This is a genomic window from Polynucleobacter paludilacus, assembly GCF_018687595.1.
GTDB lineage: Bacteria > Pseudomonadota > Gammaproteobacteria > Burkholderiales > Burkholderiaceae > Polynucleobacter > Polynucleobacter paludilacus.
Map to the genome: position 1 here is coordinate 1 of NZ_CP061298.1, position 229,026 is coordinate 229,026.

231 protein-coding genes, 9 tRNA genes, 3 rRNA genes and 4 pseudogenes (1 of these 247 only partly in view) are annotated in these 229,026 nt (G+C 46.4%); 180 read left to right on the plus strand and 67 right to left on the minus strand.

Annotated elements, in window-relative coordinates:
* Positions 1-33: 33 nt before the first annotated feature.
* The 25 genes from dnaA to priA all read left to right on the plus strand — a co-directional run bounded on the left by dnaA (position 34) and on the right by priA (position 25,925).
* Complete coding sequence (gene dnaA / locus AOC06_RS00005) at positions 34-1,458, plus strand: chromosomal replication initiator protein DnaA (protein WP_215380290.1); 1,425 nt, start codon at positions 34-36, stop codon at positions 1,456-1,458.
* Between the two features lie 268 nt (positions 1,459-1,726).
* A complete protein-coding gene (gene dnaN / locus AOC06_RS00010) occupies positions 1,727-2,842 on the plus strand; it encodes a DNA polymerase III subunit beta (RefSeq protein WP_215380292.1) in 1,116 nt (371 codons plus the stop codon).
* Positions 2,843-2,853: 11 nt separating this feature from the next.
* Entirely contained in the window at positions 2,854-5,352 is a 2,499-nt protein-coding gene (gyrB, locus tag AOC06_RS00015; protein WP_215380294.1) for a DNA topoisomerase (ATP-hydrolyzing) subunit B, read from the plus strand.
* 1 nt (position 5,353) lies between these two features.
* Positions 5,354-5,848: an SET domain-containing protein gene (locus AOC06_RS00020; protein WP_215336626.1), complete on the plus strand. Its 495-nt coding sequence runs from the start codon at positions 5,354-5,356 to the stop codon at positions 5,846-5,848.
* Between the two features lie 12 nt (positions 5,849-5,860).
* The gene (locus AOC06_RS00025; protein ID WP_215380295.1) at positions 5,861-6,085 is read left to right on the plus strand and encodes a DUF3717 domain-containing protein; all 225 of its coding nucleotides are present in this window, start codon (positions 5,861-5,863) and stop codon (positions 6,083-6,085) included.
* Between the two features lie 94 nt (positions 6,086-6,179).
* A complete protein-coding gene (locus tag AOC06_RS00030; protein WP_215381610.1) occupies positions 6,180-6,941 on the plus strand; it encodes an ABC transporter ATP-binding protein in 762 nt (253 codons plus the stop codon).
* Positions 6,938-7,642: an ABC transporter ATP-binding protein gene (locus AOC06_RS00035; protein ID WP_215380297.1), complete on the plus strand. Its 705-nt coding sequence runs from the start codon at positions 6,938-6,940 to the stop codon at positions 7,640-7,642. Before AOC06_RS00030 ends, AOC06_RS00035 begins: the two co-directional genes overlap by 4 nt.
* Before the next feature lie 21 nt (positions 7,643-7,663).
* Positions 7,664-8,887, plus strand: a complete 1,224-nt coding sequence (locus AOC06_RS00040) for an ABC transporter substrate-binding protein (RefSeq protein WP_215380299.1) — start codon at positions 7,664-7,666, stop codon at positions 8,885-8,887.
* 8 nt (positions 8,888-8,895) lie between these two features.
* Positions 8,896-9,816 carry a branched-chain amino acid ABC transporter permease gene (locus tag AOC06_RS00045; protein WP_215380301.1) on the plus strand — a complete coding sequence of 307 codons (921 nt, stop codon included), beginning with the start codon at positions 8,896-8,898 and terminating at the stop codon, positions 9,814-9,816.
* A 13-nt stretch (positions 9,817-9,829) separates the two neighbouring features.
* Entirely contained in the window at positions 9,830-10,759 is a 930-nt protein-coding gene (locus AOC06_RS00050) for a branched-chain amino acid ABC transporter permease (RefSeq protein ID WP_215380303.1), read from the plus strand.
* 164 nt (positions 10,760-10,923) lie between these two features.
* Positions 10,924-12,843, plus strand: a complete 1,920-nt coding sequence (gene mnmG / locus AOC06_RS00055) for a tRNA uridine-5-carboxymethylaminomethyl(34) synthesis enzyme MnmG (RefSeq protein ID WP_215380305.1) — start codon at positions 10,924-10,926, stop codon at positions 12,841-12,843.
* Positions 12,840-13,502 carry a 16S rRNA (guanine(527)-N(7))-methyltransferase RsmG gene (rsmG, locus tag AOC06_RS00060; protein WP_215380307.1) on the plus strand — a complete coding sequence of 221 codons (663 nt, stop codon included), beginning with the start codon at positions 12,840-12,842 and terminating at the stop codon, positions 13,500-13,502. The genes mnmG and rsmG overlap by 4 nt, the downstream gene beginning before the upstream one ends.
* A gap of 18 nt (positions 13,503-13,520) precedes the next feature.
* Positions 13,521-14,291, plus strand: coding sequence for a ParA family protein (locus tag AOC06_RS00065; RefSeq protein WP_215351573.1), 771 nt, complete (start codon positions 13,521-13,523; stop codon positions 14,289-14,291).
* 23 nt (positions 14,292-14,314) lie between these two features.
* Positions 14,315-15,205 carry a ParB/RepB/Spo0J family partition protein gene (locus tag AOC06_RS00070; protein WP_215380309.1) on the plus strand — a complete coding sequence of 297 codons (891 nt, stop codon included), beginning with the start codon at positions 14,315-14,317 and terminating at the stop codon, positions 15,203-15,205.
* A gap of 69 nt (positions 15,206-15,274) precedes the next feature.
* On the plus strand, positions 15,275-15,769 hold the full coding sequence (locus AOC06_RS00075; RefSeq protein WP_215380310.1) for an ATP synthase subunit I: 495 nt from the start codon (positions 15,275-15,277) through the stop codon (positions 15,767-15,769).
* Positions 15,770-15,804: 35 nt separating this feature from the next.
* Positions 15,805-16,680, plus strand: a complete 876-nt coding sequence (atpB, locus tag AOC06_RS00080; RefSeq protein ID WP_215351582.1) for a F0F1 ATP synthase subunit A — start codon at positions 15,805-15,807, stop codon at positions 16,678-16,680.
* A 46-nt stretch (positions 16,681-16,726) separates the two neighbouring features.
* Positions 16,727-16,993 (plus strand): F0F1 ATP synthase subunit C, encoded by a 267-nt coding sequence (gene atpE, locus AOC06_RS00085; RefSeq protein ID WP_011901869.1) that lies wholly within the window; start codon positions 16,727-16,729, stop codon positions 16,991-16,993.
* A 63-nt stretch (positions 16,994-17,056) separates the two neighbouring features.
* A complete protein-coding gene (locus AOC06_RS00090; protein ID WP_215351585.1) occupies positions 17,057-17,527 on the plus strand; it encodes a F0F1 ATP synthase subunit B in 471 nt (156 codons plus the stop codon).
* Between the two features lies 1 nt (position 17,528).
* The gene (locus tag AOC06_RS00095; protein WP_215352192.1) at positions 17,529-18,065 is read left to right on the plus strand and encodes a F0F1 ATP synthase subunit delta; all 537 of its coding nucleotides are present in this window, start codon (positions 17,529-17,531) and stop codon (positions 18,063-18,065) included.
* Between the two features lie 45 nt (positions 18,066-18,110).
* Complete coding sequence (atpA, locus tag AOC06_RS00100) at positions 18,111-19,652, plus strand: F0F1 ATP synthase subunit alpha (protein ID WP_215351592.1); 1,542 nt, start codon at positions 18,111-18,113, stop codon at positions 19,650-19,652.
* Positions 19,653-19,669: 17 nt separating this feature from the next.
* Entirely contained in the window at positions 19,670-20,539 is an 870-nt protein-coding gene (gene atpG / locus AOC06_RS00105; RefSeq protein ID WP_215380312.1) for a F0F1 ATP synthase subunit gamma, read from the plus strand.
* Between the two features lie 55 nt (positions 20,540-20,594).
* Complete coding sequence (atpD, locus tag AOC06_RS00110; RefSeq protein ID WP_215351597.1) at positions 20,595-21,995, plus strand: F0F1 ATP synthase subunit beta; 1,401 nt, start codon at positions 20,595-20,597, stop codon at positions 21,993-21,995.
* Between the two features lie 21 nt (positions 21,996-22,016).
* Entirely contained in the window at positions 22,017-22,433 is a 417-nt protein-coding gene (locus AOC06_RS00115; RefSeq protein WP_215380313.1) for a F0F1 ATP synthase subunit epsilon, read from the plus strand.
* Between the two features lie 3 nt (positions 22,434-22,436).
* Positions 22,437-23,561, plus strand: a complete 1,125-nt coding sequence (hemE, locus tag AOC06_RS00120) for a uroporphyrinogen decarboxylase (protein WP_215381612.1) — start codon at positions 22,437-22,439, stop codon at positions 23,559-23,561.
* Positions 23,562-23,816: 255 nt separating this feature from the next.
* On the plus strand, positions 23,817-25,925 hold the full coding sequence (gene priA / locus AOC06_RS00125) for a replication restart helicase PriA (RefSeq protein WP_255879960.1): 2,109 nt from the start codon (positions 23,817-23,819) through the stop codon (positions 25,923-25,925).
* Positions 25,926-25,941: 16 nt separating this feature from the next.
* Here the strand turns inward: priA and gcvH are convergent, their stop codons facing one another.
* Positions 25,942-26,337 (minus strand): glycine cleavage system protein GcvH, encoded by a 396-nt coding sequence (gene gcvH / locus AOC06_RS00130; RefSeq protein WP_215351603.1) that lies wholly within the window; start codon positions 26,335-26,337, stop codon positions 25,942-25,944.
* 75 nt (positions 26,338-26,412) lie between these two features.
* Here gcvH and AOC06_RS00135 point away from each other — a divergent pair, with 75 nt between their 5' ends.
* A complete protein-coding gene (locus AOC06_RS00135) occupies positions 26,413-27,057 on the plus strand; it encodes an MBL fold metallo-hydrolase (RefSeq protein ID WP_439650670.1) in 645 nt (214 codons plus the stop codon).
* 7 nt (positions 27,058-27,064) lie between these two features.
* Here the strand turns inward: AOC06_RS00135 and AOC06_RS00140 are convergent, their stop codons facing one another.
* From AOC06_RS00140 to AOC06_RS00150, 3 genes are all read right to left on the minus strand, one after another.
* Entirely contained in the window at positions 27,065-27,250 is a 186-nt protein-coding gene (locus AOC06_RS00140; protein WP_041396810.1) for a hypothetical protein, read from the minus strand.
* A 40-nt stretch (positions 27,251-27,290) separates the two neighbouring features.
* Positions 27,291-28,325 carry a fatty acid desaturase gene (locus AOC06_RS00145; RefSeq protein ID WP_439650704.1) on the minus strand — a complete coding sequence of 345 codons (1,035 nt, stop codon included), beginning with the start codon at positions 28,323-28,325 and terminating at the stop codon, positions 27,291-27,293.
* Positions 28,326-28,521: 196 nt separating this feature from the next.
* Positions 28,522-28,597, minus strand: a tRNA-Arg gene (locus AOC06_RS00150).
* Positions 28,598-28,707: 110 nt separating this feature from the next.
* On the opposite strand from AOC06_RS00150, the gene AOC06_RS00155 reads away from it, so the two are divergent.
* The gene (locus AOC06_RS00155; RefSeq protein WP_215380316.1) at positions 28,708-28,932 is read left to right on the plus strand and encodes a hypothetical protein; all 225 of its coding nucleotides are present in this window, start codon (positions 28,708-28,710) and stop codon (positions 28,930-28,932) included.
* A 40-nt stretch (positions 28,933-28,972) separates the two neighbouring features.
* Here AOC06_RS00155 and rsmI read toward each other — a convergent pair whose 3' ends face one another.
* Entirely contained in the window at positions 28,973-29,875 is a 903-nt protein-coding gene (rsmI, locus tag AOC06_RS00160) for a 16S rRNA (cytidine(1402)-2'-O)-methyltransferase (protein ID WP_215380319.1), read from the minus strand.
* Positions 29,876-29,979: 104 nt separating this feature from the next.
* On the opposite strand from rsmI, the gene AOC06_RS00165 reads away from it, so the two are divergent.
* The 3 genes from AOC06_RS00165 to AOC06_RS00175 are packed head-to-tail and all read left to right on the plus strand — an operon-like array spanning position 29,980 to position 31,627.
* Positions 29,980-30,582: a phosphoheptose isomerase gene (locus AOC06_RS00165; RefSeq protein WP_215380322.1), complete on the plus strand. Its 603-nt coding sequence runs from the start codon at positions 29,980-29,982 to the stop codon at positions 30,580-30,582.
* A gap of 21 nt (positions 30,583-30,603) precedes the next feature.
* Positions 30,604-31,254, plus strand: a complete 651-nt coding sequence (locus AOC06_RS00170; RefSeq protein WP_215380325.1) for a BON domain-containing protein — start codon at positions 30,604-30,606, stop codon at positions 31,252-31,254.
* 16 nt (positions 31,255-31,270) lie between these two features.
* Positions 31,271-31,627 (plus strand): c-type cytochrome, encoded by a 357-nt coding sequence (locus tag AOC06_RS00175; RefSeq protein WP_255879963.1) that lies wholly within the window; start codon positions 31,271-31,273, stop codon positions 31,625-31,627.
* Between the two features lies 1 nt (position 31,628).
* Here AOC06_RS00175 and AOC06_RS00180 read toward each other — a convergent pair whose 3' ends face one another.
* Complete coding sequence (locus tag AOC06_RS00180; RefSeq protein ID WP_215380328.1) at positions 31,629-32,270, minus strand: GNAT family N-acetyltransferase; 642 nt, start codon at positions 32,268-32,270, stop codon at positions 31,629-31,631.
* Between the two features lie 505 nt (positions 32,271-32,775).
* Here AOC06_RS00180 and AOC06_RS00185 point away from each other — a divergent pair.
* From AOC06_RS00185 to dsbD, 53 genes and pseudogenes are all read left to right on the plus strand, one after another.
* A 16S ribosomal RNA gene (locus AOC06_RS00185) occupies positions 32,776-34,308 on the plus strand.
* A 58-nt stretch (positions 34,309-34,366) separates the two neighbouring features.
* Positions 34,367-34,443, plus strand: a tRNA-Ile gene (locus tag AOC06_RS00190).
* 33 nt (positions 34,444-34,476) lie between these two features.
* A tRNA-Ala gene (locus AOC06_RS00195) sits at positions 34,477-34,552 on the plus strand.
* A gap of 268 nt (positions 34,553-34,820) precedes the next feature.
* Positions 34,821-37,695, plus strand: a 23S ribosomal RNA gene (locus tag AOC06_RS00200).
* Positions 37,696-37,800: 105 nt separating this feature from the next.
* Positions 37,801-37,914 (plus strand): 5S ribosomal RNA (gene rrf / locus AOC06_RS00205).
* Together the 16S, 23S and 5S rRNA genes with 5 tRNA genes alongside form the textbook arrangement of a ribosomal RNA operon.
* Positions 37,915-38,018: 104 nt before the next feature.
* Positions 38,019-38,103 (plus strand) — tRNA-Tyr (locus tag AOC06_RS00210).
* A 6-nt stretch (positions 38,104-38,109) separates the two neighbouring features.
* A tRNA-Gly gene (locus AOC06_RS00215) sits at positions 38,110-38,183 on the plus strand.
* 20 nt (positions 38,184-38,203) lie between these two features.
* A tRNA-Thr gene (locus AOC06_RS00220) sits at positions 38,204-38,278 on the plus strand.
* 60 nt (positions 38,279-38,338) lie between these two features.
* Positions 38,339-39,529: an elongation factor Tu gene (gene tuf / locus AOC06_RS00225; protein ID WP_215336684.1), complete on the plus strand. Its 1,191-nt coding sequence runs from the start codon at positions 38,339-38,341 to the stop codon at positions 39,527-39,529.
* A gap of 17 nt (positions 39,530-39,546) precedes the next feature.
* A tRNA-Trp gene (locus AOC06_RS00230) sits at positions 39,547-39,622 on the plus strand.
* Between the two features lie 20 nt (positions 39,623-39,642).
* Positions 39,643-40,020: a preprotein translocase subunit SecE gene (secE, locus tag AOC06_RS00235; RefSeq protein ID WP_215380331.1), complete on the plus strand. Its 378-nt coding sequence runs from the start codon at positions 39,643-39,645 to the stop codon at positions 40,018-40,020.
* 9 nt (positions 40,021-40,029) lie between these two features.
* Complete coding sequence (nusG, locus tag AOC06_RS00240; protein WP_215336672.1) at positions 40,030-40,602, plus strand: transcription termination/antitermination protein NusG; 573 nt, start codon at positions 40,030-40,032, stop codon at positions 40,600-40,602.
* A 164-nt stretch (positions 40,603-40,766) separates the two neighbouring features.
* Positions 40,767-41,198 carry a 50S ribosomal protein L11 gene (rplK, locus tag AOC06_RS00245; protein ID WP_112202579.1) on the plus strand — a complete coding sequence of 144 codons (432 nt, stop codon included), beginning with the start codon at positions 40,767-40,769 and terminating at the stop codon, positions 41,196-41,198.
* Positions 41,199-41,200: 2 nt separating this feature from the next.
* Entirely contained in the window at positions 41,201-41,902 is a 702-nt protein-coding gene (gene rplA / locus AOC06_RS00250; RefSeq protein ID WP_215336674.1) for a 50S ribosomal protein L1, read from the plus strand.
* Between the two features lie 224 nt (positions 41,903-42,126).
* Positions 42,127-42,645 (plus strand): annotated as a pseudogene (gene rplJ / locus AOC06_RS00255) (50S ribosomal protein L10); the annotation flags it as partial.
* A 159-nt stretch (positions 42,646-42,804) separates the two neighbouring features.
* Complete coding sequence (gene rplL / locus AOC06_RS00260) at positions 42,805-43,182, plus strand: 50S ribosomal protein L7/L12 (protein ID WP_087908794.1); 378 nt, start codon at positions 42,805-42,807, stop codon at positions 43,180-43,182.
* Positions 43,183-43,408: 226 nt separating this feature from the next.
* Positions 43,409-47,509: a DNA-directed RNA polymerase subunit beta gene (rpoB, locus tag AOC06_RS00265; protein ID WP_215380334.1), complete on the plus strand. Its 4,101-nt coding sequence runs from the start codon at positions 43,409-43,411 to the stop codon at positions 47,507-47,509.
* A 1-nt stretch (position 47,510) separates the two neighbouring features.
* Positions 47,511-51,773, plus strand: a complete 4,263-nt coding sequence (gene rpoC / locus AOC06_RS00270) for a DNA-directed RNA polymerase subunit beta' (RefSeq protein ID WP_215336681.1) — start codon at positions 47,511-47,513, stop codon at positions 51,771-51,773.
* A gap of 176 nt (positions 51,774-51,949) precedes the next feature.
* Complete coding sequence (gene rpsL / locus AOC06_RS00275; RefSeq protein ID WP_011901896.1) at positions 51,950-52,330, plus strand: 30S ribosomal protein S12; 381 nt, start codon at positions 51,950-51,952, stop codon at positions 52,328-52,330.
* A 161-nt stretch (positions 52,331-52,491) separates the two neighbouring features.
* Positions 52,492-52,962 carry a 30S ribosomal protein S7 gene (gene rpsG, locus AOC06_RS00280; protein WP_011901897.1) on the plus strand — a complete coding sequence of 157 codons (471 nt, stop codon included), beginning with the start codon at positions 52,492-52,494 and terminating at the stop codon, positions 52,960-52,962.
* Between the two features lie 27 nt (positions 52,963-52,989).
* On the plus strand, positions 52,990-55,092 hold the full coding sequence (gene fusA / locus AOC06_RS00285; protein WP_215380337.1) for an elongation factor G: 2,103 nt from the start codon (positions 52,990-52,992) through the stop codon (positions 55,090-55,092).
* Positions 55,093-55,141: 49 nt separating this feature from the next.
* Positions 55,142-56,332 carry an elongation factor Tu gene (gene tuf / locus AOC06_RS00290; protein WP_215336684.1) on the plus strand — a complete coding sequence of 397 codons (1,191 nt, stop codon included), beginning with the start codon at positions 55,142-55,144 and terminating at the stop codon, positions 56,330-56,332.
* A 116-nt stretch (positions 56,333-56,448) separates the two neighbouring features.
* Positions 56,449-56,760 (plus strand): 30S ribosomal protein S10, encoded by a 312-nt coding sequence (rpsJ, locus tag AOC06_RS00295; protein WP_011901899.1) that lies wholly within the window; start codon positions 56,449-56,451, stop codon positions 56,758-56,760.
* 194 nt (positions 56,761-56,954) lie between these two features.
* Positions 56,955-57,611, plus strand: coding sequence for a 50S ribosomal protein L3 (gene rplC, locus AOC06_RS00300; RefSeq protein WP_215381633.1), 657 nt, complete (start codon positions 56,955-56,957; stop codon positions 57,609-57,611).
* Between the two features lie 11 nt (positions 57,612-57,622).
* On the plus strand, positions 57,623-58,243 hold the full coding sequence (gene rplD, locus AOC06_RS00305) for a 50S ribosomal protein L4 (protein ID WP_215336686.1): 621 nt from the start codon (positions 57,623-57,625) through the stop codon (positions 58,241-58,243).
* Positions 58,240-58,554 carry a 50S ribosomal protein L23 gene (gene rplW, locus AOC06_RS00310; RefSeq protein WP_068947693.1) on the plus strand — a complete coding sequence of 105 codons (315 nt, stop codon included), beginning with the start codon at positions 58,240-58,242 and terminating at the stop codon, positions 58,552-58,554. Before rplD ends, rplW begins: the two co-directional genes overlap by 4 nt.
* A gap of 2 nt (positions 58,555-58,556) precedes the next feature.
* Positions 58,557-59,387 (plus strand): 50S ribosomal protein L2, encoded by an 831-nt coding sequence (rplB, locus tag AOC06_RS00315; protein ID WP_112202594.1) that lies wholly within the window; start codon positions 58,557-58,559, stop codon positions 59,385-59,387.
* A 19-nt stretch (positions 59,388-59,406) separates the two neighbouring features.
* Positions 59,407-59,685, plus strand: a complete 279-nt coding sequence (gene rpsS, locus AOC06_RS00320; RefSeq protein ID WP_087908800.1) for a 30S ribosomal protein S19 — start codon at positions 59,407-59,409, stop codon at positions 59,683-59,685.
* A gap of 7 nt (positions 59,686-59,692) precedes the next feature.
* A complete protein-coding gene (gene rplV, locus AOC06_RS00325; RefSeq protein WP_425325354.1) occupies positions 59,693-60,025 on the plus strand; it encodes a 50S ribosomal protein L22 in 333 nt (110 codons plus the stop codon).
* Positions 60,026-60,033: 8 nt separating this feature from the next.
* Positions 60,034-60,858, plus strand: a complete 825-nt coding sequence (rpsC, locus tag AOC06_RS00330) for a 30S ribosomal protein S3 (RefSeq protein WP_215380339.1) — start codon at positions 60,034-60,036, stop codon at positions 60,856-60,858.
* Positions 60,859-60,860: 2 nt separating this feature from the next.
* Positions 60,861-61,274, plus strand: coding sequence for a 50S ribosomal protein L16 (rplP, locus tag AOC06_RS00335; protein WP_100379479.1), 414 nt, complete (start codon positions 60,861-60,863; stop codon positions 61,272-61,274).
* Between the two features lie 14 nt (positions 61,275-61,288).
* Positions 61,289-61,483 carry a 50S ribosomal protein L29 gene (rpmC, locus tag AOC06_RS00340; RefSeq protein WP_215336690.1) on the plus strand — a complete coding sequence of 65 codons (195 nt, stop codon included), beginning with the start codon at positions 61,289-61,291 and terminating at the stop codon, positions 61,481-61,483.
* Positions 61,484-61,495: 12 nt separating this feature from the next.
* Positions 61,496-61,765: a 30S ribosomal protein S17 gene (gene rpsQ, locus AOC06_RS00345; RefSeq protein ID WP_215336692.1), complete on the plus strand. Its 270-nt coding sequence runs from the start codon at positions 61,496-61,498 to the stop codon at positions 61,763-61,765.
* Positions 61,766-61,954: 189 nt separating this feature from the next.
* Positions 61,955-62,323 carry a 50S ribosomal protein L14 gene (gene rplN / locus AOC06_RS00350; RefSeq protein ID WP_112202603.1) on the plus strand — a complete coding sequence of 123 codons (369 nt, stop codon included), beginning with the start codon at positions 61,955-61,957 and terminating at the stop codon, positions 62,321-62,323.
* Positions 62,324-62,332: 9 nt separating this feature from the next.
* Positions 62,333-62,641, plus strand: coding sequence for a 50S ribosomal protein L24 (gene rplX / locus AOC06_RS00355; RefSeq protein WP_215380341.1), 309 nt, complete (start codon positions 62,333-62,335; stop codon positions 62,639-62,641).
* Between the two features lie 16 nt (positions 62,642-62,657).
* Entirely contained in the window at positions 62,658-63,200 is a 543-nt protein-coding gene (gene rplE, locus AOC06_RS00360; protein ID WP_112202607.1) for a 50S ribosomal protein L5, read from the plus strand.
* A gap of 9 nt (positions 63,201-63,209) precedes the next feature.
* Positions 63,210-63,515 (plus strand): 30S ribosomal protein S14, encoded by a 306-nt coding sequence (gene rpsN, locus AOC06_RS00365; RefSeq protein ID WP_071464445.1) that lies wholly within the window; start codon positions 63,210-63,212, stop codon positions 63,513-63,515.
* Positions 63,516-63,540: 25 nt separating this feature from the next.
* A complete protein-coding gene (gene rpsH / locus AOC06_RS00370; RefSeq protein ID WP_215336694.1) occupies positions 63,541-63,936 on the plus strand; it encodes a 30S ribosomal protein S8 in 396 nt (131 codons plus the stop codon).
* 10 nt (positions 63,937-63,946) lie between these two features.
* Complete coding sequence (rplF, locus tag AOC06_RS00375; RefSeq protein ID WP_215336696.1) at positions 63,947-64,480, plus strand: 50S ribosomal protein L6; 534 nt, start codon at positions 63,947-63,949, stop codon at positions 64,478-64,480.
* 13 nt (positions 64,481-64,493) lie between these two features.
* A complete protein-coding gene (gene rplR, locus AOC06_RS00380) occupies positions 64,494-64,847 on the plus strand; it encodes a 50S ribosomal protein L18 (protein WP_215380342.1) in 354 nt (117 codons plus the stop codon).
* Between the two features lie 21 nt (positions 64,848-64,868).
* On the plus strand, positions 64,869-65,387 hold the full coding sequence (gene rpsE / locus AOC06_RS00385) for a 30S ribosomal protein S5 (RefSeq protein ID WP_112202615.1): 519 nt from the start codon (positions 64,869-64,871) through the stop codon (positions 65,385-65,387).
* A 23-nt stretch (positions 65,388-65,410) separates the two neighbouring features.
* Positions 65,411-65,602 carry a 50S ribosomal protein L30 gene (rpmD, locus tag AOC06_RS00390; RefSeq protein ID WP_215336698.1) on the plus strand — a complete coding sequence of 64 codons (192 nt, stop codon included), beginning with the start codon at positions 65,411-65,413 and terminating at the stop codon, positions 65,600-65,602.
* Between the two features lie 24 nt (positions 65,603-65,626).
* Positions 65,627-66,067, plus strand: coding sequence for a 50S ribosomal protein L15 (gene rplO / locus AOC06_RS00395; protein ID WP_215336700.1), 441 nt, complete (start codon positions 65,627-65,629; stop codon positions 66,065-66,067).
* 17 nt (positions 66,068-66,084) lie between these two features.
* A complete protein-coding gene (gene secY, locus AOC06_RS00400) occupies positions 66,085-67,422 on the plus strand; it encodes a preprotein translocase subunit SecY (RefSeq protein WP_215380344.1) in 1,338 nt (445 codons plus the stop codon).
* A gap of 4 nt (positions 67,423-67,426) precedes the next feature.
* Complete coding sequence (gene infA / locus AOC06_RS00405; RefSeq protein ID WP_112202623.1) at positions 67,427-67,645, plus strand: translation initiation factor IF-1; 219 nt, start codon at positions 67,427-67,429, stop codon at positions 67,643-67,645.
* Between the two features lie 34 nt (positions 67,646-67,679).
* A complete protein-coding gene (rpmJ, locus tag AOC06_RS00410) occupies positions 67,680-67,796 on the plus strand; it encodes a 50S ribosomal protein L36 (RefSeq protein WP_012357167.1) in 117 nt (38 codons plus the stop codon).
* Positions 67,797-67,820: 24 nt separating this feature from the next.
* Positions 67,821-68,186: a 30S ribosomal protein S13 gene (rpsM, locus tag AOC06_RS00415; protein WP_215336703.1), complete on the plus strand. Its 366-nt coding sequence runs from the start codon at positions 67,821-67,823 to the stop codon at positions 68,184-68,186.
* Between the two features lie 18 nt (positions 68,187-68,204).
* Positions 68,205-68,612, plus strand: coding sequence for a 30S ribosomal protein S11 (rpsK, locus tag AOC06_RS00420; RefSeq protein WP_215336705.1), 408 nt, complete (start codon positions 68,205-68,207; stop codon positions 68,610-68,612).
* A gap of 113 nt (positions 68,613-68,725) precedes the next feature.
* A complete protein-coding gene (gene rpsD, locus AOC06_RS00425; protein ID WP_215380346.1) occupies positions 68,726-69,349 on the plus strand; it encodes a 30S ribosomal protein S4 in 624 nt (207 codons plus the stop codon).
* Positions 69,350-69,372: 23 nt separating this feature from the next.
* Positions 69,373-70,353, plus strand: coding sequence for a DNA-directed RNA polymerase subunit alpha (locus AOC06_RS00430; RefSeq protein WP_215380348.1), 981 nt, complete (start codon positions 69,373-69,375; stop codon positions 70,351-70,353).
* Between the two features lie 16 nt (positions 70,354-70,369).
* A complete protein-coding gene (gene rplQ / locus AOC06_RS00435; protein ID WP_215336709.1) occupies positions 70,370-70,762 on the plus strand; it encodes a 50S ribosomal protein L17 in 393 nt (130 codons plus the stop codon).
* A gap of 69 nt (positions 70,763-70,831) precedes the next feature.
* A complete protein-coding gene (gene cutA / locus AOC06_RS00440; RefSeq protein ID WP_215380349.1) occupies positions 70,832-71,164 on the plus strand; it encodes a divalent-cation tolerance protein CutA in 333 nt (110 codons plus the stop codon).
* The gene (gene dsbD, locus AOC06_RS00445) at positions 71,161-72,822 is read left to right on the plus strand and encodes a protein-disulfide reductase DsbD (RefSeq protein ID WP_215380351.1); all 1,662 of its coding nucleotides are present in this window, start codon (positions 71,161-71,163) and stop codon (positions 72,820-72,822) included. The genes cutA and dsbD overlap by 4 nt, the downstream gene beginning before the upstream one ends.
* Here dsbD and hemB read toward each other — a convergent pair.
* Both hemB and yihA read right to left on the minus strand, forming a co-directional pair.
* On the minus strand, positions 72,819-73,844 hold the full coding sequence (hemB, locus tag AOC06_RS00450) for a porphobilinogen synthase (RefSeq protein WP_255879965.1): 1,026 nt from the start codon (positions 73,842-73,844) through the stop codon (positions 72,819-72,821). The genes dsbD and hemB overlap by 4 nt on opposite strands.
* A complete protein-coding gene (yihA, locus tag AOC06_RS00455; RefSeq protein WP_215380352.1) occupies positions 73,822-74,487 on the minus strand; it encodes a ribosome biogenesis GTP-binding protein YihA/YsxC in 666 nt (221 codons plus the stop codon). Before yihA ends, hemB begins: the two co-directional genes overlap by 23 nt.
* 114 nt (positions 74,488-74,601) lie before the next feature.
* Between yihA and AOC06_RS00460 the strand changes: the two genes are divergently transcribed.
* Positions 74,602-75,297, plus strand: coding sequence for a c-type cytochrome (locus AOC06_RS00460; protein ID WP_215380353.1), 696 nt, complete (start codon positions 74,602-74,604; stop codon positions 75,295-75,297).
* A gap of 69 nt (positions 75,298-75,366) precedes the next feature.
* Here AOC06_RS00460 and lysA read toward each other — a convergent pair whose 3' ends face one another.
* Entirely contained in the window at positions 75,367-76,662 is a 1,296-nt protein-coding gene (gene lysA, locus AOC06_RS00465; RefSeq protein ID WP_215380356.1) for a diaminopimelate decarboxylase, read from the minus strand.
* Entirely contained in the window at positions 76,659-76,850 is a 192-nt protein-coding gene (gene lptM / locus AOC06_RS08840) for an LPS translocon maturation chaperone LptM (protein WP_369411325.1), read from the minus strand. Before lptM ends, lysA begins: the two co-directional genes overlap by 4 nt.
* Before the next feature lie 17 nt (positions 76,851-76,867).
* Here lptM and cyaY point away from each other — a divergent pair, with 17 nt between their 5' ends.
* Entirely contained in the window at positions 76,868-77,278 is a 411-nt protein-coding gene (cyaY, locus tag AOC06_RS00470; RefSeq protein WP_255879967.1) for an iron donor protein CyaY, read from the plus strand.
* 1 nt (position 77,279) lies between these two features.
* Here the strand turns inward: cyaY and aroB are convergent, their stop codons facing one another.
* From aroB to AOC06_RS00490, 4 genes are read right to left on the minus strand one after another with little or no spacing between them, the layout of a single operon-like run.
* Positions 77,280-78,362 (minus strand): 3-dehydroquinate synthase, encoded by a 1,083-nt coding sequence (gene aroB, locus AOC06_RS00475; RefSeq protein WP_215380358.1) that lies wholly within the window; start codon positions 78,360-78,362, stop codon positions 77,280-77,282.
* Entirely contained in the window at positions 78,362-78,883 is a 522-nt protein-coding gene (locus tag AOC06_RS00480; RefSeq protein ID WP_215380360.1) for a shikimate kinase, read from the minus strand. The genes aroB and AOC06_RS00480 overlap by 1 nt, the downstream gene beginning before the upstream one ends.
* Positions 78,884-78,895: 12 nt before the next feature.
* Complete coding sequence (locus tag AOC06_RS00485; protein WP_255879969.1) at positions 78,896-79,993, minus strand: secretin GspD/PilQ domain-containing protein; 1,098 nt, start codon at positions 79,991-79,993, stop codon at positions 78,896-78,898.
* Positions 79,990-80,682 (minus strand): hypothetical protein, encoded by a 693-nt coding sequence (locus tag AOC06_RS00490; protein ID WP_215380362.1) that lies wholly within the window; start codon positions 80,680-80,682, stop codon positions 79,990-79,992. The genes AOC06_RS00485 and AOC06_RS00490 overlap by 4 nt, the downstream gene beginning before the upstream one ends.
* A gap of 103 nt (positions 80,683-80,785) precedes the next feature.
* Here AOC06_RS00490 and AOC06_RS00495 point away from each other — a divergent pair, with 103 nt between their 5' ends.
* The 16 genes and pseudogenes from AOC06_RS00495 (at position 80,786) to hisD (ending at position 99,197) form a co-directional block, all read left to right on the plus strand.
* On the plus strand, positions 80,786-83,122 hold the full coding sequence (locus tag AOC06_RS00495) for a penicillin-binding protein 1A (protein ID WP_215380364.1): 2,337 nt from the start codon (positions 80,786-80,788) through the stop codon (positions 83,120-83,122).
* 11 nt (positions 83,123-83,133) lie between these two features.
* Positions 83,134-83,877: a transposase gene (locus tag AOC06_RS00500; protein WP_255879971.1), complete on the plus strand. Its 744-nt coding sequence runs from the start codon at positions 83,134-83,136 to the stop codon at positions 83,875-83,877.
* 129 nt (positions 83,878-84,006) lie between these two features.
* Entirely contained in the window at positions 84,007-88,752 is a 4,746-nt protein-coding gene (locus AOC06_RS00505) for a glutamate synthase-related protein (protein WP_215380366.1), read from the plus strand.
* Positions 88,753-88,790: 38 nt separating this feature from the next.
* Positions 88,791-90,254, plus strand: coding sequence for a glutamate synthase subunit beta (locus tag AOC06_RS00510; RefSeq protein WP_215272831.1), 1,464 nt, complete (start codon positions 88,791-88,793; stop codon positions 90,252-90,254).
* 8 nt (positions 90,255-90,262) lie between these two features.
* Positions 90,263-91,129, plus strand: coding sequence for an ABC transporter ATP-binding protein (locus AOC06_RS00515; protein WP_215380368.1), 867 nt, complete (start codon positions 90,263-90,265; stop codon positions 91,127-91,129).
* Complete coding sequence (mlaE, locus tag AOC06_RS00520) at positions 91,126-91,923, plus strand: lipid asymmetry maintenance ABC transporter permease subunit MlaE (protein ID WP_215272833.1); 798 nt, start codon at positions 91,126-91,128, stop codon at positions 91,921-91,923. Before AOC06_RS00515 ends, mlaE begins: the two co-directional genes overlap by 4 nt.
* 20 nt (positions 91,924-91,943) lie before the next feature.
* On the plus strand, positions 91,944-92,426 hold the full coding sequence (gene mlaD, locus AOC06_RS00525; RefSeq protein ID WP_112202666.1) for an outer membrane lipid asymmetry maintenance protein MlaD: 483 nt from the start codon (positions 91,944-91,946) through the stop codon (positions 92,424-92,426).
* A complete protein-coding gene (locus AOC06_RS00530) occupies positions 92,426-93,172 on the plus strand; it encodes an MlaA family lipoprotein (RefSeq protein WP_215272834.1) in 747 nt (248 codons plus the stop codon). The genes mlaD and AOC06_RS00530 overlap by 1 nt, the downstream gene beginning before the upstream one ends.
* Positions 93,173-93,235: 63 nt before the next feature.
* Entirely contained in the window at positions 93,236-93,883 is a 648-nt protein-coding gene (locus tag AOC06_RS00535) for an MlaC/ttg2D family ABC transporter substrate-binding protein (protein ID WP_112294178.1), read from the plus strand.
* A 10-nt stretch (positions 93,884-93,893) separates the two neighbouring features.
* Positions 93,894-94,154, plus strand: coding sequence for an STAS domain-containing protein (locus AOC06_RS00540; RefSeq protein WP_215380370.1), 261 nt, complete (start codon positions 93,894-93,896; stop codon positions 94,152-94,154).
* Positions 94,154-94,837 (plus strand): annotated as a pseudogene (locus tag AOC06_RS00545) (ABC transporter ATP-binding protein); the annotation flags it as partial. The gene AOC06_RS00540 and the pseudogene AOC06_RS00545, both read left to right, overlap by 1 nt.
* 65 nt (positions 94,838-94,902) lie before the next feature.
* Positions 94,903-95,691: an ABC transporter permease gene (locus AOC06_RS00550; protein WP_215380373.1), complete on the plus strand. Its 789-nt coding sequence runs from the start codon at positions 94,903-94,905 to the stop codon at positions 95,689-95,691.
* 19 nt (positions 95,692-95,710) lie between these two features.
* Positions 95,711-95,956: a BolA family protein gene (locus tag AOC06_RS00555; protein WP_215272839.1), complete on the plus strand. Its 246-nt coding sequence runs from the start codon at positions 95,711-95,713 to the stop codon at positions 95,954-95,956.
* Positions 95,949-97,223, plus strand: coding sequence for a UDP-N-acetylglucosamine 1-carboxyvinyltransferase (gene murA / locus AOC06_RS00560; RefSeq protein ID WP_215380375.1), 1,275 nt, complete (start codon positions 95,949-95,951; stop codon positions 97,221-97,223). Before AOC06_RS00555 ends, murA begins: the two co-directional genes overlap by 8 nt.
* Before the next feature lie 20 nt (positions 97,224-97,243).
* Positions 97,244-97,870: an ATP phosphoribosyltransferase gene (gene hisG, locus AOC06_RS00565; RefSeq protein ID WP_215272841.1), complete on the plus strand. Its 627-nt coding sequence runs from the start codon at positions 97,244-97,246 to the stop codon at positions 97,868-97,870.
* A 4-nt stretch (positions 97,871-97,874) separates the two neighbouring features.
* Positions 97,875-99,197, plus strand: a complete 1,323-nt coding sequence (gene hisD / locus AOC06_RS00570; RefSeq protein WP_215380377.1) for a histidinol dehydrogenase — start codon at positions 97,875-97,877, stop codon at positions 99,195-99,197.
* 7 nt (positions 99,198-99,204) lie between these two features.
* Here the strand turns inward: hisD and hisC are convergent, their stop codons facing one another.
* A complete protein-coding gene (gene hisC / locus AOC06_RS00575) occupies positions 99,205-100,272 on the minus strand; it encodes a histidinol-phosphate transaminase (protein WP_215380379.1) in 1,068 nt (355 codons plus the stop codon).
* A gap of 126 nt (positions 100,273-100,398) precedes the next feature.
* Here hisC and hisB point away from each other — a divergent pair, with 126 nt between their 5' ends.
* The 10 genes from hisB to tatC are packed head-to-tail and all read left to right on the plus strand — an operon-like array spanning position 100,399 to position 105,959.
* Entirely contained in the window at positions 100,399-100,986 is a 588-nt protein-coding gene (hisB, locus tag AOC06_RS00580) for an imidazoleglycerol-phosphate dehydratase HisB (protein WP_215272844.1), read from the plus strand.
* A 46-nt stretch (positions 100,987-101,032) separates the two neighbouring features.
* The gene (hisH, locus tag AOC06_RS00585; protein WP_215380381.1) at positions 101,033-101,689 is read left to right on the plus strand and encodes an imidazole glycerol phosphate synthase subunit HisH; all 657 of its coding nucleotides are present in this window, start codon (positions 101,033-101,035) and stop codon (positions 101,687-101,689) included.
* 9 nt (positions 101,690-101,698) lie between these two features.
* Entirely contained in the window at positions 101,699-102,460 is a 762-nt protein-coding gene (hisA, locus tag AOC06_RS00590) for a 1-(5-phosphoribosyl)-5-[(5-phosphoribosylamino)methylideneamino]imidazole-4-carboxamide isomerase (RefSeq protein ID WP_215272846.1), read from the plus strand.
* Between the two features lie 5 nt (positions 102,461-102,465).
* Positions 102,466-103,224, plus strand: coding sequence for an imidazole glycerol phosphate synthase subunit HisF (hisF, locus tag AOC06_RS00595; RefSeq protein ID WP_215272847.1), 759 nt, complete (start codon positions 102,466-102,468; stop codon positions 103,222-103,224).
* 15 nt (positions 103,225-103,239) lie between these two features.
* Positions 103,240-103,641 (plus strand): phosphoribosyl-AMP cyclohydrolase, encoded by a 402-nt coding sequence (gene hisI, locus AOC06_RS00600; protein ID WP_215380383.1) that lies wholly within the window; start codon positions 103,240-103,242, stop codon positions 103,639-103,641.
* 33 nt (positions 103,642-103,674) lie between these two features.
* The gene (locus AOC06_RS00605) at positions 103,675-104,076 is read left to right on the plus strand and encodes a phosphoribosyl-ATP diphosphatase (RefSeq protein ID WP_215380385.1); all 402 of its coding nucleotides are present in this window, start codon (positions 103,675-103,677) and stop codon (positions 104,074-104,076) included.
* A gap of 5 nt (positions 104,077-104,081) precedes the next feature.
* Positions 104,082-104,438, plus strand: a complete 357-nt coding sequence (locus tag AOC06_RS00610; protein WP_215380388.1) for a histidine triad nucleotide-binding protein — start codon at positions 104,082-104,084, stop codon at positions 104,436-104,438.
* A gap of 15 nt (positions 104,439-104,453) precedes the next feature.
* Positions 104,454-104,675, plus strand: coding sequence for a Sec-independent protein translocase subunit TatA (tatA, locus tag AOC06_RS00615; RefSeq protein WP_215288766.1), 222 nt, complete (start codon positions 104,454-104,456; stop codon positions 104,673-104,675).
* 24 nt (positions 104,676-104,699) lie between these two features.
* The gene (gene tatB, locus AOC06_RS00620; protein ID WP_215288768.1) at positions 104,700-105,185 is read left to right on the plus strand and encodes a Sec-independent protein translocase protein TatB; all 486 of its coding nucleotides are present in this window, start codon (positions 104,700-104,702) and stop codon (positions 105,183-105,185) included.
* Positions 105,186-105,203: 18 nt separating this feature from the next.
* Entirely contained in the window at positions 105,204-105,959 is a 756-nt protein-coding gene (gene tatC, locus AOC06_RS00625; protein WP_215272015.1) for a twin-arginine translocase subunit TatC, read from the plus strand.
* Here tatC and AOC06_RS00630 read toward each other — a convergent pair.
* Entirely contained in the window at positions 105,956-107,422 is a 1,467-nt protein-coding gene (locus AOC06_RS00630) for an SEL1-like repeat protein (protein ID WP_215380390.1), read from the minus strand. The two genes, tatC and AOC06_RS00630, sit on opposite strands and share 4 nt — an antisense overlap.
* Before the next feature lie 207 nt (positions 107,423-107,629).
* On the opposite strand from AOC06_RS00630, the gene AOC06_RS00635 reads away from it, so the two are divergent.
* Positions 107,630-108,952 carry a porin gene (locus AOC06_RS00635; RefSeq protein ID WP_215380392.1) on the plus strand — a complete coding sequence of 441 codons (1,323 nt, stop codon included), beginning with the start codon at positions 107,630-107,632 and terminating at the stop codon, positions 108,950-108,952.
* A gap of 144 nt (positions 108,953-109,096) precedes the next feature.
* On the opposite strand, the gene AOC06_RS00640 is transcribed toward AOC06_RS00635, so the two are convergent.
* Together AOC06_RS00640 and mscL are read right to left on the minus strand one after the other, a co-directional pair.
* Complete coding sequence (locus AOC06_RS00640) at positions 109,097-110,263, minus strand: S1C family serine protease (protein ID WP_215282854.1); 1,167 nt, start codon at positions 110,261-110,263, stop codon at positions 109,097-109,099.
* Between the two features lie 20 nt (positions 110,264-110,283).
* A complete protein-coding gene (mscL, locus tag AOC06_RS00645) occupies positions 110,284-110,706 on the minus strand; it encodes a large conductance mechanosensitive channel protein MscL (RefSeq protein ID WP_215282855.1) in 423 nt (140 codons plus the stop codon).
* Positions 110,707-110,844: 138 nt separating this feature from the next.
* Between mscL and petA the strand changes: the two genes are divergently transcribed.
* The 7 genes from petA to AOC06_RS00680 all read left to right on the plus strand — a co-directional run bounded on the left by petA (position 110,845) and on the right by AOC06_RS00680 (position 115,551).
* Entirely contained in the window at positions 110,845-111,447 is a 603-nt protein-coding gene (gene petA, locus AOC06_RS00650) for a ubiquinol-cytochrome c reductase iron-sulfur subunit (protein ID WP_215380394.1), read from the plus strand.
* Between the two features lie 10 nt (positions 111,448-111,457).
* On the plus strand, positions 111,458-112,858 hold the full coding sequence (locus AOC06_RS00655; protein WP_215380396.1) for a cytochrome b: 1,401 nt from the start codon (positions 111,458-111,460) through the stop codon (positions 112,856-112,858).
* Positions 112,859-112,889: 31 nt separating this feature from the next.
* Positions 112,890-113,663: a cytochrome c1 gene (locus AOC06_RS00660; RefSeq protein WP_215380398.1), complete on the plus strand. Its 774-nt coding sequence runs from the start codon at positions 112,890-112,892 to the stop codon at positions 113,661-113,663.
* 55 nt (positions 113,664-113,718) lie between these two features.
* Positions 113,719-114,330 carry a glutathione S-transferase N-terminal domain-containing protein gene (locus AOC06_RS00665; protein ID WP_215336778.1) on the plus strand — a complete coding sequence of 204 codons (612 nt, stop codon included), beginning with the start codon at positions 113,719-113,721 and terminating at the stop codon, positions 114,328-114,330.
* 27 nt (positions 114,331-114,357) lie between these two features.
* Positions 114,358-114,765 carry a ClpXP protease specificity-enhancing factor gene (locus AOC06_RS00670; RefSeq protein ID WP_215380400.1) on the plus strand — a complete coding sequence of 136 codons (408 nt, stop codon included), beginning with the start codon at positions 114,358-114,360 and terminating at the stop codon, positions 114,763-114,765.
* A gap of 19 nt (positions 114,766-114,784) precedes the next feature.
* A complete protein-coding gene (locus AOC06_RS00675) occupies positions 114,785-115,447 on the plus strand; it encodes an FkbM family methyltransferase (protein ID WP_215380402.1) in 663 nt (220 codons plus the stop codon).
* Positions 115,448-115,475: 28 nt separating this feature from the next.
* Positions 115,476-115,551 (plus strand) — tRNA-Thr (locus tag AOC06_RS00680).
* Between the two features lies 1 nt (position 115,552).
* Here the strand turns inward: AOC06_RS00680 and AOC06_RS00685 are convergent.
* Positions 115,553-116,383: a DUF5672 family protein gene (locus AOC06_RS00685; RefSeq protein WP_215380405.1), complete on the minus strand. Its 831-nt coding sequence runs from the start codon at positions 116,381-116,383 to the stop codon at positions 115,553-115,555.
* A gap of 59 nt (positions 116,384-116,442) precedes the next feature.
* The gene (locus tag AOC06_RS00690; protein WP_215380408.1) at positions 116,443-117,324 is read right to left on the minus strand and encodes a hypothetical protein; all 882 of its coding nucleotides are present in this window, start codon (positions 117,322-117,324) and stop codon (positions 116,443-116,445) included.
* 51 nt (positions 117,325-117,375) lie between these two features.
* Here AOC06_RS00690 and AOC06_RS00695 point away from each other — a divergent pair, with 51 nt between their 5' ends.
* The gene (locus AOC06_RS00695) at positions 117,376-118,260 is read left to right on the plus strand and encodes a hypothetical protein (protein WP_215380411.1); all 885 of its coding nucleotides are present in this window, start codon (positions 117,376-117,378) and stop codon (positions 118,258-118,260) included.
* On the opposite strand, the gene AOC06_RS00700 is transcribed toward AOC06_RS00695, so the two are convergent.
* Complete coding sequence (locus AOC06_RS00700; protein ID WP_215380414.1) at positions 118,249-119,589, minus strand: MFS transporter; 1,341 nt, start codon at positions 119,587-119,589, stop codon at positions 118,249-118,251. The genes AOC06_RS00695 and AOC06_RS00700 overlap by 12 nt on opposite strands.
* A gap of 163 nt (positions 119,590-119,752) precedes the next feature.
* Between AOC06_RS00700 and AOC06_RS00705 the strand changes: the two genes are divergently transcribed.
* On the plus strand, positions 119,753-120,334 hold the full coding sequence (locus AOC06_RS00705; RefSeq protein WP_215336784.1) for a phasin family protein: 582 nt from the start codon (positions 119,753-119,755) through the stop codon (positions 120,332-120,334).
* Positions 120,335-120,405: 71 nt separating this feature from the next.
* Here the strand turns inward: AOC06_RS00705 and AOC06_RS00710 are convergent, their stop codons facing one another.
* From AOC06_RS00710 to AOC06_RS00750, 9 genes are all read right to left on the minus strand, one after another.
* On the minus strand, positions 120,406-121,641 hold the full coding sequence (locus tag AOC06_RS00710) for a DNA recombination protein RmuC (protein WP_255879974.1): 1,236 nt from the start codon (positions 121,639-121,641) through the stop codon (positions 120,406-120,408).
* A gap of 17 nt (positions 121,642-121,658) precedes the next feature.
* A complete protein-coding gene (gene grxD / locus AOC06_RS00715) occupies positions 121,659-121,967 on the minus strand; it encodes a Grx4 family monothiol glutaredoxin (RefSeq protein ID WP_112317990.1) in 309 nt (102 codons plus the stop codon).
* 83 nt (positions 121,968-122,050) lie between these two features.
* On the minus strand, positions 122,051-122,893 hold the full coding sequence (prmC, locus tag AOC06_RS00720) for a peptide chain release factor N(5)-glutamine methyltransferase (RefSeq protein ID WP_215380417.1): 843 nt from the start codon (positions 122,891-122,893) through the stop codon (positions 122,051-122,053).
* A 6-nt stretch (positions 122,894-122,899) separates the two neighbouring features.
* Positions 122,900-123,979, minus strand: a complete 1,080-nt coding sequence (gene prfA, locus AOC06_RS00725; RefSeq protein ID WP_215380419.1) for a peptide chain release factor 1 — start codon at positions 123,977-123,979, stop codon at positions 122,900-122,902.
* Entirely contained in the window at positions 123,980-125,296 is a 1,317-nt protein-coding gene (hemA, locus tag AOC06_RS00730; protein ID WP_215380421.1) for a glutamyl-tRNA reductase, read from the minus strand.
* A gap of 289 nt (positions 125,297-125,585) precedes the next feature.
* Positions 125,586-126,353, minus strand: coding sequence for a uracil-DNA glycosylase (locus AOC06_RS00735; RefSeq protein ID WP_215380422.1), 768 nt, complete (start codon positions 126,351-126,353; stop codon positions 125,586-125,588).
* 9 nt (positions 126,354-126,362) lie between these two features.
* On the minus strand, positions 126,363-128,144 hold the full coding sequence (locus tag AOC06_RS00740) for a M61 family metallopeptidase (protein WP_215380424.1): 1,782 nt from the start codon (positions 128,142-128,144) through the stop codon (positions 126,363-126,365).
* A 27-nt stretch (positions 128,145-128,171) separates the two neighbouring features.
* The gene (locus AOC06_RS00745) at positions 128,172-128,891 is read right to left on the minus strand and encodes a DsbC family protein (RefSeq protein ID WP_215380426.1); all 720 of its coding nucleotides are present in this window, start codon (positions 128,889-128,891) and stop codon (positions 128,172-128,174) included.
* Complete coding sequence (locus tag AOC06_RS00750; RefSeq protein ID WP_215380427.1) at positions 128,884-130,158, minus strand: FAD-dependent monooxygenase; 1,275 nt, start codon at positions 130,156-130,158, stop codon at positions 128,884-128,886. The genes AOC06_RS00745 and AOC06_RS00750 overlap by 8 nt, the downstream gene beginning before the upstream one ends.
* A gap of 40 nt (positions 130,159-130,198) precedes the next feature.
* Here AOC06_RS00750 and ychF point away from each other — a divergent pair, with 40 nt between their 5' ends.
* Positions 130,199-131,293: a redox-regulated ATPase YchF gene (gene ychF / locus AOC06_RS00755; RefSeq protein WP_215380429.1), complete on the plus strand. Its 1,095-nt coding sequence runs from the start codon at positions 130,199-130,201 to the stop codon at positions 131,291-131,293.
* Positions 131,294-131,361: 68 nt separating this feature from the next.
* Here ychF and AOC06_RS00760 read toward each other — a convergent pair whose 3' ends face one another.
* The 6 genes from AOC06_RS00760 to rpe all read right to left on the minus strand — a co-directional run bounded on the left by AOC06_RS00760 (position 131,362) and on the right by rpe (position 136,440).
* Positions 131,362-131,715 (minus strand): hypothetical protein, encoded by a 354-nt coding sequence (locus tag AOC06_RS00760; RefSeq protein WP_215380431.1) that lies wholly within the window; start codon positions 131,713-131,715, stop codon positions 131,362-131,364.
* 78 nt (positions 131,716-131,793) lie between these two features.
* The gene (gene trpC / locus AOC06_RS00765) at positions 131,794-132,606 is read right to left on the minus strand and encodes an indole-3-glycerol phosphate synthase TrpC (protein ID WP_215380432.1); all 813 of its coding nucleotides are present in this window, start codon (positions 132,604-132,606) and stop codon (positions 131,794-131,796) included.
* 13 nt (positions 132,607-132,619) lie between these two features.
* A complete protein-coding gene (gene trpD / locus AOC06_RS00770; RefSeq protein ID WP_215381640.1) occupies positions 132,620-133,651 on the minus strand; it encodes an anthranilate phosphoribosyltransferase in 1,032 nt (343 codons plus the stop codon).
* Positions 133,652-133,656: 5 nt separating this feature from the next.
* Entirely contained in the window at positions 133,657-134,226 is a 570-nt protein-coding gene (locus AOC06_RS00775) for an anthranilate synthase component II (protein ID WP_215380434.1), read from the minus strand.
* Positions 134,210-135,715 (minus strand): anthranilate synthase component I, encoded by a 1,506-nt coding sequence (gene trpE, locus AOC06_RS00780; protein ID WP_215380436.1) that lies wholly within the window; start codon positions 135,713-135,715, stop codon positions 134,210-134,212. Before trpE ends, AOC06_RS00775 begins: the two co-directional genes overlap by 17 nt.
* Positions 135,715-136,440, minus strand: a complete 726-nt coding sequence (gene rpe / locus AOC06_RS00785; RefSeq protein ID WP_215380438.1) for a ribulose-phosphate 3-epimerase — start codon at positions 136,438-136,440, stop codon at positions 135,715-135,717. Before rpe ends, trpE begins: the two co-directional genes overlap by 1 nt.
* A gap of 49 nt (positions 136,441-136,489) precedes the next feature.
* Between rpe and apaG the strand changes: the two genes are divergently transcribed.
* The 3 genes from apaG (at position 136,490) to AOC06_RS00800 (ending at position 138,941) form a co-directional block, all read left to right on the plus strand.
* Positions 136,490-136,864, plus strand: coding sequence for a Co2+/Mg2+ efflux facilitator ApaG/CorD (gene apaG, locus AOC06_RS00790; protein ID WP_215336809.1), 375 nt, complete (start codon positions 136,490-136,492; stop codon positions 136,862-136,864).
* Between the two features lie 119 nt (positions 136,865-136,983).
* On the plus strand, positions 136,984-138,138 hold the full coding sequence (mltA, locus tag AOC06_RS00795; RefSeq protein ID WP_215380440.1) for a murein transglycosylase A: 1,155 nt from the start codon (positions 136,984-136,986) through the stop codon (positions 138,136-138,138).
* A 26-nt stretch (positions 138,139-138,164) separates the two neighbouring features.
* Positions 138,165-138,941 (plus strand): enoyl-CoA hydratase, encoded by a 777-nt coding sequence (locus tag AOC06_RS00800; protein WP_215380442.1) that lies wholly within the window; start codon positions 138,165-138,167, stop codon positions 138,939-138,941.
* On the opposite strand, the gene AOC06_RS00805 is transcribed toward AOC06_RS00800, so the two are convergent.
* The 4 genes from AOC06_RS00805 to bioA are packed head-to-tail and all read right to left on the minus strand — an operon-like array spanning position 138,938 to position 143,487.
* Positions 138,938-140,128, minus strand: coding sequence for a M20 aminoacylase family protein (locus tag AOC06_RS00805; RefSeq protein WP_215380444.1), 1,191 nt, complete (start codon positions 140,126-140,128; stop codon positions 138,938-138,940). The two genes, AOC06_RS00800 and AOC06_RS00805, sit on opposite strands and share 4 nt — an antisense overlap.
* A gap of 34 nt (positions 140,129-140,162) precedes the next feature.
* Positions 140,163-140,894 carry a dethiobiotin synthase gene (gene bioD, locus AOC06_RS00810; protein ID WP_215380446.1) on the minus strand — a complete coding sequence of 244 codons (732 nt, stop codon included), beginning with the start codon at positions 140,892-140,894 and terminating at the stop codon, positions 140,163-140,165.
* 2 nt (positions 140,895-140,896) lie between these two features.
* Positions 140,897-142,129 (minus strand): 8-amino-7-oxononanoate synthase, encoded by a 1,233-nt coding sequence (locus AOC06_RS00815; protein WP_215380449.1) that lies wholly within the window; start codon positions 142,127-142,129, stop codon positions 140,897-140,899.
* Positions 142,126-143,487, minus strand: a complete 1,362-nt coding sequence (bioA, locus tag AOC06_RS00820) for an adenosylmethionine--8-amino-7-oxononanoate transaminase (RefSeq protein ID WP_215380451.1) — start codon at positions 143,485-143,487, stop codon at positions 142,126-142,128. Before bioA ends, AOC06_RS00815 begins: the two co-directional genes overlap by 4 nt.
* Before the next feature lie 88 nt (positions 143,488-143,575).
* On the opposite strand from bioA, the gene bioB reads away from it, so the two are divergent.
* From bioB to lpxC, 19 genes are all read left to right on the plus strand, one after another.
* Positions 143,576-144,613: a biotin synthase BioB gene (bioB, locus tag AOC06_RS00825; protein ID WP_215380453.1), complete on the plus strand. Its 1,038-nt coding sequence runs from the start codon at positions 143,576-143,578 to the stop codon at positions 144,611-144,613.
* Between the two features lie 11 nt (positions 144,614-144,624).
* Positions 144,625-145,254 carry a 2-polyprenyl-3-methyl-6-methoxy-1,4-benzoquinone monooxygenase gene (coq7, locus tag AOC06_RS00830; RefSeq protein ID WP_215380454.1) on the plus strand — a complete coding sequence of 210 codons (630 nt, stop codon included), beginning with the start codon at positions 144,625-144,627 and terminating at the stop codon, positions 145,252-145,254.
* Positions 145,255-145,525: 271 nt separating this feature from the next.
* The gene (mraZ, locus tag AOC06_RS00835; RefSeq protein ID WP_215380455.1) at positions 145,526-145,954 is read left to right on the plus strand and encodes a division/cell wall cluster transcriptional repressor MraZ; all 429 of its coding nucleotides are present in this window, start codon (positions 145,526-145,528) and stop codon (positions 145,952-145,954) included.
* A gap of 12 nt (positions 145,955-145,966) precedes the next feature.
* The gene (gene rsmH, locus AOC06_RS00840; RefSeq protein WP_215380457.1) at positions 145,967-146,911 is read left to right on the plus strand and encodes a 16S rRNA (cytosine(1402)-N(4))-methyltransferase RsmH; all 945 of its coding nucleotides are present in this window, start codon (positions 145,967-145,969) and stop codon (positions 146,909-146,911) included.
* Positions 146,908-147,174, plus strand: a complete 267-nt coding sequence (gene ftsL / locus AOC06_RS00845; protein ID WP_215336830.1) for a cell division protein FtsL — start codon at positions 146,908-146,910, stop codon at positions 147,172-147,174. The genes rsmH and ftsL overlap by 4 nt, the downstream gene beginning before the upstream one ends.
* The gene (locus AOC06_RS00850) at positions 147,171-148,946 is read left to right on the plus strand and encodes a peptidoglycan D,D-transpeptidase FtsI family protein (RefSeq protein ID WP_215380458.1); all 1,776 of its coding nucleotides are present in this window, start codon (positions 147,171-147,173) and stop codon (positions 148,944-148,946) included. Before ftsL ends, AOC06_RS00850 begins: the two co-directional genes overlap by 4 nt.
* An 8-nt stretch (positions 148,947-148,954) precedes the next feature.
* On the plus strand, positions 148,955-150,481 hold the full coding sequence (locus tag AOC06_RS00855) for a UDP-N-acetylmuramoyl-L-alanyl-D-glutamate--2,6-diaminopimelate ligase (protein ID WP_255879976.1): 1,527 nt from the start codon (positions 148,955-148,957) through the stop codon (positions 150,479-150,481).
* Complete coding sequence (locus AOC06_RS00860) at positions 150,481-151,914, plus strand: UDP-N-acetylmuramoyl-tripeptide--D-alanyl-D-alanine ligase (protein WP_215380464.1); 1,434 nt, start codon at positions 150,481-150,483, stop codon at positions 151,912-151,914. Before AOC06_RS00855 ends, AOC06_RS00860 begins: the two co-directional genes overlap by 1 nt.
* Complete coding sequence (gene mraY, locus AOC06_RS00865) at positions 151,905-153,074, plus strand: phospho-N-acetylmuramoyl-pentapeptide-transferase (protein ID WP_215336838.1); 1,170 nt, start codon at positions 151,905-151,907, stop codon at positions 153,072-153,074. Before AOC06_RS00860 ends, mraY begins: the two co-directional genes overlap by 10 nt.
* 12 nt (positions 153,075-153,086) lie before the next feature.
* Positions 153,087-154,709 carry a UDP-N-acetylmuramoyl-L-alanine--D-glutamate ligase gene (murD, locus tag AOC06_RS00870; protein WP_215380466.1) on the plus strand — a complete coding sequence of 541 codons (1,623 nt, stop codon included), beginning with the start codon at positions 153,087-153,089 and terminating at the stop codon, positions 154,707-154,709.
* Positions 154,706-155,977: a putative lipid II flippase FtsW gene (gene ftsW, locus AOC06_RS00875; RefSeq protein ID WP_215380468.1), complete on the plus strand. Its 1,272-nt coding sequence runs from the start codon at positions 154,706-154,708 to the stop codon at positions 155,975-155,977. The genes murD and ftsW overlap by 4 nt, the downstream gene beginning before the upstream one ends.
* 20 nt (positions 155,978-155,997) lie before the next feature.
* The gene (murG, locus tag AOC06_RS00880) at positions 155,998-157,047 is read left to right on the plus strand and encodes an undecaprenyldiphospho-muramoylpentapeptide beta-N-acetylglucosaminyltransferase (protein ID WP_215381643.1); all 1,050 of its coding nucleotides are present in this window, start codon (positions 155,998-156,000) and stop codon (positions 157,045-157,047) included.
* Positions 157,044-158,480 (plus strand): UDP-N-acetylmuramate--L-alanine ligase, encoded by a 1,437-nt coding sequence (gene murC, locus AOC06_RS00885; RefSeq protein ID WP_215380470.1) that lies wholly within the window; start codon positions 157,044-157,046, stop codon positions 158,478-158,480. The genes murG and murC overlap by 4 nt, the downstream gene beginning before the upstream one ends.
* Positions 158,473-159,468, plus strand: coding sequence for a D-alanine--D-alanine ligase (locus AOC06_RS00890; RefSeq protein ID WP_215380472.1), 996 nt, complete (start codon positions 158,473-158,475; stop codon positions 159,466-159,468). Before murC ends, AOC06_RS00890 begins: the two co-directional genes overlap by 8 nt.
* Positions 159,465-160,307: a cell division protein FtsQ/DivIB gene (locus tag AOC06_RS00895; protein WP_215380474.1), complete on the plus strand. Its 843-nt coding sequence runs from the start codon at positions 159,465-159,467 to the stop codon at positions 160,305-160,307. The genes AOC06_RS00890 and AOC06_RS00895 overlap by 4 nt, the downstream gene beginning before the upstream one ends.
* A gap of 34 nt (positions 160,308-160,341) precedes the next feature.
* Positions 160,342-161,571: a cell division protein FtsA gene (gene ftsA / locus AOC06_RS00900; protein WP_215380476.1), complete on the plus strand. Its 1,230-nt coding sequence runs from the start codon at positions 160,342-160,344 to the stop codon at positions 161,569-161,571.
* Between the two features lie 50 nt (positions 161,572-161,621).
* Positions 161,622-162,950, plus strand: a complete 1,329-nt coding sequence (gene ftsZ / locus AOC06_RS00905; protein WP_215352287.1) for a cell division protein FtsZ — start codon at positions 161,622-161,624, stop codon at positions 162,948-162,950.
* A gap of 118 nt (positions 162,951-163,068) precedes the next feature.
* On the plus strand, positions 163,069-163,569 hold the full coding sequence (locus tag AOC06_RS00910; RefSeq protein WP_215380478.1) for a peroxiredoxin: 501 nt from the start codon (positions 163,069-163,071) through the stop codon (positions 163,567-163,569).
* 24 nt (positions 163,570-163,593) lie between these two features.
* Complete coding sequence (lpxC, locus tag AOC06_RS00915; RefSeq protein WP_215380480.1) at positions 163,594-164,508, plus strand: UDP-3-O-acyl-N-acetylglucosamine deacetylase; 915 nt, start codon at positions 163,594-163,596, stop codon at positions 164,506-164,508.
* 10 nt (positions 164,509-164,518) lie between these two features.
* Here lpxC and AOC06_RS00920 read toward each other — a convergent pair whose 3' ends face one another.
* Entirely contained in the window at positions 164,519-165,010 is a 492-nt protein-coding gene (locus AOC06_RS00920; protein ID WP_215380483.1) for a hypothetical protein, read from the minus strand.
* 54 nt (positions 165,011-165,064) lie between these two features.
* Here AOC06_RS00920 and secA point away from each other — a divergent pair, with 54 nt between their 5' ends.
* The 6 genes from secA to mutT all read left to right on the plus strand — a co-directional run bounded on the left by secA (position 165,065) and on the right by mutT (position 173,178).
* Positions 165,065-167,830 carry a preprotein translocase subunit SecA gene (secA, locus tag AOC06_RS00925; protein ID WP_215380486.1) on the plus strand — a complete coding sequence of 922 codons (2,766 nt, stop codon included), beginning with the start codon at positions 165,065-165,067 and terminating at the stop codon, positions 167,828-167,830.
* A gap of 154 nt (positions 167,831-167,984) precedes the next feature.
* Positions 167,985-168,443, plus strand: coding sequence for a (2Fe-2S)-binding protein (locus AOC06_RS00930; protein ID WP_215380489.1), 459 nt, complete (start codon positions 167,985-167,987; stop codon positions 168,441-168,443).
* Positions 168,444-168,452: 9 nt separating this feature from the next.
* Positions 168,453-170,573: a xanthine dehydrogenase family protein molybdopterin-binding subunit gene (locus AOC06_RS00935; RefSeq protein ID WP_215380492.1), complete on the plus strand. Its 2,121-nt coding sequence runs from the start codon at positions 168,453-168,455 to the stop codon at positions 170,571-170,573.
* Between the two features lie 77 nt (positions 170,574-170,650).
* The gene (gene argJ / locus AOC06_RS00940; protein ID WP_215380494.1) at positions 170,651-171,886 is read left to right on the plus strand and encodes a bifunctional glutamate N-acetyltransferase/amino-acid acetyltransferase ArgJ; all 1,236 of its coding nucleotides are present in this window, start codon (positions 170,651-170,653) and stop codon (positions 171,884-171,886) included.
* Positions 171,887-171,892: 6 nt separating this feature from the next.
* Positions 171,893-172,750 carry an ATP-binding protein gene (locus tag AOC06_RS00945; RefSeq protein ID WP_215380495.1) on the plus strand — a complete coding sequence of 286 codons (858 nt, stop codon included), beginning with the start codon at positions 171,893-171,895 and terminating at the stop codon, positions 172,748-172,750.
* 11 nt (positions 172,751-172,761) lie between these two features.
* Entirely contained in the window at positions 172,762-173,178 is a 417-nt protein-coding gene (mutT, locus tag AOC06_RS00950) for an 8-oxo-dGTP diphosphatase MutT (protein ID WP_215380497.1), read from the plus strand.
* Here mutT and zapD read toward each other — a convergent pair.
* Genes zapD through AOC06_RS00980 form a run of 6 tightly spaced genes read right to left on the minus strand, consistent with a single transcriptional unit; the run spans position 173,175 to position 178,506 of the window.
* Positions 173,175-173,927: a cell division protein ZapD gene (gene zapD, locus AOC06_RS00955; protein WP_215380499.1), complete on the minus strand. Its 753-nt coding sequence runs from the start codon at positions 173,925-173,927 to the stop codon at positions 173,175-173,177. The two genes, mutT and zapD, sit on opposite strands and share 4 nt — an antisense overlap.
* A gap of 26 nt (positions 173,928-173,953) precedes the next feature.
* Positions 173,954-174,589, minus strand: a complete 636-nt coding sequence (coaE, locus tag AOC06_RS00960; protein ID WP_255879979.1) for a dephospho-CoA kinase — start codon at positions 174,587-174,589, stop codon at positions 173,954-173,956.
* The gene (locus tag AOC06_RS00965) at positions 174,586-175,080 is read right to left on the minus strand and encodes a prepilin peptidase (RefSeq protein WP_215380503.1); all 495 of its coding nucleotides are present in this window, start codon (positions 175,078-175,080) and stop codon (positions 174,586-174,588) included. Before AOC06_RS00965 ends, coaE begins: the two co-directional genes overlap by 4 nt.
* The gene (locus AOC06_RS00970; RefSeq protein ID WP_215380505.1) at positions 175,080-176,135 is read right to left on the minus strand and encodes a type II secretion system F family protein; all 1,056 of its coding nucleotides are present in this window, start codon (positions 176,133-176,135) and stop codon (positions 175,080-175,082) included. The genes AOC06_RS00965 and AOC06_RS00970 overlap by 1 nt, the downstream gene beginning before the upstream one ends.
* An 8-nt stretch (positions 176,136-176,143) precedes the next feature.
* The gene (locus AOC06_RS00975; protein WP_215380508.1) at positions 176,144-177,220 is read right to left on the minus strand and encodes a GspE/PulE family protein; all 1,077 of its coding nucleotides are present in this window, start codon (positions 177,218-177,220) and stop codon (positions 176,144-176,146) included.
* The gene (locus AOC06_RS00980; protein WP_215336876.1) at positions 177,217-178,506 is read right to left on the minus strand and encodes an HlyC/CorC family transporter; all 1,290 of its coding nucleotides are present in this window, start codon (positions 178,504-178,506) and stop codon (positions 177,217-177,219) included. Before AOC06_RS00980 ends, AOC06_RS00975 begins: the two co-directional genes overlap by 4 nt.
* A 115-nt stretch (positions 178,507-178,621) precedes the next feature.
* On the opposite strand from AOC06_RS00980, the gene AOC06_RS00985 reads away from it, so the two are divergent.
* Positions 178,622-179,134, plus strand: a complete 513-nt coding sequence (locus AOC06_RS00985) for a methylated-DNA--[protein]-cysteine S-methyltransferase (protein WP_215380511.1) — start codon at positions 178,622-178,624, stop codon at positions 179,132-179,134.
* Positions 179,135-179,141: 7 nt separating this feature from the next.
* On the opposite strand, the gene AOC06_RS00990 is transcribed toward AOC06_RS00985, so the two are convergent.
* Entirely contained in the window at positions 179,142-180,113 is a 972-nt protein-coding gene (locus tag AOC06_RS00990) for a squalene/phytoene synthase family protein (RefSeq protein WP_215380513.1), read from the minus strand.
* Positions 180,114-180,217: 104 nt separating this feature from the next.
* Between AOC06_RS00990 and AOC06_RS00995 the strand changes: the two genes are divergently transcribed.
* Positions 180,218-181,630 (plus strand): high affinity choline transporter 1, encoded by a 1,413-nt coding sequence (locus AOC06_RS00995; RefSeq protein ID WP_215380515.1) that lies wholly within the window; start codon positions 180,218-180,220, stop codon positions 181,628-181,630.
* 99 nt (positions 181,631-181,729) lie between these two features.
* Positions 181,730-182,749, plus strand: a complete 1,020-nt coding sequence (locus AOC06_RS01000) for a 2-dehydropantoate 2-reductase (RefSeq protein WP_215380517.1) — start codon at positions 181,730-181,732, stop codon at positions 182,747-182,749.
* Positions 182,750-182,811: 62 nt separating this feature from the next.
* On the opposite strand, the gene AOC06_RS01005 is transcribed toward AOC06_RS01000, so the two are convergent.
* From AOC06_RS01005 to AOC06_RS01015, 3 genes are all read right to left on the minus strand, one after another.
* On the minus strand, positions 182,812-183,579 hold the full coding sequence (locus AOC06_RS01005) for a fumarylacetoacetate hydrolase family protein (RefSeq protein WP_215380518.1): 768 nt from the start codon (positions 183,577-183,579) through the stop codon (positions 182,812-182,814).
* 50 nt (positions 183,580-183,629) lie between these two features.
* Positions 183,630-183,706: transfer RNA gene (locus AOC06_RS01010), tRNA-Pro, on the minus strand.
* Positions 183,707-183,727: 21 nt separating this feature from the next.
* Positions 183,728-184,732, minus strand: a complete 1,005-nt coding sequence (locus tag AOC06_RS01015) for a polyprenyl synthetase family protein (RefSeq protein WP_215380520.1) — start codon at positions 184,730-184,732, stop codon at positions 183,728-183,730.
* Between the two features lie 76 nt (positions 184,733-184,808).
* On the opposite strand from AOC06_RS01015, the gene rplU reads away from it, so the two are divergent.
* From rplU to proB, 4 genes and pseudogenes are all read left to right on the plus strand, one after another.
* Positions 184,809-185,120: a 50S ribosomal protein L21 gene (gene rplU / locus AOC06_RS01020; protein WP_011902040.1), complete on the plus strand. Its 312-nt coding sequence runs from the start codon at positions 184,809-184,811 to the stop codon at positions 185,118-185,120.
* Between the two features lie 26 nt (positions 185,121-185,146).
* Complete coding sequence (gene rpmA, locus AOC06_RS01025) at positions 185,147-185,407, plus strand: 50S ribosomal protein L27 (protein ID WP_011902041.1); 261 nt, start codon at positions 185,147-185,149, stop codon at positions 185,405-185,407.
* An 88-nt stretch (positions 185,408-185,495) separates the two neighbouring features.
* Positions 185,496-186,578, plus strand: coding sequence for a GTPase ObgE (gene obgE, locus AOC06_RS01030; RefSeq protein ID WP_215380522.1), 1,083 nt, complete (start codon positions 185,496-185,498; stop codon positions 186,576-186,578).
* A gap of 13 nt (positions 186,579-186,591) precedes the next feature.
* Positions 186,592-187,368 (plus strand): annotated as a pseudogene (gene proB / locus AOC06_RS01035) (glutamate 5-kinase); the annotation flags it as partial.
* Between the two features lie 9 nt (positions 187,369-187,377).
* Here the strand turns inward: proB and AOC06_RS01040 are convergent.
* Positions 187,378-187,947 (minus strand): CNP1-like family protein, encoded by a 570-nt coding sequence (locus AOC06_RS01040; protein ID WP_215380528.1) that lies wholly within the window; start codon positions 187,945-187,947, stop codon positions 187,378-187,380.
* On the minus strand, positions 187,940-188,539 hold the full coding sequence (locus AOC06_RS01045) for an RNA pyrophosphohydrolase (protein ID WP_215352310.1): 600 nt from the start codon (positions 188,537-188,539) through the stop codon (positions 187,940-187,942). Before AOC06_RS01045 ends, AOC06_RS01040 begins: the two co-directional genes overlap by 8 nt.
* A gap of 48 nt (positions 188,540-188,587) precedes the next feature.
* Here AOC06_RS01045 and AOC06_RS01050 point away from each other — a divergent pair, with 48 nt between their 5' ends.
* Complete coding sequence (locus tag AOC06_RS01050; RefSeq protein ID WP_215380530.1) at positions 188,588-190,330, plus strand: proline--tRNA ligase; 1,743 nt, start codon at positions 188,588-188,590, stop codon at positions 190,328-190,330.
* Here the strand turns inward: AOC06_RS01050 and ffh are convergent, their stop codons facing one another.
* Positions 190,331-191,713: a signal recognition particle protein gene (gene ffh / locus AOC06_RS01055; RefSeq protein WP_215380532.1), complete on the minus strand. Its 1,383-nt coding sequence runs from the start codon at positions 191,711-191,713 to the stop codon at positions 190,331-190,333. It lies immediately after the preceding gene.
* Positions 191,714-191,733: 20 nt separating this feature from the next.
* Between ffh and AOC06_RS01060 the strand changes: the two genes are divergently transcribed.
* From AOC06_RS01060 to AOC06_RS01080, 5 genes are all read left to right on the plus strand, one after another.
* A complete protein-coding gene (locus AOC06_RS01060) occupies positions 191,734-192,582 on the plus strand; it encodes a cytochrome C assembly family protein (protein WP_215380534.1) in 849 nt (282 codons plus the stop codon).
* A gap of 2 nt (positions 192,583-192,584) precedes the next feature.
* Positions 192,585-193,397 carry a 1,6-anhydro-N-acetylmuramyl-L-alanine amidase AmpD gene (gene ampD, locus AOC06_RS01065; protein ID WP_369411329.1) on the plus strand — a complete coding sequence of 271 codons (813 nt, stop codon included), beginning with the start codon at positions 192,585-192,587 and terminating at the stop codon, positions 193,395-193,397.
* 269 nt (positions 193,398-193,666) lie between these two features.
* On the plus strand, positions 193,667-196,648 hold the full coding sequence (locus tag AOC06_RS01070; protein WP_215380535.1) for a ribonucleoside-diphosphate reductase subunit alpha: 2,982 nt from the start codon (positions 193,667-193,669) through the stop codon (positions 196,646-196,648).
* Between the two features lie 44 nt (positions 196,649-196,692).
* Positions 196,693-197,871 (plus strand): ribonucleotide-diphosphate reductase subunit beta, encoded by a 1,179-nt coding sequence (locus AOC06_RS01075; protein WP_215381655.1) that lies wholly within the window; start codon positions 196,693-196,695, stop codon positions 197,869-197,871.
* A 332-nt stretch (positions 197,872-198,203) separates the two neighbouring features.
* Positions 198,204-198,479, plus strand: coding sequence for a hypothetical protein (locus AOC06_RS01080; protein WP_371818427.1), 276 nt, complete (start codon positions 198,204-198,206; stop codon positions 198,477-198,479).
* 192 nt (positions 198,480-198,671) lie between these two features.
* Here AOC06_RS01080 and AOC06_RS01085 read toward each other — a convergent pair whose 3' ends face one another.
* The 7 genes and pseudogenes from AOC06_RS01085 to AOC06_RS01110 form a co-directional block, all read right to left on the minus strand.
* Positions 198,672-199,631 carry a carbohydrate kinase family protein gene (locus tag AOC06_RS01085; protein ID WP_215380537.1) on the minus strand — a complete coding sequence of 320 codons (960 nt, stop codon included), beginning with the start codon at positions 199,629-199,631 and terminating at the stop codon, positions 198,672-198,674.
* A gap of 26 nt (positions 199,632-199,657) precedes the next feature.
* Positions 199,658-200,152 carry a DUF3426 domain-containing protein gene (locus AOC06_RS08790; RefSeq protein ID WP_500797038.1) on the minus strand — a complete coding sequence of 165 codons (495 nt, stop codon included), beginning with the start codon at positions 200,150-200,152 and terminating at the stop codon, positions 199,658-199,660.
* A 105-nt stretch (positions 200,153-200,257) separates the two neighbouring features.
* Positions 200,258-201,181: pseudogene (gene prmA / locus AOC06_RS08795) on the minus strand (50S ribosomal protein L11 methyltransferase); the annotation flags it as partial.
* A gap of 2 nt (positions 201,182-201,183) precedes the next feature.
* The gene (gene accC, locus AOC06_RS01095; protein WP_215380541.1) at positions 201,184-202,548 is read right to left on the minus strand and encodes an acetyl-CoA carboxylase biotin carboxylase subunit; all 1,365 of its coding nucleotides are present in this window, start codon (positions 202,546-202,548) and stop codon (positions 201,184-201,186) included.
* Between the two features lie 12 nt (positions 202,549-202,560).
* Entirely contained in the window at positions 202,561-203,034 is a 474-nt protein-coding gene (gene accB, locus AOC06_RS01100; RefSeq protein WP_215380543.1) for an acetyl-CoA carboxylase biotin carboxyl carrier protein, read from the minus strand.
* A gap of 25 nt (positions 203,035-203,059) precedes the next feature.
* Positions 203,060-203,509 (minus strand): type II 3-dehydroquinate dehydratase, encoded by a 450-nt coding sequence (aroQ, locus tag AOC06_RS01105; RefSeq protein WP_215380545.1) that lies wholly within the window; start codon positions 203,507-203,509, stop codon positions 203,060-203,062.
* A 238-nt stretch (positions 203,510-203,747) separates the two neighbouring features.
* Positions 203,748-204,275 carry a TlpA family protein disulfide reductase gene (locus tag AOC06_RS01110; protein ID WP_215380547.1) on the minus strand — a complete coding sequence of 176 codons (528 nt, stop codon included), beginning with the start codon at positions 204,273-204,275 and terminating at the stop codon, positions 203,748-203,750.
* 26 nt (positions 204,276-204,301) lie between these two features.
* Between AOC06_RS01110 and mpl the strand changes: the two genes are divergently transcribed.
* The 6 genes from mpl to mtgA are packed head-to-tail and all read left to right on the plus strand — an operon-like array spanning position 204,302 to position 210,989.
* Complete coding sequence (gene mpl, locus AOC06_RS01115) at positions 204,302-205,690, plus strand: UDP-N-acetylmuramate:L-alanyl-gamma-D-glutamyl-meso-diaminopimelate ligase (RefSeq protein ID WP_215380548.1); 1,389 nt, start codon at positions 204,302-204,304, stop codon at positions 205,688-205,690.
* Positions 205,691-205,731: 41 nt separating this feature from the next.
* Entirely contained in the window at positions 205,732-206,466 is a 735-nt protein-coding gene (gene fabG / locus AOC06_RS01120) for a 3-oxoacyl-ACP reductase FabG (RefSeq protein ID WP_215380550.1), read from the plus strand.
* Between the two features lie 2 nt (positions 206,467-206,468).
* Entirely contained in the window at positions 206,469-208,457 is a 1,989-nt protein-coding gene (locus AOC06_RS01125) for a ribonuclease catalytic domain-containing protein (protein WP_215380552.1), read from the plus strand.
* On the plus strand, positions 208,438-209,316 hold the full coding sequence (locus tag AOC06_RS01130; protein WP_215380554.1) for an energy transducer TonB family protein: 879 nt from the start codon (positions 208,438-208,440) through the stop codon (positions 209,314-209,316). Before AOC06_RS01125 ends, AOC06_RS01130 begins: the two co-directional genes overlap by 20 nt.
* 25 nt (positions 209,317-209,341) lie before the next feature.
* On the plus strand, positions 209,342-210,250 hold the full coding sequence (gene aroE / locus AOC06_RS01135) for a shikimate dehydrogenase (RefSeq protein WP_215380556.1): 909 nt from the start codon (positions 209,342-209,344) through the stop codon (positions 210,248-210,250).
* Positions 210,251-210,257: 7 nt separating this feature from the next.
* Positions 210,258-210,989 (plus strand): monofunctional biosynthetic peptidoglycan transglycosylase, encoded by a 732-nt coding sequence (mtgA, locus tag AOC06_RS01140; RefSeq protein ID WP_215380557.1) that lies wholly within the window; start codon positions 210,258-210,260, stop codon positions 210,987-210,989.
* A 1-nt stretch (position 210,990) separates the two neighbouring features.
* Here the strand turns inward: mtgA and pyrF are convergent, their stop codons facing one another.
* Complete coding sequence (gene pyrF / locus AOC06_RS01145) at positions 210,991-211,833, minus strand: orotidine-5'-phosphate decarboxylase (RefSeq protein WP_215380559.1); 843 nt, start codon at positions 211,831-211,833, stop codon at positions 210,991-210,993.
* A gap of 74 nt (positions 211,834-211,907) precedes the next feature.
* Between pyrF and corA the strand changes: the two genes are divergently transcribed.
* Complete coding sequence (gene corA / locus AOC06_RS01150) at positions 211,908-212,873, plus strand: magnesium/cobalt transporter CorA (protein WP_215272068.1); 966 nt, start codon at positions 211,908-211,910, stop codon at positions 212,871-212,873.
* Here corA and AOC06_RS01155 read toward each other — a convergent pair whose 3' ends face one another.
* The 3 genes from AOC06_RS01155 to thiL are packed head-to-tail and all read right to left on the minus strand — an operon-like array spanning position 212,874 to position 214,940.
* On the minus strand, positions 212,874-213,353 hold the full coding sequence (locus tag AOC06_RS01155) for a CinA family protein (protein ID WP_215380561.1): 480 nt from the start codon (positions 213,351-213,353) through the stop codon (positions 212,874-212,876).
* A 1-nt stretch (position 213,354) separates the two neighbouring features.
* Positions 213,355-213,918, minus strand: a complete 564-nt coding sequence (locus AOC06_RS01160) for a phosphatidylglycerophosphatase A family protein (protein ID WP_215380563.1) — start codon at positions 213,916-213,918, stop codon at positions 213,355-213,357.
* A complete protein-coding gene (gene thiL, locus AOC06_RS01165; RefSeq protein WP_215380564.1) occupies positions 213,915-214,940 on the minus strand; it encodes a thiamine-phosphate kinase in 1,026 nt (341 codons plus the stop codon). The genes AOC06_RS01160 and thiL overlap by 4 nt, the downstream gene beginning before the upstream one ends.
* 85 nt (positions 214,941-215,025) lie before the next feature.
* On the opposite strand from thiL, the gene AOC06_RS01170 reads away from it, so the two are divergent.
* A complete protein-coding gene (locus AOC06_RS01170; RefSeq protein ID WP_215380566.1) occupies positions 215,026-217,350 on the plus strand; it encodes an NADP-dependent malic enzyme in 2,325 nt (774 codons plus the stop codon).
* Positions 217,351-217,478: 128 nt separating this feature from the next.
* The gene (locus tag AOC06_RS08800) at positions 217,479-218,099 is read left to right on the plus strand and encodes a barstar family protein (protein ID WP_251365357.1); all 621 of its coding nucleotides are present in this window, start codon (positions 217,479-217,481) and stop codon (positions 218,097-218,099) included.
* 4 nt (positions 218,100-218,103) lie between these two features.
* Here AOC06_RS08800 and AOC06_RS01180 read toward each other — a convergent pair whose 3' ends face one another.
* Complete coding sequence (locus tag AOC06_RS01180) at positions 218,104-218,847, minus strand: 16S rRNA (uracil(1498)-N(3))-methyltransferase (protein WP_215380569.1); 744 nt, start codon at positions 218,845-218,847, stop codon at positions 218,104-218,106.
* A gap of 43 nt (positions 218,848-218,890) precedes the next feature.
* Between AOC06_RS01180 and tkt the strand changes: the two genes are divergently transcribed.
* A complete protein-coding gene (gene tkt / locus AOC06_RS01185) occupies positions 218,891-220,882 on the plus strand; it encodes a transketolase (protein WP_255879981.1) in 1,992 nt (663 codons plus the stop codon).
* A 43-nt stretch (positions 220,883-220,925) separates the two neighbouring features.
* A complete protein-coding gene (gap, locus tag AOC06_RS01190) occupies positions 220,926-221,954 on the plus strand; it encodes a type I glyceraldehyde-3-phosphate dehydrogenase (RefSeq protein WP_215336928.1) in 1,029 nt (342 codons plus the stop codon).
* Between the two features lie 68 nt (positions 221,955-222,022).
* Here the strand turns inward: gap and fur are convergent, their stop codons facing one another.
* Entirely contained in the window at positions 222,023-222,481 is a 459-nt protein-coding gene (fur, locus tag AOC06_RS01195; protein ID WP_215380572.1) for a ferric iron uptake transcriptional regulator, read from the minus strand.
* A 154-nt stretch (positions 222,482-222,635) separates the two neighbouring features.
* Between fur and AOC06_RS01200 the strand changes: the two genes are divergently transcribed.
* The 6 genes in view from AOC06_RS01200 to AOC06_RS01225 are tightly spaced (at most 29 nt apart) and all read left to right on the plus strand, a layout consistent with a single transcriptional unit that may run on beyond the window.
* Positions 222,636-223,166, plus strand: a complete 531-nt coding sequence (locus tag AOC06_RS01200; protein ID WP_255879983.1) for an outer membrane protein assembly factor BamE — start codon at positions 222,636-222,638, stop codon at positions 223,164-223,166.
* A 17-nt stretch (positions 223,167-223,183) separates the two neighbouring features.
* Entirely contained in the window at positions 223,184-223,984 is an 801-nt protein-coding gene (gene dapB / locus AOC06_RS01205) for a 4-hydroxy-tetrahydrodipicolinate reductase (protein ID WP_215380578.1), read from the plus strand.
* Positions 223,985-224,009: 25 nt separating this feature from the next.
* Positions 224,010-226,688: a leucine--tRNA ligase gene (gene leuS / locus AOC06_RS01210; RefSeq protein WP_215380581.1), complete on the plus strand. Its 2,679-nt coding sequence runs from the start codon at positions 224,010-224,012 to the stop codon at positions 226,686-226,688.
* Positions 226,689-226,717: 29 nt separating this feature from the next.
* The gene (locus AOC06_RS01215; RefSeq protein ID WP_215380584.1) at positions 226,718-227,278 is read left to right on the plus strand and encodes an LPS-assembly lipoprotein LptE; all 561 of its coding nucleotides are present in this window, start codon (positions 226,718-226,720) and stop codon (positions 227,276-227,278) included.
* 18 nt (positions 227,279-227,296) lie between these two features.
* Positions 227,297-228,355 carry a DNA polymerase III subunit delta gene (gene holA, locus AOC06_RS01220; protein WP_215345160.1) on the plus strand — a complete coding sequence of 353 codons (1,059 nt, stop codon included), beginning with the start codon at positions 227,297-227,299 and terminating at the stop codon, positions 228,353-228,355.
* An 8-nt stretch (positions 228,356-228,363) separates the two neighbouring features.
* On the plus strand, positions 228,364-229,026 hold the 5' portion of the coding sequence (locus AOC06_RS01225) for a glutamate-5-semialdehyde dehydrogenase (RefSeq protein WP_215380587.1). It continues 615 nt past the right edge of the window; the window shows 663 of its 1,278 coding nt (coding positions 1-663); the start codon lies at positions 228,364-228,366; its stop codon lies beyond the right edge, outside the window.

A 229,026-nucleotide genomic window follows, 5' to 3' on the forward strand; every position in this document is an offset into this window, starting at 1 on the left:
TTGGGAGATGGCTACAATGGATCCTCCAAAAATATGAGCAACTTACAAATTCCCCCTGCACTAAATCTTCCAACCCCATTAGGGTTTTGGGACAACGCCCTTGGGGTATTGTCGCGCGAGCTTTCGCCCCAACAATTCAAAACATGGATCCAGCCCCTACGCTTGCTTACACATGATGTAAGCGACTACTCACTTACAATAGGAGCCCCAAACAGGTTCAAGTTAGACTGGATCAAAAAGACTTTTTCTGACCGCTTTCAAGAATTGGCAACACAATATTTTGGCCAAGCTACGACCCTGAACTTTGTCTTAGATGTTGAGGGGGTGGCCCCTGAAGTGGTTCCGGCGAGAGGTGGGGTAGCGCCAATGTCAAGCATTGAGGCCGCGGACCCTGAAGATAATCCAGTGCTGGTGGAGCAAGTTTTTGAGATTGAAGACCACTCAAAATTAAACCCCAACCTCACTTTTGAAACCTTTGTAACCGGCAAAGCCAACCAACTGGCTCGCGCCGCATCCATTCAGGTTGCCCACAATCCCGGAAGCTCCTATAACCCCATGTTTTTATATGGTGGTGTTGGTTTGGGTAAAACCCACCTCATTCATGCAATTGGCAACCACCTTCTTAAAGAAAAGCCAAACTCCAGAATTCGATACATCCACGCAGAGCAATACGTTTCTGATGTTGTGAGGGCTTATCAACAAAAGGCGTTTGATCGATTCAAGCGCTACTATCACTCGTTAGATTTGCTATTAATCGATGATATTCAATTCTTTAGTGGAAAATCTCGCACTCAAGAAGAGTTCTTTTACGCCTTCGAGGCCCTATTAAGCAACAAGGCACAGGTAATTATTACCAGCGATACCTACCCCAAGGAAATGGCTGGTATTGATGACCGATTGATATCCCGTTTTGATTCAGGCCTGACGGTGGCAATTGAACCACCCGAGCTAGAAATGCGCGTGGCCATTTTGATGAAGAAGGCTGCGGAGGAGGGCATCCCCATGAGTGAGGATGTTGCTTTTTTTGTGGCAAAGCACCTACGCTCCAATGTAAGGGAGTTGGAGGGGGCCTTGCGTAAAATTTTGGCCTTTGTACGGTTTCATGGGCGAGAAGTGACTATCGAGGTGGCACGCACAGCGCTTAAGGACCTCTTGTCGATCCAAAACCGGCAGATTTCTGTTGAGAATATTCAAAAGGCGGTAGCAGACTTTTACAGCATTAAAGTTGCCGATATGTACTCCAAGAGGCGTCCTGCCAATATTGCTCGGCCACGCCAGATTGCAATGTTTATGGCTAAAGAACTAACCCAGAAAAGCCTGCCCGAGATTGGGGAGCTGTTTGGTGGGCGGGATCACACAACGGTATTGCACGCAGTTCGTAAGGTTGCTGAAGAGCGGGCGCACGATAGCCAACTAAATCATGAGATTCATGTAATAGAACAGACACTCAAAGGTTAAAAAATAGCCTGTGGATAAGGTTGTGGATAGCCCAATGAATAAGTTTGGGGATAGTTGGTGGATAAATTGTGGAAAGACTAGTCTTCGTGCAAAAATAGGGTGTTGAGCAAAAGTTATCCAGTTTTTGTTCAACCCTTATACAAAAGTTTTCCACAGGTTTTTTTGATGGTAGTGTGTTGTTAATAAAGCGATTTTTGACTTATCCACTAAAAAACAAAGCCTTATTACTATTACTACTAAGATATATATAAACAAGGATTTAAAAGCAATGCAACTCGTTAACACTTCGCGCGATAGCTTATTAAAACCACTGCAGGTGGTGAGTGGAATTGTTGAACGTAGACACACCTTGCCAATTTTGGCAAATCTGCTTTTCAGAAAAAATGGTGAGAAGGTTTCCTTTGTTTCAACCGATATAGAAATTCAAATTACAACTAATGCTAACTTCGGGGTTGGTTCCGAGGATGTCACAACAACGGTTGCGGCACGTAAGCTGTTAGATATTCTTCGTGCGCTACCTGAGGGGCCCGTTGCACTTAATCTTAAAGACAATAAGATGGTTGTCCAAAGTGGCAAAAGCCGTTTCTCTCTACAAACTCTTTCCGCATCAGAATTTCCAGTAATGCAAAGTGTTGGCGAGATTACGGCGAACTGGAAGATGTCTCAAAAAAGCTTTCGTCAACTCATTAGTCAGGTCCATTTTGCAATGGCGCAGCAGGACATTCGCTATTACCTTAATGGCATGTTATTGGTCATTGAGGGAAAACAGGTCATAACTGTCGCAACCGATGGGCATCGTTTGGCTTACTCACAAGTGGAGTTGAGTGAGGCACCGTCTGGTTCAGGTCAAAAACAAGAAGTCATTATTCCTCGCAAGACCATCTTGGAATGTCAGCACCTTTTAGAGGAATCCGACGAACCCCTCGAAATGAGCTTGACATCCAATCAGGTCAAATTTAGTTTCGGTGACATCGAGCTTATTTCCAAACTGGTTGAAGGCAAATTCCCAGATTTCCAGCGCGTCATTCCAAAGGGGCAAAAAAATTCTTTAGTGGTTGGACGTGAAGTACTACAAGCAGCATTACAACGTGCTGCAATTTTGACTACAGATAAATTTAAGGGCGTTCGCTTTTCTTTATCCCCCAATCGCATCACCATCCAATCTACCAATGCCGAGCAGGAAGAGGCTCAAGAAGAAATTGAAACCGAATACGTTGGCGATGCAGTAGAGATTGGTTTTAATGTAAGTTATTTACTCGATGTTTTATCAAACCTCAAAAACGAAAAAGTTCAAATCAGCCTGGGTGATGCAAATAGTAGTGCTGTAATTACGTTGCCTGGCTCTGAGAACTTTAAGTATGTTGTGATGCCAATGCGTATTTAATTTAGAAGAAAATGACTGAAGAAAAAAAAGTAGTAGAGCAATACGGCGCATCATCGATTCAAATCTTAGAGGGTCTCGAGGCGGTTCGTAAACGCCCCGGTATGTATATCGGGGACACCTCCGATGGAACAGGTCTTCATCACTTGGTATTCGAGGTTCTAGATAACTCTATTGATGAGGCCTTGGCGGGCTACTGTTCCGAAATTACAGTCGTAATTCAGACTGACAACTCTATCTCGATTGTTGATAACGGTAGGGGTGTTCCAACCGGCATTAAATACGACGATAAACACGAACCCAAGCGAAGTGCGGCAGAAATTGTCATGACAGAGCTCCATGCTGGCGGGAAGTTTGACCAAAACAGCTATAAGGTATCCGGTGGACTCCACGGCGTTGGTGTGAGTTGCGTTAACGCTCTTTCAAAATGGTTAAAGCTGACCATTCGTCGCGACGGGAAAACCCATTACATGGAGTTTGAACGCGGCGTCGTTAAAAATCGAAACATCGAACAAGAAAATGGAGTTGCAGTTTCTCCAATTTCAGTAACAGGTAGTACCGAACTATCCGGCACAGAGGTTCATTTCTTAGCGGATGAAGAAATTTTCGGTCACGTTGAATTTCACTATGAGATCTTGGTAAAAAGAATACGCGAGCTCTCATTCTTAAATAATGGCGTACACATTCGCTTAATTGATCAACGCACAGGACAAGAGGAAGATTTTGCTTTCTCGGGCGGCGTCAAGGGTTTTGTTGAATACATCAACCAAAACAAAAGCGTTTTACATCCCAATGTGTTTTATGCAGAGGGTGTTAGACCCTCGGATTTGGGTGGACAGATCACAGCTGAAGTTTCCATGCAGTGGAATGACAGCTTTAGCGAACAAGTGCTTTGTTTTACAAACAACATTCCACAAAGAGATGGCGGCACTCACTTAACCGGCCTGCGCGCGGCCATGACTCGCGTCATCAATAAGTACATTGATGAAAACGAAATTGCAAAAAAAGCTAAAGTCGAAATTTCAGGTGACGACATGCGCGAAGGCCTGGCTTGTGTACTGTCGGTTAAGGTGCCCGAACCTAAGTTTTCAAGCCAAACCAAAGACAAGCTTGTATCTAGCGAGGTTCGTGGCCCGGTAGAAGAAATTGTTGCTGAGGCTTTGAGCGCGTTCCTCCAAGAACGACCAGCAGATGCAAAAATTGTCTGCGGAAAAATTGTCGATGCTGCCCGTGCCCGCGAGGCTGCACGCAAGGCGCGCGACATGACGCGCCGCAAGGGCGCCCTGGATGGTTTGGGTCTGCCCGGGAAGCTGGCTGATTGCCAAGAAAAAGACCCCGCTAAATCTGAGTTATTTATTGTTGAGGGAGATTCAGCGGGCGGCTCTGCGAAGCAGGGTCGCGATAGACGCTTCCAAGCGATTCTTCCACTCAAGGGAAAGATCCTAAACGTAGAAAAAGCACGCTTCGATAAGATGCTGGCCAGCCAAGAGGTGGTTACATTAATCACTGTCTTGGGCACCGGGATTGGAGTTGAGGAGTACAAGGCCGACAAGCTTCGTTATCACCGCATCATCATCATGACCGATGCGGACGTTGATGGTAGCCACATCCGCACATTGCTGCTAACTTTCTTCTATCGTCAAATGCCAGAGCTGATTGAGCGCGGCCATATCTACATTGCCCAACCACCACTTTATAAAGTGAAGTTTGGTAAACAGGAGCAATATATAAAAGATGATGTTGAGCTCAACCAGCTATTGTTGAGGATCGCCCTTGAAGGCGCATCCTTACAAACCCCTTCTGGCGAGCTTGTTGAGGGTGCCGATCTTGCCGAACTGTCAAAACACTACCAAGTGATTCAATCGATTGTTGATCGACTCTCAAGAACGATTGATGAAGACGCCATCCGTGCAGTTGCTGCTGGCGTTCAATTAAACCTGGACACCGAAAAGGCCGCCCAAGAGTCTGCAGAGCGTCTGCGAATTGCTTTAGCAGATCCAAGCAATCCACTTGCCTTGCCACCAGAAATCATTGTCCAAAAAGAAGATCGTACAGAGCGATTCAGACTTTTACTTTCTCGTAGGGTGCACGGCAATCTCAAATTATCTGCAATTAATTCAGACTTTGTGCATGGTGATGATTATCAAAGCCTTGCCAATGCTGCTGCAGTTTTAAGTGGCAAAGTGTTGCCTGGTACCAAAGTGCGTCGCGGCGATCCTGAGAAAAATCAAAAAGAGCACACCGTTGATAATTTCCGCGCCGCCTTCTCTTGGTTGCTTTCCGAGGCCGAGCGAGTCCTTAGTCGTCAGCGCTACAAGGGTCTGGGTGAGATGAATCCATCCCAGCTTTGGGAAACCACCATGGACGCCGGCTCGCGCACACTCTTGCAGGTAAAGATCGAGGATGCGATTGCTGCCGATCAAGTTTTCACCACCCTAATGGGAGATGAAGTCGAACCCCGTAGAGCGTTCATTGAAAAGAATGCGCTGATTGCTCGCAACCTAGACGTCTAATATGAAAAAGAAAAAGTTAACACCTCCCAAGGTGGATAGATCGCGCATTGCTGTTCAGTCCTCATCGATTCATGGCAAAGGCGTTTTCGTTGTGAAGCCAATAAAAAAAGGCGAAGCCATTATTGAGTACAAAGGTGAGCGTATCAGTTGGAAAAAAGCAGAGAAGCGCCACCCCCACGACCCCAAAGATCCAAATCACACCTTCTACTTCTCTCTTGAGGATGGTCGCGTTATTGATGCCAAGTATGGCGGTAACGCCGCGCGCTGGATTAATCACTCCTGTAAGCCTTGTTGCGAAACGCAAGAAGAAATTTATGATGGTGAGCCTCGCGTATTTGTTTTCGCTTTGCGCGACCTAAAACCCGGCGAGGAGCTTTTTTACGACTACTCCTTGGGTGTTGAGGGCCGCGTTACCAAGAAAATGAAAAAGGATTACGAGTGTCGTTGTGGTGCCAAAAAGTGTCGTGGCACCATGTTGGCGATCGAAGAGAAATAAACCACTTATCAAATGTTGTTTATTACTATTCAGGAGCTGGAGGCGGCAATCAACTATTGGCGTAGCCAATCCCCTGCGGCTGGAGAAGAGCTTGCGCTCTGCCTCGAGGCAACCGCTTTAGCGAAACCATATGCCTTAATGATTGTGCAGGGCTCTCAAAGAATGCCAACAGATGTTTTGGATGAGGGCGCACGGCTCGCTTTACAGGGCTATTTCAAGGCGACCAAAAACCCATAGGCCCCCAAAGGTTTTGTTTAGGGTTATTGCTATATAAACGTCATTGATCTTGCGGTATTCTCAAACTCTTGCCTAGAGACAGGGCAGAGGATTTATTTTGCAAAAGACCATACTAAAAACGATTGGATTAGGAAAGTCCTTTAAAGGCTTCGCTGCGGTAAGTGACGTTAACCTAGAGGTTGCCCATGGCAGCATCCATGCTTTGATTGGGCCTAACGGAGCTGGTAAAACCACCTGCTTCAACTTGCTCACAAAATTTCTTGAGCCCACCTCAGGGCAAATCTTATTTAATGGGCTTGACATCACCGATGAGCGCCCCGCCCAGATTGCGCGTCGCGGAGTAATCCGCTCATTTCAAATTTCAGCTGTTTTCCCCCATTTAAGCGTTCTGGAAAACGTTCGTGTTGCGCTGCAACAAAGCCTGGGCACCGAATTTTGCTTTTGGAAGACACAGCATTCACTAGCCGCCCTGGACGAGAGGGCTCACGAGCTTTTGGGTGAGGTGGGCCTTGACCAATTTGCTAATGAAGAGGCTATCAGCTTGGCTTACGGGCAAAAAAGGGCTCTTGAAATTGCCACCACATTGGCAATGGATCCAGAGTTGATGTTGCTTGATGAGCCTACACAAGGGATGGGACACGAGGATGTGGAGCGCGTCACCGAATTAATCGATCGGGTTGCCAAAGGAAGAACGGTTTTAATGGTTGAGCACAACATGAAGGTGGTGTCTTCTATTGCTGACCGAATCACCGTCTTGCAGCGAGGCTCCGTTTTAGCGGAGGGTTCTTATCAAGAAGTCTCCAGCAATCCGCTAGTAGTTGAGGCATACATGGGCAGCCACGGAGAGTCTTTGTGAGCGCCACCGCCTTAGATATTCAAAATTTAGAGTCTTGGTATGGCGAATCTCATATTTTGCATGGAGTGAATTTGTCCATTAAAGAGGGTGAGCTGGTTACGCTTCTGGGAAGAAATGGGGCTGGGCGAAGCACAATCTTGAAAACCATTTTGGGTCTAACAAGCAGGAGAGTGGGTGTAATTAAGGTGTTTGGCAAGGACACCATTCAGTTGCCGAGCTATCAAATTGCGCGTCTAGGTGTTGGTTACTGTCCAGAGGAGAGAGGTATTTTTGCCAGCCTCAGCACAGAAGAAAATTTATTATTGCTGCCCGAAATTGCCCCTGGCGGAATGAGTTTGGATGACATTTATGCCATGTTTCCCAATCTCTACGAGAGACGGCATAGCCCGGGCACGCGCTTATCGGGCGGTGAGCAGCAGATGCTGGCAATGGCGCGCATCCTAAGAACGGGCGCAAAACTGTTATTGCTTGATGAGATCACCGAGGGCCTTGCTCCGGTCATCGTACAAAAATTAGGTGAGGTTGTGGCTAGTCTGCGAGATAAAGGGTTCACGATCGTTTTGGTTGAACAAAACTTTCGGTTTGCTGCACCCTTGGCGGATCGTCATTACGTTGTTGAGCACGGAAAAGTTGTTGAAGTGGTCAATCGTTCTGAGTTGGCTGATAAGGCAGGTTTATTAAATGCGTATCTTGGTGTCTAGTCTTTTCTAAAGGAGATGGAAATGAAGTTAAAGCAAATCACAGCTGGGCTGGTTGCAGTTACCATGCTCGGCTCAAATCCAATATTCGCTCAAGGCGCGCCAAAGGTGAGTGGCGACGTTGTGAAGATTGGGGTATTAACGGACTTGTCGGGCACCTATTCAGATTTGGCTGGTCCGGGATCGGTGATTGCAGCAAAAATGGCAGTCGCTGATTTTTCTAAAGACGGCACCGTGCTTGGTAAGAAAATTGAAGTCGTTAGTGCTGATCATCAAAATAAGGCAGACATCGCTGCCAATAAAGCTCGCGAATGGTATGACAAAGACAATGTTGATGTGATTGTGGATTTGGTCTCAACCAATACCGCGCTTGCTGTAATGGAGGTGGCTGAGCAGAAAAATAAGATCACTTTGGTGTCGGGTGCGGGCTCCACTGCAATTACTAACGAGAAGTGTACGCCGGTGAATGTGCATTGGGCCTACGATACCTACGGCCTTGCTAACGGCACCGCAAAAGCCGTAGTTAAGCAAGGTAAGAAAAACTGGTACTTCATCACTGCCGACTATGCATTTGGCGCCTCACTTGAAAGTGCTGCAAGTAATGTGGTGACATCGGGTGGAGGTAAAGTGTTAGGTGTTAGTAAGGCCCCTTTCCCAAATAATGACTTCTCATCTTACTTATTGAAAGCACAGGCTAGCGGGGCGGATGTGGTTGCCTTGGCCAATGCAGGACAAGATACGATTAATTCAGTAAAACAAGCGTCTGAGTTTGGAATTAATAAAAAACAAACCGTTGTGCCGTTGTTGATGTTTATTTCAGACGTTCATTCTTTGGGCTTGCCAACCGCACAAGGAATGTTGATGACCGAAGGCTTCTATTGGGATCGTGATGAAAAAACCCGCGCATGGTCACGCCGCTTCTTTGAGCAGCATAAGCGGATGCCAACCATGGTTCATGCGGCCGTGTACTCATCAGTAATGAATTATTTGAAAACAGTGCAAGCAGTCGGCACCGATGACACCGCAGTAGTAATGCAAAAACTCAAGTCGACCACAATCGACGATGGACTTTTTAAAGGCAAGATTCGCGCGGATGGCAAGTTTGCACATGAAATGTTTTTATTGGAAGTTAAAAAACCAGCTGATGCAAAGAGCCCATGGGACTATTACTACATTCGAGATGTCATTCCAGCCGCAGACTCATCTATCCCGCTGGCAATGTCTAAATGTAAATTGGTTAAGAACTAAGTTAAACCATGTTTGAGCTTTTAGGAATCACTCCACAAGGGCTAGTTGCACAGCTCTTGGTGGGGCTGATTAACGGTTCGTTTTATGCTATTTTGAGTTTGGGGCTGGCCATTATTTTTGGTCTCCTCAACATCATTAATTTTTCTCATGGTGCTCAGTACACCATGGGCGCATTTGTTGCTTGGATAGGCTTAACCCAAATTGGCCAATGGCTTGGTTTTCCAGACTTAAGCATCAATTATTGGTTTGCTTTAATTTTGGTGCCACTAATTATGGCGGGCTTTGGCCTGATTCTTGAGCGCACCATGTTGCGCAGGCTCTATCACCTCGATCACCTTTACGGCCTTCTGCTGACGTTTGGTCTGGCTTTAATTATTGAGGGCCTATTTCGTGATTGGTATGGCATCTCGGGTGAGAGTTATCCAGCACCCGAATTACTTCAAGGAGCCATCCCGCTGGATGCTATTGGAATTATTTTGCCCAAATATCGCATTTGGGTTGTTGTGATTTCAATGATTGTTTGTTTTTCAACTTGGTATGTGATTGAGCGCACTAAGCTTGGTGCCTATCTGCGGGCTGGAACTGAGAACCCAAAACTATTGCAAGCTTTTGGCGTCAATGTGCCACTCATGATTTCCTTGGCCTACGCATATGGCGTAGGACTTGCAGGATTTGCTGGTGTGCTTGCTGCACCCATCTTTCAAGTAAATCCTTTAATGGGCTCAAACTTGATCATCATTGTTTTTGCTGTAGTGGTTATTGGTGGAATGGGCTCGATCATGGGTGCCATCTTGACCGGTCTTGGTTTGGGTTTAATCGAGGGGTTAACAAAAGTGTTTTACCCAGAGGCATCTAGCGTTGTTATTTTTGTCATCATGGCGATCGTTTTGTTATTGCGCCCCGCTGGTTTATTTGGGCGAGAAAAATGAGCATGGACGCGCTATGAATCAGAGCACAAAATTACTTTATGCCATCTTGTTGTTAATCGCAGCACTGCTCCCATTGCAAGACTTTATTTATCTGGTGTTTGCCATGAAGGTACTGTGTTTCGCACTTTTTGCTTGTGCATTTAATTTGTTGCTTGGCTTTACTGGCCTTTTGTCTTTTGGCCATGCTGCGTTTTTTGGAAGCGCCGCATACATCACTGCCTATTTTTGTAAAGAGATGGGCACTTCCCCAGAGATCGGAATTTTGCTCGGCGTATTCGGCTCTGCTGCATTGGGTCTGTTGATTGGGGTTCTAGCCATTCGTCGTCAAGGCATTTATTTTGCGATGGTGACTTTAGCGTTATCACAGATGGTTTACTTCCTGGCTGTGCAACTTCCCTATACCGGTGGCGAAGATGGCATTCAAGGCGTGCCTAGAGGAATGTTGTTTGGTTTGCTTGATCTAAGCAACGATGTGCATATGTATTACTTTGTGCTTGCGGTCTTCGTTTTTGGTTTTGCGCTCATTATGCGAACTGTGTATTCGCCCTTTGGCCAAATTCTGAAAGCCATTCGAGAGAATGAGCCTCGTGCAATTTCTTTGGGCTACGACGTTGATCGCTTTAAGCTGATTTGCTTTGTGATTTCTGCCGCCCTTTCGGGTTTAGCAGGCTCAACAAAATCTTTGGTATTTCAGCTGGCAACCTTGACTGACGTCCATTGGCACATGTCAGGAGAGGTAGTTTTGATGACCCTCCTTGGCGGCATGGGTACGATTTTGGGCCCGGTAGTTGGTGCAGGCGTTGTGGTCAGCCTACAAAACTATCTAGCCAATATTGGCTCATGGAGCACCATTGCCACTGGCTTTATCTTTGTGGTTTGCGTTCTTGCGTTCCGGCGCGGGGTGGTTGGTGAAATTAGCGCTTTCTTCAAAATTAAGCATTAGCGTTCCTGGCTGCTAAAAAATAGGCATTTAATAATTTATTCATTTAAATCAGTAGCTTAGGCCATCATCGGCGTACTCGAAGTAATTTATTGGACCCAATAATTGGGTTTGGTTTCACGTGAAACCTACAAAATGCTATGATCATCGCCCTGCTAGGGTAAAACATGCGCTATTCCAAAAATTTCGATGTCATTGTGGTCGGCGGTGGTCATGCTGGGACGGAAGCCGCCCTGGCCTCTGCTCGGATGGGCTGTGAAACCCTGCTGATTACCCACAGCATCGAAACACTGGGCGCCATGAGCTGCAATCCCTCCATTGGCGGGATTGGCAAGGGCCATTTAGTGAAAGAAATTGATGCAATGGGCGGGGCAATGGCTGCTGCAACTGATGAAGCGGGCATTCAATTTCGGATACTCAATTCCAGCAAAGGCCCAGCAGTTCGCGCAACTCGCGCTCAAGGCGATCGAATCCTATATAAAGCAGCCATAAGACGGCGCTTAGAAAACCAGCCCAAATTAAGCCTTTTTCAAGCATCAGTTGATGATTTGTTGGTGAACGCTGATCGGGTTCAGGGTGTTGTGACGCAAACGGGGCTCGAGTTTATGGCCCCCAAGGTGGTTTTAACCGCTGGTACCTTCTTGGATGGAAAGATCCATGTTGGGCTCAATAATTATGCTGGCGGGCGCGCAGGCGACCCAGCATCAGCCGCACTATCTTCCAGGCTAAAAGAATTAAAGTTGCCACAGGGACGACTGAAGACTGGCACCCCACCCCGAATAGATGGTCGTACGATTGATTTTTCAGTAATGCAAGAGCAGCCTGGCGACCTGGATCCCATCCCCGTTTTTTCCTATTTGGGCAGACCCGAGCAGCACCCTAGGCAGGTTCCTTGTTGGATTTCCCATACGAATGAACGAACCCATGACATTATTCGGGGCGGTTTAGACCGCTCACCGATGTACACCGGCGTGATTGAAGGGGTTGGCCCTCGCTATTGCCCTTCGATTGAGGACAAAATCCATCGGTTTGCCTCCAGAAATAGCCACCAAATTTTCTTGGAGCCCGAGGGCTTAACAACCCATGAGTATTATCCAAACGGCATTTCTACTAGCCTACCCTTTGATGTGCAGTGGGATTTGGTGAGAAGCATTCGGGGCCTGGAGTCAGCGGAGATCGTTCGGCCTGGCTACGCCATTGAGTATGATTTTTTTGACCCCAGAGAGCTTCGCCATAGTCTAGAAACAAGGGCAATTTCAGGCCTGTATTTTGCTGGCCAAATTAATGGCACCACGGGTTATGAGGAGGCGGCTGCTCAGGGAATGCTTGCAGGCATTAACGCTGGACTTGCCTCCAAGGGCAAAGATCCTTGGATTCCCAAAAGAAGCGAATCCTATATAGGTGTTTTAGTGGACGACCTCATTACACGCGGGGTTCAAGAGCCCTATCGTATGTTTACCAGTCGGGCAGAGTACCGCCTCAGTCTGAGAGAAGATAACGCGGATTTGCGCTTAACCACCATTGGGCGCGAGCTTGGCTTGGTTACCGATTACCGTTGGGCTGTTTTCAGCAGAAAACAAGAGGCTGTTTCACGTGAAACAGCCCGCCTCCATGAAATTTGGATCGGCCCCAAACATGAAAATGCCTTGGCCATCTCAGGTTTGCTGGGGCAAGACTTGTCTCACGAGTGCAGTTTGGCTGAAATATTGAAGCGCCCAGGCGTGACATATGAGAATCTAATGGATTTATCGGGCGGAGTTTGGTCGCCCGGCCAGCTGGATGAAGACTTGGGGCTTGCGGAACAAATAGCGGATCAGGTTGAAATTTCAGTTAAGTATCAGGGCTATATAGATCGTCAAGCAGTGGAAATTGCTCGCCAAGAGCACAATGAAAGCTTCCCATTGCCCGAGAATTTGGATTACACCGAGGTTTTGGGCTTGTCGAAAGAGGTTCAGCAAAAACTAAACCTGCACAAGCCTGAAACTCTTGGACAGGCCGGACGTATTTCTGGGGTAACCCCTGCCGCCCTTTCCTTGCTGCTGGTTCACCTCAAAAAAGGTCTGGGCAGAACTCAGGAGACTGCGTGAGTGAGAGTTTGCTGTCGCTGGGTATTGAAGAGCTCGGGCTTGATTTAAGTGGCGCCAATATTGATCGCCTGGAATTGTTTTTACAAGAAATGGCTCGCTGGAATCGGGTCCATAACTTGACCGCCATCGAGGATCAAAAAGACTCAGTAGTATTGCATCTCGTTGATTCTATTGCAGTTTTACCAATTATGGATCAATTTTTAGGGAATAAGCCGGTTGCAATTGCTGATCTTGGATCAGGCGGGGGACTGCCTGCGATACCCATTGCTATTTTGCGTCCAGAGTGGAAGTTAACCCTCATTGAAGCAGTTAGAAAAAAGACGGCCTTTCTGCAACATGCTAGAGGTAAATTAAGCCTCAAAAATACTGAGATCTTGAGCGAGCGCGTTGAGGCAGTTGCAAAAAGGCGTCCTGGGGAGTTCGATGCGGTGATTTCCAGGGCGTTTACTAGCCTAGCGAATTTTTTAGAATTGTCTCTCCCCCTCTTAAAGCCCAATGGCCTTGTTTTTGCAATGAAGGCTAAGCGTGCAGACCAGGAGTTGCATGAGGCCTCCTTGGACCAGTGGGAGCTGCTTGCGGATGAGCCTTTAAAAATACCTAATCTCGAGGCAGAAAGACGGCTTTTGGTTTTAACCCCCATGAGAAAATCATTTATTTAGGCAAGACCAAAAGAAGCCATGGCAAAAATATTTTGTATTGCAAATCAAAAAGGCGGCGTCGGCAAAACGACAACCGCAGTGAATTTGGCTGCTGGTCTAGCTGGCCACCATCAACGCGTGCTGTTGGTGGATTTGGACCCACAAGGCAATGCAACGATGGGCTCAGGTATTGAGAAAGCAGACTTGAGCGCAAGCGTTTATCAAGTCTTGATTGGCCTCACTTCCGTTAAAGAAAGCGCACAACGTTGCGAAAGCTCAGGCTTTGATGTCTTACCAGCCAATCGTGATTTAGCTGGTGCAGAAATTGAATTAGTGGAGCTTGAGGCGCGCGAACTGCGCTTGAAAGAAGCACTTGCAACAGTTGCAAATGACTACGACTTTATTCTGATTGACTGTCCCCCCGCGCTTTCTTTGCTGACGCTAAATGGATTGTGTGCGGCCAACGGTGTAATTGTGCCAATGCAGTGCGAATACTTTGCACTAGAGGGCTTATCCGATTTAGTAAACACGATTAAACGCGTGCATGCAAATCTTAATCCAGACCTACAGATCATTGGCTTATTGCGCGTGATGTTTGATGCGCGTATGACCTTGCAGCAACAGGTGTCGGACCAATTGATCGAGCACTTCGGCGATAAAGTGTTTAAGACCATTATTCCGCGCAATGTCAGATTGGCTGAGGCCCCATCCTACGGCCTTCCTGGGGTGGCTTTTGACAAATCATCCAGAGGCGCTAAATCGTATTTAGATTTTGGTGCCGAGATGGTTGAGCGAATTAAGCAAATGTAATTTAAGGAAACAAAGAATCGATTATGGTTGCTATAAAGAAAAAAGGTTTAGGACGAGGCTTAGAGGCTTTGCTCGGAGAAAAATCTGCCGCAGAAAATGTTTCGACAGAAATTAATCGTTTGCCACTTTCCGCTTTGCAGCCTGGAAAGTATCAGCCACGTCAAAAAATGGAGTCCGGCGCTTTAAATGAATTAGCAGAAAGCATTCGCGAGCAAGGAATCATGCAGCCGCTATTGGTTCGTTTGGTTAGTGCGGGTAAGTATGAAATTATTGCGGGTGAGCGACGCTATCGAGCCGCTACTTTGGTGGGCCTAAAAGAAGTTCCTGTTTTGGTTTCTAGTGCAGATGATGAGTCTGCAGCTGCAATGGCTCTGATTGAAAATATGCAGCGCGAGGACCTCAATGCGCTTGAAGAGGCTCAAGGTCTCGCTAGACTGATTGAGGAATTTGGCTTCACGCATGAACAGGCTGCAAAGGCGGTTGGTAAATCGCGTAGCGCAATTTCCAATTTATTACGTTTAATTCAATTGGCTAAGCCTGTGCAGGCCATGCTGATTGCTGGTGAAATTGATATGGGCCATGCCAGAGCGCTGCTGCCCCTGCCCGGCTCAAGCCAGGTGGCTTTGGCTCAAAAAATAGCTGCCTTAGGATTATCTGTGCGAGAGGCCGAAAGAATGGCGGCTGCGCTGGCCCTTGCTGGCGGTCAAATTGGTGATAAAAAGGCTAAAAAGCAAGTTGGATCAGAGTCCTTGGGCGCCGATCCAGATATGAAGCGGCTTTGCAGAGAAATCTCAGATCTCATTGGCCTGAATGCGGAATTTAGGCTTAAGGGCAAAGGCGGCGAGCTGCGCATCCAATTTAGCCAATTTGATGAGCTAGATTCTCTATTGAAAAAGTTGGGTATTGAGCCCTAAATTGACCGACTTTACAGCCCCAAATCCTTTGACGAATGGCGTCCTAGACATTAAACTTGCGGTGCTTGATTGATTCCTACAAAAAATCAATTTTCTAAGGCAAATGACTGGGAAGAGCCCGAAGAAGAGGTGTATCGGGTGCTCAGCAAAAAGGAAATGCTTGCGCTGCAACAAAGTAGTCTCAGCAAGCATCGGCCACTGTCACCTTGGAAGATTATTTTGGTTCAAATCGCCACTGCAGTACTTTGCACGATGGTTTGGTCAATTTTTGGAGCAGAAAAGTGGCTTAGCCTTTATACTTTGTCTGCTTTTTTAGGTGGTTTGATTTGCGTCTTGCCTGCGGCACTATTTCTGATAAGACTAGAGCTGGCAAAAAAATCGCAACGATTAAATCCAGGTAGATTTTTAGCGGCATTGGTGTCAGGCGAGTTTATAAAAATCTCGCTGACTTTAATGCTGTTTATAGGGGTTGCTGTTTATATCCCTGATGCGATGTGGGTTCCGCTGTTGTTGACCTATGTCCTAGTTTTAAAGAGTGCGTGGTTAGCGACTTTTTGGCGCTGACTCATCGTGAAGCTGATTAAAGGACTTATTAAAAGATGTCTAGTGAAGTAATCCAGGCCCATGAGGCAGTTGAGCAAATGACGCCCACAGCGTACATTTCTGAGCATTTACAAAATTTCACTAGTACTGGTGTTCACCAGGCATCTGTTGTTGATTTCAGCGTAATCAACCTTGATACTGTTTTTTGGGCGTCTTTGATGGGCCTGATTGCAGTCTTTATTTTGCTCATCGCCGCTCGGCGTGCAACTCCAGGAGTTCCAGGCCGCTTCCAGTGTTTGGTAGAAATGGTGGTTGAGATGGTGGATACCCAAGCCAAGAGCATCGTCCATGGCGACCGCACTTTTATTGCGCCTCTTGCCCTTTTCGTATTCTTTTGGATCATTCTTCTCAATACTTTGGATTTGATACCAGTTGACTGGGTGCTTGGAGTGAACCATTTTCTTGGAAACTTCGGCACACACGTTCCTCATCAAAGACTGGTCGCAACAACTGACTTAAATGCCACGATGGGTATGTCGCTTTCTGTATTGCTGCTTGTTTTTTATTACAGCTTCAAGGTAAAAGGTTTTGGTGGCTTTTTGCACGAATTGATTTCTGCCCCCTTTGGCGCAAAGTGGTACCTAGCCCCATTTAACCTAGCTCTCAATATCATTGAATATCTTGCCAAGGGCGTGTCATTAGGTATGCGACTTTTTGGCAATATGTATGCCGGCGAATTAGTTTTCTTATTGATTGCCTTGCTCGGAAGTGCCTGGACCTTCAATTTAGATTTAACTTTGTTTGGATTGGTGGGCCATGTTATTGCAGGATCGGCTTGGGCCATCTTCCATATTTTGGTTATTTTGTTGCAAGCCTTTATTTTCATGATGTTGACCTTGGTTTACATCGGGCAAGCACACAGCCACCATTAATTTTTATTTTTTTAACTTACCTCTTTTAACTTCAGGAGTCAGCAACATGCAAGCATTTCTCGCAACTATTCAAGGTTCAACAGCAATCTGTATCGGCATCATCATCGGCCTTGGCGCTATCGGCGCCTGTTTGGGCATTGCATTGATGGGCGGAAAATACATTGAAGCATGTGCTCGTCAACCAGAATTGATGGAGCCACTCCAAACCAAAATGTTCCTCTTGGCTGGCTTGATCGACGCTGCGTTTTTGATTGGCGTTGGTGTTGCAATGTTGTTTGCTTTCGCAAACCCACTGCTCGCAGTTATTAAGTAATTGTTTTGGCGTGGGTGACCAAGCGGTCATCCAACCGTTCTCAACAATACTGAAAGGAATATCGTGAATCTGAACGCGACCCTATTCGCGCAAATGATCGTTTTCTTCGTCTTATGGTGGGTAGTTGCACGTTTTGTGTGGCCTCCCCTCGTTAAGGCTTTAGATGAGCGTTCAAGCAAAATTGCTGATGGCTTGGCTGCCGCTGAGCGAGGTAAAGAAGCACTCGCATTGGCAAGCAACGAAGCAGAGCATGAATTATCAAAAGCCCGTCAAGAAGGTGTTCAGCGTGTTGCTGAAGCTGAAAAACGCGCGCAAATGTCAGCGGATGAAATTCGTGCAAATGCACAAGCAGAGGCCGCTCGTATTATTTCTCAAGCCAAAGAAGAGGCCGACCAACAAGTAACTCGAGCCCGTGAAGTATTGCGCGCTGAAGTGGCTGTGCTTGCCGTTAAGGGCGCCGAGCAAATTTTGCGTCGTGAAGTCGATGCAAAAACCCATGGCGCACTATTAGACCAACTAAAGGCAGAGCTTTAATATGGCTGAATTAGCCACGATTGCTCGCCCTTACGCCGAAGCGCTTTTTCAAAGCGCCAAGCCTGCTGAACTTGCTTCATTTATGGAACAATTAAATGAACTGGCTCAGCTTGCTGTGCTGCCTGAAATTGCAAGTCTGTCTAATAATCCAAAGGTTTCTGCGGATGATCTGACCAAACTGTTGTCTGGCATGGTGAAGACAAAGTTAGACGGCAAGACCTTAAGTTTTTTGAGTTTAGTAAATCAAAACCATCGTTTGGCTGCAGTTCCTGAAATTGCTCATCAATTTGAAGCAATGAAGAACAAAAGCGAAGGTGCGGCAGAAATAGTGATTACCAGCGCATTTCCTTTAGAGGGTTCTGCGTTAAATGATTTGTTGTCAAGTTTGAAGAAGCGCTTTGGGGGTAAAGATTTACGCCCAACTATTCAAGTTGATCCAGCTTTGATTGGCGGTGTCCGCATTCAGGTTGGCGACGAGGTGATGGATAGTTCCGTGAAGGCACGGTTGGCTCAGATGCAAACGAGCCTTGGCGCATAAATTATCCCGATTAAGAACATACGAAATAAGACCCAGGAGTAAGTAATGCAACTCAACCCATCCGAGATCAGCGAGCTGATCAAAAGCCGAATTAGCGAATTAGGCGTTGACGCCAAATCTCGCAATGAAGGCACTGTTATTTCAGTAACTGACGGTATCTGCCGCGTACATGGATTGTCTGGTGTCATGCAGGGCGAAATGTTGGAGTTTCCTAACAACACAATTGGCCTTGCTTTGAACCTTGAGCGTGATTCTGTTGGTGCTGTAGTGTTAGGTGAATACACCCACATTAAAGAAGGCGACCCAGTTAAATGTACGGGCCGGATTTTGGAAGTTCCAGTTGGACCAGAGTTGCTCGGCCGCGTTGTTAATGCGCTGGGTCAGCCAATTGACGGCAAAGGCCCCATTAACACTAAGTTAACTGACTTTATTGAAAAAGTTGCTCCCGGTGTTATTGCACGTCAATCCGTTAGTCAGCCAGTTCAAACCGGCTTGAAGGCGATTGATGCGATGGTTCCTATTGGCCGCGGTCAGCGCGAGTTGATCATTGGCGATCGTCAAACTGGTAAGACTGCTGTTGCAGTCGATGCGATCATTAACCAAAAAGGTAAAGGCGTTTATTGCGTTTACGTGGCGATCGGTCAAAAGGCTTCCACTATTGCTAACGTAGTTCGTAAGCTCACAGAATTGGGCGCGATGGAGTACACCGTGGTTGTTGCGGCGAGTGCTTCTGAGTCCGCAGCGATGCAGTACCTTTCTGCTTACGCGGGTTGCACCATGGGTGAATATTTCCGCGATCGTGGTGAAGATGCTTTGATTGTTTATGATGACTTAACTAAACAAGCGGTTGCTTATCGCCAAATCTCCTTGTTGCTCCGTCGCCCACCAGGCCGCGAAGCTTACCCTGGCGACGTTTTCTACCTCCACTCACGCCTCCTCGAGCGTGCTGCTCGTGTAAATGCTGATTACGTTGAGAAGTTCACCAATGGTGCAGTAAAAGGAAAGACTGGTTCATTGACCGCATTGCCAATTATTGAAACTCAAGCTGGTGACGTTTCTGCATTCGTTCCAACCAACGTGATTTCGATTACTGATGGTCAGATCTTCTTGGAAACTGACTTGTTTAACGCCGGTGTGCGTCCTGCGATTAACGCCGGTATTTCTGTTTCCCGCGTTGGTGGTGCAGCACAAACTAAAGTGATTAAGAAATTGTCCGGTGGTATTCGTACCGACTTAGCGCAGTATCGTGAATTAGCAGCGTTTGCGCAGTTTGCGTCTGACCTAGATGATGCAACCCGCAAGCAACTTGAGCGCGGTAAGCGTGTTACAGAGTTGTGTAAGCAAGCACAGTACAAGCCTCTACAGGTTTGGGAAATGGCTGCTTCGCTGTATGCAATGAACAACGGCTACTTTGATGATCTTGAAGTTAAGCATGTATTGGCATTTGAAAAAGGCTTGCAAGATCATTTGAAATCTAAGTACGCTGATTTAGTCGGCCGCATTGAAGAGACTAAAGATCTGAGCAAAGATGATGAAGCTGCTTTGCGTGCGGCGATTGAGGACTACAAGCGTTCAGCCTCTTTCTAAGAGGGCCCGTATAAATCATGGCAAGCACAAAAGAGATACGATCTAAGATCAAGAGCGTGCAAAACACGCGCAAGATCACAAAGGCAATGGAGATGGTCGCCGCATCCAAGATGCGTCGCGCCCAGGAGCGTATGCGTAATGCGCGCCCATATGCTGAGAAAATTCGTGAGATTGTTGCTAATCTTTCTAAAGCAAATCCCGAGTTTCGCCCTGCTTACATGGCTACTCGTGAGATTAAGAAAGTTGGCACCATTTTGGTTACGACGGATAAGGGCTTGTGCGGCGGTTTAAATACCAACGTGCTGCGTTTTATTACTAATCAAGTGCGTGATTTGCAGGAAAAAAACATTGAGATTTTCTACACTGCAATCGGTTCAAAAGGCCTACAGTTTTTGAATCGCTCAAAAGCAAAATTGATTTCTCAAGCCACTCAAATTGGTGATACACCGCATTTGGATGTTTTGATTGGTGCAATTGTTGCCCAATTAGAAGCGTTTGAGCGAGGCGAGATTGATGCTGTTTATTTGGCCTACAACCGCTTTGTTAATGCCATGAAACAAGAGCCTGTTTTAGAGAAGCTGTTGCCTTTGGAGCCATCAGCATTAGCGCCTGAAGAAAAAGCAGGAAACTCTTGGGATTACATTTACGAGCCTGACGCTGAGTCGATTTTGAATGGCTTGCTAAAGCGTTATGTTGAAGCAATGATTTATCAGGCTGTTGCCGAAAATATGGCTTCTGAGCAATCTGCTCGCATGGTCTCAATGAAGGCCGCGTCAGATAACGCAAAGAACGTGATTGGCGAATTGCAATTGGAATACAACAAAACACGACAAGCTGCTATTACTAAAGAGTTGTCAGAAATTGTTGGCGGAGCGGCTGCTGTTTAAGCGGTCAGCATTTAGGTGTACGAAAGAATTCAGGAATTAAAAGCGGAGAAATGCGATGAGTAACGGAAATATCGTGCAATGTATCGGTCCAGTGGTGGACATTCAGTTCCCACGCGACAAAATGCCAAACATCTATGATGCGTTGACATTAATCGACAGTGGTGAAAAATCATTTGCTGAAAAAGGTTTGACCTTTGAAGTTCAGCAACAAATCGGTGACGGCGTAGTTCGCGCGATTGCTATGGGTGCAAGCGATGGCTTGCGTCGTGGCATGGAAGTGAAATCTACCGGCAAGCCAATTTCTGTGCCAGTTGGTCCAGCAACTTTGGGTCGCATCATGGACGTCTTGGGTCGCCCAATTGACGATGCAGGTCCAATTGCTACTGAAGAGCGCCGCGCTATTCACCAGCCAGCACCGAAGTTTGATGAATTATCACCTTCTGTTGATTTGCTCGAAACTGGTATTAAGGTTATCGACTTGGTTTGCCCATTTGCTAAGGGCGGTAAGGTCGGTTTGTTCGGCGGTGCGGGTGTTGGTAAGACCGTGAACATGATGGAATTGATTAACAACATCGCTAAGCAACACTCAGGTTTGTCTGTGTTTGCCGGTGTTGGTGAGCGTACTCGTGAAGGTAATGACTTCTACCACGAGATGAAAGAATCAAACGTTGTTGATAAAGTAGCCATGGTATTTGGTCAGATGAACGAGCCTCCTGGCAACCGTTTGCGCGTTGCGTTGACTGGTTTGACAATGGCTGAAGCATTCCGTGACGAAGGCCGTGACATTTTGTTCTTCGTTGACAACATCTATCGCTACACATTGGCTGGTACTGAAGTATCTGCGTTGCTAGGCCGTATGCCTTCTGCTGTGGGTTATCAACCTACATTGGCTGAAGAGATGGGTAAATTGCAAGAGCGTATTACCTCGACCAAGACTGGTTCTGTGACTTCTATCCAGGCTGTGTACGTTCCTGCAGATGACTTGACTGATCCGTCACCAGCTACCACCTTCTTGCATTTGGACTCCACCGTAGTGTTGTCTCGTGACATTGCTGCTTTGGGTATTTATCCAGCAGTTGACCCATTGGATTCCACCAGCCGTCAGCTTGATCCACAAGTGGTTGGCCAAGAGCACTATGAAGTAGCCCGCGATGTTCAAATGACATTGCAGCGTTACAAAGAATTACGCGACATTATTGCTATTTTGGGTATGGATGAATTGTCACCAGAGGACAAGTTAGCCGTATCACGCGCTCGTAAGATTCAACGTTTCTTGTCCCAGCCTTTCCACGTTGCAGAGGTATTTACTGGTTCACCAGGCAAATACGTACCATTAAAAGAAACTATTCGTGGTTTCAAAATGATCTGTAGTGGTGAATTGGATCACTTGCCTGAGCAAGCGTTCTACATGGTGGGTTCAATTGATGAAGCCATCGAGAAAGCGAAGAAGCTTTAATCGAACTCATCTAGGGAAATTATGTCAACCATACGCGTCGATGTAGTAAGTGCTGAGCAATCTATTTTTAGTGGAGAAGCGAAGTTCGTAGCGCTTCCTGGTGAAAGTGGTGAGCTCGGTATTTTGCGCGGCCACACCCCATTGATTACACGCATTCGTCCCGGCTCAGTTCGTATTGAAAAAGCGGATGGTGATGAAGAGTTTGTATTCGTGGCAGGTGGCTATTTAGAGGTTCAACCCGATCATGTCACTGTATTGGCAGATACTGCTATCCGTGGTCATGATTTGGATGAAGCCAAAGCTATTGAAGCTAAGAAGCGGGCTGAAGAGGCAATGCAAAATCGTGGTACAGACTTCGATTTGGCTCTGGCCCAATCTGAATTTGCCATGGCTGCAGCACAGTTAGCCGCTATTGCGCGCTTCCGTCGCAAAAATTAATTACTGGCCAAATCCTTGTTGTTAAATGACCGGTTTTTAAAAGCCTGCCTGGGCGAAGCGGTGGACCAAACCCCGCTTTGGCTCATGCGCCAAGCCGGTCGTTATCTTCCTGAATACAATGCTACCCGAGCCAGGGCTGGCAGTTTTCTTGGCCTTGCAAAAAATCCTGCTTATGCAACTGAGGTTACGCTTCAGCCGCTGGACCGATATCCATTGGATGCGGCAATTCTTTTCTCAGACATCTTGACGATTCCAGATGCGATGGGTTTGGGGCTTCAATTTGCAGTGGGTGAAGGCCCTAGTTTTCAACACCCATTGCGGACTGAAGAGGATGTCAAAAAATTACGTGCTGCGGATATGCATCAATTGCAATATGTCTTTGATGCAGTCTCAGAAATTCGTAAAGCCTTAATCCAGGATGGAAAACAACGCGTCCCACTCATTGGATTTTCCGGAAGCCCCTGGACTCTTGCTTGTTACATGATCGATGGATCTGGGTCGGATGATTTCCGTCACGCCAAGACGATGATGTTTGCCCGTCCCGACTTGCTTGAGCATATATTAGAAATCAATGTTCAATCTGTTGCGACCTACTTAACTGAGCAAGTTAAAGCAGGTGCTCAAGCTTTGATGATTTTTGACACTTGGGGCGGCTTATTACCTAATGGATGGTATCAACGCATGTCATTAGCAGCGATGCAAAAAGTGATTGAGCAATTACCGCGTGAATACGATGGACGAAAAATACCCATCATTATTTTTACAAAAGGCGGTGGAATCTGGTTAAAAGATATGGCGCAAATTGGCGCTGATGTCCTAGCCTTGGATTGGACGATGTCTCTATCAAGAGCTCGCAAGGAATTACTAGAAATCAACAGACCACTTGCTTTGCAGGGAAACTTAGATCCTCTGGTTTTATTTTCTGGCTCTAAACACATTGCCGATCAGGTCAATGTCCTACTTGAGGATTTGGCTGATGCCCCTGTCTTGCGACCCAACTTACATCCACTGGATGGGCATATCTTTAACTTAGGCCATGGGATTTCCCAGTTCACCCCTCCTGAAAGTGTGTCTGCTTTGGCCTCGGCAGTGATTGAGAAATCCCGAGCCCTTAGGGCAAGTAGATAGGGCAAAGTAATTGCTAACTTAGCGGCGATCTTTTACCAAAGTTATGCACAGCACAGTAACGCTTTTGAAATTCAGATAGATTCGAGATAAAGATCAACAAGAGCTTCGAGAAGTAGTTATAACTTATTGATTTATATAGAATTATATTTAAATCATCAACTTGTATCTAAGCTGACTTATTTGGTAAGTTGATTGATAAATCAGTATATTGGAATGATATCCACAGACTTATCCACAGGAAAATAGACATAAAAGATGATGCCTAGCACTCTATTTGTCCAGATTGTTTTAGATAAGCCGTTGGCGCAAGCCTTTGACTATGCCTGGGATGTGGAGAGGCTTGGATGCGAGCCAGCGGTTGGTCAGATTGTATCGGTCCCATTTGGAAGTGCATTATCCGTAGGGGTTATAATAAAAGTAAATACTCACTCTGATTTAGAGATAAGTAAAATAAAGAGCGTCATAGATGTTGCACCACTCCCCCCGATAGATGCCGGGCTACTGAGCCTGATGAACTTTGCAAGCCAGTACTACATCCATAGTTTGGGTGAAACGATTGTGCCCTCAATCCCGCAAATGTGGCGAAAGCCTGAGCGCTGGGACAAGTTGCGGCTAGTAGCGCAGTCCTCTGTGAGTAAAAAGAAAAAAAACGAAACAGCAAGCGCTTCTGAGAAATTCATTGGCGTTGATCAATTGAATCCAGAGCAAAAAAATGCACTGAATATTCTTTTGCAAAAAGAGAGCTTAGGCGCATTTAGGGCAATCCTGCTGCAAGGTCAAACTGGAAGCGGTAAGACAGCTGTTTTTTTAAACTGGCTGGCCAGCATTTTGGAAGAGAAAAATTCCCAAGTGCTACTCTTGGTTCCGGAAATTAATTTAACCCCTCAATTAGAGCGTCGCATCAAAGCCTATTTTCCGGATAAAAAAATTGCCCTATTACATAGCGGGGTCTCCGAGAAACAGCGCGGTATTTCTTGGCAGGAGGCCATGCTTGGAGAAGCGCAAATCATATTGGGCACTCGTTTAGCGGTGCTAACACCCATGCCAAATCTGCGAGCCATTGTGGTCGACGAAGAGCATGACCCCTCATATAAACAACAAGAAGGAACCCGCTACTCTGCCAGAGATCTTGCCATCTGGCGCGCACATGATCAAGGGCTGCCTATCTTATTGGCTTCTGCCACGCCATCATTAGAAACTTGGATGGCAGCACAGCTTGGGCGTTATGAATACATTAGGTTAGACAGTCGCGCTCAGGGGGCAAACCTACCCAAGGTGCATCTGGTAAATACGCAAGATCCTCAAAATCGATCTCAGCATTCGCCGTTATTCACCAAAATCATTGAAGGTGCAATCACCAAATCAATTGGAGAGAAAAAGCAGAGCTTAGTCTTGATTAATCGAAGAGGATATTCGCCAGTCATTAGTTGCCCTGCCTGCTCTTGGATGTCAAAGTGTGCCCAATGTTCGTCTTGTATGGTGATGCATAAAGCAGGGGCCTTGAGTAAAAAAACAGTATTGAGTTGCCATCATTGCGGCTTAGTAAAACCAATGCCTAATTTTTGCCCTGATTGCGGCAATGCAGATCTGAAGCCGGTGGGCCAAGGCACTCAAAAAATTGAAGACGTAATAGAAAATGCTTGGCCTCAAGCCACAGTCTTAAGGATAGATACCGACTCAAGTAGGAGGAGCAAGGGTGCTGAAGAGCTCTTCCAAAAAATTCATGAGGGTGGAGTTGATATTGTTGTGGGCACGCAGATGATTGCAAAGGGCCATGATTATCAAAACATTGGAACAGTTGCAGTGTTAGATGCTGATAGCCGCTTGTACTCACCAGATTTTAGGGCTGCTGAAAGATTGTTTGCGCAGCTGATTCAGGTGGCAGGACGGGCAGGCCGCTCTCAACAGCATCACCAGGAGAGCGGGGATATTTATATTGAAACACAGCATCCTGATGCAGCAGTGTTTCAGTATTTATTAAGACATGATGTTGATGGCTTTTTATCTTTCACAGCCAAAGAAAGGGAAGAGTCAAAACTTCCACCATTTTCTTATCAAGGACTCATCCATGCAGAGGGCAAAAGCATTGCAAAAGCAATTCAGTTTCTCAGTGAGCTGAAGGCTCAGCTAGTAGAGCGGGGGTTGGTGCATAAAGGTGTCAAGATTTATGACCCCGTTCCCAAAACCATCATGCGGCTAGCGGGTTCTGAGCGTGCGCAGTTATTGATTGAATCCAATAGCCGAAAACACTTACAAGAATTGCTCGAAGCAATTGATCGACTGTTACGTCATGACTCTCAGGGCCGCATTAGCAAGGTTACACGTATTCGTTGGTTGATTGAGCGCGACCCAATTGCAATTTAGTGCAGCGAGAAGAATATCAAGCTCCTGCAGTAGCAGAATAATTTTCTAAATCCATTAGCTTGTGAAGCTCTGTATTTAATTCAGCAGCAGAGTTCGGCTTGATTTTAAAAAGCCAAACGGAATATGGTTTTTCATTAATGATTTCAGGCCGACTCTCAATTTCAGGATTGAGGGCAACGATCTCTCCGCTGATGGGGGCATGAATATCGCTTGCCGCTTTCACTGATTCAATGACGGCAATGGTTTCTCCTTGCCTTACAGCTAGACCTAACTTTGGTGCTTGAAAGAACATGACATCGCCAAGTGCTTCTTGCGCATGATTGCTAATCCCCACCCACACCAAGCCATCATCTTCTGGGTCGGCCCACTCATGAGTTTGAGCAAATCTAAATTTTTCTTGTGTGTTCATCATTAACCTTGTTGGCCTATTTTATAACTTGTGTTCTAAACTGGCATCTTACAGATTCACTTAACAAGTTCTCAAAATATGCCCATTAAATTAGGTATCGTTCCAGTTACGCCTTTTGAACAAAATTGTTCAATTTTGGTATGTCAAAAGACTGGTGATGCAGCTATTGTTGATCCAGGCGGCGATATAGAGAAGATCCTGGATGGCGTAAAGCAAATGGGTGGCAAGGTAAAAAAGATTCTGCTTACGCACGGACATCTTGATCATTGTGCTGCAGCTCAAGAGCTATCAGAGCAATTGGACGTCCCGATTGAGGGCCCTCAAATTGAGGAACGTTTTTGGATTGATCAATTACCAGAGCAAACCCTTCGTTTTGGGTTTGGTCACGCTAGGGTTTTTGAGCCCAATCGCTGGCTTAATGACGGAGATCATGTCCAAGTTGGCGATGTAGATTTCGAAGTTTTCCACTGCCCAGGACATACTCCGGGACACGTTGTATTTTTTGACAAAGAAGATAAGCTAGCCTTGGTTGGCGACGTGTTGTTTGCGGGATCAATTGGTCGAACCGATTTCCCGCGCGGTAATCACGCCGATTTAATTAATGCCATAAAGACAAAGTTATGGCCCTTAGGCGATGAGGTGCAATTTGTGCCCGGACATGGGCCGATGTCTACTTTTGGACAAGAAAGAAAAACCAATCCCTATGTTGGGGATGGTGTCTAGTCCCGTTTTAGGTTTTTGCAGAGCCCGTACGATGTGTGCGGTTGTAAAGGCAGCTTGCGCAAATCCAACGTTGCTTACGATTGCTGGTCGGAATCCAGGTTCCGCCCTCAAGGCGCTTTTCACGACTGCAAGAAGAGCAAAACTTAAGGCTCTGGGAGGTTTCTTGGGTAGCGGCTGGAGTCGAGGTAGTCATGGGCAATCCGGGTAAGACAAATCAAAACAGAAGGTCTATTTTACCCGTTTTGTCCGGCTGGGACTGGGCTTAGCAGAACTCGAACCGAATCGGCCGTTTTATTACCATCAAAATCCAACCAAGCTTTATTTTCGAAGTCATATAGCTTGCATTTGCTGGCAGTATCGAAATACCAGCTCCAAGAGAATTTTTGAATGAAAATCCGCTCTGGAAGCATTGTTTCGAGGGTATTTTGCGCATCCTTTAAGTTGTAAAGAGGGATGCTCATATCAACGTGATGGGCGGTATGTTCCATGATGTGGTGCATCAGAGCGCCCCACATCCAGCCAAAAGTCAAGTGGACAGTGGTGGAAACAAAGGGCTGGGCACGCAACCACTCTGATTTTTTGTCATACCAAGATACAGAGGGATGGGTGTGGTGAACATACACCACAAAACCAATCATTCCATTCCAGAACAAGAATGGAAGAGCAAAACCGGTAATGAGGCCAACCCAAACAGACTGACCTGTTGCCAATGCTCCAGCGATTAAGCAAGCAATCCAGACGATCGCAAAAGCCGTAACCAATAGGTTGTCTTTCAGAAAAATCGGACGATCACCCGGCTTATTTTTCGCATTTGGGAAATACTCACGTCTCCACCAAATCTCAATGAGGTAGTAAAAGACTGGGCCCCAACCGCTTCTGTAAAGACGTTCAAGTGTTTTACGCCATGCTGGCAAAGCATCAAATTCAGCCTTTGATAGAGGCGCCCAGACAAAATCAAATCCCTTTAGATTTGTTTGACCATGGTGAACCACGTTATGGCCAACATCCCAAAGGCTGTAGGGGGTGAGTGAGGGTAAGAAGGCAATTCGGCCAAGTACCTTATTAAGTTCACGATTAGGCGTAAAGCTTTGGTGACAGGCATCATGCCCCAAGATGAAAATGCGACCAGTAACAAAGCCAGCAATTAAGCCTAATGCAATCTTGACCGCAATATTTTCAATAAAAATAGTGCCTGCAATGCAGCCCAGCCATAAAGCAGCATCAAGTACTAAAAGACCTAGCGCACGACCAATTTGGCCTTGTGCCATATGAATTAGCCAGCCGCGAATGATTTTGCGATGAGGCAATGGCTCGCTAGGGGCTAAGGGAGCCATGTTTTGATCGGAAAGAGATGGATTTAGGTGATTAGACACGTTAATATTCAATAGAAATCAATTATTTAGAGCTAAATCATAGCGGTTTTTGAGTTTTCGCGCATGACCTAGGTCAAAAATACCCCTACTTTGGCGCGCCCGGCAGGAATCGAACCTGCGACCCTTGGCTTCGGAGGCCAATACTCTATCCACTGAGCTACGGGCGCCATTTGAAACCCATCATTGGCTGCACTCGTATTGTAAGTGCCCTAGGCAAAAAGCACTCGCTATAATTGAGCCTAATTAACCCAACAACCTATAAAACTACAAAAGCCCTATGAGCAATGAGCACGGCAACCTAATTAAGTCACCAAAACAACTCATCACCGTTGTATTTGCAAGTTTTTTTGTGCCATTGATTGTGATTTTATTGTTGATGGTTTATGTCAATAACGGTAAGCGTATTGATAGCGGTAAGTCTGCTGATGAAATTATCAAGCCAGTTGGCCAGCTGAATGTTCAGGATGCCAATTCTCCGGCTGAAGCCAAGACTGGCGGCTAGCCCTAGCCAAGAGATTAATAAAGCTGACAGATGGTCAGCTTTATTTTTTTGCACCCTCCACTTTGGAATCGATGGCTGCTTGATAAGCCTCTTTTTTTGACACTGAGAGAGTTTGAGCCAGAACTGCAGCAATTTCTTTGCTGCCTAGGTAAGGCTTGAGTGTATCAACCCAGAGGCTCAATAAGTCATCTGAAACTAGATCCTTGCCGACTTTGCGACCCGAAACCATAATGACAAATTCACCCTTTAGGCTAGATGCTTGTGCTAGCCACTGTGGAATATCGGCAGCCCTAACGAAACTAACTTGCTCAAATTTTTTGGTTAATTCTCGCCCAATCATGAGTTCACGTTCTGGCTCAAGAGTCTGCGAAATTCGTATTAAGGTTTCTTGAATATGATGGGGTGATTCGAAAAAGATGCTGGTTTGTAAGCTTTTTTGAATGAGCATTAGGAGGGCATCACGCTCTTTTGTTTTATTTGGCCAGAAGCCTAAAAATTGAAAGCGCCCTTCCGATGCGCTTAATACGGAACCCCCTACCGAAACTGCTGCAGCAACCGCACTGGCGCCAGGAATAGGAATTACTCTAAAGCCTGCTGCATGGACAGCTTGGACTAAGCGGGCGCCAGGATCGGATACCCCGGGCGTACCCGCATCCGAGATGTATGCCCATCTTTCATGATTGGCCAGATGTTGAATGACGGTTTGGGCACCACTCATCTCATTATGTTCATGCAGGGCTAAACATTTTTTATGAATGCCGAATTGTTGAAGCAGTGCAACACTATGACGGGTATCCTCGCACGCAATTCCTTCAACTGCGTTTAGGACATGCAGGGCGCGCAAGGTAATGTCACCAAGATTGCCGATTGGGGTTGCAACCAGATACAGCGCCTCGGCTGGCAAATCTTGCTGCTTCAGAAAGTCAAAACGATCAAATTCCATAGATATTGTTTGCAAGTCAGTCTTATACAAGTAAGAGCATACGTGGGTTTTATCCAGAGCCCCATGAAACAGTGTTTCACTTCAAATTGGGTCATAATATTGCTATGGATCAAAAAACAATTGAACGCTTGCGTGCAAGAGCCTCGCAACACTTTTTAGACAGCATTGCAGTGAAGCAAGAGGCGGAGAAAATTCTGCCAACTGCAGTAGCTCAGGGTGTTATTGCCATGACAGACTGTTTGCGCAACGGTGGCAAAGTGATGGCTTGTGGCAATGGCGGATCGGCCGCTGATGCGCAACATTTTGCAGCAGAGTTAATCGGCCGTTTTGAGCGCGAGCGTCAAGAGCTTGCCGCAATTGCATTGACTACTGATAGCTCGATTCTGACGGCTGTTGGAAATGATTACAGCTACGACGAAGTTTTTAGCAAGCAAGTACGGGGGCTCGGTAAACCAGGCGATATCTTGCTAGGCATTTCTACCTCAGGCAATTCTAAGAATGTAGTGAAAGCCATCGAGGCTGCAAAAAAACTCGGCATGAAAGTGATTGCGCTAACTGGCAATGGCGGCGGAAAAATTGCCAGCCTGTTAGATAGTAATGATGTGCATCTTTGTGCGCCCTCCACTCGCACCGCTCGTATTCAAGAAACGCATTTAGTTTTATTGCATAGCCTTTGCGATGGCGTTGACCATTTGATGTTTGATTAAACGATTTTCAAGAAAATATAAATGCAGACTCAGTCCCTCAGTAAATTGATTGTCGTTGGAGCATTGCTTTCATTTTTATCGGGGTGCGGAGTTTTTGCTGTGGGTGGAGTTGCCGCAACCGCTTCAGTGATGGCTGATCGTCGAAGTCCTGGTGTTCAAGCAACCGACAAAGGATTGGAGTTAGAAGCAGATAGTGCACTTGCAAAACGTTTTGGAAACTCAGCCCATATCAACGTGAACTCTTTCAATCAGAAAGTATTGCTCACTGGCGAAGTGAAGAATGATGAGATCAAGAATCAAGCTGCTGAGTACGTCAAGAGCCTGAAGAACGTTCGTTCAGTATTCAATCAATTAATCGTAGGGCCAAACAGTTCTTATGCTGCTCGCGCAAGCGATTCGTATTTAGACTCCAAAGTAAAGACCCAAATGATCTTTACAGATAAGTTGCCATCAAATTCAATGGACATCATTGTTGAGGGTGACAACGTTTACTTGATGGGCATCCTCACTCAAAACGAGGCAGATCTAGCTAAAAAAGTAGCCAGCAATACTAACGGAGTTAAAGAAGTATTTGCATTCTTTGACATCATCTCTGATGCTGAGAAGGTCCGCTTAGAAAAGTTAGGTAAGGCAGAAGAAAGCCAGCCTACAAGCCCTGCAAAGTTTCAATAGCATTCATTTTTAGTTAATGAAATTAGTGAGAGTCTGTGCCAAAGCAATTCTCTTCACATTTATTTTTTGTTCATTGCGCATCCCACAAGTGCATGCAAGCTCAGATAATGAAAAGGCTTACGTAATAGCAAAACAAAATGCATGTCTAGGTTGTCATGCGGTCAATAAAAAAATTGTGGGCCCAAGCTATCAAGATGTTGCAAAAAAATATCAGGGCAATACAAATGCGGTGGTGTATTTGAAAAACAAAATTCGTCATGGTGGTGTGGGAGCATGGGGTGTTGTCCCAATGCCTGCGAATACTAAATTAAGTGATGCAGAACTATCGATATTGAGCGCTTGGATTTTGCAAGGCGCGCCAACCCCCAGGTAAATTAAACCTTAGCGACTCCGTGACTTAAGAACCACTGCCATATATCGTTAGTATTTTTGAGGTTTGACTTTAGTGCGTAATCAAAGTTAGCCCACTGAGCATTAGCAACTTCTGTAACGAGCGTGGCCGAAGTGGCTGGATCAAGTTTGAGATAGGCATCAGCATCGCCATATGCAAACTCAACACGCATACCCGCCTTTTGTGCCAAGCTCATCATCGATTTGTTATTTGCCAAACAATGCACGTACAAAGTTTCAACGCGCGTGTTGCGTGAATGTGTCGCCGCTCTATCAAGCAGTGCTGTGCCTACGCCGTGACCCCGTGCGTGCTCAAGAACAGATACTCCAAACTCTGCAGCAAGAGCCTGATTTTTTTGTGCGGGTAAGTAGGCTAAGTGTGCGAGTCCAAGTATCTTGAGATCAGCATCAAATACTGCGAAGACAGAATCATGATCAAAATTGAGATTCTCAACGTAGTGTTCAATGACTTCATCGGGAGTCTGGGTACCAAAGCGTAGGCGACGATCCTCTTCTTCTAGTAAAAGAAAATGTTCTAGGATGGCAGCACGGTGTCCGGCGTTTAATTCGCGGACTGGAACGGCTAGACCGCTGGGGCTCGGCAAATCACCATTTTTTGTATACATAGCAATACTCTAGCAGGCTTCTCCAAATATTTCAGGGTTTTCCCTTATAAGACAGGAAAAACAACACTTATTTCACGGTTGATAACCTAAAAATTGGGTGATTGCAGAAGAAAAAAACCAAAAAATTGCAAATTACTGTCAGGAGCCCCATTTTTTTCATAAAAGTGTAATTTTTTTATTTTTTCTATATCCTTGATTTTGATACGTTTTCTGGATTTGGCTATCAAAAAATAGCGTTTTTATAAGAAAAAGACTACGAAAGGTGTTGACGACCCAAAATAAGTGCGCTATAGTCTCACCTCTCTGCTGGATGTTATTTGAAATACAAAACAAGCCAGCCCTCTTTAAAAATTAGTCAACCGATAATTGTGGGTACTAAGTGAAAGCATCCAGTCCTTCGGGACAGATGTAAATAAATAGTACTCATAGACAGTAAAAAGATTTGGTTTTATTACCAAGTCAATTTCTTGAATGAGTGCGACGATCCGTAAGGATCACAGGAATTGAACTGAAGAGTTTGATCCTGGCTCAGATTGAACGCTGGCGGCATGCCTTACACATGCAAGTCGAACGGCAGCACGGGTGCTTGCACCTGGTGGCGAGTGGCGAACGGGTGAGTAATACATCGGAACGTACCTTATCGTGGGGGATAACGCAGCGAAAGCTGTGCTAATACCGCATACGCCCTGAGGGGGAAAGCGGGGGATCGAAAGACCTCGCGCGATTAGAGCGGCCGATGCCTGATTAGCTTGTTGGTGGGGTAAAAGCCCACCAAGGCGACGATCAGTAGCTGGTCTGAGAGGACGATCAGCCACACTGGGACTGAGACACGGCCCAGACTCCTACGGGAGGCAGCAGTGGGGAATTTTGGACAATGGGGGCAACCCTGATCCAGCAATGCCGCGTGAGTGAAGAAGGCCTTCGGGTTGTAAAGCTCTTTTGTCAGGGAAGAAACACCGGCTCTAACACAGTCCGGGAATGACGGTACCTGAAGAATAAGCACCGGCTAACTACGTGCCAGCAGCCGCGGTAATACGTAGGGTGCGAGCGTTAATCGGAATTACTGGGCGTAAAGCGTGCGCAGGCGGTTATACAAGACAGGCGTGAAATCCCCGGGCTTAACCTGGGAATGGCGCCTGTGACTGTATAGCTAGAGTGTGTCAGAGGGGGGTAGAATTCCACGTGTAGCAGTGAAATGCGTAGATATGTGGAGGAATACCAATGGCGAAGGCAGCCCCCTGGGATAACACTGACGCTCATGCACGAAAGCGTGGGGAGCAAACAGGATTAGATACCCTGGTAGTCCACGCCCTAAACGATGCTGACTAGTTGTTCGGGATTTACATCCTGAGTAACGTAGCTAACGCGTGAAGTCAGCCGCCTGGGGAGTACGGTCGCAAGATTAAAACTCAAAGGAATTGACGGGGACCCGCACAAGCGGTGGATGATGTGGATTAATTCGATGCAACGCGAAAAACCTTACCTACCCTTGACATGTCACTAACGAAGTAGAGATACATTAGGTGCTCGTAAGAGAAAGTGAACACAGGTGCTGCATGGCTGTCGTCAGCTCGTGTCGTGAGATGTTGGGTTAAGTCCCGCAACGAGCGCAACCCTTGTCTTTAGTTGCTACGCAAGAGCACTCTAAAGAGACTGCCGGTGACAAACCGGAGGAAGGTGGGGATGACGTCAAGTCCTCATGGCCCTTATGGGTAGGGCTTCACACGTCATACAATGGTGCATACAGAGGGTTGCCAACCCGCGAGGGGGAGCTAATCTCAGAAAATGCATCGTAGTCCGGATCGTAGTCTGCAACTCGACTACGTGAAGCTGGAATCGCTAGTAATCGCGGATCAGAATGTCGCGGTGAATACGTTCCCGGGTCTTGTACACACCGCCCGTCATACCATGGGAGTGGGTTTTGCCAGAAGCCGTTAGCCTAACCGCAAGGAGGGCGACTGCCACGGCAGGGTTCATGACTGGGGTAAAGTCGTAACAAGGTAGCCGTATCGGAAGGTGCGGCTGGATCACCTCCTTTCTAGAGAAAGATGCTGGATCTATAGTGCCCACACTTATCGGTTGACAATAAAAGCCACGGGTCTGTAGCTCAGCTGGTTAGAGCACTGTGTTGATAACGCAGGGGTCGTAGGTTCAAGTCCTACCAGACCCACCAATCAGCAGTAGCGATATGGACTTAGTGGACGTTGGGGGATTAGCTCAGCTGGGAGAGCACCTGCTTTGCAAGCAGGGGGTCGTCGGTTCGATCCCGTCATCCTCCACCAACATCTAAATGTCAAAACTAAGCAATTTATCGATTGTTTAGTTTTGCCATTTATGGCTGTTCTTTAAAAATTTGAGTAAGCAAAGTGTCAAATGTTTCTTTGAGAGGACATTTGACAATGTAATAAGGGTAAAGATTGAATCATCAATCAGTAATACAAACGAGTTTTACCAAGTTCTTTAACAAGTACTTACAGTTTGGATTACGGCAAACATGTCAGAAGTAGAAGTAAAACCTGTAACAGGTACTAGCAATGGTGCTCGTTATAGGATCAAGTGAATAAGTGCACATGATGGATGCCTTGGCGATTACAGGCGACGAAAGACGTTATAACCTGCGATAAGCCCCGGGGAGCTGGTAAATAAGCTTTGATCCGGGGATTTCTGAATGGGGAAACCCACCACTTTTGTGGTATCCATACCTGAATACATAGGGTATGAGAAGCGAACCTCGTGAACTGAAACATCTAAGTAGCGAGAGGAAAAGACATCAACCGAGATTCCCAGAGTAGTGGCGAGCGAAATGGGAAGAGCCTTCTAGTGATATCTCAGTAATTAACAGAATGGAATGGAAAGTCCAACAATAAAGGGTGATAGTCCCGTATGTGAAAATTATTGAGTGGTACTAGGCTAGAGACAAGTAGGGCGGGACACGTGAAATCCTGTCTGAATATGGGGGGACCATCCTCCAAGGCTAAATACTCGTAATCGACCGATAGTGAACAAGTACCGTGAGGGAAAGGCGAAAAGAACCCCGGGAGGGGAGTGAAATAGATCCTGAAATTGTGTGCATACAAACAGTAGGAGCCTCGTAAGGGGTGACTGCGTACCTTTTGTATAATGGGTCAGCGACTTACATTCAGTAGCAAGCTTAACCGAATAGGGAAGGCGTAGCGAAAGCGAGTCCGAATAGGGCGTTAGTTGCTGGGTGTAGACCCGAAACCAGTTGATCTATCCATGGCCAGGTTGAAGGTGCGGTAACACGTACTGGAGGACCGAACCCACTAACGTTGAAAAGTTAGGGGATGAGCTGTGGATAGGGGTGAAAGGCTAAACAAAACTGGAAATAGCTGGTTCTCTCCGAAAACTATTTAGGTAGTGCCTCGTGTATCACTGTAGGGGGTAGAGCACTGTCATGGTAGTGGGGTCCATTGCGGATTACTGCGCCATAGCAAACTCCGAATACCTACAAGTGCAAGCACGGGAGACAGACATCGGGTGCTAACGTCCGGTGTCAAGAGGGAAACAACCCAGACCGCCAGCTAAGGTCCCTAATATATGCTAAGTGGGAAACGAAGTGGGAAGGCTAAAACAGTCAGGAGGTTGGCTTAGAAGCAGCCATCCTTTAAAGAAAGCGTAATAGCTCACTGATCGAGTCGTCCTGCGCGGAAGATGTAACGGGGCTAAGCATATAACCGAAGCTGCGGATCACAGTAATGTGATGGTAGGAGAGCGTTCTGTAAGCCTGTGAAGGTGTCTTGTAAAGGATGCTGGAGGTATCAGAAGTGCGAATGCTGACATGAGTAGCGATAAAGGGGGTGAAAAGCCCCCTCGCCGTAAGCCCAAGGTTTCCTGTTCAACGTTCATCGGAACAGGGTGAGTCGGCCCCTAAGGCGAGGCAGAGATGCGTAGCTGATGGGAACAAGGTTAATATTCCTTGACCATTGTTAGATGCGATGGGGGGACGGATCGCGGAAAGTTGTCCGGGTGTTGGATATTCCCGGTTCTTGCGTTGGAGATGGCTATTAGGTAAATCCGGTAGCGTAATTCAAGGGCGTGAGACGAGCGAATTTATTCGCGAAGCAATTGGAAGTGGTTCCAAGAAAAGCCTCTAAGCTTCAGTCTAACAAGACCGTACCGCAAACCGACACAGGTGGGCGAGATGAGTATTCTAAGGCGCTTGAGAGAACTCAGGAGAAGGAACTCGGCAAATTTGCACCGTAACTTCGGGATAAGGTGCGCCCTTGTAGTTTGACCGTGAACAACGGGAGGACGAAAGGGTTGCAATAAAAAGGTGGCTGCGACTGTTTAATAAAAACACAGCACTCTGCAAACACGAAAGTGGACGTATAGGGTGTGACGCCTGCCCGGTGCTGGAAGATTAAATGATGGGGTGCAAGCTCTTGATTGAAGTCCCAGTAAACGGCGGCCGTAACTATAACGGTCCTAAGGTAGCGAAATTCCTTGTCGGGTAAGTTCCGACCTGCACGAATGGCGTAACGATGGCCACACTGTCTCCTCCTGAGACTCAGCGAAGTTGAAATGTTTGTGATGATGCAATCTACCCGTGGCTAGACGGAAAGACCCCATGAACCTTTACTGTAGCTTTGCATTGGACTTTGAATCGGTCTGTGTAGGATAGGTGGGAGGCGTTGAAAGCGGAATGCTAGTTTCGCTGGAGCCAACCTTGAAATACCACCCTGATTTATTTGAGGTTCTAACCTTGGCCCATTATCTGGGTCGGGAACAGTGCATGGTAGGCAGTTTGACTGGGGCGGTCTCCTCCCAAAGTGTAACGGAGGAGTACGAAGGTACGCTTGGTACGGTCGGACATCGTACCTAAAGTGCAATGGCAAAAGCGTGCTTAACTGCGAGACCGACAAGTCGAGCAGGTGCGAAAGCAGGTCATAGTGATCCGGTGGTTCTGTATGGAAGGGCCATCGCTCAACGGATAAAAGGTACTCTGGGGATAACAGGCTGATACCGCCCAAGAGTTCATATCGACGGCGGTGTTTGGCACCTCGATGTCGGCTCATCTCATCCTGGGGCTGTAGCCGGTCCCAAGGGTATGGCTGTTCGCCATTTAAAGAGGTACGTGAGCTGGGTTTAAAACGTCGTGAGACAGTTTGGTCCCTATCTGCCATGGGCGTTGGAGATTTGACGGGGGCTGCTCCTAGTACGAGAGGACCGGAGTGGACATTCCGCTGGTGTACCTGTTGTTTCGCCAGAAGCATCGCAGGGTAGCTATGAATGGAAGAGATAACCGCTGAAAGCATCTAAGCGGGAAACTTGCCTGAAGATGAGATCTCCCGTAGGTTTAACCTACATAAAGGGTCGTTGAAGACCACAACGTTGATAGGTCGGGTGTGGAAGCGCAGTAATGCGTTAAGCTAACCGATACTAATTGCCCGTTAGGCTTGATCCTATAACCAGCACTATTGTGTTGGATGTTTGCCAGATTTAATCTGCATCCTTATTACATGCTTACTCAAATCGAACTGTTGATAAATCAACAGTTCAACCCTCTACGCCCGGTGACCATAGCAAGTTGGAACCACTCCTTCCCATCTCGAACAGGACAGTGAAACGACTTTACGCCGATGATAGTGCGGATTACCCGTGTGAAAGTAGGTAACTGCCGGGCACCAAAGCGACGCCCAGACCCTCTTAGGTCTGGGCGTTTTTACTTGTGCAAAGCGTTTGAGAGATTGACAGATACTCCGTTAGGAGTCAAAATATTGGGTTCGCGGAGGGGTGTCCGAGCGGCTAAAGGAGGCAGACTGTAAATCTGTTGGCTATGCCTACGTAGGTTCGAATCCTACCCCCTCCACCAAGATGTGCGGGATTAGTTTAATGGTAAAACAGCAGATTTCCAATCTTCGGTCAAGAGTTCGATTCTCTTATCCCGCTCCAGTATTTGTAGCATAAGATTGGCCCATGTGGCTCAGTGGTAGAGCACTCCCTTGGTAAGGGAGAGGTCGGCAGTTCGATCCTGCCCATGGGCACCATGTTTCGGTTTATAAATTGTGATTTCGTAGGTTTGAAGAGTTAACTAAAGGCAGACAAAAATGGCAAAAGAAAAATTTGAGCGGACAAAACCGCACGTAAACGTAGGCACTATTGGTCACGTTGACCACGGTAAAACTACTTTGACAGCAGCAATTGCAACCGTGCTTTCTAAGCAATTCGGTGGCGAAGCAAAAGCATACGATCAGATCGATGCTGCTCCTGAAGAAAAGGCCCGTGGTATTACGATTAATACTGCGCACGTTGAGTATGAGACTGCAAATCGTCACTACGCTCACGTTGATTGCCCAGGACATGCTGACTACGTTAAGAACATGATTACTGGCGCTGCCCAAATGGACGGCGCAATTTTGGTTTGCTCTGCAGCTGACGGCCCAATGCCACAAACCCGTGAGCACATCCTCTTGGCACGCCAAGTTGGCGTTCCTTACATCGTCGTGTTTTTGAACAAGTGCGACATGGTTGATGATGCTGAGTTGTTAGAGCTCGTCGAGATGGAAGTGCGTGAACTGTTATCTAAGTACAACTTCCCTGGCGATGACACACCGATCATCCATGGTTCTGCTAAGTTAGCCCTTGAAGGCGACGAAGGTCCATTGGGTAAAGAAGCCATCATGAAATTGGCTGAAGCTTTAGATACTTATATTCCTACTCCAGAGCGCGCAGTTGACGGTGCGTTCTTGATGCCAGTAGAAGATGTGTTCTCCATCTCTGGTCGCGGCACTGTGGTGACTGGTCGTATTGAGCGCGGTATTGTTAAGGTTGGTGAAGAGATTGAAATCATTGGTATTAAGCCAACTCTGAAAACCACCTGTACTGGTGTAGAGATGTTCCGTAAATTGCTCGACCAAGGTCAAGCAGGCGATAACGTCGGTATTTTGCTCCGCGGTACAAAGCGTGAAGAAGTTGAGCGTGGCCAAGTATTAGCTAAGCCAGGTTCAATCACCCCACATACTCACTTTACAGCCGAGGTTTATATCTTGGGTAAAGATGAAGGTGGTCGTCATACTCCGTTCTTTAACAACTATCGTCCCCAGTTTTACTTCCGTACAACGGACGTAACTGGCTCAATCGAGTTGCCAAAAGACAAAGAGATGGTCATGCCTGGCGATAACGTCACCATTACCGTCAAACTCATCGCGCCAATTGCGATGGAAGAAGGTTTACGTTTTGCGATCCGTGAAGGTGGCCGTACTGTTGGCGCCGGAGTGGTTGCAAAGATTTTGGCTTAAGTAGTTTTTTGAAATAAAGGGGTGTAGCTCAATTGGCAGAGCGTTGGTCTCCAAAACCAAAGGTTGGGGGTTCGATGCCCTCCGCCCCTGCCACGATTTGAACTGAAAGCAATATGTCGCAACAAACAGTAGGTCATTCTGAAGATAAAAGCAACTGGGTCTCTGGACTCGCTGCTTTGATTGTCGTAGCAGCATTGGTTTTGTACTACGTGCTGGTTGACCAATCTTTATTGTTGCGATTAGCCGTCTTATTTGGCGGCATTGCAATTGCGTTTTTGATTGTGGCGATTTCACCAGAAGGGCGTAGGTTTTTCTCCTACGCAAAAGATTCTTGGTACGAAGTAAAGAAAGTTGTTTGGCCAACTCGTAAAGAAGCCACCCAAATGACTTTGGTCGTATTTGGTTTTGTTCTGATCATGTCCCTGTTTTTATGGGTTGCAGACAAATTGATTGAATGGCTAGTTTTTTCAGTCTTCTTAGGCTGGAAGTGAGTAATAAATATGATTGATTCTGAATTGGCCGCAAATCCACAAGCTACTGGCAATATGCGCTGGTATGTTATTCATGCCTATTCGGGTATGGAAAAAAGTGTCAAAAAAGGTCTCGAGGAGCGTATTGCACGTTCGGGCATGCCTGAAAAATTCGGCCGTATTTTGGTCCCATCCGAAGAGGTAGTGGAGATCAAGTCCGGTCAAAAGTCAGTTTCAGAGCGCCGTTTCTTCCCAGGATATGTCCTGATTGAGATGGAAATGACCGACGAAAGTTGGCATTTGGTGAAAAATACGCCAAAAGTAACTGGTTTCGTTGGAGGCGTTAGAAACCGCCCAAGCCCGATTTCGACGGCTGAAGTATCGAAAATCATGGATCAAATGCAGGCAGGGGTTGATAAACCTAAGCCTAAGACTCTTTTTGAGGTTGGAGAAATCGTGCGGGTCAAAGAGGGCCCATTTGTCGATTTCAATGGAAATATTGAAGAAGTCAATTACGAGAAGTCAAGATTGCGCGTTTCTGTTACAATATTTGGCCGCGGTACCCCAGTTGAGCTGGAGTTCGGCCAAGTAGAAAAGATGTAAAAACAAGGACTTAGTCGAGTTTTGTACTGCAGTAGATTTATTTAGAAGGTTATTTAGTTTTTGTATTTAACCGAGGAGCGGAGCTAGAAAGCCAAAAACTAGCAAAGCGTTTACTCAACGGCGGTCTTTCCTTATAAGGTCAGGCGCGCTTTTAGGAGCAATACATGGCAAAGAAGATTATTGGCTTTATTAAACTGCAGATTCCTGCAGGTAAAGCAAACCCCTCACCTCCCGTCGGTCCAGCATTGGGTCAACGCGGTCTGAACATTATGGAATTCTGTAAGGCGTTCAATGCTCAAACTCAGAGCATGGAACCAGGCCTGCCTATTCCAGTTGTGATCACAGCATTTGCTGACAAGAGCTTCACGTTCATCATGAAGACTCCACCAGCAACCATCATGATCAAGAAGGCTGCGAAGTTGGAAAAAGGTTCACCACGCCCCCATACCGATAAGGTTGGAAAAATTACTCGTGCTCAAGCAGAAGAAATTGCTAAAGCAAAAATGCCAGATTTGACAGCAGCCGATATGGACGCAGCTGTTAGAACAATCGCTGGTAGCGCCCGTTCCATGGGCATCACTGTGGAAGGTCTCTAATCATGACTAAATTATCTAAACGCGTAAAAGCGATTCAATCCAAGGTTGATCGCAATAAGTTTTACTCACTGGAAGAAGCCTTGACCCTCGTTAAAGAGTGTGCAACTGCCAAGTTCGATGAGTCTATCGATGTTGCAGTTCAGCTTGGTATTGATGCCAAGAAATCTGACCAAGTGGTGCGCGGTGCAGTGGTGCTCCCGGCTGGTACAGGCAAGCATGTTCGTGTTGCAGTTTTTGCGCAAGGCGAGAAAGCTGAACAAGCCAAAGCCGCTGGCGCAGAAATCGTAGGCATGGAAGAGTTGGCTGAGCAAATTAAAGGCGGCAAAATTGATTTTGATATTTTGATCGCATCCCCAGACACCATGAAAATCGTTGGTACCTTAGGTCAGGTATTGGGCCCACGTGGTTTGATGCCAAATCCAAAAGTAGGAACCGTTACCCCTGATGTTGCAACTGCGGTTAAGAATGCAAAAGCAGGTCAAGTGCAATTCCGGGTGGACAAAGCCGGTATCGTGCACGCAAGTATTGGCCGTCGTTCATTCGAGCCAACTGCATTGAAGACCAATTTACTTGCATTGCTAGAGGCTTTGAATAAAGCAAAGCCACCAGCATCTAAGGGAATTTATTTGAAGAAGGTTGCCGTGAGCAGCACCATGGGTGCAGGCGTACGCGTAGACCAGGCTTCGCTACAAGCAGCACAGTAATTTGTAGCAAAAGAACTTTGGGTCGACTCTGTAGCTAGAGTCGAACATCAAAGACCGTTGGCGGGTTAGTTGCTTGTACAGAGTTAACTCTTAATTGTTACGAAAGTAATGGCCAGCGCAGATGGCGACCCTGAAAAGATTTCGCAAGAGTTTCTTGTGATTGAACAATCAGACGCTGGTGTGTAACCCCAACTGGCAACAGTTGGTTTTTATGGAGTTAAACCGTGCCTTTGAATGTAGAAGACAAAAAAGCAATCGTTGCTGATGTCGGCGCTCAATTGGCTGGAGCCCAAACTGTCGTTCTCGCTGAATACCGTGGTATTCCGGTTGAGGAATTGACAAAGCTGCGTGCTAGCGCTCGTAGTCAAGGTGTATACCTTCGCGTTTTGAAGAACACATTGGCACGTCGTGCTGCACAAGGTACACAGTTTGAGCCTCTTGCTGATTCGATGGTTGGCCCCTTGATCTATGGCATCTCTGCGGATCCTATTGCTTCGGCAAAAGTACTGCAAGGCTTTGCTAAGACTCAAGACAAGCTAGTCATTACTGCTGGCTTATACAACGGCAAGTTGTTAGATGTTGCAGGTGTTAAAGCCCTAGCAACAATTCCAAGCCGCGATGAGTTGTTATCGCAGTTGTTGGGCGTCATGTTGGCCCCAGTATCTGCAATGGCTCGCGTATTGGGCGCAGTAGCAGCACAAAAGGCAGCTGGAGCACCTGCTCCTGTTGAAGCACCCGTAGCAGAAGTTGTAGCAGCCCCAGCAGAAGCAGTAGCTGAAGCCGCCGCACCTGAAGCAAGTGCTGAGCCTGCAGCCGCAGCCCCAGAAGCTGGAACAGAAACCAAAGAACCCCCTGCTGCTGAATAAGCGACAGATTAACTATTTAAGTATTAGGAGCTAAAAATGGCGATTACTAAAGAAGAAATTATTGATGCAGTAGGTAGCATGTCCGTAATGGATTTGAACGACTTGGTAAAAGCGTTCGAAGAGAAGTTTGGCGTTTCCGCTGCAGCGATGGCTGTTGCTGGTCCTGCTGGTGCTGGTGGCGGCGGTGCAGCTGCTGAAGAGCAAACTGAGTTCACCGTGAACTTGCTCGAAGCTGGTGCAAACAAGGTTTCAGTAATTAAGGCAGTTCGTGAAATTACTGGTCTTGGCCTCAAGGAAGCAAAAGACTTGGTTGATGGCGCACCTAAGCCAATCAAAGAAGCTGTCGACAAAAAGACTGCTGAAGAAGCCAAGAAGAAGCTCGAAGAAGCTGGCGCAAAAGCAGAACTCAAGTAATACAACTTTTGCTAGCGCCTCCCAAAAAGAGTCGTTAGCCATGTTGGGTTTGACCTTTAGAGGTCAAACCCGATTTCATTTCTGATTGAAATCGGGTTTGCCTTCTGATACGACTGCAGAATGCAAGTTTGGTCGGACACTGAATCTGAGGATTTAGTGTTGTCCGCCAGTGGTTGGTAGTGGCCAACCGCCAAATCTTTGTACAGTCGCTGAATTCGGAGATGAAATGAACTATAGCTTCACCGAACGCAAGCGAGTCCGTAAAAGCTTTGCTAAGCGAGTAAATAATCACCAGGTTCCATACCTGATTGCAACCCAGCTGGAGTCCTACGCTAAATTTTTGCAGGCAGAAAAGCCTCCAACTTCGCGTATTACTGAAGGTCTACAAGCAGCATTTACTTCTGCTTTCCCAATTGTTTCTAACAATGGTTATGCGCGCATGGAATATGTGTCATATCAATTGTCACAGCCACCGTTTGACGTCAAAGAATGTCAGCAACGAGGCTACACCTATCACTCCGCCTTGCGCGCTAAAGTTCGCTTGATTATTTATGATCGCGAAGCGCCTACTAAGGTAAAAGAAGTTAAAGAGAGCGAAGTCTACATGGGCGAGATTCCCTTGATGACTGAGAATGGCTCCTTTGTTATCAACGGTACTGAGCGCGTCATCGTTTCTCAGTTGCACCGTTCCCCAGGCGTGTTCTTTGAGCACGATAAAGGCAAGACACATAGCTCGGGTAAGTTGCTGTTCTCAGCACGCATCATTCCTTATCGTGGTTCATGGCTCGATTTCGAGTTTGATCCAAAAGATATTTTGTATTTCCGTGTTGACCGCCGTCGTAAGATGCCTGTCACCATTTTGCTCAAAGCAATTGGCTTAAATAATGAGCAAATCCTCGCGAACTTCTTCAACTTTGATCATTTCACTTTAAGTGCAAATGGCGGCTCGATGGAATTTGTTCCTGAGCGCTTGCGTGGCCAGTTAGCCAACTTCGATGTGCTTGATAAGAATGGCGTTGTTGTCATTCAAAAAGATAAGCGTATCAACGCAAAACACATTCGTGAACTCGAAGCTGCTAAAACTAAAAACATCGTAGTGCCTGATGACTATTTAGTTGGTCGTGTCGTGGCACGCAACATTATTGATCCAGACTCTGGTGAAATTTTGGCTTACGCTAATGATGAAATTACCGAAGAGTTGTTGGCAAGCTTGCGGGATGCAGGTATCAAGCAATTAGAAACTATCTATACCAATGATTTAGATTCCGGCGCATATATTTCCCAGACCTTGCGTACTGACGAAACTGCCGATCAAACAGCTGCTCGTATCGCGATTTATCGCATGATGCGTCCTGGTGAGCCACCAACAGAAGATGCAGTTGAGGCCTTGTTCCAGCGCTTGTTCTATAACGAAGACAGTTATGACCTGTCTCGTGTTGGTCGTATGAAGGTCAATAGTCGCTTGAATCGTCCAGAGATGGAAGGTCCAATGGTTTTATCTAATGAAGATATCCTCGACACCATTAAGTCTCTTGTAGATTTGCGTAACGGCAAAGGCGAAGTGGACGATATCGATCACTTAGGTAATCGCCGTGTGCGTTGTGTTGGTGAGTTGGCTGAGAATCAATTCCGCGCTGGTTTATCCCGCGTTGAGCGTGCAGTAAAAGAACGTCTTGGTCAGGCCGAGACAGAAAACTTGATGCCGCATGATTTGATTAACAGCAAGCCAATCTCTTCGGCGATACGTGAGTTCTTTGGTTCTTCACAGTTGTCTCAGTTTATGGACCAAACCAACCCACTTTCAGAGATCACGCACAAGCGTCGTATTTCTGCATTGGGACCTGGTGGTTTGACACGCGAGCGCGCAGGTTTCGAAGTGCGCGATGTGCATCCAACTCACTACGGACGTGTTTGCCCAATCGAAACTCCAGAAGGACCAAACATTGGTCTGATCAACTCACTCGCGCTATTTGCCCGTTTGAATGAGCATGGTTTCTTGGAAACGCCATATCGCAAAGTTGCTAATAGCAAAGTCAGCGATGAAGTTGTTTATTTATCAGCAATTGAAGAGGCGAAGTATGTGATTGCTCAGGCAAACGCGACGATCGACAAGAATGGTAAGTTAGCCGATGAGTTGGTCTCTGCTCGTCAAGCTGGCGAAACGATGATGGTCAGCCCAGAGCGCATCGATTTTATCGACGTTGCTCCAAGCCAGATCGTTTCTGCTGCTGCTTCTCTCGTTCCCTTCCTCGAGCACGATGATGCGAACCGCGCTTTGATGGGTGCGAACATGCAGCGTCAAGCAGTTCCTTGCTTGCGACCAGATAAGCCATTAGTTGGTACTGGCCTCGAGCGCATCGTCGCAGTTGACTCAGGCACTGTTGTATTGGCAAATCGTGGCGGCATCGTTGACTACGTCGATGCAAACCGTGTGGTGATTCGTGTAAACGATGACGAAACTGCAGCCGGTGAAGTTGGCGTGGATATTTATAACCTCATCAAATACACCCGCTCAAATCAAAACACCAATATCAATCAGCGCCCAATCGTAAAAGTAGGCGATCGTGTTGAGCGCGGCGATGTGGTTGCTGACGGCGCCTCTACCGATTTAGGTGAGTTGGCTTTGGGTCAAAATATGACTGTGGCATTTATGCCATGGAATGGTTATAACTTCGAAGACTCCATCTTGATTTCTGAGAAGGTTGTTGCAGATGACCGTTACACCTCAATTCATATTGAAGAGCTGTCTGTTGTTGCTCGCGATACCAAATTAGGTTCCGAAGAAATTACTCGCGATATCTCTAATTTGGCCGAGTCACAACTCTCCCGTTTAGACGAGAGCGGTATTGTTTACATTGGTGCCGAAGTTGAAGCTGGCGACGTATTGGTTGGTAAAGTCACTCCAAAGGGTGAGACCACTCTCACCCCTGAAGAGAAGCTTCTCCGTGCGATCTTTGGTGAGAAAGCGTCTGATGTAAAAGATACTTCCTTACGCGTCCCGTCTGGAATGATTGGTACCGTGATTGATGTTCAAGTCTTCACCCGTGAAGGCATTGAGCGCGATGCACGAGCACAATCCATTATTCAGGAAGAGTTGCAGCGTTATCGCTTGGACTTAAATGATCAATTGCGAATTGTTGAAGGCGATGCCTTCATGCGTCTAGAGAAGCTTTTGGTTGGTAAAGTTGCTAACGGCGGCCCACAGAAGTTGGCTAAAGGTAGCAAGATCGAAAAAGCGTATTTGGCTGATTTAGATAAATATCATTGGTTTGATATTCGTCCGGCAGATGAAGAGCTTGCAAGCCAAGTTGAGGCAATTAAATCCTCCATCGAAGCTAAACGTAAGCAATTTGACGAAGCGTTTGAAGAGAAGCGCACCAAGTTAACTCAAGGTGATGATCTTCAGCCTGGCGTAACAAAAATGGTTAAGGTCTACTTAGCCGTTAAGCGTCGCCTACAGCCTGGCGATAAGATGGCCGGCCGTCACGGTAACAAAGGTGTGGTTTCAAAAATCGCCCCTGCCGAAGATATGCCATTTATGGCTGACGGACGACCTGTCGATATCGTTTTGAATCCTTTGGGCGTTCCTTCCCGTATGAACGTGGGCCAGATTTTGGAAACCCACTTAGGTTGGGCAGCCCAGGGTATTGGTAAGCGTATCGACGAGATGGTCCGTGAACAAGCTAAACAAGCTGAGTTACGTAAGTTCCTCAAGCAGCTTTACAACGAGACTGGCCGTCACGAAGATATTGATGGTTTCACCGATGAGCAAATTACTGCTTTGGCAGAGAACTTGCGCCAAGGCCTTCCATTTGCTACGCCAGTGTTTGACGGTGCTACCGAAGCAGAGATCGCCAGAATGTTGGAGTTGGCTTATCCGCAAGATGTCGCTGCTGCATTACAAATGACACCATCACGTCAGCAAATGATTCTGCGTGACGGTCGTACAGGCGATCAGTTTGAGCGTCCTGTAACGGTTGGTGTGATGCACGTCTTGAAGCTGCACCATTTGGTCGACGACAAGATGCATGCCCGTTCAACCGGACCATACTCTTTGGTTACACAGCAACCATTGGGCGGTAAAGCTCAGTTTGGTGGTCAGCGCTTTGGTGAGATGGAAGTTTGGGCTCTCGAGGCATACGGCGCTTCATACGTTCTGCAGGAAATGCTGACCGTGAAGTCCGATGACGTCACCGGCCGTACCAAAGTTTACGAAAACATCGTCAAGGGCGAGCACACAATTGATGCTGGCATGCCCGAATCCTTCAACGTATTGGTAAAAGAAATCCGTTCGTTGGGTATTGACATTGACATGGAGCGCAACTGATATGAAAGCATTGCTCGATTTATTTAAGCAAACCCAGGGCGAAGAGCAGTTTGATGTCATCAAAATTGGTCTCGCATCTCCAGAAAAAATCCGTTCTTGGTCTTTTGGTGAAGTTCGCAAACCAGAAACCATCAACTATCGGACTTTCAAGCCCGAGCGTGATGGCCTTTTCTGCGCCAAGATTTTTGGACCAACTAAAGACTATGAGTGCTTATGCGGTAAATACAAGCGCTTAAAGTTCCGTGGCGTTATCTGTGAGAAGTGTGGCGTAGAAGTTACCCTTGCAAAAGTACGTCGTGAGCGTATGGGCCACATTGAACTGGCAGCGCCTGTAGCGCATATCTGGTTCTTGAAGTCCTTGCCATCCCGTTTGGGTATGGTTTTGGATATGACCCTGCGGGATATTGAGCGCGTTCTTTACTTCGAAGCCTATGTAGTTGTTGATGCAGGCATGACTCCTGAAGGCGCGATGAAGCGCGGTCAGATTATGTCTGAAGATGAATACATTGCGAAAACGGAAGAGTACGGTGATGGTGCATTTACCGCCATCATGGGCGCTGAAGGTATCCGTGATCTCTTGCGCTCGATTGATATCGATCGTGAAGTAGAAACTATTCGTGCTGAATTGAAAGCAACTGGCAGCGACGCCAAGATCAAGAAATACGCTAAGCGCCTTAAAGTGCTCGAAGCATTCCAGACTTCAGGCATCAAGCCTGACTGGATGATCATGGAAGTATTGCCAGTATTGCCACCAGAATTGCGCCCATTGGTGCCATTGGATGGCGGTCGCTTTGCTACTTCTGATTTGAACGACCTCTATCGTCGCGTGATTAACCGTAACAACCGCTTGAAGCGTTTGTTAGAGTTGCGTGCACCAGAGATCATCGTTCGTAACGAAAAACGGATGTTGCAAGAAGCAGTTGACTCATTGCTTGATAACGGTCGTCGCGGTAAGGCTATGACTGGCGCTAATAAGCGTCCTCTCAAGTCCTTGGCTGAGATGATTAAAGGTAAGAGCGGTCGTTTCCGTCAAAACTTATTAGGTAAGCGCGTTGACTACTCTGGACGTTCAGTCATTGTGGTTGGCCCTACCTTGAAATTACACCAGTGCGGTTTGCCAAAATTAATGGCCTTGGAATTATTCAAGCCATTCATTTTCAACAAGCTTGAGACTTTAGGAATTGCAACCACGATTAAGGCTGCGAAGAAAGAAGTCGAGAGTCAGACGCCAATCGTTTGGGATATTCTCGAGGAAGTGATTCGTGAGCATCCAATCATGCTTAACCGTGCGCCTACATTGCACCGTCTTGGTATTCAGGCTTTCGAGCCAATGCTGATTGAAGGTAAGGCAATCCAATTGCACCCATTAGTCTGCGCGGCATTTAACGCTGACTTTGACGGTGACCAAATGGCGGTTCACGTGCCTTTGTCGCTCGAAGCACAAATGGAAGCACGCACATTGATGTTGGCTTCGAACAATGTCTTGTTCCCAGCGAACGGTGAGCCATCTATTGTTCCTTCACAGGACGTAGTTTTGGGTCTCTATTACGCTACTCGCGACAAGATCAACGGCAAGGGCGAAGGCATGGTTTTTGCCAACATTACTGAAGTAGTTCGCGCTTATGAAGCCGGTGAAGTTGAATTGGCTTCCCGTGTTGCTGTGCGTATTACCGAGTATGAGATCGTAGACAAGAAGGCAGAGGGCGATGCCCGTTTTGCTGAAAAGACTAAGATTTATCAAACCTCAGTTGGCCGCGCGATTTTGTCAGAGATATTGCCTAAGGGTATGTCTTTCGAAGAAATCAACAAGCCTTTGAAGAAAAAAGAAATCTCACGCTTGATCAACACCTCATTCCGTAAGTGCGGATTACGTGAAACGGTTATTTTTGCTGACCGTCTCTTGCAGTCTGGTTTCCGCTTGGCGACTAACGCCGGTATCTCGGTTGCGATCGACGATATGCTGATTCCAACTTCCAAAGAGCGCATCATCACCGAAGCTTCTACCAAGGTAAAAGAGTATGACAAGCAATTCATGTCAGGTCTCGTAACCAATCAAGAGCGTTATAACAATGTGGTTGATATTTGGGGTGCTGCTGGCGACCAAGTTGGCAAAGCGATGATGGACGAGTTATCACACGTTGATGTGCTCGACCGTAACGGCAAAACCGTGCGTCAAGAATCTTTTAACTCCATTTATATGATGGCTGATTCTGGTGCGCGTGGATCTGCAGCGCAGATTCGCCAGCTGGCTGGTATGCGTGGTTTGATGGCAAAGCCAGATGGCTCGATCATCGAGACCCCAATTACTGCGAACTTCCGTGAAGGTTTGAACGTATTGCAATACTTCATCTCAACCCATGGTGCTCGTAAAGGTCTGGCTGATACTGCGTTGAAGACCGCGAACTCGGGTTATTTGACACGCCGTTTGTGTGATGTAACTCAAGATCTGGTTGTGATCGAAGAAGATTGCGGAGCAACTTCTGGCGTAACAATGAAGGCCTTGGTAGAGGGTGGTGAAATTATCGAAGCATTGCGTGACCGTATCCTGGGCCGCGTATGTATCGGTGACATCGTTCACCCAGATACACAAGAGGTCATCGTACCTAACGACACATTGCTCGACGAAGATCATGTTGATCAGATCGTTGCATTGGGTATCGACGAAGTTAAAGTTCGCACAGTATTGTCTTGCTTAACTCGCTTTGGCTTGTGCGCTAAGTGCTACGGACGTGATCTAGGTCGCGGTGGATTGGTAAACGTGGGTGAAGCGGTCGGTGTTATCGCTGCTCAGTCTATCGGTGAGCCAGGCACACAGTTGACAATGCGTACCTTCCACATTGGTGGTGCAGCATCACGTGCTTTAGTGGCAAGCAATATCGAAGCTAAGTCTAACGGTGCTCTGAAATTCTCCGGAACGATGCGTGTTGTGAAGAACGCGAAGGGTGAGCAGATCGTGATTTCACGCTCTGGCGAAGCCTTGATCGTTGATGACAATGGTCGTGAGCGTGAGCGTCATAAAGTGCCCTATGGCGCAACTCTCTTGTTAAAAGAAGGTGCGGCAGTCAAGGCCGGCGCAAGCTTGGCGACATGGGATCCATTAACCCGTCCGATTATTTCTGAGTATGCTGGTATCGCTCGCTTTGACAACGTCGAAGAGGGCGTAACTGTTGCTAAGCAGGTTGACGAAGTAACCGGCCTCTCCACTTTGGTGGTCATTGATGGTAAGCGCCGTTCTGCAGCAAGCAAAGGCGTTCGCCCAATGATCAACTTAGTTGATGAAAAGGGTAGCGAAGTCATGATCGCCGGTACTGATCACCCAGTAAATATTGGCCTCCAAGTGGGCGCATTGATTACTGTTAAAGATGGTCAGAAGGTCGAAGTTGGTGAGGTATTGGCACGTATTCCAATCGAATCCCAAAAGACTCGCGACATTACCGGTGGTTTGCCACGCGTTGCAGAATTATTCGAAGCGCGTTCACCAAAAGATGCAGCAGTCTTGGCGAAAGTTACAGGAACGGTTTCCTTCGGCAAAGAAACCAAAGGTAAGCAACGTCTAGTCATTACTGATATGGACGGCGAAGCGAACGAATTCTTAATTCCTAAAGAGAAGCAAGTGCTTGTTCACGATGGTCAAGTTGTGAACAAGGGCGAGATGATTGTGGAAGGCCCTGCCGATCCTCATGACATCTTGACTCTCAAAGGTATTGAGGAGTTAGCAATCTACATTGTTGACGAAGTGCAGGACGTTTATCGTCTCCAAGGCGTGAAGATTAATGACAAACACATTGAAGTGATCGTGCGTCAAATGTTGCGTCGTGTTCAGGTAACTGATCCAGGCGATACATCCTTCATTCCTGGGGAGCAGGTAGAGCGCTCCAAGCTATACGATGCAAACGATGCAGTGATTGCTCAAGGTAAGCGCCCAGCATTATTCGATAACGTGTTGCTTGGTATTACTAAGGCATCCTTGTCGACTGACAGCTTCATTTCAGCGGCTTCTTTCCAAGAAACCACCCGTGTATTGACCGAAGCCGCGATTATGGGTAAGACCGATACACTCCGTGGCCTGAAAGAGAACGTCATTATTGGCCGCTTGATCCCCGCTGGTACCGGTTTGTCTTATCGCCGCGCCCGCAAGGTCAGAGAGCAGTTTGAGCGCGACCGTGCTCAGATGATTGCTGCTGAAGAGCAAGCAATGGCTGATATGCCTGTAGAAATAGAGGCAGAAGTTGTTGCTCCCGCTGGGGAGGCCGATCCTAGTTAATTTGGTTTTTTAGCCATTAAATGGCCAGTTCTTTCCTATTTGGTTGACGGGAGAGGCTGGCCAAGCTAGAATGCTGAGTTCTACTGATTCAGAAGAGGGTCTTTTTGACCTAGAAATTATCTAAGTCATTGATTTTCTTAAAGAAAGCAACAAAGAAGTACTAACCGAGCTATTTTATGCCAACAATTAATCAATTAATACGCAAGCCAAGATCAAGGCTAATCGTTAAAAGTAAGAGCCCTGCACTGGAAAACAGTCCGCAGCGCCGTGGTGTATGCACACGCGTATACACAACAACTCCTAAAAAGCCAAACTCTGCGTTACGTAAAGTAGCCAAAGTTCGCTTGACCAATGGTTTTGAAGTCATTTCATACATTGGTGGTGAAGGCCATAACCTCCAGGAACACTCAGTAGTGTTAATCCGCGGTGGCCGTGTGAAGGACTTACCAGGTGTGCGTTATCACATCGTTCGTGGATCTTTGGACTTGCAAGGCGTTAAAGACCGCAAGCAATCTCGCTCCAAGTACGGTGCTAAGCGCGCCAAGAAAGCGGCTTAATAAGCCGTTTCAGAATTTGTAGTTTGAAGTAAGTCATTTTTTGTCGGACTTTAAAGACAAGTAAGTGGTTGCTCCGTTTAGAGCTGAAGTTTTCTAAATAGTAGGGCAACTGGAGCGGGCAATTAATTTTGGTTGCCCCCAACTGAACTGAAGGAGTTGTTATGCCACGTCGTCGTGAAGTTCCCAAACGGGAAATCTTGCCTGATCCAAAATTCGGCAATGTAGAAGTCGCTAAATTCATGAACGTCCTGATGTTGGACGGCAAGAAATCGGTTGCAGAGCGTATCGTTTACGGTGCCTTTGATCATATCGAGAAAAAAGCAAACAAAGAACCACTCGAGATTTTTTCAACAGCCATGGGTAATGTAAAGCCAATGGTTGAGGTGAAGAGCCGTCGCGTTGGCGGTGCTAATTATCAAGTTCCTGTTGAAGTTCGCCCATCACGCCGTTCCGCTTTGGCAATGCGCTGGGTGCGCGAAGCCGCTAAAAAGCGTGGTGAAAAATCTATGGCGCAACGTTTGGCTAATGAATTATTAGAAGCTGCTGAAGGTCGTGGCGGCGCAATGAAGAAGCGTGAAGAAGTTCACCGTATGGCAGAAGCTAATAAAGCTTTCTCACATTTCCGCTTCTAACCCATTAGTAAAGAAAAGGCATAAACAGTGGCACGCAAAACCCCCATCGACAGATATCGCAATATTGGTATTTCAGCGCACATTGACGCAGGTAAAACCACAACTACAGAACGTGTTTTGTTCTATACCGGTGTTAATCACAAAATTGGTGAAGTGCATGATGGCGCTGCTACCATGGACTGGATGGAGCAAGAGCAAGAGCGTGGTATCACCATTACTTCTGCTGCTACCACCACATTCTGGAAGGGTATGGCCGGCAATATGCCTGAGCATCGTATCAACATTATCGATACCCCAGGGCACGTAGACTTCACGATTGAAGTAGAGCGTTCCATGCGTGTCCTCGATGGCGCATGTATGGTGTATTGCGCGGTGGGTGGTGTGCAGCCTCAATCTGAAACTGTGTGGCGTCAAGCAAACAAGTATCAAGTGCCACGTTTAGCTTTCGTAAACAAGATGGATCGTACTGGTGCGAATTTCTTCAAGGTCTACGACCAAATGAAGGCTCGTCTTAAAGCAAATCCAATCTTGATCCAAATTCCTATCGGTGCAGAAGAAAACTTCAAGGGCGTGATTGACTTGGTGAAAATGAAAGCTGTCTATTGGGACGAAGCTTCACAAGGCACCAAGTTCACATACGAAGATATCCCTGCAGAATTGCAAGCTTCCGCTGAAGAGTGGCGTGAGAAGATGCTTGAAGCAGCTGCCGAAAGCTCCGAAGAGTTGATGGAAAAATATCTCGGCGGCGAAGGTCTGACCGAAGAAGAAATTAAAGGCGCATTGCGCCAGCGTACTATTGCTAATGAAATCGTTCCAATGTTGTGTGGAACTGCATTTAAGAACAAAGGCGTTCAGGCAATGTTGGATGCAGTAGTTGAATTGCTGCCATCCCCATTAGATGTTCCACCAGTTCCATGTGAATTGGAAGATGGCACACCTGCAACTCGCGAAGCATCTGATAGCGCAAAGTTTTCTGCATTGGCATTTAAGATCATGACCGACCCATTCGTTGGTCAGCTCATCTTCTTCCGTGTTTATTCAGGTGTAATGAAGTCAGGCGACACAATCTATAACCCAATCAAGGGTAAAAAAGAGCGCGTTGGTCGTTTGTTGCAGATGCATGCAAACCAACGTGAAGAAATCAAAGAAGTGTATGCCGGCGATATTGCTGCAGCAGTTGGTCTAAAAGACGCAACTACAGGTGAAACATTGTGCGATCCAGATAGTATTGTGATCTTGGAGCGCATGGTATTCCCTGAGCCAGTAATCTCACAAGCAGTTGAGCCAAAGACGAAGGCTGACCAAGAAAAAATGGGTCTTGCTTTGAATCGCTTGGCGCAAGAAGATCCTTCTTTCCGCGTGAAGACAGATGAAGAATCAGGCCAAACGATTATTTCTGGAATGGGCGAGCTCCACTTAGAAATTTTGGTTGACCGCATGAAGCGTGAATTCGGTGTTGAAGCAACTGTTGGTAAGCCACAAGTTGCCTATCGCGAAACCATCCGTAAGGTTTGCGAAGAGATCGAAGGTAAATTTGTTAAGCAGTCCGGTGGACGTGGTCAGTATGGTCACGTGGTATTAAAGCTTGAGCCACAAGCACCAGGTAAGGGTTTTGAATTCGTTGATGCTATTAAGGGCGGTGTAGTTCCACGTGAATACATTCCAGCAGTAGAAAAAGGCATCATTGAGACATTGAACTCCGGTATCTTGGCTGGCTATCCAGTAGTTGATATCAAAGCAACATTGTTCTTTGGTTCATACCATGATGTTGACTCCAACGAAAACGCATTTAAGATGGCCGGCTCAATGGCGTTCAAGGATGGCATGCGTAAAGCATCCCCAGTCTTGCTCGAGCCAATGATGGCTGTTGAAGTAGAAACACCTGAAGATTTCATGGGCAACGTAATGGGTGACCTCTCATCACGTCGCGGTATTTTGCAAGGTATGGATGACATTCCAGGCGGCGGTAAGATTGTTCGCGCTGAAGTGCCATTGGCAGAGATGTTTGGCTACTCAACTGGCTTGCGCTCGTTGACCCAAGGTCGCGCTACTTACACCATGGAATTTAAGCACTATTCCGAAGCACCTAAGAACGTTGCTGAAGCAGTCATGGCTGCTAAAGCGAAGTAATTTATCTACATTAATTTTGAATATTGACTAGCTAAGAAGGCAGACAAAAATGGCAAAAGAAAAATTTGAGCGGACAAAACCGCACGTAAACGTAGGCACTATTGGTCACGTTGACCACGGTAAAACTACTTTGACAGCAGCAATTGCAACCGTGCTTTCTAAGCAATTCGGTGGCGAAGCAAAAGCATACGATCAGATCGATGCTGCTCCTGAAGAAAAGGCCCGTGGTATTACGATTAATACTGCGCACGTTGAGTATGAGACTGCAAATCGTCACTACGCTCACGTTGATTGCCCAGGACATGCTGACTACGTTAAGAACATGATTACTGGCGCTGCCCAAATGGACGGCGCAATTTTGGTTTGCTCTGCAGCTGACGGCCCAATGCCACAAACCCGTGAGCACATCCTCTTGGCACGCCAAGTTGGCGTTCCTTACATCGTCGTGTTTTTGAACAAGTGCGACATGGTTGATGATGCTGAGTTGTTAGAGCTCGTCGAGATGGAAGTGCGTGAACTGTTATCTAAGTACAACTTCCCTGGCGATGACACACCGATCATCCATGGTTCTGCTAAGTTAGCCCTTGAAGGCGACGAAGGTCCATTGGGTAAAGAAGCCATCATGAAATTGGCTGAAGCTTTAGATACTTATATTCCTACTCCAGAGCGCGCAGTTGACGGTGCGTTCTTGATGCCAGTAGAAGATGTGTTCTCCATCTCTGGTCGCGGCACTGTGGTGACTGGTCGTATTGAGCGCGGTATTGTTAAGGTTGGTGAAGAGATTGAAATCATTGGTATTAAGCCAACTCTGAAAACCACCTGTACTGGTGTAGAGATGTTCCGTAAATTGCTCGACCAAGGTCAAGCAGGCGATAACGTCGGTATTTTGCTCCGCGGTACAAAGCGTGAAGAAGTTGAGCGTGGCCAAGTATTAGCTAAGCCAGGTTCAATCACCCCACATACTCACTTTACAGCCGAGGTTTATATCTTGGGTAAAGATGAAGGTGGTCGTCATACTCCGTTCTTTAACAACTATCGTCCCCAGTTTTACTTCCGTACAACGGACGTAACTGGCTCAATCGAGTTGCCAAAAGACAAAGAGATGGTCATGCCTGGCGATAACGTCACCATTACCGTCAAACTCATCGCGCCAATTGCGATGGAAGAAGGTTTACGTTTTGCGATCCGTGAAGGTGGCCGTACTGTTGGCGCCGGAGTGGTTGCAAAGATTTTGGCTTAAGTAGTCAGTTTTAAATTAGGTTTAGCGTTTTGCTAACCGGTGACATCTGTGCTGCAGATGTCACCTGCTCTTTAGATTGATAACGCGGCAGCACCGCACTGTTCTTTGGAATTAATATGCAAAACCAAAAAATTCGTATTCGTCTCAAAGCATTTGACTATCGTTTAATTGATCAGTCAGCGGCTGAAATTGTCGATACAGCCAAGCGTACAGGCGCTGTTGTTAAGGGTCCAGTACCTTTGCCTACTCGTATCGAGCGTTTTGACATCTTGCGTTCCCCGCACGTGAACAAGACTTCACGTGATCAGTTGGAGATTCGTACCCATTTGCGTTTAATGGATATCGTTGATCCAACCGAAAAAACGGTAGATGCATTGATGAAATTAGACCTCCCAGCTGGTGTGGATGTCGAAATTAAGCTGCAATAAAAGTTATTTTGGCTTTTAAGCTTGTCAAGGTTAGTTTTTCGGGATAGAATCTAAGGCTTCGCTAAATTATTTGGCGATTTTATTGGTTTTATCAGCATGAAATTGTTGTAAGTTACTGATTTAGAAGTATTTTTACTTGTAAATCACCTAAATTAAATTTTGCCGACCAATCGAAGTCGGCGTGGAGCATGAATATGAGCTTAGGCTTAATCGGCCGCAAGGTCGGCATGACCCGTCTATTTACGGACGAAGGGGATTCCATCCCTGTAACCGTAATCGACGTGAGCGATAACAGAATCGCTCAAATCAAAACCCAGGCAACTGATGGCTATGATGCTATCCAGTTGGCTCATGGCACACGTAGAGCTACTCGCGTTACTAAAGCAATGGCAGGACATTTTGCAAAAGCAGGTGTCATGGCTGGTAACGGGCTCAACGAATTTCAATTGGATGCGGCAAAAATTGCAGAAATGACCCCAGGACAAGTTATTCCTGCGGAAGCTGCATTTTCTGCTGGACAAAAAGTTGACGTGCAGGGCGTATCGATCGGTAAAGGTTACGCTGGTACGATCAAGCGCTATCACTTTGCTTCTGGTCGTGCTTCCCACGGTAACTCACGTTCACATAACGTTCCAGGATCCATTGGTATGGCGCAAGATCCAGGTCGTGTATTCCCAGGTAAGCGCATGACTGGTCATCTCGGTGATGTCACCCGTACCGTACAAAATTTAGTTATCGCACGCATTGATGCAGAACGTAATCTCATCATGGTTAAAGGCGCTATTCCAGGCGCTCCAGGCGGTAAGGTCATTGTTACTCCAGCGGTGAAAACACCGTTGAAGAAGAAATAAGGAGAGCGAATATGGAACTCAAGCTACTCCAAGATAACGGAACTTTAGGTGCAGGCATCCAAGCTTCACCAGAGGTATTCGAGCGCGAATATAACGAAGCATTGGTACACCAAGTTGTTGTGGCTTACCAAGCAAATGCTCGTAGTGGTAACCGCGCACAAAAAGACCGTGAGCAAGTTAAGCACACTACCAAAAAACCTTGGCGTCAAAAAGGCACTGGTCGTGCGCGTGCTGGTATGAGCTCTTCCCCGCTGTGGCGTGGAGGTGGTCGTATATTCCCAAATTCTCCAGAAGAGAATTTCAGCCAAAAAGTAAACAAGAAAATGTATCGCGCTGGTATGAGATCGATTTTGTCTCAGTTAGCCCGCGAAGGTCGTTTGAACGTGGTTGATCAATTTAGCCTTGATGCACCTAAGACCAAAGAGTTGGCTGACAAAGTCAAAGCAATGGGTTTGGACTCTGTGTTAATCATCGTTGATCAAGTTAGCGAGAATTTGTACTTGGCATCACGCAACTTGCATAAGGTTGCGATTGTCGAGCCACAGCACGCTGATCCATTAGCTTTAGTTCAGTACAAAAAAGTATTGGTGAGTAAAGCTGCGATCGCAAAAATTGAGGAGTTGCTGAAATGAGCCAAGTCCGTAAAAACGATCACAATTTAATGAAGGTGCTGCTTGGCCCCGTTATCTCTGAAAAAGCCACTATGGTTGCAGAGAAAAACGAGCAAGTAGTTTTCCAAGTAGCTCGCGACGCAAATAAGAGCGATGTGAAGCAAGCAGTTGAATTGCTCTTCAAAGTGCAAGTTGACTCTGTTCAAATCGTGAATCAAAAAGGCAAGCCAAAGCGCTATGGCCGTTTTGAAGGTCGTCGCGACCATACTAAGAAGGCCTATGTGAATTTAAAACCAGGTCAAGAAATTAACTTTGAAGCGGAGGCGAACTAATCATGCCTTTGATGAAAACAAAACCGACCTCACCAGGTCGTCGCTCAATGGTCAAGGTGGTCAACCCTGATCTGCATAAAGGTAAACCTTTTGCAGCATTGGTAGAGCCACAGTTCCAAAAAGCAGGCCGTAACAATAATGGCCACATTACTACCCGCCATAAGGGTGGTGGTCATAAGCACCACTACCGTATGGTTGATTTCAAGCGCAATGACAAGGATGGGATTCCAGCTAAAGTTGAGCGTTTGGAATACGATCCAAACCGCAGTGCAAACATTGCTCTGATCGTGTTTGCTGATGGTGAGCGTCGCTACATTCTGGCCGCTAAGGGAATGACTGTTGGTCAACAGATCCAAAATGGTTCTGAAGCGCCAATCAAGTCAGGAAACAATTTACCAATTCGTAATATTCCTGTTGGTAGCACCATTCACTGTGTAGAAATGTTGCCAGGTAAAGGCGCGCAGATTGCTCGCTCTGCTGGTGGTTCTGCAGTTCTATTGGCTCGCGAAGGTGTTTACGCTCAGGTGCGCTTGCGCTCCGGTGAAGTCCGTCGTGTGTTGATTGAGTGCCGTGCCACTATCGGCGAAGTTGGCAATGAAGAGCACAGCTTGCGTCAAATTGGTAAAGCGGGTGCAAATCGCTGGCGTGGTATTCGTCCAACCGTTCGCGGTGTGGCAATGAACCCAGTAGATCACCCACATGGTGGTGGTGAAGGTAAAACTGGCGAAGGCCGTGTACCTGTCTCTCCATGGGGCACACCAACCAAAGGTTATCGCACACGTCGCAATAAGCGCACAACTTCGATGATCGTTCAACGTCGTCAAAAACGTTAAGCGATAAGGATAAATAGATATGACACGTTCAGCTAAAAAAGGCCCATTCTGCGACGCCAGCTTAGTAAAAAAAGTTGAAGTTGCACAGGCTAACAAAGACAAGAAGCCGATCAAGACTTGGTCGCGCCGTTCAACAATTCTGCCAGACTTTATTGGTCTGACAATTGCTGTGCATAACGGTCGCCAACACGTTCCGGTTTATGTATCAGAAAACATGGTGGGTCATAAGTTAGGCGAATTTGCCTTGACCCGTACTTTCAAAGGTCACGCTGCTGACAAGAAAGTTGTGAAGAAGTAAGGGGATGATGATGGAAGTTAAAGCAATTCACCGCGGTGCCCGCATTTCTGCGCAAAAGACACGATTGGTCGCCGACCAGATTCGTGGTTTGCCAATTGCGCGCGCTATGAACATTTTGAATTTCAGCCCCAAAAAAGCTGCTTTCATTGTGAAAAAAGTAGTTGAGTCTGCACTCGCTAACGCTGAGCACAACAAAGGCGCTGATATTGATGAACTCAAAGTGTCAGCAGTCATTGTTGACAAGGGAACATCCTTGAAGCGTTTTACTGCTCGCGCTAAGGGCCGTGGCAATCAAATTGAAAAACAAACATGTCACATTAGCGTGACCCTGAGTAAGTAAGGAAAGATATGGGCCAAAAGATAAACCCCACCGGATTCCGCCTCTCGGTAACGAAGAATTGGACATCACGTTGGTACGCAAACAATACTGATTTTGCAAAGATGCTGAAAGAGGACGTAGATGTCCGTAGCTATTTGAAGAAGAAGTTGAAAAATGCATCAGTAAGCAAAGTAGTGATTGAGCGCCCTGCAAAGAACGCACGCATCACAATCTATAGCTCACGTCCTGGTGTTGTGATTGGTAAGAAAGGTGAAGATATTGAAGTTCTTCGCCGTGAGTTACAAAAGCGTATGGGCGTTCCAGTCCACGTTAATATCGAAGAAATTCGTAAGCCTGAAGTAGATGCGCAGTTAATTGCCGATTCCATTACTCAGCAACTTGAGAAACGCATCATGTTCCGTCGCGCAATGAAGCGTGCCATGCAAAGTGCAATGCGCTTGGGTGCTCAAGGTATCAAGATCATGTCCTCCGGACGTCTGAATGGTGCTGAGATTGCTCGCCGCGAATGGTACCGTGAAGGTCGCGTTCCACTTCATACATTGAAGGCTGATATTGATTACGCAACTTCAGAAGCAGAAACCACATACGGCATCATCGGTGTAAAAGTGTGGGTTTACAAAGGCGATACATTAGGTCGTGGTGCAGACGTTCAAGTTGCCGCACCTACAGCCGAGCCTGCAGCTGAAGAAAAGAAAACCCGTCGTGCACCAAGCAAAACTGCAGCTCGTAAGCCTGCTGGTGAAGACAAGCCATTAGTTGCTGCTAAGCCAGCGGTCAAGCGCGTTCGTAAAGCGGTTGAACCTGCTGCTGATGCACAGAAGTCAGGAGAGTAAGCATGCTGCAACCAAAGCGTCGCAAGTATCGTAAAGAACAAAAAGGTCGTAACACCGGCGTGGCAACACGCGGTAGCTCAGTTGCATTTGGTGACTTTGGCTTAAAGGCCGTTGGTCGTGGTCGTTTGACTGCTCGCCAAATTGAATCCGCACGTCGCGCTATGACCCGTCACATTAAACGTGGTGGTCGTATCTGGATTCGCATTTTCCCAGATAAGCCAATTTCACAAAAACCTGCCGAAGTTCGTATGGGTAACGGTAAGGGCAATCCAGAGTACTACGTTGCAGAAATTCAACCAGGCAAGATTCTCTATGAGATGGATGGTGTAGATGAAACCTTGGCGCGCGAAGCATTCAAGCTTGCTGCAGCTAAATTACCTTTACAAACCACATTCGTGATTCGTCACCTTGGTTGAGCGGGATAGATATTATGAAAAATAAAGAATTAGCTACTAAAGATCTGAATTCCTTGAATGCAGAATTGACTGAGCTTTTGAAGACCAACTTCAAGCTCCGTATGCAAAAAGGCACTCAGCAACTCACCAATACCAGTCAATTGGGTAAAACTAAACGCGATATCGCTCGCGTAAAGACTTTTATTACCCAAAAAACTGCTCAGAAATAAGGAAAAAGGGATATGACAGAATTATCTAAACCCTTGCGCCGCACCCTTGTGGGCCGTGTCGTTAGCGACAAAATGCAAAAAACCGTGACCGTTCTTGTTGAGCGCCAGGTCAAGCATCCCATCATTGGTAAATATGTTGGCCAATCCAAGAAATACCATGCTCATGACGAGGCTGGCACATACAAAATGGGTGATACCGTTGAAATTAGCGAATCTAAGCCAATTTCACGTACCAAATCTTGGGTAGTAACCCGTTTGGTAGAGTCCTCAAAGGGTATTTAAGAGAAATTATTAGGGATTTTGGCGAAATTCATTGCCAAAACCCTAATTTACGTAGTATGATAGAAGGCTTTTCGCGGTAATGCGTTAAGAAAAGCAGTGTTTTTCATTAATTCCGGGTCTTAGCTTTCGCTAGAACCCATAACGGAACCAAGACTGTTTGCCCTTTGGCTAATAAGTTGGGGATTAGAAATGATACAAACTGAAAGTAGATTGCAGGTTGCCGATAACACAGGCGCCAGTGAAGTTTTGTGCATCAAGGTATTGGGCGGCTCTAAGCGTCGTTACGCCAGTATCGGTGATGTCATCAAAGTCAGCGTGAAATCCGCTGCTCCACGTGGCCGTGTAAAAAAAGGTGACATTTATAACGCCGTAGTGGTGAGAACCGCTAAGGGTGTTCGTCGTCCAGATGGTTCATTGATTAAGTTTGATGAAAATGCTGCGGTATTGCTCAACGCTAAGTTAGAGCCGATTGGTACACGTATCTTTGGACCTGTTACGCGCGAACTGCGTACAGAGAAGTTCATGAAGATCGTTTCTCTCGCGCCCGAAGTTATTTAAGAGGCTGATATGAAAAAGATTCGTAAAGGTGATTCCGTAGTTGTTTTGACTGGCCGCGATAAAGGCAAGCAAGGAACAGTTACCGATGTACTCGAGAACAAATTGGTTGTCGAGGGCGTCAATATTTATAAAAAAGCGGTTAAGCCTAATCCTGCTGCGGGTGTTACCGGCGGAATGATTGATAAGACTATGCCCATTCATATTTCGAATGTGGCATTGGTAGACGGTAATGGCAAAGCATCACGCGTTGGCATCAAATTAGTTGATGGCAAGAAACAGCGTTTCCTGAAAACTACTGGCGTAAGCTTGAGCGCATAAGGGATACGGAGAAATTATGAGCACACGTTTTCAAGAGCATTATCAAAAGCAAGTTGTTGCTGATTTGATGACCAAGTTTGGTTACAAGTCGATCATGGAAGTTCCACGCATCACCAAGGTAACCCTCAATATGGGCTTGGGTGAAGCTGTGAACGACAAAAAAGTTATCGAGAATGCAGTTGGTGATTTAACTAAAGTTGCAGGCCAAAAGCCAGTGGTAACTAAGGCTAAAAAAGCGATTGCTGGTTTCAAAATTCGTCAAGGCTACCCAATTGGTGCGATGGTGACATTGCGCGGTCAGCGTATGTACGAGTTTTTAGATCGCTTCGTTACTGTTGCATTGCCACGAGTTCGTGACTTCCGCGGAATCTCAGGCAAGGCGTTTGATGGTCGTGGTAACTACAACATCGGCGTTAAAGAGCAAATTATTTTCCCTGAAATTGAGTACGACAAAATTGACGCACTCCGTGGTCTCAATATCAGTATTACGACAACCGCTAAATCAGACGAAGAAGCAAAAGCTTTGTTGGCGGCGTTCAAATTCCCTTTCCGCAATTAAGAGGCTAACGTGGCAAAACTATCCCTAATTGAGCGCGAAAACAAGCGCGCCAAAACTGTAGAGAAGTACGCTGCAAAGCGTGCTGAGCTCAAAGCAATCATTGCTGATCAGTCAAGAAGTGATGAAGAGCGCTATGAAGCTCGCTTGAAGTTGCAAGCTCTTCCACGCAATGCTAGCCCGATTCGTCAAAGAAATCGTTGTTCATTAACCGGTCGTCCACGTGGCACATTCCGTAAGTTTGGTTTGGCCCGTAGCAAGATTCGTGAAATCGCCTTCCGTGGCGAGATCCCTGGTTTAACCAAGGCCAGCTGGTAAGCGGCGAAAGAATTTAGGAGAACTCATGAGTATTAGCGATCCAATCGCCGACATGTTGACCCGGATCCGCAATGCGCAAGCAGTGCAGAAGCCCGTTGTCTTGATGCCGTCGTCAAAAGTTAAAGTAGCCATTGCAAAGGTTTTGCAGGATGAAGGCTATATCGATAGTTTTGAAATCAAAGGTGAGGCAGCTAAGCCAGTACTTCACATTGACCTCAAATACTACGCAGGCCGTCCTGTTATTGAGCGCATTGACCGTGTTTCTACACCAAGTCTTCGCATCTACAAGGGCCGTCACGACATTCCTGAAGTAATGAATGGTTTGGGCATTGCAATTATTTCAACCCCTCAAGGCGTAATGACTGACCGCAAAGCACGTGCAACTGGCGTGGGCGGCGAAGTTATTTGCTACGTAGCTTAAGGAGCGAAATATGTCCCGCGTAGGTAAATCACCAATTACAGTTCCTAAGGGCGCTGAAATCAGCATCAATGGCGCAAACATTACTGTTAAAGGCCCATTAGGCACTTTGACACATAACTTGCATCCTTCAGTTGGTTTGAAACAAGAAGACGGCGTATTGACAGTGGTTTTAAATAACGACACACCAGAAGCTGGTGCACAGTCAGGTACAGCCCGTGCTTTGGTTAACAATATGGTTGTTGGCGTTACTTCTGGCTTTGAGCGCAAGCTCAGCTTAGTAGGCGTTGGTTACCGTGCTGCTGCTCAAGGTGAAACATTGAAGTTGCAGTTGGGTTTCTCACACGACATTATTTACAACCTGCCAAAAGGTGTAAAGGCCGAGACCCCATCCCAAACCGAAATCATTATTAAAGGTGCCAGCAAGCAACAAGTTGGCCAGGTCGCAGCTGAAGTTCGCGCATATCGTTCGCCAGAGCCTTACAAAGGTAAGGGTGTTCGTTACGTTGATGAAGTTGTGCATCTCAAAGAAACCAAGAAGAAGTAAGCGAGATTAGAAAATGAATAAAGACGAATCCAGACAAAGACGTGCTCGGCAGACTCGTATTCGCATTGCCGAAGCATTGGCCAATCGCTTAACAGTTATTCGTAGCAATACGCATATTTCTGCACAGGTATACAGCCCATGTGGAACTAAAGTACTTGCTGCTGCTTCAACGATGGAAAAAGAGCTGCGCCAAGAAATTAAGAATGGTGGCAACGCAGCCGCTGCTCAGCAAATCGGCAAATTAATTGCTGAACGTGCTGTTAAGGCGGGTGTTGTAGATGTTGCATTTGATCGTTCTGGTCACCGTTATCACGGCCGTATTAAGGCCTTAGCTGAAGCTGCGCGTGAAGCCGGCCTGAAGTTCTAATAGATTGGTTTAGGAAAAAACATGGCAAAAATGCAAACCAAAATGCAAAACGAAGAGCGTGATGATGGTCTTCGCGAGAAGATGATCGCTGTTAATCGCGTAACTAAAGTGGTTAAAGGTGGTCGTATTCTTGGCTTCGCCGCACTCACTGTAGTTGGCGATGGCGATGGCCGCATCGGCATGGGTAAAGGAAAGTCAAAAGAAGTTCCAGTGGCTGTTCAAAAAGCGATGGATGAAGCACGTCGCAAAATGATCAAGGTTCCATTGCGTAAGGGAACCTTACAGCACTCAGTGATTGGTCAGCATGGTGCTTCACGTGTTTTGATTTCTCCTGCAAAAGACGGTACTGGCGTTATTGCTGGTGGTCCAATGCGCGCGATTTTTGATGTAATGGGCGTAACTAACGTGGTTGCTAAGTCACTCGGCTCAACCAACCCTTACAACATGGTTCGTGCAACGATTGACGGTTTAAGCAAGATGAGCACTCCTGCTGAAATCGCTGCTAAGCGCGGCAAGTCAGTAGAAGACATTCTGAGCTAAGACTCAAAGATTAGGAACTCCAAATGACAACATCAAACTCTAAAGTCAAACTGCAATTAGTACGCAGCTTGATCGGTACACGCGAAAGCCATCGTGCAACCGTTCGTGGTTTAGGCCTCGGACGAATCAATTCAGTTTCTGAGTTGGAAGATACGCCTGCTGTTCGCGGAATGATTAATAAAGTTTCTTACCTGGTTAAAGTTCTCGGCAACTGATCAGCAAGTAAATAGGCAAAGAATATGGAACTCAATACACTCAAACCCGCAGCTGGCTCCAAGAAAAATCGTCGTCGCGTAGGTCGCGGCATCGGCTCTGGTCTTGGTAAGACTGCTGGCCGTGGTCATAAAGGTCAAAAATCGCGTTCAGGCGGTTTCCACAAAGTTGGCTTCGAAGGCGGTCAAATGCCAATGTATCGTCGTTTGCCAAAGCGTGGATTTGTATCCCTGACACGTCGTCATGTTGGTCAAATTACTTTGAACGACTTAGCAAGTATCAATTTGCCTGAGGTAGACCTCTTGGTTCTCAAGCAACATGGTTTTGCTGGTGAGCAGATCAACGCAGTCAAAGTGATTAAGACTGGTGAATTAAAGATTGCCGTGACTCTGAAAGGTATTACAGCAACCGCTGGTGCTAAAGCAGCTATCGAAGCAGCTGGTGGCAAGTTGGTAGAGCAGGCTTAATCGGTATCTAGTTGAATATGGCGATCTCATCTAACAATAGCACTGACACTGCACAATCCGGAGGCAAGTTTGGCGATTTACGTCGTCGCTTGGTATTCCTGATTTTGGCTTTGGTCGTCTATCGTTTGGGTGCCCATATTCCTGTGCCAGGCATTGATCCAGATCAGTTGGGCCAATTGTTTGCTGGTCAAAAAGACGGCATCTTGGGAATGTTTAACTTGTTCTCAGGCGGTGCTCTATCGCGTTTCACCGTTTTTGCTTTGGGCATCATGCCTTACATTTCTGCTTCGATCATCATGCAGTTGATGACAATCGTTGTCCCATCTTTAGAGTCTTTGAAAAAAGAAGGCCAAGCTGGACAAAGAAAAATTACCCAATACACCCGTTATGGCACAGTATTTCTCGCAGTATTTCAGGCAATGGGAATTTCAGTTGCTCTTCAAGCTCAGCCTGGCTTAGTTATCAACCCCGGCATGATGTTTGAATTCAATACTGTTGTGACACTAACAACTGGCACCATCTTTTTGATGTGGTTGGGCGAGCAGATTACTGAACGCGGTTTAGGTAATGGTATTTCGATCATTATTTTTGGCGGTATTGTTTCTGGGCTGCCAAACGCACTTGCTAGCTTGCTCGAATTAGTCCGCACTGGCTCAATGAATATTCTTTCTGCTTTGATGATCGTTGTGATCGTCGCAGCGGTGACCTATTTCGTTGTATTCGTAGAGCGTGGTCAGCGTCGTATTTTAGTGAACTATGCCAAGCGTCAAGTTGGCAACAAGATCTACGGCGGTCAATCTTCTTATTTCCCATTGAAGTTGAATATGGCAGGTGTTATTCCTCCCATTTTTGCTTCATCGATTATTTTGTTCCCTGCGACCATTGCTGGCTGGTTTACTTCAGGCGAGCCAAAGAATGTCTTTAGTCGCATCATTAAAGATTTGGCTGCAACCCTTGCCCCAGGCCAGCCTGTGTACACAATTTTGTATGCTGCTGCGATCATTTTCTTCTGCTTCTTCTACACAGCTTTGGTATTTAATAGTCGCGAGACTGCCGATAACCTGAAGAAGAGTGGCGCATTCGTTCCTGGCATTCGCCCTGGTGATCAGACTGGTCGTTACATCGATAAGATCTTGGTGCGTTTAACCTTGGGTGGCGCAATTTATATGGTTTTGGTTTGCTTGTTGCCTGAATTCTTGGTGCTGAAGTACAACGTGCCGTTCTATTTTGGCGGTACTTCATTGTTGATTATTGTCGTTGTTGCTATGGACTTTATGGCTCAAGTGCAGTCATTCATCATGCAGCAGCAGTATGGATCTTTAATGAAGAAAGCTAACTTTAAGATGGGCGCTTAACTGGATGTCTAAAGACGATGTAATTCAGATGGCGGGTGAGATTGTTGAGAATTTGCCGAACGCGATGTTTCGCGTAAAGCTAGAAAACGGACATGTAGTTTTAGGCCACATTTCCGGAAAGATGCGGATGCATTACATCCGAATTTTGCCGGGAGATAAGGTGACGGTGGAGATGACTCCATACGACCTAACTAGGGCCAGAATTATTTTCCGGGCGAAGTAAAGATTAAGTAGTACCTATTTTTAAGAGGTGAGTTATGAAAGTTTTAGCATCCGTTAAGTGTATTTGCAGAAATTGCAAGATCATTAAGCGCAAGCGTGTTGTGCGTGTGATCTGCTCTTCAGATGCACGTCATAAGCAGCGTCAAGGCTGATCTGGTTAATTAAGAGGAAATCTCATGGCACGTATCGCTGGGGTAAACATCCCAAATCATCAACACACTGTCATCGGTTTGACAGCAATTTTCGGCATCGGTATGACCCGTGCACGCAAGATTTGCCAAACTACTGGCGTGGCTATTGATAAAAAAGTTAAAGATCTCACCGATGGTGACTTGGAAAAGTTGCGTGATGAGGTAGGTAAGTTCATCACCGAAGGTGACCTGCGTCGTGAAGTAACGATGAGCATCAAGCGTTTGATGGACTTGGGCTGCTATCGTGGAGTTCGCCATCGTAAAGGCTTGCCTGTTCGTGGACAACGTACTAAGACAAATGCGCGTACCCGCAAGGGCCCACGTAAGTCTGGTATTGCACTGAAGAAATAATCAAGAAAGTTTATCGAAATGGCTAAACAACAATCCGCATCTGCTGCATCACAGCGTGTACGCAAGAAGGTTAAGAAAAACGTTGCTGATGGTATTGCACACGTTCACGCATCCTTTAATAACACCATTATTACGATCACTGATCGTCAAGGTAATGCGCTTTCATGGGCAACTTCTGGCGGCCAAGGCTTTAAAGGTTCACGTAAATCCACCCCATTTGCTGCTCAGGTAGCGGCTGAAGTGGCCGGTAAAGCTGCAGTCGAGTGTGGCATTAAGAATCTAGAAGTGCAGATCAAGGGTCCAGGCCCGGGTCGTGAATCTGCTGTTCGCGCATTGAATTCACTCGGTATCAAGATTACTGAGATTCAAGACGTAACACCAGTTCCACACAATGGCTGCCGCCCTCCAAAGCGCCGCCGTATTTAATTTGTTTTAGGTAGTTCAGTTTTATTTATTTTTTAATCAAGCCCACCGTTCATCTGAATTAAAAGGTGAACTCACCGCCGGTCGTAAGGCTGCGGCAAAGAAAGGAAAGCATCGTGGCACGTTATTTAGGGCCTAAGGCCAAATTAGCACGTCGGGAAGGTACCGACTTATTTTTAAAGAGCGCACGTCGCGCTTTGTCAGACAAGTGCAAGCTAGACAGCAAGCCTGGTCAACATGGCCGCACCTCTGGTTCAAGAACATCAGACTACGGTAATCAGTTGCGTGAAAAGCAAAAGGTTAAGCGTATTTACGGAGTTTTAGAGCGTCAGTTCCGTCGTTATTTCGCTGAAGCTGAGCGTCGTAAAGGCAATACTGGTGCGACATTGCTTCAGTTATTAGAGTCACGTCTTGATAACGTGGTTTATCGTATGGGCTTTGGCTCAACACGTGCTGAAGCACGTCAATTGGTGTCCCATTGTGCAGTTTTGCTCAATGGTAGCCCAGTCAATATTCCATCTATTCAGGTTAAGCCAGGTGATGTTGTTGCAATTCGTGAAAAAGCGAAAAAGCAGATACGTATTACCGAGTCATTGAATTTGGTTCAGCAAACTACCGCAATCAGCTGGGTGTCAGTTGATGCGGCAAAGCTGGAAGGGACGTTTAAGCAAGTGCCAGACCGTGAAGAAATTAGCGGTGATATTAATGAAAGTTTGATCGTCGAATTGTATTCACGTTAATTAGGCACTCTCAAGGAAAAAATATGCAAACAAATTTGCTCAAGCCAAAAATTATTTCTGTTGAAGCGCTTTCTGCCAACCAAGCAAAGGTTGTTATGGAGCCATTTGAGCGCGGCTACGGCCACACTCTAGGTAATGCATTGCGTCGTGTGTTGTTGTCTTCTATGGTTGGCTATGCTCCAACTGAAGTTGCAATCGCTGGTGTTGTTCATGAGTATTCCACCTTGGACGGTGTTCAAGAAGATGTTGTTAATCTTTTATTGAACCTGAAGGGCATTGTATTCAAATTACAGTCCCGCGATGAAGTTACTATTAACTTACGCAAAGAAGGCCCAGGCGTAGTTACTGCTAAAGATATCGACTTGCCACATGATGTAGAAATCATTAATCCTGATCACGTGATTGCTCACTTATCCGCTGGCGGTAAGTTGGATATGCAGATCAAGGTTGAAAAAGGCCGCGGTTATGTTCCTGGTAATATGCGCCAGTACCATGATGAAGCTACCAAGATTATTGGTCGTATCGTTTTAGATGCTTCTTTCAGCCCGGTAAGCCGTGTGAGCTATGCAGTAGAGTCCGCTCGTGTTGAGCAACGTACTGACTTAGATCGTTTGGTAATGACCATTGAGACAAACGGTGTTTTGTCTCCTGAAGAGGCGATTCGTCAAGCCGCAAGTATTTTGGTTGATCAGTTAGTTGTATTTGCTGCCCTTGAAAGCAGTGAAGTTTCTGGTGATCTCGCACCAAATCGCTCATCCATGGTTGATCCAATGTTGATGCGTCCAGTAGATGACCTCGAACTCACAGTGCGCTCTGCAAACTGCTTGAAAGCCGAGAATATTTACTACATCGGTGATTTGATTCAGCGTACTGAAAATGAATTGTTGAAGACTCCTAACTTAGGTCGTAAATCTTTGAATGAAATCAAAGATGTTTTAGCGGCTCGTGGTTTAAGTCTGGGCATGAAGATCGAAACCTGGCCACCAGCCAGTCTCGAGAAATAATTAGAAAGGAAGTATCATGCGTCACGGAAACGGCTTACGCAAACTCAACAGAACTTCGTCGCACCGCTTAGCGATGCTACGCAATATGTCCAACTCACTTTTGGAGCACGAAGTCATTAAAACGACTCTGCCAAAAGCAAAAGAATTGCGCATGGTCGTTGAGCCTTTAATTACTTTGGGTAAAAAAGATAATTTGGCAAATCGTCGTTTGGCATTTAATCGTACCCGCGATCGCGATATCGTTGCCAAGCTCTTTACTGAACTTGGACCACGTTATGCAACTCGTCCAGGTGGCTACCTTCGTATTCTGAAGTTTGGCTTCCGCGTTGGCGACAATGCACCAATGGCTTTGGTTGAGTTGGTTGATCGTCCAGAAGTCGAAGAGACTGTTGTAGCTGAAGAGGCTTAAGTCCTTCAGGTATATTGAAAAGCCAGGCTCCGGTCTGGCTTTTTTCATTTTGTTATCGGTGCCAAGGCTATGACTTCAAATATTTCACTGCTCGTTGTGACAACAAGCTTTCAAACACTTGAACAAGCGCAGACTATCGCTCGACAGTTAGTCGAGAATCGCCTGGCAGCCTGTGTTCAGATCCAGCAGGGGCTTTATTCAATCTATAGCTGGGATGGCAAAATTTGCGAAGAGAATGAAGTGTTGTTATCGGCTAAAACAACCGCAGCAAATTGGGAGGAGATTCGCACCTTTATCCATAATAATCATCCCTATGACTTACCTGAAATAATGGCATTTACACCAATAGAGTATGAGCAGCAATATGGAAAATGGATTGAAGCTGAGCTTGAGAGTAAATGAGTAAATATTTGAGATCCTTGCTGCGTAGTATTTTTATCTTGGGCTTGTTTTTGAGCCAAGCTAAAGCAGCCCCTGATTTTTTGCCACCTGAGCAAGCTTTTATGGTTGAGGCTTCATGGCCAACAAATAGCAATCAAATCGAGGTTCAGTTTGCACCAGTTAAAGGGTATTACCTTTACAAAGAGTCCCTACGCTTTCAGGCGGGAAGAGATCAGAAAAAACTTTCAGTAGTCACCCCCAATCTACCTGTTGGTATTGAAAAGTTTGATCCTACTTTTAATAAAAAATTACAGATTTATAAGCAAGCTTTTGAAGCCCTTATTCCGGTTGCTAACGCTAAAAACCAGCCTATCTATCTTGAGGTTGAGCTTCAGGGTTGTGCAGAGGCAGGTATTTGCTATCCGCCGATGACGATGCATTTCTTGCTGACTGCGCCTGGAGTCAGAGTAGGGCCTCTATTAGACAATGGCGCTCGTCCGGAAGAGATAAAAAAATCAACCAACTTGATTGATCTATGGAATGACAGAGAAGACGTTCATGCTATTAGTGACTTTTTAGAGCAGACTTCAGTTGGCTATCTCTTCTTGGCATTCTTTCTGCTGGGCTTAACTTTGGCTTTTACGCCGTGCGTATTGCCCATGTTGCCAATTATGTCGAGTGTCATTTTTGGGCGACAAGCAGGAAGGGTGGTGTCTAAATCGCGCGCAAGTGTTCTGGCGCTTGCCTATATATTGGGCATGGCCTTGCTCTATTCCCTGGCGGGTGTTGCTATGGCAGCTCTGGGCGGTAGCGCTCAAAGGGCTCTTCAAAGCCCGCTGGCACTGATTTTATTTGCATGTCTTCTCTTGGGTTTATCGGGAAGCCTATTTGGTTTTTATGAACTGCGACTACCGCATTCTTGGCATCAGTTAATCGATCGAATTGCTGGTAAACAGAAGGGCGGCAGTATTGTGGGTTCGTTCGCCTTGGGCGGAATTTCAACTTTGGTTGCAAGCCCCTGTATCACTGCACCCTTAGCTGGAGTGCTTGGTTTTATCGCGCAGACAGGATCGATGACTCTAGGGGCTGGGCTTTTGTTTGTAATGGCGCTGGGCATGGGATTGCCATTATTTTTCATTGCCATAGAAGCGCGGATTTTGATTCCATCTACTGGCATTTGGATGGTGTGGCTACAGCGTGCCTTAGGTGTTTTGTTGGTATTCACGGCAATTTGGGTTGCAAGCCCCTTATTCCTTGACTCAAGTGCTAAACAAAATGGGCAGGTGACTCGACAGCTTGGCGAGCTTCATTTCAGAATGATTGATTCCGTATCAGAATTAGACCAGCAATTGGCTTTAGCAAAACAAGCTAAGCGCCCCGTGCTGCTGGATTTTTATGCCGACTGGTGTATCAGCTGCAAGGAGATGGAGCTCAATACCTTTAGCAATCCTGAAGTCGGTAAAGAAATGCATAATTTTGTTTTGCTGCAAGCGGATGTGACCAGCAATACACCTGAGAATAAGGAACTGCTAAAACGATTCGGTCTTTTTGGCCCTCCTGCCATCTTGTTTTTTAAGCAAGATGAGAGCGAGCTTAAGCAGAATAGGGTAGTTGGCTACATGTCTCCAGAGTCTTTTAGTAAGACGCTAAGAGAGATATATCAACTGAATACGAATTAAGCCCTAGTTTTTAAATAGCGCGCAGCCTCTAGAGCAAAGTAGGTCAATATACCATCTGCGCCAGCACGCCTAAATGCTAAGAGCGACTCAATCATGACTGCATCGTGATCAAGCCAACCATTTTGTGCGGCAGCTTTGAGCATGGCGTATTCACCGCTCACTTGATAAGCGTAAGTGGGATATTCAAAAACATCTTTTACTCGACGCACAATATCTAAGTAAGGCATACCAGGCTTAACCATCACCATATCAGCGCCCTCATTGATATCGAGAGCGATTTCTCGCAGAGCTTCATCGCTATTACGAGGGTCCATCTGGTATGTTTTTTTATCAGCCTTACCTAAATTTTTTGCTGAGCCAACTGCATCACGAAATGGTCCATAGAAAGCGGAGGCATACTTTGCGGAGTAGGCCATGATCATGGTATGAATCAAACCTTTTTGCTCAAGTGCTTCACGAATTTTGCCAATGCGTCCATCCATCATGTCGGATGGCGCAACAATATCGACCCCCGCCTCAGCTTGTGTGAGCGCTTGCTGCACCAAGATTGCCGTGGTCTCATCATTGAGAATGTAAGCAGCAGAATCTAATACACCGTCTTGGCCATGACTGGTATAGGGATCCAAGGCGACATCAGTCATGATTCCTAAATTAGGAAATTGTTTTTTTAGCTCCCTTACTGCTCTTGGAATCAAACCATTGGGGTTCGTTGCCTCTTTACCATCGGGGGTTTTGAGGGACGCATCAATTACTGGAAAGAGTGCTAATACCGGAATGCCGAGATCAACACACTCTTGCGCAATGGGTAGAAGCAAATCAAGTGATAGTCGATTGACTCCTGGCATTGAAGCGACTGCCTCCGATTGATTTTTACCATCTAGTAAAAAAACCGGGTAGATTAAATTATCCGCACTGAGACTATTTTCTTGCATCAGGCGACGAGACCAATCATCGCGTCTCATACGACGTGGACGATGCGCTGGAAAATGCAGCAAAGGATTAGTTGGTAGTTTCATCTTCATGAGTTTTTGCTTCAAATAGCCATTTAATAATCAGATTATCGGCCTCTTCAAGCCCAATCCGTTTGGTGCTGGAAAATAATTGTGCCGTAAGTTGCTCGGATTCTCCCGTACCCTCGGGAAGTTTTGGGTCGTATTGCTGCAATTGTTTTCTAACGGCCTCTAAAGTATGTTTGCATTCGCTGTTATTGAGCTTGTCGCATTTGCTAAGCAGAATATGAATCGGTTTTCCGGTAGGAACAAACCATTGAATCATCTGCTCATCAAGCTCAGTAATTCCTCGCCGAGCATCCACAATCAGAACCATCCCAACCAATTGCTCTCTTTCCTGGAGGTAGTCGCTCAAAAGCGTATTCCAGTGATATTTGGTTTCATGATTTACGGCAGCAAAGCCATATCCTGGCAGGTCCACCAAATAGGCCAATAGATCATCTTTGGCAAATAAGCCAAAATAATTGATATGCTGGGTTCTACCGGGGGTTTTACTGGCAAAAGCGAGCCGTTTTTGGTTACAAAGAACGTTAATTGCGCTGGATTTACCTGCATTTGACCGACCTGCAAAGGCTACTTCACGCAAGGGCGTGCTGGGTAGGCAATGGGTGTCATTGACTGTGGTCGAGAATCGGGCTTGAAAGAGTTTAGACATGTCGAGAAGCTATTGTAAAATCACGCAAAATCATGAAATATCTCATGGTGTTGGGTAAAAAGTTGTAAATGTAGGGCCCAAACACTTTTAGGAATTTTTGCCAAGGTAAACATAATGCGTCAAAGCTCTCAAATCTCCAAATTAACTGGGTTTTTAGCTATTTCCCTCATTCTAGGCTTGAGCCTTTCGATTGGTGCTAAAGCTGAAGAACCTGCGCCCGCTGCCCAAGCTGCACCAAGCAAACCAGTCGTTGATCCAGCTGCTGGCGAGGCCCTTTATAACGGTGGTGATGCCACTCGTGGCGTAGTGGCCTGTATTACTTGCCATGGCCCAAAAGGTCAAAGTGCTGTTGGGACATGGCCTAAATTAGCTGGTCAGCATGCTGCTTATATTGCTAAACAGCTACATAACTTCAAAGAGGGTACTCGCGCCAACGCGATCATGATGGGCATGGCAATGCCTTTAACTGATCAAGATATGGCTAATATTGGCGCTTACCTCGCTAAGCAGACGCCTTCCCAGGGTGTTGCTCAAAACAAAGACACTATTGAGCTTGGTCAGAGCATCTACCGTGGTGGCATTGCATCCAAGGGTGTCCCAGCCTGTGCTGCTTGTCATAGCCCTAATGGCGCTGGAATTCCAGCTCAATATCCATTGTTATCCGGTCAGTGGTCTGATTACACCAGCGCTCAGTTAGCCGCTTTCCACGATGGAATTCGTTTAAATGGACCGATGATGAACACTATTGCTGGCAAGCTCTCTGAAAAAGAAATGAAAGCAGTTGCAGATTACATCGCTGGCTTACATTAATTTACGGCGACCATAAAAAATAAACCCCGCAGAAGTTGCGGGGTTTTTTATTGTCCAGAAGTTCCTGAATTATTTTGGTGCAACTTGTTCGTTTGCAAAAAGTTCCTGAACTTTTTGACGCTCTCTAACCAGATGCACATTTTTTCCATCCACTAAGATTTCAGCAGGCATAGGACGTGTGTTGTAGTTTGAGGCCATGACAAAGCCATATGCGCCCGCAGAAAGAATCGCTAATACATCGCCTTCCTCAACAGCTAGCGCACGATCTCTACCAAGCCAGTCACCAGATTCACAAACAGGCCCAACAACATCATAGACAACAGCCTTGGCTGACTTTGTCTCAATTGGCACAATGCCATGATGCGCTTCATATAGGGCGGGGCGCAACAACTCGGTCATTGCTGCATCGACAATGCAGAAGTTTTTTTCTGTTCCAGGCTTGAGGTACTCCACTTGCGTGAGCAGAACTCCGGCGTTGCCTACCAGGGATCGCCCAGGCTCTAGGATGATGTCGAGGTGGCCAAAGCCCCGCTGGGCAACACGGTTCAATAAGGCATCGGTGAACTCAGTAATATCCGGTGGCGTTTCTGAGCTGTAAGCAATTCCGAGGCCACCACCTAAATCCAGATGATGAATGATGATGCCTTCTTTTTTGAGTTGCTCAACTAGATCTAGCACTTTATCGAGTGCATCTAAGTATGGGGCGGTCGTCGTAATTTGGGAGCCGATATGGCAATCAATTCCGACAATATCAATTTGGGAAAGCTGAACTGCCTCACGATAGGTTTTTAAAACTTCGTAATAGGCAATACCAAATTTATTTCCCTTAAGTCCTGTGGAGATATAAGGATGGGTTTGTGCATCGACATCTGGATTGACGCGTAAGGAAATCGGGGCGCGGCAATGAAGTTCTTTTGCAACACGATTAATTTTGTGGAGTTCTGCGATTGATTCCACGTTAATGCACTTCACGCCGGCTTTAAGGGCCTGAGCAATTTCTGCGGCAGATTTGCCGACGCCTGCAAATACTAGACTTGTAGGTTCCGCACCAATCGCAAGAGCTCGAGCCAGTTCACCCCCGCTGACTAAATCAAAACCAGCGCCGAGATTTTTAAAGCAATCAATTACTGCTAAGTTGCTGTTGGCTTTCATGGCGTAATGAATCCGAGCGCGCCGCTCGCCCTTTGCATCAATACAGGCGCGGTCATAGGCTTGATAGGCTTCAGTCAGTGCTTTTTTGCTGTAGACATAGAGTGGGGTACCGAACTCTTTTGCCAGATCTGCCAATGGAATTTCCTCGGCATACCAAGCGCCATTTCGCTCTGTAAATCCATTCAAGTGGGGCAGGGGAATTGCTTTAGTCATTGTGGCGCTGAAGGTGGAATGGGATTGCTAGGCGCTGGGGGAGGGTAAAGCACTCCTTGAGGCTCAGGCGCACTCGGCGGTATTGGTGCTGGTGGCACATTTGGCAAATAAAGTGGTCCCCTAACCCCGCATCCCACTAGGGACATTAGGAGGGTAATCAGTAAGGTTCTGATAAGAATCGCTATCATGAATATCTCTAAAACGAATGATTGAATATAGCATGCAGGACTCCACGATGACGCCAAATCAGCCTAATGTAGAAAAGATTGATGACAAACAGTTTCACCTGCTCGGAGGACAAGTTTTGCAATCGATCGAACTTGCTTTGGAAGCTGCCGATGAAGAACTCGATCTAGATTTAGATATTGAGCGCCAAGGTGGCAATGTCATCAATATCCGCTTTCGGGATCGCAGCGTCATTGTTGTTAATACTCAACCCCCGTTGCATGAAATTTGGGTTGCTGCAAAGTCGGGTGGTTATCACTATCGCTGGTCAGGAACACTTAGTAAGCCCTTATGGCTTGACACTAAAACAGGTCGAGAGCTGATGGGTGATTTATCTGAATTTGCTAGTACTCAGGCTGGCATTCCGGTGAAGATTACTTTACAAGCCTAGATTAGGCAGCACCAGTCGCAAGCAAAGTTTCAAGGACTGCCTCATGAGGGGCAGTCGAGATATATGCTTTACCAATTTGCTCTAGCAGTACGTAACGAATTTGTCCACCTTCTGCTTTTTTATCTACCTGCATTAACTCGATATAGCGCTCAGCGCCAAACTTTGGAGCTGCGATTGGAAGATGCATTGCATGAATAATGCGGGTCAAGCGATCGACATCAGCTTGGGTAATTTTTTGTAGAAGGCAGGAAAGTTTGGCGCCCATCACCATGCCACAGGCAACGGCTTCACCATGTAGCCATTCTCCATAGCCCATGCCGGCTTCAATTGCATGACCAAAGGTGTGGCCAAAATTGAGCGTAGCGCGAACCCCACCTTCTCTCTCATCCGCAGACACGACGGCTGATTTAATTTCACAGGAGCGCAAGACGGCATGCGACATTGCTTCGATATCACAGGCTAGTAGCGCGTTTGTATTGGCTTCAATCCAGTCTAAGAAGCTAGCATCGGCAATAGCCCCATGCTTGATCACTTCAGCGAGGCCTGCTGAGAGTTCACGAGGGGGTAAAGTTTTTAAAGTATTTAGATCAGCGACTACCGCCACAGGCTGATGAAAGGCGCCAATCATATTTTTACCCAGCGGATGATTAATACCAGTTTTTCCGCCAACCGAAGAATCTACTTGAGACAGCAGCGTAGTCGGTACTTGAATAAAGCGGATGCCTCGCATAAAACTCGCTGCAGCAAATCCAGTCATATCGCCAATGACTCCGCCACCCAGTGCAACAAGAACAGTCTGTCGATCTGCGCCATGCTTGAGAAGTTCATCAAAGATGGTTTGAAGATTTTTCCAGTCCTTAAAAGACTCTCCATCAGGGAGCGCAATCGTTCTGACTGACTTTCCAAAAGTGGCTAGTGTTTTGCTAAGGCGCTCTGCATAGAGCGGCGCCACAGTGGTATTGGTAACAATATAAATAGAGCTGGCTTTTGAGCAAGCTTCAAATAATTCTGGGCGATCAATTAAATCAGAGCCAATATAAATCGGATAGGTTCTTTGACCGAGATCAACTTTTAGTGTTTTCATTAGGAGAGTTCAAGTTGCATCATTAAAGTATGAACCAATTGATTCACGCTAGGTTTGCCAGTTTCAATAATATGGTTGGCGATTTCGCGATAGAGCGGATCCCGAAAGGTGTAGAGCTCTTCCAGAATCTTTCGAGGGTCACCATTTTTCAACAAAGGGCGGGCATCACTCCCTTTGGTGCGATGCCAGAGTTCAACGGGGTTTGCATGTAAGTAGACCACCGTACCCCGTTCGCGTAAAAGTTGACGATTCTCAGGGAGCAGAACTGCGCCACCACCAGTCGCCAAAACAATCCCGGTGCCCAAGCTTGCATGATCCAGTGCTTGTGCTTCACGTTTGCGAAATCCAGCTTCACCTTCCATTTCAAAAATGAGGGGAATCTTGACGCCACAACGTTCTTCAATAACATGGTCGACGTCGATAAATTGCCGACCTAATTTTTTAGCTAACAGTTTTCCGACGGTTGACTTACCGGCACCCATAAGACCAATCAGAAAGATGTTATTGCTTGAAGAGTTCACCCTCTGATTTTATTAGGGTTTATCTAGGACGGTAGGAGTTAGAAAGACCAAGAGCTCAGTTTTGTCTTGCAGTTTCGACTTATGGCGAAATAAATGACCAAGTAAGGGGATATCCCCCAATACAGGAATTTTGACCTCATCCTCACGCTCAGTAGTTTGAAAGATGCCACCAATAATGGCTGTACCGCCATTTTCAACCGTAACCTCAGAACTGAGGTTTTTGGTGTCGATCGCGTAACCCTGCTCGGTTTTCATGCCTAAGGTGTCTTTATTGATTCCTACGAGCATAGAAATCTTTCCGTCGGGATGAATCTTAGGCATCACCTCCAAACGGAGATTCGCCTTTCTAAATTGCAACTTGCTCCCACTTTGACTGCTCACTTGATAGGGTAATTCAGTACCCTGCTCAATGGTTGCTTTCACCTGATCGCCAGTCATGATTCGCGGATTGGAGAGAATTTTCCCCTGCCCATCTGACTCTAATGCGGAGAGTTCCAGCTGCAATAGCCGGCTAGCATCAGGAGAAATTAGGGTTGCAGCAAGCGAGGCCGGGTGAAAGCCATTCAAACCTGCACCAGATAAATCGATATTTCCCGAAAAGGTTTTTGTATCCTGAGGTGAGGTATTTTTCGCCTGGTAGGCTAGCTTCATGCCCAGTTCTCTGGCAAATCGCTGGTCTGCCTCTACGATACGAGCCTCTATCAATATTTGTCTTGGACTATTCACATGATCACCTCCAAAAGGAAGGGCAGCATCTTCTCGGCGATATTTCTGAAATGCCTGAATTTCAGAATGAGGCCCAATCCAGTAAATATCGCCATGCCGCAAAAGCCGTAGACCCCTGCTAGCGAGTATTGAATGCAGGGCAGTGTGCCAAGGGGTATTTTTCAGGTCAATCGAAATATCCCCCTGAATCGATTCACTCAGTAAAAAGTTGGTGTTCCCGATGCGCGCCAAGGTCTGTAATAAATCCCGCAGCTCGATCTGAGGAAAATCCAAACTAATCAAGGTTTGAGAAAAACTCTCTTGATAGGTATTCCCCCAGATGGGCTTATTCCAAAGCCATAGAAAACTAAGGCAAATCAGCCCCTTCATAAGCACCTTTTTCATCGACTGGTTTTAGCTTTCAGGGTGATTACTTTGCCTTCAGAGCTCATTAGCAAGGCCTCATCTTTTTTAATATCCTGGAGGCGCCAAGATCCCAAAATGAAATCACCCTTGTTGATGAAAAGATTGGTTTTGCCATTATTGAAAAGGGCTTGGTGAGTGCCGCCGATTTCAGCGCTGCCCAGAAAGCGCCAGGATTGAAGCAGCAGTTCATCTGAGGCGATTTTTGCCTTAGGTAGAGCTGAGGCTGAGCCCTTTGATTTATTTAATGAGTGAACACTCACTTCTATTTCATCTATTGCTAAATAGAGATCATCAATTTCATTTTCCTGATCCTTCCGGATGCCTTCAATCTCTACAGCCAAGTTTTTCAAGTCCTTCTCAAGCTTTAAAAGGACTGGATTTTCTTCTGGGCTTGATATTGGGCTCAGCCACCAATAGGTCAGAAATGCGCCTGAAACGCAAAGCAAAAGACCTCCTAATAAAAGCAGAACGACGCCTAAATGGGGTGGGAGCCTATCTTGAAAAAATGGTTTTTTGGGGTGCGGAAATGCTGAGGGGCGGCTAACCTGAGGGTCAATGTGAGGGGCATGGGGTTTGCGAATGGCTTGAGGATCTGGGATGGCTGGATCATCTCCAAGCTCGCTCAAAATGTCATCAAAGGACTGAGAAGAAATATGGCGGGTAGGCATGCCATATTCTTGGGCGGGTAGCCAGAAAAAACCATCAGCCTAAGCTGAGATAGACGTCAGAAAACATGGTTAGCTTAGATGGCCGCGCCTATAATTTGTTCTTATGGCTCCCCCCCCAAAAGACCGGCCACCGCAGAATCAGCGGTCCAATCCTCAGCCCAATCGGCGTCCACGTGATTTTCGAGCAAATCCCCCTGCATTTGCTAAATCAGGCAGCCCCTTAATTAAGGCTTTATTCGTGATGGGGATGGCAGTCGGGCTGATGTTCGTGCTGTTACTGGGGTATGCTTTTTTGATTGCCAAGCCAAATTTGCCCAAGATTTCTGCCCTAGTAGATTACAACCCCAAAACCCCACTGCGGGTATATACCGCTGACAAGGTTCTCATTGGTGAGTTTGGAGAGGAGCGTCGTAAGGTGATCCCCTTGGCTGATATGCCTATGGTGATGCGGAATGCTGTCATCGCCACCGAAGACGACCGCTTCTACTCACATGGCGGCGTGGACTATATCGGCGTTTTGCGGGCAGGGGTGGCAAATATGCGCGGCCATCTTGCGCAGGGCGCCTCCACGATTACGATGCAAGTAGCTCGAAACTTCTTTCTGAGTAATGAAAAAACCTTTAGTAGAAAAATTTATGAAATTTTGCTCGCATGGGAAATTGAGTCACAGCTAAGCAAAGACAAGATTCTGGAGATTTATATGAACCAGATCTTTTTGGGCCAACGCGCATTTGGTTTTTCCAGTGCTGCGCAAATCTATTTTGGAAAAGACTTGAAGGACATCAGCACTGCAGAGGCAGCAATGTTGGCAGGTCTACCTAAGGCTCCGTCAGCATACAATCCGGTGACCAATTTCCGTCGAGCCAAAATGCGTCAGACCTATATTTTGGGACGTATGCGAGATTTGGGTTACATCACTCCCGAGGAGTATCAAAAGGCAATTGGTGAAGAGCTGCATATTCGTGGACTGGGTAATGAATTTAGTACGCGGGCAGATTTTCCAGCAGAGATGGTCCGTCAATTACTGTATGCCCAATATGGCGAGGCCATTTATTCGCAGGGTATCGATGTCTACACCACCTTAATTAAGGCAGATCAGGATGCTGCATATAAAGCAGTGCGCCGTGGAATCTTTGAATACGATTTGCGTCATGCATATCGCGGGCCAGAGGGATTTGTTGACTTGCCAGATGATCCTGCAAAACGCCAGCGCACAATTGATGATGCTCTATTAGCTTATCCACAGTTAGATGATTTGCAATCCGGGATAGTCTTAGATGCAAAACCCAAGGAGATGCAAGTCATCATCTCAACGGGTGATGTCATTACTTTGAAGGGCGACGCATTGAGATTGGCAAGCGCCTCCTTGACTGACAATGCGCAGCCTAAGAAGAAGCTTCGTCCTGGATCTGTAGTGCGCTTATTACAAGCAGATGATGGTGTATGGAAACTGGCGCAGCTACCTCAAGTAGAGGCAGCATTTGTTTCTATGAATGCTCAGACTGGCGCAATTTTATCTTTGGTTGGCGGCTTTGATTTTAGGCGCAACCAGTTTAATCACGTGACACAAGCATGGCGCCAACCAGGCTCATCATTTAAACCATTCATTTATGCCGCTGCTCTGGAAAAAGGCTTCTCACCTAGCACCATGGTGAACGATGCACCTTTGTCGATTGGTAGCCTAGAGACCGGCAGTCAATCTTGGGAGCCTAAAAACTATGATGGTAAATATGACGGTATGATGCGCTTACGCAATGCTTTAGCAAAGTCAAAGAATTTAGTATCGGTCAGAATCGTACGTGCTATTGGACCTTCGTATGCACAAGAATATATAAAGCGCTTTGGCTTTGATCCCGAGAAGCACCCACCGTATCTCACGATGGCATTAGGCGCGGGCTCAGTAACGCCATTGCAATTGGCGTCTGCTTACAGCGTATTTGCAAATGGCGGCTATCAAGTAGAGCCCTACTTGATTGATAGGATGATTGATACAAAAGGTAATGTGTTATTCGAAGCAAAGCCAACACGTGCCGGTGAAGATGCAACCCGAGTGCTCGATAAGCGCACAGCTTTTGTGATGGACAGTATGTTGCAAGAAGTCACCAAAACCGGAACAGCTGCTAGCGCACGCGCTAAGCTTGGCCGTAACGATATTGCAGGAAAAACGGGTACTACCAATGAATCTCATGATGCTTGGTTTGCAGGGTACAACCCAAAGATTGTTGCGATTGCTTGGATTGGTTTTGATAAGCCAGAAAGTTTGGGCGATAAAGAAACAGGCGGCGGACTTGCATTGCCAATGTGGATCTCCTATATGGGGGTTGCCTTAAAAGGAGTTCCGCAAGAATCTCGCGAGGCGCCTGATGGCGTTACTCAGTTCGATGGAGATTGGTTTATCCCTGAGTTTTCGCCTAATGGCGGTGTGCGCGAACTTCAATAATATTTGAGCAGATGGCGCGACAAGCACGCATGGTGATTCCTGGACAGGCGATGCATGTCATGGTCAGGGGCAATAATCGCGAAACACTTTTCTTTACGGCGGAAGATCGGCGAATCTATTTAGACTGGTTAAAAGAAGCCGCAAAACAATTTTCTTGTTTAGTGCATGCTTTTGTCTTGATGCCTAATCATGTGCATCTATTACTGACTCCTATGAAAGCAGATTCATTAGCCAAGACCATGCAGTCGCTAGGTCGGCGCTATGCGCAGTATTTCAACCAACAGCATCATCGCTCGGGCACGATTTGGGAAGGACGTTTTCGTTCGTCACTGATTGATCCGAGCTATTTCTTACGTTGTCAGCGCTATATCGAATTGAATCCAGTGCGCGTGGGCTTTGAATCTAGCCCCCAAGAGTCGACTTGGAGTAGTTACGGATCGCATGTCGGTCAAAAAGTAGAGCCTTGGCTAGTTGACCATGAATCTTTTTGGAAGCTAGGCAATACCCCTTTTGAGCGTCAAATGACTTGGGCCGGGTTTATTAAGGAGGGCGCGCCACATTGGGAGGATCGACAAATTACCGAGACCCTATTGCGCTCCAAGCCCTGGTTGAGCGACACCTTGGCTCTAAAGTTACTTAAGGACCGTCCAGATCAGATGGCAATTCGGCATCGGGGGCGCCCTAAAAAAGACAAAACGGTGGTTGAAGCTACTAAAAGGGCTTCCTGGTACATTATCGACTCTGTCCCTGATTAAATTAGCATTAACAGCTGCCCTCTTATTTAAATGGGACAGAGTCATTTAATTTCTATTGCATCGAGAGGGGTATTCCCCTATATTTGATCCTCCAAAAGTAATAAAGCCATTAAGGCTCACGGAAGAATCATGAAAACATCATTCAGTACCCCAATTCGTCCAATCGCACAAGGTTTGTACGATCCTCAAAATGAACACGACGCCTGCGGCGTAGGATTTGTAGCTCACATTAAGGGCAAGAAATCGCACGAGATCGTTGCTCAAGGATTAAAGATTCTTGAGAACTTAGATCATCGGGGCGCAGTTGGCGCTGATCCGTTGATGGGTGACGGTGCTGGAATCCTGATCCAGATTCCTGATGCCTTATATCGAGAAGAGATGGCAAAGCAGGGCATCACTTTGCCGCCCTTAGGTGAGTACGGTGTTGGCATGATTTTTCTGCCAAAAGAAAATGCATCACGTCTCGCATGCGAACAAGAATTAGAGCGTACTGTTCGATTAGAGGGTCAGGTAGTACTGGGCTGGAGAGATGTACCAATTGATGTGCAATTGCCCATGTCGCCTACGGTTCGAATGACTGAGCCTTTTATCCGTCAAATATTTATTGGACGTGGTCGCGACATCATGACAACTGACGCATTAGAACGAAAGTTATACGTCATTCGAAAAACGGCAAGTCACGCCATTCAGGATTTGCATTTGAAGCATGGCAAAGAATATTTTGTTGCTTCAATGTCGGCTCGTACTATTGTTTATAAAGGCTTGCTCCTGGCAAACCAAGTGGGAGCGTATTACGAAGATTTAAAGGATGCGCGCACTATCTCGGCCCTAGCCTTAGTGCACCAACGTTTCTCAACCAATACATTCCCTGCATGGGAATTGGCTCACCCTTACCGCATGATTGCCCACAACGGAGAAATTAATACCGTTAAGGGTAACGTCAATTGGGTTAATGCTCGTGAAGGTGCTATTAGCTCGCCTGTCTTGGGCGACGACCTGAAAAAACTATGGCCACTCATTTATCCAGGTCAATCAGATACCGCTTGCTTTGATAACTGCTTAGAGTTGTTGGTCATGGCTGGCTATCCACTGGCGCAGGCCATGATGATGATGATTCCAGAGGCATGGGAACAACATACTTTGATGGACGATAACCGTCGTGCATTCTATGAATATCACGCGTCAATGATGGAGCCATGGGATGGTCCTGCAGCGATGGCTTTTACTGATGGCCGCCAAATTGGTGCCACACTCGACAGAAATGGATTGCGTCCAGCGCGTTACTACGTCACCGATGATGATTTAGTCGTCATGGGATCAGAGGCGGGCGTACTGCCGATTCCCGATAGCAAGATCGTCCAAAAGTGGCGCTTACAACCGGGCAAAATGTTCCTCATCGATATGGAGCAAGGACGCATCATTGATGACGTTGAACTCAAAAATGCCGTCTCGAAAGCTAAGCCCTATAAGAGCTGGATCGATGCAGTGCGTATTAAGCTTGATGAAGTAGATGCAAGTCAGGCAGACTTGATCGACGAAAAAATGACGATTCGTCCCGCAGCAAAACTGTTAGACCGTCAGCAAGCATTTGGATACACCCAAGAAGATATTAAATATCTGATGGCACCAATGGCGCAAAACGGAGAAGAGGCAATTGGATCCATGGGTAACGACAGCCCATTGGCTGTGCTCTCTAACAAGAACAAACCCCTCTATAACTACTTTAAACAATTGTTTGCACAGGTGACCAATCCTCCGATTGATCCGATTCGTGAAAACATGGTGATGTCTTTGGTTTCCTTTATTGGCCCTAAGCCCAACTTATTGGATACCAACAACATCAATCCTCCAATGCGTTTAGAAGTCAGTCAGCCCATTTTGGATTTTGATGACATCACCAAGATTCGTCATATTGGCCATTACACCAATGGTAAGTTCCGCTCATATGAGTTGGATATCTGTTATCCAGCAGCTTGGGGTAAGGCCGGTATCGAGGCGCGACTAGCTTCGCTTTGTGCGGAAGCTGCAGATGCGGTCCGTTCGGGCTATAACATTTTGATTGTGAGCGATCGTCAAGTGGATGAGCAACACGTTGCTATTCCTGCGCTATTGGCTACCTCAGCAATTCATCAGCATCTAGTAGAAAAAGGATTGCGCACCAGCGTCGGTTTGGTGGTTGAAACCGGCAGTGCTCGCGAGACGCATCATTTTGCGCTTCTAGCTGGTTATGGCGCAGAAGCCATTCATCCCTACCTTGCGATGGAAACGCTTGCTGAAATGGCCAAAGGTCTGACAGGCGATTTATCGCCTGAGAAGGCCATCAAGAACTTTGTCAAGGCTGTCGGTAAGGGCTTGCAAAAAGTGATGTCCAAGATGGGCATTTCAACTTACATGTCGTATACCGGCTCACAGATTTTTGAAGCTATTGGCCTCAACCATGATGTGATTAATCAATATTTCAAGGGCACGCCTTCAAATGTCGGTGGTATTGGAGTATTTGATGTTGCTGAAGAAGCTTTAAGAATGCATCAAGCCGCTTTTGGCGATGACCCTGTATTAGAAGATATGCTCGATGCCGGTGGTGAATATGCTTTCCGCGTGCGTGGTGAAAACCATATGTGGACACCTGACACGATTGCGAAATTGCAGCACTCCACTCGCATTGGTATTGAGAAGGGCTATCAGACTTATAAAGAGTACGCCAACATCATCAATGACCAAAGCAAGCGTCAAATGACTTTGCGTGGTTTATTTGAGTTCAAGATTGATCCCATTAAAGCAATCCCCCTGGATGAGGTGGAGCCAGCTAAAGAAATTGTGAAACGCTTTGCTACCGGTGCAATGTCTTTAGGTTCCATCTCGACTGAGGCGCATGCGACTTTGGCAATTGCAATGAACCGAATTGGTGGTAAGTCGAATACCGGCGAAGGCGGTGAAGATCCGAATCGTTACGTCAAAGAATTAAAAGGTATTCCGATTAAGCAGGGTGAGACTTTAGCAAGCATCTTGGGTGACGATGTTGTTGAGGTGAATATTCCCCTGCAAGATGGTGACTCATTGCGTTCTAAAATTAAGCAAGTAGCTTCCGGGCGCTTTGGGGTAACGACAGAGTATTTGCGTTCTGCTGATCAAATCCAGATCAAGATGGCGCAAGGCGCAAAGCCAGGTGAAGGTGGCCAACTTCCAGGCGGGAAAGTCTCAGACTATATTGGTATGTTGCGTTTCTCGGTACCGGGCGTTGGCTTGATTTCTCCTCCTCCACACCATGACATTTATTCAATCGAGGATTTGGCACAGCTGATTCATGATTTGAAAAATGTGAATCCTGCTGCAGATATTTCTGTGAAATTGGTTTCTGAAGTTGGCGTTGGTACGATTGCTGCTGGAGTTGCCAAAGCAAAAGCAGATCATGTTGTGATTGCCGGACATGATGGTGGCACAGGCGCTTCACCACTTTCTTCTATTAAGCATGCTGGTTCCCCATGGGAGCTTGGTTTAGCTGAGACTCAACAAACTTTAGTATTGAATGGTTTGCGGAGTCGTATCCGTGTTCAGGCTGATGGTCAAATGAAGACTGGGCGTGATGTGGTCATTGGCGCTTTATTGGGTGCGGATGAATTTGGTTTCGCTACTGCACCATTAGTTGTTGAGGGTTGCATCATGATGCGCAAGTGTCATTTGAATACATGCCCAGTTGGCGTGGCTACTCAAGATCCTGAATTGCGTAAAAAGTTTTCAGGCAAGCCAGAGCATGTGGTGAATTTCTTCTTCTTCATTGCTGAAGAGGCGCGTGAGATCATGGCGCAATTAGGCATTCGTAAGTTTGATGATTTAATCGGTCGAGTAGATTTATTAGATACCCGCAAGGGCATCGAGAACTGGAAAGTCCATGGCTTGGATTTCAGCAAGATTTTTGCTCAGATCGATGTTGCTGCCGATGTACCACGCTATCAAGTGCTTACACAGGAGCATGGCCTTGGCAGTGCGCTAGACAATATTTTGATTGAGAAGAGCGAGCCTGCTTTGCAGCGTGGTGAGAAAGTCTCTTTCATTGTTCCTGTGAAGAACGTTAATCGCACAGTGGGCGCGATGTTATCGGGTGAAGTCGCTCAACGCTATGGTCACGCTGGCTTACCAGATGACACGATTCATATTCAACTCAATGGAACTGCTGGACAAAGCTTTGCTGCATTCTTAGCAAAGGGGGTTACGCTCGATTTAGTCGGCGATGGTAACGACTATGTGGGCAAAGGATTGTCCGGCGGTCGTGTCATCGTGCGCGCTCCTCATGAGTTCCGTGGTGATACTGCTCGCAATATTATTGTTGGTAACACCGTTCTGTATGGCGCTATTGGCGGAGAAGCTTTCTTCAATGGTGTTGCTGGAGAGCGTTTTGCAGTCCGTAACTCTGGTGCTACTGCAGTCGTTGAGGGCACTGGCGATCATGGCTGTGAATACATGACAGGCGGAACAGTTGTGGTCTTGGGTAATACTGGCCGTAACTTTGCTGCAGGGATGAGTGGTGGTATTGCTTATGTCTATGACGAGGATGGTTTATTTGAAAAGCGCTGCAACACCAGTATGGCGAGCCTTGAAAAGGTTTTGTCATCTGCTGAGCAGATTGCCAAAATGCCTAAGTCTCAATGGCACGCACCAATCGATGTAAAAGATGGTGGCGAACGTTTAACGGATGAGCAGATTCTGAAAGAGCTCATTGAGCGTCATTTCCGTCACACCGGATCAGAGCGTGCTAAGTCTCTATTGGCTGATTGGGATAAATCTCGTACTCGATTTGTGAAGGTGCTTCCAACGGAATATAAGCGGGCCTTGGGCGAGCTGTGGGAAAAATCCCAGAATGCTCCTGTTGCTGCTTAACGAATGTGAATACAAAGAATCAATACTAAGGATTAGATATGGGTAAGATCACTGGATTTATGGAGTTTGAGCGGGTAGATGAAACCTACGAGGCTCCTGTAAAGCGCCTGCATCATTACAAAGAGTTTGTTCATACGCTAACTGATGAGCAGGCAAAGGTGCAAGGTGCGCGCTGTATGGATTGCGGCATTCCATTTTGCAACAGCGGTTGCCCCGTAAACAATATCATTCCCGATTTCAATGATTTGGTATTCCATAATGATTGGAAAAATGCCTTAGAGGTTTTGCACTCTACTAATAATTTTCCAGAGTTCACAGGGCGGATTTGCCCAGCACCATGTGAAGCTGCTTGTACCTTGGGAATTAATAAGGCACCAGTTGGAATTAAATCGATTGAACACGCCATTATTGATAAAGGCTGGGAAAACGGTTGGGTTAAACCGCAGCCATCAAAAATCAAGACTGGTAAAAAAGTAGCTATCGTTGGTGGTGGACCTGCTGGTATGGCTGCAGCCCAACAGTTAGCGCGTGTTGGCCATGATGTCACCGTGTTTGAAAAAAATGATCGAGTTGGCGGATTGTTGCGTTATGGCATTCCTGATTTCAAAATGGAAAAGTGGCTGATTGATCGTCGTGTTGAGCAAATGCAAGCTGAAGGCGTGAAGTTTGAAACCAGCGTCTTTATTGGAAAAGAGGCCATTGGTGCTGAGGTAAAAAACTACGCCACCAAAACCGTCTCACCAGATCAGCTGATGAAAGATTTTGATGCGGTTGTTATTACCGGTGGTGCAGAACAACCCCGTGACTTGCCAGTGCCTGGTCGTGAGTTAGCTGGTGTGCATTACGCCTTAGAGTTTTTGATTCCTCAGAACAAAGAAAATGCTGGTGATTTAAAGAACGAGATTCGTGCTACTGATAAGCATGTTGTCGTGATTGGTGGCGGCGATACGGGTTCTGATTGTGTGGGTACCTCAAACCGCCATGGTGCAAGTAAGGTGACTCAGTTTGAGTTGTTGCCTCAGCCTCCAGAGGAAGAAAACAAGTCTTTGGTATGGCCCTACTGGCCAACGAAATTGCGCACATCCTCCTCGCATGAAGAAGGTTGTGAGCGCGATTGGTCTGTAGCAACAAAACGCTTTGAAGGTAAAAATGGCAAAGTGGAGAAGCTGATTGGTGTTCGTCTGGAGTGGAAGGACGGCAAAATGTCAGAAATGCCAAACTCAGAGTTCGAGATTAAAGCCGATTTGGTGCTGTTAGCCATGGGCTTTGTGTCTCCAGCGCAACAAGTATTGAGTGCTTTTGGTGTTGAAAAAGATGCGCGTGGCAATGCGAAAGCAACTGTAGACGGCCAAAAAGCTTATCAAACGAATGTTTCTAAGGTATTTGCTGCGGGTGATATGCGTCGTGGTCAGTCTTTAGTAGTTTGGGCAATTCGTGAAGGTCGCCAGTGCGCGCAAGCGGTTGATGAATATTTAATGGGGTCATCAGTCTTACCGCGATAATATGCGGCATGACTGACGACAACTGCTCCACTTTGCAAAGTAGCCAAGGGAAACCTGAATCCTTTTCGGGTGATGTTGTTGTCTCGGTTCGGGATGTGAACTTTGCTTATGCGCCTGAAGAGCGGCAGATTCTCTCTGGGCTCAATATGGAGTTTAAGCGAGGACAAGTAGTCGCCGTCATGGGTGGGTCTGGTTGCGGTAAGACTACTATTCTCAGACTTATTGGCGGACAATATGCTGCGCAATCAGGTCAGGTCTTATTTGAAGGCCAAGATATCGGCAGAATGAATTCTTCGCAGTTGATGAATGCACGCCGTCGTATGGGCATGCTTTTTCAGTTCGGTGCCCTCTTTACAGATTTAAGTGTGTATGAGAACGTTGCATTTCCATTGCGCGAGCATACGGATTTAACTGAAGAGTTATTGCGTTCCTTGGTATTGATGAAGCTCAATGCAGTCGGCTTGCGTGGAGCGCATGATTTAATGCCCGCTCAAATTTCTGGCGGAATGGCTCGGCGTGTTGCACTGGCCCGTGCTATTGCTCTAGATCCACCGCTGATCATGTACGACGAGCCCTTTGCAGGCCTTGATCCGATTTCTTTGGGCATTACAGCGCGATTGATCCGGGATTTAAATAATGCACTTGGTGCTACTAGTTTGCTAGTAACGCATGACGTTGAAGAAACTTTTGCAATTGCAGACTATGTTTACTTCATTGCCAATGGTCGAATTGGTGCAGAAGGTACGCCCGAAGAACTAAGCCGTTCAACGGATCCTTTTGTGCGTCAATTTCTAGATGCCTCACCAGATGGCCCAGTACCTTTTAACTATCCTGGCCCAAGTTTGGCCCAGGATTTTGGATTGAGAAACACATGATGATTTTGCATAAAGTTCTCGATCTATTTGGGAGTCTTGGTTTTTTTGTTCGTCGGAATCTGACGAGCTTAGGTTTGGCAGCAAGAATGTTTGCAGCTGCAATCTCTCGCTCTGCCTTCCTACTAAAAAGGCCACGTTTAGTGATTGATCAAATTTTATTTGTAGGCAATCATTCGTTTGTGATCATTGCAGTTTCAGGATTATTTGTTGGATTTGTTCTGGGATTGCAGGGTTACTACACACTGAACCGCTACGGCTCAGAACAGGCTTTGGGTTTATTGGTTGCACTCTCATTAACTAGAGAGTTGGGGCCGGTGATTACCGCCTTACTGTTTGCGGGGCGCGCAGGTACCTCACTTACCGCTGAAATTGGGCTGATGAAAGCTGGAGAACAATTAAGCGCTATGGAAATGATGGCTGTAGACCCATTAGCCCGAGTCATTTCCCCTCGTCTTTGGGCCGGCATTATTGCGATGCCAATTTTGGCAACAATCTTCACTGCGGTTGGCGTGATGGGCGGTTATTTTGTAGGCGTCCCGCTCATTGGCGTGGACTCGGGCGCTTTCTGGTCACAAATGCAGGGCGGGGTAGACCTATTCTCGGATATTGGCAATGGTTTGATCAAAAGTCTTGTTTTTGGTGTTGCAGTGACTTTTATAGCGCTTTATCAGGGTTATGAGGCAAAGCCTACCCCCGAGGGCGTATCGCAAGCAACCACTCGAACGGTAGTCGTTTCTTCCTTGTCAGTCTTGGCGCTGGATTTTTTATTGACCGCCATGATGTTTTCAAATTAGAAAGATAAACTAAGGCTCATATGAGAAAAAGTGCAATTGATATTTGGGTGGGAATTTTTGTTGCCATGGGTTTATTGGCGGCACTCTTTCTTGCTTTGAAAGTGGGCAATATGAATGCTGTGTCATTCCAGCCAACTTATAAAGTATCTGCACGTTTTGACAATATTGGTGGCTTGAAACCGCGTGCGCCAGTCAAAAGTGCCGGCGTGGTTGTCGGCCGAATTGCCAATATTTCTTTTGACGATAAAACCTATCAAGCAACAGTCGTGATGACGATTGATCAGACTTATCAATTTCCTAAAGACTCATCAGCCAAGATTTTGACTTCAGGCTTATTGGGCGAACAATATATTGGCCTTGAGGCTGGTGGCTCAGACGAGATGTTGGCAGATAATGGAAAAATTACTCAGACTCAATCAGCCATTGTTTTAGAAAACTTGATTAGTCAATTCTTATACAACAAAGCTGCCGATAGCGGTCAAGATAAAGGTGCTGCTAAGTAATGAGCGTATGGCTAAGCTTTAAACGTCTGATTGTGCTTAGTCTATTGGCTTCGATGTTGGGCTGTGCATCAATTCCGGCTGGCGTTCCGCCTTCTCCTGATGATCCATGGGAGCCATTTAATCGTTCCGTCTTTGAGTTCAACGAAGGCTTAGATGCATATGTTTTGAAGCCCGTCGTAGCTGGCTATCGTTTTGTCTTGCCTGAATTTGTTCGCGAAGGTATTTATAACTTCTTCAGCAACTACAACGATATCTACACTGCACTGAATAATTTATTGCAAGGCAAACCCGACGATGCATTTAACGATTTGATGCGCGTTGTCGTGAATACGACGATGGGTCTTGGCGGCCTGATTGACCTTGCTACCCCTGGCGGTTTAGAAAAACACAAAGAAGATTTTGGACAAACCTTCGGGGTTTGGGGAGTTCCTGCGGGCCCTTACGTAGTTCTGCCCTTCTTTGGACCCAGTTCTGTCCGCGATACCTTCGGTACGGTGGCTGATTTGGAAACGGACTACCTCTTTAAATATATTCCCAATGTGGGATTGCGTAATAGCTTAACGGGCTTGCGCGTGGTCAATGCCCGTAATACCTACTATGAGGCAGGTGATTTATTGGATGGCGCTGCAATTGATAAATACAGCTTTTTACGTGATGCTTATATTCAGCGACGCAAGTATCAAATTAATGAAGGTCGGGACGATGAGGAACCTCAGATGCCTGTCTACGAAAATCCCTACGAATAACGATATTCCCTATTCGAGAGCTAAAATAAGGGCTTACTCTGCTTTATTCAAATCTAGGAATCTATGAAATACCCTTTCACAATTCGACAGTGGTTTACGTTCCTGTTTTGTGCTCTCGTGCTGAGCGTGAATGCATATGCACAAGCCCCTGATCAGTCGACTCCAGATGGCTTAATCAAAAGCGTGGTGTCGGATGTGATGAGCTCGGTAAAGTCTGATCCAGAAATTCAAAAAGGAAATATCCCTAAGATCGTCGATCTGGTAGAAAAAAAGATTGTTCCTTATACCGATATGCGCCGCACTACCGAAATGGCAATGGGCCCTAACTGGAAAAAAGCGACTCCTGAACAACAGGCTCAATTGATTGCTGAATTCAAGAATTTGCTGATTCGTACTTATTCTGGCGCTTTAAGTCAGCTGAGAGATCAGACTGTGCAATTTAAGCAATTGAGAGCAGCACCCGATGATCAAGAAGTTACTGTGAAAACCGTCGTATTGGGTCACGGCGATCCAGTGCCATTAGATTACCGTTTAGAAAAAACGTCAAATGGCTGGAAAGTCTACGATATGAACATCATGGGTGTATGGTTGGTTGAGGCTTACCGTAATCAGTTCTCAAATCAAATTAGCCAAAATGGTATTGATGGCTTGGTGAAGTTTTTACAAGACCGCAATAAGCAATTGGCTTCCGCTAAACCTGCGAATTCATAAGTCGATTTCGATGCCATTTTCCTTGCCTAGCAAAGTTACACAAGCAAACGTAGTTGCTCTTGAAAATGAAGGCTTACTCAATATCGCAAGCCTTCAATCGATCGACTGTTCACAATTAGTCGATTTTGATTCCACTGTCTTAACGGTGTTGTTAGCATGGCAAAAAAAATTACAGGAAAAAGATCAATCCATTGCCATTCTTCAAGCTCCTGAGAAATTAAAAGTATTAGCTAATGTCTATGGCGTATCTGCACTATTGGGTCTGAACTAATGAGCGCTGCAATTTCGATTCAGGCTATTTCAAAAAACTATGGTGCGTTGCAGGCATTGGATCGGGTTTCGCTCAAGATAGAACAAGGCGAGTTTTTTGGTTTGTTGGGCCCAAACGGCGCGGGTAAAACAACCCTGATTTCAATCTTGGCTGGCTTGGTTAAAGCCGATCATGGTCATGCAGCCATTATGGGTGCCGATGTGCAAAAAGATTTTCGTCAAGCGCGCCGTATGCTCGGAGTCGTTCCCCAAGAATTAGTTTTTGATCCCTTCTTTACCGTTAGAGAAACTTTGCAGTTCCAGTCTGGATATTTTGGGATTCGTAATAATGGCGCATGGATAGATGAGATCATGGCCAATTTGGATCTCACTGGTAAAGCTGATAGTAATATGCGGTCTTTATCAGGCGGTATGAAGCGTCGCGTCTTAGTTGCACAGGCTCTAGTGCACAGACCTCCCGTGATTATTTTGGATGAACCAACCGCAGGTGTTGACGTGGAATTGCGTCAATCACTTTGGCAATTTATTAGTCGCTTAAATCAAGATGGACATACCATTGTGTTGACCACTCACTATCTTGAAGAGGCAGAGGCACTTTGCCAGCGCATCGCCATGCTCAAGCAAGGCAATATTGTCGCCTTAGATACGACATCGAATTTATTGAGTCGGTATGGATCAGTGAAAAAAGATGGTGAAGGCAAAACCGATTTAGAAGAAGTGTTTATGAACATCATGTCAGGAAATGCTTCATGAGTAGCGTGATGGAGAAAAACACTTTGAAGTATGGGAGCGGCTTCCCAACTCTCTTGCGTAAAGAGATTAAACGCTTTTATAAGGTTGCCTTTCAGACGGTAGCCGCCCCCGTTTTAACCGCTATTCTCTACTTGATGATTTTTGGTCATGTCTTGGAGGGGAAAGAGGTCTACGGCCACATTAGTTACACCGCTTTTTTAATCCCGGGCTTAGTCATGATGAGCCTCTTGCAAAATGCCTTTGCAAATACCTCCTCCTCTTTGATTCAATCTAAGCTTACTGGCAATCTGGTGTTTATCCTGCTTACCCCACTGAGTCATTTTGAGTTCTTTTCAGCATATGTATTGGCTGCGGTTTTTCGTGGAGTCGTAGTAGGCTTTGGCGTATTTTTGATTACCGCCTGGTATGGCTTACCTGCGCTGGAATATCCCCTCTGGATTATGATTTTTGCCTTTCTGGGCGCTGCAGTACTGGGAAGTCTTGGACTCATTGCTGGAATTTGGGCTGATAAATTTGACCAGCTTGCAGCTTTTCAGAACTTCTTCATCATGCCTGCGACGATGCTATCTGGAGTCTTCTATTCAATTCACTCGCTCCCCCCAATTTGGCAGGCTATCTCACGCTTTAATCCATTCTTCTACATGATTGATGGATTTCGTTATGGATTCTTCGGGGTATCAGATGTGTCTCCCTGGACCAGTTTGACTATCATTGGCAGCTTCCTCATTTGCGTATCTGCTATTGCATTGCGAATGCTGCAAACAGGCTATAAGTTAAAGCATTAATCAGTTTTAGGAGATTGTGATGTTGCCCACCCCCGAGCAAATTGAAAGCTATATTCAGCAAGGTATTGCTTGCACGCATATTCAGGTTGAGGGCGATGGCCAACACTTCTTTGCAACCATCGTGAGCCCTGATTTTGTCGGCAAGCGTCTGGTGCAGCGTCATCAATTAGTCTATGCCGCAATGGGCGATCGCATGAAAGCAGAAGTACATGCGCTTTCGATAAAAGCATTTACTCCCGAAGAGTTTGAGCAGAATCATGGATAAATTGCGTATGGTGGGCGGCACCCCACTCAAGGGAGAGGTTGTGATAGCGGGGGCAAAAAATGCAGCTCTCCCGATTTTGTGTGCCTGCTTGCTAACAGATCAAGCCATTACCTTGCATAACGTTCCTGAATTGCAAGATGTCAGAACGATGCTAAAACTGTTGCAAGAAATTGGTGTAACTGTTGAGTATCCAGATCACAATGATCGCACGCATCTCAAACTCAATGCCGCCAATATCAAAAGCTCCGAAGCAACTTATGAAATGGTGAAAACCATGCGCGCTTCGATCTTGGTGCTGGGTCCATTGCTTGCCCGCATGCATAGCGCTAAAGTCTCTTTGCCTGGAGGCTGTGCGATTGGTGCGCGTCCAGTAGATCAGCACATCAAGGGTTTGAAGGCGATGGGCGCAAGGATCAAGATTGAGAGCGGCTATATTCAGGCAGAAACTCAGCCGCCACTGAATCGTTTATTGGGTGCATCGATAGTGACCGACATGATTACCGTTACTGGTACCGAAAATCTGTTGATGGCTGCTACTTTGGCCTCAGGCACTACCGTTTTAGAAAATGCTGCTCGCGAGCCAGAGGTGAGCGATCTTGCTGAGCTGCTCGTCAAAATGGGAGCAAAGATCTCTGGAATTGGAACTGATCGCCTGATCATTGAAGGTGTTGAAAGTCTGCATGGAGCCGAACATTCTGTAATTCCCGATCGGATTGAAGCGGGTACCTTTCTGTGTGCAGTAGCAGCAGCTGGTGGAGAAATTACTTTGAAGCACTGCCGTCCAGATACATTGGATGCGGTAATCGTCAAACTCAAAGAAGCGGGCCTCAAAATAGAAGTGGGTGCCGATTGGATGAAGGCTTCGATGCATTCTCGTCCAAAGGCGGTGAGCTTTAGAACTTCCGAATACCCAGCCTTTCCAACGGATATGCAGGCACAGCTGATGGCGGTTAATGCACTTGCTTCAGGAAGCGCCAGTATTACCGAAACCATTTTTGAGAATCGCTTCATGCACGTTCAAGAGCTCAACCGCTTGGGGGCAGATATTGCGATTGAGGGCAACACTGCGATAGCGCAGGGAGTTGAACAGCTTTCAGGAGCTATCGTCATGGCCACGGACTTGCGGGCTTCGGCAAGTTTGGTGATTGCTGGCTTGGCTGCTCAAGGGGAAACCCAGGTTGACCGAATCTATCACCTGGATAGGGGTTATGACCGCATGGAGCAAAAGCTGACCCTCCTGGGGGCTAACATTCAGCGCGTTAAGTAAGGCTGATGGATAATTAGTCCATGAAGTTGACTCTAGCCCTCTCAAAGGGGCGCATTTTCGAAGAAACCGCTGAGATCTTGTCCAAGGTCGGCATTCGGCCGCTGGAGGATCCTGAGAAGTCACGCAAACTCATTATTGAAACCTCTAATCCTGACGTGCGCTTGATTATTGTGCGCGCCTCAGATGTGCCAACCTATGTGCAATTTGGTGGCGCTGACTTTGGAGTGGCTGGCCTCGATATTTTGATGGAAAAAGGCGTCGATGGGCTATATGTGCCATTTGATCTCAATATTGCCAAGTGTCGAATGTCTGTAGCAGTGCGCGAGGGATTTGACTATGCTGTTGCAGTCAAGCAAGGGTCTCGTTTACGAGTGGCCACAAAGTATGTCAATTGCGCACGTGAACACTTTGCCAATAAAGGTGTTCATATCGATACGATTCAGCTTTACGGTTCGATGGAGCTGGCACCCTTGGTTGGTTTAGCCGATGCGATCGTAGACTTGGTTTCTACTGGAAATACCTTGCGTGCAAACGGTTTGGTAGAAGTCGAACCGATCGCCGATATCAGTGCACGTTTAATTGTCAATCAAGCCTCCTATAAACGGAAGCGCGATCAACTGCAGCCCTTTTTTGAGCAACTGAAGTAAAACAATGACTGTAGCAATTCCAATTCAGCGCCTCAATAGTCTAGATGCGAACTTTAAAGAAAAATTATTGGGCAGCCTGTCTTTGCCAATGGCTGATGATGCAGCGATTGATTCGGCTGTAGTCAATATTCTCAATCAAGTGAAGTCTGACGGTGACACTGCTGTCTTGGGTTTTACAAAACAATTTGATCGCCTCAATGTCAACAGTGTCGCTGACTTAGAGATTCCTAAGAAAGATCTTGAGGCCGCCTATCTGCAATTGTCATCAGAGCAAAAAAATGCCTTAGATATTGCAGCGCAGAGAGTGCGGATTTATCACGAGCAACAGAGAAAAGAAGCGGGTTGCCATTCTTGGGAATACACCGAGAAAGACGGTACTCGCTTAGGGCAAAAAGTGACACCTCTGGATCGGGTGGGCATTTATGTGCCAGGTGGTAAAGCCGCATACCCCTCATCGGTATTAATGAATGCGATACCTGCAAAAGTTGCTGGTGTTCAAGAAGTCATAATGGTGGTGCCCACTCCTGATGGAGCCCGCAACTCTCTAGTATTAGCGGCTGCATGGATCTCTGGAGTTGATCGGGTCTTTACGATTGGTGGCGCGCAAGCAGTTGCGGCTTTGGCTTATGGTACTAAAACGATTCCTTCAGTGGATAAGATTGTTGGTCCTGGCAATGCGTATGTCGCTGCAGCTAAGCGCCGCGTATTTGGTACGGTTGGCATCGATATGATTGCAGGCCCATCGGAAATTTTGATTCTGTGTGATGGCTCGATTGATCCTGATTGGATTGCGATGGATTTATTCTCACAAGCTGAGCATGATGAATTGGCTCAGTCAATTTTGCTATGTCCAGATGCAGCATTTATTGAAAAAGTACAAACCAGTATTGATCGGTTATTGCCTGAGATGCCCAGAAAGCAAGTCATCGAGACTTCATTGAAGAACCGCGCTTTACTGATTCAAGTCAAAGATATGAATGAGGCTTGCGAGATTGCCAATGCTATTGCAGCTGAGCACTTAGAGATTTGTGCGGCTGAGCCTCGCACATGGGCTGAGAAGATTCGCCACGCTGGCGCTATCTTTATGGGTAACTATACGAGTGAATCGCTAGGTGATTATTGTGCTGGTCCGAATCACGTATTGCCAACCGCTCGTACAGCACGCTTTTCTTCCCCCTTGGGCGTTTACGATTTCCTCAAGCGCTCAAGCATGATTGAGGTCAGTGAAGCAGGCGCACAGACTTTAGGTCAAGTAGCCAGTACTCTGGCTCATGGTGAGGGTCTGCAGGCACATGCGCGTGCGGCAGAGATGCGGCTCAAGAAGTAAGCAAACACTAATTCAAGATTTCTTGCAGTGCTGAGAGTAATTCTTGGATTTGCTCATCCGTACCAATGGTGATTCTCAAGAAATCCGCAATACGTGGAGTCTTAAAGTGGCGCACGATAATGCCGCGTTCACGAAGCGCTTGATAGAGTTTTTCGCCAGCATGTTTTGGATGCTTAGTTAGAATAAAGTTGGCGCTTGAAGGTAAAGTGTCAAAACCTAAAGCGCTAAGCGCTTCAATTAATTGCTCACGTGTTTGCATCACTTTTGAACAGGTGCGCTCAAGATAGGCTTGATCTTCGATCGCGGCAACTGCCCCAGCCTGAGCGAGCCTGCCCAATGGGTAGGAGTTAAAACTATCTTTGACTCTTTCTAGTCCGGCGATCAAATCGGGATGTCCCACTGCAAAGCCAACCCGCAGACCTGCTAAAGCCCGTGATTTCGATAGGGTGTGCACCACGAGTAAATTTTCTGGGCAGTTGGGTCCACGCAAAAGTGGAATGGAAGATTCGGTTCCGTAATCCACGTAGGCTTCATCGATGACTAAAATAGAGCCTGAATTTCTTTTTAGTAGGGCTGCAATCTCCGTACGCGGAATAGATCGACCAGTAGGCGCATTGGGATTAGGAAAAATAACTCCGCCATTAGGCACTTCGTAGTCAGTGATATTGATCTGGAATTCTGGGCCCAATGGAATCGTTTGATATTCAATCTCATAGAGTTTGCAATAAACGGGGTAAAAGCTATAGGTGATATCTGGAAATAAGATGGGCTGCTTTTGCTTGAATAGTGCTAAAAATAGATGTGCCAGAACTTCGTCAGAGCCATTGCCAACAAATACTTGATTTGCTTCTAGCCCATGTAGCTTTGCAATCGCAGCCTTGAGGGCTTTGCTCTCAGGATCAGGATACAGTCGAAGATCATCAGTAGTCTGACTTTGAATCGCGGTCAATGCTTTAGGAGAGGGACCATAGGGGCTCTCATTGGTATTGAGCTTAACCAAGCGCTGCATTTGCGGCTGCTCCCCCGGAACATAGGGCGTGAGGGTTTCTACAACGGGGCTCCAAAAACGGCTCATGGGGTACTCAAGTCAATGATTAAAATTAAATTCAGGGTTAAACCAGTGAATTACGCTATTTCTATATCTAGTAGGAATGATATTATGAGGCTTCATTCAACACTTCGCCTCACGGCGCCATGAAGTATGCGGCAAGCTGACGTTACCCGAAACACTTCGGAAACCAAAATTGATATTTCCATTAACTTGGATGGAACTGGTAAGGCTGAATTAGCCTCAGGCGTCCCTTTTTTGGATCACATGCTTGATCAAATTGCACGCCATGGAATGATTGATCTTAAAGTGCTTGCAAAGGGTGATACCCATATTGATGACCACCATACCGTTGAGGATGTCGGCATTACTTTGGGTCAGGCTTTTGCAAAAGCGGTTGGCGATAAAGCGGGTATTACGCGTTATGGTCACTCTTATGTCCCTTTGGATGAAACCTTATCCAGAGTCGTGATTGATTTTTCTGGCCGTCCCGGCTTGGAATTTAACGTACCCTTTACACGTGCCCGAGTGGGTGATTTTGATGTGGATCTGAGTATTGAGTTTTTCCGTGGCTTCGTGAATCACGCCGGGGTAACTTTACACATCGACAATATTCGGGGCATTAACGCCCATCACCAGATTGAGACAGTCTTCAAGGCCTTTGGTCGTGCATTAAGAATGGCTTTGGCGATTGACCCCCGTGCTTCGGGCGCTGTTCCCTCAACCAAAGGCAGCCTCTAATCCAGAACTTGCTGGACAGAAGACTAAACGGAAAATAGGTTAAAAGTTGGCGCAAACCATTGCGATCGTCGATTACGGAATGGGCAATCTTCGTTCTGTGTATCAAGCTTTTCATCACGTTGCCCCTGATGCCAATATTGTGTTGATTCAGCGACCTGAGGAAATTGCTCGGGCCCAGAGGGTGGTTCTGCCTGGTCAGGGCGCCATGCCGGATTGCATGAAGCAACTAACAGACTCCGGCTTGTTGGAGGCGGTTTTGGAGGCCGCCAAAAATAAGCCTTTACTGGGTGTTTGTGTTGGCGAACAAATGCTTTTTGATCAAAGCGCTGAGGTTCGCCCTGGTTCTCCGTTCACGACTTGCTTGGGTTTAATTCCAGGAGAGGTGCGTCGTTTCGAATTGCAAGGACAAAAACAAGCTGATGGCTCTGATTACAAAGTCCCCCACATGGGCTGGAATCAAGTCCGTCAGGATATCGCCCACCCGCTTTGGGCAGGTATTCCGGATTTGACGAGTTTCTATTTTGTGCATAGCTACTATGTGGTGCCAAAAGAGGTGAAAAATATTGCCGGTTCAACCGAGTATGGGAACTGGTTTACTTCTGTAGTAACGCGAGATAATATTTTCGCTACGCAGTTTCATCCAGAAAAGAGTGCAGAATATGGGCTGCGACTGTATAAAAACTTTGTTTCTTGGCAACCTTAAAACTTTGACATGCTGCTGATTCCTGCAATTGACTTAAAAGATGGCCACTGCGTTCGATTGGAGCAGGGCGACATGGATAAGGCTACGGTTTTTTCTGAAGATCCAGGTGCGATGGCTAAGCATTGGATTGCTAAAGGCGCACGTCGTCTGCATTTGGTAGATCTAAATGGCGCCTTTGCTGGCAAGCTAAAAAATGAAGCAGCGATTAAGGCTATTCTTAAAGCTGTCGGTGATGAGATTCCGGTACAACTCGGTGGCGGCATTCGTGATTTAGAAACCATTGAGCGATTATTGGATGATGGCATCAGCACAGTCATTATCGGTACCGCTGCCGTAAAAAATCCTGGTTTCTTGCAGGATGCTTGCACCGCTTTTCCAGGACACATCATGGTTGGCTTGGATGCACGTGATGGTAAGGTGGCAACCGACGGCTGGAGCAAGATCACTGGTCACGAAGTCATTGATCTCGGTAAAAAATTTGAGGACTACGGCGCTGAAGCCATTATCTATACTGACATTGGTCGTGATGGCATGCTCAAGGGCGTGAACCTCGAGGCAACAGTGAAGCTGGCGCAAGCTGTTCGTATACCGGTGATTGCGAGTGGTGGCTTATCTAATAACAAAGATATTGAAGCGCTCTGCGCAGTAGAAGAAGAGGGCGTGATGGGTGTGATTGCAGGACGCTCGATTTATGCTGGCGATCTTGATCTCACCGCTGCACAAAAATATGCAGATGAGATGACACTCAAATACGCTAAGAAAATTAGCTAGTAACAGTGCTCACTAAAAGAATTATTCCTTGCCTAGATGTGACTGCAGGCCGCGTTGTTAAGGGCGTGAACTTTGTTGGCCTGCGTGATGCTGGTGATCCCGTTGAGATTGCTCGACGTTACGATACGCAAGGCGCAGATGAGCTCACTTTCTTAGACATCACTGCGACATCCGATGGGCGCGATCTGATTCTGCACATCATTGAAGATGTTGCTTCCCAGGTTTTCATTCCGCTGACGGTTGGTGGTGGTGTGAGAGCGGTAGCTGATGTACGCCGCTTACTGAATGCCGGTGCAGATAAAGTGAGCATGAATTCCTCCGCAGTGGCCAATCCCGATTTAGTTTCAGATGCTGCTGCTCATTATGGTTCTCAATGCATTGTGGTGGCAATCGATGCTAAGCAAACAGCAGGTGGTACTTGGGAAGTATTTACCCATGGTGGCAGAACTGCTACGGGTATTGATGTCGTTGCTTGGGCCAAAGAAGTGACCGAGCGTGGTGCTGGGGAAATTTTATTAACCAGCATGAATCGCGATGGCAGTAAAGATGGTTTTGATCTTGAGCTAACTGCCGCAGTTAGCAAAGCCGTGAGTGTGCCCGTAATCGCTTCTGGCGGTGTTGGCAATCTTCAGCATTTGGTGGATGGCATCACCAAAGGCCACGCCGATGCAGTCCTCGCTGCAAGTATTTTTCATTATGGGGAATTCACAGTTGGGCAAGCAAAAGAATATATGGCCAGTCAAGGAATCCCAGTGCGCATTTAGCAGTAAAGTAAGACTATGAGCACATTTACCCCTAATCAATCCTTGCAGGCGGATGGCTGGCTGGATGCCATTTCCTGGAATGAACAAAGCCTCGTGCCAGTCATTGCCCAAGAAGTGGGCAGTAAAGATGTCTTAATGATGGCCTGGATGAATCGAGACGCCTTGCTTGAAACATTGCGTTTAGGTGAGGCTGTCTATTGGAGCCGCTCAAGGCAAAAACTGTGGCACAAGGGGGAGGAATCTGGCCATACTCAAAAAGTCAGAGAAATTCGTTTGGATTGTGACGGCGATACGATTTTGCTTCTAGTAGAGCAAAAAGACGGAATTGCTTGCCATACGGGTGAGCACAGCTGTTTCTTCCTCAATTGGAATAGTGCTAAATCGGCTTGGGTAGATGAATCAAAAGCTGGCAAGTAAGCCCTAGCCTGACAAAAGACATAAAATTGAGGCATGAATAATTCAGCAAAATCGGGATCAAACCTGGACACGGCCTTAGCCCATTTGGCTGATGTCGTGGATCAGCGTCGAGATGCATTCAAGGGTGGCCAGATTGACCCCAAGACTTCCTATACCGCTTTGCTCTTCTCAAAGGGCGATGATGGAATCTTGAAGAAAATCGGTGAAGAGGCAACCGAGGCGGTCATGGCGGCTAAAGATGCTCGTCAGTCTCAGCTTGCCCCAGAGCAGCAAAAACGCTTAGTTGGTGAAATGGCAGATCTCTGGTTTCATTGTTTGGTTGCTTTATCCCAATTTAATTTACGACCAGAGGATGTGATTGCTGAGCTAGAGCGTCGCCTAGGAACATCAGGCATTGAAGAAAAGGCTGCTCGCAAAGCGATAGGTCAAGAGTAAAGCAGATGAGCCACGATCCTAATTGCCTATTTTGTAAGATTGCCCAAGGTCTGATTCCTTCGCAAAAGGTCTATGAAGACGAGGAAATCTTTGCCTTTAAGGACATTAATCCAGGTGCCCCAATCCATTTCTTAATGATTCCGAAGAAACATATTCCGATGTTGGAGGCTGCACAGAGTCAAGATGTGCCTTTGCTCGGTAGAATGATGGAATTAGCACCTCGTCTTGCTAAAGAGCAGGGTTGTCGTCCTGGAAAAGAAGGCGGCTTTAGGGTGATGGTCAATAATGGCGCAGATGGTGGACAAGAGGTCTATCACCTGCATTTACATGTTTTGGGCGGTCCACGCCCCTGGAAAAAATAATCCAAGGAGAAAATGATGGGTTCATTCAGTATTTGGCATTGGTTAATTGTTTTGGTGATTGTGATGTTGGTTTTTGGTACCAAAAAATTACGCAATATTGGTCAAGATCTTGGCGGCGCAGTCAAAGGTTTCAAAGACGGCATGAATAGTGCCGATACAACTAAAGAACAAATCCCTCAAAGTGGCACAGCTACAGATAAAACGGTTGATGTGCAAGCTAAAGATCTGAATAAGTGACCTTATTAGCATTAATGAGTTCACATGATTGATCTTGGGGTTTCCAAACTTGCGCTGATTGCGGTCGTTGCTTTAATTGTGGTCGGCCCAGAGCGCTTACCTAAAGTGGCGCGCGTCGCAGGGAACTTATTTGGACGCGCTCAGCGTTACATGTCTGAGGTTAAATCAGAAGTCAACCGTCAAATGGAGATGGAAGAGTTCAGAAAATTGCGGGAAGACAGTGTGGCAGCCCTTAAAGAGGTTGAGAATAGTATTCATTCCACTGCACAAGAGGTGACGACGCATTTAAGTGATCAAGCCGATATTGGCTTGGCAAGCTCAACGAACTTCTCCGAGGCTATTCCTAGCGAGCAAGATGTGATTCGGAGAACGCAACGTCAAGGTAGAAATAGTTGGGCAAATAAAAGAGCAGCAAGACCTTTGTGGTTTAAACGGTCTGCTGGAATTCGGGCACGCGTGCAATCTGGCGCAGCTAGAATGAAGCGCTTTCACCATAGCGCCATCAAGTAAACCCATTTTTAGCTCTACATGACCGAAAACCACTCCACTGAAGAATCTGGATTGCAAGAATCCTTTTTATCGCATTTATTTGAACTGCGGGATCGAATTATCAAAGCGGGCCTAGCCATTGTGATTGTGTTTGCTGGCTTGGTGTATTGGGCGCCAGATATCTTTCATCTTTTTGCTCAACCCTTACTCAATGCATTGCCTGCTGGCGGCAAAATGATTGTGACTGATGTGACGGGTTCTTTCTTTGTGCCCATGAAGGTCACCATGTTGGCTGCTTTTATGATCGCATTGCCGGTCGTGATGTATCAGCTGTGGGCGTTTATTGCCCCTGGCCTCTATTTGCATGAACGTAAATTAATTGTCCCCTTAGTCATTAGTAGCTACACCTTGTTTATTGTCGGGATGGCTTTTGCTTATTTCTTGGTTTTTCCAACGGTTTTTAAATTTATGGCGAGTTACAACGCCCCACTGGGCGCTGAAATGTCGACTGACATTGATAACTATCTAAGTTTTGCCATGACCAGCTTCTTGGCATTTGGCATTACGTTTGAGGTGCCAGTGGTAGTCGTAGTCTTGGTCCGCATGGGAATGGTTACCCTGGCGAAGTTGAAAGAGATTCGCCCTTACGTGATTGTGGGGGCCTTCATTATTGCAGCGGTAGTCACGCCGCCAGATGTACTGTCTCAGCTATTGCTTGCTTTACCCATGATTGTGCTTTACGAAATCGGTCTTTTAGCTGCGCGTCTGTATGTTCCAAAAGATAACGAGAATTAAGCGAGCTCTATATCTGATTCATCCGGCTGGCGTTTATTGATTCGAGTCTTCAGCCAGTCCGTCACGCGATCAAATCGGTAGCGTCTTTGTCTGAGCTTGCCTTCTTGATCAGGAGCGATGCCTGCAAATGCCTTCCCTGCGGCCAGCAAACTGCGACGTTGACTTACTGTCTCAATCTGAATGAGTCGAGGTAATATTTTTGGCAATTCCCAACGAATATCCACCACTACACAATGCTCATGTTGCAGCTGACTGACTTCACAGAGGAGTAACTCAGCTTTACTCAATTGAAATTGATTGGCAATGACCAGGCGATGACACATCAAGATCCATTCTTCATCTAACTTGTGTTCAGCATGGTGGTTCAGCGCATGCTCTGCCAAGGTGGCAAGTTCGTGCCAATCATTCTGTTTGGGGGTGGGAACGCTCTCCAGAATTTTCTGTAGCAATTCGCTTGCTTCACTAACACCTTGCTGATGCGCTTGCCATACCCAATAGGATGCTTGCAAACCGCGAACCGGCTCTTCTAATTTTTCTCGCTTGCGCCACAAGTTGGCACCTTTCCGAAACTGAGCTACAGGGTGTCCCAGATCAGCGGCACGATCAAAGCAACGATCACTCTCTGCGGCGCTATAACCAGAAAATTGAGGGCGCCGATAAATTTCACCTAAAGCAAACCAGGCATCTCGATCACTATCTTTAGCAGCCAGCTCTAGCCAATGCGCTGCTTTTTTTAATGAAGCATTTGATTTAGTAGCGGGTGATTTTTCTAACTCTTCCTTCTGATCAATGCGCGCGAGTCGCAAACCCAGAGCAAGCTTGGCTTTAGTAAGGCCTAGCTCAGCGCAACGATATAGCGCTTCTTCGCTACCATCATTTACCCAAGCATCCCACAGGGATGACAGGGCCTGATTCTTGGGCTGAAGTTGAAGTAATAATTCTTTGGCTAAATGTTGGTAGGCTGATTCAGAAGCTCCAAGCTCTTGAAGGTATTGTTTGGCTAACTCCTGCACTCCCTCAAAGTTGAGCTTCGATAGTGTTTCAAGGGTAGATGAAGACTTTTCATTTTTAAACCACTGCTTAAGCTCTGCTTGCAGTTCTGCATGAGCGGGGTTAACGAGTAAATTAGCGAGTTGCCACTTTGCGGGTATTGAATTTTCGTCAGCGAGTTTCCAAAAAAGATCCCATGCGAAGCCAAACGAAGGAGATTTGAAGACATCAATCAGGGGAATTTGGGCAATCAATTCATAAAGTGATGAAAGTTGACTGAAATTTGAGGAACTAATCTCAAGTGACTGATTTGTAATGGAAAAATAGGACTTCTCCAGCCAAATCAAGGCATTTGTAGGCTGAATGGGGGTTTTGAAAGAGCCGTTGAGATAGGCTGAAGCCAGATTTTGTTGCGCAGATACATCACCTAGTCGCGCAGAACTGAGGATTTTTAAGAATTCACGGCTTGCCATGTGACAATTTTGTCATTCAAAGCAGCAAAAAGATAGAAAACAGGGCCCTTGTTGTCGAGATACAACGAAGCAAGCCAAAAAACTCCCTTTTGACAAGCAAAAAGAGTCTGTATTTGCTCTAACCCCCAATCTTGAAGTTCAAAACCCGCAAAATTCATAGGTCCCAGTCTTATCGGGCATTACTTTCAATTTATGGAGATTTAAAGAATGAAAAAATCGCTATTCGCACTCGCAGCTGTTGGCGCGATCGCAGGTACAGCGCAAGCTCAATCCAGCGTGACCGTATACGGCATCATGGACCTTGGTTATATTGGCGGTAACAATAAGCAAGCTAATGCTCCAGTCACAACTGGCACAAGCAGCACATCAGGTGTAGTTAACAACACCACCTACAGCGCATTTGCTAACGGTGCTGAATCTGCCAACCGTTTGGGCTTCAAGGGTAATGAAGATTTAGGCGGCGGTTTATCTGCTTTCTTCACTATCGAACAAGAAATTACACCTAACTCAGCAAATACTGCTGCTACTGGCGTAAACCGTCAAACTTTCGCTGGCCTGAAGAAAAGTGGTCTCGGACAGTTTGCGTTTGGTACTCAGTACACCACGATTTTCAACGCAGTAGCTGCGTCTGATCCAGGTAACACAAACAACATGATGGGTAACGTAATCTATGACAAAGGTCAGGGCATCGCTCCTGCCTTCGCTGCTGCAACTGGTTACTCAAACCCAAGTACTAACTCGTTTAACGGCAACCAAAACAATACCTCTTTCGTTGTTCGTGCAAACAACATGTTGTCTGTACAGTCTGAGACCTTTGCTGGTTTCCAGGGTAACGCAATGTATGTTTTGAACAATCAAAATACTAACGGTACTACCGTAGCGGCAAGTTCAGGTTCAGGTTATGGTGGCGGTACAACCAACCACACCGCTTGGGGTCTTGGTGTTAACTACACATGGCAAAAGTTGTTTGTAACTGCCAACTATCAGAATATGACTGATAAAGCTGCTTACACTGTAAGTAGCACTGGTCTTTACACAGCTGGCGCTCCAGCAATTGGCGGATACGGCGGTGCTGATTTAGTTGGCATAAATGATCGTGATAACCAACAGTACTACGCTGCTACTTATGACTTCGGCATTTTGAAGGCATACGTACAGTACATTAACCGTAAGACAATGGATGTTAATAATCCTAACAACTCTCTGGCACGTACAGCGCAACAGATTGGTGTTCGTTCTTACATTACTCCAACAATTGAAGCTTGGGCAAGTGCTGGTACAGGTAAGTTGACAGTTGCAACTGCTAGCTCAAACTCTAACTCATTCGTAGGCGGCGCATCTACAATTGGTAGCAACTCCGGTAACTTCGGCGGTTTCCAATTGGGTTCAAACTACTGGTTGAGCAAGCGCACAAACTTGTACGCAATTTTTGGTCAGACACACACATCCAACCAAAACTACACTTTGAATGCTAACCCAACTAGCTACAATGCTAATTCATATGCTTTGGGCTTGCGTCACACTTTCTAATTTGACGCTAGCGTAAGCTAGTTAGAATTAGTTAAGCATCAAATTAACCCGCTGTGGTAACACGGCGGGTTTTTTCTTTTGAAGCTTTTGAAGGCGATTTAGTAGAGAAAAAGTAGCCGCAGATAACTTGTATATTTACGTTTTTTATCTGACTGGCTTGGGAGTGGGCCTTTTCCCAACCTGTAATTGCATATCAAGCTCTTTAGATTTGCGTACGACCTCGAGTTTGAGCATGTGACCTGGTTCAGTCTGAGCAATTTTATTTAACAAATCTCTGACATCTTTAATGGGCTCGTTGTTGATGCCTATTAAAACGTCTCCCGGCTTCATTCCTGCTCGATCTGCTGGGCCGCCTTCAAGAACGCCCGTAATGAGAATGCCGTGTTTATTAGCAAGGCCGAATGAAGAAGAGTGCTCAGGAGAGACATTCTGTGGTTCAACGCCAATCCATCCCCTCGTAACACTACCGCTCTTAACAATCGATTCCATTACTTGTTTGACTAAGTTAATGGGAATCGCAAACCCGATGCCCATTGAGCCGCCATTATTTGAGTAGATGGCAGTATTGATGCCAATGAGATTGCCGCGAGTATCAATTAAAGCGCCACCGGAATTTCCAGGGTTAATCGCGGCATCAGTTTGAATAAAATTTTCAAAAGTATTAATACCAACGTGATCTCTTCCCATTGCAGACACAATTCCAGAGGTTACTGTTTCTCCAACCCCGAACGGATTGCCAATCGCCATCACAACGTCACCAACATGGACCGAATCGATTTTTCCAAGAGTGATTGGGCTTGGTAGTTGTTTAGCATCTATCTTTAAAACGGCAAGATCAGTCTCGGGATCACTGCCAACTACTTTTGCCTTAAATTTTCGGTTATCAGAAAGAGCGACTTCAATTTCATCTGCGTCGCTAATAACATGGTGATTGGTGATAATCACACCCTCTGGACTCACTAAGACCCCTGATCCTAGGCTGGATACGGGATCGCTGTCAGCGTTGTCACCAAAGAAAAATTGATTGAAGCGATCTGATTTTTTATTCTTATCTTTTGAGCCAGCTGGTTTATTTGAGTTTTTGCTAGTAAAAATATTGACGACTGCGGGCATCGATTTTTTTACTGCCTCATGATATGAACCCGGGCTTAGGTTGGAGCCATCTTCATTTTCTTTGAGGGTAACGCTATCGACAATGGTGGTGATATTGGTTTGCGCCAACCAATCCGGTCTCAGTGTGATGAGAATGAACCATGCCGCCAGAAGTATGGTGATAGCCTGGGCAAAAAGAAGCCAAAGTCGATTGAGCATCTGCTTTAAATTACCTCGGTTTATTTTTTAAGACTGTCTCTAATTTCTCTCAGCAAGACAACATCTTCTGGAGTAGGCGGAGGTGTGGGTGCATCATTAGCGCGAATCTTATTCACGACTTTGACCATTTGGAAGATCACAAACGCGAGTAGAACAAAGTTAATCGAGATGGTGATGAAGTTTCCATAAGCAAACATGGGAACCCCAGCCTTTTTTAGGGCATCGTAAGTATGGGGAATGCCTTCAGGAGCCGTACCGAGGAGAATAAATAGGTTGGTAAAGTCGATATGGCCCCCAAGTAGGGTCGAAATGATGGGCATGACGATGTCATTCACCAAAGAATCCACAATTTTTCCAAAGGCCCCGCCAATAATGACGCCGACGGCCAAATCGACCACGCTGCCCTTGACGGCAAAGTCCTTAAATTCCTTTAAAACGCCCATAATTCCCTCACTTTTTCGTCTGATATTGCTTTGCTGAAGATTAACCCCAGATCTTTCTTCGTTACCCCACTTTTTACTTTAAAATCCTACCTTTAAGCAATTTTCACTATTAAACGCGTCTTTTGAGGATTTTTGTAAATGATTGACAAGCCCAGTATGGATAAGGATCGCCGCAATTGGCTGATCGCTACTTCAGCAGTAGGAGGCGTTGGTGCCGCTGCAGCCCTTTACCCCTTTATTGACAGTTTTGAGCCCTCTGAGCGCGCTAAGGCCGCTGGCGCTGCGGTTGAAATTGATATTACTGGTATGAAACCAGATGAGATGAGAACCATTGAGTGGCGCGGAAAGCCAGTTTGGGTTATTCGTCGTACTGAGGCTCAGCTAGCTGAGTTACCTCAAAATGATTCAAACCTGGCAGATCCTGAGTCTAAGCGGAATCAAGATGCTTTGACCCCGCCTTATGCGCGTAACGAATGGCGCTCGATTAAGCCTGAATACCTCGTTGTGGTGGGTATTTGCACCCATTTGGGCTGCTCACCCTCTGCAAAGTTTGACTCTGGCCCACAGCCATCCCTCCCAAATAATTGGCCAGGGGGCTTCCTTTGCCCATGTCATGGCTCCACCTTTGATATGGCAGGCCGTGTCTACAAAAATAAACCAGCCCCAGATAATCTTGAAGTACCGCCCCATATGTATTTGAGCGATACCAAGATTCTGATTGGCGATGATAAGAAGGCCTAAGGAGAGATAAATGGCATTCCACGAAAAAGAAGTTCCTGCTAACGCATCTGCTGGTGAAAAAGTACTAGCATGGGTTGACTCTCGTTTTCCATTGACGGAGACCTTTAAGAAGCATATGAGCGAGTACTACGCTCCTAAGAATCTCAATTTCTTTTACATCTTTGGCGCGCTCGCTATTGTTGTTTTAGCGATTCAGATTACAACCGGTATTTTCTTGGTGATGAACTACAAACCAGACGCTGCTAAAGCGTTTGAGTCTGTTGAATACATCATGCGCGAAGTGCCATGGGGCTGGGTCATTCGTTACATGCACTCCACTGGCGCGTCGATGTTCTTCGTCGTGGTTTACATGCACATGTTCCGTGGCTTGATCTATGGCTCCTATCGCAAGCCCCGTGAATTGATTTGGATCTTTGGTTGCGCTATTTTCTTGTGCTTAATGGGCGAGGCCTTCTTTGGATACTTGCTGCCATGGGGGCAAATGTCTTATTGGGGCGCTCAAGTGATTGTGAACTTGTTCTCCGCTATCCCATTAATTGGCCCAGACCTGTCTTTGTGGCTTCGTGGTGATTACGTAGTGGGTGATGCCACCTTGAACCGCTTCTTTGCATTCCACGTAGTTGCGATTCCATTGGTACTTATTGGTTTGGTTGCGGCACACATCATTGCTTTACATGAAGTTGGCTCTAACAATCCTGATGGCGTAGAAATTAAAAATACGCTCGATGCACAAGGCCATCCTGTTGATGGAATTCCTTTCCATCCCTTCTACTCAGTACATGATGTGATGTACTTGGGTGGTTTTTTGATGATCTTTGCCCTGATCGTATTCTTTGCTCCTGAGATGGGAGGCTACTTCTTAGAAGCCAATAATTTCATTCCTGCAAATCCATTACAAACACCTCCACACATTGCACCAGTTTGGTATTTCACACCGTTCTACTCAATGTTACGTGCAACTACCAGTAACTTCCTGTTGCCATTGTGGATTTTCTTGGCAGTGATCTTGCTGATGTTTGCAAAGATGGCTAAGGCCTGGAAGACCAAAGGAATTTGTCTGTTGATCTTGGTTGTATTGGCGGTTGGCTTTAAATTCTTAGACGCGAAGTTCTGGGGTGTGGTGATTATGGGTGGTTCAGTAGTGATCATGTTCTTCTTGCCATGGCTTGATCACTCCCCCGTGAAGTCAATTCGTTATCGCCCACAATTCCACAAATACATTTATGGAATTTTCGTTGTGAGCTTTGTGATTTTGGGTTATTTGGGTATTCAGCCACCATCGCCAACATTTGAAAAGATTTCTCAGGTCTGCACGATTTACTATCTGGGCTTTTTCTTGGGAATGCCGTTCTGGAGCAAGCTTGGCAAATTTAAGCCGGTTCCATCACGCGTAACTTTTGAAGCGCATTAATTCAGATACCAGAGAGATATTAGGAACGAGTATGAAACAGATTCTGCAAACCTTGAAAAGCCTCTGCCAAGTTAGTCTGCTAGTGGCAGCTTTGGGAGTGAGCGTTAATGCAAATGCAAACGAAGGTGGTTTTCCATTAGATGCTGCTCCAAATCGCGTAAGCAATAATGCTTCCCTGCAAAATGGCGCAAAACTTTTTGTGAACTATTGCTTTGGTTGCCACTCTGCAACTAGTGTTCGTTACAACCGGATGCGTGATATTGGTTTAGCCGATCAGCAAATTAAAGATAACTTGATTTTGACTGATGCCAAAGTTGGCGATTTGATGACAATTGCGATGTCACCAAAAGAAGCCAAAGTGTGGTTCGGCAAAGTTCCACCTGATCTTTCTGTAGAAGCTAGAGCGCGTGGTACTGATTGGCTTTATACCTACTTGCGCACTTTCTACAAAGATGACGAGCGTCCTACTGGCTGGAATAATTTGGTTTATCCAAACGTTGGTATGCCCCATGTTTTATGGCAACTTCAGGGTCAACGTGCTGCAAAGTTTGAAGAGCATAAAGATCCCCATGATGAGTCAAGAACTGAAAAAGTATTTGTTGGCTTTGATCAGTTGACGCCTGGAACAATGACGACTGCAGAATACGATGACAACATCGCAGACTTAGTATCATTCATGTCTTGGATGGCAGAACCTGTGCAGTTAGAGCGTAAGCGTCTAGGAGTAATCGTTCTATTATTCTTGGCGATCTTTACCTTGTTTGCTTGGCGCTTGAATAAGGCTTATTGGAAAGATATCCACTAAGCTGCGAACCTAATTTAAAGTGGTACTGTGAAGTGTTGATTAAGGAAATATATTTATGATGGTGTTGTACTCGGGTACTAATTGCCCATTCTCGCAACGCTGCCGTCTAGTGCTTTTTGAAAAAGGCATGGACTTTGAAATCCGTGATGTTGACTTATTTAATAAGCCAGAAGATATCTCGGTTATGAACCCCTATGGCCAAGTTCCTATCTTGGTTGAGCGTGATCTGATTTTGTATGAATCGAACATCATCAATGAATATATTGACGAGCGCTTTCCTCATCCACAATTGATGCCGCCTGATCCTGTAGCCCGTGCTCGTGCCCGTCTCTTCCTCTTTAATTTTGAGAAAGAGTTGTTTGTACACGTTGCCGCTTTGGAAAATGAAAAAGGCAAGGCTGCTGAAAAGATTCACGAGAAAGCCCGTCTGGCTATTCGTGATCGCTTGACTCAGCTAGCCCCCATTTTTGTTAAGAATAAATATATGCTGGGCGAAGAGTTTTCCATGCTCGACGTAGCGATTGCGCCATTGCTATGGCGTCTTGAGCACTACGGCATTGATCTCTCCAGAAATGCTGCACCCCTCTTGAAATATGCTGAGCGTATCTTTAGTAGACCTGCTTACATCGAGGCCTTAACGCCTTCAGAGAAGGTTATGCGCCGCTAAGCGGTTCATTTGTCAGAGCAGATCAATATGTCTGACATTCCAAGTAATAAGCCCTACTTAATCCGTGCACTACATCAGTGGTGTGCGGATTTTGGTTTTACCCCTTTTATAGCGGTTTTTGTGGATCAAAACGTAGAAGTACCAATGGAGTTCGTGAAGAAGGACGAGATTGTCCTCAATCTCTCTGTGGATGCCTGTCATAACCTACAGATTGAGAACGACTGGATCAGCTTTCAGGCAAGGTTTGGTGGAGTGCCCAAGAAGATTTTGGTGCCAATAAGCCATGTTCTAGCTATCTATGCACGGGAAAATGGCCAGGGAATGTCTTTCCCATTTGATCCCAGTCAGTCAAAAACCCAAAACAGACCCAGCGAGCAGGTGGATAGTCATGAGCCTCCTAAGCCCAAACGCCCAAGTTTAAAGATTGTGAAATAGCTTACTAAAAAGGTAAATAATGGGTTTGTATATCCAAGATGTTAAGAGATATTTTGGTCTCAATAATCTAGATGAAAAGATAGAAAAGTATTGTGATTTCGATGGAGGCTACTTTGTTGAGCTTGGCGCCAATAATGGCATCCACCAGTCAAATACGCTATATTTCGAAAGGTATAGAAATTGGAAGGGTCTATTGGTAGAGCCCACACTGCACAACTATTTGGCGTGCCGACAGAATCGGAGTAGACAAACTCACTTGTTTTGCAACGCATGCGTATCTTTTGACTATAAGGATAAATTTGTCGAAATTATTTACTCAAATTTAATGACAATTTCGGTAGGTCTGGAATCTGATATTGCATGCCCAAAAGAGCATGCAGCAGAAGGTAAGAGGTTTTTAGGGCAATTTGAGGAAAATGTAACTTTTGGAGCTATTGCCAGACCATTGAATGACTTGCTAATAGAGGCAGGCTCTCCCTATTCAATAGATTTGCTTTCCTTGGATGTTGAGGGGGCAGAGATTGAGGTTCTTAAGGGGATTAATCATGACAAATTCAAATTTCGCTACATGGTCATAGAGAGCAGAAGTTTTGATAAGTTGAAGGCGTATTTAGAGTCAAACGGCTATCAGTATCTTGATCGCCTATCTGATTGGGATTATTTATTCAAGTTAGCCATTTAGTTTAGATGCTAAAATAATTTAAATTAACGCCCCTTTAGCTCATCTGGTAGAGCAACTGATTTGTAATCAGTAGGTGGTCTGTTCGAGTCGGACAAGGGGCACCACTTATTTAGTTGGATAAGTCTCAAAAAGTTTTAGCAATGGGCTATCAGGAATTTTTGCATTCAAATACTGAAAAGCTCTGCACAGATTTGGTTTTTCTTTATAGTCCTTCAGAGTCGCAGCTAAAAGACCTTTCATATTCTCTTTGGAGCAATTTTCAAGATATGCGCACATTGTCCACGGAGATCCGATCCTAGGAACTATGTCATTTGCGAATCTGATGAGCTCAGTTTCTCTAATAAAAAATGGAAAATTGTCTGCACGGTGAAATCCAAATGCTTTCTTATTTACCGGTCCCGCTTCGTGTGAAAATTTAGTAGCAAGTTCTTTAGGCGCAAAAAGTACACCATGCTCTTCAAGTAAGGTTTTTTTGTGGCAGCACAAGAGGACATCCTCAGGTTGATCGAATGGGTTTTTTAAGTCGACAGAAATTTTTAATTCACTAATTTTTTCAAGTAATTTTCTGGAGCGGAGACTAAACCCCCCGTTCCCAACCCACCCCACTTCGTCACAGGGGGCGCCAATATAGTCATAATCTAAAAAATTGGGCAACCAAGAGTTGATATTTATAGGAAATCCATCCCACTGAAATACTAATACATGACTGTCTTTAATAATAGGCGGGAGATTTTGGAGGATGATCTGACTGTATTCATTATTGGATTTTATAGGCTCAATTTCTATATAGTTAACATTAGGGCACTCTGTAAATGGCTTATCCGAGAAGGTAAAAATTTCGTTAATAAATGGCAGAGACTGCACTATTTTGATAGCAGTAGAGGCAAATTTTTTATTAGGATATGTATCAACAATCGCAGCCGATATTTTAGGCATGGCATTACTTTCAGATATTAATTTTAAGCACCAGTATTCACTTATATCTTAATTAAGAATTAAAATTTCTCAAATGGTTTAACCCCGGTGATATCTAGAGTTCCGACTAATGTTTCGTCCATTACCCAATTAAAGTAATCCGCCAAGCGTATTGGGAAATTGGTATTGCCTTGCAATCTCTCCCAATTAGCCAAAGCCCCTTTATATCCGTAGTAACTTTCTTTGAATGTGAGTTGACTTGGGGTGACATAAGCAAAATGTTGGAATACAAGACCTTTGGCTTCCGTTTCCTCGTGGCTAAATACTCCGCGATTCATTACTGGTTTTACTTTCCCGCTGAAATCTCGCTCTACGAGAGTCGGAGGCTCGTGGGCTGCCCAAAAGAAATGCGGCTTAAAGCGCCAAGTTCTTTGCCATTCAAAGTTTGGATTATTTGCATAGCCATATCTAGTTAATATCAGTAAATTGGGTCCAACAAAGTAATGACACCAATAGAATGCGGCAAATTTTTTAGGTTGATCTTGAAACATCTGGTGTGCGGCGATAATTTGATTCACAGACCAGAATTCATCAACATCAATTTGCCATAAGATGCACTCTTTTTTGATTGATTTCAATGGCGCGTTTACCATTTCTAGCTTGCCATCCCAGAACTTACCCGCTGGTTTTCTATAAACAGAAATTTGCTTTGGATAAAGGGTCTTTAGTTGGTCAATATATTCACTGGTTCCATCGATACTGCGCCCATCTTGATGAAGTAATTCAGGAATCTTACCCCCGGCAGCCAATGACCAGGCGGTATCATGTTTCAGCTCCGCAATTCCCTCTACGATATGCCAATGCCATTTCATTGGAAGACTTATAAAAGTATCAATATGCTTCTCAATAAATGGTTGACCATTGATGACTATGGTGAAGAAGTGTATTTCAAGGTTATTCAATATAATATCCGATAATCAGTTTATTAAGCTATTTTAGTATCTAAAAAACATATGGATCCTAACTCAATAACTCATCAGAAACGCGTAATTTTTGCTGGTATCGCCAGAGACTGCGAAAAATTTCTTCCTAATGTGCTCGAGGAAATAAGTTCCCTCTCAGAGATTTTTATAGATTCAGCATTTATTTTTCTTGAAAATGACTCACAAGACTTAACTAAGAAAATCTTAAATGATTGGGGCCAGAGCAAGAATAACTTTACATTGTTGAACATGGATGGGCTTGGGCAGTTGCCGATTCGCACCCTTAGGCTGGAATATTTACGAAATACTTATATTGAATTTATTAAGAAAAATGATGTAATCAGCAATTTCGATTACTTACTAACGCTTGATATGGATGACGTCAACACTGAAGGTTTAAACATTGATAGATTTATAGAGTCAGTCCAATTTCTTGATGCGGCTGCAGATAGAGCTGCGGTCTTTGCGAACCAAGAGGGTATTTATTACGATATGTGGGCGCTCAGACATAAAGAGCTATGTCCCGGCGATATATGGGAAGAGGCCCTTGATTTTGTTGATAAGTTCAAGTTATCGGATGTGGAGGCCTACCAAAAAACGTTCCGGAAGCGAATTTTATCTTTTGACAAAAATAGGGATTTCGTTGAAGTAGATTCTGCTTTTGGGGGAATTGGCATTTATAAGCTTTCTTATGTGTTAAATAATCCAAACCCATACCTCGGATCAAAAGTAAAAGTTTTAATGTCGGCCGATAAAAAAGTGTTGATCAGTAGGATGCAGGTTTGTGAGCATGTTCATTTCCATCGGGGGATCCGAGCAATTGGCGGAAAGCTTTTTATTAATCCGGCACTAATAAATTTTAAGAACAAAAATGAAAATTTTAATCCCTCATTTTTTAGAAGTTTACTTTTCTAATTTTTCTTTATTGGTCTCAGGAAGCCAAAAAAAAGCGATTACGCAGGCAAGTAACAATAAGATAGCCGGATAATAAAGTCCACCAACCTGGCTAGTGAGTCTGTGATTTATCCAAGCCACAATAAAGGGGAGCATTCCTCCTATCCAACCTGCAGCTAAGTTATGCGGAAATGTTGCGGCACTGCTTCTGGACTTCGCTGGAAATAATTCAGTCAAGATGGCTGCTTGAGGTCCTCCGAGGAGGCCTAAAATTAAAGACAAGCCCAACATAATGCAACCAATTATGTTGATATCTTGCTGAGTTAAAGGTAGATGAGATCCAATCGTTTCTATCATCCAAAACGCCGGAAGAATTAGCAGGGCCCCTAAAGCGAGGCCACAAGTAATTATTGGTTTTCTCCCAACCTGGTCTGATAGCCATCCAGCAAAAATAATGGATAGCACTAAGAAAAGAGTTGATAGGACGCTTAATTGATCAACGAGTTCTGCTGAAAGTCTGACAGTTGTTTTGAGGAAAATGGGTAAATAAATTTGTGCGCAGAAAAAAAGTATTGCCCCAGCCCCAGAAACGCAGAAAAAAAGCAAAAACATTCTCTTGCGAATTTCTGAATCTTTGAAATTATTGAGTAGTTGCCCCTCCGTTTTTAAATCTTTTGTTTTTAATTCCTCAAAGATTGGAGTCTCTTCCAAAGTCTTCCGGAAATAGATTGCGAGCAAGAGCAATAAGAAGGATATGAAAAATGGAATACGCCATCCCCAGGCCTGAAATTCTTCTGGGGACAGCCATTGCTGAAGAAATGTGATTTGTAAAGTCGAGGCAAGGATGCCAAATGGCCCCATGAGTTGTAAAAAGCTCGTTTTGAAACCCCGATTTTTTTCTCCAGCATGCTCAGCCAGAAAGATTGCTCCCCCACCAATTTCTCCGCCAGCAGAAAATCCCTGCAAAATTCGAAGGCTGACCAAAAGAATGGGGGCCCAGATGCCAATTTCAGAGTAAATCGGTAAAAAGCCAACTAAAAGCGTCGCTAGACCCATGATCGAGATGGTGATCATGAATACCGGCTTACGACCAATCCGGTCACCCAAAGAGCCAAAGAATGCTGCTCCAATCGGTCTGACTATCATTCCCACCCCAAAGGTTGCAAGACTGGGTAAAAGACTGGCGGAGGGGTCATTCGAGGGGAAGAAAAGAGGCCCAAAAGTCACGGCTAGGGCACCAAAGGTTAAAAAGTCGTACCACTCCAAAAAAGTCCCAAAACAAGCCGCAAGAACGGTTTTAAGGTAACTTTGTGGCTTCTTATCTATATATAAGTTGTTGTTTATATTCAATTTTTCTTAATTTAATCTATATTTGTTGCAAAGCAGCAAAAAGTTCTTGATTTGTCATTATTGTTTAGATATAGTTCTATGGTGCAGTGCAATATTTAAAGTTTTCAAGCGCATTAAATGCACTTAATAGATTAGTTGCACCACTTAATTACTGGAGAAATAAATGAACCAAGAACAAATCGCAGCTCAATTGTCCCAAATTAACAGCAAAGGCCTCGAGGCTACATTTTCTTTGAGCGAAGCTGCTCTTGAGAATGCTCAAAAATTGGCTGAGTTGAACTATGCAGCATCTAAAGATGCATTAGTGAATGCACAAGACGGTATTCAGCAAGTTTTGAATGCTAAAGATCCAAAGCAAGTTACTGAGATTATCAGTGCTGATGCATTGCAAGCTGCTGGTACACAAGCTGTTGCTTACCAGCGTAAAGTGACTAAAGTATTGCGTGATAGCAATAAAGAACTCGCAAGCGTAATCGAAGCCAATATTGATCAATTGCAAAATGGTTTCCAAGAGTGGGTTAACACTGTTTCCGCTAATGCTCCTGCAGGTTCTGATGCATTCTTGTCAACATTCAAGACTGTATACGGCAGCGCATTGCAAGGTTTTGAACAGTTCCGCTCTGCAAGCAAAGAAGCTTTTGCAACTGCAGAAAAAACTGCTGAGCAAGCAATCGATGCTGTTCAAGGTCAGATCACTCAAGTGAAAAAAGCTGCTCCTGCAACACGTGCACGCAAAGCTGCTTAATTGCTAAAGCAATAACTAGTATTGAGTTTCAAGAAAGCCCGCTGTAGCAATATGGCGGGCTTTTTATTTGCTTATTCAGCGTCATCAGCTGATTCAAGCAGAGGCGAAGCAAGATTTTTGCTAGGCTTTACACCCAGTTCACGCACCTTTTCAGCGGAGCGGATTAAATTCCCTTTGCCAGACTTCAGCTTATTGAAGGCATCGTGATAGCTTGTTTGTGCTTGGTCCAAACGTTGACCGAGTTTTTCAAGATCATCTACAAAGTTCACAAACTTATCGTATAGATTGCCGCATTGCTTAGCGATCTCCAGGGCGTTACGATTCTGATGATCTTGCCTCCATAGATGGGCAACAGTTCTCAGTGTGGCCATGAGCGTGCTTGGGCAGACCAGCACAATATTCTTAGCAAGCGCCTCTTGGTAGAGGTTTGGTGCTGTCTTCAGGGCCAATAAGAAAGCAGGTTCGACGGGCACAAACATCAGCACAAAATCGACAGAACCAATGCCATACAGGGAGCTATAGTTCTTTGCAGAAAGTCCCTGAATATGTTGACGCAAGGACTGAATATGGGCCGCGAGTTCTTGCTCAGCAATGACGGGGTCAGTACTTTCAGCATGGCGGGCATAAGCAGTAATGGAGACCTTGCTATCCACGACAAGGCTGCGACCTTCTGGTAATTTCACTACAACGTCAGGTTGAAGGCGTGAACCATCGGTAAGGGTATGGCTATCTTGCACTAAATACTCTTCGCCTTTACGCAGGCCAGAAGATTCTAAGATCGACTCTAGAACGAGCTCACCCCAGTTACCTTGAACTTTAGAGTCACCCTTGAGTGCTTGCGTGAGGGAGCGAGTCTCATCGGACATTTTGAGATTCAGATTAGCAAGACGTTCTATCTCACTCTTTAAGGCAAAGCGCTCGCGTGCTTCATTGCCATAAGAAGTGTTGACCTGTTCTTTAAATTCAGTGAGTTTGGTTTGTAATGGCTTCAGGAGGGCATCTAAGCTAGCTGCATTCTGTTCGGTAAATCGCTTGGATTTATCTTCCAGAATCTCATTAGCTAAATTCTTGAACTGACTGGTCAGAGCCTCTTTGGCTTCATTGAGAGATTCAATTCGTCCTTGGCTCTGTTTACGCTCTGAATCGAGTTCAGCCTCGAGCCGAATGGCTTTTTGAATGGCCTGATCCCGTTCTTGCTGAACGCCGGTAAATTGTTGAAGTGCGGCGCGTAGACTAAATATGTAGACCAATAGGCCTACACAAATTCCAAAGGCTAGGCCTAATAAAAGAAGAGTATCTAAGCTCAAATTCAAGTTAGAGTCAATTAGGCTTTAACGAGCTTTTGAAGTTCGCCGCTTTGGAACATTTCTGTCAGGATGTCAGAGCCGCCAATGAATTCACCATGGATATAGAGTTGGGGAATCGTCGGCCAATTAGCATATTGCTTAATCCCTTGACGAATATTTTCATCATCAAATACGTTTACTGTGTGCAGATTCTCAACCCCGGCTGCCTTCAAAATATTGATGGCATTTCCGGAGAAGCCGCATTGAGGAAATTGGGCAGTGCCCTTCATAAAAAGAACGACTGGGTGTGAGCTAACAATTTCTTTAATCTTTGCTTGGGTGTCCATGATGGTCTTTCTTGAATCTATTAGGATGAGTTGATTTTAAAGCTTTATCGAAAAAGGGCGCCAAAGCAGTTTAAGTAAAAACCTTATTTTCTGGCAGTGCAGACCCTGGGATTGCCAGCTAAATCGACATGGTTCTGAATACTCCTCAATCCAGCTTCAGCCATGATCTCCATTACGGCAGCGCTCTGATCAAAGCCATGTTCAACCGCAAGTAGCCCTTCAGGTCTAAGATGAGCGGGGGCGCCAAAAATAATGGCCTTTAAGCAGTTTAAGCCGTCAAAGTGATCGCTTAGGGCGGACTGAGGCTCAAAGCGCAAGTCTCCTTGGCCCAGATGAATATCCCCTTTAGCGATATATGGGGGGTTGCTGACGATGACGTCAAATTGATCATTGCCTTCAAGTGCTTGATACCAAGACCCTTGCTTGAAATTGACTCTTTTATCTAATTTGAGATTTCGGGCATTTTGCTGGGCAATCTGTAAGGCTGCTATGGATTGGTCGGTCGCAGTGACCACGGCATTATTTGCCGAGTGGGCGATTGCCAATGCAATAGCGCCTGAACCAGTTCCTAGATCGAGAACTGTTACGGTTCCTGCAACTTGTTTGATTGCATCTAAGGCGAGATCAACTAACAGTTCAGTTTCTGGCCTTGGAATCAAAACCCCTGGCGCAACAGTCAGCTCAATCTCATGAAACCCTTTTTTACCGATGAGATAAGCAATCGGCTCTCCCGCCAATCTTTTCGACTCTAAGGTTTTCCAATCACTCAAGGCAATTGGGCTGAGCGCTAAATCATCTTGAGAGAGCAGAGCACTACGAGGGAGTTGATAGTGCTTATTAATCACATCAGCCAACAAAATACGAGCTTCATTAGCAGGCAGTAGGCTCGAGCCAAGTAAAGCGCGAATTGAGTATTCTGCGCTCATCAGTAATTAGTTATCGCCTAAGGCTGCTAAGAGTTCGGCTTGGTGTTCAGATGCCAGAGCATTACACAGATCATCTAGATCACCATCCATCATGGCATCAATTTTATAGAGCGTGAGATTGATGCGGTGGTCGGTAATCCGACCTTGCGGGAAGTTGTAGGTCCGAATACGATCACTGCGATCACCCGAGCCAATCAGAGACTTACGCGTTTGTGCTTCAAGCTGATGCTTCTCGCGTTGCCGCGCATCCATAATGCGGGATACCAAGACCTTCATGGCCTGCTCTCTATTGCGATGCTGACTGCGATCATCCTGGCATTCAACTACTGTCCCAGTTGGTAAGTGGGTAATCCGGACTGCCGAGTCGGTCTTATTAATATGCTGACCGCCTGCACCAGATGCTCTGAAAGTATCAATACGCAGTTCAGCGGGATTGATTTTGACGGCTTCCAATTCATCTGCCTCCGGCATCACAGCTACAGTGCAGGCTGACGTATGAATGCGTCCCTGCGTTTCGGTTTGGGGAACTCGCTGAACACGATGACCGCCGGATTCAAACTTCAGCCTTGAGTAGACTGACTGTCCAACCAGGCGGAGCACGACTTCTTTGTAGCCACCCAAGTCTGACTCAGCTGAACTGACTACCTCGACTTTCCAGCCCTGTCTTTCTGCGAAGCGCGTGTACATTCTGAGTAGGTCTCCTGCAAAGAGGGCGCTTTCGTCACCACCAGTACCCGCTCTAATTTCTAAGAAGACATTACGCTCATCATTTTCATCTTTAGGCAACAAGAGTTTTTGTAAGACAGCCTCCAGCTCTGCCATCGTTGCTAAAGCTCTTTTTTGCTCTTCATCTGCAAAGTCTTTCATTTCAGGATCTTTACGCATTTCTTCTGCCGCCTCAGAATCCGCTTCAGCTTGTTTATAAAGACCAAATTGCTCAACGACTGAGGCAATATCTGCATGCTCACGAGTGAGCTTGCGATAGATGTCCATGTCTTTCGTGGACTCTTCAGTGGTTAAGAGGGAATTGAGTTCAGCTAAGCGTGTATCGAGATGGTCTAGCTTAGCCCGCATGCTGGGCTTCATTTAATGATCTTCTGGCTTAGTCTGTGAGGCAAATAATTTAGGAAGGAGCTTAATCAGGACATCACGCTCAGCCCCATTGGAATGTTGTAAAGCATGTAGAGAGCCATGTAAAAACTTATTTGTAAGACCTTGTGCCATGGCTTGTAGGACTTCTTGAGGATCATCACCGCGCATGAGGCGCTTCATCGCGCGCTCTAATTCCAGTTGACGCAGTTGCTCACCTTGTTGCTGAATATCTTGAATCAGCGGGACAGCATTGCGACCTTGCATCCAATGCATAAAGTTGCCCACGCGATCTTCAATAATCGCTTCTGCCTGACTTACTGCCGCTTGACGCAAAGAGGCGCCTGTCTGAATCATGACGCCTAAGTCATCAACGGTATAAAGATACACATCATTTAGGCGAGCAATTTCAGGTTCAAAATCTCGTGGCACCGCTAAGTCAATCATGACCATTGGCTTATGACGGCGATGCTTAAGAGCGCTCTCTACTAGGCCTAAACCAATAATCGGTAGGGAGGAAGCGGTGCTGGAGACGACGATGTCAAACTCATGCAGACGATGGGATAGCTCAGAAAGCTTAAAAGATTCCGCTTCAATATCTTGATTGGCAATCGAGTCAGCCAGTTCTTGGCCACGCTCAATAGTCCGATTTGCAATGGCAACACTTTTCGGCTTCTGTGCAACAAAGTGCGTGGCACATAAATTGATCATTTCACCAGCACCAATAAATAGCACGCGCTGATCTTGTATGGTTTCAAAAATTCGCTCTGACAAACGTACTGCTGCAGCTGCCATAGAAATCGAGTGTGCACCAATTTCAGTAGTGCCACGGACTTCTTTAGCGACTGCAAAAGTTTTCTGAAAGAGTTGATTGAGATAGGTGCCTAATACGCCAGCATCATTTGCGGTGCGAACGGCATCCTTCATTTGCCCAAGGATTTGGGTTTCACCAATCACCATGGAGTCGAGTCCACAGGCTACTCTAAAAGCGTGTCTGACTGCTTCAGATTGTGGCAATGAATAAATATGGGGTTGCAAGCTACTGGGGGCTAGGCCTTGGGTTTTCGCTAACCAGTCAAAAGTGGCCTCATGTAAGACGTTGGCAGCATCAGAATCATTAGCGGCACAATAGACTTCAGTGCGATTGCAGGTTGACAGAATGGTTGCTTCTGGCAGCCCGGCCTGATTCGCGCCAACGAGATGTTGGCGAAGGTTATGCAACGCTTCTTGAAGAAATTCAGGGTCAAAGGCAACTTTTTCCCGAATGGCGACCGGCGCTGTGTGATGATTGATGCCGAGTGTCAACAACTTCATAATGGTAATTATAGATTTGAAGACGCTAATCATGGGGGTTGCAATGGGGTTTTTGGCTTTTCTGGTGATCGGGGGCGGTTCTAGCTTTGCTAGTTGGGTTTTCTACCCCCGGCGATCCTTGCGTCCAACCCCAATTTATCGCCTGCTAGGCGCCATTTTGCTGGGTTTTCTAGTGGCTTTGGGAAGTTCCTATATCGGTCAAATAGGACATTTTTACCAACCTGGCCAGATGCTGGAGTGGTTTAGCGCTATTGTTACTTCTGCTATCGCAGGGGCAGTCTGGGCAGCCTTATTCAAATAAACCTCCCTGTGTGCCAGTTGGTTTCTGATCTGCCTTAACCCAAACAATCGAAGATTGCTGATGGCTGTCGAGCCACTGATTGGCTTTTGTGAAATGCCCACAGCTTTCTTGCCCGCCGAGTTTTAAAAAAGGACGATCGGTTTTATATACCCCAAGTCCAGAAGGGTGGGAAGCACACAAGACCAATTGATCTCTGCTTGGTTCAATCAGGCTCAATTTCGATTGCGCATGACCACCCCAAAGCATCCAAACTAGACCAGCCCTCTGGATGGCTAAAGAGTGAATTAATGCATTTATCAGAGAGCTCCAGCCTAAATTGGTATGGCTTCCGGCTTCGCCCAGTCTTACACTGAGTGCCGTATTGAGTAAGAGAACACCTTGCGAGGCCCAATGATGCAAATCGCCGTGAGGTAAATCTCCAAAGCCTTCGAGAATCAGGGCTTTACGAATATTGCGTAGTGAGCTTGGAAACTCTCTAGAGTTTGTAGGAATATCTGCCGGAATAGAAAAAGCTAAACCTTGAGCGAGGCCTGGGGAGTGATAGGGATCTTGCCCCAGAATGATGACCTTGACTTGATCGACTGGTGTCAAACGCAATGCATTGAAAAAATTCTTGGCTTCAGGCCGGATCAATTCTGGATGCGCTTCAAGTTCAGATTGCAGACGAGCTTGCAAGTCAAACCATTCTGGCGAACTGAAATAGTCCCCAAGTAATGCCCGCCAATCCTTCGGAATATCTTCTGGTGAAATCAGCATCAGACTGGATTACACGGTTGAAAGTTGATATTGCTTTGGAGTTTGATGAAGGTTGAGATGTGCCATGCGCTCATGCTCAAGATCTTGACGATAAAAACAGATGATGAGATCTTGATTCATTGTCAGGCTATCTAGGACTTTATCCCAGCGTGAGCTCGTGACTCGCTGACCATTGATGCTGGCAATCAGATCGCCGGGCGCTAGTCCAGCTGCTTGGGCGAGTCCACCATCAAGTACATGGGTTAATTTGAGCCAGCCCTTCTCTTCTGAATATCGAACACCGAAGGCTAGCTTTACCATCTCAATCTTGGTGAGTAATTTAGAGCCCACCTTAATAAAGCGCGGGTTAAACCATTTTTCTAAGGGAAGATCTGCTGTACCAAAGATGTACCGTATCTTAAATTCAGACCAAATTTTTTGAAAGCCAGTTCCCAATAAATCAGAGATGAGGAAATCGAGACCATGTTCTTCAATGCCGTCCATGGTTAAACCGTGCTCTTGCCAAATTAAGCGCATCAGATCATCAAGTGACTTGCGACCTTTTGTGAAATTTCGAATTTGAAGATCCAGGCCCAATGCTAACAGGGCTCCTTTGCCGTAGTAACTGACAACACTGTTGGGGGTATTTTCATCGGCTTGGTAATACTTAGTCCAAGCATCAAAAGAGCTGTCAGCGAGGCTTTGTTTATTTCTTCCTGGGCTGCGTAAGATTGCATTCCAGTTGTCAGCAACAATACCCAAGTAGGTTTTTAAATCGATTCGCTTGCTGCGCAAGAGCTGTAGATCATCGTAGTAACTAGTAAAGCCCTCGAATAACCAAAGTAAGTGTGTATGATTTCTGCGGTCTAAACGATAGGGTTGGAATGCTTTGGGTTGGATCCGTTTGACTAGCCAGGCATGAAAATATTCATGACTGCAGAGCCCTAAAAATTCTTGATAGGCTTTTTCATCTAAAGCAATTTCTGTCTGGGGGATTTGGTCACGACGGCAGAGTAGGGCGGTGCTATTACGATGCTCCAGGCCGCCATAACCGCTAATCACTGCATTGACTAAAAATAAATAGCGATTAAATGGAGCCCGTTTACTTTTGGGTTCAAAGAGCGCAATGGTCGATGAGCAAATCGCTTCCAGATCTTCTGCCAGCCTTTTATGTTGTATTGGATGAATACACCCCTGAATCGCCATGCTGTGTGAAATACCCTGAGATTTCCATTCAACCACCTGAAACTGTCCCATCGCAATTGGATGATCAATCAAGTCATCAACATTTTCAGCGAGATAAAAACCAAAACCTTGCTGATCTATTTTGACGGAGCGCAGCGTAGTTTGAACGGACCAAAATTCAGCATCTGCAGTCTTTGGCGGAACAAGCACCAAAGCGCATGGAATATTTTCCTGCCCTTGAACTATTAAACACAAACTGGTTGCATTAAAAAATGCACGTTCAGTATCCAGATAAGCGGCGCGGACCGATGAGTCAAAGGCATAAATGGTTGTAAGGATTTCAACTGGGCCAGTAACACGGGGCAAGCGCCATTGGTCATTGTTAATGCGCTCTAGTGCGATTGGTTGCTGAGGCTTGTGGCTAGAATAGGCCGCAATTGTCTCAATATGCTTGCTAAAGTCTCGAATCAAATAACTGCCTGGAATCCAGCTGGCCATTTGCAAGACTTGTCCAGCAGGGTCGGGATTCTCAATTCGAAGTTTGACGTGAAAGCGGTGTCCATGCAGATCTGCTGGCCAGATCGTGTATTCAATTGCAGGGTAATCTTGAGTAATGGCTGGGTTCATGTTCGGTTCTTATTCATTAGCAGCTAGCTATTTGAGACTAGCCAACTTTTTCTCGATGTCAGTCAACTGCGCTGCGCCAGGGAAGCGACTCCCATCAATAAAGAAGATAGTAGGAGTGCCAGTAATCCCTAAAGTCTTTGCTAGACCAAGATTTTTCTCGATTGCTCCAGTATTGCAATCGCCTTTACCAGTGATAGGTGTGCCATTGATCATCCAATCCACATAAGTTTTACTGGGATCAGCGGCGCACCAAATTTGTTTGGCTTTTTGTACTGAGTCAGCTGACAGGATCGGAATAAGGTAGTTATAGATGGTGACGTTATCAAGTTGTTGTAAGGATTTTTCTAAGCGCTTGCAATAACCACAATTGGGATCAGCAAAGATGGCCAGCTGGCGACTGCCATTGCCGTGTACTACTTTGATGGCATTGGCGCTTGGTAAATCAGACCATTTAATTCGATTCAGATCACTTTGACGTTGCTCGGTGATATTTTTACCAGTAGCAACTTCAATAATTTCTCCTTGAAGAAGATATTTACTATTGACATCGGTATAGAACACATCATTACCTACTTGAACTTCATAAATTCCTGCAATTGGAGAGGCAGTAACAGATTTAATCTTCGAATTACCACCCAATTTGCCTTGCAGCTCAGTTTTGATTTTTTGCTCAGACTGAGCATGGGAAAGATTTGCAAAACTGAGGCTCAAAGCAAGACATAAAAGAAACGGTAATAATTTATTCAAGATTGCTATCTCCAAGAGCCTGTTGAATCAGGCGCTGCTTCAAAAAATGACTTTTGTTCACTAGTCCTAGACCAAAGTTGCGGGCGAAACGTTCTGTATTGCTTGAACCAGAAAATAATTTTTTTAATTTATCGGTAACCCAAAGTAAGGCACTCGTATCGCCTTGACGTTCACGCTCGTAGCGTCTCAGTAAATTGAAATCATTAATCGAGCGAAAGCTTTCGCGTTTCCCTAAAACATTCAGGAGCGCAGCAACATCGCGCAGTCCCAAATTGAGTCCTTGGCCGGCTAAGGGATGTATGACGTGTGCCGCGTCCCCAAGAAGAACTACTTTAGGATCATCTGGGGGGCCAATTAATCGTTCCGCACGCATTTTTCTTAAGGGAAAGCTGGTAGGCTGAGAGTGCAAGGTTAACGCACCGAGCTGTTGAAGAATTGCCCCATTTGCGATTTCCGAAAACTGCCTACCCCACTCAGACTGGCTTAGCTCAAGTAAATGTGCGGCGTGACTATTTGATGTAGACCAGACCATCGAAACTTGTTGATTGGGTAAGGGCAGCATCGCAATAATGTCACCGCCTGGCAGAAACCATTGGTAGGCAGTTTGTAAATGCGATTGGGTGCACTGCCAATTGGCTACGACAGCATTCTGCTCGTAACTTTCTTCTGTGGTTTCAATTCCGATAGCCGAGCGAATAAAAGAATTGGCACCATCAGCAGCAATCACGAGCTGGGCAAAAATGGATTTTCCATTTTCAAGTTGTAATTGAACACCGCCTTCGTCAACATGGATTTCAGAAATACTGGCGCTCAAACGCTCTAATTTATTTTGAAAGCGTGATGCAGTATCTAGGGTGTGTTCAATCACACCGGATTCACCAATCCAGGCTAATTCGGAAACGCCTGCCTCGAAAGCCGATAAATGGAGTTGGTCTGCCCGCTCGCCCCGATCGCCATAAATACGCATATCTTTCACAACCTGAAGGCGAGAATGATCAACAGCATCCCAGACTTGTAGATGCTTTAGAAGAGAAACGGTTCCTGGTGAAAAGGCATAAATTCGCTGCCCCCACTCGGATCCAGAAGGGTTGGGAATGGTGTGATCCAGTCCGGGAGCGACCTCTAAGGTTTGGAGTCCTAGCTGCGCCAGACCCAGCGCTACTGCTTTGCCAACGATGCCGCCGCCAATGACAGCCACATCAATCGACCTAGAACCTGGGGGTTTGGTAGCGCTTGCGAGGGCCTGATTTTGATGAACTTCTGACATAACTCGATGATATCGAAACCAGCCCCTTTACAATGTAAACATGTCTTTGAAATGTGGCATCGTCGGCCTGCCTAATGTCGGCAAATCTACTCTGTTTAATGCGCTTACCAAAGCTGGTATTGCGGCTGAGAACTATCCATTTTGCACAATCGAGCCTAATGTGGGTGTGGTCGAGGTTCCTGACCCCCGATTAGCGGCTCTGGCTGAGATTGTTTCTCCGGAGAGAATCCTTCCTGCCGCGGTGGAATTTGTGGATATTGCCGGTTTGGTCGCAGGCGCCTCCAAAGGTGAGGGTCTGGGCAATCAATTTTTAGCCAATATTCGCGAGACCGATGCGATTACGCATGTGGTGCGGTGCTTCGAGGATCCCAATGTAATTCACGTGGCTGGCAAAATTGACCCAATTGCCGATATTGGTGTGATTGATACTGAGCTCGCTTTATCCGATTTGGCAACGGTTGAAAAGACCTTAAATCGGTCTTCTAAAGCCGCAAAGTCAGGAAATGACAAAGAAGCAGCTGCATTGGTGGCGATTCTGACCAAAGTTCAGACTCATTTAGATTCTGCTCTGCCAGTTAGAAGTTTAAAACTGACTGATGAAGAGAAATTACTGATTAAGCCACTATGTTTAATCACCGCCAAGCCTGCCATGTATGTGGCGAATGTGAAAGAGGACGGTTTTACCAATAATCCCCATCTAGAAGCTGTTCAGCAGCATGCGGCAAAAGAGGGTGCACCCGTTGTAGCAGTCTGCGCCGCAATTGAGGCCGAAATTGCCGATTTGGATGATGCCGATAAGTCTGCCTTCTTGGCGGATCTGGGCATGGATGAGCCTGGCTTAGATCGTGTAATTCGGGCCGGGTATGCATTGCTAGGCCTACATACTTATTTCACAGCAGGCGTAAAAGAAGTGCGAGCCTGGACGATTCATCAAGGGGATACCGCGCCACAAGCGGCTGGAGTGATTCATACAGACTTTGAGCGTGGCTTTATTCGTGCCCAGACCATTGCTTACGCTGATTTCATTCAATACAAGGGTGAATCGGGTGCCAAAGAAGCTGGCAAGATGCGTGCTGAGGGCAAAGAATACGTAGTCAAAGACGGAGATGTATTGAATTTCTTATTCAATGTCTAAATTACTCAACTAAAACAACAAAGCCCGCCAAGTAGCGGGCTTTTTATTTGACACCAAAGAAGACTTGATCAGCCAGCTGCTTTAACGGCCTTTTCAAGACACTTCGAAAGCTCTTCGTAGCGCTTAAGAGCAAGCTTGGTGGGAATAACTTCCTTCTTGCGACCATCTTCATTTGCTGCCATCTTGATATATCCCATGGCACTCAAGGTCTTAAGACGACCATGCAGTGTAGCTTGCGAACCTAATGCTGAAAGTGAAATTAAATCACCGACTAGCACTGATTTTTTCGCCTGAAAGCTCAGCACAATTGTATTGAGCAGACTTTCTTCTGTGTGATCTAGCTTTTTGCCTGGCGCAATTCTGTCGATTGCATCAATGAGATTTAAAAATCGCAAGTAGGCGGAAGAGTTGGTGTTTGACATTTTGGACTAGGGCAGTGAACGTATCGTTCGGTATTCGCTCAAGAGCTGATTATATGCCCAATTCAATACAAATGTATTTCAGTCCTTGCACTTGAAAAGTGCATTAAGCGCTTCACCTGGATTGGACGCGCGCATAAAAGTTTCGCCAACTAAAAAACCATGAACATCATGATCCTGCATTAAATGGACGTTCTCGATATTTAATATTCCAGACTCCGTAATGACGATCTTCCCTTTTGGTATATGGGGGAGCAAGGAGATGGTGGTTTGTAAACTCACCTCAAATGTTTTGAGATTGCGATTATTAATTCCGAGCAATGGTGTTTTTAGTTGGAGCGCAGCCTCTAATTCTTCAGCGTTATGAACTTCCACTAATACATCTAAGTTTAGTTCGCTAGCGCACAGTTCAAGCTCTTTCATTTGATTGATATCGAGAGCTGCAGCGATCAACAGAATAGCATCAGCACCAATAGCGCGGGCCTCATAGACTTGATAGGGATCAATCGTGAAATCTTTTCTGAGTACGGGAATATTGCAGGCAGCACGAGCAGCCTCCAAGTAAGCATTCGATCCTTGGAAATAGTCGGCATCGGTTAAAACGGAGAGACAGGCTGCGCCGTTGTCGGCATAGCTTTGAGCAATTTCAGCAGGGTGAAAATGCTCGCGCAAAATGCCTTTGCTGGGACTTGCTTTTTTAATCTCGCTGATGACGGCAGGTTTGCCGCTGGCAATTTTGTTTTCAATCGCCGCTACAAACCCACGAGGTTTGAGTGGCCCGTTTTGATTATTGGACTCTGCTTTGCTGCGTTGTTGGGCAAGAGAGATCTTTTGCTGATCTCTGGCTACTTCAAGCCGCTTGGTCCCCACAATTCGGTCGAGAATATCGCTCATATATCTCTGGTGGTTAGGATTGCATGTTATGGCTCGCTGCAATGAATGCATTGAGTTTTTGTAGCGCGGCACCAGATTCAATTGCTTGCTTTGCCATTGCAATGCCACTAGCAATATCTTTGGCCATATCAGCAACATAGAGCGTGGCTCCAGCATTTAGGCAAACAATATCTTTGGCTGGACCTGCTGCACCATTCAGGATATCCAGAATGATCTGCTTAGACTCCGTAGCATTTGTAACTTTGAAGTTAGCAGTGGGGGCGATGTTTAGGCCAAAATCGCTGGGGTGAATTTCATATTCGCGGACTGTGCCATCTTTAAGTTCACCCACCAAAGTGGCGCCCTCAAGAGAAATTTCATCAAGGCCGTCGCGACCATAGACCACTAGTGCGTGTTTCATATTTAGCGCTTGTAGAACCCGCGCCTGAATCCCCACTAGGTCAGCATGAAAAACGCCCATCAAAATATGCTGAGCATCTGCAGGATTCGTTAATGGTCCAAGAATGTTGAAGATGGTTCGCACACCCAGCTCTTTGCGAACTGGGGCAACATTTTTCATAGCGGGGTGATGATTGGGGGCAAACATAAAGCCCGCGCCAATCTCAGAAATACATTGAGAGACTTCTGCGGAATTCAGGTTCAAGTTGACCCCAAGAGTCTCAAGAACATCTGCACTGCCGGATTTACTGCTCACGCTGCGGTTGCCATGCTTAGCAATTTTTGCACCGGCTGCTGCTGCAACGAACATGGCTGCAGTGGAGATATTGAAAGTATGGGCACCATCACCGCCAGTGCCGACCACATCCACTAAGTGTGCTTTGTCGTCAATATGAACAGGAGTGGCAAACTCACGCATCACCTTAGCGGCAGCGGCAATTTCACCAACGGTCTCTTTCTTAGTGCGCAAGGCGACTAATAACCCTGCAATCAAGGCAGGCGGCATTTCACCATTCATCATCATGCGCATGAGATAAGTCATCTCATCAGGAAATAACTCGCGGTGTTCGATGCAGCGCTGGAGGGCTGCTTGAGGAGTAATGGGCATGACGCTCATGATGAGGCCTGGAGGAAATTCTTTAAGAGAGCATGTCCATGTTCGGACAGAATTGACTCAGGATGAAACTGCACTCCCTGCACAGCAAGTTCGCGATGACGCACACCCATGATTTCTCCATCGGGTGAGCTTGCGGTGATCTCTAAAACGGCGGGTAAAGAGCTTCTTTCAATTGCCAAAGAGTGGTAACGGGTCACTGTAAATGGATCGGGCAAGTTCTTAAAAACGCCCAATCCCGTGTGATGAATTTGATCTGTTTTGCCATGCATTACTTTTTGGGCGCGCACAATCTGTCCGCCGAAGGCTTCGCCAATGGCTTGATGCCCTAAACAAACGCCCAAAATCGGAATTTGTCCTGCATAGCGCTTGATAGTCTCTACCGAGATGCCGGCTTCTGCTGGGCTGCAAGGTCCTGGAGAGATACAAATACGACTCGGCTTAAGAGCAGCAATCTCTTCAACTGCAATTTCGTCGTTACGAACAACTTTCACTTCTTCACCCAGTTCAGCAAAGTATTGAACCAAGTTGTACGTAAAAGAATCATAGTTATCAATCATGAGGAGCATCGAGTCCTCCTTGTACTAAATCTGCTGCCATTAAAACTGCACGGGCTTTCGCCTCTGTCTCTCTCCATTCGGCGGCTGGATCTGAGTCAGCCACTACACCAGCTCCGGCTTGAGAATGTAAAACCCCATTCCGAATAACTCCTGTACGAATTGCAATCGCAACATCCATATCACCCGAGAAAGAGAGGTAGCCCACAGCGCCGCCATAGACACCCCGTTTAACGACTTCCATCTCATCAATAATCTCCATTGCCCGAATCTTGGGAGCACCCGATAAAGTACCTGCTGGGAAAGTAGCGCGCAGAACATCCATATTGCTCATATTGTCGAGCAATTGACCCTCTACTGAGCTCACAATATGTTGTACATGAGAATATTTTTCAATCGACATAGAGTCAGTGACCTTGACAGAGCCTGTCTTAGCAATCCGACCCACATCGTTACGAGCCAGATCAATCAACATCACATGCTCAGCAATTTCTTTGGGATCCGCCAACAGTTCTTTTGCTAGACGTTCGTCCTCTTCTGGAGTGCTACCACGAGGACGTGTACCAGCAAGCGGACGAATCGTCACCATCTTGTTTCCCTCACGAAGCTCTTGTCTAACCAAAATTTCTGGCGAGGAGCCAACTACCTGAAGATCCCCAAAGTCATAGAAGTACATATAAGGTGATGGATTCAGGGATCGTAAAGCCCTATAAAGTGCCAAAGGAGAATCAGTAAACGGTTTACTAATGCGTTGGCCAATAACCACTTGCATGCAATCGCCAGCCAAAATGTATTCTTTAGTTTTGAGAACGGCGCTCTCAAAATCTGCCGCCTTAAAGTTACGCACCAATTCAGTTTTGCTACTTGGTCGAGAGGCAGGCATGCTGAAAGGTTTGCTTAAACATGCGAGTAATTCCTTCAAACGCGCTTGTGCTTTTGAAAAGCTATCGCTCTGAGAAGGATCGGCATAGACAATAAAATAAATTTTGCCAGCAACGTTATCAACTACTGCTAATTCTTCTGTGAGCATGAGTTGAATATCAGGCGCACCTAGCTCGTCTGGAAGATAATGTTTAGCGAGTTTTGCTTCGATGTAGCGTACGGTGTCGTAAGCAAAGTAACCTGCTAAGCCACCACAGAAGCGGGGTAGGCCGGCTTGTAAGGCAACCTTGAAGCGTTTGAAGTAAGCATCAATAAAGTCGAGCGGATTATCTTGATTAGTTTCTACAACCTTGCCATCAGTGACAATTTCAGTCAGAGGGGCAGTAGGTGTACCAGTAGTTCTTAAGATGGTTTTGGCTGGCAGGCCAATGAATGAAAAACGACCAAAGCGCTCACCGCCCAAAACAGATTCAAGCAAATAGGTATTTTTCTTACCAAAGGCTTGGGTGAGCTTCACATACAGTGACAGCGGTGTCTCAAGATCAGCCAATACTTCTTTTACCAAAGGAATGCGATTAAAGCCTTGCTTTGCTAAAGCATTAAATTCATCGAGCTGCATTACGCTTGTCCTGACTTCGCCAATTCTGAGCGCATCTCTTGAATAATATTTGCGTAATTGGGTTTGCCAAAAATCGCTGAGCCAGCCACAAAAGTATCAGCACCGGCCTTTGCAACCGCCGCGATATTATCGATTTTGATACCACCATCGACTTCAAGCCGTATCTTTCTGCCACTTTCCTGTTGATGACGGTCTAAGCGAGTCCTGACTTGAGCTATCTTGCTGAGCGTGCTCGGAATAAATGACTGCCCACCAAATCCAGGATTGACTGACATGAGTAAAACCAGATCAACTAAATCCAGAATGTGATCGAGATGATCTAAGGGGGTTGCAGGATTAAAAACTAAACCTGCTTGACAGCCGTGATCGCGTATCAGATTCAGCGTGCGATTCACATGAGGGCTTGCCTCGGGGTGAAAGCTGATAAGGTTGGCTCCTGCCTTGGCAAAGTCAGGAACAATTCGATCAACAGGTTCAATCATCAGATGTACATCGATGATTGCTGGCTTACCATCTTTGATGGCGTGTGGTCGAATAGCTTCACAGACCAATGGTCCAATGGTGAGGTTAGGGACGTAGTGGTTATCCATCACGTCAAAGTGAATCCAGTCTGCCCCAGCAGCGAGAACCTCTGTCACTTCTTTGCCCAGACAGGCAAAGTCAGCCGACAAGATCGAGGGCGCTATGACAAAAGGCGAATTGAGGTGCAAATTTGGCTTATCCATCCCTAGATTCTAGCTTGCAGTTGTACTTTGGATGGAGCAGAATTGCGGCATGAATTCCATAGAGATCAGCATTACTGTGCACTCCCAGTACCTTCCGGAGCAATCTGACCCCGATAACCAACAATTCGCCTTCGCCTATACCGTGACCATTCGGAATTCTGGGGCGGTGAACGTTCAGTTGATCGCCCGCCATTGGTTCATTACGGATGGAGACGGAGGTGTCCAGGAGGTGCGTGGCTTGGGAGTAGTTGGTCAGCAACCGCTTTTAAGGCCAAACGAGCAATTTGAGTACACCAGCTGGGCGACTTTGCCCACTCCGGCCGGCACCATGAGAGGGGAATATTTCTGCATTACTGAGGAAGCTCAGTTCTTTCAGGCGCCCATTCCTGAGTTTGCCCTAGTGATGCCTAGAACTTTGCACTAGCAACTAGCTATTTTTTCCCTTTTCCGGTCCAAAGGACAATAAACAATAACAATCCCAGCGCAATGGCTGCCTCAAGGACAAAAAGAAGCATTGGGTATTCATCGAGTAAATTGGCAATCATGGCTTCTAAATTTCATCAATTATTGGGTTGTGTGCGTCGGCGCTACCTAAGTAGTGTATTCCTAGCGGCTATTCTGGGTTTAGTTGTGGGCTGCTCTGTGCCTCCCACACGTGGCCCGGGAAGTTACTCCAGCGGTGGAGGGGCTCCAAGTTCATACGGCTCCCAGATAGCTACTTTTTCTGCAGTCTCATGGCAGGCTCTACCAGGATGGCGCGAAGATGATCTCAGCAAGGCTTGGCCTGCATGGCTGAGGAGCTGCGAAGTCCTTCGGAAAAAAAGCGGCGAGATCAATTGGCGCGGAGTTTGCTCCCAAGCAAATACCATTTCAGCGCGTGATACCCAAGGCATTCGTCAATACTTTGAAAGTCGTTTCCAGGTCTACGAAGTGCGTAATAGCAATAACGGTAGCGATACCGGCCTCATTACGGGCTATTACGAACCCCTCATGAATGGTTCGCTAACGAGAACAAGTACATTTACCGTTCCTTTATATGCCTACCCGAGTGCCTGGAAGAAATCCAAGCCGATGCCTGCGCCAACGCGGGCGCAGCTGCTGAGTTCAGGGGTTTTAAATGGCTCTGAAATCGCTTGGGTCCAAGATCCGGTTGCAGCAGCGTTTATGCAGGTTCAGGGTTCAGGAAAAATTCGTCTGCAAGATGGCCGTATTTTGCGTCTAGGTTTTGCTGGAACAAATGACCAGCCTTTTCAATCTTTTGCTCAGTGGTTAATTAATCGCAATGCGCTTTCCAAGAGCCAGGCCTCGATGCAGGGTATCTCTGAATGGGCTAAGCGCAACCCAGGCCAAGTAGATGAAATGCTGAATGCCAATCCGCGCTTTGTTTTCTTTAAAGAGTTACCGAGCGATGGCGGTGCTGATGTGGGTCCAGTTGGAGCCTTAGGGGTGCCACTGACTCCCGAAAGAAGTATTGCAGTTGATCTGAGATCAATTCCTATTGGCGCGCCAGTATTTTTGGCAACCAGCAAACTATCGAATGGCGATTTGATTCAAAAGTTGGTCATGGCGCAAGATACTGGAAATGCTATTGTGGGCGGCGTCAGGGCTGACTTTTTCTGGGGATCTGGTGATGCAGCCGCAGAGCTGGCGGGCCATATGAAGCAAAATGGCAAGATGTGGTTACTATTGCCTCGTTAAGACAATCTTCTTGCTGGAAGGAAATCATGAGTAATCAAAATATATTGACTGAGGTGGATGGTAAGGTTGCCATCGTCACCCTGAATCGACCTCAGGTCCTCAATGCGATTGATAACGACTTGATGGATGAGCTTGTTTCTGCTTTGCAAAAATTCGACGCCGATGATCAGATTGCCTGCATGATCGTGACAGGAAGCGAAAAAGCGTTTGCCGCAGGAGCGGATGTTTCTAAGATGGCAAGCCTGAGCTTTAACGAAGCCTATCGCCAAGAATTCATCACGCGCAATTGGGATCAGATTAGAACAATTCGTAAACCGATCATTGCTGCAGTATCCGGTTATGCGCTTGGCGGTGGCTGTGAGCTAGCCATGATGTGCGACATGATCATGGCCTCGGAAACTGCTAAATTCTCCCAGCCTGAAATTAAGTTAGGAATTATTCCAGGAGCTGGCGGTACGCAACGCTTGCCTCGCGCTGTTTCAAAATCGAAAGCAATGGATCTCGTATTAACAGGCCGCATGATGGATGCTATTGAAGCTGAGCGAGCAGGTCTAGTCTCCCGAATTTTTCCACAAGCGGATTTCTTGAAACAAGTGATGGCAGTTGCGCAGGAGATTGCATCGATGCCTTTATTGACCATCATGATGGCTAAGGAAAGCATTAATACTGCTTATGAAACGACGCTCTCTGAAGGAATTCATTTGGAGCGCCGTTTATTCCACAGTTGCTTTGCTACCCATGATCAAAAAGAAGGCATGGCAGCCTTTATTGAAAAACGCCCAGCGAAATTTACAAACTCTTAAGCTAGATAGCGCTGTGCAAGTTTGACCCAGTAACTCACTCCAACCGGAATGAGCGCATCATTGAAGTCATAAGACGGGTTGTGTAAGTGACATGGTCCCATGCCATGACCTACCGAGCGATGGTCCCCGTCGCCATTACCTAAGAAGACGTAGCATCCCGGCTTCTCTAGCAGCATAAAAGCAAAGTCTTCAGCACCCATAGTGGGATCAATATGCATATTCACCCGATCTTCGCCTACGAGTTCTTTCATCACTTCGCCAGCAAAATGAACTTCTTTTGCATGATTAATGAGTGGAGGGTAGTTGCGTGAAAAGACAATTTCGGCATGACAGTCAAAAGCATTGGCCACATGCTCTGCAATCTCTCGCAGTCTTTGCTCTATCAAATCTAAGACCTCTAAGGTAAAGGTCCGAATAGTGCCACCAATAAAGGCGCTATCTGGTATTACATTGCTGGTCTCACCAGCATGAAACTGGGTCACAGATAAAACGGCGGCATCAACTGGACGTTTATTGCGAGTAATAATGCTTTGTAAGGCTTGAACTACTTGTACTCCGGTGAGCACGGGATCTGCACTATTGTGTGGAAGTGCGGCATGACCACCTTTGCCTTTGATCGTAATTTCAAAAGTATTACTAGAGGCCATCATGGGGCCAGAAGTAATACCAAAATTGCCTTCAGCTAAGCCTGGCCAATTGTGAAGGCCAAACACAGCATCACAAGGAAACTGTTTGAATAAACCATCGTTGATCATTTCGCGAGCGCCAGCACCACCCTCTTCGGCAGGCTGAAAAATAAAGATCACACTTCCTTTGAAATCTCGATGATTGGATAAATATTCAGCAGCTCCGAGCAACATGGCGGTATGACCATCATGGCCACACGCATGCATTTTTCCAGCGTATTGAGATGAATGTGAAAAAGTGTTGTGCTCTTGCAAGGGCAGAGCATCCATATCGGCGCGCATGCCAATCATTTTTCCTGGGCCTAGCTCTCCATTAATACGACCGACCACCCCAGTTTTTCCGAGGCCACGGAAGACTTCAATCCCCCAGCTCGAGAGTGCTTCAGCTACGAGTTGTGAAGTGCGATTCTCTTCAAAGCGTAATTCAGGGTGGGCATGGATATTGCGCCGAATTTCTTGAATTGCGCTTGAGGAATCAATGATCTCAGGGAGTAAACGCATCCCTTCATCTTAGCCGAAAGTGATGGAAAGTCTCTTAAAGGAGCTCTAAATTCAGGTGCTGAGCAGCAAAATCGAGCGCTTCTATCGAATAGGGCGCATTTTGGGGTTTTACTAAGTGATTGCTGAGGCGAGGAATAAGCCCTAAAAAGGGTGCGGGAATGCGGGTTTTTAGGGTTGAGACATTTTCTTCCAGCATGCTCATTGGCGTATTCAATGTATTGGCAACCCATCCTGCAAGCTTGAGTTTGCGATTTGCAATTGCTTCGCAACTTAGGAGGGCATGATTAATGCAGCCTAAGCGCATCCCAACAACCAAGATCACAGGCAAATCAAAGTTGACAGCCAGATCGCCCATATTTTCTACAGCATTGATGGGTACTAAAAACCCACCAACACCTTCGACAACAACAGTTGAGAATATATTTTGTAATTGTTTAAAAGTACTCACAATGACTTTTGGATCAATCACGATATTTTGTGCAGATGCGCCAAGGTGCGGTGCAATTGGCGCATCTAAAATATAAGGACAGAGATCATTTGCAGACAGTTGGCGCTGAGTTTTAATTCCAGATGCAATTCTTAAGCTTTCCAAGTCTTCATTGAGACGGGACCCATTTTCTGATAAATAGGTACCAGCAACAACTGGCTTGAATCCAACGGAATTAATACCCATGGCATTGAGTTTCCACAGCAATGCTGCGCTCACAAGCGTTTTACCAACTTCAGTATCGGTGCCTGTAACGAAATAGCCCTTTGCAAGATTCATGGTTAAACACCCTCTACAAACATGCTGGACTCGATCTTTTGTAAGGTTTGAATGAGTTCTTTCACATCATCCACCGTATGATTTGCAGAAAAAGTAATTCGCAAACGGGCCTTACCCTCAGGGACGGTTGGGGGCCTAATGGCTGGTATCCAATATCCCGCTGTATCCAGCAATTTGGCTGCTTGTAGAGCATGCGCATTACTCCCGATGATGACGGGTTGAATAGCGCTCGATGAACATTCCTTCTGCCAGTTTGAGAACACCATTTCCTCATTCCAGAGCTTGATTAATTCATCTAAATGTTTGCGCCTTGTCTTACCCTCAATTCCTTCAATCAGATCAAGACTTTTGGAAACAGCATGCGCAATTGCTGGAGATGTTGCAGTGGTGTAGATGTATGGCCGTCCTTTTTGAATCAGCCATTCAATGAAAGAATCAGCAGCACAAATAAATGCGCCGCTGACACCAGCTGCTTTGCCAAGGGTGCCGACATAAATCAATCGTTCAGAGCGAAGATCAAAGTGCTCTAAGATGCCATGACCATTTTCGCCGAGTACACCAAAGCCGTGCGCATCGTCGACCATGAGCAATGCATCATGTTTTTTTGCTAGCTGCAGTAATAAGTGAAGTGGTGCGAGATCACCATCCATGCTGAAGACGCCATCGATCACGATCAGCTTTAAAGAGGCAGTATCTTTACTTAAGTCACTCTCAAGCGAAGCAAGATTAATATGATCAAAGATGGTGACAAGAGCTTGGTGTTGAGAGCTGGCTAAGCGAACGCCATCGATTAAAGATGCGTGATTGAGCGCTGCAGAATAGATATGAGCTTCACCCTTTTTTGCTAATCCAATGAGTCCGGTAATGGCTGTCAGATTTGCCATGTAGCCAGCACTAAAAAAGAGGGCGCGTGCATTTGGAATATGCGCACCCTGAAATCGAGCTAATTGATTTTCCAGTAATTCATGTGCGCGACTATGGCCACTAATGAGATGCGATGCACCGCTACCAACCCCATATTTTTGGGCGCCATCAGATAATGCTGTTACCAGTGCGGGATGATTGGCAAGCCCTAAGTAATCATTACTACAAAACGTTTTTAGCGCTCGGCCTCCCACAACAGCATCTACATCGCAGGCTTTTTCATTAATGCGAAGGCTACGTTTTAGGAGCCCCTCTTCCAGTCGAGTAATGGCTTGATTGACGAGTGTCAGTGCCTTAAACGAATTGCTCATTGCATAACCTGGTTCAGGGCGCGCTGTACTGCTTGACTCATATTTTGAGTTTCAGATTGAGTCAAAATATACGGAGGCATGACATAGATTGTGTTGCCGATCGGCCTAATTAATACTCCCTCTTGAAGGCTTGCTGCAAACATCTCTCGAGCGAAGCTATTGGGATTCTTCAGGGCCGAAGGTTTAACGTCAAAGGCCAGAATCATGCCTTGTTGGCGCCAATGTTCTAAACGTGGATCTACTTTGGCCCAACTAAAAGTATTTTTTAGATCTTGTGCTCGCCCAATATTTTTTTCCAAGACCTGGTCTGATTCAAAGATCGCAAGGGTAGCCAATGCAGCAGCGCAAGCTAGGGGGTTGCCGGTATATGAGTGGGAATGCAAAAATCCCTGAGCAGTTTGATCTTGGTAAAAGGCGCGGTAAATTTTCTCTGTTGTCATAGAAAGTGAAAGCGGTAAGTAACCCCCACTAATACCTTTAGACAATGTTAAAAAGTCAGGCCAAATACCAGCATGCTCACAAGCAAAAAATTTACCAGTCCGCCCACACCCCACTGCAATTTCATCGGCAATCAGATGAATCTCATATTGATCACATAAAGCCTTCACTCGAAGCAGATACTCTGGAGAGTGCATTGCCATTTGTCCTGCACATTGCACTAATGGCTCTATGATCAAGGCTGCAATATTGTGATGTTCTTTAGCAAGAATGGCTTCTAGAGCATCTGCAGCTCGAATTGCAACATCTGCACTGGACTCTCCCGATTTTGTTTTTCGACTATCTGGTGAGGGCGCAATAAAAACTGATTGCAAGAGTGAGCCATAGGCCTCACGAAAGAGAGCTACATCAGTTACTGCTAATGCACCCAGAGTTTCTCCGTGGTAGCTATTCTCGAGGCAAACAAATTTTTTCTTTTCAGTCTTCCCTTGAAGCTGCCAGTAGTGATGACTCATCTTTAAGGCAATCTCCACTGCAGAAGCGCCATCAGATGCATAAAACACATGACCCAGATGACCTTGGGTTAAAGCGCTGAGTTTTTCTGAAAGCTCAACCACTGGTGCATGGGTAAACCCAGCCAGCATCACATGCTCAATTTTTTCTAGCTGACTTGTAATGGCTTGGTTAATGCGAGAATTAGCATGGCCAAACAGATTGGTCCACCAGGAGCTGATGCTATCTAAAAATGGATTGCCTTTGTCGTCAAATAGCCAAGCACCCTCACCACGAGTAATGGCAATGAGTGGAAAAGACTCATGATGTTTCATCTGGGTGCAGGGGTGCCAAACTGCTGCCAAACTTCGGTTAACCCAGTTTTTTGAGTCTGGCAAATTCTGCTCGTCAATCAAATGCGTATTCATGATTGATATTTGACCACTAGTTTTCCCCAATTTAGGTCTCTATCTGTTATGTTTGAGGTTTGAATAGGTCATTTCCTGGAAATTCACCATGCTGGACTCGCAAACGATTGAAAAGCCGCTGAATTACATCAAATCGCCAGATCAGCGCATCAAGGAGTTGGATGTTGGGGCGACCTGGACCGTTGCCCAAATTGAGGCACTTTTTGCCCTCCCATTTAATGAGTTGATGTTTAAGGCACAGGAGACGCACCGCAGCAACTTCCCAGAGGGTGATGTGGAATTAGCTACCCTCCTGTCAATTAAGACTGGTGGTTGTCCTGAGGATTGTGGCTATTGCCCTCAAGCTGCGCGCTACCACACCGATATCAAAGCCAATAAGCTAATGGACTTGGACGAAGTCTTAGAAGCAGCTAAAGCAGCAAAAGCGGCAGGCTCCAATCGCTTTTGTATGGGCGCAGCCTGGCGTGAACCCAAGGACCGAGATATAGAAAAAGTGACTGCCATGATCAAGGGCGTGAAGGCGCTTGGTTTAGAGACCTGTGCAACCCTGGGTATGCTAGAAGCCAATCAGGCTAAGGCTTTGCAGGAAGCGGGCCTTGATTTTTATAACCACAATCTGGATACCAGCGAAGATTTTTATCGCTCTGTCATCACCACTAGAGACTACCAAGACCGCCTCGATACGCTAGATCATGTGCGCGCAGCTGGGATGTCAGTCTGTTGTGGTGGCATTGTGGGCATGGGTGAGTCACGCCAGCAAAGGGCCGCTTTTATTGCCCGCCTGGCCAACCTGAAGCCTTACCCAGAGTCTGTGCCGATTAACCATTTGGTGCCTGTTGCAGGCACACCTTTGGCCGACCAAGAACCTTTAGATCCTCTGGAGTTTGTTCGCACGATCGCAGTGGCTCGCATCACAATGCCTCGTGCCAGAGTGCGTTTATCCGCGGGTCGCCAGGAGCTGGGTAGAGCCGTTCAGGCAATGTGTTTTCAGGCTGGAGCAAACTCGATTTTCTATGGTGAGCAACTACTCACTACCGCTAATCCTGAGGCGGAACAAGACCTCGCTCTTTTGAAAGAGTTGGGTCTCAAGACCAAGTCGAGCTGCAAAGCCGAGGTTCAGGTCTAGGATTTGTACCCATGTTTTTGTCAGATCGCCTGATTATTGAGTTTGATACTGCCCTGAAATCGATTTCAGGCGGAGCCCATTCTCGACGCTCGATTCCGAAAAATGAAGTTGAGGGAAAAACCCCTTTAAGTGAAACAGAGCGTGCACATGCTGCAGGTTTAATGCGCGTCAATCACGTGGGTGAAGTTTGTGCCCAGGCACTCTACCAATCACAAAAATTATTAGCACGAGACCCTCAAATTCAAGAGATGCTCAAGCACTCTGCAGAAGAGGAGATGGATCATCTTGCTTGGTGTGAAACACGGTTAAAAGAGTTGGGCTCACATACAAGCTATCTCAATCCATTTTGGTATGCTGGATCCTTTGCAATTGGCTTGCTAGCTGGCTTAGCGGGTGATCAATGGAGTTTAGGTTTTGTTGCTGAAACCGAAAAACAGGTTGAGAATCACCTTCAAAGTCACTTAGCAACTTTGCCTGAAAATGATCAGCAGTCTCGTGCGATTGTCGAGCAAATGCGCCTTGATGAAATCGAGCACGGCAAAGAGGCGATGGAGGCTGGTGGAGTGGTTTTGCCCCCGACAGTTCAGAAGCTAATGGAAGCAAGTTCTAAGCTGATGACGAGCAGTGCTTACAAAATCTAAATCACACGTTTTTTGAATATCGAAAAGTAAATATACTGTGATTAAAAACAGTGTATTTGTGTCATATTTAGCTCTATAGCTAAGACCTACTATTAAGTATATTAGCCAAGTTATTGTTTAAAAGAGAGATTTTATTCTCAGTATTTTATGAACAGACAACGCTAAGTGTTTGTAAACACTAGAGAATTTCCTAAAAAAACCCCTTAAAACACTTGACCCTCGGTATTTGATCCTCTAAAGTGGGAGGAAGTGTGAAAAAGTGGGGTAAATCGTGTTTCAAGGTGCTTCAGCTCTCAATTTAGATGCAAAAGGTCGCATGTCTGTGCCGGCCAAGCATCGTGACGCCTTGTTGGTTCAGGGCGAAGGTAGAGTGACCCTAACTAAACACCCCGATGGCTGCTTGCTGTTATTCCCCAGGCCTGAGTGGGAAACCTTTCGTACCCGCGTTGCTCAGTTGCCGATGGATGCGCATTGGTGGCGCAGAATATTTTTAGGGAGTGCTGCAGATGTTGAGTTAGACAGTGCAGGCAGAATTTTGGTCAGTCCAGAGTTGCGTTCAGCTGCAGGCATTGAAAAAGAAGTGATGCTTCTCGGAATGGGAAGCCACCTCGAATTGTGGGATGCGGCAAGCTATGCCGCAAAAGAGCAGGCTGCCATTGCACAAGGCATGCCTGAGGCACTCAAGCAATTTAATTTTTAATGATTGAGTGCCATGAACCATACACATCGCCCAGTACTTCTGGCCGAGGCGGTGACCGCTTTAATCGATGGGCCACTGCTTCAAGATCAAACCAAAAAGATTGTCATCATCGATGGGACGTTTGGGCGAGGCGGGCATTCACAGCGGTTACTGAGCAAGTTGAATACAAATGCACGTTTGATGGCATTCGACAAAGACTTGGATGCCATTGCAGTAGCAAAAGCAATCAAGGATCCACGGTTTTCCATCATTCACAGCAGCTTTGCACAGATGGATCAGTACGCCGAACCAGCATCGATCGATGGAATTTTGTTGGATCTTGGAATCAGCTCACCTCAAGTAGACGAAGCGCATCGTGGATTTTCATTTCGACGGGATGGACCGCTCGATATGCGAATGAATACGGATCATGGAATCACAGCAGCGGAGTGGTTAGAGCAGGCGCCTCAGGAGGAAATCAGTAAAGTGATTAAGACCTACGGAGAAGAGCGCTTCGCATCACAAATTGCCAAAGCTATTGTTGCTAAGCGTGAGGAAGGCTTGTCTCCTAAAACGACCTTACAGTTAGCAAATTTGGTGGCTAGCGTGGTTCGCACTCGCGAGCCAGGTCAAGATCCTGCTACACGTACTTTTCAGGCATTGAGGATTTTTATTAATCGGGAATTAGAAGACCTTGAGTTGGGTCTTAAAGCTGCCTTAAGTTTGCTTAAGCCAGGCGCACGCTTAGCCGTCATTAGTTTTCATTCTCTTGAAGATCGCATCGTCAAACAATTCTTGCAAGCGCATGCTAAAGTGGAAGTGCCTCGCGGTTTACCTGTGCGGGAAAAAGATTTGCCACAAAGCGCTCTTGAAATCATCGCTCGAATTCGTCCAAGCGAGGAAGAGCTTAAAGAAAACCCTCGTGCACGCTCGGCCATTATGCGAGTGGCAGAAAAAAGAATGGGAGCGTTAGCATGAACCGCGCAACCTTTACTTTGCTCGCTCTGCTATTGATTTGTGCTTTGTCGCTCGTAGCTGCACAACAGCGGGCGCGTAAATTATTTGTTGCCATTGAGCAAGTGCAAAACGAAGAGCGTCGATTAAATCAAGATTGGCTACGCTTGGAATATGAGCAGCGTAACCTTTCAAAATCTTCACGTATTCGTGACACTGCTCGCAATCAATTGCACATGTCACCCATCTCTCCTGAACGTACTTTGTACATTAAGGAGAGCAAATGAGACCAGTTGGTTTTTCGACTACCCCGAATTTAGTGTTGCGTCTGCCAATGTGGCGGTCGCGCTTGATGTTATTCATGTTGTTCTTTGTTTTCATGCTACTTTTATTAAGAGCATTCTGGATTCAAGGTCCGGGCAATGCTTTTTATGAAGCAAAAGCAGTACGAGGAACTCAGCGCGAGCTTGAATTACCAGCAAGTCGCGGCAAGATTTTGGATCGCAATGGCAATGTCATCGCAACCAGTCTTGAGGCGAAATCCGTGATTGCTTATAACGATACCGTGCCTGATGATTTATCGTCAGAAAAGATTCGTCAGCTGGCAAACCTCTTGCAAATGAATGAATCAGATTTGCGTAAAAAACTCAGAGAAGAGCGCAAGCAAGTTTTCTTGAAGCGACAGGTTGATCCTGCAGTAGCTCAGCAAATTAAACAATTAGAAATACCGGGTATTGGGCTAAACAATGAGTACCGTCGCTTTTACCCAGAGGGTGAAGCGATGGCTCACGTTGTAGGCTTCACCAATGTGGAAGACCGCGGCCAAGAAGGCATGGAGCTCTCACATGAAAAAGAGCTGGCTGCTCGTCCTGGGCAACGGCGCGTTGTGGTCGATCGTTTAGGTCGAGTTGTTGAGGATGTTGCTATTGAGCAAGAACCACAAAATGGAAAAGATTTACAGTTGTCCATTGATAGCAAGATTCAATATCTTGCCTATAACGCCGTCAAGAGTGCGGTTGAGCAGCATCATGCTAAAGCAGGTGGGGCAGTCGTTTTAGATACTCAAACTGGGGAGATCTTGGCTTTAGCGAATTACCCAAGCTATAACCCGAATGATCGTCGTAATTTGACAGGCGAGCAACTTCGCAATCGCGTGCTCACCGATACTTTTGAGCCTGGCTCAACGATAAAACCTTTCACAATTTCAACGGCATTAGAGAAGGGTGCTATCACTCCCAATACCAATATGGTTATCGGTGCGAGTTATTTGATTGGCCCTAAACCGATTACGGATACCCATCCCTATGGAAATCTAACGGTCTCACAAGTGATCCAAAAATCAAGCAATATTGGAACGGCCAAAATTGCGATGAATAATCTCTCGCCTGAAGAGATGTGGAATATGTATACAGCCGTTGGTTTTGGCCAGGCCCCCAAGATTGGTTTTCCTGGTTCCGTATCTGGAACATTGCATCCCTATCAAAAATGGGTTCCATCCGATCAGGCGCGCATTGCATTTGGTTATGGAATCTCTGCATCGCTATTTCAGGTTGCACGCGCTTACACCATTTTTGCGCGTGACGGAGAGCTAGTTCCTTTGACGATACAGCGCAGCTCAGAAGTTAAGCCAGGTGTAAGAGTGATTTCTGCCAAAACTGCGATTGAGATGCGCAGCATGCTCGAGACAGTAACTGAACCAGGTGGTACAGCCGTCAAAGCTCAAGCAGATGGTTATCGGGTTGGTGGCAAAACTGGTACAGCACATAAGTTGGTTGGTAAAGGTTATGGTAATTCTTATCGTGCTTATTTTGCCGGCATTGCACCGATCAGTTCGCCACGAATTGTCGTGGCCGTGATGGTTGATGAGCCCACTGGCGGTAGTCACTATGGTGGTGATGTTGCGGCCCCTGTGTTCTCAACCATTGTGAGTGAGACTTTGAGAACCTTGAATGTCTTACCCGATGCCAATATTAAGCAAATGGTATCTGATGATGTAAAGCCTCCTGTTGAGAATCAGGCAACAGGACTAAAAGCTCAACAAGTGGTTTTGAAAAGATGAGGGTGGCAGTGCATATTGAACCCAATCACTTGATTGAGCATTTACAAAAAATGGTAGCTCCCGCCGCCAAGATTAAAAGCGATAGTCGACAAATCAAATTAGGCGATATCTTTTTTGCCTATCCCGTTGGTCATGGCAAGGCACTTCGTGATGGTCGACTATATATCGCTGCGGCTCTTGAGGGTGGTGCTAAAGCAGTGGTTTATGACCCGACTGACATGGATGATCAGTTTGAAGATTACCCACAATGCTTTGCAGTTCAGAATCTAGCAAAATATGCAGGAGTTGTCAGTGCGCAGTGGTATGGCAACCCCAGTCTCGATCTCAATGTAGTTGGGGTTACTGGCACCAATGGGAAGACGAGTATTACCCAGTGGATTGCTCAGGCTCTAGATACTCCCACTCAGCGTGCAGCTGTGATTGGCACACTAGGAGCGGGGCTGTCGGGTTCCTTAATTCAGACGGGGTATACGACCCCAGATGCGCCAACATTGCAGACGCAGTTAAGTAGCTTGCGTGATCAAGGTGCCAAACAATTGGCCATTGAAGTCTCTTCTCATGCTTTAGATCAAGAGCGTATTGCCGGACTCAATATAAATTGCGCAGTATTTAGCAATTTGAGTCAAGATCATTTGGACTATCACGCCAATATGGGAGAGTATGCCCAGGCAAAAGCCAAATTATTTACGCAGCCCGGCTTAAAAAATGTTGTTCTGAACATGGATGATCCTTTTGGAAGAGAGCTTGCAATGCAAGCACTCACTAGGAATACCGTTAATGTTTGGGGCTACGGATTAGATCAAAGCACCTTTCAGGGTTTTGAAAAATTTGGCGACCGTTTGCAGCGGGTACACGCTAAAGACTTGGTCATGAATAGCAATGGCTATGACGCCGTATTTGTTTATGAAGGTCATGGCTCACAAGCGCTCCATATTCCTGTGATCGGAGAATTTAATGTCAGCAATTGTTTGGCAGTCTTTGCTGTTTTACTCAGCCAAGGTTTGGGTATTGCAGAAGCTAGCAAGCGAATTAGTAAATTAAAACCCGTCATAGGTCGTATGGAGTTAGTTCAGCTCAATAAAGCTGGGCCATTGGTGATCGTTGATTACGCTCATACCCCAGATGCCTTAGAAAAAGTGCTCAATACCTTGCGCCCCATTGCGGATCAACGTCAGGGTAAGCTCTGGTGCGTCTTTGGTTGTGGCGGCGATCGTGATATCAACAAGCGTCCACAGATGGGACGAGTGGTAGAGCAATTTTCTGATGAAGTAATCATCACCAGCGATAACCCCAGATCAGAAGATCCTCATGCAATTATTGACATGATTCGCTCTGGAATGGGAGCGTCAGTAAGTAAAGCGCAAATTATTATCGATCGGGCTGCTGCCATTATGTCGGCTGTGCGTCATGCAAAAGAAGCGGATGTTGTGCTAGTGGCGGGTAAGGGGCATGAGTCGACCCAGGAAATTAACGGTAAGAAATTTGACTTCTCTGATCAAGAGCACATTCTTTTAGCGGCAGGAGGGGTGATCTGATGCACGCGATGACCAATCTTGCAGAAATTCATCAAATGCTACCCGGTAGCGAATTACTGAATATTACTCTTGAGAAATCTCATGAAGTCAGTGTTTCTGGGATCAGTAGTGATACCAGAAAAATACAGCCAGGCGAATTTTTTATTGCCTTAAGTGGTGAGCATTTTGATGCACATCAGTTTTTAGGAGAGATTGCAAAATCTGCTGCCAGTGCTGCCATGATTAGCAATCCAAGTCAGTGCCCAGAGAATTTAGCGGCGGTATGTGTCACAGACACTCGAGAAGGTCTTGGTCAACTGGCTAAAGCATGGAGAGCAAAGCATCCCATTCCTCTTGCACTAGTTGCTGGCAGTAATGGTAAGACCACCGTTAAAGAAATGATTGCTGCAATATTTAGAAGTGCTGTGGGTGAGCCCGCAACCTTAGTAACCCAAGGTAATCTCAATAATGACATTGGATTGCCATTAACCCTACTACGCCTGCGTTCATCTGATCATCTGGCGGTGATTGAGTTGGGCATGAATCATCCTGGTGAAACTGCTGAGTTAGCAGCGATTGCCCAAGCAAATATTGCACTGATTAATAATGCACAACGAGAGCACCAAGAGTTTATGGCCAGTGTTGCCGCCGTAGCTCAAGAGCACTCTGACGTATTAAAAGCATTGCCATTGAATGGTGTAGCGGTCTTTCCAGCCGATTCTGAATTCAGTTCCTTATGGAAAAAAGTAGCAGGTGCCCGCAAGGTGATTGATTTTGCACTTTCTGCTCCAGCTGCAGTTTCGGGAGTTTTGTTGGGCAATGGGCATTTACAAATCAACACAGACAATGGATCCATTGAAGTTCAATTGAAAACTCTGGGTCTACACAATGCTAGCAATGCCCTTGCTGCAGCAGCAGTAGCTTTAGCAGCCAATCTCAGTCTAGAAAATATTCAAAACGGTTTAGAAGCCTTCTCCCCAGTGAGTGGTCGGATGCAGTCCAGTCAATTGAATGCACAGTTCACCTTAATTGACGATAGTTATAACGCGAATCCAGATTCTGTTCGTGCAGCCATCGATGCTTTAAAGCAAACGAGCGGAGCTAGTTGGCTAGTGTTGGGCGATATGGGTGAAGTGGGAGAGCAAGGCCCTGCATTTCATCATGAGGTAGGGGTCTACGCTGCACAGCAAGGCATTGATCAATTATTTGCGATTGGAGAGCAGTCTCAATTAGCAGTTCAGGGTTTCAATGAGAGTAAACAAAAGCACCAGCTGGATTCGCGTGCTAAGCACTTTGCAGAGTTAGACAATTTACAAGCAGATCTGACTCTCGCATTAAAAACAAAATGCACTGAGACTGCAGAAAAAATTCATATTTTGGTTAAAGGTTCCCGGTTTATGCGTATGGAGCGAGTCGTAAAAGCCTTGCAAGAGGAGGCCAATACATGTTCTTAATCTTGGCGCAATGGTTACAAGACGATCTGGGTTTCTTGCGGGTCTTTAACTACATTACTTTCCGCGCTGTGATGGCTACGTTAACAGCCCTATTAATTGGTTTGATTTCGGGCCCTTGGGTGATTCGCAAATTAACAGCGTTAAAAATGGGTCAATCTGTTCGAAGCGACGGACCACAAAGCCACTTGGTGAAGACCGGGACACCCACGATGGGTGGAGTCCTCATTTTGTTGGGAATTTTTATCTCCTGTATTTTGTGGGCAGATTTAACGAACCGCTTTATCTGGATCGTGATGATTGTGACTTTTGGATTTGGTGTAGTGGGCTGGGTTGATGATTACCGTAAGGTTGCACGTAAAGATCCCAAGGGAATGAGTTCAAGAGAAAAATTCTTTTGGCAGACCCTGATTGGATTATTTGCAGCAATCTATCTGGCATTCTCAGTTTCAGAAATCAACAATCTCAAAGTCCTGCAATTGTTTCTAGACTGGCTCCGTAGCGGGTTTGCGCTAGATCTTCCAGCGAAGACAAACTTGTTATTGCCATTCATGAAAGAGGTGAGCTATCCCTTGGGCATGATGGGCTTCATTATCTTGAGTTATTTTGTGATCGTAGGTAGCAGTAATGCCGTCAATCTCACGGATGGTCTCGATGGGTTAGTGATCATGCCGGTGATCTTAGTTGGTGCTGCCCTGGGCGCATTTGCCTATGTCATGGGTAATGCAATCTATGCAAAATATTTGCTTTTTCCATACATACCTGGCGCTGGCGAGTTAATGATCTTTTGTGGCGCAATGGGTGGCGCGGGATTGGCATTCCTTTGGTACAACACTCATCCTGCACAAGTCTTCATGGGAGATGTTGGTGCGCTTGCCCTGGGCGGTGCTCTAGGAACTATTGCTGTAATTGTCCGTCAGGAGATTGTTCTTTTCGTCATGGGCGGAATTTTTGTTGCAGAAACATTCTCAGTGATGCTCCAAGTATTTTGGTTCAAGTACACCAAAAAAAGATATGGTGAAGGTCGGCGTATTTTTCGGATGGCGCCACTACATCATCACTTTGAGTTGGGCGGCTGGAAAGAAACGCAAGTGGTAGTGCGTTTTTGGATTATCACCATCCTGTTGGTGTTAGTTGGCTTATCAAGCCTGAAATTACGGTAAGCCGAGAATCCTATGTTGAATATTCAAAACCCTTTTGCCAACCCTAAAGTGACTGAAGATTCGGTCACAAAGACCCCAAGTCATTTTTTAATTTTAGGCTTAGGTGAGTCTGGCGTAGCAATGGCGAAATGGTGCTTGCGTAATGGCGCAAAGGTTTGTTTAGCAGACACACGTAATCCTGAGAAATTTTCAGAGCAGCAAAAAGCGTGGTTAGCCGAGCTTGAGCAGGCAGGTTTGCAGGATGTCCAATACGGTCCTTTGGCTAATGACTTGCTAAAAGAAGTTGATGTTATTGGCATCAGCCCTGGTTTATCACCAATTCAAGAGCCTATTCAATCTTTCTTAGCAACAGCGCAGCAAAGTAATGTTGAAGTGTGGAGTGAGATAGAGTTTTTTGCCCGCGCGATTGCAGCGATGGCTCTAATCCAAGAAGATGGTCTGCCTGCCTATATTCCAAAGGTACTGGCTATTACAGGGACGAATGGCAAAACCACAACTACTGCATTAACAGGTCAACTCTGTGAGCGGGCCGGTAAGAAGGTAGCGGTCGCTGGCAACATCAGCCCTGCTGCTCTTGATAAGCTTCAGCTATGTCTAAACGAGGCAGATCAGTTCAGCGATATGCCTGATGTATGGGTATTGGAATTGTCGAGCTTTCAGTTGTTATTCACATCTAGTTTGAATGCGACTGCGGCGACTGTTCTCAATATCACTCAGGATCATTTGGATTGGCATGGTGATATGCAGTCATATGCTCATGCAAAAGCACGAATTTTTGGGTCTGACTCTATTTGTATCTTGAATCGTGATGATTCTCTTGTGCTCGATTTGCTCTCTGAAGAAGAGAAGCTCAATAGATCGGTTATAACCTTTGGTTCTGGACGTCCAGATGAGCAGGGTGCATTTGGTATTGAGCGAGATTTGCGTGCTGGCGGGATTGATTGGTTAGTGTGGGCTGAGGTCGATGAGAATCAAGAGCCAAAACCCAAGCGCCGTCGTAAATCGGTCACTCCAGATGATGAAGAAGAATTGCGACTCAAGCGTTTAATACCAGCCGATGCGCTGAAAATTCGGGGACGTCATAATGCTCTCAATGCTTTAGCTGCACTGGCTCTAGCCCGTTCCGCAGGTTTACCAATGAGTCTGCTGTTGCATGGTTTACGAGATTACGAGGGCGAGCCTCATCGTGTACAAAGTATTGGCATCGTTGCTGATGTTGAGTATGTTGATGACAGCAAAGGCACCAATGTTGGTGCCACAGTGGCAGCATTAAATGGCCTAGCGAATAACGAGTCTAGAAAAAGAATCTGGTTGATTGCCGGTGGGGATGGTAAAGGCCAAGATTTTTCGCCACTTCGCGAACCTGCACTGCGTTTTATCAAAGGCGCTTTTTTAATTGGCAAAGATGCAAACCTCATTGCAGATGCGCTCGGTAATGAGGTTTCTTGCACTATCAGTGAGACACTAGCTAATGCAGTTCATCAAGCGGCTCATCAAGCCCAATCTGGCGATATTGTTTTGTTATCTCCCGCCTGTGCCAGCTTTGATCAGTTCAAAGATTACATCGCGCGTGCAGATGCTTTTGTATCCGAAGTGGCTGAATTAGGTATGCAGATCGATGGAGTTCATGTATGAGCTTAAAAGATAAGTTATTTCCTGATAATCGTTTAGGGCTCGATCGCTTCTGGAGTTTTTCTCGCGGTGGAATTAATAATTTCCGGAGCGGCTTAAGAGACGCTGTCTCAGGGGTTGAGCAGACCCGCTCTCGTATGATGGAGTATGACCAATTATTAGTTTGGGCAGTACTATCGCTCACGCTGATTGGTTTGGTGATGGTTTACTCGGCATCGATCACTTTAGCTGATGGGCCAAAATACTCAAGCTATAGCAGTAATCACTTTTTGATCCGGCATTTAATTTCTTTGGCAATTGCTCTTGGTGTTGGTATCTGGGCATTTAAGATTCCAAGCAAGGTTTGGGATCGTTACTCACCGATTATTTTTGGTGTAACGCTGCTGTTATTAGTAGCAGTTCTGATTCCCGGGCTTGGTAAGGGTGTGAATGGAGCAAAGCGCTGGATTCCACTAGGATTAATGAACTTCCAGCCGTCTGAACTCATGAAGTTTGCTACGGTAATCTTTGCGGCAACCTATACCGTTCAACGCCAGGAGCATTTGCATACATTTATCAAGGGCATGTTACCGATGGGTATTGCAGTGGCTCTAGTTGGCGCACTGTTAATGCTTGAGCCCGATATGGGCGCGTTTATTGTGGTTGCCCTGATTGCTTTCGGCATTCTCTTCCTCGGTGGAATCAATGCCAAATTATTTGGAGGCTTAGTCTTAGTTGGGATTACGAGTGCCTCCACCATCATTGCATTATCTCCATTCCGACGTGGACGCATTCTGGCTTTTATGGATCCATGGCAGGTAGATAACGCCGCTAATAAGGGCTACCAGCTCACTCACTCTTTGATGGCTTTCGGACGTGGCGAATGGTTTGGTACTGGTTTGGGTGGCAGCGTCGAAAAACTCCATTACCTTCCTGAAGCGCACACCGATTTTATTTTGGCAGTCATTGGCGAGGAGCTCGGGTTTGTTGGTGTACTCGTGATGATCTTCTTGTTTTACTGGATAGTGCGCCGCTCGTTCATGATCGGCCGTACCGCACTGCAATTGGATCGAAGCTTTGCAGGTTTAGCTGCGAAGGGAGTAGGCATTTGGATTGGTTGGCAAGCCTTCATCAATATGGGCGTGAATTTAGGACTCCTTCCAACTAAAGGTTTGACTCTCCCTTTAGTGAGCTATGGTGGCTCAGGAATATTGATGAATGCCATTGCGATCGCTATGCTGTTACGCATCGATTATGAAAATCGAGTCCTGATGCGGGGAGGAAAGCTGTGACCCAACCCTCGATCTTGGTGATGGCTGGTGGTACGGGAGGACATATCTTCCCTGGCCTAGCGGTTGCTCAATACCTGAGAGCCCATGGTTGGCAAGTTTCTTGGTTAGGTAACCAAAACGGCATGGAATACCGCCTTGTGAATGCTGCAAAGATATCTTTCGAGTCAGTAGATTTTGGTGGCTTGCGCGGTAAGGGACTAAAAGCTAAATTGATGTTGCCGATTAATTTGGTGCGAGCAAGTTTGCAGAGTTTCCAGATTATGCGTCGTCTCAAACCAAGCGTGGTCTTGGGTATGGGCGGCTATATTACTTTCCCAGGCGGTTTAGTTTCGGTACTCTTGAGACGACCATTAGTCTTGCATGAATCCAACTCCATCCCTGGCAGCGCTAATCGTGCCCTCGCAAAGATCGCGAGAAAAACCTTGACCGGTTTTCCAAATACGATGTCAGATGCTGAGTGGGTAGGAAATCCCATACGTCAAGATTTTGATCGGCTAGCTTCTCCTGTAGAACGCTACAGCGTACGGCAAGGCCCCTTATCTATTTTGGTAGTAGGCGGCAGCTTGGGTGCTGCAGCTCTAAATCAAGCAGTGCCAGCAGCCCTGGCTTTAATACCCGCAAGCTCTCGACCAAAGGTAATTCATCAGGCGGGTGAGAAGCATCTTCAAGATCTTGAGTATTTATATTCAAGCCTGGGAGTGCAGGCAGATATCCGCAGTTTTATTGACGACATGCCTACTGCTTATGCGAATGCAGATCTTGTGATCTGTCGCTCAGGTGCAATGACAATTTCAGAATTGGCAGCAGCAGGGGTAGCCTCTTGTTTGGTTCCGTTTCCATTTGCCATTGATGATCATCAAACTGCTAATGCCCGTTTCTTAGCAGATGCTCATGCAGCAATCTTGTTGCCACAAACCCAACTAAATCCAGATGACTTGGCTCAAATGATTCAGGGAGTGAGCCGCGATGCTTTACTAAAGATGGCGGAGCACGCTCATGCCTTAGCTAAACCACAAGCTACAGTTCGGGTTGCTCAAGTATGTGCAGAAGCTGCGGGGGTGGTGCTATGAAGCATATCGTTCAACAAATTCATTTCATTGGTATCGGCGGCGCTGGTATGAGTGGTATTGCTGAGGTACTTCTCAATTTAGGTTATCAAGTATCAGGTTCTGACTTAGCGGAGAGTGTATCTACTCGGCGCTTGAAGGCATTGGGCGCAGTCATTCACATTGGACATGATCCAAAAAATATTGGTACAGCAGAAGCAGTTGTGATTTCAACTGCAGTTGCTGGTAATAACCCCGAAGTGCTTGCAGCACGTGCAGCCAAAATTCCAGTGATTCAGCGCGCAGTGATGCTAGGTGAATTAATGCGTCTCAAGCAGGGTATTGCGATCGCTGGAACGCACGGTAAAACAACTACCACCAGTTTGGTGGCCTCCGTTCTAGCAGAGGGTGGCTTAGATCCGACTTTTGTGATTGGTGGGAAATTAAATTCTGCTGGTGCAAATGCGCGCTTAGGACAGGGTGACTTTATTGTGGTTGAAGCAGATGAGTCTGATGCTTCTTTCTTGCAGCTCTTCCCCGCAATGGAAGTGGTGACGAATATCGATGCTGACCACATGGATACCTACCAACATGATATGGCTCGCCTGAAACAGGCATTTGTGCAATTTATTCAGCGCATGCCATTCTATGGAGTAGCGGTACTCTGTATTGATGATGCCAATGTTCGTGACATCATTCCATTTGTTTCTCAGCCAGTTTTACGATATGGCTTATCTGATGATGCGGATATTCGTGCAACTGATGTGCGTGCAGAAGGAACATCAATGCGCTTTACAGTGGAGCGCCGGACAGTCAGAAGACACGGCAATAAGCCGGGCCCACTCCAGATTTCTTTAAATCTACCGGGTCTACACAATGTCAGAAATGCCTTGGCAGCGATTGGTATTGCAACTGAACTTGGCGTAAGTGACCAAGCCATTGTCAAAGCCCTATCCGAATTTAGTGGCGTAGGCCGTCGCTTCCAACGCTATGGCGAAATCCCGCTTGCCAGTGGAGGTAGCTTTACCTTGATTGATGACTATGGTCATCACCCCGTTGAAATGGCTGCCACTTTATCGGCAGCAAGAGGGGCTTATCCTGATCGTCGTTTAGTACTGGCTTTCCAGCCACATCGATTCACCAGAACCCGTGATTGCTTTGGTGAGTTTGTCCAAGTCCTGAAAAATTTTGATGCACTCGTATTGACTGAAGTCTATCCTGCAGGAGAGGCTAAGATTCCTGGGGCAGATGGTAAGAGCCTATTAAAAGCAGTAGTAACAGAAGCGGGTACTCAAAATGCTGATTTAGATCCTAAACAGACGGCTTTTGCGAGCACCATTCTTGAGATGCCAGAAAAAATTACTGGTCTTCTGCGTGATGGTGATGTCTTAATTACGATGGGGGCAGGCTCCATTTCCAATTTGTCGCATGTGCTAGCGGAGGCTAAGCATGCATAGTCAATGGGGTCAACGCGTTCATCGTGAGCTAGCCACGCTCGATATCCAATCTTTAGGTCGAGTTGGTGTATTGCTTGGCGGGCGTTCTGGCGAGCGAGAAATTTCATTGATGTCAGGTAATGGTGTTTTAGAAGCCCTGCATTTAAAAGGAGTAGATGCACATCCTTTTGATCCTGGACTTCGATCCCCCTCCGAACTAGTGCAAGAAAAATTTGAACGCGTCTTTATCTCGTTACATGGACGATATGGCGAAGATGGAACTATTCAAGGCTTACTTGAGCTCTTAAATATCCCTTATACGGGAAGCGGCGTCCTTGCCTCAGCATTATCAATTGACAAAATCGTGACTAAACAAGTGTGGCTCAGTAATGGATTAGCGACACCAGCGTTTGTTGAGTTAACCGCTAATAGTAATTGGGATTCGGTAGCAGAAAAATTAGGCTTACCTCTGATTGTGAAGCCTGCACATGAGGGCTCATCTTTAGGTTTAACAAAGGTGAGGAAGGTCAGTGATTTACCGGCAGCTTACGAGTTAGCAGCAAAGATTGATACTAAGATCATTGCCGAAACTTGCATCATCGGAGATGAGCTAACCTGTCCATTAGTGGGAGAGGGCGCTAGTACTGAAGCTCTGCCTGTAATCAAAATTGTCCCGCCGGATGCTAACTATGATTTTCATCATAAGTACTTTTCGGACGAAACAAAATATTTATGCCCAACAGGCCTGCCCGAAGAGATCAATCTTGCTGTGCAGAATTTGGCTCTTGCTGCTTATAAAGCCCTCGGTTGCCGGACTTGGGGTCGGGCAGATGTGATGATCGATCAGAAGACTGGCAAGCCCTACTTGCTGGAAATGAATACCTCCCCCGGGATGACCTCCCATTCATTGGTCCCGATGGCTGCCAAAGCTGCTGGTATCGAGTATGCAGATTTAGTGCTTTGGATATTGAGCCAGACTCTAAAACAAGAGGGGGTTACAAAAGCATGAGTCGCTTCCTACAACAGTTTGGCAATTTCTTTGCTTTTGCAATGTCTCCGATCTGGAATCACCCAGAGAGAATGCAAAAGTTAAGCCGTCTCTTGACTCGTTGTTTTGTAGTGATGCTAGTGATTGGTATTTTGGTTTGGCTAAGTCAGCGTCCAGTTTTTGTGCTTAAACAAGTTCAAATTGAGCCTGTGGCAGGTCAAACCTTGCAACACATTAATAAAGCGATTGTGAAGCAAGAAGTGCTTGAGACCGTTCAAGGAAATTTCTTCAGCGTCAAACTTGAAGATGTGAAGAAGGGCTTTGAGTCTATGCCATGGGTTCGCCACGCCAATGTACGTCGTATTTGGCCTAATGGCCTAGTAGTCAGTATTGAAGAACAGAAAGCCTTTGGTACATGGGGTGGAGCCGATAGTCATCAGCTAATCAATACTCATGGAGAAATCTTTAGCGGACGTACTTCAGAGCTTCCAGAAGATACCCAGTTGATTGATTTTCGTGGGCCGAGCGATGCTGGCCAAGAGGTGATGCGTTTATATGAGAAAGCCAACGCTTGGTTTAAGCCTTGGAATGCAGAAATTAGCTCGCTAACCTTATCGGATCGATATGCATGGCATGTCAAGCTATCCAACGGGATGAGAGTGGAATTTGGGCGCGACGAAGAAAGTTCAGACAAAAACTTAACGGAGGAACGAGTTGCGCGACTCTTTAAATATTGGCCTCAGGTCCAAGATAAGTGGGCTAATCGAGTAGATGCAATCGACCTACGTTACGCCAATGGTTTTGCAGTTCACTTAGCTTCTGTCAGTATCAAAACGAATGATCTAAATGGAAAAAAGTGAGCTTAAGCAATGAATATATTCATGAGGAATTGGAATGAGTAAGGACAATCGCGATTTATTGGTCGGGTTAGATATTGGCACCTCCAAGGTAGTTGCCTTGGTTGCTGAGTTAGCGCCTGATGGCCAGTTCAATGTAGTCGGAGTTGGTCAAACCGTTTCAAAAGGTTTGAAAAAAGGCGTTGTGGTGAATATTGAGGCAACCGTGCAGTCGATTCAGAAGGCGCTGGAAGAAGCCGAGGTCATGGCTGATCGTCAAATTGCACAAGTCTTCACTGGCATCGCTGGAAATCACATCATTAGCTTTAATTCGAGTGGCATGGTAGCTATTCGTGATAAAGAGGTGAGCGAAGGTGATGTAGAGCGGGTTCTCGAAACTGCTAAGGCGATCAATATTCCGACAGATCAACAAATTCTGCACATCCTAGTTCAGGAATTCATCATCGATGGTCAAGAGGATGTGCGTGAACCGATTGGTATGAGTGGTCTGCGTCTCGAAGTCAAAGTCCACATTGTTACTGGCGCTGTGAGTGCTGCTCAGAATATTGTGAAGTGTGTACGTCGCTGCGGTTTAGAGGTAAATGATTTAATTTTGCAACCTTTGGCTTCTAGTTTGGCGGTACTCACTGAAGACGAAAAAGAGTTAGGTGTTGTTTTGGTAGATATTGGTGGCGGCACTACGGATATTGCAATCTATTGCCAAGGTTCCATTCGCCACACTGCAGTGATTCCTATCGCCGGTGACCAAATTACCAATGACATTGCGATGGCACTTCGCACGCCAACCATCGATGCTGAAGACTTGAAGATTCAATACGGTATTGCGCGTCAAGATATGGCCGATCCAGCGGCAATGATTGATGTACCCGGTGTTGGTGATAGAGAGCCACGCCCGATGTCTAAGCAGGCATTAGCAGCAGTTATTGAGCCTCGGGTTGAGGAGTTGTTCACATTAGTCCGTGGTGTCGTTCGCGAATCTGGCTATGAAGATATGGTTTCTTCTGGAATTGTTTTGACCGGTGGCACAGCTTTGATGCCAGGCATGGTTGAGCTTGCAGAGCAAGTATTTTTACGTCCTACTCGAGTGGGGACTCCTGAATATCGTGGCCATCTTCATGAAGTTTTGAGAAGCCCTCGTTTTGCTACCAGCATTGGTTTGCTGATGGAAGGTCAGGCTCAGTTATTACGTGGTCGTCGCGTCTCGCAATCTGGAGCATTACAGAGTGTGGTGTCGCGCATGAAGGAATGGTTTGCAGGAAATTTTTAAGTTGTTTTTCGTCGTCGTCAATGTAGTAAGTTTTTTACCTAGGAGGGTATATGGAATTTGAAATGTTAGATCAAGAAACAGCCGGTAAAACTATTATTAAGGTAGTTGGAGTCGGTGGCGCTGGTGGCAATGCTGTCCAGCATATGATTCGTCGCGGTGTAGATGGCGTAGAGTTTATTTGCATGAACACCGATGCTGGCGCGTTACAGCGTTCTGAGGCATCTGTGAATTTGCAACTAGGCTCTAGCGGTCTGGGAGCTGGGGCAAAACCAGAAATTGGTGCAGCCTCCGCTGAAGAAGCCCGTGCTCGCATTGCTGATGTATTACAAGGTGCCCACATGGTATTCATCACCGCGGGTATGGGTGGTGGTACCGGGACTGGCGCTGCTCCTGTGGTTGCCCAAGTTGCAAAAGAGATGGGTATTTTGACAGTTGGTGTCATTAGTAAGCCATTCGATTTTGAGGGTGTTAAGCGCTTGAAGGTTGCTGAGAACGGTGCAAGCGAACTAGAGAATCATGTGGACTCACTCATTGTGGTTCTGAATGAAAAGCTATTTGAAGTGATGGGTGAAGATGCAGAGTTTGATAAAGCTTTTGCTTGTGCGGACGATGTATTGCATAACGCGGTGTCTGGTATTGCCGAGATCATCAATGTTCAAGGTTTAATTAACGTTGACTTTGAGGACGTAAAGACCGTGATGGGCGAGCAAGGCAAGGCCATGATGGGAACTGCAACTGTTTCTGGAATGGATCGTGCACGTTTAGCTGCTGAAGCGGCAGTTGCCTCACCATTACTTGAGGGTGTTGATTTATCTGGTGCCCGTGGCGTCTTGGTCAACATTACTGCTAGCCGTTCCTTAAAGTTGTCAGAGACACGCGAAGTGATGGCTGCAATTCGTGGCTACGCTGCAGACGATGCTACCGTGATTTTCGGTACCGTATATGACGATAGCTTGGGCGATGCTCTTCGTGTAACTGTGGTTGCGACTGGTTTGAATAATCCCCTAGCACGTCAAAATAGCCAGCCTGAAGTCGTTTGGAGACAAGCTACGGGTACGCATGATGCTATGCCAACTATGGCCGATTTAAATAGTTTTGCTCCTGCCAGTCCTTCTGCGGCAATGAGTAAGGTAGGTTTAGATTCCGCTATGAATGTCTCAGCATCGATGCCAATGACTGGGTCTGCGCCTGCAATTCAGCCTGCTTCTGCAGGGGTTGATTACAGTCAATATGATCTGCCACGGGTTTTCAGAAATTCGCGTGAGACTGCTCCAGCACCGACTTTGGGTGCTGATAGCTCACCTCAAGCAAAAACCATGTTGGATAAAGGCACGGATTACTATGAGATTCCAGCCTTTTTACGTAAACAAGCAGACTAATTGACTGCTCAATACAATAGATAGTGCGCAATGCCAGCGCGGCGCCCCTCCGGACGACGAATCCCGCGCTAGCGCTGGCATACTCATTTACCACTACTTCTATTGATTTGGAGATCTCATGATTGCAGTCGGACAAAAATTACCAAACGCCACTCTCTATGAGTTCATTGAAGAGGCTACCGAAGGCTGTGCTTTGGGTCCAAATGCTTTCGAAGTTGAAAAGCTTACCGCTGGCAAGAAGATTGTGATCTTTGCCTTACCGGGTGCATTTACTCCCACCTGTTCTGCTCAGCATGTGCCGGGATATTTGGAGCACTACGATGCTATCAAGGCCAAGGGCGTGGATGAAATTTGGTGTGTTTCGGTCAATGATCCATTTGTGATGGGTGCTTGGGGCCGCGATCTAAAAGTAGGTAAAAAAATTCGGATGTTTGGTGATGGTAGTGCTGAGTTCACCAAAAAGTTAGGTATGGAATTTGATTTAATCTCACGTGGTTTGGGAGTACGTTCTCAACGTTATGCCATGATTGTGGACAATGGCGTAGTCAAAACATTAGATCTAGAAGCTCCAGGTAAGTTTGTGGTGAGTGATGCTGCCTCTGTCTTGAAACAGCTGTAATTCAAATCTAATCCCAATCAAATAATGTTGAAGCAGCGTACGATTGCCTCCCCAGTAAAAACCGTTGGAATTGGTTTGCACTCGGGGCGTAAAGCAACCCTGACCATTAAGCCTGCGCCGGTAAATACGGGTATTCAGTTTGTTCGTATCGATACTCCAGAGCAAGCGCTTGTGCCAGCAACTGCTCTGGCAGTATGTGATACCAGGCTTGCTTCAGTTATTCAAAAGGATGGCGTCAAAGTTTCCACAGTTGAGCATTTACTTTCTGCATGCGCTGGTTTGGGATTAGATAATTTATTGATTGAAATTGATGGTGAAGAAGTGCCCATCATGGATGGTAGCGCTGCCTCTTTTTTATTCTTGATTGAGTCCGCTGGTATTGCTGAGCAAGAAGCCCCCCGGCAATTCTTGGTAATCAAAAAAATCATTGAAGTTCGGGAGGGTGACAAACTGGCACGCCTTGAGCCTTTCTTTGGTTTTAAGTTAGATTTCACAATAGACTTTAAGCATCCTGCAGTCGATAAAACAGGTCAGCGATTTGTGGTTGATTTTGCTGAGCATGCTTATCGAAGTGAAATAGGGCGTGCACGAACTTTTGGATTTGCCCACGAAGTGGAAGCTTTAAGAGAGATGGGCTTAGCGCGTGGTGGTAGTTTAGATAATGCGATTGTGTTGGATGAGCATCGCATCTTAAATAATGAAGAATTACGCTACGACGATGAGTTCGTGCGCCATAAGATTTTGGATGCGATTGGTGATCTCTACTTAATTGGTCACCCAATTGTGGGAGCTTATCTCGCTCAGAAATCGGGCCATGCACTCAATAACGCGCTCTTACGAAAATTGCTGGAGGATCCAAGTGCCTTCGAAATTCGCTCTTTTGCAGAAAATAACGCTCCTGCAGCCTATTCCCAAGAAAATCAGCCTCTCTTTTTCTGATCCGGCGGAATTATTTTCCGCTCAGTAAATGCTCAACCGCCTTACGCAACTCTGAATCCAAAGGCAATTTTTCTAGTAGATTCTGCCAAGATGCTCTGGCGACCGGATTAAAGCCTCGAGCACGAGTGGGTTGAGCTTCCCGAGGTTTCACCTCCCAGCCGCTTGTGGCAGGTTTCAGTCGAACTTTAATACTGGTGCAGGGGTAACCTCTTTTAGCTAAGCCATTGATTAGGCTCGGTAAAATCTGCTGCAAACGACTAGCAATACTCGCACTACCAACTAGTAAAAAAAGCTCATTTTGACCCCCAGAGCGCCAGCCAGCCTCTATTTTTGAGCTTAAGTTAGATAAATCTGCCTCTGCTAAGCACTGCCCTAATGCCGATTTGAGTTTGACCATATCTTCGGTTTTGGCCAAGATGCCTCCAAGACCGTGGGAGTCTTTTAGATAGTCCTGCCACTCAAGAGCCTGCTTCTTCGAGTGGGATTTAGGGGGCTGGTTCATGAAATCAGTGTATTCGGGTGATAAACTCAAGAGCTTAATTTTCTTCAATATCCCATGGTAATCGGTCTTCTTAAAACCCTGGTCGGCAGTCGTAACGACCGCCTCTTAAAACAGTACCGCAAAGTCGTTGCTAAGGTTGGTGCATTTGAGCCAGCGATGCAGTCTTTGGATGATGCTACGCTTCAGGCTAAAACTGCTGAATTCAAAGCACGCTTAAGTGCTGGCGAGTCAATTGACGATATCGCAGCAGAGGCTTTTGCAGTCGTTCGCGAAGCCAGCGCACGCATTATGAAAATGCGTCACTTTGATTCTCAATTGATGGGTGGCCTTGCTTTGCATCAAGGCAAGATCGCGGAGATGGGAACGGGTGAGGGTAAGACTCTCACTGCAACTCTGCCAGTCTATCTCAATGCATTAACGGGTAAGGGCGTACATGTCGTGACCGTGAATGATTACTTGGCACAACGTGATGCTGAGTGGATGTCGAAGCTTTACAGCTTCCTGGGCATGACCGTTGGCGTGAACTTATCTCAGATGGATCATGAGTCTAAGAAAAAAGCGTATGCATCCGACATTACCTACGGCACAAATAATGAGTTTGGTTTTGACTATCTGCGCGACAACATGGTTCAGGACCTGGATCAAAAAGTGCAACGTGGCTTAGCTTATGCGATCGTGGACGAGGTTGATTCGATCTTAATTGATGAGGCCAGAACGCCTTTGATCATTTCTGGGCAGGCGGAAGACCATACTGATTTATATATCAAGATCAATGCCCTGCCAGCCCGCTTAGAGCGCCAGATTGGTGAAGAAAAGGCAGACGGTACTGGTGTGGAAGTACCCGGCGATTACTGGGTTGATGAAAAGTCGCACCAGGTATATCTCACTGAGCAGGGTCACGATAAAGCTGAAGTTATCTTGGTCGAGCTAGGAGCGCTCACAGACGGTGACTCCTTATATGCGCCACAAAATATTAGCTTGATGCATCACGTCTATGCGGCATTACGGGCGCACTCTCTTTATCATCGAGATCAACAGTACGTTGTCCAAAATAATGAAGTCATCATCGTTGATGAATTTACGGGTCGACTCATGCAGGGTCGACGTTGGGGTGAGGGCTTGCATCAAGCAGTTGAGGCTAAAGAAGGCGTTCAGATTCAGAATGAGAATCAAACTCTAGCTACCATTACTTTCCAAAATTATTTCCGAATGTACGGCAAGTTAGCAGGTATGACAGGAACCGCTGACACTGAAGCCTACGAGTTCAAAGAAATCTACAACTTGGAAACCGTTGTGATTCCGCCCAATCGGATTAGTCAACGTAAAGATCGTCAAGATCAGATCTTTAAATCTTCACGCGAGCGCTACGATGCCGTGGTTAAAGACATTCTGGATTGCTATGAGCGTCAACAGCCGGTATTAGTTGGTACTACCTCAATTGAGAACTCTGAACTCATTGCGCAATTGCTGACTCAGAAGAAGTTACCGCATCAAGTCTTGAATGCGAAGCAACACGCTCGAGAAGCTGAAATTATTGCCCAAGCTGGTAGACCAAAGATGATTACGATTGCGACCAATATGGCTGGTCGAGGTACCGACATCGTCTTGGGTGGCAATGTCGAGAAACAATCTGCTCTCATCAATGAAGACACCTCACTATCTGCCCAAGAAAAAGCGAGCAAGATTCAGAAGCTCCAAGACGAGTGGCAAAGTCTGCACGACTTAGTCCTGAATGCCGGTGGCTTGCACATCATTGGTACAGAGCGTCATGAAAGTCGCCGCATTGATAATCAACTGCGTGGACGTTCAGGACGTCAGGGTGATCCAGGTTCATCCCGTTTTTATCTATCTTTAGATGATCCATTGCTCCGTATTTTTGCAGGTGACCGTCTTCGTGCAGTGATGGAGCGTCTTAAGATGCCTGATGGCGAACCGATTGAGGCTGGCATGGTCACGCGTTCGATTGAATCTGCTCAGCGTAAGGTAGAGGGTCGAAACTTTGATATTCGCAAGCAATTGCTTGAATATGATGATGTGGCAAATGATCAGCGTAAAGAAACTTACCGTCTGCGCAATGAAGTACTTGAGAGTGGTGATATTGGTGAGCTCATTGCTAATTTACGTGAAGATGTGGTTCGTGAGATCTGTGCCACCTATGTCCCACCACAATCGATGGAAGAGCAGTGGGATTTGCCTGCCCTTGAGAATGTTTTAGCAAGTGAATGGGGTTTAAGTCTCGATTTACAAAAATGGGTTGAAGCGGCCGAGACGGTTGAAGAGGAAGAAATTGTTGAGCGGGTGCTACTAGCTGCTCAAGAAGCCTACGACGCTAAGGTTACCTTATCTGGCCGCCCTTCTTTTGCAGGTTTTGAGCGCTCAGTATTGCTCTACAGTTTAGATACGCACTGGCGTGAACATCTCGCCGCATTGGATCATTTGCGTCAAGGAATTAATCTACGCGGATATGCTCAAAAAGATCCTAAACAAGAATATCGTCGCGAAGCCTTTGAGCTCTATGGCGAGTTGCTTAACGTGATTAAGGGTGACGTCGTCAAAAATATTATGACGGTGGAAATACGAAGCGCTAGCGAGTTAGATAAAGCCTCTGAATCCATGAATGATGATTTGGCCAAGCTTTCTGATTTGCAGTATCAGCATGCTGATCCCGATCTGGAGGTAGCAGGTTCAACTGGCGATCGGGGAGCTGCAATTGAAATCATTCCTGCCCCAGTGAGAACTGGACCCAAGATCGGCCGTAATGACCCCTGCAGTTGCGGCAGTGGTAAGAAATATAAGAATTGCCACGGCGCCTTAAGTTAATCCCAGTTAATCTGTGTCATATTGAAAGCCTAGACTGAGTCTGGGCTTTTTTCTTGGTGAAATCCCTAGTCGAGTCCTTTGGCGACTATGGCATGATTTGATCTGATAACAATGCTATTTGTAATATAAATTCAATATTCATCGAGGAATAACAATGGGCACTACTTTTAATCTCAACGGCAAATCAGTCAATTTTGAGGGTGATCCTGAAACTCCAATTTTGTGGGTCTTAAGAGATCATTTGGATGTGACTAGCCCCAAATTTGGCTGTGGTGCAGCTTTATGTGGGGCTTGTACGGTGCATTTAGATGGCAGCGCGATTCGCTCTTGTTCTATGCCCGTTTCTGCGGCAGCTGGAAAAAATATCACTACTCTAGAAGGCCTTGCGCCCAAAATGGGTAGCGCCATACATGAGGCATGGGTTGAGTTTGATGTACCCCAGTGTGGATATTGCCAAACAGGACAAATGATGTCGGCCGCAGATTTGCTGACTCGAAATAAACATCCCAGTTCTGGTGATATCAAAAATGCCCTCAGTGGCAATATTTGTCGTTGCGGTACTTATGCGCGAATTGAAAAAGCAGTTAAACGTGCTGCTGATAAATTGGCTTAAGGAAAAAATATGAAAACGAATTCGGTAAAAAGCCCTTCACGTCGTCAATTTATTCAGCAGAGTGCAGCTACAACAGGCGCCTTTGTATTGGGCATGTACTTGCCTCTGACAAGCGATGCCGCAACCAATCCCGCAAGTCCTACCGTAGTAAATGCTTGGGTGCAAATAACGCCTGATAATCAGATCACACTCATTTGTGCTCGCTCTGAAATGGGTCAAGACGTGTATACCTCCATGCCTGCTTTGCTTGCTGAAGAATTAAATATTCCTTTATCCATGGTCAAGGTACAAATTGCTGGAGTCGCGCCGGTCTATATCAATGCCCTGTTGGGCGGCCAAATTACCGGTGGATCTTCATCCGTTCGCGAGGCCTTTGATAAATTGCGCACAGCTGGTGCCGCAACTCGAAGTGTATTAGTACAGGCGGCTGCTAATCGCTGGAGTGTTCCTGTATCTGAATGTAAGGCAATGAACGGTAAAGTGACTCACGCTGGCGGTAAATCAGCCACTTATGGAGCGCTGGCAGCTGAAGCAGCAACATTGCCGCTTCCTGAGAAACCAGTCCTTAAATCGCCAGCAAACTTTATGGTGATTGGCAAAGAGAGTATGCGGCGTTTGGATACGCCAGCAAAAGTTGCTGGCACTGCAGTTTTTGGTATTGACGTGAAGATTCCGGGGATGGCGATTGCGTCACTTGCTCAGTGTCCGGTGATTGGAGGCACTCCAACTAGCGTAGATAGTGCCGAAGCCATGAAAGTCTCAGGAGTGATTAAGGTAGTCCAAATCTCTGATGGTGTAGCGGTCTTAGCTAAAAACTTCTATGCCGCTCGCAAAGGTAGAGATGCTTTAAAGATCACCTGGAACGAAGGACTTGGGTCTACCATTAGTAATGCGGGTATGCGTAAGCAGCTTGAGTCTGGACTTGCAAAACCTGGGGCTGTGATTCAGGCGAAAGGTGATGCGACTGCTGCATTGGGCAATGGCAAGCAATTGAGTGCCCAGTACTTTATGCCCTACCTGGCGCACTCCACCATGGAGCCTGTGAACTGCTCCGCAGTGCTTGCAGATGGTAAGTGCACAATTATTGGTCCGATTCAGTTTCAACAAGGAGCTCAAGCAGTGGCAGCCGCCGCGACTGGCCTGAAGCCCGAGGATGTCACGGTAGAGACTACTTTCCTTGGCGGTGGTTTCGGGCGTAAGCTCGAGCTAGATTTTATTCGTCAAGCTGCTGAGATCGCCAAAGTATCAGGTATGCCGGTGAAGATGCTTTGGACTAAAGAAGACGATATTACACATGATTTTTACCGTCCAATGAGCGTTCATCAAATGGATGCAACCTTAAGTACGGATGGCAAGATTTCTGCATTGAAAACTAAAATGGTTTCTCAATCAGTAACAGCGAGAGCATTTCCAGCTTTTGTAAAAGATGGTAACGATCCTTTCATGGTGGAGGGTTCCGCAAATCTGACTTACGACATTCCGAACTTGGAAGTTCGTAATGTGATTGAAGAATCTGGAATTCGGGTGGGTTACTGGCGCTCTGTGAGTAATACTCTTAATGCCTTTGCTGTTGAGAGCTTTATGGATGAAGCTGCTAAAGCAGCTGGCAAGGACCCAGTAGCATTTAGACTGAGCGCTTTATCAAAGCAACCCAGGGCTGCCGCAGTCTTAAAGTTAGCCGCACAAAAATCGGGTTATCAAGCTGGTAGCAAGCGTTTTGGTGTAGCCCAGATGGAGTGCTATGGAACTTATTCTGCTTGTGTAGTTGAATTAGATCCCTATGCTGCAAGTACTTCAGTGAAAAAAATTACCTTTGTCTCTGATTGCGGAATTGCCATTCATCCTGATCAGGCGAGAGCTCAGCTCACAGGGGGTATTTTGTATGGATTGGGTGCCGCTCTCTATGATGAAATCACCATCGAGCAAGGCCGAGTTCAGCAGAGTAACTTTAATAACTACCCAAGCATCCGAATCAACCAAGCCCCGATCGTTGAGGTCTATCTGGTTCCAAGCCAGGAAACGCCGGGTGGTCTTGGCGAGGTTGGGGTACCCCTGGTTGCACCAGCTTTGGTCAATGCGATTGCGGCGGCAACTGGTAAGCGCATTCGGGAGTTACCGATTAAAGTCTAAAACATTCTGTTTAGAGTGAACGAGCGCGCCTTGAGTGGCGCGCTTCCTTTTTAAGCCTCATCTACAATAATCAAACTATGACCGTAAACCTACCGCTACCTCTCAGAAGTGAACTGCAGCCAGTCAAAGGCTTTCAGATGGGCATTGCAGAAGCAGGCATCAAGAGGGCAAATCGTAAAGATTTGCTTGTCATGACCTTGACGCCTGGCTCTCAGGTTGCAGGGGTGTTTACCTTGAACCGCTTCTGTGCAGCACCTGTACAAATTTGTCGAGAGCATCTGGCTCGTCATGGAGGTGCTGGAGATATTCGTGCCTTGGTAGTGAACACAGGTAATGCCAATGCTGGTACGGGCGAGAGTGGCATGAAGCATGCTCAGGAAACTTGCGTCGCTTTAGCAAAAGACTTGCAATTAAAGCCCGAACAAATACTGCCTTTCTCGACAGGTGTCATTTTGGAGCCTCTGCCGATTGAAAAAATCATCTCCGCCTTGCCTAAGGCAATTTCCAACTTAGGTGAGGATCACTGGTTTGATGCCGCAGAAGCGATCATGACTACAGATACTCAGCCCAAGGCTGCCTCACTTACCTTAACAACATCTGCTGGAAGTGCCACGCTTACGGGTATTTGTAAGGGTGCCGGGATGATTCATCCTAATATGGCAACGATGCTAGGATTTATTGCGACTGATGCTGGATTTGCTCCAGGTTTGTTGACCACGCTCACTAAAGAAGTGGCTGATCATTCGTTTAATGCTATTACGATTGATGGCGATACCTCAACCAATGATTCATTCATCATCATGGCCACTGGGCAATCAGGGATTCAGATTGCATCGGCACAAGACCCTAACTACGGCTTGCTAAAGGATGGGTTAATCGCCTTAGCTAGGCAATTGGCGCAAATGATTGTGCGCGATGGTGAGGGCGCTACTAAATTTATTACGATTGAAGTATTGGGCGGCAAGACTGAGCAAGAATGCAAAATGGTGGCTGAGGCTGTTGCCCACTCTCCTTTGGTGAAGACAGCTTTCTTTGCGAGTGACCCCAATTTAGGCCGTATCTTGGCAGCAATTGGTTATGCTGGCATTACCGACTTAGATGTTGGCCGAGTGCAGATGTGGCTTGGAGATGTTTGGGTTGCAAAGGATGGTGGAAGAAATCCTGCTTATCAAGAGGCTGATGGACAACGGGTCATGAAGGAGTCTGAGATCACGGTCAAAATTGATCTTGGGCGTGGTTCCGCTGCGCAAACGATGTGGACATGCGATCTATCTCATGACTACGTCTCAATTAATGCGGACTACCGCTCATAAGCTGATATGAACGATAAACTTGATAGGCTACTGAGCCATTTAGAAACTTTTTTACCGAAGCCACTTTCTGATGAGCAATGGAAATCGACTACTGCGTTTAGATGGCGTCGGAGGGATAGTATTTTTGGAAGTATTGGTTTTTTACAGCCAGTCAAGCATGTCTCAGATATCACTTTCGAAGATCTCCAAAATATTGATCGCCAACGTGATGCTATTCGCGACAACACTAAAAACTTTATCCAAAAAAAGCCAGCCAATAATATTTTGTTGACAGGCGCACGAGGTACCGGCAAATCCTCATTGATTAAGGCAAGCTTGCATGAGTTTGCTGCGCAAGGCTTGCGCTTAGTGGAAGTCGAAAAAGAGCATTTAGCAGACTTGGCCGATATTACAGATCTCTTAGCAGATCGCCCTGAGCGTTTCATCATTTTTTGTGATGATCTTTCTTTCGAAGATGGTGAGTCAGGATATAAGGCCATGAAATCCGCCCTCGACGGATCGGTATCTGCTCAGGTCGATAACATTTTGATATATGCGACCTCTAATCGTCGCCATTTATTGCCTGAGTACATGAAAGACAATGAAAGTTACTCGCACACTGATGATGGTGAACTTCATCCTGGTGAAGTGGTTGAAGAAAAAATCTCTCTTTCAGAACGTTTTGGTTTGTGGCTCTCTTTTTATCCGCCAAAGCAAGATGAATATCTCGCCATCGTGGCACATTGGCTCCAACATTTTGGACTTAATGCTCAGCAAATTGAAGCAGCCCGAGCTGAAGCCCTGGTCTGGGCCCTAGAGCGGGGCTCACGCTCTGGTCGTGTTGCGTGGCAATTTGCGAAACACTGGGCTGGTTCGCACGCATAAGTATTCAATGAATGACTGAAATCAATCGTCCAGTAACTGAGGTTGCTGCCGGAATCTTGATTAATCAGGATGGTAAATATCTATTAGGTCAACGTCCAGATGGCAAGCCTTATGCTGGCTATTGGGAGGTTCCGGGCGGAAAAATAGAGGCTGGTGAAACTGTGTTTGAAGCTCTCGGACGAGAGCTTCAGGAAGAGCTTGGAATTCATATTGATTCTTGCGAAGAATTCATGGTTCTTGAATATGATTATCCACATGCTTATGTCAGACTTCACGTTAATATCATTAGGGGTTGGCAAGGAGAGCCGATAGGCTGCGAGGGGCAGCAACTCTCTTGGCAAGATCTGCTTGCTGAGAAACCCAGTGTTGAACCTTTATTGCCAGCCGCTTGGCCGATGCTAGAAAAACTGAAATTGAGTCTGAGTTAGAACTGACAGAGTGTCAGCCTAAAGGGCACATCATCGTTCATGAGTTGCGCTTTTTTATCTCGATCGGCTTTCAGAAAACGAATCGATAACAAATATTTATTTGCACTAATCTCTGAATAAAGGCTGTCGTCCTCAAGGGCAATTCTCATCAATTGATAGACCTTGCCTGAAGGTGCTTGCTGAAAGGAGCCGTTATGGCCAATCACATCTTTCGCTTCTCCAGACTGACGCAATAGACGCAAGAATAATTGTCCCGCTTCATACCAGGGCAATAAAGGAGTAATGTAATTTTCTAGTAAGGCGCGTCGTTCATCGACAGGACTATTTTTCCAAGCATGGTAGCTTGGTAAATCAATCGGGCTGGTGCCACCTGGAATATTTAGGCGAGTACGAATTGCATTAAGCCATTCACTTTCTGTAATGATCGCATTTGGCTTGCCCAGTGAACGATTAATTTTGGATGCAGCAGCATCAATTTCAGTAATTGTTTGTACAAGAGCTTCTTGATCTACTTTTTGCGAGGACTTCAAGCCATTGAGCGAATATTTTTGACGCTCAAATTCTTTTAATAAAAGAGACTTAATATCTCCACGGGCGCCGATATCACCCAAGTCAAACAAAATGGAGATGGCGTTGTGATGAAGTTCGGGATCATCTGATCGTAAAAAATGGTTAAAACGGGCGAACAAATACTCTAGCCGAAGCATGCTCCGGACTAATTCGTTGAAGGGGTATTCGTAGACAATCACAAGACCATATTCTATGACGAACTGGGCTAGCGCTTACGAATCTGTAGGATTTTTTGATGCAAAAGTTGGACTTGAGGCTCAAGGTCTTCTAGGCTACCCATGTTTTCGATGACCGTATCAGCTTGCGCTAAGCGCTCAGCTCGACTTGCCTGAGCTTGGAGGATGCTTTCGACCTCTGCTTTGGTGAGGCCATTTCGCTCCATGACCCGCTTGATCTGAAGCACTTCAGGGCAATCTACCACCACGATATGGTCAATATGCTGAAACCACTCAGAAGACTCTAAGAGCAGGGGAACAACAAAAACGATATACGGCACCCGATTTTGGATAGCTAGGCTAGCCTCTTCAATTGCTTTAGCTCGAATCAGGGGGTGGGTAATCGCTTCTAAGGTCTTTCTAGACTGTGGATCTGCGAAGACTAAAACCCGCATTTTTTTCCTGTCTAAAGCGCCATCGGGCTGAATAAATTCAGTACCAAATTGCTCCCGAATAGGCTCAATTGCAGACCCGCCGGTGCTAGTCACTTGGTGTGCAATGACGTCCGAGTCGATGATGGCAGCCCCATAACTTGCTAGCCTCTCTGCAATGGCAGATTTTCCTGATCCAATGCCTCCAGTTAGGCCGACTAATATTGCGACCCCCTTGAGGGTGCTTAAATTCACTGAATGAGTAGAGAGGTTTGAATTGCCTGAGGCCATAAGAGTTCTATGATGCCAGCAAAGGCCAAAAAGGGCCCAAAAGGAAAAGGATGATTGATCTGAGATTTCTGCCACTTGAGCCAAAGGAGTCCCCCGACAAGACCGCTCAAAGAGGCAATTAGCAGGATCTCTGGTAAGGCATCGGCACCGAGCCAAGCACCCAAGGCAGCTAGGAGCTTGGCGTCCCCCATGCCAATCCCGCTCTGTTTTTTCAGGGCACGATAAATGAAGTTCATCAACCATACAAAACCATATCCCAAGATGCATCCGAGGAGGGCATTCGTAGAATTGGTAAAGTGCAGTGGTGTTAGAAAATTAAACATTAGCCCCAAAAAAATCAATGGAATTGTCAGGGCATTGGGAAGTCGAAAGCTAGTGAGGTCGATGTAGGCTAAATAAATGAGCGCTAGAACGAGTGTCATTTGAACCAAGATAATGAGATTGGGTGATTTCATCAGACGACTTGTCCCAAGTTAAATATTGGCAGATACAGAATGACCACTAAGGCCCCAATAATGAGGCCAATGCCAATCATTAGCAAGGGCTCTATGGTTTGACCAAGTGTATTGAGTTGACTGCTCAGGCGAGTTTGCAAAACTTCTGCACGTTTATTGAGCATCTTGGCTAAGGAAGCGCTTTCTGCCCCAATCGATAACAGCTGCAGTGTTTCCTGATCAAATAAATAGTGATGTGGATCAGATCTATTGAGAGATTCTCGCAATGGCCAGCCACGGGTTAGATGTTTAAATAATTCAGCGCTGAGATCGTGACTCAACCAATGATTAGACGATTGGGCCGTGATACGAATGGCATCAGGTAATGCTAATCCAGAATGCAGGAGATGACCCAGGGTGCGACACCAATTACTCAGCGTTGCTAAGCGCAGTAGATTGCCAAAAAGGGGTATCTGAAAGCTGACTAGATCGCATAATTTCTGCAGTCGGATTGACCGAACCCAAAAAAATATAAAGATGCCAACTCCACAAAGGCCTAGTAGAAGGATTAGTAGAAAGAATTCCTGGATTAAATCCGAAGTCGCAATCAACATCGCAGTAGCCGGTGGTAGCTCCGCCCGAAAATTAGCAAATACCTCCTTGAAAACAGGAATTACCCAAATCATCATTACCAGAAGTAAAAAAATAGAGCTCAATAAAGTGATGATGGGATAGGTTAGCGCTTGCCGAATCTGGTTGCTGAGTTCGATTTTTGCACTCAGTTGGCGGGTAATCGTTCTTAAAGCCAATTCTAGATCGCCAGTGCGTTCACTAACCCGAATCAAATTCATGAATTCTGGTGAGAATAGTTCCCCTTGAAGTAATAAGCTCTGAGTTAGGCTATTGCCTTGCTTCAGTTTGGTATACAGCTTAGGCAGAAAGTGGCTATAGTCAGACCCGTTTACTTGTTGTAGCAGTTCAATCGCATTCAGCAGTGGTAGGCCAGATTCTAGAAGGCTCAGCAGTTGCTCTGCAAACTGCAGTTGGCCTTTGATTCCTAAATGACGGCGGAGCATAGAGCGCATCACAGGCAAGCTGACCCAATTTCATGGGCAAGCATATCTGGATTAATTAGACCTTGACGAACATAGCGCATACCCGCTAAATGCAGATCAATTGACGGTTCATTCTGATCAAAAATCATGCGACGATTCAATACTTCATGAATGCCAACTCTGCCGAAGTAGCCAGAACCTTTGCATTTTGAGCAAGCCGAATCAAGAGCTACCCCTTTGCAGGTCTGACAGTAGGTTCTGACTAGGCGCTGGGAGCTAACGCAATGAAGACATGATTCGATATGCTCACGTTCAATTCCTAAAGTTTTAAGCCGGGCGATAGCGCCCCGTGCATTACGAGTATGGAGCGTGCTGAGAACAAGATGCCCCGTTTGGGCTGCTTCAATAACTACTCGAGCAGAAGCTGAGTCTCTGATTTCGCCAATCATGAGTATATCGGGATCTTGACGTAAAAGTGCTCGAATAATCGTTGCAAAATCCAGACCTGCTTTTTCGTGGAATGCAACTTGATTGACTCCAGGTAGACGAATCTCAATAGGGTCTTCAATAGAGCATAGATTTTTCTCGGGCTGATTCAGCTCTCTTAGGCAGCTATACAGTGTGCGGGTTTTTCCAGACCCAGTTGGCCCAGTAACTAATATCAAACCATGAGGCTGCTGAATTGCTGAGCGAAAAATACTGAGTTGCTCTGGTATCAAACCCACACGCTCCAATGCAAGGTCGCCGATTAGACTTGGAAGAATTCGGACTACTGCTTTTTCTCCATATAGAGTAGGCATGGTTGAGACACGACAATCAATATCCGGCTTACTAAAGTCGCTACCGATGCATAGTCGGCCATCTTGAGGAAGACGCTTTTCAGCAATATCAAGACGCGCTAATATTTTGATGCGCGTGATTAAGCGTTCATGCAGCAAGTTTGGATAACGCGCTAAAAGTTGTAGTGCGCCATCTATTCTGAGACGAACTACTGTCTCTTGAAGGCCAGCTTCAATATGAATATCCGTAGCCCTAGATTGCAGCGCATTAACTGTAATCTCATGCCAGGCTCGGATAATGAGGCTGTCGTCTTCAAGCTGACTCAAGCCCCACCGATGGGATGATGGGGTTGATGGAGTTTGACAGTTTTAATTCCCTGATCATCAAACTGGACAATTTCCATGACGATGCCCGCAATTCGAATGCTGACATCATGGTCTGGAATAGCTTCCAGCTTTTCTAGGATAAGTCCGTTGAGCGTTCTTGGTCCATCAAGAGGAAGTTCCAAATTAAGGAGTCTGTTGAGATCTCTCAAAGAGGCGCCGCCACTAGCTAGATAAGTGCCGTCTTGAAGCCAGCGAGCCTCATTAGAAAGATTGGAGAATGAAGTGGTAAATTCGCCAATGAGCTCTTCAACAATATCTTCAAAAGTAACAAGGCCTAAGACCTCCCCATATTCATTCACTACCAAGCTAAGGCGCTGCTGATTATCTTGAAAAAATTGCATTTGTTGTAAGACTGGTGTTCCGCTAGGAATGAAATAGGGCTCATTCAATAAAGCCCTAAAGTCTTCATGCTCAAGTTCTTGATGACCCAGCAGACTGAGCGCTTTTTTTACAGACAAAATACCAATAATTTTTTCTGAGTCACCATCGCATACAGGTAATTTATTGTGATAGCAGGTTTCTAGGTCCTCAATCACATCCCGAATAGGTCTCGAGATATCTAGCATTTCAATTTTGGATCTCGGTGTCATGACATCATCGACCAAAATATTTTCGAGATTAAAAAGATTGAGCAAAATATTGCGGTGATGATTAGAAGAGAAGCGACTGGATTCCAAAACCAAACTACGCAGCTCTTCTTTGCTCAGTGCTTTATGTTCATTAGAGGCTTGCAGTCTAAATAGACTCATTAAGCTGGATACAAAATAATTAATAAACCAAAGCAAGGGCTTGAGAGCAAAGATTAATGGGAGGATGAGCCAGCCGACGCTGGAAGAAATCCGCTCTGGAAACGCTGCACCAATCACTTTGGGGGTGATTTCACTAAAAACAATGATCAAAAATGCTGCTACCAGGGTCGCAATTGAGAGAACATAACCAGTGTCGCCAAAGAAGTGCAAGGCGATCCCCGTTACCAAGATCGATAAAACCGTATTAATTAAGTTATTCGAAATCAACAGGACTGAAAGTAGGGAATCAATTCTCTTGAGGAGTTTTTCTGCTAGAGCTGCTCCGGTATTGCCGGATTTGGCCATGGCTCGCAAGCGGTGGCGATTGGCAGAGATCATGCTGGTCTCAGCCATCGAGAAAAATCCCGATAGAGCAAGTAAGAATATTACTAGAGCGACTTGAGCATAAAAAGGCCAGTCGTGAAAAAAATTATCCATTGAATCCATCTTTTAATGTCATGGCAATCAATATAGCAAAGTAGTAGCTATAGAGCTATCAACTCGAAGCCTTCGACTACTGCAGCTTTCGTAAACCTATGTCAGAATATTCTGAATGGTTACCTCTAAGTCCACTGCCGACACAGAAGCTTCACATTACTGCGTGATTCAGGCGCCCTTTGGCCGCCTCGGAATCTGGACTGAGGTGGTTGATGGTAGCTTGATGCTGGCAAAGATCGATTACCTGCCAATTCAATCAAAACTGATTCCCCCAAGAAATTTGTTGGCAAAGGAGGTTCAAAGACAGTGTCTAGCCTACTTTAAGGATCCTCACTTTGAGTTTGATATCCCATTAAAGCCCATCGGTACAGCACATCAAGAAAAGGTGTGGCGTAATGCCCAACAGATTTCACTTGGCCAAACTGCAACCTATGGCGAGATTGCGAACAAAATAAAAAGTGGACCAAGGGCGGTTGGAAATGCTTGTGGCGCCAATCCTTTTCCGCTCATTACGCCTTGCCATCGGGTGGTGAGTGCCCAAGGACTTGGTGGCTATATGAAAGAGGACTCGCCTGGTTTCTACCGCGCGATCAAAATTTGGCTGTTACGTCACGAAGGTGTTTTGTAAGCACTCTTTATTTCAGCAACTTTCTGAGATCTTGACTGCTGAGATAGAAAAAAAGTTTAATCAGAAGGTTGCTTTGCGCTGCCAGTTTTGTGAAGCCATAAACTATCCACACTACTCTACGTGTGAGCTTTTGCTCGGAAATGACCTTGGCTGAGTCTTTGCGGGCAATGGCATTTAAGGTTAAGACAGCTAATCCAAAGGCTAAAAAGCAAAAGCGGCGAATGCCCACTTCTTGTTTTGGGACCAGTAAAATGTAATTACGGGCTTCTAAGAGTTTGTTGTAGGCAATCGTGAGTAGATCACTTTGACTCATTTTGGAGGGCCTCCAAGAAACTCCGCGGGCACGATCTTCTGAAGAGTCTTTCAAGATGTTGGTCATCTGTAGAGCTTGCCCAAAACCGATACTCAAGGATTCATTGCCCTGCATACTTTGAGCAAAGTGAGCGGAATGATTGCTAAAGAGATTAGTGAGTAACTCCCCCACAACACCCGCAACGACATAACAGTACTCTTCAAATTCTTTTAAATCGCTTAATCCGGCTGTCGATTGCCTGGTGTGAAAACGAGACATGCCTAAAGACATAATAGAAACACATTTGGTAACGGCCTCTTGATCTTGGGTAGTGCAGGTGTGCAAAATTCTCAAGACCGCAGGAATATGCTCAATCAGATCAAGCTCACTCAGATTGGCATGGTTTTTGAGTGCTGCCAAGCAGGGCTCTACAAAAGCCTGGGGGGTCACTTTACCCACCACGCTGTCTAAAAATAGTTGGGATAGCGCTTGTTTCGTGGATGGCTCTAGGTCAAATGCATCCTCGATCGTATCGACAATGCGACAGAGTAGATAGGCATTGCCGACAACTTTTTCCAAAGACGCTGGCAGTAATGGGATCGTGAGGGCAAAGGTTCTCGAAACCGAGCCCAGAATCGATTTTTGATAGGCCAGGTCGGCTTGCGGGTTTGCCGAGGAAGTGTTCACGCTTGAATTATGTCAGAAGGGCTTGCCTCAAGTTGGTTCAAAACCTTCCTTTGCCATAAGTAACAAGATCTTATAATTTGGCAAATTCATAAAGGAACTAGATTGTGCTGATTTGGTTTGTGATCATTTATTGGGTTATATCGGTGGGGATTGGCCTCTGGGCTGCCTTGCGCGTGAAAGATACAGCAGACTTTGCTGCTGCAGGTCACAGCCTGCCACTCCCGATTGTTACCGCCACTGTATTTGCCACCTGGTTTGGTTCAGAAACCGTACTCGGCATTCCGGCAACCTTCTTAAAAGAGGGAATGGGCGGAATCGTCGCAGACCCATTTGGTTCTTCACTCTGCCTCATTCTGGTGGGCCTCTTTTTTGCTCGCCATCTCTACAACCGAAAAATGCTCACTATTGGCGATTTCTTTCGAGAAAAGTATGGCCGTACAGTCGAAGTTTTAGTCACTCTCTGTATTGTTGTGTCTTATCTTGGTTGGGTTGCCGCACAAGTGAAGGCCTTAGGCTTGGTGTTCAACGTTGTTTCTGAAGGAAGTATTTCTCAGACGGGCGGCATGCTCATCGGCGCCTGCAGTGTCTTGATCTATACCTTGTTTGGAGGAATGTGGTCAGTGGCGATTACGGACTTCATTCAGATGATCATCATCGTGATTGGCATGCTGTACATCGGCGGCGAAATGTCCACGCAAACGGGCGGAGTAATGCCTGTGATTCAACATGCAGCCGCTGCAGGTAAATTTAATTTCTGGCCCGATATGAATCTGGCTGCAGTATTGGGTTTTATTGCTGCTCTATTCACCATGATGCTAGGTTCAATACCTCAGCAAGATGTGTTCCAACGGATTACCTCATCTAAAAATGTCAATATTGCGGTTCAGGCTGCAATCTTGGGCGGAGTTCTTTATTTCATTTTTGCCTTTGTGCCGCTCTATCTGGCCTACTCTGCAACACTCATTAGTCCTGACTTGGTTAATGAATATCTCGATACTGATCCGCAAATGATCTTGCCTAAGTTAGTCTTAAATCATGCCCCAATGATTGCGCAGATCATGTTTTTTGGTGCCTTGCTCTCCGCAATCAAGAGTTGCGCTAGTGCAACTTTGTTAGCGCCCTCTGTCACTTTTGCAGAAAATATCGTCAAAGGTTTTTTTAGACATCTTTCCGATCAACAGTTGCTCAAGATCATGCGCATCACCGTGATTTGTTTTGCTGTGGTGGTTACTTTCTTTGCAGTCAATTCACAGCTCTCTATTTTTAAGATGGTTGAGAGCGCTTATAAGATCACGCTGGTGGCAGCTTTTGTACCACTGGCTTTCGGGGTGTATTGGTCGAAGGCCAATTCCTTGGGCGGTTTGTTGGCAATTGTGTTTGGGCTCACTATTTGGATCAGTTGTGAAATGTTGGCTCCAGATGCTGTGATGCCGCCCCAGCTTGCTGGTTTATTAGCAAGTATTTTTGGGATGATTGCAGGAGGGTTTACCCCAAGAGCACTCTTAAAAGCAGTGTAAAGATTGCTATTACCTAAAAATTGAGTCATTTTTGATATTGCACTGCAAAATATTCTCATCTAATATGACAGTAATTCAATATTATTTTGCAAGGCAGTCATGAAAATTTGTGTCATCGGTGGAGGGGGTGCGATCGGCGGATATTTAGCCGTCATGCTAGCCCGAGCTGGAAATGAGGTTACTGTTGTGGCACGTGGTGCAACCTTGGCTGCCATTCAAGAGCGCGGTTTGGCTTTGATCATGGATGATCAGCCAGAGCCATTAATAGCCCAAGTCAAAGCGGTAGAAAAAATTACCGATGTCAAAAATCCTGATCTCGTGATTTTGGCGGTGAAGGCTCATCAAGTAGAACCCATCGTTGATGATTTAGCAAACATTATGGGCCCCAAAACCATTTTGATTCCAATGCAAAATGGCATTCCTTGGTGGTACTTCCAAAAACTGGCAGGACCATTTCAGGATCATTCCGTTGAGACGGTCGATGCGGGTGGTAAGGCTAAAAAAGCGATTAACCCCGAAAACATTATTGGCTGCGTTGTTTACCCCGCCACCTTTACCCAGGCGCCTGGAGTGATTCGTCATGTTGAAGGTAATCGCTTTCCGATTGGCGAACTCAATGGTCAAGTTACAGAGCGAATTCAAGCAGTGTCTGAAGTCATGGTTGCTGCCGGATTTAAGTCACCTGTCTTAGAGGATATTCGTTCTGAAATTTGGTTGAAGCTCTGGGGCAATATGACCTTTAATCCAATTAGCTCTTTGACGCATGGAACCCTTGAAGGAATTTGTCAGTACCCTCTGACTAGGGAGCTAGCCCGGAGCATGATGGCGGAAGCGCAAACGATTGCTGAGAAATTAGGCGTCACTTTTCGTGTCGATATTGAGCGTCGTATTGCTGGCGCAGAAAAAGTGGGTAAACACAAAACCTCAATGCTGCAAGATTTAGAGGCAGGCCGCAGTTTGGAGGTGGATGCTTTGTTAGGGTCGGTAATTGAATTAGGAAAGATTACTGAGACTCCAACTCCTTGCTTGAATACAGTCTTTGCTTTGACTAAGTATCTTGACGAGAACGTACAGGCATCCAAAGGTAGTCTATCGCTTCCATCCGTATCGGGATATTGATATTGGGGGCATTGAGTGAGTTGTAAGGCCCACTCAATACTCACTTAAGACTTCCTCAGGCCTTACTCAAATGTATTGTCGAGTCGACCTACACCATCGATCACAATACTCACTTGACTGCCTGGTTTCATGGAGCCAACGCCAACTGAAGTTCCGCAGGCAATAATGTCGCCCGGTTCAAGTGGAACATCCTGTGAGATGAGACTGACAAGCTTTGCGGGTGGAAAAATCATATCGCTAACAGGGTAGTTTTGGCGCTCTTGCTCATTCAAAATGGTTTTGATGTGGAGTGACATGGGGTCAACACCGCTGGTAATGTATGGGCCGAATACACCAAAGGTGTTAAAGCTCTTTGAGCGCGTCCACTGCGCATAACCAGGATCACGATTGAGAATCTCTATCGCAGTGACGTCATTGATGCAGGTGTAACCAAAGATGGAGTTTTGTGCCTCAGACTCAGATGCTTCATAGCAGTGTTTACCAATCACAATACCGAGTTCTCCCTCGTAGACTACTTTGCCGGAATAGGATTTTGGAGTACGAATCACTTTGCCATTAGCTAGGAAGGAATTATTGCCCTTCAGAAAATACAAAGGTTCAGTGGGAATTGTGTGCTCTAGCTTGCTAACTAATGCATAAAAGTTATCTACCATCGCAATCATCTTGGAGGGCGCGCAGGGGATATCAATTTCTACCTCCGCAAGTGGAATCAACTCCCCTGTGGGCTGCGGATTGGCAAACATGTTTCCAGAGTGAGCTTGGATCTGTTCTCCTAATAGTTGACCGAAGCCCGGTTTATTGTGATGAGTAAATCTGAGCCATTGCGCCATAGTGTTCCTCGATGAAAGAGATCAATATGATTATCTTACAGGGCAAGCGCTGGTCGGAATGAGAGGATTCGAACCTCCGACCCCCTCGTCCCGAACGAGGTGCGCTACCAGGCTGCGCTACATTCCGTTAGAAATACTTTAGCAATAATTAGGATTGTCTAGCAAGTGAGTATTGGCATAAAGCAAACAAGGCATCAGTAGCCTCATTTTTGGGAAAGGATGCTAGGCACTCTTTCGCTAAATGCGCCTCTTTCTGAGCGGCTGCCTGGGTGTAATCCAGTGCACCAGAGTCTTGAACTGCCTTCAGAATTTGTGCGAAGACATCTTGAGGTAGATCTTGGTTTTGTTCAATTGCCGCCCGCACTAAAAGCTGTTCCTCATGACTTCCTTTTTCGAGGAGATAAATGAGCGGTAGAGTTGGCTTACCTTCGCGTAAATCATCGCCGGCATGCTTTCCCATTTGTTCGGCATCTGCCGTGTAATCCAGCAAGTCATCCATGAGTTGGAAGGCAGTGCCAATATGGCGACCAAAAGCAGCAGCGGTTTCTCTCTCGGCTTCACCTGCTCCAGCAATGATTGCGCCTAGTTCGGTAGATGCTTCAAACAATTTGGCGGTTTTATAGCGAATGACTCGGAGGTAGCTTTCTTCATCGACTTCAGGGTCATTCATATTGAGTAGCTGTAAAACTTCGCCTTCGGCAATCGTATTGGTTGCATCTGACAGGATCTCCATGACTCTAAGATCATTAGGGCCGACCATCATTTGAAAGGCTCTTGAGTAGAGGAAATCACCCACCAAAACGCTGGCGGCATTACCAAAAGCAGCATTGGCGGTTTCGCGCCCTCTACGAAGCGTAGATTCATCAACCACATCATCGTGCAGCAAAGTCGCCGTATGAATGAATTCAACTACGGCAGCGAGCTCTAGAGCATGAGGGATTTCTTTGCCCTTGGATAGAGCCTTGGCAACTAGCATCAGCAGGGCGGGGCGGACACGCTTGCCGCCAGCCTGGATGATATAGGTGGAGATTTGGTCAATTAAGGCCACTTTTGAGGCTAAACGCAGCCGAATGAGGTCATCTAAGGCCTTGAAATCTAAGGAAATAGGCCCCAGAATCTGGTTTAGCTCATTGTTTTTGACAGAGGTGGTCATGCAAGATATAATAATGGGCTTGGCTAATCCAGGGTGGATTAGCCCAAAATGTAGGCTTAAATTGAGGTTTCAAACCATGTACGCGGTCATAAAAACCGGTGGCAAACAGTATAAAGTTGCTGCTGGCGAAAAATTGAAAATAGAACAGATACCAGCGGAAATCGGCAGCGAAATCACTCTTGACCAAGTCCTCGCCGTAGGCGAAGGTGCATCACTGAAATTAGGTGATCCATTGGTTAATGGTGCAGCTGTGATGGCCACTGTCGTCTCCCAGGGACGTCACGATAAAGTGACAATCTTTAAGATGCGCCGTCGCAAGCATTATCAAAAGCACCAAGGCCATCGTCAGAATTTCACTGAGATTCTGATTAACACGATCAAAGCCTAATTAGGCGGGAATAGCAGGAGAAAGATATGGCACAGAAAAAAGGTGGCGGCTCGACACGAAACGGCCGTGACTCAGAATCGAAACGCTTAGGCGTTAAGGTATTTGGCGGCGAGCATATTAATGCTGGCAGCATCATTATTCGTCAACGTGGCACACGTGTTCATCCAGGTGCTAACGTTGGTATTGGTAAAGATCACACTTTGTTCGCCTTGATTGACGGACAGGTTGAGTTTGGCGTGAAGGGTGCTTTGAAGAAGGCCCAAGTTTCAGTCTTGCCTCGTTCGTAAGGCGCCTGACTGAGACACGTTTTAATTCAGATTGATTCCGAATTTAACTCTTAGGAACAGGCCTCGCTAAGCGAGGCCTTTTTTATTCATGAAATTTATAGACGAAGCACGTATCGAAGTAATCGCTGGCCAGGGTGGCGCTGGAAGTGCTTCTATGCGCCGTGAAAAATTTATTGAATTTGGCGGCCCTGATGGTGGTGACGGTGGTAAAGGTGGAAGCGTCTGGGCTATTGCCGATCGCAATATCAATACCTTGATTGATTACCGTTATGCCAAAACCCATACGGCAAAAAATGGGGAGCCAGGGCGTGGCGCTGATTGTTATGGTCGCGCAGGTGATGATATTGAATTGCGTATGCCGGTTGGAACAATCATTGCCGATTACGAAACAGGTGAACCAATTGCTGACCTTACGACGCATGGGGAGCGTTTGTGCTTAGCTCAAGGCGGAGTAGGTGGTTGGGGTAATATTCACTTTAAGAGCAGTACTAATCGTGCTCCTCGACAAAAAACAAATGGTAAGCCAGGTGAACGCCGCAAACTGAAGCTCGAGCTCAAGGTGTTGGCTGATGTAGGTTTGTTGGGTATGCCAAACGCTGGTAAATCAACCCTGATTACCGCCGTTTCTAATGCGCGCCCTAAAATTGCAGATTACCCATTTACAACCTTGCACCCGAATTTGGGTGTGGTGCGTGTAGGCAGTGAGCGAAGCTTTGTGATTGCCGATATTCCTGGTCTGATCGAGGGTGCCGCAGAAGGTGCCGGCTTAGGTCATCGCTTTTTACGTCACCTTCAGCGTACCGGTGTCTTATTGCATCTCGTAGATCTTGCGCCCTTTGATGAAAATATCGATCCTGTTGCAGATGCCAAGGCAATTGTGAACGAGTTGCGTAAGTACGATGAGGCTTTGGTTGAAAAACCACGTTGGTTGGTGCTCAATAAGGTTGATATGATTCCCGAGGAAGATCGGGCTAAAGCGGTCGCTAATTTTGTGAAGAAATTTAAGTGGCAAGGCCCTGTTTTTGAAATCTCTGCATTAACAGGCTTGGGTTGCGATAAGCTCTGTTATGCCTTACAAGATTATTTAGATTCCGTTCGCCGTGATCGTGACGAGGCAGATGAACGTGCTGAGGACCCACGCTATCAAGTAGAAGATAAGAATCCAGATTAAAGTATTCACGCATATGAATAGCAGACAATCAAAACGTGTCGTTGTCAAAGTTGGATCTAGTCTTGTTACCAATAATGGTGAGGGCTTAGACCGTGCGGCGATTGCGAAGTGGGCAGAGCAAATTGCTGCACTGTTAAAAGCAGGGCACCAGGTGCTGATGGTGAGCTCAGGTGCAATTGCTGAAGGCATGCAGCGCTTAGGTTGGACTACTAGACCACAAGAAATTCATCAGCTGCAAGCAGCAGCAGCGGTTGGGCAAATGGGCTTGGTTCAGGTGTACGAAAGCTGTTTTGCACATTTCAATTTACGGAGTGCGCAAATTCTATTAACGAACGCAGATCTAGCAAATGATGAGCGCAATGCTAATGCCAAGGCGACTCTAGAAACGCTATTAAAGCTGGGTGTGATACCCATCATTAATGAAAACGATACTGTGGTGACCGATGAAATTAAATTCGGAGATAACGATAACTTAGCTGCATTAGTAAGTAATTTAATTGAGGCGGATCTTCTGATTATTCTGACGGATCAGGGCGGTTTATATACTGCTGATCCACGCCATGATGTATCTGCCCATATAGTCAGTCAAGGTATGGCTGGTGATCCAGCCTTAGAAAAAATGGCGGGTGGTGCAGGCAGTCATCTGAGTAAGGGTGGAATGTTGACTAAAGTATTGGCTGCGAAAGTGGCGGCTCAAACTGGAGCCTCTACAGTGATTGCCTCTGGCAAGGAGGCGGATATCCTGACTCGCCTACTAGTAGGCGAAAGTATTGGCACTCTCTTAAGTGCTAATTAATATTTAGTTGCCGATTACACCAAATGAATTAGAGGGTTGTGTCCCACCAGTAAATTTCTCAGGGTTAAGAGCACGCAAAACTGCCGGCAGATGGGTCTCTTGACTATTAAAGCTGCATAAGGCGCCCTGAGCTAGTGCTGCTTGATAGCGGTTTGGGGTATGGAGCTTTATGTCTTTCCACTCGCTTAATGGGTTTGGTTTCCAGGCCCCCTGTTCAAAAGTTCCATATAGTCGCCATTGATAGCTATCGCAGCGAATTCCTTCGTATTGCGCTTGTTGTTGGCCGCTAGGATTAGTCATGACTACGATATACCGAGTCACACCATCAGCTCCAATCAAGATGGCACTCGTATCAATTGAAAACTTGAAAACAGTTTCTCTAGAAACGTAAAAAGACTGAAGCTTTTCAGGGTTTGGGGGATTTAAGGGCATAGTAGTTTTACCCTCTTTAAACACGGTTGGTGCAAAAGGGTCTACTCCGCTCACCATTGGGTCACCACTGCACGCAGTCAAAATCAAACAAGCGAAAGTGCTCAGCATGCATAAGCGGTTTTTTGGAAAGGATTTAATCATTCGAGTATTTGCCCTCTTTTGCGTCTTTGACAGAGCCCTCTTTGGGATAAAAAGATTGCATGAGTTCAAGAGGAGATCCCCAGACCAATTCTTGCATTTTGCTACTCCGACTCAGATATCGAGCCAGTTCAGAAAGAGCGAGCTGATAAACCTCACGTTTGAATTCAATAACGGAATTGAGCTCAATCCAGAATGGAACCCAGCGCCAAGCATCAAATTCTGGGTGCTCAGATGCTCTTAAATGAATATCACTATCTAGCCCGACTAAACGCAATAGAAACCAGATTTGCTTTTGACCACGATAGGCGGGTCGATGAACGCGGGTAGGGTGTTGTCGCCGCAAGTACTCTTCAGGGACGTCATAGCGAAGCCAATCCCGGGTTCGCCCAATAATTTGGACGTGCTCAGGCAGTAAGCCTACCTCCTCATGCAATTCGCGATACATGGCCTCTTCTGGACTCTCGCCATGCTGAATTCCGCCCTGCGGAAACTGCCACGAATGCTGCCCAACACGTTTTCCCCAGAAAACCTCGTTGTGGCCATTGAGGAGGACAATGCCAACATTGGCTCTATATCCTTCACGGTCAAGCATGATCGTGCCCCAAATCCTTTAAAATCAACGATTTGATTATATCCATACATGAAAGCTTCACAATCATTTCTCGCGACGCTAAAAGAAGCCCCCTCGGATGCGGAGGTGGTCTCGCACAAGCTTATGGTGCGCGCAGGGCTTATTCGAAAATTAAGCGCTGGTATTTATAACTACCTCCCTTTGGGGTTAAAGGTGATTCGTAAGGTAGAAAACATCATTCGCGAGGAAATGAATCGCGCAGGTGCAATTGAATTATTAATGCCCATGATTCAACCTGCCGAGCTTTGGCAAGAAACTGGCCGTTGGGAAAAAATGGGCCCAGAGTTACTCCGCATTAAAGATCGCCATGAGCGTGATTTTTTAATTCAGCCTACATCAGAGGAGGTGATCACTGATTTGGCACGAAATGAGATCAAGAGTTACAAGCAACTGCCCATCAATTTCTATCAGATTCAAACAAAGTTTCGGGATGAGCGTCGCCCCCGTTTTGGAATCATGCGTGGGCGCGAGTTCAGCATGAAGGATGCCTATTCTTTCGACCGTGATGTAGAAGGCCTAAAGAAATCCTATCAAATGATGTTCGATGCCTACACGCGCATTTTTCAAAGAATGGGTCTCAAGTTCCGTGCTGTAACTGCAGACAACGGGGCGATCGGTGGCTCTGGTAGCCAAGAATTCCATGTGATTGCAGATACGGGCGAGGATGCGATCGTCTATTGTCCAAGTTCGGATTACGCAGCAAATCTAGAGGCCGCTGAATCTTTAGCCTTGATTGCCAGCAGAGCAGATGCAAAACAGGCAATGCAAAAGGTGGCGACTCCAGATAAGACGAATTGTGCAGAAGTGGCGGCTCTTTTAAATATCCCACTTGAGACAACAGTGAGGTCTCTCTTATTTGCTGTCGATCAAGAAAAAGGCCCGGCTAAATTATTTATGTTGCTATTGCGTGGTGATCACGAGCTCAATGAAGTGAAAGCGAGCAAGATTCCTGGCATGGCGGATTCTCGATTTGCAACAGAGGCCGAAATTTCAAAAGCCTGTAATGCTCCAGCGGGTTACCTAGGTCCTGTTGGTGTTGGTGCCGATGTCACAGTTGTGGCAGATCGTACTGTCGCCAATATGTCCGACTTTGTTTGTGGCGCCAATCTAGCAGGTCATCACTTGACCGGTGTGAATTGGGTGCGCGACCTACCTGAGCCTTTGGTGATGGATTTGCGCAATGCGGTCATTGGCGATCCATCGCCAGACGGTAAAGGCGTTGTGGATATCTGTCGAGGGATTGAAGTCGGCCACGTTTTTCAATTGGGAACACGTTATTCAGAGGCAATGGGCTGTACCTATCTTGATCAGCAAGGTAAATCTCAGCCAATGGTCATGGGTTGCTATGGTATTGGCGTCACGCGTCTTCTCGGGGCTGCTATCGAGCAAGGTCATGATGAGCGCGGTATTGTTTGGCCGATTTCGATGGCGCCATTTGAAGTCGTGATCTGTCCGATGAATTACGACAAGTCTGAGCAGGTTAAGACCGCTGCTGACGAATTGCATGAACAGTTAATCGCGGCAGGTATTGACGTGATCCTTGATGATCGTGGTGAGCGTCCGGGCGCGATGTTTGCAGACTGGGAGTTGATTGGTGCACCATTCCGGGTAGTGATTGGCGATCGTGGCTTAGCAGATTCGCTGGTGGAATTTAAAGGACGTACTGATGCAGAGTCCCAAAATATTCCGATTGCAGAAATCAAAGATAAAGTAATTGCTGCTGTGAATACAGCAAAGCAACTCGTCGCTTAATTACTTTTTAAATAAGCCGCCGATACCCTTGGCGGCTCCTTTAGCGGCCATGCCCGCCATGGCGCGTGCCATCTTACCGCCCTTGAATTGCTTCATCATGGTTTGCATTTGCTCAAACTGTGCGAGCAAGCGATTGACCTCTTGAACTTCAACGCCAGCCCCTGCAGCAATACGACGTTTACGACTGGCTTTCAGAAGTTCAGGTTTGCTGCGTTCCTTTGGCGTCATGCTATCAATGATGCCGCGCATCCGTACAATTTGTTTGTCAGCTTGACCCATATTGGCTTTACTAGCTGCCTGAGCCATATGACTTGGGAGCTTATCCATTAGGCTGGCCATACCACCCATTTGCTGCATTTGAGAAATTTGATCTCGGAAGTCTCCCAGATCAAACCCTCCCTTAGAAATTTTTGTTGCTAGCTTTTCTGCTTTAGCAACATCCACACTTTGTTGGGCCTGTTCTACCAGAGCCAAAATATCGCCCATGCCCAAAATACGGTTCGCCATACGCTCGGCATCGAATGCTTCGAGCCCATCCATTTTTTCAGCAGTGCCAATGAACTTGAGGGGTACGCCCGTTACTTGGCGAACTGAGAGCGCAGCACCTCCACGTGAATCACCATCCAGTTTGGTGAGAATGACGCCCGTCAGTGGCAACGCATCATGAAAAGCTTTGGCGGTGTTGACCGCATCTTGACCAAGCATGGCATCGACGACAAATAGGGTCTCAATCGGGTTGAGTTTGTCATGCAGATCTTCAATCTCTTGCATGAGTACCTCGTCGATACCCAGTCGGCCAGCAGTGTCTACCAGCAGGACATCAAAGTAATGACGACGTGCCCAATCTAAGGCTGCAAGCGCAATAGCAGCGGGCTTTTGATCGACGCTACTCGGAAAGCACTCGGCACCAACTTGTTTGCTAACGGTAGCGAGCTGTTCTATAGCAGCCGGGCGGTACACGTCACATGAGACGGTGAGCACTTTCTTTTTCTTTTTTTCTTGCAGCCATTTAGCCAGTTTGCCTACCGAAGTGGTTTTACCAGCACCTTGCAGGCCAGCCATCAGAATGACTGCTGGAGGTTGGGTTGCTAAATTGATTTCACCGCTCTTTAACCCATCACCAGACATTACCTGAGCGAGTTCTCGTTGGACTAACCCGACTAAGGCCTGCCCAGGACTCAGACTTCCAACCACCTCTTCACCAAGGGCTTTAAATTTAATTTGCTCAAGAAGCGTTTTAACGACTGGAAGGGCTACGTCAGCCTCTAATAGGGCTAAGCGGATTTCCCGAAGCATTTCTGTAGTGTTGCTTTCGGTCAGGCGGGCTTGTCCCCGCATGGTTTTCACAACACGAGATAGGCGATCGGTCAGGTTCTCTAGCATTTATGGATTAGACTTTCTAGATGGACATTTTAGGTTACCTCAGCTGCAGTTGGCTCACACCAGCCCTTTATCTTCTGCTTTTAGTCTTTTTGACCTTAAGTGCACAGGCTTTGGCGCAATCCCCATTCTTTATTGGGTTGGTTCGCATCAGCATCTTTTTTATCCTGATCGTTCACGGTATCCAGTTGCATGAATCGGTTTTTACGGCTCAAGGCTTTGTTTTTGGCTTTGCTCAAGATCTCTCCCTGATTGCGTGGGCGGGCCTGGTCTTTTATTGGTTCCAGTCTTGGTTTTTGCCCATCGTCAGTTTGCGTTGGATGGCCTTAATCTTTGCGATGGTTTGCTCCGCGCTACCAGGCCTTTTTCCAGGCACTCTCCTGTCCCCGGCTGCGGTCTCTGATCCTTGGTTCAAGGGGCACTTTATTGTTGCCACGCTATCAGTGGGCCTGTTGAGTCTGGCAGCAATGCACGCTATGTTGATGAGTATTCAGGATCGGGCCTTGCATAGACAGCTCAGTATTCGGCCTAATGGATTTTTGGCGCATTGGCTAGAAGATCTGCCGCCCTTGCTCACCATGGAAAACCTATTGTTTAGCCTTCTCTATGTTGGCTTTGCGCTCTTGAGTTTGACAGTGTTTTCAGGCTTATTTTTTTCCCAAACCCTGTTTGGCAGACCTTTGGTGTTTGATCACAAAACCGTTTTTGCCCTGATCTCTTGGGTTTTATTTGGCGCCCTGTTAGCAGCGCGCTGGCGAGTTGGGTTACGCGGCAGAGCGGCAGTGCGTTGGGTGTTAAGTGCCTATAGCGCATTGTTGTTGGCATACGTAGGGAGCCGATTTGTTTTGGAAGTCATCCTCCATAAGGTCTGAACTTGATTAAGTGGCTACTTTTAGTGCTGGGCGCTGCTTACTTCTACTATTGGTTTAAAGGTAAGGAGCGGGTTGCACAAGCAAGACACGCTCAAGCTCAGCTTGAGGCCCAAAGGAAAGGCGCCACGCCGCAGCCAATGGTGCAGTGTCAGCTTTGCCATGTACACCTTCCAAAATCTGAGGCGATTAAACAAGAAGACCGTTTTTATTGTTCAGCTCAGCATCTGTCCGCTCTAGATCATTCCGGTTGGCTTGGGGCAGCCCTGTGGCGACCTTCCCCAAACCATGATTCCCGTCCAGAGGGCTGTATTCCGGACTTGGTGGTGATGCATCACATTAGCTTGCCGCCCAGCGAGTTTCAGAGGCGCGCGAGTACTCAATACATCATTGATTTTTTTCAAAACAAGCTTGATCCGACTGCTCACCCTTACTTTGAAGAAATTGACGGCCAAAAAGTATCTAGTCACTTTTTAATTTCTCGCCAGGGTCAAGTCTTTCAATTGGTCTCTGCCAAGCAAAGGGCCTGGCATGCGGGGGTCTCTGAGTTTTTGGGTAGAGAGCGCTGTAATGATTTCTCGATCGGGATCGAAATGGAGGGGGACGGCGATTCTCCATTTGAAGAAATTCAGTATCAAGAGCTCGGCTCATTGCTTCAATATTTGGAGAAAGCATTTCCCCAACTCCAATTTGCAGGACATAGTGATATCGCACCTCAACGAAAAACAGACCCTGGAAAATATTTCGACTGGGCTAAGTTGCAGAAAACAACACTCATTCCTGAGAAAAATTTCCCATTTGGACTGGATTCTCGCTAGTCAAAAATTTTGATGTGAGGATCTACTCACTTCTCTAGCCCCATTGAAAAGGGCTCAAATATTTCAGTTTAAAAATGACTCAAATTGGTGCTGAAGACTAGTGAAAATACTTACGCAAATTTGTAATAAAAGTCTTACTAAACTGGAAATATTTCCCTATACTTAGTATCAAATGAATAAAAAAACACTAGATGTAGTGTTTTCTGTAGACAATAGCCCTTTGTATTTAAAGACTTTTTACCCGATCACTATATATAAGTAGGAAAAACATGACATACGCCAATCCACAAACCGCTGACCAACAAGCTGGGGTAGCCAATCAGGGCTCGAACCCTGGTAGTTCAGTAAGTCAGACGCCTTCCGCTGGCTTTGTGGCCGGCGGGGTAGGTGGGACCCAAGCAACCCAGCTTTCGGACTACAAAATCATTCGTCGTAACGGTTCTGTAGTGGCTTTCGAGCCATCAAAGATTGCCATTGCCGTTACCAAAGCCTTCTTGGCGGTCAATGGTGGTCAAGGCGCTGCTTCTGCTCGTGTGCGTGAACAAGTTGAGCAATTAACCCACGCAGTTGTCCGCGCTTTATTGCGTAGCCGTCCAAATGGTGGCACTTTCCACATTGAAGATATCCAAGATCAAGTGGAATTGGCATTGATGCGCAGTGGCGAGCACAATGTGGCCCGCGCTTATGTGCTTTACCGTGAAAAGCGCAATCAAGAGCGCGCAGCCCAACAAGGCGTTTCACAAGAAGCCCAGGCAGCTACCCAGGCAGCTGAGTCAGGTATTAAGGTGACCGATAACGGCCAAGAGAAGTGGTTGGATATGGCTGCTTTGCGCACCGTCATTGAAGCTGCTTGCGAAGGCCTTGGCAATCACATCGATGCCACACCCATCATTACTGAAACCATCAAAAATCTGTATGACGGTGTGCCAATGGCGCAGGTGTATGACTCTGCGATCTTGGCTTCACGCACTTTGATCGAAAAAGATCCAGCCTATAGTCAAGTGACAGCACGCATTCTGATGCACGTGATTCGTAAAGAAATTTTGGGTCGTGAAGTATTGCAAGGTGATATGCAGGCTGAATACAGCACTTACTTCGCTAAGTACATCAACGAAGGTATTGCTGCTGAATTGTTAGATCCGCGCATGCGTGAATACGATTTACCAAGACTGGCTGCAGCTTTGAATGCAAATCGCGATTTGCAATTTAACTACCTTGGCTTGCAAACCTTGTATGACCGCTACTTCTTACATATCGAAGATCGTCGCATTGAAATGCCACAAGCCTTCTTCATGCGGGTTGCTATGGGCCTGGCTTTGAATGAAATGGACCGTGAGCGTCGTGCAATTGAGTTCTATGAAATCTTGTCTACATTTGATTTCATGTCCAGCACACCAACTTTGTTCAACTCAGCTACCACTCGTCCTCAGCTCTCAAGCTGTTATCTGACAACAGTTGATGATGATTTGGATGGCATCTATGAAGCTTTGAAAGAGAACGCTTTGCTGTCTAAGTTTGCTGGTGGTCTTGGCAATGACTGGACTAACGTGCGTGCGCTCGGTAGTCACATTAAAGGTACTAACGGTAAGTCACAAGGTGTTGTGCCATTCTTGAAAGTGGTGAACGACACCGCAGTTGCGGTTAACCAAGGCGGCAAGCGTAAGGGCGCGGTGTGTGCCTACCTCGAAACATGGCACTTGGATATTGAAGAGTTCTTAGAGTTGCGTAAGAACACTGGCGATGATCGTCGTCGTACTCATGATATGAATACCTCAAACTGGATTCCAGATTTGTTCATGAAGCGCGTTATGGAAAATGGTGACTGGACTTTGTTCTCCCCATCCAACACGCCAGATTTGCACGACAAGTATGGCAAAGCGTTTGAAGAGGCATATGTTGCCTATGAAAAGAAAGCCGATGCTGGCGAGATCAAACCTTTCCGCAGAATTCCGGCGCAGCAGTTATGGCGCAAGATGCTCGGTATGTTGTTTGAGACCGGCCATCCTTGGATTACTTTCAAAGATCCTTGTAACATCCGTAGCCCACAGCAGCATATTGGTGTGGTGCACTCATCTAATCTATGTACTGAGATCACTCTCAATACCAATGAGTCTGAAATCGCGGTTTGTAACTTAGGCTCAGTGAACTTAACTGCGCACATGACCACAGATGCATCAGGCAAGATGATTTTGGATCACGAGAAGTTGCACAAGACGATCCGCACTGCAATGCGCATGTTGGATAACGTGATCGATATCAACTATTACGCAGTAGCTAAAGCACGCAATTCTAATCTCAAGCATCGTCCAGTGGGTTTGGGCATCATGGGCTTCCAGGATTGCTTGCATATGCTGCGCATTCCTTACGCTAGCGATGAAGCGGTGAAGTTTGCAGATTCTTCAATGGAAGCAATTTGCTATTACGCCTATTTAGCGTCTAGCGAGTTGGCTGAAGAGCGCGGTACCTACAGCACCTATAAAGGCTCTTTGTGGGATCGCGGCATCCTCCCGCAGGACTCGGTAGCTTTGTTGGCGCAAGAACGTGGTGGTTATCTTGAGGTTGATGCTTCCTCCCAGATGAATTGGGATAGCTTGCGTAGCCGGATCAAGCAGCATGGCATGCGTAACTCCAACTGTGTGGCGATTGCCCCAACCGCAACGATCTCAAATATCATCGGCGTTTCTGCTTGTATCGAGCCTACTTTCCAGAATCTATTTGTTAAATCGAATCTTTCTGGTGAATTTACGGTTGTAAATGAGTACTTAGTGCGTGATTTGAAAGATCGCGGACTATGGGATGAGGTCATGATTGCCGATCTGAAGTATTTCGATGGCACCTTGTCCAAAATCGATCGTATTCCACAAGATTTACGTGATTTGTATGCAACTGCTTTTGAAGTGGAGCCAAGCTGGTTGGTTGAGGCCGCTTCCCGCCGTCAGAAATGGATTGACCAAGCCCAGTCTTTGAATATTTACATGGCCGGTGCATCCGGTAAGAAATTAGACGACACTTACAAGTTGGCATGGTTACGCGGTTTGAAGACAACCTATTACCTTCGCACGATGGCTGCAACCCACGTTGAGAAATCCACTGTTGCTAGTGGCCAACTCAACTCAGTTTCTAGTGGTGGTGGCGTAAATGGTACCGATGCAGCTGCAGCAAGTGCTGCTGGTGCAGTAGAGGCGGACGGTCCAGTTTGCACAATGCGTCCAGGCGACGCTGGTTTCGAAGAATGTGAAGCATGTCAATAAGCCATTTGCTGATTGACTGACAAGAAAGAATTAAGGAGAGCATGATGTTGAATTGGGAAGAAGAAGTTGCGCCAGCCCTGGCAAGAACCGGTCTTGCACCGCAGCCTGTAGTTGCTGAAGTACAGCGCCCACAGCCAGACCAAGTTGCTATCGCACCGCAGCAAGCTGCACCAGTGCAATCTGCCCCTGCGGCAGGCGGCGCAGCATTGCGCGTCAATGCTGCCGATAAGCGCGTGATTAATGCCAAGACTGACGTTAATCAGTTGGTTCCATTTAAATATAAGTGGGCTTGGGAAAAGTATTTGGCGGGTTGTGCAAACCACTGGATGCCACAAGAGATCAATATGAACCGCGACATTGCGCTTTGGAAAGATCCTAATGGCCTGACAGAAGATGAGCGTCGCATTATTAAACGCAATCTCGGTTTTTTTACAACGGCCGACTCTTTGGCTGCGAACAACATTGTTTTGGGTACTTATCGCCACATTACGGCTCCAGAATGCCGCCAGTACCTCTTGCGCCAAGCTTTTGAAGAGGCAATTCATACCCATGCGTACCAATATATTGTGGAATCTTTGGGTCTAGATCAGGCTGAAATCTTCAATGCGTACAACGAAATTGAATCTATTCGCGCTAAAGATCAATTCTTAATTCCATTTATTGATGTCTTAACTGACCCGAATTTTCAGACTGGCACATTAGAAAATGATCAGAAACTACTTCGTTCGCTGATTGTTTTTGCTTGCGTAATGGAAGGTTTGTTCTTTTATGTTGGTTTTACGCAAATACTTGCAATGGGTCGCCAAAACAAAATGACGGGTGCTGCTGAGCAGTATCAATACATCTTGCGCGATGAGTCGATGCACTGCAATTTTGGGATTGATTTAATTAACCAAATCAAGCTGGAGAACCCGCAGTTATGGACTTCTGCATTCAAAGACGAGATCAAATCCATCTTTGAAAAAGCAGTCGAATTAGAGTATCGATATGCAGAGGATACGATGCCTCGCGGAGTGCTCGGATTGAACGCGCCAATGTTCAAAGGTTACCTAAGATACATCTGTAATCGCAGATGTTTGCAAATAGGACTTGACGCAATGTTCCCAAATGAAGAGAATCCATTCCCATGGATGTCAGAAATGATAGATCTGAAGAAAGAACGAAACTTTTTTGAGACACGCGTTATTGAGTATCAAACCGGTGGTGCGCTAAGTTGGGAGTAGTCAGTCAGTAATAGTGCACATCCGGCTAAATAGGAGATTAGACGGTTGGATAGTATTCAGAGTCAGTTAAACCAGGCGAAATTCCGAAAACCCTTGCTCAAGGGTGTCTGGGCTACTCTCCCTATTTTTTTCACCACATTTAAAAAGCCGTTGCCCTTTGGGGCCGCGGCTTTTTTTCCAAGATTCATTAGCGTGCAGTACAAAGCATCAAGCCGCGCGCCGATGAATGGCTCGCTCGCCAACTCTTTAATGCCGCAAGGCCTTATGGAATGGAGTGGTCGGGTCTTCTTAAACGGTAGTTTGTACTAATCCTCACGTGAAGGAGCAATATTATGGCAATCGCCAAGAAAAAAACCGCTGCAAAGAAACCAGCTGCTAAGAAAGTTGCAGCTAAGAAGCGTCCAGCTGCTAAGAAGCGTCCAGCAGCTAAAAAAGTAGCTGCTAAGAAGCGTCCAGCTGCTAAGAAGAAGGTTGCTGCTAAGAAGCCTGCTGCTAAGAAAGTAGCTGCTAAGAAGCGTCCAGCTGCTAAGAAGAAGGTTGCTGCTAAGAAGCCTGCTGCTAAGAAAGTAGCTGCTAAGAAGCGTAAACCAGCTGCAAAAAAAAAGTAAGTAAGCCTGCTGCGAAGAAAAAAGCGGGCTCTGTTAAAAAGCCTGCTGCCAAAAAAGCTGCAGCTTCAACTCCGTTGAATCCTGCTGCTGCTTGGCCCTTCCCAACTGGCACACGTCCATAAGCTTCGGCTTGTAGGTGTGTGAAGTTCCAAGGGGTCTCTTATGAGGCCCCTTTTTTATTGCCCAAACGCATTAGAAGTGAAAGCCAAAAGCAGTTTTGAACTGGGCGCTAATCTCATCTTTGGAGGGTTTGTGGTTTTGCGGCCCTTGGTGGGTAATTTTGATGGAGCCCATTAGGCTAGCCAGTCGGCCAGTGGTTTCCCAGTCCATGCCATTTTCGAGGCCATAGAGGAGACCACCTCTGAATGCGTCGCCACAGCCGGTAGGATCAACAACTTTGGCGGCGGGTACTGGGGGAATAGCAATCTTTTTGCCGCCTGAATAAACTTCAGCACCTTCGGCACCCTTGGTCACAATCAGCGCCTTCACCCGCTCAGCAATTTTGTCTAGACTCATCCCGGTTCTTTTGGCAAGCATTTCACCTTCGTAGTCATTGACTGCAAGGTAGCTAGCCAAATCGATCAATTCTAATAATTCAGGGCCATTAAACATGGGCAAACCCTGTCCCGGATCAAAGATGAATGGGATTTCTGCGTTAGCCAATTGATGACAGTGTTCCCACATCCCTTGACGACCATCTGGGGCCACAATACCGATTTTGGCTTGTCCCTTTTTGCTTTGGGTGCGTTCGTCAACTACGCTAGAGACTAAATTGAGGTGCGATTCATTCATGGCGCCAGGATGAAAGGCCGTAATTTGATTGTTGGATTGATCGGTCGTGATCATTGCTTGCGCTGTAAAAGCATCTTTGATCTGGCGAATATGGGTGGCATCAATCTCGAGTGCTTGGAAATGATGTAGGTAAGGATCAGCATCACCACCGACTGTTGCCATGATGATGGGATCCCCGCCGAGGAGATGCAAGTTATAGGCAATATTGCCTGCACAGCCCCCGAATTCTCGACGCATAGTGGGTACTAGAAAGGCCACATTGAGAATATGAATTTGCTCAGGAAGAATTTGATCAGCAAATTTGCCTTCAAAGTTCATGATGGTGTCGTAAGCGACTGAACCGCAAATTAAGCTGGCCATAAAAAGATTCCGTTTAAGAGAAAAAATTAGTGAGAAGGATAAAACAGTCGAACACGGTAGCCCGCCACTTGATTGGGCAGGGTAATTACTAGTTCAGTATGAATATTTTCTAAAGCAGGTGCGCCAGTGCGCAAAAAGTTGGGATGAAGTTCTTGAAACTGAGCAGGGATCCATTCGGAGGGAGAAAATTCAATCGTTTGAATTACGGTTTCCTCGGGATCTGTCAAAGAAATTTCTAAATTGGGCCATAAAACAGCAATTCCAATGCGATTGTTGATGTCAACTCTCAAAATAGATTGCTTAGAAGGATTTATAAGCCCCTCTTGAGCGTGATCGAGTGCAAGACTGGCAGAGTTGATCTTCCATGCTGAAAAATCGCTTACAGGGCGATCTATGCAGCCTAAGGCGCTACATAATTTGCGATCAATTTGTTGCAGCACAAAAAAAGCACGGTGTGAAAACGTATTTGCATTGTTATCTGAGATTGGTGCTAATGCTGGGAGTAGGGTTTGTCTAAACATATGCTCGCCAAACAAGAGAGTCAGAATCAAAAACAAGACTAACAAGACTGGCCTAACTTTTTTTTTGAGCCCGACTAAAAAATGACCCTGAGATTTGCTTGGTAGAGTTCCCTGCAAACAAACCCATCCATCACTTTCTTTCCAGATCGATAGCTCTAGCCATTGGCGATAGGTCGCTACGACCTCATCTGCTTGGCGCGCCAAGACCCCAGACAACACAATTTGGCCGCCGGGACGGATTTTGTTGACCAAAGCTGGCGCTAGAACTTGAAGAGGGTTGGCAAGGATGTTCGCCATCACAATGTCGTATTTGACCTCAGGTGCAAGTTCAAGCGCTCCCTCATTCGGAAGAACAAATTGAATATCGACCTGATTGATCTGGGCATTACTTCGAGCGGCGACGATCGCTTGCGGATCAATATCAGTTCCAACGACGGCAGTGCATCCAAGTTTTGCAGCCGCGATTGCCAATATGCCTGAGCCACATCCGTAATCGAGCAAGGTTTGATTAAGCAATTGAGTATGTTGCTCTAGCCAGAGCAAACAGAGGTGGGTGGTGGGGTGACTGCCAGTGCCAAACGCTAACCCCGGGTCTACTGCAAGACAAATCGCTTGAGGATCGTTCGACGGCGTCTCATGCCAAGAGGGAACTACCCAGATGCGTTTACCGATCTGAATTGGTGCAAATTGACTTTGTGTCAGCCGCACCCAATCTTGTTCTTCAACACGCTTTTCCTCGGGAGCTTGAATCTCAAAACCCAGATCCTTTAGAGCAGCCAACAAGTTGTTGATGAAATCCGGCGCATCGGATTGATCCATTTCGGGATTGAAGAGCGCTGTGACGGATGAGCGATCCCAAGCTTGAACTTCGGGAGATAAACCAGGCTCACCATACAGCGGGTTTTCATCATAGCCACCTGCTGCGTCATCTTCTACGGTGACAGAGAGGGCTCCGAGTTCGAGCAGTGCATCCCCCAAGGGTTCTGCAATTTCAGCAACGACCGTAAAAATGAGTTCACGATAGGCCATCTTTAGGCTTTACCGCGACTAGCTGCTTGCTCTTCTAGGCGGTGCTCTAGGTAATGAATACTGGTTCCACCCTCGATGAAGTTCGGATCAAGCATCAACTCCCGATGCAGCGGGACATTGGTTGTGATGCCATCGATCACCATTTCTGAGAGAGCGATTTGCATGCGACGAATTGCTTGCTCGCGAGTATTGCCGTAGGAAATCAGTTTGCCGATCATCGAGTCATAGTTTGATGGCACTACATAGCCGCTGTAAGCATGAGAGTCAACCCGAATACCAGGACCTCCTGGCATATGCCAAGACTGAATTCGGCCAGGGCTGGGTGTGAACTTGAAGGGGTCTTCGGCATTGAGGCGGCACTCGATAGCATGTCCACGAAAGACAATATCTTTTTGACGGTAGGCTAACTTCAGACCGGCTGCAATCCGAATTTGCTCTTGCACAATATCTACACCCGTAATCATTTCGGTAACAGGATGCTCAACCTGTACACGGGTGTTCATTTCAATGAAGAAAAATTCGCCATCTTCATACAGAAACTCAAATGTGCCAGCACCACGATAGCCAATTTTTCTGCAGGCCTCGGCACAACGCTCGCCGATCTTGGCAATCAAGCGACGATCAATTCCAGGAGCTGGTGCTTCCTCAATCACTTTTTGGTGACGGCGTTGCATCGAGCAATCGCGTTCGCCTAACCAGATGGCATTGCCATGGGTATCAGCGAGTATCTGAATCTCAACATGGCGTGGCTTCTCTAAAAACTTTTCCATGTAAACCTCTGGATTGCCAAAGGCCCTGCCCGCTTCTTCACGCGTCATATTGACGGCATTAATCAGGGCCGCTTCAGTATGTACCACTCGCATGCCGCGTCCACCACCACCGCCAGCTGCTTTAATAATCACTGGGTAACCAACCCGTTTTGCTGTTGCAATAATTTCTTTAGGATCATCAGGTAGGGCACCTTCTGAACCAGGTACGCAGGGAACGCCCGCTTTGATCATGGCCCGTTTGGCAGAGACTTTATCGCCCATGAGGCGAATGGACTCCGCTTTGGGTCCGATAAAAGCAAAACCAGATTTCTCAACACGCTCTGCAAAGTCAGCATTCTCGGAAAGAAAACCGTATCCAGGATGAATCGCCTCAGCATCAGTGACTTCTGCAGCAGAAATAATTGCCGGCATATTGAGGTAACTTAAGGGGGACGGTGGCGGGCCGATGCAAACCGCTTCATCGGCCAGCTTGACGTACTTTGCCTCTTTGTCGGCAGTGGAATAGACCACAACTGTTTTGATACCCAATTCTCGGCAAGCGCGTTGAATCCGCAGAGCGATTTCGCCCCGATTAGCAATCAGAATCTTATCGAACATGGAGACCTAAAGTTAAGCGATGACGAAGAGCGGTTGATCGAATTCAACACCCTGACCGTTTTCACACAGAATTTGTTTAATGACGCCCGCTTTTTCAGCCTCAATCTCATTGAGTAATTTCATGGCTTCGATGATGCACAGTGTTTGGCCTACCGCGACGGTATCGCCTACTTTTACAAAATCTGGAGACTCGGGATTGGGTGCTCTATAGAAAGTGCCGACCATCGGCGAGTGCACTGTGAATCCAGTCTCCACGGCAGGACTTTCAGCGGCTGCTGGTGCGCTAGCTGAGGAGGCAAGGGGAGCAGGGACAGACTGCATCGCTTGCATCGGTGTGGGGTTTGCATAAACCACTTGCCCACCGCCAGTATTTGATGTTCCGGCGTTCACAATGCGAACGCGATCTTCGCCTTCGTTCACTTCTAATTCTGAGATGCCGGATTCAGCAACGAGATCGATTAAGGTTTTGAGTTTTCTAAGATCCATGGTTTAACCCTTTTTCTATGAACAGTTATTTTTGTATGCGGGTAATTGCCGCTGTCATTGCTAATTCGTAACCAAGTGCGCCAAGACCGCAAATCACTCCGATAGCAATGTCGGATAAATAAGAATGTTTCCGGAATTCTTCTCGCTGGTGAATATTTGAGAGATGAACTTCAATGAAGGGAATAGCTACGCCTGCCAGGACGTCCCTAAGGGCAACGCTCGTATGAGTAAAAGCACCTGGGTTAATGATGATGAAATCCACCCCATCCTGTTTGGCTTTCTGAATGCGATCAATTAGCTCGCCTTCATGGTTACTTTGAAAGGTATCTAGACTCACAGCGTGGCTTTTAGCCAATTGCTCCAACTTTCGGTGGATATCTTCCAGGGTGGTTTTGCCATAAACCTCGGGCTCGCGACTACCTAGTAGATTGAGATTAGGTCCTTGAACTACCAGAATTGAAGGATTTTTTGACATAGATAAGTGTTTTTAAGCGCTTTTGAGATCAGTTGATTAATTTGGCTTTTAGCTAAAAAGGCTGATTTAAGGGGTTTTTGAGGCCGTCCAGTTCCAGCTCAGTATACCCTTTCAGGAGGTTTAAAAACCAACCTTTTAACTATGAATCACCCTAATATGAAAGGAATTTTGCTTAAAAAGTAGGCAAAATGCCATCAATATCTGATGAATGAATCACAGTAAATTTGTCTAAGATCTTCTATAAATTAGCTTTTATGATGCTTTTTAGCTCATCTTCGCTTATTTTTCCTAATTTACTACTAACGGCTTTCCCTTGAGAGTTAATGACAACCGTAAAGGGAAGGGCTCCTTGAGTATTCCCCATCTCTTTGCTGATATTGCTGCCATCCATTCCGCCAATCACTATCGGGTAAGTAACTGGAGTCTTTTTAAGGAATTCGCGAATATTAGAGGGTGAATCGATACCGATACCGACAAATAGGACATTTTGTTGCTTAAACTCGGTTTGAAGGCGGCTCAAAGCCGGCATTTCTTCAACACAGGGTGGACACCAGGAAGCCCAAAAGTTGACTACCAAGAGCTTGCCTTGCCAATTGGCACTGTTGGCTGGCTTGCCATCAGGATCTTGCCAATCATGTCCCAAAAAATGCTCAATAGCGACCTCACTGGCTAGCTGGGGTTGGTTGATCCAGTGCGAGCTGAATACTCCAGCGAGGAGGGCAAAAAAACCAATTGCGATGATAGTGAGCCACTGTCTGCGATTCATTACTAGTCCTTAGCTAAAATTCCTTCATGCATATTCATATCTTAGGCATTTGCGGCACCTTCATGGGCGGCATTGCTGCTATCGCCAGGCAGGCAGGCCATCGTGTAACGGGGTGTGATGCAAACGTCTATCCACCAATGAGTACCCAGCTTGAAGCGCAGGGTATTGAATTGATAGAAGGATATTCCCCAGAACAATTATCTCAGTTTGAAACCATGCCCGATCTATTCGTGATTGGTAATGTGGTTTCTCGTGGGAATCCGTTGATGGAGGCTATCCTCAATCAAGGCCTGCCTTATATCTCAGGCCCACAGTGGTTGGGAGAGCAAGTTTTATTTGGTCGTCATGTTTTAGCAGTTGCGGGTACGCATGGAAAAACGACCACCTCCGCTATGCTCACATGGATTTTGGAATACAACAATTACAAACCAGGCTACTTAATTGGTGGGGTGCCTCTCAACTTTACGGTATCAGCACGTTTAGGCGAGAGTCCATTTTTTGTCATCGAAGCGGATGAATACGACACTGCCTTTTTTGATAAACGCAGTAAGTTTGTTCACTATCGACCCCGTACTGCAATTCTGAATAATTTGGAATTTGATCACGCCGATATTTTTTCTGATCTGGCAGCAATTGAAACTCAATTTCATCATTTGGTGAGAACAGTGCCTAGTAGCGGTTTGGTCGTTGTTAATGGCGAAGAGCCTGCATTAGAGCGTGTCATTACTCGAGGAGCTTGGGCTCCAGTAGAGACATTTGGTCAAGAGTCACAAAATACGTGGGGGCTGATTTCCTTGCCAGGAGACGATTTCACTGTCTTACATTCCGGTAAAGAGGTGGCCACGGTCAGATGGGCAATAGATTCTGGAGTAATGGGACGCCATAACCAACTCAATGCCTTAGCAGCGATTGCGGCTGCAAATCATATTGGCATTCGTCCTGAGGACGCTGCAAACGCCTTGGGTGAATTTAGGAATGTGAAGCGTCGTTTAGAAACGATTGGCATGGCAAATGAGATCACCGTCTATGACGATTTTGCGCATCATCCCACAGCCATTGCCACCACCCTAGATGGTCTGCGTCGCAGAGTGGGTAATGCCAGAATTTTGGCTGTACTTGAACCTCGTTCTAACACCATGAAGCTTGGCGTGATGAAAGCACAACTCCCTGCCAGCTTAGACAAAGCCGATTTGATTTTTGCCTATGGCGCCAAATCTGGTAAAGAGAGTTTAGGCTGGGATTTAGCAGCAGTCTTGTCGCCCTTGAATCAACAGTCGGCTAGGGCTCAGGCGCATGATGACTTAAATGTTTTGGTCAAAGCAATCACCAAAGAAGCAAAGCCAGGGGATCATATTTTGGTGATGAGCAACGGTGGCTTTGGCGGCGTGCACCAAAAGATTTTGCAAGCACTATGAATGTGTTCAATGAAGTCTTAAGTAAAGAAAAGAAGATCTAAATGAGCGAAAGACTGAAAGATAAGGTTGCCATCATTACTGGTGCCGCTAAAGGTATTGGCTTTGCAACTGCCAAGCGTTTTGCCGAGGAGGGCGCAAAAGTAATGATTGCCGATGTCAGCCTCGAAGCTGTCAAGTCTGCGGCTGCCCAGATACCCAATGCAGAGCCTTATATAGTGAATGTCACTGATCGGGCCAGTATTCAGTCAGCGGTAGATCAAATTCTGGAGCGTCATGGAAAGATCGATATTTTGATCAATAATGCCGGTATTACACAGGACGCCAGACTCGTAAAAATGACCGAGGCTCAGTTTGATGCCGTCATTGATGTCAACCTCAAGGGTGTTTTTAATTGCACTCAACTCGTCGTGCCGCACATGTTAGAAAAAGGTAAAGGTGCTGTTGTCAATGCATCGAGTGTGGTTGGCATCTACGGAAATTTTGGACAAACCAATTATTCGGCGACGAAGTTCGGCGTCATTGGATTCACTAAGACTTGGGCTCGCGAACTCGGGGCCAAGGGCGTACGAGTAAATGCTATCTGCCCTGGTTTTATTTCGACGGAGATGGTGAAAGCAATGCCAGAAAATGTTCTCCAAGATATTGAAAAACGGAGTTGGCTTGGTCGTTTGGGTACTCCAGAAGAAATGGCGAATGTGTATTTATTCTTAGCTAGTGATGAAGCAAGTTATGTCAATGGCGTTGCACTCGAAGCCAGCGGCGGAATCTCCCTTTAAACATGCATCTTTTATTCGAAGAGGGTGGCGATCTCAAGATTGCTACCACTCAATCTGCCAGCGGTTCAGGAGATGCAGAATCGTGGCAAGCTACAACGCTCTCAGGTAAAAAAATCAAACTCAAGGCAAAAGAGGTTTGGTTGCGCTTTGAAAATGCGGATGCGCATACTGTCATGAGTGAGGCCAATGATTTGTCGGCCAGTATTGATTTGCAATTATTGTGGGACTGTGCTCCTGATGAGGAATTTGGTTTAGTTGATGTTGCGCAAGAGTATTTTGGTAATCAAGCTAGTATTGCGCAACAACTGGCTCTCGGTCTCGCATTGCAAGGTGCCCCCGTATTTTTTCGGCGCAAGGGGCGCGGACGTTTTCAGCGAGCCCCTTTAGAACAATTGCAGGCAGGTTTGGCAGCGATTGAGCGTAAGAAAAAAGAATTAGAGCAGCAACAAGTTTGGCAACAGGATTTGATTGCAGGCCAATTTCCGGAAACTTTGCGTTCTATCGCGAAGCAGTTGTTATTCAATCCTGATAAAAATACCAATGCCTACAAGGCACTGCAAGCTGCATGTGTAGAGACCGGTGAGTCTGCAGTCCAATTGATGATTCGTTGTGGAGCTATAGACTCTCCACTGGCCTTTCATCAGGAAATGTTTCTCAAGACCCATTTCCCGCATGGCGCTGAGCATCATGAGCAAACCGTCATTGACCAAGCTCTTTGTGACTCTGCTTTTGCTGAGTTGCCTCTGGCGCAGGTCAAAGCATTTTCTATTGATGACTCTGGCACCACAGAGATTGATGATGCTCTATCTGTTACTCCGCTAGAGGGTGGTGGTCACCGCATCGGCATCCATATTGCAGCCCCTGGATTAGTGATTGCAAAGGATGATCCAGTTGATTTGGTAGCACGTCATCGGATGTCGACGGTCTATTTTCCCGGTGACAAGATGACGATGTTGCCTGATTCCGTCATTGCACAATTTTCGCTTGATGAGGGTGGGGAGCGTGCCGCACTCTCAATGTATGTAGACCTTGATGAAAATGATGTAATCCAGCAGGGCACTCTCGAGATTCTGGTTGAGCGTGTACCGATTGTTGCTAACTTACGCCTTGAGGATCTCGAGCATTTAGTGACCGAAGAAGCGCTTGCGCAAAATGGGGCATTCCCATTTCAAGCGGAGTTAGCAATCTTATGGAAGGGCGCCCAACATTTGCATGCTGCTCGCCAAGAGCGACGCGTGGCAAACGGTCTGCGAGCTGAACAATTAGGCCTCATCGATCCTAATGCGCTCGCAAGAGATTTCTATTTTGAGATTCAGGAACGCTCTGGTGAACAGTGCGTTGAAATTGTGCCACGTCAGCGCGGTTCAATATTGGATACGATTGTTGCTGAGTGGATGATCTTTTGTAATAGCAGAGCAGGACATTTGCTATCAGAGCACGGCTTACTCGGTTTGTTTAGAGCCCAAAAAGGTTGGGGTCCATTGCGCACTCGGATGCAAACGACGCCAGGCCCTCATGAGGGTTTAGGTTTGGATTACTATGCTTGGTCTACGTCGCCATTGCGCCGCTATACCGATTTAGTGAATCAATGGCAATTGATTGCCTTGGCTAAGCATGGTGTTACCGCCAAAATGGTGGCACCTTTTTCTCCAAAGGATGCCAGCTTGATGGGAATCGCTGCGGATTTTGAGACCTGCTATCAAGCTTATGGTGAGTTTCAGGATCGCCTAGAAAAATATTGGTGTCTACGCTGGTTGCAACAACAGGGTTTACCTAAAACCGTTTTTGTACGACACCTCAAGGAAGGGATGTCGCGTCTTGAGGCAGTACCTTTGCATATCGCGATTCCTGAGTTAGCGACCCATCCCCGTATGACAAGAGCTGAGGTTGAAATTACGGATCTCGATTTACTGCAGCTGAGCGCAAGTGCTCGGGTATTGCAGATTGAGTCTGCACCAGTGATTGGTAGGGATGATGCCAGCGCTTCCTAGGCAGACATGGCTCCATCTGGGCAAAGCCCAGACCTTATTTGAGCAAGCTTGGCGCCGTCATCCTTTGGGATTAGCGATCTGCGTTTCTTTGATCATCCATCTGATCTTTTTATCGTTTCGCTGGGGTTTGGGAGAAATTCAAGCTCGGCGACTCAATACCCCATTGAGCGTGGTTCTAGTGAACGCGACTAGTCATGCGAAAACTCAAGAGGCAAACAAATTAGCACAAGTTGATTTACAGGGCGGCGGTTCTACCTTGGATCGGGACGCCACAGCCTTGCATCGAGCGCGCTTGGGTGCTGAGGCGCGTCTGGAGGTATTGGAGAAACAGCAAAAGCAAATGCTGGCGAAATTAGAGACCGAACGATCCAAGTCTGGCGGTCAAAAAAGTGGCGAAGCACAGCATATTGCTCCCCAGTTCAACTCCTTGGAAGCTGAGTTAGCAAAACGGCTACAAATTGAGGGGCAAGGGATGCGCCATCAAGTCATGACTAGTGCAAGTACTAAGTCAGTGGTCTTTGCCCATTACTACGACGCGATGCGACAAAAGATAGAGGCCTATGGCAGCAGCTTCTTTCCTCGCGCTAATGGGCACCCCCTCTATGGCAGCCTCGTGATTGTCGTGAGCGTTGATTCTCAGGGGCGAATTATTAATAACCCCCAAGGAAAGGATGGCCTGAGTATTGGCCGTAGCTCTGGAAATCCTGAGCTGGATCGTCAAGCTCTCGCGATTGTGCGAGCCTCGGCTCCGTTTGGCGCGTTCCCAGAGCCGATGCAAAAACAAATTGATATCTTGGATTGGATTGCCACCTTTGACTTCACTCGAGATAGCGCTGACCGCCTAGAGTTGCGTCATTAGCAAATTCGCTTATCCTCTAGTTAAGATGAGCTCGAACCACACCCCCATTCATTTGGACACCGACCCTAGTCACTTTCCAGACCTAGATGTGTATGCCGTAGTCGGAAATCCGATTGCACATAGCAAGTCGCCGCAGATTCATGCGCAATTCGCTCAGCAATCTCAGCAAGCAATGCACTATGGATATCTTGCAGCGCCCTTAAATGGTTTTATGCAAACCGCAACCGCATTTTTTGCTGCGGGTGGCAAGGGCATGAACGTCACCGTTCCCTTCAAGCTAGATGCAACAGCATTTGCAGATATTGTTACGTCAAGAGCTGAGTTAGCAGGTGCAGTAAATACTTTGTGGATTGAGTCTGGGAAAATCCATGGGGACAATACCGATGGGTCTGGTTTGGTCAAGGATCTATTGGCTCAGGGTATTCGTTTGCAGGATGCACGCATTTTGTTAGTCGGTGCTGGCGGTGCTGCACGCGGTGTCTTGGGGCCGCTCTTAGATCAAAAGCCACAAGCTTTAGTCATTACCAATCGCTCGCTTGATAAAGCACAAGACTTGAGTAAGCTTTTTTCAGGCACAGCCAAAGTGCTGAATGTTGTTTTATCAGTTCGGTCTTTAGATAACCTTGAGAACGCTGCAATTACAGACACCCCATTTGATCTGGTCATCAATGCCAGTGCCGCGGGTTTAACAGATGAATCCCCACTAAGCGATCAGGCTGCAGCTAATATTTTTACACCTGCTAGCTTTGCCTATGACATGGTGTACGGCAAGAGTACGCCATTGATGAAGCAGGCCCTGCAGCGGGGTGCGCGAGTGAGTGATGGCTTGGGGATGTTGGTTGAGCAAGCTGCTGATGCATTCCAGATTTGGCGCGGACCTGAAGTGAGTGCCCATATTCAACCCCGTTCAGTCTTAGCTCAATTACGTTCTTGATTCAGTAATGCGTTGGTTTGCTTATCTTGCAAAATGCTTGCTCAGTGGCTTGATTGTCATGCAGCTCTATTTTGTTCTGCAGATCAGTCTGTGGTCTTGGTTCAATCCTAGCAATACCGCTTTCGAGAGAGCAGAGCGCTGGCGCTTATGTGGCATGCATTGGTCTTGCGGATTGCATTCCGACTGGGTTCCCTACCAGCAGATTTCCTCAAACTTAAAACGTGCTGTGCTGGTCAGTGAAGACGATATCTTTTTTCAGCACCATGGTGTCCGTGTAGAAGATATGGAAAAAGCCTGGGAAAAGAATCAGCAGCGAAAAGGACAATCTAAGACAGCCTTACGAGGTGGCTCAACGATTACCCAGCAGCTTGCTAAAAACTTATTTCTGTCCTCAGAGCAGGATTACTTGCGTAAAGGTCAAGAGCTTCTCATTACTGCTTATTTAGAGCTCATTCTTCCCAAAAAAAGATTATTTGAGATCTATCTCAACTCCGTCGAGTGGGGTGAGGGCGTCTTTGGCGTGGGGGCAGCGAGCCAACATTATTTTGCGATTAGTCCAGCAGCCTTATCTCATGAAGAGTCTGCAGCCCTAGCCTCGGCGCTACCGGCACCAAAGTGTTTTGATAAGGCCCAATATTGTCGTAGGGGCAGTATTGATTACCCCCTTCGTCAAGAATTTATTCTGGAGAATATGGATCGGGTTGCCTTGTCACCAAACCCAAAAAGTCACTCTCGTTAGTTCAAGCTACAGCGGCGTTTAGAGCATCCCTTGTGCTCAGCGCTACTTTTCTTGCAGCTTGTGCAAAGTCTTCACCACCACTTGCATACAAAATTGCTCGAGAGGAATTAATGATCATGCCAGTGCCGGGTTTTTGAGTAACGCTTCCGGCTTTAACGGTTGCTTCAATATCGCCACCTTGCGCCCCAATTCCAGGAATGAGCAGTGGCATATCGCCGACTAGATTTCTGACCTTAGCAATTTCCTCTGGGAAGGTAGCGCCAACGACTAATCCAATTTGACCCGAGGTATTCCATTTGCTTGCAGCGAGCTTAGCTACCTCGATATAGAGCGGTTCACCAGATGATGCATTCTGGAGAAATTGCAAATCAGACCCCCCTGGATTGGAGGTGCGACAAAGAACAATTACGCCCTTCTCAGGGTAACGCAAATAGGGCTCAATTGAATCGAATCCCATATAGGGATTTACAGTCACTGCATCTGCACCATAGCGCTCAAATGCCTCAAGAGCGTAATGTTCTGCGGTACTACCAATGTCTCCCCGCTTGGCATCCAGAATGACCGGAATATGGGGGTAATGCGTCTTGAGGTGGGCAATGAGTTTCTCGAGTTGAGCCTCCGCGCCCTGCGAGGCAAAGTAGGCAATTTGGGGTTTGAAGGCGCAGACGAGATCTGCAGTGATATCGGCAATTGCTTTGCAGAATTCAAAAATAGGCTCAGGTTTGTCGGCTAAGGAGGCCGGCATTCTTTTGGGGTCGGGGTCAAAACCCACACACAGCATGCTGCCTTGAGAAGCCCATGCAGCTTGGAGTTGCTGGGTAAAGCTAGGGGACTTGGTATTCATCGGCTTCAGCCTTCATTTATCGAAACTGTCATGAGCTATAGGATAAACTAGCGTACATTCCTTAGGAGTTCACCATGATCAACTTGTTCGTCCTGCAAAATGGCCGCCTCTCTCAAGAGCAAGTCGAAGATCGCAATGAATTATTGCAATATACCAACCCCATTTGGATTGACGTAGTTGATCCAGAAGAAGAGGAGCTCCTCTGGATTAAAGAGGCCTTTGGTGTCTTGCTCCCAGAATTGGATGATTTGGGCGACTTAGAGGCGTCCGCTCGCTATTTTGAGGCGGATGATGGTCATCTACACATTCGTACTGATTTCTTATTGGATGAAGAAGAAGTCTCCCGCAACATTCGGGTCGCTTTTGTCCTAACTAAGCAAGTTTTATTTTCGATTCATGACGAAGATTTGCCGGTCTTTAGATTGGTCCGTTTGCGCGCGCGTTTGCGTCCGGGATCCGTCAGTAACGCCAAAGATGTTTTGCTGGATTTATATTCAACCGATGCTGAGTATTCTGCTGATGCTTTGGAAGAAGTCTACGAGAACCTTGAGCGTGCAGGACACCAAGTGTTATCGGATGACATCAACGATGCCACCGCAGCTGAAGTGTTAGAGACAATCGCTAAGGAAGAAGATACCAACGGCCATATTCGTCGCAATGTGATGGATACCCGCCGTGCACTTTCTTTTTTAATGCGCAGCAAACTACTCTCAGATGAGCAGCAAGAAGAAGCGCGCCAAATTCTGCGTGACATTGACTCTCTTGAAAACCATACTGCTTTCCTCTTCGATAAGATTAACTTTTTGATGGATGCGACGGTAGGTTTCATTAACTTGAACCAAAGTAAGATCATTAAGATCTTCTCCGTGGTATCGGTTGCCTTAATGCCGCCAACCCTGTTAGCCAGTATTTGGGGTATGAACTACAAGTACATGCCTGAGTTGGATCTCTTTTTGGGATACCCAGCCGCATTGGGCTTAATGGTGGTATCAGCCATTATTCCTTTATGGTATTTCCACCACAAAGGTTGGATGAAGTAATTATTTCAGCAGCGTCAGCAGTTCTGTTAAAGCGTAAGCACAAGCCTGCTCTCGAATCGCTTGTCGATCGCCAGTAAATAATTGGGTTTTGCAAACTGTCGACTCCATCACCGACCAGGCAAAGCAGACCGTTCCAACTGGCTTCTGTGGTGATCCACCCGTAGGACCCGCGATGCCGGTGATGGCAACGCCCACATTGACTGCTGCATTTCTTCGGGCACCTTCAGCCATCGCTTTAGCCACTGGCTCACTCACTGCCCCAAATGATTCAATCGTTTCAGGAGGCACCCCAAGACACTCTGCTTTAGCTACATTGCTATAGGTGATGTAGCCTCTCTCAAACCAATCGCTTGATCCAGCTAGCTCGGTTAGCGTGGCACAAACGAGGCCGCCAGTACAGGATTCTGCAAGCGCAATCTTCCACGATTTTTGGATCAGGACGATGGATAACGCTTTTGCCAAGCTGGATGATGAATTCATATTATTTGAGTAAAGATTGTCCAAGTGCGATCACGAGAAGCGTAAAAAAAGCAGCAGCGAGATCGTCAATCATGATGCCAAAGCCCTGCCATAGATTGGCTTTCAGCGAGTAGGTACTGGCCGATTGAGCATCTTCAGAAGCTTTGAAGTAACGATCGATCATCCCGATCGGACCAGGCTTGATGGCATCAAAAAACCGAAAGAGAATAAATGCAATCGCTTGCAGCCAAATTGCGGTTGGCATGATGATGACTAGCACTAGCCAGAAGGCCACAATCTCATCCCAAACAATACCGCCGAAATCTTTTTTGCCCAACTCTTCGCTAACTTGACCGCAGACCGAGCAGCCCAGTACAAAGCTCAAAGCGATGACCCAAAGCCAATCTTCTGAAGAAAAAATAGATTGCCCAAGGTAGAAGGCCCCCCATGCCCACAGCGTGCCTGCGGTGCCCGGTGCGATGGGGCTGAGACCGCTGCCAAAACCAAATGCGAGTGTGCGACCCGCAGTTTGAAATACCCACTTAAAGGAGGGTGAGTTGCTGGGAAGTTTGATGGGGAGCTTCATGCGAAGTGATCAAATGATTGCATTAATTTTGCCCCAGCTTCGGCACTCCATTGTTGACCATCCCGACCAATCAAGGTGATCTTCGCTTCGGTAGATGCGGGAGTGTGGATTTCTCCAATGCGAGTTAGTGCTAGGGACAGTTCTTTACTTAGCGCTTCAATTGCTGAGGTATTTTCGGCGGCGGCAGTAAAGCAGATTTCATAATCATCGCCACCATTGGCTGCGCATTGATCCTGTAATGCTTGACTCTGTTGTAGAAGTATTCTGGATTTGGGTAAGTTTTCCAAGAAAACATTGGCATCCACATGAGAAGCATCCAGAATGTGTTGTAGGTCGCCCAGAAGGCCGTCTGAGATGTCTAGGGCTGCACTAGCAAAATTCTGTAACGCGATTCCCAATGCCACTCTAGGGGTGGGTTGATGTAGACGAGCCTCAATCATTTTGAGTTGATCGGCAGGCAAATCAATTTCATGACGCAGTGCAGCAAGTGTGAGTCTTGCATCACCTAAGGAGCCTGAGACCCAAATCTGATCACCGGGCTTAGCTCCTGAGCGTTTAATGGCAGCCCCCTTTGCAACAGTGCCTAGGGCGCTAATACAAATATTCAGTGGTCCCTTGCAGGTGTCTCCACCAATTAAAGGGCAAGAAAATTCCTTGGCCGCTTGAAATAGGCCATTACTAAAGGATTCCAGCCAGAGGCTATCGGCTTGAGGGAGGGCCAGCGCAAGCGTAAAGCCTAAGGGCTTAGCACCCATCGCTGCGAGGTCTGAGAGGTTGACTGCAAGGGCTTTGTAGCCCAGCCATTCGGGGTTGGCATCGCTAAAAAAGTGCCGACCTTCAACTAGCATATCGCTGGTCACTGTCAGTTCTTCATGGGTTTTGGTAGCTACTAACGCGCAATCATCCCCAATGCCCATCACAATCCCTGAGTCATCTGAAAAACCCATGGCTTTTGCCTTGGATTTAAAAAATGCCTCAATCAGCTCAAATTCAGAAATTGGCTTACTGGAAGGAGAAGTCATGCCCTCATTTTAGGGTGCTTGGAAGTAAGTCATCTAGGAGGAATAGAATTACAGTCTTCATTCTGTTTTATTGACGAGTAATTTCATGAGTTCATCTGGCGATACCAAAGAGCAACAAATTGCATCCCTAAGAGAAGCAGCCCTTCACTATCACGAGTTTCCAGTGCCCGGCAAGATTGAAATTGCCCCCACTAAACAGCTCACCAATCAACGCGATCTAGCGCTAGCCTACACCCCGGGTGTTGCCGCTGCCTGTGAGGAGATTGCTAAAGACCCCGCAAATGCATTTCGTTATACCGCTCGCGGTAACTTGGTAGGCGTCATCACCAACGGCACCGCAGTCTTAGGATTAGGCAATATTGGACCGCTTGCAAGTAAACCGGTAATGGAAGGGAAGTCTGTCCTCTTTAAAAAATTTGCAGGCATTGATGTTTTCGATATCGAAGTTAATGAAAACGATCCCGATAAATTAGTGGAGATCATTGCAGCACTCGAGCCTACCTTCGGCGGCATTAATCTTGAGGATATCAAGGCGCCTGATTGTTTCGTGGTTGAACGCAAACTTCAGGCGCGCATGAAGATCCCCGTCTTTCATGATGACCAGCATGGCACTGCAATTGTGGTCGCTGCGGCGATTATTAATGGCCTTAAGGTAGTCGGCAAAGAGCTTGGTAAGGTCAAGCTGGTAACTTCTGGAGCTGGAGCGGCAGCTTTGGCTTGTTTAGACTTGCTGGTAGATTTAGGAATTGCTCGTGAAAATATATGGGTAACCGATTTAGCGGGTGTGGCTTACAAAGGCCGCAAGGAGTTAATGGATCCCGAGAAAGAGCCATTCTGCCAAGACACTAAATTAAGAACATTGGCGGAAGTGATCGAGGGTGCGGATATTTTCTTGGGCTTATCTGCTGGCGGCGTACTAAAGCAAGACATGGTCAAGAAAATGGCTGATAAGCCATTAATTTATGCGCTTGCTAACCCCACTCCAGAAATCTTACCTGAGGAAGTCAAGGCAGTCCGTCCAGATGCTGTCATGGCAACAGGACGTACCGATTATCCCAATCAAGTAAACAACGTTCTGTGTTTCCCATTTATTTTCCGTGGGGCTCTAGACGTTGGCGCCACGACGATTACCCGCGGCATGGAAGTGGCTGCAGTCAAGGCTGTCGCTGAGTTGGCACAGGCAGAGCAGAGCGAAGTAGTCACATCGGTTTACGGTAATGACAACTTATCCTTTGGCCCTGATTATTTGATTCCGAAGCCATTCGATCCCCGCTTAATTACGGCAATTGCACCAGCAGTAGCTAAAGCGGCTATGGATGATGGCGTTGCACTTCGTCCAATTAAAGACTTCGACGCTTATCGCAATCAGTTGCAGCAATTTGTGTACCACTCTGGTACTTTGATGAAACCCTTATTCAATATTGCTAAACGGGTTCCTGCAAATCAAAAACGCATTGTCTATGCCGAAGGTGAGGATGAGCGTGTGTTACGCGCAGTTCAAATTGCGCTGGATGAGAATTTAGCAGTACCAATTTTGATTGGTCGCCCTGAGGTGATTGAGTATCGGATTGATAAATTTGGCCTGCGCATGAAACCGGGCGTTGACTTTGAGATTGTGAATCCTGAAAGTGATGCTCGCTTTAGAGATTTCTGGCAGACCTATCTTGCGCTTACCGAACGCAAAGGTGTCACACAAACCTTTGCCAAGCTCGAGATGCGTCGCCGTCATACATTAATTGGCTCGATCCTGATCAGTAAAGGTATGGCTGATGGGATGATTTGTGGCACGGTTGGTAATTCGGCAACGCACCTCAAGTACATCGATGAAGTAATTGGTCACGAAGCTGGTGCGACTGTCTATGGCGCAATGTCTGGATTGGTTTTGCCTGGTCGCCAAGTCTTCTTGGTCGATACCCACATTAATCTTGATCCGAGTGCCGCAGAGTTGGCTGAAATTACCTTGATGGCTGCAAGTGAAATGCGCAAGCTTGGAATTGCGCCTAAAGTTGCCCTGTTGTCGCATTCGAACTTTGGCTCTAGTAATGCGCCTTCAGCAGTCAAGATGCGTGAAGTCTTGGCCTTAATTCAGAAGTCTGATCCTACTCTTGAAGTGGATGGAGAGATGCATGGGGATAGCGCTTTAGATGAGTCCATTCGTTCTAGTGCGGTAACCTCATCACCGCTCAAAGGTGACGCGAATCTATTGGTCCTTCCCAATATTGATGCTGCCAACATTTCATACAACTTGTTAAAGACTGCGGCTGGTAATGGTGTTTCCATTGGACCTCTGCTTTTAGGGGTGGCTAAGCCGATTCATATCTTGACCCCGGCTGCCACAGTCCGCAGGATTGTGAATGTGACCGCTTTGACTGTTGTAGAGGCTGCTAGCAACGCACGCGGGCTTTCCTAAACGGGATTAATATATGTAAGTTAGTATTTACTTACATATATTAATATTATATAAATCAATGACTTATATAATAAGCACATAATTCGGGCTTGATTTGATGACGTGATCGGGGTAACCTAGCATCCATCATGAATAATCAACCTGAAAACACCAGCTCAGCAGTCTGGGATGAACATAGTCGGGCTGAAAGTTGGGATAGCTCAGATCGTCTTGAGACCGAATCTTCAGCAGCCAACGTTTATGCCCAAGGCGGTTTATCCCGTTTGCAAAATTTTGCAGCTAACCAAGCTACCGGAAAAAAAGTGACCGCTTCGTGGCGTGCTGCTTTAGCAGTCCGCGATGCTGGACCGCCTGCAATGTTACGTAGCGTGCGCACTAATATTGTTCAGTCCATCCGCGCGTTCCGTACGCCAGATTTGGCTGAGGCCGCTAGTGAACTTGGTCAACATTTCATTTATGCAAATTGCGCAAACGCGATGACTAAGGGCGAGGTTTTAGAAGCCATTGCTAATGCGTATATGTTTACTAAACAACAGGCTAAAAATTTCGATCCATTGTTAGATTCTTTGACAACGATGGTCGATAAGGCGGGTCCTCAGCCTGGTTTCGTAGTAGTATTGGAAGGCTTGCCTTGTACTCAGAAATTTGACAAAGAAGCCCGCGAGACTTTGCTTGATGTATTCCGTGATGCTGTTGACTTCTGGTCAGAGCGTCGCATCCCATATCGAGTGTTCTACTCTTTCGCTTAAGCCTTTAGGAGCCTAGGCTCCAGACAGTATTGACGGCCGTAATCGCAACGATTCCGGCCGTTTCTGTTCTCAGAACCCGCTCTCCCAAAGAAACCTTTTGATAGCCCGCAGCCTGCGCTAGCGCTTCTTCTTCAGGTGAATGCCCTCCCTCTGGACCAATTAACAAAATGACATCTTGTGGCGGCATTTTTCTCAGCACCGAGACTATGCTAACGGTAGCGTCTGGACTCAGAAGCAGTTTTAAGGAGGTAGCAGGGCTCTGCAAAAATTCCTCAAAGTTTTGGATATGCTCCAAAGCAGCTAGGACGGTTCGATCGCATTGTTCGCAAGCCGCTTGAATGATTCCTTGCCAATGTGTCAGCCTTTTCTGGGCCCGCTCCGCATCGCTCGGACGATTTAATTTGATGACTGAACGCTCACATTGCAAGGGAATGATTTTCTGGGCACCAGTTTCAACCACTTTTTCAACGATCCAATCCATTTTGTCGCCGCCAGCCAGTGCTTGAGCCAAAGTAATGGCGTAAGGGGTTTCTCGATGGATGTCGGTCCGAATAGCGCTTAATTCAACTTCGCCCGTTTTTTTGCCCAAAGAGAGCAATTTGGCGCTGGCTACCTGGCCTTGTCCATCAAAGACGGGAAAGGTCTCTCCAGGCTCAATGCGCCTGACGCGGAGATGATGAGCCACCTCCGGATTAAGGGTAGTCGGCTTTTGGGTTTCCCATGGCCCGGGAAGATAAAATTGAGGCATTACTGAAATATAGCCAATTTATTTTCCAAGAGAGCCTTTTACGATGTCAAACCTTCAAATTCGAATGGCTAATGCCATTCGCGCTCTTTCAATGGATGCAGTTCAACAAGCAAACTCGGGGCATCCAGGTATGCCGATGGGCATGGCAGATATTGCTGTTGCCTTATGGAACGATCATTTGCAACACAATCCAACTGATCCACATTGGATGAATCGCGATCGCTTTGTTTTATCCAATGGCCATGGTTCGATGCTGCTCTACTCTTTGTTGCATCTCACCGGCTACGACTTACCAATTGGCGAGCTAAAAAATTTCCGTCAATTGCATAGCAAAACTCCCGGACATCCTGAGTATGGAATCACCCCCGGGGTGGAGACCACGACAGGTCCATTGGGTCAAGGCATCTCTAATGCGGTTGGCATGGCGCTTGCTGAAAAATTATTAGCAGAAGAATTTAATCGCCCTGGTCACGAAATCGTCAATCACTTCACCTACGTATTTTTAGGTGATGGTTGTTTGATGGAAGGTATTAGTCATGAAGTCTGTTCATTGGCAGGTACTCTCAAGTTAAATAAACTCATTGCCTTATGGGATGACAACGGTATCTCAATTGATGGCAAGGTCGTGTCTTGGTTCAATGAAGATACGCCTAAGCGTTTTGAAGCCTACGGCTGGAATGTGATTCGCAATGTGAATGGTCATGATGCTGAAGCAGTATCTGCGGCAATTGCACAGGCGAAGAAGAGCGACAAACCCTCCTTAATATGCTGTAAGACTGCGATTGGTCAGGGTGCGCCTAATATGGCTGGCAGCGATAAGGTGCATGGCTCCCCATTGGGCGCAGACGAAATTGCCGCTACCCGTGTGGCTCTCAACTGGCCTTATGCGCCCTTTGAAATTCCGCAAGATATTTATCAAGCCTGGGATTTTAAAAAGCGTGGTCAAGCGGTAGAGCATGAATGGAATAAAGATTTTCAGTCCTACAAAATAAAATATCCTGAGCTTGCTTCTGAATTGCAGCGTCGTATGCAGGGGGATTTATCAAAAGATTTTAGTAAGACAGTTAAAGAATATTTAGAGCGTTGCCAAAGCAAGGCAGAAACAATTGCGACTCGTAAGGCAAGTCAAAATGCGATCGAGGCTTTAGCTCCCGCACTTCCAGAATTCATGGGCGGCTCTGCTGATCTCACTGGATCCAACTTAACCAATTGGAGCGCTTGTAAACCCGTTCGAGCGAATCAATGGGGTAATCACATTAATTACGGTGTTCGCGAATTCGGTATGAGCGCCATCATGAATGGCATTGCTCTGCATGGTGGCTACATCCCTTTTGGTGGTACCTTTTTAACTTTCTCAGACTACAGTCGTAACGCCATCCGAATGGCAGCGTTGATGAAGTTGCGGAGTATCTTTGTTTTCACCCATGACTCTATTGGCTTGGGAGAAGACGGTCCGACACATCAATCCGTTGAGCATGTTGCCAGCTTGCGTTTAATTCCGAATCTCATGGTTTGGCGTCCTTGCGATACCTCTGAAACAGCCGTGGCTTGGGCCTCTGCAGTAGAGCGTAAGCATGGGCCAAGTGCCTTAATTTTCAGTCGGCAAAACTGCCCCTTCGTAGCTCGCAGTGCGCAGCAAATTAAAGATATTGCGCGGGGCGGCTACGTCTTGCGTGATTCCAAATCTACACCGGCTGCGGTGATCATGGCGACGGGCTCTGAAGTGGGATTGGCATTACAAACTGCAGAACGTTTAGAGGAAGAGGGTATTGCGATTCGGGTTGTCTCGATACCATCTACTACCGTATTTGATCAGCAAGATCCTGCATACAAAGCGAGCGTCTTACCGGCTGGTATACCTCGCATTGCAGTTGAGGCAGGCGTCAGTGATTTTTGGTGGAAGTATGCTTGCGCAGCAGTCCATGGTGTGGATACCTTTGGTGAGTCTGCACCTGCTACACAACTGTATGAATACTTTGGTTTAACTGTCGACCAGATTTCAAAAACAGTTCGACAAGTCATTAGTCAGCAATAAGTTCTGATTAACGAATAGATTTAAGATTAGCAAGGAAAAGAAGATGACGATTCGTGTTGCAATTAATGGTTATGGAAGAATTGGGCGCATGGTTTTACGTGCCCTTTATGAGGATCAAGCCAACGGTAAGCCAAGGCGTGATATCAAAATTGTAGCGATCAATGCGATGGGCGATATTGATATCAATGCCCATCTCACGCAATATGATTCTGCCCATGGACGCTTTCCTGGTGAGGTGAAAGTAGACGGCGATTGCATGGTGGTGAATGGTGATCGCATCAAGATGTTTTCGACCCGCAACCCATTGGAAACCCCTTGGGGCGAGTTGGGCGTTGATTTGGTGTTGGAATGCTCTGGCAAGTTCACCTCCAAAGAAAAAGCGATGGTACATATTCAGCAGGGCGCTAAGAAGGTGTTGATTTCTGCTCCAGGCGAAAAGGATGTTGATGCGACGATTGTCTATGGCGTGAATCAAAATGTATTGAAGCCAAGTGATATTGTTGTTTCAAATGCGAGTTGCACTACAAATTGCTTGGCGCCATTAGTCAAACCTTTGCTCGAAAAAATTGGTATTGAATCTGGTTTGATGACCACGATTCATGCCTTTACGAATGATCAAGTGCTCACCGATGTGTATCACAAGGATATGCGTCGAGCACGCTCTGCAGTCAGTAGCATGATTCCAACCAAGACCGGCGCTGCCAAAGCAGTAGGTTTGGTACTGCCTGCATTGGCTGGACGTTTTGATGGATTTGCGATGCGTGTCCCAGTGATCAATGTGTCAGTGGTCGATCTCACTTTTGCAGCGAGTCGTGCAACCAGTGTGGATGAAGTGAATACGATCTTGAAGGCTGCGAGTGAGGGCGAATTAAAAGGCATTTTGGGATTCAATACCTTGCCTTTGGTATCGATCGACTTCAATCATGACCCCCGTCCCAGCATTTATGACGCTTCACAGACCCGAGTTTCTGCTGACGGTAAGTTAGTGAAAGTCTTGGCTTGGTACGACAATGAATGGGGTTATTCAGTACAGATGCTCAACGCCGCCGAAGCCTTGATGGCAGTCAAATGAGTTCCATGGCTTAAAAAGGCTAAAAAGTGCCTGTTTTATGTGAAAAAGACCTCAAATTGAGGCCTTTTTTATTGTTTCTGCTTATTTCTACAGTTTCTTTTGAGGCAGTGCCCATACATTGCTAGAGCGTGCTCCTGAAGCGTGAAGCCCAGATTTTTGGCAATATCCTTTTGTCTTTTTTCAATCGCCTCATCGACGAATTCTTCTACGTGGCCGCAGTCAAGGCAAACCAGGTGATCATGGTGCTGTCCTTCATTGAGCTCATAAATTGCCCTACCATCACCTTTGCTGGACTCAAAATGGCTCCTCAGGAGCAACCCAGCTTGCTCAAACTGGGTCAGTACCCGATAAACGGTGGCTAAACCAATTTCATGGTCATCTTTTGCCAAGGCAACGTGGACATCCTCAGCACTGAAGTGGGTGCCCGCATTTTGATGGAAAAAATCCAAGATTTTCATTCTTGGACCAGTGGCTTTGAGGCCAATATCGCGTAAATCTGCAGTAGTAGGGTTTTGGTTCGTGGCCATGGCTTTGGGAGCTAAAATCAATGTCTTAATGATACGGCCAGCTATGCAAAATTGCTCTCAACTTTTTAGTCGTTTTTTAAAACCCTCTGCCGAAGGTTTTTATGCACCTTTACGTCTAATTGGCTTTCTTGGGCTTTTGCTGGGAGTGCTTGGCATGAGTGCTTGCTCTACCGCGGTAGATGACACTCAGCGTGTTTGGGCTAATAAGATTTTTCAACCCTATGTTCCTGACGTGGTTCAGGGAAACTTTATATCCAGCGAACAGTACTCCAAGTTGGAATTAGGGATGTCCCGTGAACAGGTTCGCCAAATCATGGGAACCCCTTTGCTTGCAGACTACTTTCACGCCAACCGTTGGGACTACGTGTTTGAATTTAAGCGTGATGGTCAGAAGATCGCAAAAGATCGTCGTGTCACGATATTTTTTGATGGAAACAAGGTCGTGAAATTTGATGGCGACGCACTGCCAACTGAGGTGGAATTGGTGGCTGAGATTGATGGTTACTCTAAAGTCAAACGCAGCTTTTGGCAAAGAATTACAGGTACTGGCAAAGGTCCAGTGACCCCTCCTTTGCAACAGCCTGAATTATTAGTTCCTAGCAAAACAGAAGCCGTGTCGACAAGCTCAGCCGCTCCTGCTAGCGCTACAACAACGAGCGATAACAATACAACTACCACTAAGTAGTAGACAAAGAGATGACGATGAAAATTGCAATTGCCGGCGCTACTGGTCGGATGGGAAAGATGCTCATCGAGGCAGTGCTCAACACGCCTGACGCGCAACTGGTTGGAGCCCTTGAGCATACTGGCTCTACCCAGGTCGGCGAGGATGCCGGTGCATTTTTAGGTAAGAAAACAGGAGTCACGATCACCGCAGACATCGCTGCTGCGCTGAGCGATGCGGAATACTTGATTGATTTCACCCGCCCTGAAGGAACGATGGCGCATTTGGCAGTTGCGCAAAAGACCGGTAGCAAAATGATTATTGGCACTACCGGCTTGAATATTGAGCAGCTCGATTCCCTCAAGATCGCTTCTAAAAATTTAGCAATCGTGTTTGCGCCCAATATGAGTGTGGGCGTGAATGTCACATTTAAGTTATTGGAAGTCGCAGCAAAAATGTTGAGCGAGGGCTATGACATTGAAGTTATCGAAGCGCATCATCGCCATAAAGTGGATGCTCCGTCCGGTACCGCTTTGCGCATGGGCGAGGTGATTGCTAAGGCTCTAGGAGAGAGGCTTGATGATGTTGCGGTCTATGCTCGTGAAGGTCACACTGGTGAGCGCAAGCAGGGCAGTATTGGCTTTGCGACTATTCGGGGTGGCGATATTGTGGGGGATCACACGGTCTTATTCGCAGGCGAAGGTGAGCGAATTGAGATTAGTCACAAATCGTCCAGTCGTCAGTCTTACGCTCAAGGCTCTTTGCGGGCTGCACGTTTTCTGCAAAAACAACAAACCGGCTTATTCGATATGCAGGATGTATTGGGCTTGCGTAATTAAAACTAGAAGAAAAGAGTTGTACTGAATGAGTAAGGATTATGACTACCGCAAAATAGAAGCGGCAGCACGAGCTGACTGGGAGTCAGCACAGGTTTATCGCGTCACTGAAGATGCCAAAGACTCAACAGGAAATCTAAAGCCGAAGTACTACGCTTGTTCCATGTTGCCCTATCCTTCGGGCAAGTTGCATATGGGTCACGTGCGCAACTACACCATCAATGATGTGATGGCACGTCAGCTGCGAATGCAGGGCTATAACGTTTTGATGCCCATGGGCTGGGATGCATTTGGTATGCCTGCCGAGAATGCAGCGATTCAGAATAAAGTGCCTCCTGCAAAATGGACCTACGACAACATTGCTTATATGAAGAAGCAAATGGCTGCAATGGGTCTTGCAATTGACTGGTCTAGAGAGGTAGCTACCTGCAGTCCCGATTACTACCGCTGGAATCAGTGGCTCTTTTTAAAGATGTTAGAAAAAGGGATCGCTTATCGCAAAACTCAAGTAGTGAACTGGGATCCAATTGATCAAACGGTCTTAGCCAATGAACAAGTGATCGATGGGCGCGGCTGGCGTTCTGGTGCTTTAGTCGAGAAACGCGAAATCCCTGGCTACTACTTCAACATTACTGCTTATGCAGAATCTCTCTTGGATGGCCTGGAAGATTTAGGTTGGCCGGAGCGCGTCAAGACCATGCAGCAAAATTGGATTGGTAAAAGCAAAGGCGTTCGCTTCTCCTTTAAGCATGAGATCAAAGGACATGATGGCCAGTTCATTCAGGATGGTCGCTTGTATGTTTTCACTACTCGCCCAGATACGATTATGGGCGTCACTTTCTGTGCAGTAGCTGCCGAGCATCCATTGGCAACTAAGGCTGCCATAAGTAATCCAGAGCTGACCAGTTTTATTGAGAAATGCAAGAAGGGTAGCGTGATTGAAGCTGATCTCGCCACCCAAGAAAAAGAAGGGATGTTTACGGGCCTATTTGTGACACATCCTTTCACACATGAGCCTATTCCTGTTTGGGTGGGTAATTATGTTTTGATGTCCTATGGCGATGGTGCCGTGATGGGTGTGCCGGCACATGATGAGCGTGACTTTGCTTTTGCTCTGAAATACGAGTTGCCAATCAAGCAAGTGATCGCCCAAAAGGGTGCTTCATCCATGTTTAATGCTACGCATTGGCAGGACTGGTATGCACAGAAGGACTCAGTTGAATGCCTTAATAGCGGTCGCTACGATGGGATGTCTCATGATGAGGCCTTCAAGGCGGTTGCTGATGATTTAGCTCAGCTCGGCGTTGGAGAAATTAAAACGACTTATCGTTTGCGCGATTGGGGTATCTCTCGACAGCGTTATTGGGGCACGCCCATTCCGATTATTCACTGTGGTGATGAGCAGCACCCTGGTTGCGGTGCGGTTCCAGTGCCTGAAGCAGATCTGCCGGTAGTATTGCCAGAGGACTGCGTTCCAGACGGTAGCGGCAATCCACTCAATAAGCGTGCTGACTTCATCAATGTGAAGTGTCCCAAATGCGGTAAGCCTGCCAAGCGGGAAACTGACACTATGGATACCTTCGTTGATTCGTCTTGGTATTTCATGCGCTATGCGAACCCGGACGCAGATTCCATGGTCGACGCCCGAAATGAATACTGGATGCCGATGGATCAATACATCGGTGGTATTGAGCACGCTATTTTGCATTTACTGTATGCGCGTTTTTGGACTAAGGTCATGTTTGACTTAGGCCTCATTTCTTTTAAAGAACCTTTTCAAAATTTATTAACGCAGGGTATGGTTCTGAATGAAACCTATTACTCTGAAGACGCATCAGGCAAGAAGACTTGGCTCAATCCTTTAGATGTCGAGTTAGAGCTGGATGACAAGGGTCGTCCGCTGGGTGCCAAGTTAAAAGGAGATCCTTCAACACAAGTCATGATTGGCGGTGTTGAGAAGATGTCGAAGAGTAAAAATAATGGCGTTGATCCACAGTCACTGATTGATGAATATGGTGCGGATACCGCTCGTTTATTTACGATGTTCGCTGCGCCTCCTGAGCAGCAATTGGAATGGTCCGCTGCGGGTGTTGATGGCGCATCGCGTTTCTTACGGCGTGTTTGGCTTTATGCAAGCAGTCAAGCGCCGATCATTAGCGCATTGAGTAAGACAGATCTAGCCGTCCCCGCTAAGCTCACGGATGCAGAAAAAGAATTGCGCCGTGAGGTACATCACATTTTGAAGCAAGCAAATTTCGACTATCAACGTCGCCAATACAATACGGTGGTTTCTGCGGCCATGAAAATGCTGAACTTGCTTGAGCCATTTAAGCTGAACGAGGCATGCACCATCGGTACCCCTGTATTGGCTGAATGCATCAGTATCTTGTTGCGCATTCTTTATCCCGTTGTACCTCATATGACTCATGTTCTATGGCAGGACTTGGGATATACCCCTGCTTTTGGGCCCCTATTGGATGCACCATGGCCAGTGGTAGATGAGAGCGCCCTCATTCAGACAGAAATCAATCTCATGCTGCAAATCAACGGCAAGCTCAGGGGCGAGATTCGGGTGCCAGCAGAGGCCACTAAAGAGCAAATCGAGTCTCTAGCTTTGCAGAGCACACCAGCCATTAAAGCACTGGATGGGGCAATTCCTAAAAAAGTGATTGTGGTTCCTGGCCGCCTCGTTAATATTGTGGCTTAACAAACTTATTAAATTGAAATACCGGGCAAATGAAGAGAACCAGCAAGCCACAACTTGAAATCGCATTGCTTAGTCCCCAAAGAAGGTCTTTACTTGCTTTGTTTGGAGCCTGGCCAATCCTTTCTCTTGCAGGCTGTGGTTATCGCATGCGGGGGATGGTCGCAATCCCATATAAGGTTATTGCTATTACTGGTAATCCATCCCCACCATTGCGTGCAGATTTGCAAAGAGTGATTCTGACGGGAACGGATGCCAAGGTGGCGATCAACCCTAAGGATGCCGATCTGATTCTGGAGATTATTAACGATACTTCAGGTGAAGAAATTTTGGCTTACAACTCGAACGGCCAAGTTTCCGCCTATCGCCTGAATATTCGAGCAGGCTTTAGGGCCTACGATACAGCCGGTGGTGAAATCGTTCCCGATTCAGAAATTTATGTGACACGAGACTTGGACTTCTCGGTGTCAACCGTTTTGGCGGTGGACGCTCAAAAGCAGCAATTTCTCGGTGTCATGCGGTCTGATTTAGCAATTCAAATTTTGCGTCGCGTTGCTGCATCAGCTAAAGCCCCACAAGCTAAAAGCTTCTAGAGCATACGAATATCTCGCATGGTTAAAACGGATGCCTTTCAGGCTCATCTCAAGTCATTAACTGCAGCTAGTCATTTTTCTCCGCTATATGTTTTTAGTGGCGATGAGCCCTTATTGATGATGGAAGCAATGGATCAATTGCGCTCCAAGGCAAGACAGCTAGGGTATACCGAGCGTGAGGTGATGTTACAAGAGCGTGGTTTTGATTGGAGTGCACTACTCAATGCAGGGCAAACAATGTCCTTATTTGGTGATCGGCGCTGGATCGAATTGCGGATGCCGACAGGCAAGCCTGGTCGGGATGGCGCAGACGCACTGAAACAATTTGCTGCACAAGTCGCCTCTCAAACGAATCCAGACGGTCCAGAGACAATTGTGTGTATTGTTTTGCCTAGACTGGATATGAAGACTAAATCTTCACCATGGTTCGGTAGTCTCGACGAAGCAGGTATGGCGATTCAAATCGACTCTCTAGATCGTAGTCACTTACCCCATTGGATTGCAGGACGCCTGCAAAAACAGGGACAAACCGTTCAAAGCGGGCCTGAAGGTCAGCGCGCCCTGGAATTTATTGCGGAGCAGGTTGAAGGTAACTTGATTGCTGCCCATCAAGAAATTCAGAAACTAGGGCTTCTGTATCCTGCAGGCCAGCTATTAGAGGAGCAAATTCGTTCAGCGATTTTGAAGGTCGCTCGATACAACGTATTTGAGCTCAGCGAGGCGATGCTGGCGGGAGATCTGCCCCGGATCAATCGGATGCTGGACGGTCTCAAGGGTGAGGGTGAGCCTTTAGTGCTGATTCTCTGGAGCGTAACCGAAGAGCTTCGGCTAATATCTAAGCTAAAGGCAGCAAGTGATGCTGGTGAGTCTGTTCAGCAATTATTGCGGGCTAATCGGGTTTGGGGCAATAAAGAAAGACTCTATCTTGCCGCATTAAAGCGGGTTCAGGCTTCCCGAATACGTCAGGCTATTCAGGTCGCGGCTGGCTTAGATCGTCAGTCAAAGGGATTGCATGCTGCCGAACTTCCGGGGGATCCTTGGGATGGTTTGCGTTTAGTCGGTAATTTATTGCGTTAAGAAAATATATGAGTACTTCTATTAAGCAGATGATGCAAGAAATGGGTCAAAGAGCTCGAGTAGCATCGAGAGCAATGGCGCGTGCATCAAGCGAACAAAAAAACCAAGCCCTTACTCAGATTGCTAAGGTCATACGCGAGAACGCTGCTGAAATTATGCGCGTCAATTTGCTTGACGTTGAACAAGCAAAAGAAAATGGTCAGGATGCCGCCTTTATCGATCGTTTAACTATGACGTCCAAAACGATTGAAAGTATGGCTTTAGGGTTAGAACAAATTGTTTCGCTTGCAGATCCGATTGGTCAGTTGAGCGCAGCAAAAAAGCAGTCCTCTGGAATCGAGATCTCACAAATGCGCGTGCCATTAGGAGTGATTGGCATCATCTATGAATCGCGTCCAAATGTCACAATTGATGCTGCCGCTCTTTGTCTCAAATCTGGTAATGCGGTGATATTACGTGGCGGTTCCGAGGCACTTCACTCGAATACCCTTTTGGCAAAAATGATCCAAACCGGCTTAAGTGCCGCTGGTTTGCCTCAAGATGCTGTGCAGGTGGTCGAGACGGTAGACCGAGCTGCGGTTGGTGAAATGATCACCATGACTGCATATATCGATGTCATCGTACCTCGGGGTGGTAAGAGTTTGATTGCGCGTTTAATGTCAGAAGCGCGA

Bases quoted from the DNA above. Each gene is read 5' to 3' on its own strand.
- dnaA (WP_215380290.1), top strand. From the start codon at position 34: ATGAGCAACTTACAAATTCCCCCTGCACTAAATCTTCCAACCCCATTA.
- dnaN (WP_215380292.1), top strand. From the start codon at position 1,727: ATGCAACTCGTTAACACTTCGCGCGATAGCTTATTAAAACCACTGCAG.
- gyrB (WP_215380294.1), top strand. From the start codon at position 2,854: ATGACTGAAGAAAAAAAAGTAGTAGAGCAATACGGCGCATCATCGATT.
- AOC06_RS00020 (WP_215336626.1), top strand. From the start codon at position 5,354: ATGAAAAAGAAAAAGTTAACACCTCCCAAGGTGGATAGATCGCGCATT.
- AOC06_RS00025 (WP_215380295.1), top strand. From the start codon at position 5,861: ATGTTGTTTATTACTATTCAGGAGCTGGAGGCGGCAATCAACTATTGG.
- AOC06_RS00040 (WP_215380299.1), top strand. From the start codon at position 7,664: ATGAAGTTAAAGCAAATCACAGCTGGGCTGGTTGCAGTTACCATGCTC.
- AOC06_RS00045 (WP_215380301.1), top strand. From the start codon at position 8,896: ATGTTTGAGCTTTTAGGAATCACTCCACAAGGGCTAGTTGCACAGCTC.
- AOC06_RS00050 (WP_215380303.1), top strand. From the start codon at position 9,830: ATGAATCAGAGCACAAAATTACTTTATGCCATCTTGTTGTTAATCGCA.
- mnmG (WP_215380305.1), top strand. From the start codon at position 10,924: ATGCGCTATTCCAAAAATTTCGATGTCATTGTGGTCGGCGGTGGTCAT.
- AOC06_RS00065 (WP_215351573.1), top strand. From the start codon at position 13,521: ATGGCAAAAATATTTTGTATTGCAAATCAAAAAGGCGGCGTCGGCAAA.
- AOC06_RS00070 (WP_215380309.1), top strand. From the start codon at position 14,315: ATGGTTGCTATAAAGAAAAAAGGTTTAGGACGAGGCTTAGAGGCTTTG.
- atpB (WP_215351582.1), top strand. From the start codon at position 15,805: ATGTCTAGTGAAGTAATCCAGGCCCATGAGGCAGTTGAGCAAATGACG.
- atpE (WP_011901869.1), top strand. From the start codon at position 16,727: ATGCAAGCATTTCTCGCAACTATTCAAGGTTCAACAGCAATCTGTATC.
- AOC06_RS00095 (WP_215352192.1), top strand. From the start codon at position 17,529: ATGGCTGAATTAGCCACGATTGCTCGCCCTTACGCCGAAGCGCTTTTT.
- atpA (WP_215351592.1), top strand. From the start codon at position 18,111: ATGCAACTCAACCCATCCGAGATCAGCGAGCTGATCAAAAGCCGAATT.
- atpG (WP_215380312.1), top strand. From the start codon at position 19,670: ATGGCAAGCACAAAAGAGATACGATCTAAGATCAAGAGCGTGCAAAAC.
- atpD (WP_215351597.1), top strand. From the start codon at position 20,595: ATGAGTAACGGAAATATCGTGCAATGTATCGGTCCAGTGGTGGACATT.
- AOC06_RS00115 (WP_215380313.1), top strand. From the start codon at position 22,017: ATGTCAACCATACGCGTCGATGTAGTAAGTGCTGAGCAATCTATTTTT.
- priA (WP_255879960.1), top strand. From the start codon at position 23,817: ATGATGCCTAGCACTCTATTTGTCCAGATTGTTTTAGATAAGCCGTTG.
- gcvH (WP_215351603.1), bottom strand. From the start codon at position 26,337: ATGATGAACACACAAGAAAAATTTAGATTTGCTCAAACTCATGAGTGG.
- AOC06_RS00135 (WP_439650670.1), top strand. From the start codon at position 26,413: ATGCCCATTAAATTAGGTATCGTTCCAGTTACGCCTTTTGAACAAAAT.
- AOC06_RS00140 (WP_041396810.1), bottom strand. From the start codon at position 27,250: ATGACTACCTCGACTCCAGCCGCTACCCAAGAAACCTCCCAGAGCCTT.
- AOC06_RS00145 (WP_439650704.1), bottom strand. From the start codon at position 28,325: ATGGCACAAGGCCAAATTGGTCGTGCGCTAGGTCTTTTAGTACTTGAT.
- AOC06_RS00155 (WP_215380316.1), top strand. From the start codon at position 28,708: ATGAGCAATGAGCACGGCAACCTAATTAAGTCACCAAAACAACTCATC.
- rsmI (WP_215380319.1), bottom strand. From the start codon at position 29,875: ATGGAATTTGATCGTTTTGACTTTCTGAAGCAGCAAGATTTGCCAGCC.
- AOC06_RS00165 (WP_215380322.1), top strand. From the start codon at position 29,980: ATGGATCAAAAAACAATTGAACGCTTGCGTGCAAGAGCCTCGCAACAC.
- AOC06_RS00170 (WP_215380325.1), top strand. From the start codon at position 30,604: ATGCAGACTCAGTCCCTCAGTAAATTGATTGTCGTTGGAGCATTGCTT.
- AOC06_RS00175 (WP_255879963.1), top strand. From the start codon at position 31,271: ATGAAATTAGTGAGAGTCTGTGCCAAAGCAATTCTCTTCACATTTATT.
- AOC06_RS00180 (WP_215380328.1), bottom strand. From the start codon at position 32,270: ATGTATACAAAAAATGGTGATTTGCCGAGCCCCAGCGGTCTAGCCGTT.
- tuf (WP_215336684.1), top strand. From the start codon at position 38,339: ATGGCAAAAGAAAAATTTGAGCGGACAAAACCGCACGTAAACGTAGGC.
- secE (WP_215380331.1), top strand. From the start codon at position 39,643: ATGTCGCAACAAACAGTAGGTCATTCTGAAGATAAAAGCAACTGGGTC.
- nusG (WP_215336672.1), top strand. From the start codon at position 40,030: ATGATTGATTCTGAATTGGCCGCAAATCCACAAGCTACTGGCAATATG.
- rplK (WP_112202579.1), top strand. From the start codon at position 40,767: ATGGCAAAGAAGATTATTGGCTTTATTAAACTGCAGATTCCTGCAGGT.
- rplA (WP_215336674.1), top strand. From the start codon at position 41,201: ATGACTAAATTATCTAAACGCGTAAAAGCGATTCAATCCAAGGTTGAT.
- rplL (WP_087908794.1), top strand. From the start codon at position 42,805: ATGGCGATTACTAAAGAAGAAATTATTGATGCAGTAGGTAGCATGTCC.
- rpoB (WP_215380334.1), top strand. From the start codon at position 43,409: ATGAACTATAGCTTCACCGAACGCAAGCGAGTCCGTAAAAGCTTTGCT.
- rpoC (WP_215336681.1), top strand. From the start codon at position 47,511: ATGAAAGCATTGCTCGATTTATTTAAGCAAACCCAGGGCGAAGAGCAG.
- rpsL (WP_011901896.1), top strand. From the start codon at position 51,950: ATGCCAACAATTAATCAATTAATACGCAAGCCAAGATCAAGGCTAATC.
- rpsG (WP_011901897.1), top strand. From the start codon at position 52,492: ATGCCACGTCGTCGTGAAGTTCCCAAACGGGAAATCTTGCCTGATCCA.
- tuf (WP_215336684.1), top strand. From the start codon at position 55,142: ATGGCAAAAGAAAAATTTGAGCGGACAAAACCGCACGTAAACGTAGGC.
- rpsJ (WP_011901899.1), top strand. From the start codon at position 56,449: ATGCAAAACCAAAAAATTCGTATTCGTCTCAAAGCATTTGACTATCGT.
- rplC (WP_215381633.1), top strand. From the start codon at position 56,955: ATGAGCTTAGGCTTAATCGGCCGCAAGGTCGGCATGACCCGTCTATTT.
- rplD (WP_215336686.1), top strand. From the start codon at position 57,623: ATGGAACTCAAGCTACTCCAAGATAACGGAACTTTAGGTGCAGGCATC.
- rplW (WP_068947693.1), top strand. From the start codon at position 58,240: ATGAGCCAAGTCCGTAAAAACGATCACAATTTAATGAAGGTGCTGCTT.
- rplB (WP_112202594.1), top strand. From the start codon at position 58,557: ATGCCTTTGATGAAAACAAAACCGACCTCACCAGGTCGTCGCTCAATG.
- rpsS (WP_087908800.1), top strand. From the start codon at position 59,407: ATGACACGTTCAGCTAAAAAAGGCCCATTCTGCGACGCCAGCTTAGTA.
- rplV (WP_425325354.1), top strand. From the start codon at position 59,693: ATGATGGAAGTTAAAGCAATTCACCGCGGTGCCCGCATTTCTGCGCAA.
- rpsC (WP_215380339.1), top strand. From the start codon at position 60,034: ATGGGCCAAAAGATAAACCCCACCGGATTCCGCCTCTCGGTAACGAAG.
- rplP (WP_100379479.1), top strand. From the start codon at position 60,861: ATGCTGCAACCAAAGCGTCGCAAGTATCGTAAAGAACAAAAAGGTCGT.
- rpmC (WP_215336690.1), top strand. From the start codon at position 61,289: ATGAAAAATAAAGAATTAGCTACTAAAGATCTGAATTCCTTGAATGCA.
- rpsQ (WP_215336692.1), top strand. From the start codon at position 61,496: ATGACAGAATTATCTAAACCCTTGCGCCGCACCCTTGTGGGCCGTGTC.
- rplN (WP_112202603.1), top strand. From the start codon at position 61,955: ATGATACAAACTGAAAGTAGATTGCAGGTTGCCGATAACACAGGCGCC.
- rplX (WP_215380341.1), top strand. From the start codon at position 62,333: ATGAAAAAGATTCGTAAAGGTGATTCCGTAGTTGTTTTGACTGGCCGC.
- rplE (WP_112202607.1), top strand. From the start codon at position 62,658: ATGAGCACACGTTTTCAAGAGCATTATCAAAAGCAAGTTGTTGCTGAT.
- rpsH (WP_215336694.1), top strand. From the start codon at position 63,541: ATGAGTATTAGCGATCCAATCGCCGACATGTTGACCCGGATCCGCAAT.
- rplF (WP_215336696.1), top strand. From the start codon at position 63,947: ATGTCCCGCGTAGGTAAATCACCAATTACAGTTCCTAAGGGCGCTGAA.
- rplR (WP_215380342.1), top strand. From the start codon at position 64,494: ATGAATAAAGACGAATCCAGACAAAGACGTGCTCGGCAGACTCGTATT.
- rpsE (WP_112202615.1), top strand. From the start codon at position 64,869: ATGGCAAAAATGCAAACCAAAATGCAAAACGAAGAGCGTGATGATGGT.
- rpmD (WP_215336698.1), top strand. From the start codon at position 65,411: ATGACAACATCAAACTCTAAAGTCAAACTGCAATTAGTACGCAGCTTG.
- rplO (WP_215336700.1), top strand. From the start codon at position 65,627: ATGGAACTCAATACACTCAAACCCGCAGCTGGCTCCAAGAAAAATCGT.
- secY (WP_215380344.1), top strand. From the start codon at position 66,085: ATGGCGATCTCATCTAACAATAGCACTGACACTGCACAATCCGGAGGC.
- infA (WP_112202623.1), top strand. From the start codon at position 67,427: ATGTCTAAAGACGATGTAATTCAGATGGCGGGTGAGATTGTTGAGAAT.
- rpmJ (WP_012357167.1), top strand. From the start codon at position 67,680: ATGAAAGTTTTAGCATCCGTTAAGTGTATTTGCAGAAATTGCAAGATC.
- rpsM (WP_215336703.1), top strand. From the start codon at position 67,821: ATGGCACGTATCGCTGGGGTAAACATCCCAAATCATCAACACACTGTC.
- rpsK (WP_215336705.1), top strand. From the start codon at position 68,205: ATGGCTAAACAACAATCCGCATCTGCTGCATCACAGCGTGTACGCAAG.
- AOC06_RS00430 (WP_215380348.1), top strand. From the start codon at position 69,373: ATGCAAACAAATTTGCTCAAGCCAAAAATTATTTCTGTTGAAGCGCTT.
- rplQ (WP_215336709.1), top strand. From the start codon at position 70,370: ATGCGTCACGGAAACGGCTTACGCAAACTCAACAGAACTTCGTCGCAC.
- cutA (WP_215380349.1), top strand. From the start codon at position 70,832: ATGACTTCAAATATTTCACTGCTCGTTGTGACAACAAGCTTTCAAACA.
- dsbD (WP_215380351.1), top strand. From the start codon at position 71,161: ATGAGTAAATATTTGAGATCCTTGCTGCGTAGTATTTTTATCTTGGGC.
- hemB (WP_255879965.1), bottom strand. From the start codon at position 73,844: ATGAAGATGAAACTACCAACTAATCCTTTGCTGCATTTTCCAGCGCAT.
- yihA (WP_215380352.1), bottom strand. From the start codon at position 74,487: ATGTCTAAACTCTTTCAAGCCCGATTCTCGACCACAGTCAATGACACC.
- AOC06_RS00460 (WP_215380353.1), top strand. From the start codon at position 74,602: ATGCGTCAAAGCTCTCAAATCTCCAAATTAACTGGGTTTTTAGCTATT.
- lysA (WP_215380356.1), bottom strand. From the start codon at position 76,662: ATGACTAAAGCAATTCCCCTGCCCCACTTGAATGGATTTACAGAGCGA.
- lptM (WP_369411325.1), bottom strand. From the start codon at position 76,850: ATGATAGCGATTCTTATCAGAACCTTACTGATTACCCTCCTAATGTCC.
- cyaY (WP_255879967.1), top strand. From the start codon at position 76,868: ATGATTGAATATAGCATGCAGGACTCCACGATGACGCCAAATCAGCCT.
- aroB (WP_215380358.1), bottom strand. From the start codon at position 78,362: ATGAAAACACTAAAAGTTGATCTCGGTCAAAGAACCTATCCGATTTAT.
- AOC06_RS00485 (WP_255879969.1), bottom strand. From the start codon at position 79,993: ATGAAAAAGGTGCTTATGAAGGGGCTGATTTGCCTTAGTTTTCTATGG.
- AOC06_RS00490 (WP_215380362.1), bottom strand. From the start codon at position 80,682: ATGCCTACCCGCCATATTTCTTCTCAGTCCTTTGATGACATTTTGAGC.
- AOC06_RS00495 (WP_215380364.1), top strand. From the start codon at position 80,786: ATGGCTCCCCCCCCAAAAGACCGGCCACCGCAGAATCAGCGGTCCAAT.
- AOC06_RS00500 (WP_255879971.1), top strand. From the start codon at position 83,134: ATGGCGCGACAAGCACGCATGGTGATTCCTGGACAGGCGATGCATGTC.
- AOC06_RS00505 (WP_215380366.1), top strand. From the start codon at position 84,007: ATGAAAACATCATTCAGTACCCCAATTCGTCCAATCGCACAAGGTTTG.
- AOC06_RS00510 (WP_215272831.1), top strand. From the start codon at position 88,791: ATGGGTAAGATCACTGGATTTATGGAGTTTGAGCGGGTAGATGAAACC.
- AOC06_RS00515 (WP_215380368.1), top strand. From the start codon at position 90,263: ATGACTGACGACAACTGCTCCACTTTGCAAAGTAGCCAAGGGAAACCT.
- mlaE (WP_215272833.1), top strand. From the start codon at position 91,126: ATGATGATTTTGCATAAAGTTCTCGATCTATTTGGGAGTCTTGGTTTT.
- mlaD (WP_112202666.1), top strand. From the start codon at position 91,944: ATGAGAAAAAGTGCAATTGATATTTGGGTGGGAATTTTTGTTGCCATG.
- AOC06_RS00530 (WP_215272834.1), top strand. From the start codon at position 92,426: ATGAGCGTATGGCTAAGCTTTAAACGTCTGATTGTGCTTAGTCTATTG.
- AOC06_RS00535 (WP_112294178.1), top strand. From the start codon at position 93,236: ATGAAATACCCTTTCACAATTCGACAGTGGTTTACGTTCCTGTTTTGT.
- AOC06_RS00540 (WP_215380370.1), top strand. From the start codon at position 93,894: ATGCCATTTTCCTTGCCTAGCAAAGTTACACAAGCAAACGTAGTTGCT.
- AOC06_RS00550 (WP_215380373.1), top strand. From the start codon at position 94,903: ATGAGTAGCGTGATGGAGAAAAACACTTTGAAGTATGGGAGCGGCTTC.
- AOC06_RS00555 (WP_215272839.1), top strand. From the start codon at position 95,711: ATGTTGCCCACCCCCGAGCAAATTGAAAGCTATATTCAGCAAGGTATT.
- murA (WP_215380375.1), top strand. From the start codon at position 95,949: ATGGATAAATTGCGTATGGTGGGCGGCACCCCACTCAAGGGAGAGGTT.
- hisG (WP_215272841.1), top strand. From the start codon at position 97,244: ATGAAGTTGACTCTAGCCCTCTCAAAGGGGCGCATTTTCGAAGAAACC.
- hisD (WP_215380377.1), top strand. From the start codon at position 97,875: ATGACTGTAGCAATTCCAATTCAGCGCCTCAATAGTCTAGATGCGAAC.
- hisC (WP_215380379.1), bottom strand. From the start codon at position 100,272: ATGAGCCGTTTTTGGAGCCCCGTTGTAGAAACCCTCACGCCCTATGTT.
- hisB (WP_215272844.1), top strand. From the start codon at position 100,399: ATGCGGCAAGCTGACGTTACCCGAAACACTTCGGAAACCAAAATTGAT.
- hisA (WP_215272846.1), top strand. From the start codon at position 101,699: ATGCTGCTGATTCCTGCAATTGACTTAAAAGATGGCCACTGCGTTCGA.
- hisI (WP_215380383.1), top strand. From the start codon at position 103,240: ATGAGCACATTTACCCCTAATCAATCCTTGCAGGCGGATGGCTGGCTG.
- AOC06_RS00605 (WP_215380385.1), top strand. From the start codon at position 103,675: ATGAATAATTCAGCAAAATCGGGATCAAACCTGGACACGGCCTTAGCC.
- AOC06_RS00610 (WP_215380388.1), top strand. From the start codon at position 104,082: ATGAGCCACGATCCTAATTGCCTATTTTGTAAGATTGCCCAAGGTCTG.
- tatA (WP_215288766.1), top strand. From the start codon at position 104,454: ATGGGTTCATTCAGTATTTGGCATTGGTTAATTGTTTTGGTGATTGTG.
- tatB (WP_215288768.1), top strand. From the start codon at position 104,700: ATGATTGATCTTGGGGTTTCCAAACTTGCGCTGATTGCGGTCGTTGCT.
- tatC (WP_215272015.1), top strand. From the start codon at position 105,204: ATGACCGAAAACCACTCCACTGAAGAATCTGGATTGCAAGAATCCTTT.
- AOC06_RS00630 (WP_215380390.1), bottom strand. From the start codon at position 107,422: ATGGCAAGCCGTGAATTCTTAAAAATCCTCAGTTCTGCGCGACTAGGT.
- AOC06_RS00635 (WP_215380392.1), top strand. From the start codon at position 107,630: ATGAAAAAATCGCTATTCGCACTCGCAGCTGTTGGCGCGATCGCAGGT.
- AOC06_RS00640 (WP_215282854.1), bottom strand. From the start codon at position 110,263: ATGCTCAATCGACTTTGGCTTCTTTTTGCCCAGGCTATCACCATACTT.
- mscL (WP_215282855.1), bottom strand. From the start codon at position 110,706: ATGGGCGTTTTAAAGGAATTTAAGGACTTTGCCGTCAAGGGCAGCGTG.
- petA (WP_215380394.1), top strand. From the start codon at position 110,845: ATGATTGACAAGCCCAGTATGGATAAGGATCGCCGCAATTGGCTGATC.
- AOC06_RS00655 (WP_215380396.1), top strand. From the start codon at position 111,458: ATGGCATTCCACGAAAAAGAAGTTCCTGCTAACGCATCTGCTGGTGAA.
- AOC06_RS00660 (WP_215380398.1), top strand. From the start codon at position 112,890: ATGAAACAGATTCTGCAAACCTTGAAAAGCCTCTGCCAAGTTAGTCTG.
- AOC06_RS00665 (WP_215336778.1), top strand. From the start codon at position 113,719: ATGATGGTGTTGTACTCGGGTACTAATTGCCCATTCTCGCAACGCTGC.
- AOC06_RS00670 (WP_215380400.1), top strand. From the start codon at position 114,358: ATGTCTGACATTCCAAGTAATAAGCCCTACTTAATCCGTGCACTACAT.
- AOC06_RS00675 (WP_215380402.1), top strand. From the start codon at position 114,785: ATGGGTTTGTATATCCAAGATGTTAAGAGATATTTTGGTCTCAATAAT.
- AOC06_RS00685 (WP_215380405.1), bottom strand. From the start codon at position 116,383: ATGCCTAAAATATCGGCTGCGATTGTTGATACATATCCTAATAAAAAA.
- AOC06_RS00695 (WP_215380411.1), top strand. From the start codon at position 117,376: ATGGATCCTAACTCAATAACTCATCAGAAACGCGTAATTTTTGCTGGT.
- AOC06_RS00705 (WP_215336784.1), top strand. From the start codon at position 119,753: ATGAACCAAGAACAAATCGCAGCTCAATTGTCCCAAATTAACAGCAAA.
- grxD (WP_112317990.1), bottom strand. From the start codon at position 121,967: ATGGACACCCAAGCAAAGATTAAAGAAATTGTTAGCTCACACCCAGTC.
- prmC (WP_215380417.1), bottom strand. From the start codon at position 122,893: ATGAGCGCAGAATACTCAATTCGCGCTTTACTTGGCTCGAGCCTACTG.
- prfA (WP_215380419.1), bottom strand. From the start codon at position 123,979: ATGAAGCCCAGCATGCGGGCTAAGCTAGACCATCTCGATACACGCTTA.
- hemA (WP_215380421.1), bottom strand. From the start codon at position 125,296: ATGAAGTTGTTGACACTCGGCATCAATCATCACACAGCGCCGGTCGCC.
- AOC06_RS00735 (WP_215380422.1), bottom strand. From the start codon at position 126,353: ATGCTGATTTCACCAGAAGATATTCCGAAGGATTGGCGGGCATTACTT.
- AOC06_RS00740 (WP_215380424.1), bottom strand. From the start codon at position 128,144: ATGAACCCAGCCATTACTCAAGATTACCCTGCAATTGAATACACGATC.
- AOC06_RS00750 (WP_215380427.1), bottom strand. From the start codon at position 130,158: ATGTCAGAAGTTCATCAAAATCAGGCCCTCGCAAGCGCTACCAAACCC.
- ychF (WP_215380429.1), top strand. From the start codon at position 130,199: ATGTCTTTGAAATGTGGCATCGTCGGCCTGCCTAATGTCGGCAAATCT.
- AOC06_RS00760 (WP_215380431.1), bottom strand. From the start codon at position 131,715: ATGTCAAACACCAACTCTTCCGCCTACTTGCGATTTTTAAATCTCATT.
- trpC (WP_215380432.1), bottom strand. From the start codon at position 132,606: ATGAGCGATATTCTCGACCGAATTGTGGGGACCAAGCGGCTTGAAGTA.
- trpD (WP_215381640.1), bottom strand. From the start codon at position 133,651: ATGCCCATTACTCCTCAAGCAGCCCTCCAGCGCTGCATCGAACACCGC.
- AOC06_RS00775 (WP_215380434.1), bottom strand. From the start codon at position 134,226: ATGCTCCTCATGATTGATAACTATGATTCTTTTACGTACAACTTGGTT.
- trpE (WP_215380436.1), bottom strand. From the start codon at position 135,715: ATGCAGCTCGATGAATTTAATGCTTTAGCAAAGCAAGGCTTTAATCGC.
- rpe (WP_215380438.1), bottom strand. From the start codon at position 136,440: ATGGATAAGCCAAATTTGCACCTCAATTCGCCTTTTGTCATAGCGCCC.
- apaG (WP_215336809.1), top strand. From the start codon at position 136,490: ATGAATTCCATAGAGATCAGCATTACTGTGCACTCCCAGTACCTTCCG.
- mltA (WP_215380440.1), top strand. From the start codon at position 136,984: ATGGCTTCTAAATTTCATCAATTATTGGGTTGTGTGCGTCGGCGCTAC.
- AOC06_RS00800 (WP_215380442.1), top strand. From the start codon at position 138,165: ATGAGTAATCAAAATATATTGACTGAGGTGGATGGTAAGGTTGCCATC.
- AOC06_RS00805 (WP_215380444.1), bottom strand. From the start codon at position 140,128: ATGCGTTTACTCCCTGAGATCATTGATTCCTCAAGCGCAATTCAAGAA.
- bioD (WP_215380446.1), bottom strand. From the start codon at position 140,894: ATGAATCTTGCAAAGGGCTATTTCGTTACAGGCACCGATACTGAAGTT.
- AOC06_RS00815 (WP_215380449.1), bottom strand. From the start codon at position 142,129: ATGAGCAATTCGTTTAAGGCACTGACACTCGTCAATCAAGCCATTACT.
- bioA (WP_215380451.1), bottom strand. From the start codon at position 143,487: ATGAATACGCATTTGATTGACGAGCAGAATTTGCCAGACTCAAAAAAC.
- bioB (WP_215380453.1), top strand. From the start codon at position 143,576: ATGCTGGACTCGCAAACGATTGAAAAGCCGCTGAATTACATCAAATCG.
- coq7 (WP_215380454.1), top strand. From the start codon at position 144,625: ATGTTTTTGTCAGATCGCCTGATTATTGAGTTTGATACTGCCCTGAAA.
- rsmH (WP_215380457.1), top strand. From the start codon at position 145,967: ATGAACCATACACATCGCCCAGTACTTCTGGCCGAGGCGGTGACCGCT.
- ftsL (WP_215336830.1), top strand. From the start codon at position 146,908: ATGAACCGCGCAACCTTTACTTTGCTCGCTCTGCTATTGATTTGTGCT.
- AOC06_RS00850 (WP_215380458.1), top strand. From the start codon at position 147,171: ATGAGACCAGTTGGTTTTTCGACTACCCCGAATTTAGTGTTGCGTCTG.
- AOC06_RS00860 (WP_215380464.1), top strand. From the start codon at position 150,481: ATGCACGCGATGACCAATCTTGCAGAAATTCATCAAATGCTACCCGGT.
- mraY (WP_215336838.1), top strand. From the start codon at position 151,905: ATGTTCTTAATCTTGGCGCAATGGTTACAAGACGATCTGGGTTTCTTG.
- murD (WP_215380466.1), top strand. From the start codon at position 153,087: ATGTTGAATATTCAAAACCCTTTTGCCAACCCTAAAGTGACTGAAGAT.
- ftsW (WP_215380468.1), top strand. From the start codon at position 154,706: ATGAGCTTAAAAGATAAGTTATTTCCTGATAATCGTTTAGGGCTCGAT.
- murG (WP_215381643.1), top strand. From the start codon at position 155,998: ATGGCTGGTGGTACGGGAGGACATATCTTCCCTGGCCTAGCGGTTGCT.
- murC (WP_215380470.1), top strand. From the start codon at position 157,044: ATGAAGCATATCGTTCAACAAATTCATTTCATTGGTATCGGCGGCGCT.
- AOC06_RS00890 (WP_215380472.1), top strand. From the start codon at position 158,473: ATGCATAGTCAATGGGGTCAACGCGTTCATCGTGAGCTAGCCACGCTC.
- AOC06_RS00895 (WP_215380474.1), top strand. From the start codon at position 159,465: ATGAGTCGCTTCCTACAACAGTTTGGCAATTTCTTTGCTTTTGCAATG.
- ftsA (WP_215380476.1), top strand. From the start codon at position 160,342: ATGAGTAAGGACAATCGCGATTTATTGGTCGGGTTAGATATTGGCACC.
- ftsZ (WP_215352287.1), top strand. From the start codon at position 161,622: ATGGAATTTGAAATGTTAGATCAAGAAACAGCCGGTAAAACTATTATT.
- AOC06_RS00910 (WP_215380478.1), top strand. From the start codon at position 163,069: ATGATTGCAGTCGGACAAAAATTACCAAACGCCACTCTCTATGAGTTC.
- lpxC (WP_215380480.1), top strand. From the start codon at position 163,594: ATGTTGAAGCAGCGTACGATTGCCTCCCCAGTAAAAACCGTTGGAATT.
- AOC06_RS00920 (WP_215380483.1), bottom strand. From the start codon at position 165,010: ATGAACCAGCCCCCTAAATCCCACTCGAAGAAGCAGGCTCTTGAGTGG.
- secA (WP_215380486.1), top strand. From the start codon at position 165,065: ATGGTAATCGGTCTTCTTAAAACCCTGGTCGGCAGTCGTAACGACCGC.
- AOC06_RS00930 (WP_215380489.1), top strand. From the start codon at position 167,985: ATGGGCACTACTTTTAATCTCAACGGCAAATCAGTCAATTTTGAGGGT.
- AOC06_RS00935 (WP_215380492.1), top strand. From the start codon at position 168,453: ATGAAAACGAATTCGGTAAAAAGCCCTTCACGTCGTCAATTTATTCAG.
- argJ (WP_215380494.1), top strand. From the start codon at position 170,651: ATGACCGTAAACCTACCGCTACCTCTCAGAAGTGAACTGCAGCCAGTC.
- AOC06_RS00945 (WP_215380495.1), top strand. From the start codon at position 171,893: ATGAACGATAAACTTGATAGGCTACTGAGCCATTTAGAAACTTTTTTA.
- mutT (WP_215380497.1), top strand. From the start codon at position 172,762: ATGACTGAAATCAATCGTCCAGTAACTGAGGTTGCTGCCGGAATCTTG.
- AOC06_RS00965 (WP_215380503.1), bottom strand. From the start codon at position 175,080: ATGAAATCACCCAATCTCATTATCTTGGTTCAAATGACACTCGTTCTA.
- AOC06_RS00970 (WP_215380505.1), bottom strand. From the start codon at position 176,135: ATGCTCCGCCGTCATTTAGGAATCAAAGGCCAACTGCAGTTTGCAGAG.
- AOC06_RS00980 (WP_215336876.1), bottom strand. From the start codon at position 178,506: ATGGATAATTTTTTTCACGACTGGCCTTTTTATGCTCAAGTCGCTCTA.
- AOC06_RS00985 (WP_215380511.1), top strand. From the start codon at position 178,622: ATGGTTACCTCTAAGTCCACTGCCGACACAGAAGCTTCACATTACTGC.
- AOC06_RS01000 (WP_215380517.1), top strand. From the start codon at position 181,730: ATGAAAATTTGTGTCATCGGTGGAGGGGGTGCGATCGGCGGATATTTA.
- AOC06_RS01005 (WP_215380518.1), bottom strand. From the start codon at position 183,579: ATGGCGCAATGGCTCAGATTTACTCATCACAATAAACCGGGCTTCGGT.
- AOC06_RS01015 (WP_215380520.1), bottom strand. From the start codon at position 184,732: ATGACCACCTCTGTCAAAAACAATGAGCTAAACCAGATTCTGGGGCCT.
- rplU (WP_011902040.1), top strand. From the start codon at position 184,809: ATGTACGCGGTCATAAAAACCGGTGGCAAACAGTATAAAGTTGCTGCT.
- rpmA (WP_011902041.1), top strand. From the start codon at position 185,147: ATGGCACAGAAAAAAGGTGGCGGCTCGACACGAAACGGCCGTGACTCA.
- obgE (WP_215380522.1), top strand. From the start codon at position 185,496: ATGAAATTTATAGACGAAGCACGTATCGAAGTAATCGCTGGCCAGGGT.
- AOC06_RS01040 (WP_215380528.1), bottom strand. From the start codon at position 187,947: ATGATTAAATCCTTTCCAAAAAACCGCTTATGCATGCTGAGCACTTTC.
- AOC06_RS01045 (WP_215352310.1), bottom strand. From the start codon at position 188,539: ATGCTTGACCGTGAAGGATATAGAGCCAATGTTGGCATTGTCCTCCTC.
- AOC06_RS01050 (WP_215380530.1), top strand. From the start codon at position 188,588: ATGAAAGCTTCACAATCATTTCTCGCGACGCTAAAAGAAGCCCCCTCG.
- ffh (WP_215380532.1), bottom strand. From the start codon at position 191,713: ATGCTAGAGAACCTGACCGATCGCCTATCTCGTGTTGTGAAAACCATG.
- AOC06_RS01060 (WP_215380534.1), top strand. From the start codon at position 191,734: ATGGACATTTTAGGTTACCTCAGCTGCAGTTGGCTCACACCAGCCCTT.
- AOC06_RS01070 (WP_215380535.1), top strand. From the start codon at position 193,667: ATGACATACGCCAATCCACAAACCGCTGACCAACAAGCTGGGGTAGCC.
- AOC06_RS01075 (WP_215381655.1), top strand. From the start codon at position 196,693: ATGTTGAATTGGGAAGAAGAAGTTGCGCCAGCCCTGGCAAGAACCGGT.
- AOC06_RS01080 (WP_371818427.1), top strand. From the start codon at position 198,204: ATGGCAATCGCCAAGAAAAAAACCGCTGCAAAGAAACCAGCTGCTAAG.
- AOC06_RS01085 (WP_215380537.1), bottom strand. From the start codon at position 199,631: ATGGCCAGCTTAATTTGCGGTTCAGTCGCTTACGACACCATCATGAAC.
- AOC06_RS08790 (WP_500797038.1), bottom strand. From the start codon at position 200,152: ATGTTTAGACAAACCCTACTCCCAGCATTAGCACCAATCTCAGATAAC.
- accC (WP_215380541.1), bottom strand. From the start codon at position 202,548: ATGTTCGATAAGATTCTGATTGCTAATCGGGGCGAAATCGCTCTGCGG.
- accB (WP_215380543.1), bottom strand. From the start codon at position 203,034: ATGGATCTTAGAAAACTCAAAACCTTAATCGATCTCGTTGCTGAATCC.
- aroQ (WP_215380545.1), bottom strand. From the start codon at position 203,509: ATGTCAAAAAATCCTTCAATTCTGGTAGTTCAAGGACCTAATCTCAAT.
- AOC06_RS01110 (WP_215380547.1), bottom strand. From the start codon at position 204,275: ATGAATCGCAGACAGTGGCTCACTATCATCGCAATTGGTTTTTTTGCC.
- mpl (WP_215380548.1), top strand. From the start codon at position 204,302: ATGCATATTCATATCTTAGGCATTTGCGGCACCTTCATGGGCGGCATT.
- fabG (WP_215380550.1), top strand. From the start codon at position 205,732: ATGAGCGAAAGACTGAAAGATAAGGTTGCCATCATTACTGGTGCCGCT.
- AOC06_RS01125 (WP_215380552.1), top strand. From the start codon at position 206,469: ATGCATCTTTTATTCGAAGAGGGTGGCGATCTCAAGATTGCTACCACT.
- AOC06_RS01130 (WP_215380554.1), top strand. From the start codon at position 208,438: ATGATGCCAGCGCTTCCTAGGCAGACATGGCTCCATCTGGGCAAAGCC.
- aroE (WP_215380556.1), top strand. From the start codon at position 209,342: ATGAGCTCGAACCACACCCCCATTCATTTGGACACCGACCCTAGTCAC.
- mtgA (WP_215380557.1), top strand. From the start codon at position 210,258: ATGCGTTGGTTTGCTTATCTTGCAAAATGCTTGCTCAGTGGCTTGATT.
- pyrF (WP_215380559.1), bottom strand. From the start codon at position 211,833: ATGAATACCAAGTCCCCTAGCTTTACCCAGCAACTCCAAGCTGCATGG.
- corA (WP_215272068.1), top strand. From the start codon at position 211,908: ATGATCAACTTGTTCGTCCTGCAAAATGGCCGCCTCTCTCAAGAGCAA.
- AOC06_RS01155 (WP_215380561.1), bottom strand. From the start codon at position 213,353: ATGAATTCATCATCCAGCTTGGCAAAAGCGTTATCCATCGTCCTGATC.
- AOC06_RS01160 (WP_215380563.1), bottom strand. From the start codon at position 213,918: ATGAAGCTCCCCATCAAACTTCCCAGCAACTCACCCTCCTTTAAGTGG.
- thiL (WP_215380564.1), bottom strand. From the start codon at position 214,940: ATGACTTCTCCTTCCAGTAAGCCAATTTCTGAATTTGAGCTGATTGAG.
- AOC06_RS01170 (WP_215380566.1), top strand. From the start codon at position 215,026: ATGAGTTCATCTGGCGATACCAAAGAGCAACAAATTGCATCCCTAAGA.
- AOC06_RS08800 (WP_251365357.1), top strand. From the start codon at position 217,479: ATGAATAATCAACCTGAAAACACCAGCTCAGCAGTCTGGGATGAACAT.
- AOC06_RS01180 (WP_215380569.1), bottom strand. From the start codon at position 218,847: ATGCCTCAATTTTATCTTCCCGGGCCATGGGAAACCCAAAAGCCGACT.
- tkt (WP_255879981.1), top strand. From the start codon at position 218,891: ATGTCAAACCTTCAAATTCGAATGGCTAATGCCATTCGCGCTCTTTCA.
- gap (WP_215336928.1), top strand. From the start codon at position 220,926: ATGACGATTCGTGTTGCAATTAATGGTTATGGAAGAATTGGGCGCATG.
- fur (WP_215380572.1), bottom strand. From the start codon at position 222,481: ATGGCCACGAACCAAAACCCTACTACTGCAGATTTACGCGATATTGGC.
- AOC06_RS01200 (WP_255879983.1), top strand. From the start codon at position 222,636: ATGAGTGCTTGCTCTACCGCGGTAGATGACACTCAGCGTGTTTGGGCT.
- dapB (WP_215380578.1), top strand. From the start codon at position 223,184: ATGAAAATTGCAATTGCCGGCGCTACTGGTCGGATGGGAAAGATGCTC.
- leuS (WP_215380581.1), top strand. From the start codon at position 224,010: ATGAGTAAGGATTATGACTACCGCAAAATAGAAGCGGCAGCACGAGCT.
- AOC06_RS01215 (WP_215380584.1), top strand. From the start codon at position 226,718: ATGAAGAGAACCAGCAAGCCACAACTTGAAATCGCATTGCTTAGTCCC.
- holA (WP_215345160.1), top strand. From the start codon at position 227,297: ATGGTTAAAACGGATGCCTTTCAGGCTCATCTCAAGTCATTAACTGCA.